Consider the following 230686-nt stretch of genomic DNA (forward strand, 5'->3'; position numbering starts at 1 on the left):
GGGTTGTTGAAGCTGCCTTTATTCCAAGTGTTAGCAACCCGATTTTTAAAGACTTCATCGGATATGGTGGACGGGTCCTTACAAAGGTACTTGGAAATCTCACGAAAAGACTTGCTTTCATCTAGAGATTGTTCAATATAGCGACGGTCCTCGATTGTAAGATGTTTATGATTCCCTGGTATAAGTTTTGACATAGTGTTATCCTCCTTATGCCGCCGGTTTGGACAACTGATAGAACTATACCGCTAGAAGGAATCATATGCAAGAGTAAACCCTACTTATCCAAGACTAAGTCCTACATAGGATGAACAGGGTAGGATTTAGAAAAATAATTTACGACTCTGGTTTTTTGTTTCTTTAGTCTTTACTTTTTGGAAAATTTGTGCTAGGATTATAAGGCGTTCTGTTGAGGATGATTTAAGACTGGCAGGACATATCCGATTATGCGTCTGTAGCTCAGTGGATAGAGCAATGCCCTCCGGAGGCATGTGCGGCGGTTCGACTCCGCCCAGACGTGTATTTTTTATGCTCTGAAACTTATCAGGGGGCGGGATGACTTTTGCCCCAACATTATAAAGATACAAATGTTAATATATACAAGAAGGAATGAGTGAGATGTCAGGTTATAAGAAAGCGTTTAAAAAGGCATTCCCTTATACGATTCCGGTGCTGACGGGATATTTATTTATCGGGATTGCTTTTGGGGTCATGTATGCGGAAAAAGGATATTCAGCCTGGTGGGCCGTACTAATGAGCCTGCTGGTGTATGCCGGGTCAGGGCAGTATCTGGCGGTTAACTTTTTTGTCCCCGGAATTTCCTTCATACAGGTGATTTTTATGACGCTGATGGTTAATATACGCCATATCTTTTATGGATTGTCGCTGCTGGAACGGTTCCACAGAATGGGTGCGAAACGCTGGTACATGATTTTCGGTCTGACGGATGAGACATACTCGCTTTTATGTACAACGAAGGTGCCCGAGGATGTGGAGGAGGACAAGTTCCTGCTCGCAATCTCACTTCTGGATCAGAGTTACTGGGTCATTGGCTCTGCAATAGGGGGGATCCTGAAGAGTGTCCTGCCGTTCAATGCAGAAGGGATTGAATTCGCGATGACAGCTTTGTTTGTTGTAATATTTGTGGAACAGTGGATGGAGGCAAGGAACCGGATTCCGGCAGTGATCGGGGTGATCAGTGCCCTGCTGTGCCTGCAGGTATTCGGAAGCGCAAGCTTTGTCTTCCCGACCATGATATTGAGTATCCTTGTGCTGTTTGTAATGAAGAAGCGGCTGGACAGGGATACGGATCACGGAAATGAAGGGGAGGTGGAGACATGCCGGTAAATGCAGTGACTTCTCTACTGATCATACTTGCAGTGGCGGCAACGACGTTTGCCACAAGGGCTGTTCCGTTTCTTGTTTTCCCGAAAGGGAAAGAGATACCAAAGGTTGTTGAGTACCTGGGAAAGGTCCTGACACCTGCTGTGATAGGTATGCTGGTCATATACTGCCTGAAAGACACGCAGATTATGGCAGCTCCTCATGGATTACCAGAACTGATTGCCGTATTGGCTGTCGTGGTTCTCCATGTATGGAAAAGGAATAACCTTTTAAGCATTGGGGCGGGAACTGTTTTGTATATGGTTCTTGTCCAAATAGTGTTTTAAAGAGATATTGGAATAAGGAAGAGCCTGCGGATGGGGTTTGATTTGACTCAAATCCACCTGCAGGCTCTTTTTTAACTGAGATTTAGTTTTTTGTTCATAATATACTGGACACCGAAATAGGCTGCTATCATAATGATGGCTGACATGACTCCTCCCAGTCTGAAAGAAGTTACCATATAATGTGTGGCTGGCATTCCACGACTGGCAAGATATGCTGTCGTGCCGGGCCCTATATTAAATGCAAACATCAGTGAAAATGAGAGGACCTGTATTATGGCTGACAGTATAAAATAAGTGACAATCGCACATAAGATGCGGTGGCCCGGGAACAACTGCCCGATTGCCACACAGAGGTAAAGCATGACAATGCTGCCAAGGGTGCCGAACAGGGAATAAATCAGCAGGCTGATACCAAACTGTGTGATCGGCATTCCGAGAGACTTCGTAACATCCGCGGCCACCTGTGCATATGCCTCCGTCACATTGTCGCCGCTTACCAGTATCAGTAAGGATGCGGCCGAGATCAGGACACTTGAAAATTCCCATATGATTCCGGATATAATCTTTGCCCACAACTGCTGGGTTGCCGTTGCCGGAAGGGTCCATGTCAGATATCCTTCATCTGTATACAGGTTTTTATAAAAACGGGCAACTAACAGGATGTTAATGCCAAATCCAATACCGGTGAACAAAAGGAGGAACAGGGAGAAAAATAAAATCAGTGGGGAAAGGTAAGCTTCTAATTTTAAATTAAAGTCCAGCTGATTCATGAAAAGAATGCGTCCGAGTATGCAGGCAGTCACCAATATGGCATGCAGTACAATGAAAATGCGCATTCCGTATTTCAGATCATATTTCACTAATTTCCCTAACATTTGAATACCTCCCTGAATAAAGCATCTACAGATTTGCCCCATTTGCTGCGGATCTCGTCAACCGTTGCATTCAGGGTAAGCTGTCCGTTCTGAAGGAAGATTACCCTGTCCAGCACGTTTTCAATATCAGTTATGAGATGTGTAGATAACAGGATTGTTGCATTCTCATTGTAATTCGTCAGAATCGTGTGCAGGATATAATCCCTGGCCGCCGGGTCGACACCCCCGATCGGCTCGTCCAGTATGTAGAGTTCTGCATCCCGGCTCATGACAAGGACAAGCTGGACTTTTTCCTTTGTTCCTTTTGAAAGTGTCCTCAGGCGGGCATGGGTGTCAATTTCCAGATCTTTCAGCATGGCATTTGCACGTTCGATGCTGAAATTGTCATAGAAGTCTACAAAATAGGATAAGATTTCGTCTACCCGCATGTGATCATTTAAATATCCACGTTCAGGCAGATAGGATACCAGTTTTTTTGTTTCGACCCCGGGAGCCAGACTGTTAATCATGACACGGCCGTCAGTGGGAATAAGAAGTCCGTTAATCAGCTTGATCAGCGTTGTCTTGCCGCTGCCGTTCGGGCCGAGCAGGCCTACGATCTGGCCTCTTTCCAGAGTCAGGTCCAGATTGGAAAGGGCATAGAAGTTGTTATATTTTTTAGTTAATCCCTGACATTCCAGAAGTGGTTTCATTTACTTATCCTCCTTTAATGCTTTCTGAATCAATTCTAAAGTCTCCCCGGATTCAAATCCAAGCAGTTCCATTTTCTCAAGAAACTGGTGGATGTGCTCCGATGCCAGTTCAAGCTTCATATTCTTCAGCATCTTCTTGTCCTCAGTGATAAACCGGCCGCTGGTCCGCTGTGAATATACCAGTCCGCTTCTCTCCAGCTCGGAGAGTGCTTTCTGCATGGTATTCGGGTTCACGGCGGCATCCAGTGCCAGATCACGTACGGAAGGAAGCTTGTCTCCCGGCTTGTATGTGCCGGCAATGATGTCCTGCTGGATCCGTTCCATGAGCTGCAGGTAGATGGGACGGTCATTATCTAAATCCCACGGCATCTAAGTCACCTCTTTTTCTATAATGTACAACAAAAATAAACGATACCTCATCATATCTTTTTTGCGGAGAGATATCGCACACCGTTGCTGCTTATAAATCTACGACTGTACTAACTATATAATACAATCATACAATGAGGGTGTGCAGATGTCAAGCCTCAGTCAGCAGACTTTTCATGATCTGCGATAATCTTGTTTAATAAGTCCGGATCAAATACACCTTTTCGCAGCATTTCGATCTCATACTTATAAGGGGCATAAGACTTCTTCTCCTTTGTCGGGGACGGAATATAGGGTGTTTCCAGAATCTTGGGCACGTTTTCAAAGTCTTTATGGTGTACAATGGTGTTGATTGCATCAAAGCCGATTTCGCCGAAACCAATGTTTGCATGACGGTCTTTCGCGGCCCCGGGAACATTTTTACTGTCATTAATATGAAAAACTGCGATCTGGTCCTTTCCGATGATCTGGTCGAATTCCTGAACGACGTCATCGAAATGGTGGACGATGTCATACCCGCTGTCACTTGTGTGGCAGGTATCAAAACATACCCGGAGTTTTTCGTTATATGTGACCCCGTCGTAGATGCGTGCCAGTTCTTCAAATGAGCGCCCAACCTCGGAACCCTTTCCGGCCATTGTCTCAAGCGCGATGAAACAGTCCGTATCCTTCGTCAGGACTTCATTCAGTCCTTTGATGATCTGTGCAGTGCCGGTATCTGTCCCCTCACCGACGTGTGCGCCGGGATGGAGGATCAGGATGTGGCTTCTGCAGGCAACGGTACGTTTAATCTCTTTATCGAGAAATTCAACGGCGAGCTCAAAAGTCTCGGGCTTTACGGCATTGCCGAGATTGATGATGTATGGGGCATGGACGATGATTTCATCGATGCCGTGTTCACCCATATATTCCCATGCCGGACCGATATTCAATTCACTGATATCTTTACGGCGCGTATTCTGGGGCGCCCCTGTATAAAACATAAATGTATCTGCTCCATAAGAAACAGCTTCTTTCGCGGAACCGAGCAGCATTTCTTTACCGCTCATCCCTACATGTGATCCTATTTTCATGAATATTACCTTCCTTCTTATAAAAAATCCCACTTTATGTGGATTTACGGTTACTGTGCACGCCCGTAGGGTGTGAACAGTATCACTATTTTATAACAGCGGCACGAGAAAAACAAGGAAACATTGAATAATACTCTTTAATCAGATATAATAAAAAACATGAAGGAGGGTTGCAAAATGCCATTGCCAAACCAGAATAAAGAATACACAGTGGAAGATATCTATACACTGCCTGACGGTGTACGTGCAGAATTGATTGATGGGCAGATTTATTATATGTCACCGCCCGGAAGGAGACACCAAAAATTAGTGGCTTTTTTTATAAGTACTATTTCAAATTATATACAGTCTCATGATGGAAACTGTGAAATCTATCCTGCCCCATTTGCCGTATTTCTAAATGAAGATGACAAGAACTATGTTGAGCCGGATATAAGTGTAATATGCAATCCGGACAAGCTCAATGATAAAGGCTGCGCAGGCGCACCGGACTGGGTGGTTGAGATTGTCTCGCCGGGCAGCAGGCGCATGGATTATTCTATAAAACTATTCAAATACCGCTTAGCAGGAGTCCGGGAATACTGGATTGCTGACCCTGAGAAGAACCGTATCATGGTTTGGAATTTTGAATTAGAAGACACGGGTGAATACACCTTTTTGGATTCCGTAAAAGTGGGGATCTATGAGGACTTTGAAGTTGACTTTTCCACAATTGATATAGAGTAAAATGCAGTATGATAAAAAAACTTGAATATATAGGGATTTGGATTTATAATTTTGTATTGTCAGTACTTCTTAATTATACATGAAAAATAGAACGGAGCGTGAAATAAAAGTGAATACATTACTGGAACTTATTACCATAGAAATGAAAAAAGCCTTTCAGGCAGCCGGATATGATGAGGCTTTTGCAAAGGTGACGTTGTCCAACAGACCAGATTTGTGTGAATATCAGTGTAATGGTGCAATGGCAGCTGCAAAGACTTATAAAAAGGCGCCGATCATGATTGCGAATGATGTGGTGGCCGGGTTGAAGGACTGTGCCTGTTTTGAAATGGCAGAGGCTGTCAATCCCGGATTTATCAATCTGAAGGCAGATCCTTCTTTTGTGGCGCAGTATCTGAACGCGATGGCGTCGGACTCTGACTTAGGTGTGGAGAAGGAAAAGAATCCAAAGACAATCATGGTTGATTACGGCGGGCCGAATGTGGCCAAACCCCTGCATGTCGGGCATCTCCGTTCAGCAATTATCGGAGAGAGCGTGAAGCGTATTGCCAGATTTAAAGGGAACGAAGTAATCGGAGATATCCATCTGGGCGACTGGGGATACCAGATGGGGTTAATTATTACAGAACTGAGAAAAAGAAAACCGGAGCTTCCTTACTTTGATGAGTCCTTTGAGGGTGAATATCCAGAGGAAGCGCCGTTTACGATCGGCGAACTGGAAGAGATATATCCGACGGCCAGTGCATATGCAAAGGAACATGATGATTACAGGGATGAAGCACTTAAGGCAACGTTCCTGCTCCAGAACGGGCACGCAGGATACCGTGCGATCTGGAATCATATCATGAATGTTTCGGTGACTGACCTGAAGAAGAATTATAAGAATCTGAATGTTGACTTCGACCTCTGGAAAGGCGAGGCGGATGCACAGAAATATATCCCTGATATGGTGGAAAGACTGAAAAGTGAAGGGTATGCCCACTATGATGACGGTGCACTTGTGGTAGATGTGCAGGAAGAAGATGATAAGAAGGAAGTTCCGCCGTGTATGATCTTAAAGTCAGACGGGGCCGCGCTGTATGATACAACGGACCTTGCAACACTGGTAGAGAGAGAAAAGCTGTACCGTCCGGACGAAGTGATCTATATTGTGGACAAGCGTCAGGAACTTCATTTTGTACAGGTTTTCCGCTGTGCAAAGAAGACGGGTATTGTGCGTGAGGAGACGGCACTTAAGTTCCTCGGTTTCGGTACGATGAACGGGAAAGACGGCAAGCCTTTCAAGACGAGGGAAGGCGGTGTGATGCGTCTGGAGAACCTGATCCGGGAAATCAATGATGAGATGTACAAGAAGATCATGGACAACCGGACTGTCACAGAGGAAGAAGCAAGGAACACGGCCAAGATCGTGGGACTGGCAGCCATCAAGTATGGTGACCTGTCCAACCAGGCAGCGAAAGATTATGTGTTTGATGTAGACCGTTTTACATCTTTCGAAGGAAATACAGGGCCTTATATTTTATACACGATCGTGCGTATCAAGTCCATTTTAAATAAATACCGGGAGAACGGCGGAGAGCTTACACAGCTTTCTGTTAAAAATGCGTCCAGTGACTGCGAAAAGGCACTTATGCTGGAGGCCGCAAAGTTCAACGATGTGATAGAGGCAGTATACGAAGAGACGGCACCTCACAGGCTCTGCGCATACATCTATGATCTGGCCAATGCATTTAATAAGTTTTACCATGAAACAAAGATTCTGACAGAGGAGAACGAGGAACGGAAAGCAGGATATATTGCACTCCTGAAACTTGTAAAAGAAATTCTGGAAACATGTATCGGCCTGCTCGGATTTGAGGCACCGGAAAGGATGTAGAGAAAGATTATGACAGAAAAGTTATTTTATCAGGACAGTCATATGACGGAGTTTACGGCCCGGGTCTTAAAGTGTCAGCCGAAAGGGGAAGAGTATGAGGTGGTCCTTGACAGGACTGCCTTTTTTCCCGAGGGCGGCGGGCAGTATGCGGATACGGGCACACTTTCAGGGGTCAGGGTCAGGGATGTCCATGAAAGGGACGGTATCCTTTATCACCTGACAGAAGCGCCTGTTGAGGAGAACACGGATGTAACAGGAGTAATTGACTGGGATATGCGTTTCATGAAAATGCAGCAGCATACTGGCGAGCATATAGTTTCGGGACTTGTCCATGAAAGATTTGGATATAATAATGTGGGATTCCATCTGGGCAGTGAGGACTGTACGATGGATTTTAACGGAGAGATTACAAAAGAAGAACTCCGGGAAATCGAGTGGGCAGCCAATGAAGCGGCAGTGAAAAATCTGGATGTCCTCGTCAGCTATCCTTCAAAAGAAGAACTGAAAGATCTGGAATACCGCAGTAAGATCGGGATAGAGGGACAGGTCAGGATTGTAACGATTCCGGGATATGATGTGTGTGCATGCTGTGCGCCGCATGTGAAGAGGACCGGGGAGATCGGTGTCATTAAGCTGGCAAATGTGCAGCGCTATAAAGGCGGCGTCAGGGTGACTATGCTCTGCGGATTCCGCGCCCTTCTGGATTACCGGCAGAAGGAGGAGCAGGTGAGAAGTATTTCTGCCAATCTGAGCGCGAAGGAGAATCAGGTGGCGCAGGCTGTGGAACATATGAAAGAGGAGAACGGCCGGATGAAGCAGAAGCTTTCGGACAGCCAGAAGCAGCTGCTTATGTACAGGGCAAAGGAAATCCCAAAGGACGAAGCATTTGTATGCTTTTTCGAACAGGGCCTTGAGGGTGAAGGGCCGAGAATCCTTATGAACCTGGTTCTGGCCGAAGGAAAAGAAGGCTGTGCTGTTTTTGTGGAAACAGGGGATGAGGAGTACCGTTATGTGATTGGCAGCAGGAATCTGGATGTCCGCCCGCTGGCAAAAGGCCTGAATGAGGCATTCTCAGGACGGGGCGGCGGAAAGCCGGAGATGGTGCAGGGGTCCTTAAAAGGGAAAGAAAGCGATGTGAGGGTGTGGATACAGAAGAAAGTGAGGGAAACAGACGAATGAATAAGAATCCGGGGGCAAAGCAGTTTTGGAGACTGACCGGCCCCATTCTTTTGTATTGGCTGATTGAATTTGCAGGAAGGATCATCGCAGAGCTTTTCGTGATGGCCCCGCATTTTGGTGAGATCATGAGAAATACGCTGGCAGCAGGCGCATCCACGCAGGATGAGTTTATGGAGCTGACCATGCAAAGTACCGAAAAGTTAATGGAGATTGTCGTAAGATATCAGGTTGAGATCCTGGCATTCGGGGCTCTGTGTACGATACCGCTGACATGGTTTTTGTTCCATGCGGACCGGAAAATGGAGCGCACACTTCAGATCCCGTTAAATAAAAAAGCCGGTATCTTAAAATATGCAGAGATCATCGGGATAGGCGTTGCAGTGTGCATCGGTCTGAACTGCTTAAGCTTCATGACCAATCTGGCGTTTTTCAGTACCGAGTATCAGAAAACGTCGGAGACTTTTTACTCGGCAGGTATTCCGGTCCAGATTATCTGTTTGGGAATTATCATGCCGATAGCGGAAGAGATGATGTTCCGCGGTGTGCTTTATAAGCGGTACAGGGAACAGGGCGGATTTTTGAAAGCCGCATTGTATTCGACACTCTTATTCAGTATTATACACGGGAATATAGTACAGTTTTTATATACTTTTGCACTGGGGATGCTGCTCTGCTATGTATACGAGAAATTTGGGTCCTTCAAGGCCCCTGTTGTTCTGCATATCTTAGTGAATATGGTCTCTCTGGTTCTGACGAATACAGGGGTGTTTACCTGGCTTACAGGCAGGGCCATGAGGATGGGAATCACAACAGTAGTCTGTGCATTTGTAGGTTCGGTGATGTTTGTATTGATTCAGCGCATCGATGAAAAGCCGGATGTGGCAGTGCCTAAGCAGGAGCCGGATGTTACGAATATGTTTTAGGGTATGTTTTGAGGCAGACACAGGACTTTTTACGAAGTCCTGTGTCTGTTTTTACAATCAGATTTTCCGGTCAAAAGGTTTGCAAAAAGTGCAGAAAAATTTGCTTGACTTTTGAAGGATCTGGGAGTAATCTATTAACACAGACAGAACAAAAGTCTGTATCAAGGATTTATCTTTTATTTCTTTTGGGATCTTGGAATCTTTAATTTTCCATGTTTAGTATTTTAATATTACAGTGTTTTTGGGCTTTTTAATAAGATTTGCATAGCATGCTAGTGAATTAAAGGCGGGTTATAGGGCTATTCAGATATTTTATGAGATATTAAGAATATGACCAGTGCAGTGAAAAGCAGTCAGAGAAAATATTTTATAGCATAAAATTTATATAAGTTTTTGTACTTGACATACTATATAATATATGATATTATACGGTGTATAAAATAAATCTAAAGTTCTTAATTTACTATTTTCAAAACAGTGTATTGATTGTCACTGTTTCGGCTTTGAGAGTTTCTCTCATATTTTACATTTTGTTTTAATTGATATCGTTTGTTTTCTTATATCTGTAAAGATATATCATTCGGTAATAATTCTTTTCGGATCGTCTCCGGAGATACTCGTACTTTATTTGGTAAGAAGCATTGGTTAAGCCCGTAAGTAAAGGGAAAACGATGCTTTGGCAGGCATATGTGCCGATGCATTTTTAGCAGACGGCGTTTTTTCTCTATACCTGCAGATAGATATTTTGGAAAGGCGGTGGTGCGTATTGATCTGTTAAAGTTTGTCCGTTCACAGGACCTGTAATTGAAAAATGTAAAGGTGAGTTTATAAACAGACAGCGAAGCGGATTTTGAATATCCGGTTCGGTTAAATGAACAGGAGGAATGTATATGAAAACATTTATGGAAGAATATGGAGTTATTGTAGTAGCGGCAATCGTAATTATGATTATTGTAGTGGCAGCAACACCGCTTGGCAACAGCATTAAGGCGGGCATTATTGAGGCAGTGGGGAAATTGACAACGGCACTCGGCACAACAGCATCCGTTGTCGGATGATAGACGGGGGAGCGCTGGATGAGGGTTTCAAAGGAAGCATGGAATTTAAAGGATGAGAGCTTCGGACCGCTTCTTGAATATGTGCGGGACGAAGAGATTACGGATATTAACTATAATGGGAAGGATGTATGGGTAGAGCATTTAAAACACGGTATTTATAAAGTGCCCGTGCATCTGACAGAAGAATTCGTCAGCCAGCTCAGCATCCGGGTTTCCAATGTAGTGAGTGAGCAGATAAACAAGTTTAACAATGTGCTGGAGGCGGAGACCGATATCTTACGGATATCCATTATACATCCAAGTGCCACCAATACAGGGTATGCGGTATCGATCCGCAAGACACCGGCGGTCATGCGGCTGACAAAAGAGAAGATGCTGAGGGAACAGTACTGTTCCGCAGAGGTTCTGGCGTTTCTGGTCCTTTGCATGAAGGCCAGAATGAATATGGTTTTCTGCGGACGCCCGGGTGCGGGAAAGACGGAACTGCTGAAGTTCCTGACACAGTATATACCGAAAGAAGAAAAGGTGATGACCATCGAGGATAACCTGGAGATACACTACCGGGAGATCAATCCCGGGGCAAATTGTGTGGAATTGAAGGTTGACAGTGAACTGTTCCCCTATACAAAGGCAATCAAGACGGCTTTGAGGCAGAACCCGCAGTGGGTTCTGCTCTCAGAAGCAAGGTCGGCTGAGGTAAAGTACCTGCTGGAATGTTTCTCTACGGGACTCCACGGACTGACCACACTGCACACAGATGATACGAGAAAGATACCGGACAGGATCCAGAATATGATGCAGGACAGTTATGCCGCATCCAGACTTGAGAATGATATTTACAGCTTTTTAAACGTCGGGATTCTGCTCAGAAAGAAGGTGACTGAAAATAAGGAAGTGGTAAGATACATTGATCAGATATGCCTGTTCGACCGCGTGGGAGAAGAAAATATTGCGCAGCTGATTGTGGAAGGCGGCAGGTTTGTTTCGAAAGAAATACCGGTTAATCTTAGAAAAAAGTTCAGGCTGGAGAATATAAATGACCCATTTGAACAAAAAAATGTCCGGAGTACATAAGAAAGAATCTGTTGGAGGCAGAGAGAATGAAAAAGAGTAGAAAAAAAGGGCGTGTTAAGTACTGGAATCCCGGATATGCAAGACAGGAGGTGCACCGGTTAGGATACCGTTTTTCTGTACGGAAGTATGCAGAGTATCTTCTGGGGCTTTTCGGATGTATTGCTGCATTTACCTGGATCTTCAGACTTAAGGTGCCGTGTGTACTGATCATCAGCGTCGCCTCAGTCTGCTTTATCCCCGGGATTTTTATTATGACATACCGGAATGCCTATGAGCAGAAGCGGTTTGAAGACGTTACAGCTTACATGGAGCAGATCCTGTATTCCTTTAAGCGGCGGGCTAAGATCCTGACTTCACTGGAGGATACACTTGCATTGTTCCAGAAAGGAGAAAGCAGGCTGTATGATGCCATATCTGACGCGATACGTTATATCCAGAACGCAGATGCGAAAGAGAATCTTTACCGGGAAGCTTTTTCATTTATAGAGAAGGAATATGGATGTTCAAGGCTTTATAAAATCCATGACTTCCTGATCAATGCAGAAGAAGTGGGAGGTGACTTCGATGCATCGGCCGATATTCTCCTGAATGACAGGAAGCTGTGGATTGACCGGGTATACGAACTGCAGAGGGAGAAGAAGAGTGTTAAAGTAAAGATCACAATCGGGATCGGGCTGTCTTTTTTCATATGCGGTATGACTGTCTTCATGCTTCCGAAGGGGTTTGCGGTTACAGATCAGGTTATTTCACAGGCAGTGACTACACTGACAATACTTCTGAACATGCTGATCTGGTATATTGCCCAGAGGAAATTGTCAAAGAGCCTTATTCTGGGTGAGGAAGGCATGGAATATGAAGAAGTGAAAAGACAGTACGATTATGTGATGCACAGAAATCTGGTCAGGGAAAGACAAAAAGGATATTTCCAGGCGGGACTGGTCCTGCCGTTCATAGTGTACCTGGGGCTGAAGGGAAAGATGCTGCCGGCCGGGCTTCTGACAGGTTTTGCGGTTCTCATAGCGACACAGCCGGGGCGAAGGTACAGGGTGTCTCTGAAACATGTGACAAGGGCAGTGGAAAAAGCATTTCCTGAGTGGCTGATGAGCATGTCCCTCCAGCTCCAGACGGACAATGTACATGTCTCACTGGCGAAATCCATCGCAAATGCCCCGGAACTTCTTAAGGAGGAATTAGGGACACTGCTCCAGAAGATTGAGAGGGAGCCGGATTCGGTACAGCCTTATCTGGGCTTTATGAAACCGGTCAGCCTTCCTGATATTACATCTGCAATGAAGGTTCTATACTCAATGGCGGAATTTGGCGCCGCAGATATCAGCAGGCAGATCGCCCCGCTGGTAGAGCGCAATGCGGCCATGACGGACAAGGCGGAAAGAATCAGGGCCGAGGATGAGATCGCAGGCATCAGTTTTTTAATTCTGCTCCCGATGATCACGGGAGTGGTAAAAATGCTGGCCGATCTGGCACTTGTCGTAGTTTATATTTTGTCCGCAGTGAATAGTGTGGCATGAAAGGAGGACATATGAAAGAGTTTCTGGAGGAATACGGGGGCATTATTGCAGTTTCGCTCATAGGGTATGCAGTTATGTCAGGCCTGTGGGAGATATTAAGGATGCTTTGTGAAACAAGTATATAGAAGGCAGAAAAACTGTTTTATGATATGTGATGGGAGTTTAAGATATGAAAGAGTTTATAGAAGAATATGGCGGGATTATGATGGCATGCTTTATGGGGCTTTTGTTTCTAGGGGTGATGTCCGGCCTGCTGGACCCGGACGGGGGCTTAAGCCGCCTTGCAGTCATCTTTGCAGAAGGGATCGGGACCCTGTGCAGCTGAGAAGTGCCGGGACGAAAGGGAGGTGCATAACTTGAAGGCGGTGATTGGTGAATATGGAAAAGTGATCATTCTTGCGCTGGTTTTATCGGGGATGGTGCTGTTTTTATTCGGGAAGGGAGAAGACGGATTCCTTGGAATGCTCGCAAGCACAGGCCCTGCAGAGACGATAGGGAACAAAGATACCTTTGCAGCTGCAAACGCGATCGCCTCAAGAGCACTCCCGGAATTGTCCGTCAGAGTGAAGAAGCTGAGAAGGGGAACGGAGTATAACCTGCTTGACCGTGACTTGTTTGAGATCACGGCCAAAAATGAAGACGGGGAAAATGTGGAACTTTCTATCGTGAGAATCATTGCACCCGGAGAGCAGGATATTACGGCAGTGACGGAGCCGGAGCATTTTACACCCGGACTACAGGGCGAATACAGAATGACATACAGGGCATCAGAAATCTACCTCGCCAGTGAGAAGGCAAAGGAAAAAGAGTACCGCTTTATTGCAGACTGAAAGGAGAGAAGATGAAAGGTGCGGTTGAAACAATGATCGGAATGATCATGATTGCTTTTATGGCAGTACTCAGCACAGCGTATATCACGGCATCTTTGAATACGCAGAGGGCACAGAATTATCACTCAGCTGTGATCGCGGAAGTGGAGGCTGGTGATTTTTCGGAAATTGTGATACGCGGCTGTAAGGAAAAAGCAGAAGAAAACGGTTATGCGGGTCTGGAGGTCGAACCGCTTGTGACTGCCGGCGGCGGGAAATATGCGAAAGTAACGCTTACATATGATTATACCATTCCTATGCTGGATTTATTTTTAAAACATGAGATAGTAGGCTATGCCAGATAATAACAGGGAGGAATCAGATTTATGAAGAATGCCGTCATAGGCTTTTTCTTGGTAATCATCCTGATATTTTCAGGAGTTGCCATTCAAACGGCAGAAGACAGGACAACACGGAAAAATGAACTTGACAACAGTCTGGGAGCGGCGATGGAGCAGTCGATGAAGATTCTGACAGTCAATACGGTGTACCATATTGAAAAAGAGGACGGAAGCGGTGAACTGGCAGCAGATTTCATTCAGGGCTTTCTGCTGAAAACAACAAGCAACTCAGACTATACAATAGAAATTCTGGATATTGATGTGGAAAAGGGACTTCTGGATGTCCGGGCAGAGGAAACCTACAAGCAGGTGATAGGACATGGAAAGATATCCTGCCGGAAGACCGTAATTCTGGAAGACCTTGTGGAAAAGGAAGATATCTTTTACCATGTGTCATTTCAGGCAGGATACGCGGAGCATAAAGGTGAAGAAGAGAAGGACTATGTGCTTAAGCAGATCAGTATCCACAGTGGTGACAATCTGACGGCGGAAGCCCTTCCCAACATTAACATGGACAAGGAGGGCCGGAGATTTCGCGGGTGGCGGATGGTGAAACCTGCGGACCATACAGGGATACTGTATAACAGGGAAAACATCAGTGACATATGTGTCACGGAAGAAATCGTACTGCAGGCTGTTTACCAGACGGAGGAAGTGATATGAATAAAAGGGTGAAAGTAATCATTATGTTAATTATTGTGCTCCTGATCTCTGGTCTCTGCTTTCCGATAATCAGTGAGGCACAGATGACTCCTGCAGAAGAGATTTTTCAGGATCCGGATTATGATTATCATGAGGCCGTGTATCAGCTATTCAGGGAAGAGGATGTTGTTTCTATATTAGCCAATGCAGATACCGGTAAAAGGGATACCTTTATGGAGAGGCTCTCAGAAGATGAACTGTACGGGCTGATGATGCTGTACAGGTATGCGCTGGTGTCGGAAACAGTTCAGGATTGTATACAGGCTGAAGGCGGGAACTCTGCAAAGGATGAGGACAGCATAAAAGAAAAGATTGAGAAAGAATTGGGATTTTACGGGGAGCTGATCAACAGGCTGGATGAAACTGCAAAACATCCGGATGCTGATATGGAAGAATGTGTGGAAAATGACCAGATTAAGTCCGGTGCGGATAATCAGAATGATGCAGGGACAGAAGCAGGAACTGAAAGCAGCCCCGCGGAGGAGTATGAAACTAATGCAGGTCCGGAAGCAGAAAACGTGGACGTGCAAAAATCCCGGGAACAATCAGCATTTGCCATATTTCGGGAAACTATAATGGCGAATGACAGTGATATCGAAGCATATGGAGGAGAAATTAATGATTTTGAAGGCTATGCGGCATACCTAAAAACAAAGACTGACTGTAACATTACTGAGCTGATCCGGCTGCTTGAATGTATGGAAGAAAGGGAAGAGGACAGCACCGGGCAGACTGAAGCGGAAGTGAAAGTTCTTTTGTACAGCATGTACGCAGAGGCGCGGAAACCAGATGAGAAAGAGGAATCAAAAGAGCAGGATAAAACACCGTTTATGAGAGCTGCACCATCGGGTATAATGGGGGCGGTACGGGCAGGAAGTCCTGCTAATGCAGTTGCCAGAATAGGGAGTACTTATTATACAACATTCAACAGTGCATTTAATGCCCTTCCGAATGGAGGAACTCTTTATGTCCTGCGTAATTGTGAGGCCACGCATATTGTGACAACCAAGTCATTTTCCATATATCCTGAGGGGCAGAATGTGAAGGTGACTTTCAATGAATCAAAACTGGAACCTGCTGGGATTATCTGTACTCCTCAGGGAACAGGGAACCCTACGTGGACAATTAGCGGGAAAGACGGGTACACGATCACGTTTGACGCGAACAAAATGGGGAGTTCGGGCGTTCTCAGCAGCCATAATGCAGTTATTTACCTAAAGAGCGGTGCCAGACTCACAAATTCGCGGGGAAATGGAGTATGGAATGAATTAGGCACGACAAATGTTTACGATGGCGCATGGATTTATAATAATGGTTCACACGGTATAGCTACACTCGGTACGGTCAATATCTATGGTGGGAAAATATACGGCAACAAGTATGACGGGATGCGTTCACAGAAAGCGATCAACGTATACGGCGGCGAAATCTATAATAATCAGGAATGTGGAGTGCATGTCGGTGAAGGAAGCTGTACGTTCACCATGACCGGGGGTGCAATTCATGATAACATAACCGGTGTCGGAAATATAAACGGTCAGGGGACTATTCAGATCAGCGGAGGCGAAATCTATCATAACAAGAAGAATGGCATCAGCACGCAGGGACGGCAGATGACAATTACAGGGACTGTACGTATCCATAACAATGCAGAAAGCGGCGTAGTAATAGGCGGAGGCACGGCATCAGTCACGGGAGGGAGTATCTTTGAGAACCCTGTTTCCGGCATTATAAATAGAAGCACTTTAAACATCAGCGGGGGTGAAGTTTATTCCAATACGGCGCAGAACGGCGCCGGAATTCAGAACTATGGCACCATGAACATGTCGGGAGGCAGTGTGACCGGAAACCGTGCAGCAGGTGCAGGAGGCGGAATCTGCCTTCAGGCAGGAAGTACATTGCAGCTCAGTGGCGGAACGATTCGTGGCAATACAGCCGGCAGTGGGGAAGGAGTCTATCACAATGGCGCAGCAATGAAAATGAGTGGTAATGGCGCTGTGGATACAGGGAACGATGTTTACCTGTGTGCAGGAAAGTACATATCTGTTACAGGGCGGCTGGGCGGACAGCACGCGGCAGTACTGACACCTGCTGATTACAGGAACGGCCGAAAGGCCGCGGAATATGCTTGCGACAATAAAAAAGGCAGTACTTGTTTCCGGCAGTTTAGTTTATCACCTAACGGCAGTTACTGTCTGCGCCCCGGAGACTATCAGGACTCCCGGTCCGGTGCATCTGACGGAGATATTGTATTGAGTACAAGATACCGAGCTCGTTATCAGAAGAATATTGATGCGGACATTAAGGATATGCCGGGAGAGACAGATAAGTACTGGTATGAAACCGGATCTCTTTCTTCTCTGACTCCATCCTCGGATCTGGTAAAATTCAGAGGCTGGTCGGAAAACAGCAGTGCTGACACGGCACAATACCAGCCCGGGGCTGAACTCAATTCTTCCGTGAATAAAGACATTACATTATATGCGGTCTGGAAGACGAAAATTAAGATAAATTATGCCAGTAATAAAAACGTGCAGGGGCAAGTAAAGCCAGATTATGTGACATGGAAGGACTGTACAGCGGGCCGCGGGTACACTGTCCGGAAGAATGCGGAATTTACGCAATATGAGAGAGAACAGTCCTCCTTTGCAGGGTGGGATATTACATCGGATGCACCGGCAAAAACAGTGCGTTTTCCTGAGAGACAGACATCTATCCTTTCATATGAAGATCTGCTGAGACTGGCAGCAGAGCAGCAGGGCAGCAATTATTCAAATGAAGAATTCCTTCAGGAGATCACCCTCTATGCAGTGTGGGATGAAGCACCTGTCATTTCGGCGGACGGTGTGACAGAGTTTTACGAAGGGACAGAAGTTACAAAAAAGATGCTTCTGGAAAATATGAAGGCTGCTGACCGGGAAGACGGCGATATCTCCGAAAGCATCAGGATCCTCCAGATAAAATATGCAGACGGCAAATTATCCGGCGGGGAAAAACAAAAAGGGCAGACAGACACGTGGGAGACGAACATGCCCGATGATTACACGCTGGATACATGGTTTATGCAGATGGACCCCGGGGATTCACCGGCTGTCCATAAAATTAAATATGCTGTCACAGACAGTTTCGGGAATGAAACAAAATATGAATGGACTGTAAAGGTAAAATATAATGAATTCCCAGAAATTGAAACAGAAGACTGGTATTTTACTCTGGAAGAGGCAAAAGCTGGTGCGATAACGGAGGAAACTCTTCTGAGGGATGCTATTTTCGCGGGAAGGGTAAAGGCGAAAGATAAAGAAGATGATGAACTGTATCCCGGAAAAATTCAGGAAAACTTACAGCTCTTGGATTTTCATGCGGAAGATTTTGTAACATTTGAAGAATCAGGATATGTGGTGGTCACCTACTGTGTAAAAGACAGTATGGGGCCCGGTGGTGAAGGGAAAGAAACCTTCCGCCAGTGTACGGTACATATTTTAAAAGACGGGGAAGTGGTAAAGCCGGAACCAGTAAAATATGTAAGGTTTATCAATCAGGAATATTATGAAAAAAACCTGGATTCAGGTAATGATAAAAATGGCGGTCTGTCCGCTGATTCCAAGTGGTACAAGGACCCTGTGTACAAAGAAAAAATAACCGGTACATGGGAGTGTAAAAACGGAACTGGAGAAATCTGGGAATTTAACAAAAATGATGTCAGAGAGGTGAAAAATTATGTGAAAAAGCACGGAATTGGAAATAGCAGGGAAGAAAAAGCTCTGAAACAGTTTGTTAACAGTTTCGGGTATGCCAGAAAGTAATATTAAAGTCTAAAATATTACGCAAATGTTAAAAAGATATTGCATTTTTTTCACTTATCCTTTATAATTCATTTTGTATGAACATAAGATGAAAATTACATAACCCCAAATTATGTTATTTTTCAATAAATCCTGTTGAAAAATGCTGAAGAATATTGTATAGTAAGGACATATATGTGGGGACATAGATAATAAATAAGTTAAGGATGGGTGAATTTATGAAATTAAAAAAAGTACTTAATATGTTAGTGGCAACAGCAATGACATGTTCTATGGTAGCTGTGCCTGTATTTGCTGCGCCAAATACATCAAGTCTGGAATCAAAGAAGAGTGCTGTACAGAGTGAAGTAAACAGCCTGCAGTCACAGTTGTCAGAACTGATGTCCAAGATGACAGATCTGCAGAATCAGTTGATTACAAAAGGTGAAGAGATCACCAAGGCTGAGAAGCAGTTGAAAGAAGCGGAAGAAAAAGAAGCACAGCAGTATGAAGACATGAAGCTTCGTATTAAATATATGTATGAAGAGGGTGACGGCACAGCCGTAGAGAGAATCTTAAGCTCAGGCAGTATCGCAGAGATGCTTAACCAGGCTGAATATACCCAGAAAGTACATAGTTATGACAGACAGATGTTGGACGAGTATGTTGAGACGGTCAATGAAGTAAAGGACTTAAAGAACACACTTGAAGAAGACATGAACAAGCTTGAGGACATGCAGACAGAATATGAAGCCCAGCAGACTGAATTAAGTACTACAATTGAGAATAAGAGTGCCGAGGTTGCCAATCTGGATGCACAGATTCAGGAAGCAGCAAGAAAAGCAGCAGAGGAGCAGGCTGCAAGAGAGAAAGCTGCTCAGGAAGCTGCGGCAAAGAATAATTCCAATAATAACAATAGCAACAATAATAGTAATAACGCGAACACTAACAATAACGGCAATGAGTCAGCTGTTGATAATAACAACACCGGAGGCGGAGAAAGCAATGGTGGAGGTACTTCTAATCAGACACCAGAGGCTCCAAGTACCCCGGAAAACTCAGGCGGTGGTTCAGGCAGTGCGGGTAATACAAGTGCTGCACAGACAATTGTAAATGCAGCATGGTCACAGATCGGAGTTCCTTATGTATGGGGCGGAACAACACCATATGTCGGACTTGACTGTTCAGGACTTACACAGTGGTGCCATGCACAGGCTGGAATCTCTATTGGACGTGTGGACTCTGCACAGCTGGCAGGTGGAATGCCGGTAAGCGATCCGCAGCCGGGAGATATCGCATGGACACCCGGACATGTGGCGATTTACATAGGCGGCGGCCAGATGATTGAAGCACAGCAGCCGGGAACAACAATTTGTGTCAGCTCAGTACGTGCTTCAGCATATGTAAGATACTGGTAAGAATAAAGCAATAAAAAGAATCCCAGACAATGTGGGATTCTTTTTTTACCGCTTTTTTATTGACAAAAGATAGAGATTCTGGCATATGGCATTATTTTTCAGGAACAATCTCCAGCCAGTATCCATCGGGATCTTCAATGAAGTAGATTCCCATTTCAGGATTTTCAAAACAGACACAGCCCATCTCTTTATGTTTCTTTAAAGCTGCGTCGAAGTCAGTTACACGGAATGCCAGATGAATCTCGTTGTCACCAAGTTCATACGGGCGGTCCATATCGCGCAGCCATGTCAGCTCCAAAAGATGCGGTGTCGTGCCGTCTCCTAGGTATACAAGGGTGAAGCTGCCGTCATCAGCTTCTTTCGTGCTTGAAACTTCCAGACCGAGAGCTTCTTTGTAGAAGTTTAATGACTTTTCCAGGTCGTACACATTTAAATTGTTGTGAGCAAATGTAAATTTCATATCTTACCTCCATAAGGTGTATTATTATTGAGCTGCAGTATATGTAATATGCCCGGAAACAGTATGCCCGGACATATTTCACACCTTTAGCATAACACAGACAATATACTACAGAAAAGCCTTGCATTCCAGTATTTTCTATGATATACTACAACCGTTGCAAAAAAACACGTATGCGGATATCTTTGACGGTGCCTAAGCCTGTTTCAGCGTGCTGATTAAACAGTCCGGTCTCAAAGAAGAGTAAAAGCATACGGAAGTTAAAAACCAAACGGAGGAAAGAAACATGAGCGTTATTTCAATGAAACAACTTTTAGAAGCAGGTGTTCATTTTGGACATCAGACAAGAAGATGGAACCCTAAGATGGCTCCTTACATCTACACAGAGAGAAATGGTATCTACATCATCGACTTACAGAAGTCTGTAGGAATGGTTGACGATGCATATCAGGCAGTTGCAGATATCGCTGCAAACGGTGGAACAATCCTGTTTGTAGGAACAAAGAAACAGGCACAGGATGCAATTAAGGCAGAAGCAGAACGCTGCGGTATGTTCTATGTTAATGAAAGATGGCTCGGCGGTATGCTGACTAACTTCAAGACAATCCAGAGCAGAGTACAGCGTTTAAAAGATATTGAAAGAATGTCCGAAGACGGAACATTCGACGTACTTCCTAAAAAAGAAGTAATCGAACTGAAAAAAGAATGGGCTAAGTTAGAGAAGAACCTTGGCGGAATCAAAGAAATGAAGAGAGTTCCAGATGCAATCTTCATCGTTGATCCTAAGAAAGAAAGAATCTGTGTTCAGGAAGCTCATACACTGGGAATCCCGCTGATCGGAATCTGTGATACAAACTGTGATCCGGAAGAACTGGATTACGTAATCCCGGGTAACGATGACGCTATCAGAGCTGTTAAATTAATCGTTTCCAAAATGGCTGATGCAGTAATTGAGGCTAATCAGGGAGCAGCAGGCGAAGAATATTATGAAGAAGCTGCAGATGAAGCAGTAGCTGAAGAGACTGTAGAAGCAGAGTAATTACGGACTTAAGATGCTTCAGCCTGTGGATACAGGTTGAAGCATTTTTGCAATAAGGGATTAGAAATATCATAAATAATCATAACGGAGGAATGAATCATGGCAATTACAGCAGGAATGGTAAAAGAATTAAGAGAAATGACAGGCGCAGGAATGATGGACTGCAAAAAGGCTCTGACAGAGACTAACGGAGATATGGATGCAGCAATCGAATTCCTGAGAAAGAACGGACAGGCTAAAGCTGAGAAGAAAGCAGGAAGAATTGCAGCAGAAGGTATCGTTAAGACAGTCGTTAAAGATGATAAAGTGGCAGCAATCGTAGAAGTAAACTCAGAGACAGACTTCGTTGCAAAGAACGCAGATTTCCAGAGCTTCGTAGAAGCAGTGGTAAATCAGGCAGCAGACTCAGATGCAGCGGATATGGATGCATTTATGGCTGAAGCATGGGCAGAGGATACATCTAAGACTGTAAAAGATGCACTGGTAGAAAAAGTTGCAGTTATCGGTGAAAACTTAAACATCAGAAGATTTGAAAAAGTTGTAACAGACGGATGTGTGGTTTCTTACATTCACGGCGGCGGACGCATTGGTGTCCTTGTTGAAGCAGAAACTGATGTAGTAAACGACGAAATCAGAACATGCTTAAAGAACGTAGCAATGCAGGTTGCAGCCATGTATCCGAAGTATGTATCCCGTGCAGAAGTATCTCAGGAATACATGGATCACGAAAAAGAGATTCTGTTAGCTCAGGCTAAGAAAGAGAATCCGGAGAAGCCGGAAAACATCATCGAGAAGATGATCATCGGACGTCTGAACAAAGAACTGAAAGAAGTTTGTCTGTTAGACCAGGCATATGTACAGGACAGCGACCTGACAGTTGCTAAGTATGTAGAGAAAGTAGCAAAAGAGAACAACGCTAACGTAACTGTTAAGAAGTTTGTTCGTTTCGAGACAGGAGAAGGTCTTGAGAAAAAACAGGAGGACTTTGCTGCTGAAGTGGCTGCCCAGATGGGTAACTAATTTTAGCCAACCCCTTAATGAGAAAATTGCCTTTTGTTTAAAGACAGAAAAGGAAGTTGTGAATATGAGGGCATATTGCGAAAGCAGTATGCCCTTGATTTTAAAAATATAGTAGATTCTTTAAAGCGTATCAAAAAAATGGCGTAGGTAATGGAAACATTTATCTGCGTTATTTTTTTACAAGTGATGAAATATAACAAAATGTGGCTTACTTAGACATGATATTCGGAGTGATTATGAAACTTCAAATGAGATTGTTAAAATTCTAAAATTGATAATCGAACCCACATATATGCTTTTTCACTGTGATAAAATTGCTACAAAGGCGATATCATCAGCGATAGAACGTATTTCAGCATTGAAAAGTTTTGTTTGAATACTTTCAAAAAAGAAACTAATAGGGCATGATGGGACAGAGTATGATTCATATTTCATATTAGAGCAATAAATTGTTATTTGTATGGAGGTGTTTAACATGAATTTGTTTAAGACATTGAGGAATGAATTGAGTTATAAAGATGATTTACAGCTTGATGGTGCTTTTGCAGTAGCGCATGTGAATTATGATAAATCACCGATATTTAATGATATTGATAGTAGGAATCTGGCAAAGAATTCAAGAAGAAAAAGTATATCATCTAAGGAGAAAATAGAAGATGTTGTTGACTGTATAGAGTCTTTTGATGGAACAGAAAAGGATTTCAAAAAGGATGATAGAATATCATTATGGAAAAATTATTGGATGGAATATATAAATGTATTTGATAAACTTGTAGATTTATTACCAAATTCAGTAGCTACAATTTATGTTGGGAGACAGGCAATAGAAATTGGCTTTAAATATTTACTACTAAAAAAAACTGGGAAAATAAATATAACACACGATTTAGGGGAGTTATCTGCTTTACTCTTCATAGAATATGATATTAATGAAAGTTACATGGATTGGGTGGATGTGTTTTGTGAAAAGTTTTGCAAGTATATTGAGGGTGGAAATGTTGAATATTTTAGATATCCGGAATATAAAAAAAATACGTATTTTGCAGGTAATCGCTTAGACATAGAATGGTTATCTTATAATTTTGCTTTGATTATATTGAAGTTAGTTCATTTTGCTGATTTAGACATTCAAGTTTAGCATAACATAAAAACAGCCCTATTCTCATTTTTTTGAAAAATAGGGCTAGATGGGTTATATTTACTTAGATAAAGTTGTATTAACCCTAAAATTTAACCTTTGGTGAATTTGTTAAAATCGGGAACAGTTTTAAGTCCATCATTTGTTTTACATTTTTTTAACTCTTTATACTGAGATGGTGTCATTCCATAAATCTTCTTGAAAAGCCGGTTAAAGTAAAACTGATCGTTAATGCCTACGGCTTCTGCTATCTCCCAAAGCATAAGATTGTTTTCTGAAATAAGGGCAGCGGCTTTCTCCATACGCAGTGAGTGAATATACTGTACAATGCTAGTACCTGTGTCGTCTTTAAAGATTTTACATAGATAGTTTTCACTGATTCCGATGGAAGCAGAAAGCTCAGTTAATGTAATCTTTTCATGATAGTGATTTTGGATATAGCAAATACATTCGACTACTTCTTTTTTATAAAAGCGAGTGTCATTTCTGATAAAGCTGTGTATTTGGGTAAAAAATTCATATAAAACAAGACTTAATTCGGTTAAATCAGTACAAGTTTCGATAGAAGTCTGGAGTTCGGTTAAATTTATATAGCTTGAGGCAGAAAGCGTAAGCTCCATATAACTGCACATTCTGTATATATAGCTTTTTAATATCTCAGGATGTATTCTTTCGGTTTTGCATTTTTCCATGAATAAATCAAAATCCTTGATAGAGTCTGCATGCTCACTCTTTGAGAGGGACGTCAGCAGTTCAGAGGCAAAGGAACGGTAATCCATAAAGTTAAAAAAGTGTTGCAGAGAAAGTTCATCAATGTATACAGGCGAGAAATTGTCATAAAAACAAGAGTGGGATGCTTCAGCGCATTTGAAACCAATATCCTTAAGCTTTTCAAGATGCAGGGCAGTTCTTGTTACAATAATGTAGAGGGAAAGTGATAAAAATTGTGAGAAACAGCTATATATATGCTGACCTAGTTCCCAGACGGTAAGTTCTGTTTCCGCGGCTGTCTTCTCAGGGTATAGGATAATGAAGCTATTGATATTCATTTGTATAAAACTGTCAGAAGGCAGATAATTGAAATTTTCCAAAAGAAGGTTCTTAATAATTGAAGGTGACAGAATTTCTCCTCTCTTGTTTGTGAATTTTTTTTGGAAGGGCTGTGTAATATAGCAAATATAATAGGCGGAGTTCTCCTGAATTTGGTAGTTCCTCAGCTTTTCATAAGTGAAATCTGTGTCCGTAAAATAGGTTTTCAAAAGAAGCTCGTTAAATGAGGGGTCATAAACGGAGCTTTCTCTTGTGTTTTGTATGGGAGATAATAAGTCAGCGCAATTTTTTAGCTGTTCTAACAGATCATCTTTATTCAAACTGATTTTTAACATATAGTCTATGGCACCTGATTTCAATGCCTGCCGAACATATTCATAATCTCCATAGTTGCTCAGTACGAGAATTTTACCCGGATAGCTTTGTTTTTTTAACGCTTTTATTAACTCCAGACCATCCATAACCGGCATTTTTAAATCTGTAATGATGATGTCCGGCTGAAATTTTTTGACGAGGGAAAGGGCCTCCTTTCCGTCAGACGCAGAGGCACAGATGGAGAAACCAAATTCTTCCCAGTTTAGGAGCGTTTTCAATGCTATCTTAACCATTGGTTCATCATCAACTATTAGTATCTGATACATAACTACCTCCAATATTTTTAAGTGTCTGTGGCTGGGTGGCAGGCAAAGTAATCGTACAGCAGGTTCCTGCCCCAGGTTTGCTTTTGATTTGAAAGTTCCCTTGTGCTTTATAAATTCTTGATATTCTTTCTTGCACATTTTGAATCCCTATTGAAATCCGCTGGCCTTTCTTATCCTCGCGAGGGCGGTCAGAATCAAAGCCTTTTCCGTTATCAGAAACGGTGATGAGCATATAGCCATTACTGCAAAAGGCAGATACAGTAATTAAAATCATTTTACCGTTATTATAAGTGCCATGATAGATTGAATTTTCTACTAAAGGCTGAAGGATAAAACGTGGAATCCTGAAATCATCGAGTTCAGGGGGAAGTTCATATTGCACTTCAAACTTATTTAGGTACCGGACTTTCTGGATTTGGATATAATAGTTTAGTATGCGTATTTCTTCTGACAAGCATACAAATTCCTCATTGTTAATTAAAGAACTCTTTAGGATTTCGGATAAGGAAGTTATCATTTCTTCTAAAACAGGTACTTGATTGAGTTCAGCAATCCACTTCAAGGTACTGAGTGTATTAAATAAAAAATGAGGGTTAATCTGATATTGCAGCATCTGAATTTCTAAGACTCTTTTCCGCTCTTCGTCTTTTTTAATTAAGGACAGCAGCTGCTGGTTTTTATCTAACATCTGATTGATGTTTATGGATAGAAAGGCCAGTTCATCGTCTGCATCAATCTCAATGCGCGAGGAAAAGTTTTCTGTACGGATATCTTTACATACATCTACTGCATTGTGTATGGGGCGCATTATAGTATGGTATAAAAGTGTACTTAGCAATATACAGATACCCAAAATCAATAAAATAAACAGGACAACGGTAGGAATAATTTTATATGCTTCTTCCCGGATATAGGAAAAGGGGATAGAAGAGATGATATAGGAATTAAGTGTCTTGTTTTTGGTATAGACCACGAGATAAGGGGCATCCTTGTTCTGATAAGTAAAAAAATTATCACGTATATCAGAGGGGTTATGGGTTAAGATTTCATCCAAAATTTCATTGTTATAATAAGGCTCGTTTCTTTTAATGGCCTCATGATTCGAGGTCAGGACAGTACCGTCTGTGTTTAATATAACAAGAGTAGAATCATTGCCTAAATCTGCAGCGGACAGGATGTCATTTGTAAAAATCTGTTCGCTGATAAATAGTAAAGTATATCCAAGCGGTGTGTTCATGTTTTGCGTACTATTAATTCTATGCCCCAGAATGATAATTTTCTGCCCCATAAATGTGTTGACATAGGACCAGCTGGCATCTGGTTTTTGCTGGTCAGTTTTATCCATAATATCCTGATAGGCAGAGAAGGAGATATCATCGTATCCCATGTCATAAATAAAAGTATTGTGATTATCCAATATTTTGATGGTTTTCATAAAGGGAGGGTATACAATTGTATCACTGATAAGACTGTTCATATGGCGGCTGATAATCTCCTGTTTTTTTTCGGACAGAACAGTATCGTTAGAAAGAAAGTCCTGTATCGTTGGATCAATACTCAGTTTTCCACCTAAATATTGATAATCTTCCAAGGTAGCATCAATAGTCTTACTGATTTGCAGCAGGGCTGTGAGGTTAGCCTGTCCCAATTTATCTGTTACGGCATCAGAATAGGCTGAGTAAAAATAGAGCGATATGATTAAAAGCGGTAATATGCTGATCAGAAAAAAGCTTCCGATTAAACGTGTGCTAATGTTCAAACGGCGAGTATACTTTATTATAAGAGAAATAAATTTTGTCATAATGATATCACCCTAACATTTTGTATTAGGTATCTGTTATATGTCCGGAGCAGATACGTTATGAAATAATGTGGTTTCATAAAATATTATACATGATTCATAAAAAAAAGGTAGAGACAAACTTAAGATTAGATATGAAGATTGTCCATAAAAAGTTAAGAAAAAGAAGAATGTACAAAAAAGAGTGAAAATCCTTCATGTAAACCGAAAGTGAAAAATGATAAATTAAATTTATAAAATAAGTAGAGGAGAGATACCTATGAGAAAGAAGATTTCAATTATTTTGGCGGCTGCATTATGTATTACCAGTTTAGCAGGATGTGGTAATGGAAAAGAGGAGAAAACAGCAGATTCGGATACGAAGCAAGTAAAGACAGAAGCTGGTACGGAGGAGGACAGTGTTTCAGGAGAGCTTAATATCGCTGTCTTTCAAGGCGGAATGGGGGATGCCTATTGGAACGAGATTGTGAAAATGTTTGAAGCAAAGTACCCTGAGATTAAGGTAAACATGAATATTAATCCTAAAATTGGGGAAATCATTAAACCTCAGATTGTAGCAGGAAACGTACCGGACTTTATTTCTTTGAATATGGGTGAAGCAAGCGGTGTTATGGATTCACTTGTCAAAGAGAAGGCATTGCTGGACTTGACAGATATTTTTGAGGAAACGCTGGAGGGTGATACACAGCCGCTGAAAGACCGCTTTTTGGATGGAATTATAGGCAGCAAAGCGACATCCCCCTATGATGACGGGAAAATTTATCTTGCGCCTTTTGACAGTGGTGCAATGGGATTAGTCTATAACAAAGCACTGTTTGAAGAGAAGGGATGGGAGCTGCCGGAGACTTGGGAGCAGTTTATGGCATTGGGCGAGACGGCCCAAAATGATACTTATATGGTGGGCGACAAGGAAGTTACAGGCAGGGCATTACTTGCTTATCCGGGAATCCATCCGCAGTATATGAGAAACATTCTTTTCCCGGCAGTTGCACAAAACGGCGGCAGTGAGGCTGTCAATGCATTTTCTAATTATGAGGAGGGTTATGCGGATAATGCAAAGACAATTGAATATCTACAGGTGATTCCTGAACTTGTTGAAAAGGGATATCTGTTGGAAGGTACTGTGGCATTAAATCACACACAATCTCAGACAGAAATGATGTTAGGAAAAGCTCTTTTCATTCCGTCTGGTGCATGGATGGTGAATGAAATGAAAGATGCCCCGCGTGAAGAAGGATTTGAATTTGGAATGATTGCAATGCCTTCTATGAAAGAAGGGGACAGCAAATATATTGCTTCAAGCTGTGAGCAGTTCTCCATTCCGGCAAAAGCAAAGAACCCAGAAGCTGCAAAGGCTTTTCTGCGATTTTTATATACAGATGATTCTGTTAAAGCATTGGCCGAGCATGCAAGTGCATTATATGCATTGAAGGACGCGAAAGAAATCTGCAAAGATATCTTAGATGATGAGGTCTATAATATGTATGAGGCATATGAGGATGCGGAAGCAGTGCTTGTTTATACAGCACCATTGCCACAGGGATGTAATGTGGATGTGAATCAGGAATTGTATCACAAATGCTTTACAAAAGTTATAGATGGCAGTATGACGGTTGAAGAATGGATGCAGAGTATTGAAAAGGCATTTGCAGAAATCAGAAGCTTAAAATAGGGGAGTAAGAAGAGGCCGTTTGTACGGCCTCTTTTAAGAAGGAAGGAGCAGTGTATGAACAAAAAAAGAATGAAAACTAAAATACCGGTATTTTTTATTGCGTTCAGTGTCGTACCCCCTGTTGCACTGATGGTTTTATTTATGATTATGCCAACAATTGAGGCATTCAGACTGTCATTTACAAATTCCACGGGTATGGGAGGTTCTTATGATTTTGTAGGCCTGAAGAATTATATATATATGTTTCAAGACTCTTTATTTATATTATCTCTAAAAAACACTATAAAGCTCATGGCGGTTATACCATTAATTACGGTCATTTTAGCGCTTATTTTTGCTTTTGTACTAACACAGACAAAGTTGAAGGAGAGGGGTATTTACCGGGTAATTTATTTTATGCCGAGTATCATTTCCTTAACGGTTATTGGTATTATTTTTTCTTTTATTTTTAACCCGACAATGGGATCTCTCAACAATATGCTTACAAAAGTTGGTTTAGGTCAACTAGCTTTAGCATGGCTGGGCGATTCAAGGACTGCACTGTGGTGTATTGGGGTAACGTTAGTATGGCAGTCAACAGGATACTATATGGTAATGCATATTGCTGCTATAGACGGGATATCGCCAGACATAATGGAAGCAGCAACGATTGACGGAGCAGGCCAATTTCAGAAATTAGTTAAGATTATACTGCCTCTCCTAAAAAATATTATTGGGATTACTTATGTATTATCTTTATCAGGGACACTGGCACTTAGCTTTATTCTCTCAAAGGTAATGACAGCGGGCGGACCATCTGGGACGTCAACGGTATTGCTCCAATACATGTATCAGCAGGCATTCACAAATTCTAATTTTGGCTATGCTATGGCAATTGCAATATTTACGCTGATTATTTCAATTAGTCTTTCGGTGATTTCCAGAGGACTGACAAACAGAGAATAGGAGAGTAGTTATGATGAAATGCGTAGTAAAGAAATGGATCAGCAGAGTTTGCCTTATATTTTTCGCTTTCTTATTTTTATACCCGATGATGTGGAATCTGTGGTCTTCGTTTAAAAGTAATACAGAATTTCTGACGGCTCCTTTTGATTTCCCGAAAGGGATTGAAATAGATAATTATGTCAGAGCATTTACAAAGGCCAATATGGGAGCTTATTTTTTGAATTCATTGTATGTGGTAATTGCAGCAACTGCTTTGACATTACTGTTTGTGATACCGATTTCCTATGTTCTGGCAAGGTATAAGTTCAAAGGCTCCAAAATAATACTGAACTTTTTTATGTGCTGCATTTTTATACAGGCCACCTATATTATGGTGCCACTGTTTTTACAATTAAATACGATGAACTTATTGGATAATCTGACTGCTATGAGTCTGGTTTATGCCGTTTTTCGTTTCCCGTTTTCTATTTTTCTTTTGGTCGGATTTATGAAGGGGATACCGATTGCTTATGAGGAGGCGGCGCAAATAGACGGATGCAGCAGAATCAGAATTTTAATCAGTATTATTATACCTATGGCAAAACCGGGGATTGTTACCGTGGGAATGCTTTCAGCAATGGCGTATTGGAATGAATATCCTTTGGCACTTGTCCTTATTCAGTCCGAAGAGAAGAAAACGCTTCCGGTTGGACTGGCAAATCTGTATGAAGTACAACAATATGCAACAGATTGGAGTGCCTTATTTGCGGCGTTGATTATTGTATTGGTACCAACTATTCTAATCTATCTTCTTGGACAGAAGCAGCTTATCGGAGGCGTTGGAATGGGTGGTATTAAAGAGTAGGGAGGGGACAGAATGAATGTATATGAAAGACTTGCACCGGCACGAAGGGAGTGTGTGCTTAGGAAAGAAGGCTGGTATATATGGGGTGCTTCTGTATGCAGATATCAGGATAAATATTATATCTTTGCTTCCGGTTGGGAAAAACAGTATAAATTTCAGGGGTGGGTAAAGCACTCAACTATTTTTAAAGGCGTTTCAGACAGACCGGAGGGGCCGTTTAAGATTTTGGGCGAGATGGAGGAATTGAAACAGCAGGAGTGGTCATCGGAGGTTTTACATAATCCTACGGTATGCAAGGTGGGAGATACATATTATTTGTTTTATGTAGGGACAAGATATCATGTGGATGGTCGGACTTGTGTATTGCCGGATGACTATGAAGTTTACCGTTATAATCAGAGGATCGGGGTTGCTGTTTCCGAAAACCCAATAGAAGGTTTTCGGCCTGTTAAAGAAAATCCAATCTTAGACATCAGTGAAAGTGGATGGGATAGTACCTATGTGACGAACCCTTCCGTTTGGGCAGAGGATGGAAAAATCTACATGGTCTATAAGGCATTGATACAAGACCGGCTTCCAGACATTGTGATGAAGCTGGGACTCGCAGAGGGGGAGAAGGTAGCTGGACCCTACAGGAGGATATTGGGCCATCCCTTGCTGCAGTATAATATTGAAGACCCCTTTATCTGGAAAGAAGAAGGGAACTATCACCTGCTTGCAAAAGACATGACTGGTGAACTGGCAGGAAAGCCAGACGAAGCTGTGGTGTTAGAGTCTTCTGATATGAAGAAATTTGCCTGGCGAGAGAAAAGAGCGGCTTACTCAACTGAAATTGAATGGGAGGATGGGGTGGAGTATTATCAAAATGTGGAACGCCCGCAAATTTATTTTGAAGAAGGGAAACCAGTGTGTCTTTACAATGCGGTAAGAACGAAGGATGATGGCAGTTTTAACGTAGCGAGGAGATTTCGATGAACAGACCCAATATTATCTTAATAATGACTGACCAGATGCGGGGAGACTGTATGTCTGTGGCAGGGCATAAAGATGTTAAAACCCCTAATTTAGATACTCTTGCATTAAAAGGAATTCGATATCCGAATGCTTATTCAGCGTGTCCTTCCTGTGTTCCGGCACGTGCGGCAATGTTTACGGGAATGAAGCAGGAACATCATGGACGTGTAGGGTACGAGGATCGGATTACATGGGACTATCCTCATACACTGGCAGGAGAATTGGCGAAAAACGGATATTATACACAGGCAGTCGGAAAGATGCATGTACATCCCCAAAGGAATTATATGGGATTTCACAATGTAATACTGCATGACGGTAATTTGACTGCCAATAGAGCGATGAGCCTTTCATTTTATGAACATCAGGAAAATTGTGATGATTATTTTTATGACTTGAAAAAGAAAAAAGGTATATCAGCAGATTTGTATGATGTAGGAATAGACAGCAATTCCTGGGTGGCCAGACCGTGGATGTATGAAGAGAATCTGCATCCAACGAATTGGGTGACAGAACAGGCAATTGATTTTCTGAGGAGAAAAGACCCGAATCGGCCTTTCTTCCTGTATTTGTCATATGTACGTCCCCATCCTCCATTTGATGCACCGCCATGTTTTTGGGATATGTATGAGAATATGGAATTGAAGTCCCCTGTAGTTGGGGACTGGGCAGATGAAGAGAATTTGAAAGAAAAGGGGCTTATCTTAGATTCTGATACGGGTCCTGTGGATAAAGAGATGGTAAAAAGAGCGCAGCAGGGATATTATGCATGCATTTCACATGTGGATAATCAAATCGGCCGGTTTATGCTGGCATTAGACCGATATGGGATTTCTGAAAATACTGTGATACTTTTCACATCGGACCATGGAGAGCTTCTTGGTGATCATTATACATTCCGCAAGGTGCGCCCTTATCAGGGAAGTGTTAACATTCCGTTATTCATCAGTCTGCCGGATAAGAATACATGGGGGAGCGTATCAGATGATCTGGCAGAACTTCAGGATATTCTGCCGACTATTGTGAAATTGGCAGGGGGAGATATTCCGAAATTGGCAGATGGAGAAGATCTGCTGGATATTAGCCGTGGAAAAAGAAAATATATTCATGGAGAACATAGTGGATTTGGGGGTGAATATGAGATAGGAAATCAGTATATTGTAACAAAAAAGGATAAATATATCTGGTTTATGGAAAGTGGGAGAGAACAATATTTTAATTTGGAAGAAGACAGGTTTGAAGTTCATGATGGGATTCAGGAACCTGAATATCAGGAACGAATCTCTGAGCTTAGGAAAATTTTGATTCAGGAGCTGCAAAACAGGGAGGAAGGATATGTGAAAGGGGATCGCCTTATTGCAGGAAGAAAACAGCAGAATCTACTACTGTATAATTAAAAATCTTAGAAATACCGACAATAAAATTCAGGCACCGCTGAAAATCGTTTAAAATTACGTATTTAAAAATGTTCATCATTTTTTGAACATTTTTCCTAAATTCCGCACTATGTAAAAAAAAATCTCGTTTATAATAATTATAGTTACTGTTAAATAATCCGGCACATTATAGAATCTCCCCTTGAAAGGTTAATTCTATGATGTACCGGTTTGTTTTCACACATATTTACAGCAGTAGCAGAAGATTGAATGGAGGTTTCAAGATGTCTAAAATGCAATCAATTATTCAGGTTAATTCAGAGCCTTTTATCATGCTGGCAGGAGAGGTTCACAATTCGAATTCGTCATCAGTGGAGGTGATGGAGCCCATCTGGCAGAAAGCGGAAAACTTAGGAATGAATACGCTGCTTTTGCCTGTGACGTGGGAAATGCTGGAGCACGCAGAAGGGGAATTTGACTTCACGCTTGTAGATGGTTTAATCCGGCAGGCCAGAGGATATGGGATGCATATTTGTTTCTTGTGGTTTGGTGCATGGAAAAATGCACAGTGCTATTATGCACCAGAATGGGTGAAAAGTAATCCGCAGCGTTTCTGGCGTGCTGAGGTACAAAAAGGAAAGAAAAAAACCAACCTTGCAAATTTCTATGGCATGCCCTATACAACGCTGTCCAGTCATTGTGAAGCAACCGTAGAAGCGGACAGCAGGGCGTTTGCCATGCTGATGCGGCATATCCGGGAAGTAGATGAGAAAGAGCATACAGTCATTATGATGCAGGTGGAAAATGAATCAGGACTGCAGGGGGCAGCAAGGGAGCATTCTGATTATGCAGAAGAACTTTTCCAAAAAGAGGTTCCATCTGAATTTGCAGAGTATATGAGACAAAATGTTACTGAAATGAATCCAGAGGTCAAAGCTGCAGTTGAGGCCGGAAAAGAAGCCGGGTCGTGGGAAGATGTGTTTGGACTGGCAGCGGAAGAGATATTTCAGGCATATTCGGTGGCAAAATATATAGACCGTGTTGCAGCGGCGGGAAAGCAGGAGTACAATCTGCCGATGATGGTGAATGCGTGGCTCGATAAAGGGCAGGAGGCAGGCATGTATCCAAGCGGCGGACCGGTAGCGAAGATGATGGAAGTGTGGAAATACTGCGCCCCTCATATCGATGTATTCGCCCCGGACATTTATGTACAAAACTTTTGTGAAGTTTGTGATGAGTATACAAAACTTGGAAATCCCCTTATTATCCCGGAAACAGCAGTCCATAGCCATGCCGGCCCCCGCCTTGTTTTTGTGATTGGCCATTATCATGCAGCCGGGTTTGCACCATTTGGGTTTGAGGATTTGGGCCAGACACTTACGTCAGCAGACAGCTATCTTTTCGGTGTGGATACTTCTGACCCTCTGCTAAGCACGCCTCAGAACGAGGAAGAATATGCCTGGTACAACAGGACACTGCATTCGATGATGCCGGTGCTTGTATCTCGTTATGGCACAGAGAACCTGCAGGCAGTAATCAGTGAACGCCCGGAACAGGACATGATGATGTTTGGACAGTATGGATTTAAGATTATGATGGATTCCCCTCTGTGCACGAGAAAAGACGGTGTATGTCTTGCGGTGAAAGTGGATGAGGATGAATTCTATCTTATTGCAAATGGGTGTATGGTAGCTCCTTTTTCTGCAAATCCAAAGAAACCCCATCTTGATATACTGGCATTGGAAGAAGGGGAGATCAGGGAAGGCAGATGGCATATGAGACGCAGGCTTAATGGTGACGAAGTGGCGGCAATGCGATATAACAGCCCGACACTATTGAGGGTAAAACTGTTTACATATGAATAGAAACATGCAGGAGGTATAGAGATGATTGAGAGCAAGAGTAAAGCTTCATTTGACACAGTAGATGGAAAAGTAGCTATTGTAACTGGCGCCAGCCGTGGAATTGGAAGAGCCATTGCGTTCATGTATGGGGCAAATGGTATCAAGGTGGTTTGTGCAGCACGCAGTAAGGAACAGGGACAGGCAGTTGCAGACGAAATTTGTGCAGAAGGCGGGGAGGCTATATTCATCCAGACCGACTGCAGCAGTGCAGTACAGATAAAAAAACTGATTGATGAGACTGTGGAACATTATGGAAGATTAGATGGAATTGTAAATAATGCAGGAATCGGGCAGGGTGGAACACCGTTGCATGAATATGGAATAGAAGAGTATGAGCAAATATTTGGCTTGAATAGTGAGGGAGTATTTGCCGGAATGAAATATGGTGCGGAAGCAATTCTGCGATCACACAGCGAGGGTGGATTTCTGATTAATGTAGCTTCTATTGCCGGTATTATGCCGCAGCGGGGACAGTCACTTTACACAGCTACAAAGTTCGGCGTAATAGGAATGACTAAGGCAGCAGCATTAGATTATGCACCGCATAATATTACCGTAAATGCAATTTGTCCCGGGTATACGAAAACAAGCATTTTTGGCGATGCACCGGAGCAGGCAATGGCATTTTTCAGCCAGGACTGTCCGGCAGGCCGAATGGGGGAGCCACAGGAGTGTGCATACCTTGCGTTATTCCTTGCCAGCGGGATGGCACGTTATATTACCGGGGCAGCAATTCCGGTGGATGGGGCCCTTTCAGCGGGAAGTAAAAATGTAATACAGTGGAAACACCCGGAAATATTAGAATAATTATGTGCCAATGGCAGGATCTGTCTGTACACTGGTGAATACGCATTGTGTATAAGAAAAAGATTTGGCTGACTAAGAAAAGGATGGAGACAATACATATGAAGTGTTATGAAATGTTCGAATTGACTTTTAGTGGGCCCGAACCGGAAGGATCTTGGGCAGAGACAGATATTACCGGTATATTTCGGTGCGGAGATGATGAAAAAACGGTAAAAGGGTTTTATGACGGCGACGGAATTTATAAAGTGCGTTTCCTGCCGCAGCGGATAGGAACTTATAGATGGAAAGTAGAGGGGGCTGTACAGGCAGAGGGTACAGAGGAATGTACGGCATCGGACATAAGCCACGGCATGATACGGGCAGTGGGGACGCATTTTGAGTATGAAGACGGAACGAAATACCTTCCTTTCGGGACTACTGTCTATGCACTGGCACACCAGACGGAAGACATGATTGAACAGACGCTGGAGTCACTGGCGGAGTCACCCTTTAACAAAGTACGGCACTGTATTTTCCCAAAACATTATGACTACAATCACAATGACCCTGAATTCTATCCATTTGAGAAAGACACTGAAGGGAAGTGGGATGTCCACCATCCCTGCCTTGCCTATTGGAGACGTTTTGAGAAAATTATTTTGAAAATGGGAGAGATGGGGATCGAAACAGACCTGATTCTTTTTCACCCATATGACCGTTGGGGCTTTGCTTTTCTAAATATGGAAGAGTGTATGGTATATCTTGACTATGTCATGCGAAGGCTTGCGGCCTACCCGTATATATGGTGGAGTATAGCAAATGAGTATGATATTATGTTCCACCGTACAATAGAAGATTGGTATCGAATTGAAGGCTTCATCACCGAAGGGGACCCCTACCGGCATTTGTTAAGCAGCCATAACTGTTTGAAGCTTTATAATTTTTCCAGACCGTCGGTGACGCACTGCTGTGTACAGACAATTGCGATGTACAAAGCTGATGAATGGCAGAAGCGGTTCCAAAAACCTGTAGTCTACGATGAGTGCTGTTACGAGGGGAATTTACAGCATGAATGGGGCAATATTTCCGGGTTTGAGATGGTGAACCGCTTCTGGTGTGCCTGTGTGAAAGGGGCATATGCGACCCACGGCGAGACATTTTTAGACGATCAGGATGTCTTATGGTGGGCGAAAGGCGGAAAGCTCAAAGGAAAAAGTCCAAAGAGGATTGCTTTCTTAAAAGATCTGATGTACAGTCTTCCTTCTTATATGACTCCTTGGGAAGAACCATTCTGGGAGGATTTTGAGAAGGTGAAGGAAGCGAAGATGGGGGACGTGGAGGAACATCCGTATTTCAAGCTGATGGATTCTATGGACGAAGAAAACAGAGAAATACTTCAAATAAAAGATGCAAAATATACAGGGTGCTGTGGAGAAGAAGTATTCCTTAAGTATTATGCGAGACAATGCGCAAGGGTATCCTCCATTCACTTGCCGAAGGATAAGAAGTACCGAATCGAAGTAATTGATGTCTGGAATATGACGAGGGAGACACTGTTAGAAGAGGCAGGCGGGACCGTTGAGTTCCAGATGCCCGGAAAAGAGGGGATTGCGGTCTTAGCGGTCCGTACAGATTAGATTCACTATTTAATGATGGGATTTTTAACTGATAAAGGAGAGATAAAAAATAAAATGAGAAAGATAATCGAATTGAAAGAAGCCTGGAATTTTGTGAAAACAGCCGGAACACCGGAAGAAGCTGTAAATGCGCAGGGAATGGAAGTCACCCTCCCGCATACATGGAACGCTGTGGACGGGCAGGACGGCGGTAATGATTATTACAGAGGGACCTGCTGGTACACAAGGAAAATTGAGAAACCTGTGTTGGAAGAAAACGATCATGTGTACCTTGAATTCCTTGGCGCCGCAATGACTGCCGATGTGTTCTGGAACGGTGAGAAATTAGCGCATCATGAAGGCGGATATTCTACATTCCGTGTAGACGTCACCGGACATTTACAGGAAGTAAATGACCTGGCAGTTGCGTTGGATAATGATGATAATGATCATGTATATCCGCAGAAAGCAGATTTTACATTTTATGGCGGGCTTTACCGAATGGTGAATCTGATTGTGGTTCCGAAGGCACACTTTGATCTGGACTATGCAGGCGGGAATGGAATCGCGGTTACTCCGGAAGTACATTGCGATGAGAACAGGGTACCGACCGGAAAAGCGACTGTCACAGTTGAAGCATGGGTAAAAGGAAGCGACGGCCCGGTTGCCATTACGATTACCGGGGAGGATTCTCGGCAGCAGACTGCAGAAGTGATTGATGGGAAGGCAACGGCAGTGTTTACATTGGAGAATGTCCATCTATGGGATGGTGTAAAGGATCCGTATTTATACACTGCAAAGGCAGAACTGGAAAGCGGAGATGCCGTGGAGACACGGTTTGGGTGCAGAAGCTTTTATGCGGACCCGCAAAAGGGATTTGTGCTTAATGGAAAGGTATATCCGCTCCGCGGTGTGAGCCGTCATCAGGACCGGGCAGGTGCCGGAAATGCACTGACTCTGGACATGCATAGGAAGGATATGGAAATAATCAAAGAAATTGGGGCGAATACCCTGCGCCTTGCGCATTATCAGCATGCACAGGAATTCTATGACCTCTGTGATGAATACGGGATGGTCGTATGGGCTGAGATTCCCTTTATCACACTTTTCTTAAAGAACGGGCGGGGGAATACCTTAAGCCAGATGAGGGAACTGGTGGTTCAGAATTACAATCATCCATCCATTGTATGCTGGGGACTTTCGAATGAGATTACGGCGGCGAGTCCGGTGAATGAGACGCTGCTTGAGAACCACAGGGCCCTGAATGATCTGTGCCACGAATTAGACAAGACACGTTTTACCACGATGGCCAACGTATTCATGCAGGAAACGGACAGTCCGCTTCTTGAGATTCCGGATGTGAACAGCTATAATCTTTATTTTGGCTGGTATCTGGGTGAATTGGAGCAGAACGATGAATTTTTCGATGAATATCATAAGAAGTATCCGGACCGCTGTATTGGATTTTCGGAATATGGTGCTGATGCGAACCCACAGTATCACAGTACTGCACCAACTCATGGCGATTATTCTGAGACATATCAGACAATTTACCATGAACACATTCTGAAGATGATTGAAGAACGCCCATATCTCTGGGCGACCCATGTGTGGAATATGTTCGATTTCGCGGCAGACGGACGGGATGAAGGCGGCAAACATGGCGTGAACCAGAAAGGTCTTGTGTCGATGGACCGGAAACTGAAAAAGGATGCTTTTTATCTGTACAAGGCTTACTGGAATAAAGAGGATGCTTTCGTCCATATCTGCGGACGACGCTATATAGACCGGACGGAAGAAAATACAGAGGTAAAAGTATATTCCAATCAGGACGAGGTATCTTTGTATGTGGACGGTATCCTGTTTGATACAAAGAAGGGCAGCCGGATCTTCTGCTTCACAGTTCCAATCTCTGCGGATCATGAGATTACAGCAAAATCAGGAAACTGTTCGGATACCATTCACATCCGTAAAGCAGAGCAGGCTAATCCGGATTATGTGATGGGGGAGATAAAAGATGTAATCAATTGGTTTGACGATGAGGAATACAAACCAGATTTCTATTCCATTAAGGATACTATGGCAGAACTACAGGCAAGTCCAAAAGCCGGGGTGATTTTAGGTCAGCTGATGCAGCAGGGAGCCGGGGCAAGAGGAGATGTGGCAGAGAGTGTAAAGGATAACCCAAATCTGGTCCGCATGATGGGCAGAATGACTCTGGAGAGTATGCTGGGACACATGAAAGACAGCATAACAGAGGAGCAGGTAAAAGGACTGAACCGTATGCTCCAGCAGATTAAAAGGGGAGAATAAAATTAGAAAGGAAGCTTCAATATGAATTATTATTGCAATCCCATTAATATGAATTACCGTTACCAGTTTAATGATGACCCGCGCAGAGAAGGGATACAGGTCGCAAGGGAGGCTGCGGATCCCTCTATGATATGCTTTCAGGGCAGTTATTATATCTTTGCATCCATGCAATTAAGCGTGTGGGTATCCAAGGACCTTGTCCACTGGGAGAGCCACAGGCTGCCGGAAGAACTGCCTTTGTATGATTATGCGCCGGATGCCAGGGTAGTGGGGGAGTATGTATATTTTTGTGCTTCCAGACGTGGAGAAGTGTGTGATTATTACCGGACAAAGGATATACTAAAGGGGCCCTATGAAAAAATAGAGGGTACATTTGATTTCTGGGACCCTAACCTGTTTTGTGACGATGATGGGAGACTATATTTTTACTGGGGCTGTTCCAATGTAACGCCTCTGTGGGGTGTGGAACTGGATCCGGTTACCATGCATCCGCTTGGTGAACGGAAGACATTAATTACCGGAGATGCATGGAGTAAAGGGTATGAGCGCGCAGGGGAAAACCACAGTAAGCCGCCGAAAAGTGACGAAGAGACAGAGGCTGCTTTTCAGCAGTTTTTAAAGGCACAGGGGACCTCGGCAGCCGACACCTCTGATGAATACATACCTTTAATCAAAGGGATGCTCAGTGATAAGCCGTATATTGAAGGGGCATGGATGGACAAGTATCAGGGAAAATATTACCTTCAGTATGCGTGTCCGGGAACCCAGTACAATATTTATGCGGATGGGGTGTATGTGGGTAACAGTCCGCTGGGTCCATTTGAACTGGCGGAAAATAATCCATACTCTTATAAACCGGGCGGATTCATCAGAGGGGCCGGACATGGATCAACAATGAAGGATATACAGGGGAACCTGTGGCATGCTTCTACCATGCAGATTAGCATCAATCACGATTTTGAACGTCGTGTCGGACTCTGGAGGGCCGGGTTTGACGAAGACGGGGCACTTTTCTGCAACCAGCGTTATGGAGACTGGCCGGCAGCGGTGGGAGAAGGGAAGGCAGACCCGTGGGAGGAACCGAAGTGGTACTTGCTGAGTTATAAGAAAAAGGCAGAGGCATCCTCATATGAAGAAGGCAGGGAACCCATGTATGCTGCGGATGAAAACGTACAGACATGGTGGCGCGCTGAAACAGCAGATCCCGGGGAGTGGCTGCAGCTGGACTTAGGAGAGGAATACGATGTTCATGCGGTTCAGATTAATTTTGCAGATGACAAAATTGATATACCGGTACCGGGAAAAATCCGGGGGACAACGCAGGCGCGCTATATTGATGAAGCCGATTATGTTACCCGCTGGAAATTGGAAGGGTCACTGGATGGAGAAACATATTTTGTTGTTGAAGATAAGTCCCAGGCCGGAACAGACCTGCCACATGATCTGGTTATCAGAGAAGACGGAATTTGTGTACGTTTCCTGAGACTTACAATATATGAAATTCCCTATGCACAAAAATCCTGCATTTCAGGTCTGCGTGTCTTTGGAACAGGAAATGGGGAGAAGCCGGCTGTACCGGAATTTCTGGCTGAGCGGATCAGTGATATGGATATGAAGGTGGCGATACAGGGTGAAAACGCGGTTGGCTATAATATTCTCTGGGGAAGCAGCCCGGAAAAACTATATCATAGCTTTATGGTTTTTGGTACAGAACAAATTGTGGGTGCACTGGTAGCGGGTAGAGAGTACTATGTCCGTGTAGACGCATTTAATGAAAATGGGATTACTGAAGGGAAGGCAGTACAATTAAGGGGCGGTAAACAATGAAGTGACTTTTGTGAAAACCTTAATTCAAATAGGAGATAAAATTTATACTAACAGTATAATGACAAATCGGTTTTCATGTGTTATATTGATGTAGAACAAGGAAAAGCGGACAGGGAAAGTCCGGAGAAAGGAAGCAAATATAATGACAGCAATGATAAATGTAAATCTGTTTAATAGTGAACGCTGCTATGGTCTTGATAAAGAACATAGTTTCCTTTTTGTGTGTTCCGATAAGTTAAGCAGATTGAAGCGTCAGGGCTGAAATCAGGTGTAATAGATATGTTTATTGACCGCTTATCTTATGGATAGGCGGTTTTTTAATTTCATAGGAAAGTACGTCCTATGAAATTAAAAGCCCTCCGGGGGATGCGCACTGCGGCGTATAAGGCAGATGTCGCGATGCGACCGCCGCAGGCGCGAGTTTCGCAAGCGAAACTCTATTTTATGTAGAGAAGGAGGAGGGCGCAGCGATGTTAGAGATAAAAGGTGCAAAGACAACTGCTGTTTGTTACGCAAATATTATTGAGGAAGAAGCAATCGAACAGATCCGCAGAATGTGTGATCAGGATTTTACGGAAGGCTGCCGTGTCAGGATTATGCCGGATGTCCATGCAGGAAAAGGCTGTACGATTGGAACGACTATGACTGTAAATGGGAAAGCAGTGCCCAATGTTGTAGGTGTAGATATTGGATGTGGAATGTATACGGTGAATCTTGGAAAACAGGAGATCAATCTGGGAAAATTTGATGAAGCATGTCATTTTATTCCATCTGGGAAAAATGCCTGGGAAGGAAGGCAGGAGAGGTTTGATTTGACGGAACTTCGATGTTACCGTTCTTTACAAAAAACAAAATGGATCGGGAGAAGCCTTGGGACATTAGGAGGCGGGAACCACTTTATTGAGATTGACCGGGCAGCAGATGGGACGAATTATCTTGTGATCCATACAGGAAGCCGGAACCTTGGGAAACAAGTGGCTGAGATTTATCAGCAGCTTGCCATCGAATTACATCAGGGGAAAGAGGAATATTTTAAAAAGAAAGATGCGCTGATTGCAGAATACAAAGCAGCAGGGCGAAGAAAAGAAATCCAGCAGGCATTGAAAGAGCTCCATTGGAAGAATAAACCATTGTTTATTCCAGAAGACCTCTGCTATGTGTATGGAAGTTACTTAGAGGATTATCTGCATGATGTAGATATTTGCCAGAAATTTGCCCTCAGAAATAGAGAATTATTGTCAGAGATATTACTTGATCGATGCGGATTGGAAGGAAAAGACGTATTCCATACGATTCATAACTATATTGATGTGGATGAAATGATTTTGCGAAAAGGAGCAATCGCGGCACATAAAGGGGAAAAGGTGCTGATTCCGATTAATATGCGGGATGGAAGTATTCTGGCAGCAGGAAAGGGAAATCCGGAATGGAACTTTTCGGCTCCTCATGGTGCAGGGCGTCTGATGTCTAGAACAAAGGCAAAAGCAACACTGAGTCTGGAAGCATATAAAGATGCTATGATAGGAATTTATACGACTTCCGTCAATGAAGCAACATTAGATGAGGCTCCATTTGCGTATAAGTCTTTAGAAGACATTATTGATGTGATTCGGGATTCTGTAGATATTATTGATATTATGAAACCAATTTATAATTTTAAGGCGTCAGACTGATTTTTTTCTGTGTCAGTCTGACGACCGGCACAGAAAGGAGAGAAGAGGCCATGTCAGGTTTTCCAATGATTGATATGGTGAGGACAGGGGAGAATATTTTAAAATTGAGACAGCAGAAAAAGCTGTCAGTAAAGGAGCTACAGCTTATTTTCGGTTTTGAGACACCACAGGCAATTTATAAGTGGCAGCATGGAACTGCATTGCCTACGGTGGATAATCTGGTGATTTTATCGATTATTTTTGAGGTGAAAATGGAGGATATTCTTGTTTTGTCTGAGAAAAAAGAGATGAAAATGTGTGAGAGATATCTGAGGTATGTTTTCTCCTAAATAAAAGAGGGAGAGACTCGAAGGTTCTCCCTCTGGGTACAGGCTTCGCAAGTTTTCGTAAAACGATTACTTAATGAATTTATTATCAATTGTATCTCTGTTGTAACGCCAGCCCAATTAACCGGTCTGCCTGACCTGCCATAAACAGAGGAATGTTCAGCATAACACCATCCAGTTTCAGGTTATCCAGAGAGAACCGGACACGGAGCTTTACTTGATCCGGGAACAGTTCCTTGAACTTCTTAAGACTTTTGCTAGTGATATTGGTTTCGGATTTGACCTCTACAGGGAAAATATCGTTTTCCCGCTGAATCAGGAAATCAACCTCATAAGGAGGATTTGTCTGTGTCCAATACCGGGGTACGACTTCAAATTGTGTGACCAGGGTCTGAAGCACATAGTTCTCGGTCAGTGCCCCCTTAAACTCTGTAAACAGGCGGCTGCCTTCACCGAAGGCAGTAGGAGCCAGATGTGCCAGACGCCGGAGCAGCCCCACATCCACAAGGTAAATCTTAAAAGCTGAAAGGTCGTCATAGGCAGCAACAGGAAGGCCGGGAGCAGAACTTCGGTAGATTTTATGCATCAGGCGGGCATCTACCAGCCGCTGCAGGGTTTCCTGCATGGCAGGGACATCCCGTGCCTTTGTCCACATTAAAACAGATTTCGGCATACCTCCGGTTACATAGTACATTTTGAGCTTTTTATAAAGAGTATTGAAGAATGCATCAGGGATTGGTTCAATGGTATCCAAGCTTTCTAAAAATGCCGCCAGATTATCATCACCATTAGCTAACAGGAACTCCTCAAAGGTCATAGGGGCAATCTGCATAAAGTTGACCTTTCCCACAAGGAAAGAGGTAGGATTTGCCAAAGCAATGCCCAACAAAGAACCCGCGCAGGCGATGTGATACTGCGGTGCGTTCTCACAGAAGTACTTCATGGTAATGCGCCCTTTTTGACCCGTCAGGATGGATATACCGTAACTCCATTGCAACAGGTTCAAAAGGGCAATAAAGCCAGCAATATAGAACACGGTACCATCACTTATTCAGGCAATAATCAAAGGTATCTCAAAAAAACCGAGATTAGAAAAAGCACCGGCAAATGTTCCGATACTGTCTTTTTTTGAAGACAAATCTGGATATCAAATGTCATATTTTTCAGTGGAGAGAAAATGGGATGGAAGAGAATGATATCGGGGTTGTGGCATTAGAAGGACGGGCAGAAGAACTCTTTGACGTAAGAAATCCGGTTTTAGTGGTCTTCGGTTTGAAGTGCTTTTTGAGGAAGAAATCGTATTGGTGCTGCCGCTGCAACACCTATTGGCAGGCAAGAAGATCATAACGGGATTGAAAGAAGAGAATGTATTGACGGGATACGGGAATATTTTTCCTCTGTGTAAGTATGATAAAGAAATAATATAATATTATAAATTTCTTGACTGATTTATAAAATAAATTTATAATTATATACATAATATTGCCGGAGGTATATGAAATGGCCGTTAGAGCGAAAGACATTGCAGAGGAGCTGGGGGTATCTACAGCGACAATCTCTCTTGTGTTAAATGGAAAACCTGGAATTAGTGAAAAAACAAGAAAGAAAGTATTACAGGGAATCAATGCTCTCGGCTACGGTTATTTGGTACAAGAACAACAGGCAGGCTCAGAAGAGAATAAAACCATAGGTTTTGTAATCTACAAAAATAGTGGTGATCTTCTGGGAATGAATTCCTTTTTTCCATTGATTTTGGATGGGATTGAGTTTACTGCCAGACAGTATGGCTATAATCTCTCGGTCATAAATATAGACCGGAAAGAGATTGATACGCAGATACAATATATTAAAGATGCCAATTGCAGAGGATATGTTATATTTGCGACAGAAATGCAGGAAGAAGAGGTTTCCTTTTTTGAGCGCCTGCAGATCCCATTTGTATTGTTTGACAACTATTTTATTGATAAGCAGATTAATTCAGTAAAAGCCAATAATGAACAGGGAACGTATCTTGCTGTGAAACATCTTTATGAGATGGGACATAGAAAAATTGGGTACTTAGGGAGCGGACTGGATATAAGGAGTTTTATAGAACGACGAAAGTATGCTTTTTCTGCAATGGAAAGTTTTGGCCTTTCGGGGATGGAGCGCTATAGCTTTGATATAGGGTATCCCCATGAGAGGGCGGAATCCGGGATGGCATCTGTTTTGGAGAAAATCCCGAGGGAAGAGCTGCCTACGGCGTTTATGTCAGATAATGACCTTGTTGCCATTGGGGCAATGCAGGCGGTTAAAAAGCATGGATATAAGATACCGGATGATATTTCTTTTATAGGTTATGATGACAGACCTGTCTGTACCTTGTCAGATCCTAAGTTAAGCACGATTTGTCTGCCTAAAGAGCGTTTTGGGGCAGAAGCCGTGGAGCAGCTGATTTATGTAATTCAAAAGGGCAGGGAATCCTGTATAAAAATAGAAATTAATGGGAATCTGATTGAAAGAGATTCAGTAAGAAATATGAATAAATAAAGTGTTTAAGTAAAGAACTGGCAAATCATGATCTGCCGGTTCTTTTTTTAATGCACAAGTTTATAAATTTGGTGGTTTGATTTTACGTATTACTCATTTTTAAATAAATGATCTATAATAATAGACAAAAAAATGGACTTAGAAATGTTGAAAAGTAATAAAAATATTAGTGTAAACAAATAAATATTGACAGAATGGTATAAAAAATGTAATGTATAATTTATAAATATTATTAAGAAATTTATAAATTATACTGATTAAGAATGTCTTAATCTGGTAAGTAAAATGAAAAGGAGAAAAAAATGGCAAATGCACCGGATTGGGTATGTAAATACCCTTTCAAAAAAGAGGAAAAAAGACCATGTGTTATGAAACAGAGTGAGCTGATGCAGTTTCTTTATACAGAAGAAGCACCAGAAACAAGTGATTTAAACTGGCTCATTGTGAGTACGGATTCAGTTACGGTAGGAGAATATCAGCTGGCGCCGGGATCACACTTTGCACCTGCCGATATTCATCCGGGAGATGAAATCTATTATGTACTTAAAGGACAGGTTACTATGTTCCAGCCGGAAAGCGGACAAGTTGTTGAGGTGAATCAGGGAGAAGGAATTTTGATGCCTAAAGGCTGCCCTCACATTGGATATAATTTTGGTGAAAAAGAGGCCTTTATGTTATATGTAATTGCACCAAAAGCGTGGGATGACTCAAATGGGATTCCACTAGAATATACAGGCGCTATGAAATTATATAAACATGAAGAAAGAGGGTAATTGATGTGAAAGATGTAAAAGATCAGATCGGATTCTATCCGGTAGAAGGAACAAAAGGCAGGGAGGCAAAACTGTTCTATAAACTGAACGATGAAAACGGATTAAAGATGATTAGTGGAAAAAGAACGCCTGCACTTCTCTCCATATGGTGCAGCAATGATCTGGTACAGTTTGGTACGATTAAAATTCTTTCAGGCGGAGCCGGACCCTGGCAGACGGAATACGACCGGCATAAAGGGGATGCAGTTTTTTATATAGCAGAGGGTACGCTCACCTTTTTCCTGAAAGAAAGGAAAGAGACATATGTTGTGCAGCAGGGTGATTTTATGTTCATTCCGGAAGGTGAAGACTATAAGATTATTAACTATTATGCCGGTACGGCAAAAGCAGTATTCGCAATAGCACCACAATTTTAATAGATTAGTAGATGGTATGGAAGGACTGGTTTGTATAACCGGTCCTTTTTGTTGGAAAGATTCTGGAACATAATTTACCATAGCCAATATGGTAAAAGTCGAAATGGAACATGAAAAAAACAAAAGTTATAATGCATATATACTAATAGGAAATTAGTAAAAAATAAAAAGGGGGTCGTATATGCGAAAGATTATCCATAATACTTTTGAGAGCGGAAACGGTATTTTCCGCATGATACCAAATTTTATTCCGATAAAGTTTGGTATGCCGGGGCGCAGGCTTAAGATTCACCCAAATGATTATTATGCTTTTGGGTTAAAAGCAGGAACAATTATGGAACGCTGGCTTTGCTCGGTTAATGGTACACGGGTGAAAAATCCTGATAATCCGAGTCAGGGAATAAGCTATGTTTTAGCTGAGGATGGAGAAAAATTTACTTTAAAAGAAGCGATTGTGGAGCTGGGGGAAGAATTAATTGGTGAGGAATTACAAAAAAAATATGGAACATTTCCGGTATTTTCTAAGTTTTTTGATTATGAAACCCCATTATATTTTCATTTCCATCCCAAAACGGAGATTGCAGCAAGGGTTGGATGTGAAGCAAAACCAGAGTGCTATTATTTTCCACCGCAGCTTAATAATTATAAAGGAAAAAGGGCTTCTACATATTTCGGATTTAATCTGGGAGTAACAAAGGAAGATGTGAGACGCTGTATTGAGAATTTTAGTGATTGTGATACAAAGATAACAAATTTATCGAGAGCGTATGATATCGAAGCCGGCGCAGGGTGGTATGTTCCGGCCGGAGTACTCCATGCTCCGGGCTCTCTTTTAACATACGAGCCACAGTGGGGGACAGATTTGAATTGTGTATTAGAAAATGTCGTAAGCGGTGAAATATTTGATGAAAAATATTTGTACGATATTTGTCCTCCGGAAGAAGAAAATAAAGTGGATTATATCATGAATGCAATAGACTGGGATAAAAATCATGATGAAAATTTCAAAGAGCATTATTTCAGGCCGCCAGTGGAATTACCGAAGACACAGGCCAGATTGACAGAAAAGTGGATTTGTTATGGCAATGATTATATAACGGCTAAAGAAGTAACAGTGATGCCTGACGCAAAAGTTGTATTAAAAGATGCAGCAGCTTACGGCTGTATCCTGATTCAGGGATTTGGCACATTTGGTTCATTTGATGCTGAGTCAGTGAACATGATGCGTGTAGGTGAACAGACAGCGGATGAGTATTTTGTGTGTAAAAAGCGTGCAGAAAAGGGTGTAGAAATTCATAATCGTTCCAAAACAGAGCCAATGGTAATACTGCAGCACTTTGGACCGGACAATATTGTTTATCCAGACAAAAAACGATGAATTGAAAGGGGGACAGGTATGTTAGATTTTGAATATTACAATCCTACAAGGATTATTTTTGGCAGAGAGAGTATAGCGAAAATCCATAGTCTGTTAGAAAATTATGGAGAGAATATCATGTTGTTATATGGAGGCGGAAGTATCAAAAAAAATGGAATCTTTGACAAGGTAATGGAGCAGCTCAGAGATAAAAATGTAATTGAAATGGGTGGGATCGAACCTAATCCAACGATTGAGACTATACGCAGATATATACAAAAATGCCGCGAAGAGAAAGTAGAGTTCATTCTTGGTGTCGGCGGTGGAAGTGTTATGGACAGTGCTAAGATGATCGGGGCAGGGGCTGTCTATGATGGGGATGTCTGGGACTTTTTCAAGAATCATGATCAGCTCCCTGAGGCAATGCTCCCGGTAGCAACAGTGGTTACACTGGCTGGAACCGGAAGTGAAGCGAATCAGAACTTTGTAGTTACAAATCCTGATACCTGTGAAAAGATTGGTAAAAACGGTGGTCCTGCATGTTTTCCGGAGTTTGCAGTTTGTGATCCTCAATTAACATTTACGGTGAATGCTTACCAGACAGCAAGCGGCGCGTTTGACACGATCGCACATGTTTTTGAACATTATTTTGCTGAGGCTGATCAGTATATGCCTGTTCAGGATGGAATGCAGGAGGCTGTTATCCGTGCTGTTATTACGGAACTGCCGCGGGCAATTAAGGAACCGGATAATTATGAGGCAAGGGCGAATCTGATGTGGGCTGCCCAGCAGGCATTGTTTGGAATTGCAGATATGGGAAAGGGTCATGGTGAACGTGTTGAGCATAAGATGGAACATATTTTAAGTGCCAGATATAATTGTGCCCACGGGGCAGGACTTGCAGTAGTGGTACCTCCGTTCAGAAAGCATATGTGCAGGCTTAATCCTGCAAAGTACAGGCAGTTTGCAGAAAATGTATTCCACATTGACTGTACTGGATTAAGTGATTACGAAGCCGGAATGAAAGGGATCACGGCTCTGGAAGACTTCATAAAGAGTGTAGGTCTTCCTGCAAGTCTGCGTGAAATCGGGGCCGAGAGTGAATCTGACGTCGATTTTCTTGCGGAAGAATTAGTAAGGCAGGGGCGTGTAACAAAAGGAACGGGAATCGGTCTGAAGGAACTAAAAGAGATGTATGCTTCGGTCTATTAAAGCAAGGAGGACAAAATGGAGTTAAAGATATATGAAGTAGTCAATCAGCAATACAATATTGGGGGTGATGGAACAGCAGAATTTGATATTCCGTATGCTGCGCACTCTGGAAAAAATAAACTGGATTTATACATTCCGACTATAAAAAGGGAAAGGTACCCGTTAGTGGTGTTTATTCATGGCGGTGCATTCTTTAAGAGCAGCAAAGAGCGTCATCTTTCAAATGTTTTAAACTGTCTTCTGTATGGATATGCAGTAGCCAGTATTAACTATCGTTTCAATGATGAAGCAGCATATCCGGAAATTCGTATGGATTGCATAGAAGCATTTAACTTTCTGGCGGCACGTCCGGAAATTGATGACAAAAAAATTGTTTTATGGGGGGAGAGTCATGGTGCGTACCTTGCTGATGATATTACGGTGAGCTGTTCCCATATGTTACAGTTTAAACCTGCAGGGATCGTCAGCTTTTATGCACCGATTGATTTGAAAGATTTTTACCTGTATAAGGAAGAACATCATGAACATGTAATGGTAGACGGGTATGAAAATGACAGTGTTACTTTCCGGGCGGAGGGAGACAGTCTGCTCAAGGAAATGGAGAAATATGCTGTTTTAAAAAATATCAGTGGACAGGAACCTCCGTTTTATCTTCTGCATGGAAAACAGGATGATACCATCCCATACAGATATACAAAAGAGTTCGACAGGGCTTTGGCTGAAAAAAAGGTAGAACATGTTACGGACATAGTAGAAGATGGAATTCATGGAATTGATTTCTACGCATCTCCTAAGTATAATGCCCCCGTATTAAGGTTTATAGAAAGCGTTATAGAGGGCGGCAGATGACAAGGCTTAATAAAGATTTTTTGTGGGGAGGGGCGCTGGCGGCACACCAGTTTGAAGGCGGTGTAATAAATACTTCGAAAGGGTATAGCGTTGCCGATGTAATGACCGCCGGAAGTGCCGGGAGACCCAGAAGAATTACGGATGGGGTGATTGAGGGGGAGTATTATCCAAACCATATGGGAATTGATTTTTACTCACATTACAAAGAAGATATTGCATTGCTTGCCGAATTGGGTTTCCGATGCTTTCGAACATCCATAGCATGGAGCAGAATTTTTCCAAAAGGTATTGAAAAGTATCCAAATGAAGAGGGGCTTCAGTTTTATGATGATGTATTTGATGAACTGCTAAAATATAATATCGAACCGGTAATCACGTTATCTCATTTTGAAATGCCATATTGCCTTGCAAAAGAATACGGTGGTTTTTTGAATCGAAAGACAATTGATTGTTTTATAAAATTTGCAAGGACATGCTTTGAACGTTATAAAGGTAAAGTGAAATACTGGATGACCTTTAACGAGATAAATAACCAGATGAATTACAGGAACGATATATTCGGATGGACTAATTCGGGGGTACATTTTGAGGAATATGAAAATCCGGAAAAGGCCATGTATCAATGCGCACATTATGAACTTGTGGCAAGTGCGCTGGCAGTGAAAACAGGCCATGAGATTAACCCTGAGTTTCAAATAGGCAATATGATTGCTATGGTGCCGGTTTACCCATATTCCTGCAGACCGGCGGATATGGTATTACAGGTTCAGGCAATGCATGATAAATGGTTTTTCTGTGATGTTCAGTGCCGTGGGCACTATCCCAATTATGCAAAGAAGATGTTTGAAAGAAAGGGCTATGAACTTGATATAACGCAGGAAGATCTTGAGATTCTTAAAGAAGGGTGTGTCGATTACATAGGATTATCCTATTATATGAGCAATACGGTAGATTCTACTGCATGCAGAGATATTTCTAAAGCAGTAGACTCAACGAATTCTCATTCTGTTAAAAACCCTTTTATCCATTTTTCAGACTGGGGATGGGGGATTGACCCGGAAGGACTGAGATATGCATTAAATATGATGTACGAGAGGTATGAAAAACCTTTATTTATAGTAGAGAATGGTTTTGGCGCTGCTGACTATATGAAGCCGGATGGTACGGTGGAAGACCAATACCGCATTGAGTATTTACGGGCACATATTAAAGAGATGAAAAAAGCTGTTCTTGAAGACGGGGTTGCATTATTGGGATATACAGTATGGGGCTGTATTGATTGTGTATCTTTCACAACAGGTGAAATGGAGAAGCGGTATGGATTAATATATGTGGATCGCGATAATGAAGGAAGAGGGACATATAAACGAAGCAAAAAGCAAAGCTTTGAATGGTTTAAAAAAGTGATTGCTTCGGACGGCGAAATTATTTAGGAGGATAAAAAATGAAGTATGTAACAGTAAAAGGCTCTGACCGGCAGTTTTCCCAGATTAGTTTAGGTACAATGAGAATAGTCCGTAAAGAGATAGATGAAAATGGTAACAAAGTTTATGTTGGCAAAAACGTGGAAGAAGTTGAAAACTTGATTAAGTGTGCACTTGATCTAGGAATTAATTTGATTGATACGGCAGATATTTATGGACATGGTTTGGCGGAGGAACTGATAGGAGAGGTCATTAAAAAGAATCCTGCAATCAGAGAGAAGATGATACTTCAGACTAAATGTGCCGTAGTATCTACGGATGAAGAAAAGAATTATAATGTATCGAAAGAATATATTCTGGCTAGTGTCAATGCTTCTTTAAAACGTCTGAATACAGATTATCTTGATGTCCTTTTACTTCACAAACCAGATCCACTTTATGATCCGGCGGAGATTGGTAAGGCATTTGAACAGCTTTATGGGGAGGGAAAAGTTCATAATTTTGGGGTTTCGAATTTTACATCTTTACAGGCAGCTGTAATTCAGAAGCACTGTAAGAGGCCAATTGCATTTAACCAACTGCAGTTTTCTATTGTACATTCATTGATGATAGATTCTGAAGTTAATGTTAATACAAGATCTGAATATGCAGTGAATTATGATATGGGACTTTTGGATTATTGCCGTTTAAATGATATCAGAATTGAGGCATACAGTGTTGTACAGGGAGATAAGGGGATATTTATTGATAATCCGGGTTATGAGAAACTGAATCAGGTAATGGATGATCTTTGTATAAAGTACCATACTAATAAAAATGCCCTTGCAGTTGCATGGCTTCTTAAACATCCGGCAGGGATTATTCCGACGATTGGCACAACGAATCCGGAACATTTAAAAGATTCTCTTGACGCACTTAATTTTACATTAACCAGGCAGGATTGGTTTGATTTATATCTTGCTTCTGGTAAACCGTTACCATAAAACAAAATAACTATTGTACTTACAGGATAATTAATCAGCAGCGATGTTTCTTACCGCATTTATAACGGTAAAAAACGAAATTGAAACAAAAGGAGGAAACGAATATAATATAAGTAACACAAAGGATATTACGATCGTACTTTTTAGTGGAAGAAGTTTATTAGTACTAATAACATAGGATTAAAGATGGGGAGGCTTACAAATGGCATCCAAAAAGGAACTTAGGGTTTTAAATAAAATGCTGAAAAAGCCTTGTATAACAAGCAGGGAAGTAGAGGGGATTTTGGGTGTCAGTAATAAAACGGCCCGAAAAATGATAGCACTGCTCAATGATGAGATTGTGCTGAATGGGGCTGAGATTACAGCAAAACCAGGAAAGGGATATTCTTTAATTGTGCATAAAAATGCTGCGTTTGAAAAATTTCTGGAGGTTAATCAGATCATAGATGCAGCAAACACAGAGAATAGGTCTGAATTTTTAATCCGATTATTTATTGATACAGAAGAGTACCTCAAGGTAGAAGAACTGGCTGATATGTTATATATATCGCAGAAAGGAGTCAGTAAATCTTTAAAAGAGGCGGAACATTATTTACATGAATTTGATCTTAACATAATAAGAAAACCGCACTATGGCATGCGGGTTGATGGAAAGGAGTATGATATCCGAAGGTGCCTTTCTTCAATGGCGGGTGAGAATGATTTTACTGCTATAGACAAGAATATTATAGAGGCGGTAGATAAAGTATTCAAAAAGAACGAGGTAAAAATGTCAGAAATGGCTTTAACTTCATTCTTAATCAGTCTTCAAATTACTGTGGACAGAGTGAAAAAGGGAAAATTAGTAGAAATGGATCCGGCCAGATTCGAAATCAGTATGCACTCGCAATTGAGGCACGATATTCAAACGGCAAAAGAGTGTGTGAAAGCTTTGGAAGAAGAATACCAGCTTCTATTTCCAGAGGATGAGATAAATTACATAGCGTTAAATATAATGGATAAAAAATACTACGAAAATAATGGAAGTCTGGTAATTAATGAGGAAATTAATTTATTAGTAACGGAGATTTTAGACAGTATCTATAAAACATATGGGCTGGATTTTCGTAAAGATCTGGATTTCTATATGATGCTGGTAAAACACCTTATCCCCTTAAGGCTGCGGTTATTATATGGAACCATGATTAAGAATCCGATTTTAGAGGAGGTAAAAGAAAAATATCCGTTTGCATGGAGCATTGCTTCGGGCTTGAACCATATTATTAAAAAACATTATGACAGGATGATGTCTGATGATGAACTCGGTTACATTGCGATTGCAGTGCAGCTGGCCATAGATAAACATAAAAAGCAAGTAGACAATAGAAAAAATATTCTTCTGGTTTGTGCAGCAGGGAATGTCTTCTCACGGTTTTTAAAATACCGTTTTCAGGAACTTTTTAAAGACTGTATTGAACAGGCATATACATGTGATTATTCTGACCTGCGGGACTATGATTTCAGTAAAATTGACTATGTGTTTTCAACTGTACCATTAGATATAAGTCTTCCCGTACCAATTTATAAGGTAGAGTATTTCCCGGATGAATCAGAAATGGGGGACATACGCACCGTACTTCAAAAGCCTGCAAGTATTATAGAAAAATATTTTTCAGAGAAGTTGTTTCTTACAGAAGTAGAGGCTGAAAACAAATCGGAAGTGATTAGGCAAATATGTAACCATATTGCAAAAGCAGTAGACGTACCAGAGGATTTTTATGATTTGGTAATGAAACGGGAGAGCCTGCTTCAAACTGCAATGGGGGGACAGGTGGCTGTACCTCACCCACATCATACAGTTACAGACCAAACATTAATCTGTGTTGCTATTTTAAAGAATCCTATTTATTGGAATAAAACAGATAAAGTTAAAGTTGTTTTCCTGATTTCGATTTCACAGAATGATATGGATGATATGGAGAACTTTTATAGTGATTTCTTTAAGCTGGCATTAACAAAGGAAAATATTGATAGTATCGTAAAAAGCCAAACGTATGAAAACCTGATGAGTATTGTAAGATCAATTTGAACCGGCAAGGTTCGGAGGAGAAGAGAATGAAAAAAATAGATAAGATATTCGAAAAGCTAGACCCCATATTGGGGAAGATCGGCAATGAAATCCATCTTCTGGCAATCAGAGATGCATTGATGTCCATGATCCCATTTCTGGCAATTGCCGGAATATCAACTTTCTTTGGTGCAATTTTGTTTACTGAGACAAGTATAATCGGAAAATTTATGGATCCGGAAACACTGACAAACATCGGAACATTTTTTACCCGCATCAGTACCGGCACCATTAGTCTGATGTCATTAATGCTGGTAATCATGATCCCGTATTTTATGGGAAAACAGAGGGGGTATTACAATCCATTGATTCTGTCAATTACAAGTCTGTCGCTGTTCTTTGTTTTCGTACCATTAGCAGGCGGATATGATTATTTTGGCACGCAGGGAGCATTACTTGCAATGATCATCGGGTTAACATCTTCAGAGTTGTTTATAAAGCTGTCAAAAAATAAGAAGTTAAGAATTAATGTAGGCGATAACGTTCCAGAAGCAGTTAAAAACTCATTCAATACAGTTATTATCATCATCATTCTAATTTGTTTATACTCATTGATTGCTACTGTATTATCAGTTGCAACAGGAATGGAAGCAATTGCATTGATTTGTGATATCTTACAGAAGCCTCTTGTCAGTGTTGGAGCAACACTTCCCGGTGCGATTATTTACACATTGGTACAGACAATCCTGTTCTCATTCGGGATTCATCCCGGTGCCGTCGTGGCTCCTATTGAGACCGCATTTGTTACGGCAATGGATCAGGGAAGGATAATCAATTATTCATTTGTAACAACATTTGGACAAATGGGAGGTACGGGCGCCTGCCTCGGATTATTAATTGTTTTGATGTTCCTTTCTAAGAGAAAAGAGTTAAAGGTAGTGGGCAGACTTTCTGCAATAGCGGATATATTTAATATTAATGAACCATTATCATTTGGTATTCCGATTGTATTTAACCCAACTTTAATTATTCCATTTATTGTTTGCCCGTTATTTAATATCATTCTGGCATATGCGGCAACAGCAGCAGGCTTTATGTCAGTGTTTACAAATGTGATAACATGGTCTACACCGGCATTCTTCAAAGGATATATTGCAAGTAACGGTGACATTCGGGCCGTAATTATGGAACTTATCTGTCTGGTATGTGATATTTTAATCTGGCTGCTCTTTGTGAGAATGTACGAAAGACAGCTTAATAAAGCAGACGTTGCATCAAATTCTGCTGACTAAAGGAGGAAAACGTTATGGTACGTATCATTGTTTGTTGTTCACAGGGGATGTCTTCAAGTGCTTTGATGCAAAAAATGAGAAGCTACATAACCAATGCAGGGGTTGATGCGGAGGTAAAGGCTGCTACAACCTCCCAGATTATGTCCGCAGAAATGGATTTTGATATTGTGATGCTGGGACCTCAGATTAGATTCGAAAAGAAAAAACTTCAGGCGGCTTTTCCGGATAAAGTTATTGAGGTTATTCCGATGCAGTCTTATGGCCGTCTGGACGGTGAAGGGGTTGTAAAATTTGGTTTACGTCTCCTGGAAGAAAAGAAAGGTTAATAGTATGGAAAAGCAGAATAGTTTAGAAACAGGACTAGAAACATTTGAAGATAATGTTATGGCATTGATCACAAATGGAGGAAGTGCAAAATCTGAATATGTGAAGGCAATTCAGTATTCCCGGGAAGGAAAGTTTGAAAAAGCCAATGAGATTTATGAAAATGCTACAAAGATGTATGATCAGGCACACAGTGTCCATTTTTCAATGATAGGTATGGAAAATATGGTACCCCGGAATCAAATGGAGAGTCTGCTTCTGATTCATGCAGAAGATCAGTTAAATAGCGCCGAAACATTTAAAATACTATATGAGGAATTTAAAGAGTTATATAAGATGATCAGAAACTAAATATATTATACATCAGGTTTTAGGAGGAAAAAAATTGAAAATTGGAATTGCAGGTTCTGGAATGATAGTTCGCTATGTTCTGGAAAACGTATGGAACGAGGTCGGGAACATAGAAGCGAAAGCCATTTGGTGTCGTGATGCAGAGCGTGATGTGGCAGAAAACATTGCAGGAGATTATAGCATTAAAGATATTTATGAAGACTATGATGAGTTCTTAAAAGATAACAGTTTTGATTTTGTATATATTGGGCTTGTCAATTCATTGCATTACGAGTATTCGCTGAAGGCAATCAAGGCGGGCAAAAGTGTTATTTGTGAAAAACCATTTACGTCAACGGCAAAGCAGGCGAAAGAACTTCTGGATGCAGCCAGAGAAAATCATGTATATGTGTTTGAATCAATTCTGCCCTGGTATTCGGATAACTATGATGAAATTAAGAACAGATTACCGGAGGTTGGGGACATTAAGCTGATCCAGTGTAATTTCTCACAGTATTCCCGCAGATATGCTGGTTATCTAAATGGAACAGTACTGCCGGTATTTAATCCACTTTTGGATGGTGGCGCTTTATATGATATTGGTGTGTATAGCATTCATTGGGTTATGGGACTTGCCGGTGTACCGGAAAAGACAGCTTACTTCCCGAATATAGGATATAACGGCATTGATACATCTGGAATATTGGTTATGGATTACGGCAGCTTTAAAGCTGTATGTACTTCGGCTAAAGACTCGGCGTCCCCGGGATGCTGCATGGTACAGGGAGATAAGGGCTGTATTGTGATGCATTCCCATCCGGGAGAATGTCACAAGATTGAACTTACATTAAACGGGGCAGACCCAGTATGTCTGGACAAAGCGCCTCTGGGTGAACCCTTTGTGAATGTATATGAGAGAATCCTGCCAATTGTAGAGAAAGATGAATATGATGTATGTTATGCAATGATGGATAAAGTCATTGAAGTCATGCAGGTGATGGAAGATGCCAGAAAAGGGGCCGGAATTAAATTTTCCTGTGATTAATTTAGTCATAATGTGAAAAATAAAATTAATAGAAAGAGGTAATTGAAATGAAAAAAGTACTTATTGTTGGCGGAACAGGAACTATATCGGAACCGGTTGCCAAAATGCTGGCAAAAGATAAAGAAGTAGAATTGTACCTTCTTACAAGAACAGGGGCATCGAATGGACTGCCCAATACCGTAAAATACATCAAAGCTGACATAAAAGCAAATCCGGATGATGTAAAGGAACAAATAAAGGACATGTCTTTTGATTCAGTAATAGACTTTATTATTATGAATTTAGAAGATGCCCGAAACAGCACAGATATTTTTAAAAATCATACAAGGCAGTTTATTTTAATCAGTACTGTAGATGCACTGGATCATCGTTTTAACTGTCTGGTAGACGAGTCTATGCCATATGGAAACCAGTACTATGATTACGGCCAGAACAAAGAAGCTGTAGAAAAATATTTTTTGGATGAGTGTAAAAGAGGTTTCCCTGTTACAATTGTAAGGCCTACTCAAACATATTCCAAAAACAGAATTCCTCTCAGCATTAAGGGAAAGTCATGCTGGAGTGTGGTTGAGCGTATGCTGCAGGGAAAAGAGGTCATTATTCACGGAGATGGACAGGGGCTGTGGGCGAGTACTCATGCAGAAGACTTTGCACCTTTGTTTTGTCCTTTGGTAGGCCGGAAAGAAGCAATTGGAGAGATATTTCAGGTGATGAATCCAGAGCCCATGACCTGGGACATGATTTATCAGAATCTGGCTGACTTACTTGGTGTCGAATATAAACCAGTATATATTAGCACATATCTTTTGGATGAATCTAAAGTATATGGCTGGAAAGGCTCTATTCATGGGGACAAGCATTTTTCATGTTTGTTTGACATTTCAAAAGCAAAGCAATTTTGTCCGGAATATTCTCCAAAGATAGACATTCGCACAGGTCTTAAAATGTTTCTGGATTATATGGATGAAAATCCACAGCTTAAAGTTACAGATCCGCAATTTGATGAATGGTGTGACAAAACAATTGCCCGTTATAAAGAATGCATGGGTGAATTCATAAAAGATATATAATGAGAGGAATATAATGGAAAGGGAGCAGATGGCGCTTTATCTGACTGCATATGGAAATGCGGAACAAAAAGATAAAGGTATTGTGAGATTAGTATTTAACAGAGTGAATGGAAGCATCCGGAAAGAAAGCACTTACCCCTTAAATGGAAAAGCAAATATGGTAATTGATTTACCAGATCAATTGATTGTTTCAGTAAAGGGACCGGAGAAAACAACATTGGATTTCTATGGAAAAAACGGCATAAAAATGCGGGAAGTCGCGACAGATTTATTTTATAGCTTTGCCTCTCCGGCAGAAGGAGGATTCCTGCTTGCCAGTTATGAAAGCGGAGCAGATAGTTTTTATGATTTAACAGCAGATCAAATCCGAAAAACAGTTGTACATAAAAGGGAGGGATATGAGAAGGCGGGAAAATCACACTTCATTCACCACATGGAAGATGGAAGATGCATATCTGTAGAAAATAGTTTACAGCAGATTTATGTATATAAAGATGAAGGTCTGGAAATAGAAGATGTAATTAATTTTCCCCAATATGCAGAGAAGAATATTCGTCTGCTGGCTTTTTCACAGCACCATCAGAAAGCATATCTTAACACAGAACTTACAAATGAAATTATTGTTTTAGACACAAAAGAGTTTGCAATAATAAAAGAAATCAAAATGACGGATGAAAAGGAAGTTTTCAGTGGCGGTCATGCGATTCGGGAAGATGAGAAACTTTTATGTACGGCATTGAGAGGAAAAAATGTAATTGTTGTTTCAGAGATATGTGACGATGGCATACCAGATATTAAGTATGAATTTTCTTGTGGTAAAACGCCAAGAGATTTAAAATTTATTGGAGACTATTTACTTGTAAGCTGTACAGACAGTAATTGTGTGGAAGTATATCAGGTAACCGGGGAAAAAGCGTATAAGATAGATGAAGCAGAAGTATTTCAGCCAATTACATTTGCGATCGATGGGGAAAGGAAATAAAAAAATGAATAAGGCAACAGATACATTTACTCTGAAAAATGGAGTAGAGATACCCTGCATTGGGTTTGGGACATGGCAGACTCCAGATAATGAGGCCGCGTACACAGCAATTGAAACAGCAATTGCAGCAGGCTACCGTCATATTGATACTGCGAAGATTTATAAGAACGAAGAAAGTGTCGGTAATGCTATAAAGAAATCCATAGTTCCCCGTGAAGAATTATTTATTACAGGAAAAGTGTGGAATACGGACCGCGGATATGAAACAACCCTCATGGCATGTAAAGAATCATTAAAGAAAATGCAGTTGGAGTATTTTGATTTGTATCTCATACACTGGCCAGCTTCTTTTAATAATTATGAGAATTGGGAACAGATTAATGTGGATACATGGAAAGCAATGACAGACCTGTATAAAGCCGGAATGGTAAAGTCAATAGGCGTATCTAATTTTATGCCGCATCATTTAAGGGCATTAATGGACATGGAAATTGTGCCGATGGTAAACCAGATTGAGTTCCATCCGGGACAAATGGAACAAGAGACTGTTCATTTCTGCAGAAAATACAACATCGTTGTGGAGGCATATAGTCCGCTTGGAACAGGCTGGATGCTTGATAATGCAGTTTTAAAGTCGATTGGTAAAAAATACAATAAAACGGCTGCACAAATTTGTCTGAGATGGGCTGTACAAAACAAGGTAATTCCTTTGCCCAAATCAATAACACCTGACAGAATTAAGGAAAATATTCAAATATTTGATTTCGAATTGAGTGCGGACGATATGGATGTAATCAACTCAATGGAATACTTTGCGGGATCAGGACATCATCCAGATTCCATGAAGGAATAGGGCGCTGGAAAAGTGTATAAAAAATTTATGATGTATGCGATGGGCTGGAATATAAATTAGAAGCCATAGTAAAAACAAGAATATCTTATGAAAGCTTAGATGCCCAAAGGCACAAGACTTCATAGGATATTCTTATTTTGTGGGAAGGGGCTTAAAAATCGGTATTAACCGACATCCTCCTTTTCAATAGTATTTTACATATCTTTTATAAATTTCAAAATCTTTATCATCTTATCCTGCTCCTCCACAGAAAACTGATGCACAATATTCAAAAGCTCGGCATCCCGGGCTTCGGAGCGTTTTTTCTCGTCTGTATCAGCATCCCCGGTGTATTCCCCGGCATTTAAGATAGAATCCAGAGTTACATTGCATAGTTTTGCGTAATATAAAAGAACGCGAAGATTTAATTTAGCGCGGTTATTTTCAATATTGCTGATAAATGATACCGTACAGCCAAGGTCATTGGCTATTTGTTCCTGCGTATAAGAATGCTCTATCCTGAGCCGTTTCAATTCCATTCCCACTTTACTCAAATCCTGCTGTTCCATTGCTTTCACTCCCATCTATATTACAGTTTATCTGCTCCGGATACGTTTGGCAGTATGAACCGTAATTGATCTATACTAATAAGTATATTTTAGTATACTTAACAGTTGAAAACAACCAGTTTATTTAGTATAATAAAATATACTTATCAGTATAGGGAGAAAAACTTGGGATGGAGATTCGGGAGATATTAGATTTATAAAGAAAAGATCAGGAGGTGAGCATTATGACTATTCAGGAAATGAAACAGTTGATGCAGGAGCGGGGATATACTTATGCCCAAATTGCAGATTTATCAGGTGTTCCGCTTGGAACGGTACAGAAGATTTTTAATGGGGAAACTAAAGGTTTAAGGTATGATATACTTACTGCACTTGAGGGGATATTTAAGGAACCGATGGCAGTGATGGAGAGCTGCGCGGCTTACGGGGAGGAAAAAAAGCCCGGTATGTATACCATAGAGGATTACCGCGCACTGCCGGAGGAGCAGAGAGTGGAGCTGATAGACGGATATTTTTATGATATGGCGGCACCTACGACCTTCCATCAGTTGATAGCAGGCGAGGTATACCGCCAGATTGCAAACTATATCATAGATCAGGGAGGTGCATGTACGCCGTTTATCTCTCCGATTGATGTCCAGCTTGATAATGATGAAAAGACCATGATTCAGCCGGATGTGATTATTGTGTGTAAGCCTGATCAGATTGAAAGGCGTAATATCATGGGAGCGCCGGATTTTGTTCTGGAGGTTATTTCACCGGGAACCAAGAGAAGGGACCATGTCGTCAAGTTATTTAAATATGAACAGGCAGGTGTCCGGGAATATTGGATTGTAGACCCCTATAAGAAGAGGGTACTGGTGTACTTTTTCCAGCGTGAAGCTTCCCCTGTGATTTATCCGATTGACGCGGACATTCCGGTAAATATCTATGAAGGAAAGCTGACGATTAAGTTTCAACAGATTGCCAAATGGGGAGAGCAGGAGGATTAACATGAAAATACAGATTTTTGGCACAAATAAATGTTTTGACACGAAGAAGGCCATGCGCTATTTCAAAGAACGGAATATAAAGTATCAGTTTATTGATATGAAAGAAAAAGGAATGAGTAAGGGCGAATACAATAGCGTAAAGCAGTCAGTAGGCGGACTGGATGCCATGTTGGATGAAAAATGCAAAGACAGGGACGCTCTGGCACTGATCAAATATATCGCAGACGAAGATAAAGATGACAAGGTTTTGGAAAACCAGAAGGTGCTGAAGACGCCAATCGTCCGGAATGGTAAGCAGGCAACGGTAGGGTACTGCCCTGAGATTTGGAAAGTATGGAACTGAACTGGATAACAAGAAAGAAGAAAATAGGCAAGACTGACTGTGTCAAAAGCTTGACAGATAGAGATATTGAGAATATAATTGAACAAAAGTTCAATTATGGAGGGCGAGATGGCGCAGGTATTAAAGGAAGATATAAATAAAAGAATACTAAAAGCTGCTCTGGAAGAATTCTATGAGAAGGGGTATAAATCAGCCGCTATGCGGAATATTGCACAGAAAGCTAAAATACCGGCGGGTCTCATTTATTCCTATTATAAAAATAAAGAGGCACTTTTTAATGCTGTTCTAAGTCCGGTCCGGTATGACTGGGAACGGGTATTGAATACAAAGGATGATACACATAATGAGGGTGAGATATATGGTCTGAGCCGGGCCGAGACAGATTGTTTGATTCAGTTGTTTGAACATAGGAAGGAATTTATCATCCTAATGGATAAAAGTGAGGGGACAAAATACGCACCGGAGAAAGAACGGTTTGTACTGGATATAGAAAGTCATTTAAACAGGCATCGCAGAGATGAAATTGCAGATGCAGTTTTTATCCATATTGTTGCAAGTAACTTTGCAGATGGCTTAATGCAAATTATGTATCATTATGAAGGAAAGGAATGGGCGATTATGATACTGCAAAAATTATCGAAAATGTATTTATCGGGAATTGGTCTGTAAGGCTGGTTCCTTTTTTTATTGAACAATATTGAATTAATGTTCAATATTGAGGCGGGAACACGATATGAAGCAATAGTGTGTGTTCACGTGGTTTAGATATTATCTGGCATAAGTGTTTTACCTTTTGCCGTTAATATAAATAAAATATCAGGAGGATATTATAATGAAAGAAGACTCAACAAGAATCAATTTATTACAAAAAGCGGATGTTTCAACTGCACTTATCAAATTGGGAATACCTACAATGATCGGCATGCTTATTTCTGCATTGTATAATGCCATTGATGCTTATTTTGTAGGCGGTCTGGGAATAAGCCAGATGGGCGCCGTGTCTGTAGTGTTTCCAATCGTCCAGATTGTTATTGGTTTGGGAATGATGTTTGGAGCGGGTGCATCTTCCTACATATCACGCCTGCTTGGAAAAGGGGATCAGGAACAGGCGGACCAAGTAGCATCTACAACACTTTTTTCAAGTATACTGGCAGGTGCCATAGTGATTGCAGGAATTCTTATCTTTCTGGATTCCGTACTTACTTCACTGGGAGCAACAGATACAATCTTACCCTATGCAGCGGCATATGCGCGGATTTATGTAACAGGTTCTATCATAAATGTATTCACAGTTACAATGAACAATCTGCTTACGGCACAGGGAGCAACAAAGTTTACAATGATAGCAATGCTTACGGGAAGCATTACGAATGTCATTCTGGACCCGGTTATGATTTACGGAATGAAATTAGGCATAGAGGGAGCGGCTATCGCTACTGTTATTTCCTTATGTATCAATATGCTGTTCTATATTGGATACATCGTAAAAAAACGAGGAGTTTTAAGAATTTCATTTAATAGGATTAAATTTTCTAAAACGATCTACGTGGAAATTCTGAAAATTGGCATACCTGTACTACTATTTCAACTTTTAGCCAGTGCTTCAATGGGGGCCATTAACATGTCGGCGAAACTGTATGGAGACTATGCAGTTGCGGCAATGGGAGCGGTTACCCGGATTATGACTGTAGTTACCTATGTAGTATTTGGATTTCTGAAAGGATTTCAGCCGTTTGCCGGATATAATTATGGGGCAGGGCAGTTTGGAAGATTAAAAAAATCCATTCACCTTTGTATGGTATGGTCTACCGGATTTTGTATCATCGCGGGAATTGTACTTATTATTTTTTCAACACCAATCGTTTCCCTTTTCGGAACAGATACGCAGATGATCCGGCTGGCAGGTAAGGCACTTAAAATGAACGCAGTTATGTTTATGACGTTTGGCTTTCAAATGGTATATGCATCATTGTACCTTGCAATTGGTAAAAGTCTGGTTGGAAGTTTGCTAAGTCTGGGCAGGCAGGGAATCTTTTTCTTTCCGTTAATTGTTTTCCTGCCCCGAATTCTGGGACTGGCAGGGGTGATCAGTGTTCAGCCGGCGGCAGACTTTTTTACTACAATAATCACTGTGTACTTTGCAATAAAAATAGATAAACAGCTAATGATAGGTTAGGTTTTTCCAGCTAGGCTGTTAACATTGCCGGATTTACTCATTCGCTTCTTTCTCCACAGGAGTACAATACAGGTACCAAATGAAAAAGGAGAGGTTACTATGAGTATATTGTTAGAAGCGAAAGAGGTAACAAAAATTTATGCCAGGGCACAGCGCCCCAGCTTAAACAAGGTATCTTTTTGTATAGGCAGGGGCGAATTTATCGGTATTATGGGTGCATCCGGTTCCGGAAAGACTACCCTGCTCAATGTGCTTTCGACGATTGATACGCCTACAAGCGGAGAGATCCGGATAGACGGTGTAGATTTGAAGAAGCTCAATACGACAAGTGCCGCCGATTTCCGCAGAGACCATCTGGGTTTCATTTTTCAGGAATATTTCCTGCTTGACAGTCTTACGATCCGTGAAAATATATCTGTTCCACTCACTCTTCAAAAGCTGCCGCCAGAAAAAATCGAACATATGGTGCGAAGTCTGGCAGAAAGATTTGGAATCGCGTCACAACTGGGCAAATATCCCAATGAGCTGTCCGGAGGACAGAGGCAGAGGGCGTCAGCGGCAAGAGTTGTTGTAAAACATCCGCGCATCTTGTTTGCGGATGAGCCGACAGGCGCTCTGGATTCAAGTTCGGCTGCAGATCTGCTGGCTGCTTTGAAAGAAGCTAATGAGGAGCTTCATACGACCATATTGATGGTTACCCATGACGCTTACGCGGCAAGCTTTGCAAACCGTATTTTGATTTTCAAAGATGGCAGTATTATCAGGGAACTGCATAAACATAACGGCAGCAGGCATGAATTTTATGAGAAGATAACTGCAGAAAACGCAAAACTGGATACGGAAAGATAAGGGGGCAGGACAATGAATACTTTATCTGTGGCAGTCAAAAATTTAAGGAAAAATGCTTCATTTTATGCCCTCTACCTGCTATCAGCGGCCCTTGTAGTTACTGTTTTCTTTGCTTTTGCATCGTTTTCCGTGAACGATGTAATGCTTGATAAAATATCTTCGGATGGCCGGGTAGAGTCGATGTGCAGTACCATCTCGCTTTTTTTAATGGCATTTGTGGTATTTTATATGTCCTATTCGAACCGTTTTTTTCTGAAACGCCGTACAAAGGAACTTGGTATTTATTTACTGCTGGGGTATCGGAAAACGACGATATTGTCCCTGCTTACTGCTGAGAATATAATAATCGGCTGCTTTGCTTTTGCTGTTGGACTCGGTTCAGGAGCAATCGCCCATAAAGGGATTGTATGGGGCATTACGCGTCTTCTGAAACTTTCAGCAGATACTTCACAGATACCACTTTTTAATATCCATGCCATCATAAAAACTGCAGGATTTTTCCTGCTGGTTATGTTTGCCCTGTGTCTCTCAAACGGAAGATTTCTTTTTAAAAGCTCTCTTATGGAGATGATACGTTTTGAAAAGAAGGCAGAGAAGGGCATGAAATTTCATTGTATTCCTGCTGTGCTCGGGCTTGTAATGACCTTATCGGGTTACATTCTGGCGCTGGATATTCTGAGAGGTTCACAATCCCTCTGGATTTCCGCCGGATTTTATTCTGTCGGCATGCTGACGGCAATGCTCATTGTGATCGGCACAATATTCTTTATCTCATCATTCCTTCCTTATGTGATGAAGAAAAGTAAGAATAATAAATGGTCGTTTTACACTGAAACGAAAATCATAACGACACCAAACTTTATCTACCGTATCCGTTCCAATGCAAGAACTCTGGTTATGCTTACACTGCTTTCTGCGGCAGCCCTATCTGTATCTAGCATTATGGCTTTGACAATCTATTATCCGATTGCCGCTGTGTCCCGTGTTGCCCCGTCGGAAATCGAGTTCAGGGTGGAAGATCAAACGCAGATAGATGCGGCCAGACAGATCGTCCATAATTATGCAGTTGATGATAATGAGGTTACTTTTTCTCAGACAGATATTTATAAAGTCACATCGTCTGCACCAGAGCTTCCCGTGGAGTATAGTATCGGTACTGCAATGGGGGATGCCAAAAACAAAGAAATACTGAGGGAAGCCGGTTTTGAATGCATCTCTTATTCAGACTTTATTTCACTTTTACAGGCGCAGGGCAGGACAGATATTCCTGACGGGATAAATAGCATGGAATGTATTTTAGTCAAATACCAGCCTGATGGAGACGGAAATTCCGAGGCGGGCAGTATCTACCCCCTGAATATAGATGGCGGTGAAGTACCGCTGACTGTAAGGGAGGTTACATTAAACAATCCGGTTTCTTTTGCAAACAGTATCGGAACCTTGATCGTCAGCGATGAGATTTACGGGCGCCTGAAGCTGACAGACTCACCGGCCACAAGGATCTTAAGCATCAATGGGAAAGCTGTTGAAGATAACGAAGCACTGTATGCCGATATCAGCGATATGCTTGGGAACAGCCCATATCTGCAGGGATACTCGCACAGGGTAAATAAATTGTTTTCGCTGAACAGTTCGACGTTCCTGCTGATTGGTTTTCTCGTCGTTTTGTTTTTCATAGCTGCCGGAAGTATTTTGTATTTTAACAATATATCTGCCGTTTCCGACACAAAATCTGATTATGAAATCTTGATGAAAATGGGATATTCCATCCGGAGCATTCAGAAAATCATCAGGAAACAAGTGATGACATTTTTTGGCATACCGTTCATACTCGGCCTTGTGGATTGTATTTTTGCAGTCATCGTGTATAAGGCCGGGCTGATGCAGAACCTGCTTGGAAATGCATTCATCCAGTATGTTCCGGCTGTTATCGCCATAGCTGTGACAGCACTCATTTATGTGATCTATTACCTCCTTACCGTACACACTTGCTGTACAATGGTATGCAAAAAGATGCTATAATAGTAGATATCTAAAAGGAGGGTGATAATGAAAAATACAATAGGGAGGCTGTTGTTCTGGTTGAATTACATTTTGGTTATCCTTTACATGGCCCACCAGGTCAGCAGGGGACAGACAATAATTGAAGGTAGTGTGGCGATTCTTATTTCGTCACTCATGCTCATAGATAGTACGTATATCAGCGCGTGCAACATCAGAGATAATAAAGTCATTACGCTTTTCTGCGGGCTTCTGGCTTTAGACAGCTGGTATATACTTCTGTCTTTTTCGGAAAGTGCGGCAGAAGGCTTCATTTTTATCGCACTAAGCCCGTTGATATGGTATGTGTCAATCCGTTTTGTGCTGATGTTTTTATTTCAGGGAAGCGGATATAAATTCCAGAAAGCGGTGCATGTGGTGCTCCTGGCAGCCTGTACCGGCTCACTTGCCGGCATCTGCATTTCGGACAGGGTATATGCATGTTTCTATGGAATACAGTTTTTATTAAGCTGCCTGTGCTTTTTATTTATCGTTATCTATCACTGGAAAAGAGCTGCCTTTGTATTGAAAAATGAATGGAAGAGCCTCTCATTTTCAGCAGCAGTGATTATGTTCCTTTTCCTGTTGTATTATTTTGCCACTCTGGATGTACATGGCCATATCTCTAATTTCGGGATATACCTGCCTGGGCTTCTGTTCTTAATGAGCATTCATGGAATTGTTCTGAAAGAGAACAGCGGCAGTCCACTTTCTACGATTTTCAGTAAAAAGCAGTTGACGCTAATGATAATCTTATTTCTTCTTATTCCGGGGCTGGCAGTTATGCTTACAGGCGGCAGTTATGGAGAATGGTGCATTGCCGTAAATATCCTGTTTTCTTTTACTTATATCTGTAATATCGTTTTAGGCTATAACTTAAGGAAGGGGGAAAGCAGGTTAATCAAGGAAAGCCAATATGGGGAAGCTCTGCGGCAGCTTAAGCAGGAAGAGCTGTTGAAAGCGGAATTCGCCAATTTTTTGCACGATGATGTACTGCAGGACCTTCTTTCTGTGAAAAATATGATGACAAAAGTGCATCGTCCGGATGTGCAGGATATGATAATTGAAACACTGGATGGCCTGAATAATCATATCCGCAGCCAGATGCAGGATTACCATCCCGTTATCCTGAAAAACCTGACTGCAAAGGAAAATTATCAAAATCTAATAGAGGCTGTTTCGCAGTCGTTCCCCGGGCGGAACATGCAGATCTCTTTTGACTGCCCTGAAAACCTATTCTTAGTTGAGCCATACAACGTTTTTATATACCGGATGCTCAAAGAACTTCTGACAAATGCCTTCAGGCATTCTGACGGGAGCCAGGTATGGGTAATGCTTACACTGGAAAACGGGACTATAGAGTTATCTGTCAGCGATGACGGGAATGCCGGGGCAAACGCGCTGATTACAGCAGATAAAGCAAAGCACAAGGGGATCGCTTCCGTGAAAGAGCAGGTAAATAACATGGACGGATTGATGACGATATCGGATAACACGCCACATGGCATCAGGGTACATATCTCAATACCAATGAAAGGAGATGTTTCTTATCAATATTTTATTAGTTGATGACCATACACTTTTTGCAGGAAGTCTTTCGATTGCCCTGGATGAATATGATGAAATCGACCATTTCTATTCAACGCAGGACATTCAGAGTCTGCAAAAGATGATCAGTGATAAAAGCATAGATATTGTTTTGATGGACATTAACCTCGGTAATTTAAGTGATGCCGATGGATTAGAAATAGCGGCAGGTTTGTTAAAAGAGAATTCTGCAGTAAAAATCGTGGTTCTCACGGGTTATGATCTTCCCGTTTACAGGCATGAGGCGAAAAAAGCGGGTTTAAGTGGTTTCCTGAATAAAAACATCAGTCCCGATGATTTGATTTCATCGCTGATTCATGTTTTTCGTGGTGGTACTTGTTTTCCCTCAGAGAATGGGGACATTATTATTGAGGATTTAACGAGTATGGAAAAGAAAATCTTACGGCTGATCAGCAGCGGAAAAACGCGGAAGTGTGTTGCCGGGGAATTATATATGAGTGAGAGGACTCTTTCAAATCACTTGCAGCATATCTTTGGAAAGTTAGAAGTTTCTTCTGTCGTGGAAGCTGTGACTAAAGCAATTCAGCTCGGGTATATATCACCGATATGGTGAAAAAAGATTAAGTTAAACAGAGAACAAAAATCATATCCTGATTTTCGTTCTCTGTTTTTTTGACGACAGGATATAACGAAAAATCGTATATGAGGAGGATAAGCATAGGAAAGTTTTTATTTGTTTTCCGGGATATAATGAGGGTTAAAAAGGGGGAATCCATCATGGGAAAATTATTCGGGCCGGTCGATATGACAAAAGGGACGCCCTGGAAGAAGATCGGGATATTTACGATTCCTATGCTGCTGGGAAATATTGCGCAGCAATTGTACAATACAGTGGATAGCGTCGTGGTAGGGAAATATATTGGGGATTCCGCACTGGCGGCCGTCGGTTCGGCGGGACCGGTCGTGAATCTTCTGATTGTATTATTTGTAGGAATCAGTGTAGGCGCAAGTATAGTGGTATCCCAGTATCTGGGAGCCAGAATACGCGACGGGCTTTCACATACAATCGGCAACTGTATTACGCTTACATTTATTGCATCTTTGTTAATCATGGTGGTAGCCACGCTTCTGGCCAGGCCGATGCTGCAACTTTTAAATACGCCTGACAGCATCATTGACTGGTGCACATCCTATCTGAGAATTTTATTTCTGGGATCGGCAGGGCTGGCCTTTTTTAATATACTCAGCGGGGTTCTGCGTGGATTAGGTGATTCTGTTTCCGCATTAATTTATCTGCTAATTTCAAGCATGATTAATATTATTTTAGACCTGTTTTTTGTTTCTGTGCTGAAACTGGGAGTTGACGGGGTAGCCTATGCAACCATTATTGCACAGGGGATTTCCGGACTATTATGCTTTCTCAAATTAAAACGGATGGATACACTGTTTGATATTAAACCTCAGAATCTGAAATTAAAGAAGGAATTTGCCATTGATATTATCAGGCTGGGATTTCCTTCAGGAGTGTCACAGGCTATTCTGGCGACTTCAATGCTGCTGGTACAGTCATTGACAAACAGTTTCGGTGAATTATTTATTGCAGCGAATGTGATGGTAATGCGTGTGGACGGCTTCGCGATGCTGCCGAACCAATCCTTCGGAAACGGACTGACGACATATGCGGGGCAGAATGTGGGCGCCGGGGATCAGGCAAGGGTTGAGCAGGGGGCCAGACAGGGGACGCTGATGACAATCATAACAACTTCTGTGATCACGGTTTCCATCCTGATTTTCGGGAGGAACCTTATGGGGATATTTACAAACACAGAGGAACTGATTGCTACGAGTATGAAAATGATGATGATACTTGCCCCGGGCTATGTTGCAATGGGAATCGTACAGGGATTAACCGGTGTTATGAGGGGGGCAGGAGACACGGTCACACCAATGTGGATAGCCATAACAATGACATTGTTTATCCGCGTGCCGCTGTCATATTTACTCATATTTTTGACGAAAAGTGCACAATACCCACAGGGAAGAAAGGAATATATCTTTATTTCACTGACGCTATCCTTAATTATGGGGGCAGTCATGAGTGTTTACTTCTACAGAAGAGGGAAGTGGAGAGGGAAGAGTGTAGTTGACAGTGAGGTCAGGAACACAGAAAAATAGAAGAGAAGGAATATGAAGAGATTGCCCGGAAAAGCCGCATATAGCGATTTTTTCCGAGCAGTCTCTTCCTTTATTCCTCTGGTTTTGCCGGTACTTTAAAATGTGGTTTGTCCGGATGTGCCAGACAATAAGGTGTGTTAAATCCAACCTCTTCAATGGGAATTAGTCTTCTGAATTCGCCGTTACGTTCGGCTTCATCCAAAATGCTTTCGAATAATGTTTTCCGAACGCCAATCAGAGGCTTGATATGTTCTTCAATACTAGGTTCCAGGCGAATAGCACCAGTCGGACAAATCATGAAACACCATGCGCATTCATGGTTGTCGTTGCAGCAGCAGCCCTCGCTTCCAAACTTTTGGGGTTCACATGATAAATCAATGTAATCCATCGTACAATTATCCATACAACGTGTACATTTGGGATAAATACATTTTTCCGGATCACGCACAATTTTTCCCTGAGGGTTCCCATATTCTAATAGCATATTTACAATTGCAACGGCCTGGTTTTTGTTAACGTCATTTTCCGGCATTGGTGGGATGAGATCTGTCTCACCATTGTGAATACGCTGACTCCTTTCCACCATTTCACGGCCAAATGCTTTGGCTTCTGCCAGATCCTGTGCATCAGGATGCCCGGCAGTGTAATAAGGCTCAGGCATGCCCGGCATTACGACGTTTCCATACCACCGCCTGTTTCCGATAACTGTAAAACCGGCTTTCTTTAGGTTTGGGAGCACAACCGGGAAATAAAACCCCGGCATTGTGCCATGTGTACAAAATGAAAAAATATGTTTGCCCTTTTGGTCAGGGGCATTATTATAAAATCTGCGGATATTCGGCGGGTCAGCTTTCCAGACAGGGCTTCCGAGACCAATTAAATCATAATTTTCCAGCATTTCATAAGAAACTTTTTTAATGCTTTTTACATCAACCCGTGATGCTGCTTCTCTGGCGCCGTCACCGATGCTGTGTGCAATTTTGCGTGTATTCCCGCTTTGAGAGAAATAAATAATTAATACTTTCATGAGTTTCACTCCTATACTTGAACTTTCTCAGGTACACAGGGGCTAACGGGTCTTTCTCCGGTATAAGAGGGACAGTAATATTCCCAAAACTGCTAACCCAATGGCGATGACAAATGCTAAGCTGTAATTTCCAGACGCGCTATACACCTGATTCATAATCGTAGGCCCTAAATAACCTGCCAATGCAAATCCGATAAACATAATCCCATAATTTACGCTGTTATTTTTCTGGCCGAACTGATCCGCGGTGAATCCGGGGAATACGCCCATGAAGGAACCGAAACAAAGTCCGATTATAGATACCCCGATATAGAATTTTACCACATCGCCAATCCCGGACGTACAGATCAAAAGCAGTCCCGGTATGGATGAAACGAGCATAATCGTGAGAACATTAATCCTTCCGATGATATCCGACAGATACCCGGCGGCAACTCTTCCCAGAGTGTTAAACAGTGCCAGGACGGAAACGGCAGTTGTGGCTGACATAACTGACATCCCGATCATCTGCTGGGCGATAGGGGAGGCCTGTGAGATGGTCATTAAGCCAAATACAGCCCCGCAGGTCAGCATTGTGATCATGATGTAAAACACCGGGTCCTGTAACATTTGACGCCAGTTTTTTTCTTCTTGTATTCTGGTATGTTCTTTTTTATCCTTTCCGCCGTTCTTCTTTTGAGCCATTTTTTCTTCATATCCAGCAGGTACAAAACCTTCCGGACACTTTTCAATAAAAAATGCCCCGATGCATATAACTAAAATAAATACAATACCTAACAACTTGAAAGTAGGGATGATTCCCATGCGGTGAATACATACATTTGCTATCGGAGGAATCACAACAGAACTGATCCCATATGAAGCCGTTGCAATTCCGCCGACCAGACCGCGCCGGTCAGGAAACAGTTTTACAGAATTATTGATGGTGCATCCGTATACAAGTCCCATCCCCAGACCACATCCTAATCCATAGCTTACCATAAGAGATGGGATGCTTTTTGCAAACCCGGACCCGATCATGCCGATTCCAAACAGCAGTCCTCCTAAAAAGACAACCCATTTTGGCCCGAATTTGTCATTAATCATACCGCCTGAAATGAGTGTGACCGGCCCTACCGAATTCGCAATCGTGAATACAATTGCGAGGTCGGAAGCTGTAATTGCCGATAAAGTAACGGAGCTTAAATAATCTGCCATTGGCGCGGCAAAGACACTCCATACATATAGGGAGCCGATACAAAGATTAATCATACAGCTGGCAACTAAGACAGCCCACCTTTTCTTTGTTAATTGTTTCGTTTTTTCATAATTCATCTTTTCTCTCCATCATGTTCCAGTTCCTGCATGGTTTTCCGCAGTTTTATAAAATCCTCATCCAGATGTTTGTACATATCCAGATAATAAGGATAGAGCCGGTCGTAAACCGTAGCCCATTCTTCATCAGGCTGAATGACTTCTTTCACCCGGATCAGCTTGTCAATGCTTGCAGTAAGGTCTGAAAAGACTCCGATAGAATGTCCCACAATCAAGGCATCGCCGAAAGGAACATCTCCGGACTTCTCATCCAGAATGTGCACAGGCATATGCAGCATAGAGGCTTTGATTCTGGACCATGTACGGCTTTTGGCTCCGCCCCCGGTAATGCGCAGGCAGTCTGCTTTTCCGCCGGCGGATTTGATCGTATCCATAACATGGCGCAGGGCAAAAGCGGTTCCCTCAAAAACACTGCGGAGCATTTCATCCTTTGTTGTGTCGAGAGACATGCCGATAAACATTCCTCGCGCATGGGAATTCCAGAGCGGCGCCCGCTCTCCGAGCAGATAGGGGAAGAAAAGAACACCACCGCTGCCGGGTGCGGCATTTAATGCAAGCTGGTTGATATGGTCATATACGTTCATCCCGTGTGCGGCTGCGTAGTCCTTTTCTGGCTGTCCGAAGGTATCTAGATACCATTTCAGCGCGGCTCCGCTTGTATTAATCGGTGCATCAAAGACGTAAGGCATTCCGTCTATGGAGCATGGCTTGGTTACGACAGGGATATCTGTCGCGCTGCGCCGGTCACTTCCTACAAACACAAGGGATGTCGTGCCAGAGGATTCCCCTGCTTCACCGAGTCTGCTCAAACCGGTTGCGTACATAGAAGCCATCGCATCACTGGCGCCGGCAGCCACCGGAATGCCGCTGACCAGCCCGGTTAACGCAGCTGCCTGTGGTGTAACAGTCCCGATAATTTCAGTTGTCAGGCTTGGTGCAGGGAGCAGTGCATCCAGATCACATCCGATTACTTTCTGGATTTCTTCGGACCACTTTAAATTCTGGAGATCCAGACATTGGCACCGCACGGCCTGATCGATATCCATCGTCATTTGGCCTGTGAGTTTATAATTAATATAGGAACTTGCCTGAAGCACCCGGTATGTCTTAGAAAAAAGTTCCGGTTCATTCTTTTTGAACCACAGGATCTTATTAGGAAGAAAAGCAACATCCGGCTGTGCACCAATGATAGAAACGAGCCTGTTAAAGCCAATGGAATCTATGATATAGCGCAGTTCTGCAGCAGAACGGCTGTCCATCCATATCATGGCATTCCTTAAGGGACTGCCTTCCTTATCTACGGGAAGCATAGTGACGGTCTGGGAGCTTACAGAGATGCCACGGATCTTCCTCACGACTTCCGGTCCGGCTTTCCGTGTGATTTCCTGCAGGATTTCTACGGTATTGCTCCACCAGAGTGCTGCATCCTGTTCCACCATGTCCGGTCCGGGGAACAGCAGTTTGTTTTCCCTTGACGCCGAGGCGATTACTGTCCCGTCATCTGCTAAAATAATACCCTTTACGTTGGTTGTTCCCAAGTCAATGCCGATCAGGCAGTTTTCTGGATTACTCATATAGGGTGTACCTCCTCTAAAAATATAGTGTGCATCATACTATAAATAATGTTAACAGGTGAGTATCAACTTCTCAAAACACAAATTGCCGTAACAAAACGGCAATATAAAAATTGCTTCTGCGGGGATGCAATTTTATACTGTAAGCAGAAAATGACAGGAGGAAGATAATATGGAAATGAAAGCGGCAGTGATGTACGGACCGAATGATATAAGGGTGGAATCTGTGGAAAAACCGGCGTGTCCCAGGGACGGGCTTATATTGAAAATCATGGCGGTTGGCCTGTGCGGCTCCGATATCCGGAATCTGACAAGTGACTCAAGGAAAGGAAACTACCCGTTTATTTATGGACATGAAATAGTAGGTGTCGTGGATGAGGTCGGCGAAGAAGAGACGAAGTATCAGACGGGAGACCGTTTATTTTTATTTCCGGGAACCTATTGTATGGAATGCGAGGAATGCATCAGCGGTCATAGTGAAAACTGTTCCAACAAAGAGGTAGCCTCTCTTGCGGGAACCGGTGGTTTTGCACAATACGTGGCAGTAAAAGGGGAAAAAATCCGGAGGGGCGGAATCTATGAGATTCCTGAGGATGTTTCATTCGAGGCGGCGAGTCTTGGAGAACCACTGACCTCTGTCTTTGCGTGTCTTGAAAACGTAAAGGTGGAATATCCGGATGTGCTGGTTATTATCGGCGCAGGTCCGATCGGATGTTTCATGGCACAGCTGGCAAAGATCAGGGGCGCCCAGAAAGTCATTATGATCGATTTGAACGATACACGTCTGGAAATGGCAAAACAGTTTGGAGTCGATGTTACCGTCAACAGTTCCGTGGAAGATCCCATTGAGGCTGTCAAACGGCTGACAAACGGAAAAGGTGCAGACAAAGTCATCTCAGCCACGCCTGCCAATGCAACACAGACACAGAGCATCCACATGGTAAAAAAAGGCGGGCTTGTCGTATTCTTCGGCGGAGTCCCGAAAGGCTCCATGACAGAACTGGACTGCAATCTGATCCATTACAACAATATCTGGATAAAAGGACATTTCGGGGCCTCCTACAGCCAGTCTAAGAGAGCATACCAGCTTGCGATTTCACCGACGTTCCCGACGGAGAAATTCATCACACATATACTGCCTCTGGATAAAATCAACGAAGGGATCCAGCTGACAAAATCAGGTGACGCAATCAAGGTGGTACTCCATCCCTGGGATATAAGTTAACGGGCTTTAGTTTTGTTGACGGATGGGGGGACGCAAAGCGAAAGGCGAGTCTGCCGGGCATCGGGGCATTCCCTGCTGTTTCTAGATCCTGACCGTTTACTTAGAGCCCGTAATGGAAAAATCGGAGAAAATAGAGGTACCAGCCGCATTTGGGCCAAAATCTTGATGATTTTGCCCCGCAGGCGTCTTCAGAATTTGATGCGGACATCAAATTCTGCCCTCTATTTTCTCCGATTTTTCCCTAACGGGCTCTAAGTGCACTTTATGGATTTAGAAACAGCAGGGAAGGCCCCGATGCCCGGCAGACTCGTCTTTCACTTTGCTGGTGCATCCAGCTGGCAGGAAAAGACCCGTTCCCCAGAGGGGATTCCGAACCAGATGCAGCGTATTTGTATGGGTTGCCCGTTCTAAATCATATCTGCAAGTGGCCTTTAGGTAATATACCTAACATCATTGACAGCTGAACGAAGATAGAGAGCATACATCCCACTGCCATCTGCAAAGTAAATTATAGTAAGGACACATCAGCTGCATACGGGTTTGAGTCCCTACAGGGAAATGAGTCTTTCCTGCCGCCCGGATGAACCAGCCTGCGGTGGAATGGGACGAAGCCCTGACGGAAGCATGGGGCCTGTTTGGAATACATAGAGTGAGCTTAGCAGCAGTTAGAGGATACACACAAAATCAGACGGAGAAAAGTGAATTACCAAATTCACTTTTCAGACCGCCTGAGATGCCTAATCATCAGATTAGGTATTGAATGCGGGCGGTGCCGCCTGATTTTGCGTGTATCCTCTTACTGCTGCTTAGCGAACGTACAGTATTCAAACAGGCCCCATGCTTCCGTCAGGGCTTCGTCCCATTCCACCACAGGTGTCCCCCATTCCGTCTTCAAAGCGAAGACTCGCTCCCTCACTCTTCGCAGTTTTTTGGGGTTGAGAAAAAGTTTAACAATTCCTCTTTGGTATGTACCCTGCGGAAATAGTCAGTATTGTCATGTTCAACATATATTTCCTGTAGCAGCTTCAGGAGTAATGGCTGGCTTGACGCGTCGAAGCAGGCCATGATTATAACCCGGATTTTGTTGGATTTCCACAGGATTCGGTGCTCTAAGGTTGCGACTGAAAGCTGTGTTTTTTCAGCCGGTTTAAGAGAATACAAAAATAATACCCCGGGTTGGAATCCGTATGTGTAAGTGGACTCTCTTCTTAAGATGTCCTCCAGAAACTCAGAGGTTACCAGTCCATCGCGGATAAAATCTTCACACAGGTATTCGATAACCGGAAATCTTTCGGTTACGCTTATGTTTTCATGCCAGTAGGCGTCAGGCAGGAGACTGGACAGGGACTGGGGCTGGTTCTTAAAGAGGAACTTCATGCAGTTGTCGGATACTACCTTCTGAATACGGAAATAATCCTCCGGCAGCATATCAGGGGAGATGCGTAAAACCTGTGTGCCCGGATGATCTGTTATCTTTTTCTGGACGGTTGTCAGAACGAGGTCTGTATTCTGAAAATTAAAGGCGCTTCGTGCATTCACGGGCAGCAGGGCAGTGATGTTGATGTAATTGCCGAAGGCACCCAGCGTTTTTCTCTTAATCGCCCAGATCGCCGGCAGATTCAAGTGACAGCAGATGACGGTCCGTATGCGGTTTTCCGGATGGCATGTCCAGTAACCTTCCAGAGCGCCGGAAATACAGAATGTCAGATAAATCAGCTCTTTTTCATTCAGGTAATAACCCAGATATTCCAACGCCACCGGCTGCATCAGATAAGCGATTTCAGAGTCAACCAGAAGATTCTTCCGGATCAGATTGATATTCCCCTGTGCATTGAATATATGACCGGGTGATTTCAGGTAACGAAGATATTGTAAAAGTGTAATGTAGAAATCTTCATCATCAGAAAAATCAATATGGAAGGTCGCGCGGACTTTTTTTAAATAGCAGTCTGCCATTTCAAGAAATAGCGGGTCAAAATAATCGGCCACCGTTTTAAAATTCAATTTTGATGCATCCAGTAAATGGCTGTCGCACAGATGCCGGTAAATGGCCTGTTTCTCCTGAGGAGGAAAGCTGCAGGAAAATACCTCTTCCATAGAATCGAATATATCCGTACACAGGCTGAATACGTTGTCATTGATATCCGTATAAGCAGGCTCCCCGGGCAGAATATGTCCGGACAGCATACGGTAATACATAATCGCAAGTGAAAGATTAAGTGATACCAGATTTGCATCTTCAATCTGGAAATGGCAGTTATATAAATGTCTGGCAGTAATCTGCATAATCAGATTCATGATATCTTCATCCAGAAAATGATAATTGTAATAGGCATTTCCCGTGGTGTTGTAATTCCAGTCATCGTGGAACAACTGGTTTAATATTGCACGGCGTTTTGACTCACAATGCTCGAATTCCCATGTGTTGTCAATGTGTTTTAATTTTATATGGGGATCGGAAAGAACATAGAGTCTCTTCAGTGTCGCGATATCATTGTCCAGTGTGGTTTTACTTACATACATTTCATCTTCCAAATCATATTGGTTCAATGGGACCTCTGACAGGCACAGCTGGAAAGTCAGATACCGGATACGGTCCTCTCTGGTTGACAACATGTCGTCTGTTTTAAACTGCTCCTGAAAGGACTTCATATCTGGGCATTCTAAAAAGTACCCCTTGCTACGTTCGGCAGATATTCTGGCGCCACAGGCAGTGAGGGCCTGATTGATTTCAACAATATCGTTGCGTATAGTGCGGGGGGAAACACCGAGCTGCTTGGCTAATGTCTGTCCGGTAATATGTGAGGTCTGATTCTGTATCAGGTTCAAAAGCTTGCGCTGCCTTAAAGACAATGTGATAGATTCCATATAAAACTCCTTTTCATGGACTTACAGTGTGTCTGCCCATAGGTTTGAACAGAGATTACAGATTTATAATAACAGAAAATATTTCCTCTTTAAAGAGGAAAAAGTGGATTTGAGACACAGCGGGAAAATAGTTACCATTGTACTTAGAAAAAATGATACCAGAAAAAGGAGACAGACTATGGCATTTGAATTTTTTGTAAAAAGCGATATCACATTTGGCAGAGACTCTGTAAAAGAACTCTCGAAAGTAGTAAAGGGCTGTAAAGCAAAGAAAGTGATGCTTGTTTATGATGCCGGGGTAAAATTTGCAGGTATTGCAGATACCGTGCTTGAAAACCTGAAAACAGCGGATGTGGATATTGTAATTTTTGATAAGGTGATTCCAAACCCTACGAATGAAATCGTGGAAGAAGCGGCTGAGATTGCGAAGCGTGAAAATGTAGACGCATTCGTGGCAGTCGGCGGGGGAAGCAGTATTGACCTTGCAAAGGCGATTGATGTTTTGATGACAAATCCCGGACCGATCGGCAGATACGGCGGAATCGGCATGGTGGAAAATGAACTACTTCCATTAATCGCAATTCCGACTACGGCAGGGACATCCAGTGAGATTACCAACGTAAGCGCCCTGATTGATACGGAAAAAGTGCTAAAGTATGTAGTCATCGACAATAAGCTTGTTCCATCCAAAGTCATCATTGACCCGGAGTTCACAAAGACGATGCCTGCATCGGTAACCGCCTCGACAGGAATGGATGCGATTACACATGCAGTTGAGAGTTATATTTCAAATATGGCGACCCCGTTAACGGAATTTCATTCCTTACAGGGACTGAAAATCATCTACAGTAATCTGCCGGCGGCCGTGAAAGACGGCTCGAACATGGAGGCAAGGGAACAGATGATGCTTGGATGCGTCATCACCGGGTTTGGTTTTTCCAATGCAAACCTGGGGCTGGTACACGGGATTGCCCATACGTTAAGTGCACATTTCCAACTTGCCCACGGGATGGCAAATGCAACGGTTCTGCCGTATGTTATGGCTTTTAACGCGGAAAGCTGTCCGGAGAAAATGGTTGAACTGGCTAAAGCGATTGATCTTCCTGTAACAGGGAATATTGATACCGATAAATATCTTCTCTCAGACGAGCTCTTAAAGCTTACGAAAGAATTAGGCATCAAAACATTGTCAGAGCAGGGGATCAGGGAAGAGGATTTCGAGATGCTGGCTGAAGATGTTCTTCACGAGCCGGTCCTTGGCTTTAATCCGAGACAAAACATTACAAAAGAAGATATCCTTGGCATCTTGAAGAAAGCATATTAAGGAAGACATACAATAGAAGGGAATGCAGACATTGAATAAATCACAGAAAATGAAAATCATCCTTGCTGTTGTGGCAATTTCGTTCATACAGGGGCTGCAGTATTGTGTTTCACCGGTATTGGGGCAGATACAGGAGCATTATTCCGATATCAATGTGTCGCTGGTACAGATGCTGATTACGGCGCCGGCACTGCTCTCTATGATTGTAGCGCTGGTTTCCGGGGGATTAGTGGTAAAAATCAGTAAGAAAAAGCTGCTTCTTTTTGCCGCTCTGGTCGCAGGCATTACCGGATTTCTGCCATATCTGGCGGACAGCTTCTGGCTGCTATTCGTATCGCGTACATTGTACGGAGTTGCACTGGGACTGGCCTGTACCTTGAACACAGCCGTTGTGGCAGAGTTTTTTGAAGGGAATGAGCGGGTTTCCGTCATGGGAATACAGGCGGCGAGCATCGGCATGGGGATGGTAATCATCACGACAGCGGGCGGGAAGCTGGGAAGCTTTGGATTTACCTACTCTTACATAACAAATATCATAGGATTTCTTTCCTTCATCGTACTTGCAGTTATGCTTCCCGATACGGGGACGGCTAAGGTAACAAAGACGGAGAGAATCCGGTTAAATAAACGGGTATTCCAGATTGCATTTCTCGGATTTTTAGAATTTATGTTTTTGATTACATTTACGACGAACATCGCAATGCACATAAGTGAGGCACTGGCAGGGGACAGTTCAGTATCCGGTATCCTGACGGGGATTTTCTCGGGGGCACAGATCGTCATGGGGCTGATTCTTGGCAGGGTTGTACGGGTGACGAAGCAGGCGACTCTTCCGGCAGCAATGATAAGCTTTCTGATCGGGGCAGTCCTTTTAATACTCTTTCCGTCCAATCTGCCGGTCCTCATAGCTGCGTCGGTGTTCTGCGGATTCTCGCAGGGGATGTTTATCCCGCAGGCGATGGTGGAGGTGGCGAATGCCGTTCAACCGGTTGCGACAGCTATGGCATCTGCGTGCTTCACCTGTGCAATGAGCTTTGGCCAATTAGTATCGCCAAGTATTTTAAATTCAATATCAAAACTAGTTTTTGGAAATATAAGTACTTCAAATGTGTTTAAAATTGCGGCAGCAGGCATGGCTGTTTCGGCTTTGATTGGATGCCTGATTACATGCCGCAGTGAAAATAAAAGAAGAGGAGAAAAAATATGAAAAAAACATTAGCATTATGCACATCCATTCCGGAAAAACAGATGGAAATCATCAAAGAGCAGTGTGAAATCACGATTTGCGGTGAATTAAAGCATGGCAAAGGAAACGTAACAGAAGATATGACAAAAGAGGAATGCATGGGGCATGAAATCGTAGTACTCGGTGATGAATACGCAGGTGCAGACACAATTACAGCCTGGGCGGAATCCGGGATGAAGTTTATGGGGGTTGCAAAAGGAACGCCTGCAACGGTTGACCATGATGCAATTCAGGCGGCAGGTCTGGAGTTATCTTACACACCGGGAAGAAACCGTGTGGCAGTCGCGGAGTTTAACATGGGACTCATGATAGCGGCGGCAAGGAACCTGACACTGAGCTGTACCGGTCTGTCGAAGGGTGAGCATACCGGTCCTGCGAAGGATAATATTTACGATGTGCCGGATGTAAAGAATGTTACGTTTGGCCCGCTGGATGAGAATCATCCGTTTACGGATTACGGGATTGGTTTTGAATTATACGGGAAAAAACTGGGAATCGCAGGATATGGCGCAATTGGGCGTGAAGTGGCAGTGAGGGCCCTTGCATTCGGCATGGAAGTTCTGGCCTATGACCCGTATATGCCGGCCGACAGGGTGGAAGCCGACGGGGCGAAGGCTGTGGAACTTGACACGATGCTTTCTGAAAGTGACATGGTCAGCATCCATCTGCCGGTTCTGCCTTCCACAAAGGCAATGGTAAACAAAGAATGGTTTTCCAAAATGAAGCCTTCTGCATATTTAATCAATACGGCAAGGGCAGCAGTCATTGACCAGAAGGATTTGGTTGAGGCACTTCAGAATAAAGAGATTGGCGGAGCCGCGATAGATGTGTACTGGGAAGAACCGGTACCGGCAAACCATCCACTGCTTTCTATGAGAAACGTTGTGTGTACACCGCATATGGCCGGACTTACAACGGATGTTGACAACTGGTCAGGAACCATGATGGGTGACGAGGTCATTGCGTACTTAAAGGGAGAACCGAGAAAGTATATCTGGAAAGTAAGAAAATAGAGGAGGCAGATATGGCAGGAAAGTGTGCTAGAGGAAAAGAAAAATATCCACATCTGTTTGAGCCGGTCAGAATCGGAAACATACGGATGAAAAACAGGATCATCGCGGCGCCGACAAGCCCGAGCATGATTACAACGGAAGGGCATTTCACACCGGAAATGACAGCATATCTGGAAGAAAAGGCGAAAGGCGGGGTAGGTGTGGTTACCTATGGAGAAGCGATTGTACATTCTGCAACGGGAAAATCACATAATAAGCAGCTTCAGCTGGATTCTTTCGGGGTAAAACAGGGGATGGCGCAGGTTGCAAGGGCGATTCACAATGGCGGGGCCTATGCTAATATCCAGCTTTCCCACGGTGGTATGTATGGTGGTCTTGCAAGCGTCGGAGGAGATCAGGACCGTCCGGCCGTTGCTTATGGACCAAGCCGGATGACAATGCCTGCGGGCGAAGTAGAGGAAATGCCGAGAGAGATGATTTTTGAAATCGTAGAATCCTATAAAACAAGTGCAAAGCTTTGCAAGGACTGTGGGTTTGATATGGTACAGGTCCATGCGGCGCATGGGTGGTTATTCTCTCAGTTTTTATCCCCGGCCTTTAACAAGAGGACGGATGAATTCGGTGGTTCTCTGGAGAACCGTGCGAGATTTCTTCTTATGGCCCTTGATGCAGTAAGAGAAGGCGTGGGACCTCATTTCCCGATTGAAATCCGTATTTCGGGAGATGATTTGAGTACGAATGGCCTTGGAATGGAAGACTGCATAAAAGTTGCCAAAATGGTAGAGGACAAGGTTGATTTGTATAATGTATCCTGCGGAAACCATGAAGACCCTGCACTGTTTTGCAGGACACACCCGTCGGCATTCTATCCCCGCGGCGTCAATGTATATCTCGCGGCAGAGATAAAGAAACAGGTGAATAAACCGGTTGCCTGTGTAGGTTCTTTAAATAATCCGGCCCAGATGGAGCAGATTATAGCAGACGGGCAGGCAGATATCGTGGAGATCGGGCGTGCACTTCTCGCAGATCCTTACCTTGCTAAAAAAGCACTGGAAGATAAAGCTGATGATATTACCCCATGTCTGCGCTGTTATGAATGTTTTGGTGAGACATCTAAGAGCGAGACTTTGAAATGTACTGTGAATCCGACAATGGGGCAGCAGCTGCCTGCTAAATATGGAAAGGCAGCACCAAAGAAACAGAAAAAGGTTCTGATAGCAGGAGGCGGGCCCGCAGGCATGCAGGCGGCTGTCACGCTGGCAGAGCGCGGCCACGAAGTGACACTTGTGGATAAGGCTGGAAAATTAGGCGGCAATCTGCATCCGGCAGGAGCACCTTATTTTAAAGAAGACATTCTGAAATTTGCCCATGTACTTGAGGCGCGCGTAGCAAAAGCCGGTGTGACGGTAGTATTGAATACGGAAGTGACACCTGAATATGTAAAAGCGTTTGCTCCGGATGCATTGTTTGTGGCGATTGGATCGAACGAACTGCGCCCGCCGATTAAAGGCATTGACCTTCCTCATGTGATCATGGCGGTTGACGCGGAATTACAACCGGAAAAACTGGGCAGAAGAGTGGCAATCATGGGCGGCGGACTGGTAGGCAGTGAGGCGGCAGTATCATTTAGCCATGAAGGGAAACAGTGCTCGATTATCGAAATGAAGCCTGCAGTGGCAGAGGAAGTCAATTCCTTTTACCGCGGGGGACTGATGACAGAGGTAGAAAAGTCTGCCGACATTTATGTGAATACCAAAGTAAAAGAAATCATTCCGGCAGGGGTTCTGTGTGAACGTGACGGGGAAGAATTTGTGGTAGAAGCAGACTCTGTCGTTTGTGCACTGGGATTCCGATCCCCGTATGACAAAGTAGATGCACTCTGCGAATGTGCAGATGAATATTACATTGTAGGAGACTGCAGTAATGTGGGACAGATTTATCAGGCAACGAACCAGGCATATTACGCAGCACTGCGGGTGTGATAAAAAGGAAGAAAAGAAAGGAAAAAAAGAGATGAAATATGAAAGAATTAGAAAAATTGTATTAGACGCTATTTTAGATGCAGTAAACCAGGGGCTGATCAAAGGAACATCAGGGAACATTGCGCTTCGTGATGACGATGAGGATGTTGTTGCAATTACCCCGAGCGGTATTGCTTACAGCACAATGAAAGCAGAAGACATTGCAATTGTAGACTTAAACGGCAAATGGCTGGACGGACCCTACAAGCCATCTTCAGAAGTGCCGATGCATACTGCTGTTCTGCGTGCAAGACCGGATGTGAAAGCAACCGTACATACTCATGCAATGTTCGCAACAATCATGGCAATGGGAGACGGTGAAATTAAGGCAACAACACCGCCGCAGTGTGAATTCGTGCCGGTTCGGGTAGTGCCTTTCACAATGCCGGGAAGCAACGATCTGGCAGAAAAAGTCGCAGAAGCTTTAGGGGAAGATGGCAGAGCCTGCTTAATCAAGAACCACGGAATGTTCTGCTGTGGAAAAGATATGAAGGCGGCGATGGCAGCTACAGTATATACAGAGGAAATGGCAATCACAGAGTATTATGCAAGACTTCTTGGTAATTATGAACCAATGCCGCAGGAGGCTGTCGACGCTATGCAGGCGCTGATCAAAGCCGACCAGGCCGTGTAAGAACCGGAGGGATTTTTATGGGAGTATTGGACCAGATTTATGAAAAAGCAAAAGTAAATCCTCAGAGAGTAGCTTTTCCGGAGGCGGCAAATGAAAAGATGATGCAGGCTGCCTATGAGACTGGAAAAGAAGGCTTTATCAGGCCAATCCTTGTAGGTGATGCGGCTGAATTAAACGCGCTGTGTAAAGAAAGAGGATATGAGACAGAAGTATTTACGATTGTTGATATTCAGGAAGAAACATACAGACAGAGATTAATTGCTGATTATGTTGCACTTCCGGGAACGCTTCTTAAGGAGAGGGCTGTTGGAAGGCGTATGGAGAATCCGCTGTATTTTGCGATGGTGATGCAGGCTGTGGGGGAAGCGGATGTGACATTTGCCGGAATTGATAATACAACCGGTGACGTGCTGATTGCAGGGCAGACGATCATCGGCTTACAGCCGGGAATCAGCACCGTATCAAGTATCGGACTCTGTGATATTCCCGGATTTGAAGGCAGCGAAGGGACTCTTCTTGCGGTGGGCGACAGTGCGGTGTGCACGAATCCGAGTGCCGGGCAGCTTGCGGATATAGCAGTTTCTGCCTGTGATACAGTAAAGAGCCTGCTGGACTGGGAGCCGAGATGCGCGATGATTAGTTACTCTACGCTTGGCAGCGGCCAGAGCGAGCTGGTTGATAAGGTTGTGGAAGCACTTCATATCGCACAGGAAAAACGCCCTGACTTAAAAATAGACGGGGAATTCCAGCTTGACGCCGCCATCAAACCAGAGGTTGCAGCGAAGAAGGTTTTAAGAGAAAGCGAAGTTGCAGGGAAAGCCAACGTATTGATCTGGCCGGACCTGAATGTAGGCAACACGGCCGTGAAATTAATTCAGACATTCGGCCATGCGGATGCGTACGGACCGATGCTGCAGGGATTTAACAAGGTGGTTTGCGACTGCTCAAGAGGGGCGCCGGTTTCAGAAATCAAAGGAAACATTGTGATCAGTGCAGTGCGTGCTGCGGGAAACAAATAACATATTTTGAGGTTAGTGAAACTGAAGGGACGGGGTTATGATGGCGGAGAGTGTGAAAATAATCATCGCAGATGCACGGCTTGCTGAAGGAAAGGAAGCATATTTACTTTCACAGGCTGCACCCTGTTATGTGAAGAAGCACAAAGCATCAAAGATTAAAAAGGATGCCCTTCAGGAGCTTGTCACAGGATATCTGCTGAAACACTACCTTGGCATCAGTAAAGATGAACAGCTTACTTACAACATGTATGATAAACCTTCCCTTGCATCGGCAGAGACATGTTTTAACATCTCACACAGTGGGGATTATGTTGTGCTTGCAATCGCGGATTACGAGGTCGGTGTTGATATTGAAAAAGTCATGCCATTCCATGAAGCAACTGTTAAGAAGGTATTCCATACAAAACAAAAAGAAGAATTATATAAAACAGAGGGTCTGGCAAGGAATGAGAGGTTTACTCAAATGTGGACCCAGTGTGAGGCCAGGCTCAAACTGAAAGGGGTCGGATTCGCTGAAGGGTGGGACAAGGCGAAAGAATCAGAAAAGTGCTGTAGTTTGTATACAACCAGAATTGACGATTATTTCATATCCTGTGCCACAGAAAATCCGGCTGACATTGAGATAGTAACTTTAAATAACGAAGATGAAAAATGGAGGAAAGAATTATGACAAGAGAAGAAGTAGTAGCAAAGATGATCGAGTATGCGGCAATGGCATTTCAGGCAGATGCGGCAAATATCAATGAAAACACAAACATTGCAGAGGAACTGGGCGTTGCATCTACACAGAGGGTAGCCATGAGTGCTTCTATTGAGAATGACTTTGATGTCATGATCCCGGTTGCAAGATTCGGAAATTATAAGACAATCGGAGAGTTGGCAGACTTTGTAATGGAAGAAATGTAAGAGGTGGTACTGTGGTACATAATGTGAAAATTGGAAAAAATATGAGGAGTGTGTCCATCGTTGGAGTCGGTGCAACGCCGTTTTTTAACGGGATTACCAATCCTCAGTACAAAGGGCTTACAAACGGTGAGTTATTTGGATATGCGGCTCTGGATGCAATGAAAGATGCGCATGTGGAGCCGAGGGATGTTCAGTATTTCTTCCACGGTTCTGCAAATCCGCACGTGTTAAACGGATGTATTACACCAAACCTTCAGGTTGCCGACTGGTTTGGCATGAGAGGGAAAGGCTCCATCTCACATTCGGAGGGGTGCTGTACAGGATACATAGCACTCGAGGAGGCTGTCTTTGCGGTGGCAAGCGGCGCCTATGAGGTCGTTCTTTCCGGCTGCAGTGAACAGGGCACCGGTATGCCGGACGGCAACACGCCGGACCATATGCGTACGGCGCTTACTTCAGAAGTATTGTTCCCGGATCTGGACTCTATTTTTGACCGGGCTTATGGAAGATACTTAGGCGGCGGGCCGGGGATGAACCATGATGACTGGATCAACTTCTATGCCAAAGAAAACGGACTGACGCAGGAACAGGTGGATGATGTGCTGAACCATCAGGCGTATCATTTCAGGCGGGCGGCAGAACTGTGTCCCCGGGCGATTCGCAGGACTCCTTATGAAAAGCTTGCAAAAGACGCCGGATATGATGATGTCTGGGAATACATGAGATCCCCGCACAATCCGAAGATGACGCAGTATTTAAGGACTTCCAGTGATTCCTGCGTGGCGGACGGTGCGGCCTGCTGTATCGTAGTGCCGACAGAAATTGCACATCAGTTCTGTGACAAACCGGTCGAGGTACTGGCGACGGGGGCTTCCGTATTGGATGCAATCGTGCCCCATCTGGAGAAAAAAGCGACAGCAGAGGCAGCGCGCCAGGTCTTTGAAGCGACAGGACTTACTGCGGATGATATGGATTTACTGTACGTCAATGATTTTATCGGTTCCTCGGCATTCCTTGCGGCAGAAGAGATCGGTTATCTACCGAAGGGTGAAGGCTGGAAATATGCTCTTGACGGACGGCTGGCATATGACGGTGACAAGCCAATGAATACAAATGGCGGACGTACCTCTTACGGACATGCATTTGGTGCATCTGGAATGGCGGATGTATTTGAAGCAGTGACACAGATGCGTGGAGAGGCCGGAGAACGTCAGATCAAAAAAAGACCGAAGCATACTTTCTTAAGAGGATTTGGCGGAGCACAAAACGTCCGGGCTACAATCTTAAGAGCTAACTTTTAGGGGGTGATGAGGATGGATCAGAATAGAATCAGCACGGAAGAATTTTGGAATCCGGAGCATGTAGTGGAAAAATTCTGGAACGGCTTACAGGAAGGAACCATTTATGCAAAAAAATGTAAGGAATGTGGAGCAATTGAATTCCCCCCGCATCATGCCTGCAATTCCTGCGGCTATCACGATACAGAGTGGACAACGCTGGCGGGAAAGGGCGTGCTGAAAACATTTGTATTTACAGGAGCATTAAACGCAAGGCTTGAACTGGAAGACAGAGGACTGAAATATGTCTGCGGAGAAGTCCAGTTCGATGAGGGACCGGAAATGAATGCCGTTATCCTTGGAATTAATAAGAAAAAAGCACGGGAAATTTCCGATAAACTTCCAGTGAGAGTCCGCCCTGTATTCTTTGATATGGGAAGATATACGACTCTTTTCTTCGAACTTGATGAGTAGAGGAGGAGAAGGACTTGGAAAAATTAAATGTGCTTCTGGTAACCGGCCTGCTGACTGCAGAGCATCAGGGACGGCTGATTACACAGCGATTGAGGGAGCTTCTGGAGGCGACCGGCCGTTTTCGGGTTGCGATTGTAGAAGAGTTCCGTAATATTACACCCGCTTTTTTAAAACCATACGACGTAATATTTATAGATTACGACGGGAAAACATGGCCTACAGACAAGGCACAGAGGTTTGGGGAACAGAGCGAAAAAGCGGTTTATGATTTTGTCTCAGAAGGAAAGGGAATCGTATTCTATCATTCATCCGTTTGGGTGGATGCGGACTGGCCGGACGAATGGAGAAAACTTCTGGGCGGCTATTGTGCAATGGAAAAAGGGTGCAGGCGCTGTCCGAAAGATGACCATTTCGTGGAAACAATGGATGAAAACCACCCTGTAACAAAAGGAATTGATAAGAAATGGATGAATGTTTTCGATGATTTATTTACACATCTGATCATTCATCCTGAAGCAAACGTTCATGTACTGGCAGCTATATTTGACGACGTTGAAAATTACAGGGTTTCAGGTTTTCCACCGCCGCACCACCCGGTAGATATTCCGGACGGAAGGCTTGAAAATATGGAAGGGGTCAACCAGTATACACCGGTAATCTGGACAAATGAATATGGCAGAGGCCGTGTCTTTGTGACATCCATCGGACACTGGGAGGCTCTTGACCGTTTTAACTTTATTACGATGCTTGTCCGCGGTGCAGAGTGGGCCGGGACAGGCGAAGTTACCCTTGAAAAACCAGACAGGTCCGGTAATAACCGTTTAAAATTATTTCCGTATTATTAAAAAAGTGCCGCATTGCTGCGGCGCTTTTTATCTAAAAGGAGAAGAATAAGTATGTTTAAAATATTTACAATCAATCCGGGATCTACATCCACTAAGATTGCACTTTTTGAAGATGAAACAAAAGTATTTTCTAAGAATGTTAACCATGCAGCAGAAAAGCTGGCACAGTATCCGGCAATCTCCGATCAGCTCGAATACCGGAAAGAAACGATCGACACGCTATTGAAAGAAAACAACATTTCACTTGACGGGGTCACCGCATTTGTCGGACGGGGCGGCGGACTGCTTGCAATGGACGGAGGTACCTATGAGGTGGATGACCTTGTTCTCGATCATGCAGTACGCGGTGCAAATGGAGTTCAGCATCCGGCGATGCTGGGACCGCAGATTGCACATGAATATGCAAGGCTATACCATGCAAAAGCCTATGTGGTGAATCCACCGGATGTCGATGAACTGCAGGACCTCGCAAGAATGACGGGGATTAAGGGCGTGTACCGGACCGTACATTTACATGCGTTGAATTTAAAAGAGACTGCAATCCGACATGCAGAAAGTATGAATAAAAAATATGAAGACTGTAATTTTATCGTCTGCCACATCGGCGGCGGAATCTCGATTTCTGCCCATCGAGGCGGGAAGATGGTAGACGGATATGACATTGTCGGGGGCGAAGGCCCGATGGCGCCAACAAGATGCGGCAGTATTGCGGTATCAGATATCCTGAAATATTGCAGAGACAAGGATCTGGGAGAAGTGAAACAGCTCTGCACAAGAAGCGGCGGATTCGTCAGCCACCTTGGCATTTCCGATGCGTTAGAGGTGAGCAGCCGTGCAAAAGGCGGCGATCCATATGCAGCGATGCTGTGGAATACCATGATTTACCAGATTGAGAAATGCATCGGTTCGATGGCGGCAGTGCTTCATGGAAGAATCGACGGGATTCTGCTTGGCGGCGGAATGGTCTATAACGAAGACCTTGTGTCACAGATTAAAGACACTTGTGAATGGATAGCACCGGTAACTGCATACCCGGGCGAGTTCGAAATGGAGGCTATGGCTGCAGGAACGGTCAGGGTCTTAAGTGGAAAAGAAGAACTGAAAAAATACAGTGGAGAATGTAAGTTTAAAGGGTTTGACTTTTAATCAAAACAGGAAGTCCACCGCATCTCTATTTTTGTTGTATAGATGCGGCGGACTTCCTGTTTATACAGTTTAGTCTCGTAACGTTACTTTTTACAGGCGTGTTTGTGAACAGTCACCTCGTAACAGTTTAGGAATTTGGACTGTTACATAGTTTTAAGAGTCCTCCTTCAGTGAAGCGATAAGTTCCTGAATAGTGTCCACAGATTCCTCCAGTTCATCAGCAATTTCTTCCGGACTTTTTCCTTTAGACAGCTTCTTTTTTAAGAGTTCAATTAACTTATCACTACGGCCTTCTTCACGACCTTCCTCCCTGCCGCGGCTTAGCCCTTCGGTATATGCTTCTTCACGCTGTACCTCGATGTCCATGTCATAATCATATTCGGCTATCAGCATATTGATCACCTCACTGCCTTTCTTTCTTAGATAGTCTGCGAGAATACCGGAATCTATGCACTGCTCGATGGTATGTTTGAAGGCATCGCTGTCCCCTTTTGCCTGATAATCCCGTAAAATATCAACGAACTGTCCGTATTCCTTCAGAACCCTGCATTTTTCCAGAACCTTATGCTGCTGGGCCGGATTGATATTGATCACTTTTACTTCCAGGTCAAGCATAGGGGGACCATCCTGAACCATATAAGCATCTGAAAGTTTTAGGACCTTTTCATTTACCCAGTCTTTCTCGCCGTTGTAGAACGTGTAAAACTCAGGCTTTGGAAGCTTTACCAGCTTTTTCTTATACCTGTCCCTGACTGGAACAATTTTCTCATACGCCCGCCCGATATACATCAGGCTCCGAAGCGGCATGTTCTCATTGATGGTAGACTGGTGTTCCCCGAACACCATGACCTTCCCGCCGACCCCAAAGGAGACATCATTCTTGAAGTTCAGATACAGGATATCGTCTACGCGTATCTTCTGTATCAAGGTTCCTTCGGGCAGCGGTTCATCATGAAGTGCATTATATAGCGAGATATCATTCTCTTCCGCCAGTGCGTCTTCGAAGAATAGGTCTACAAACATACTGTTCTTGTATTCTCTGTTTTCTTTTACTGTCATAAGCACCCTCCTTTGTGCTTTGTTCCATTCACAGGAGAGGCTCGTTTTTGGGTAACTGCCTGTAGATTTTGAACAGCCACAGTTTCCTTATACATAGAGTATAAGAAATACGGCAGGTATAATCAAGCCCTCTCTTTATATAAATGGAACGGATTTTAATGTGAATTGTCTGGTAATAATAGGGGAGATATTCCCTTTTGGATGGTACACTTCCTGACCATTTGAATAAACGGATCTTTTTGTTTCATGGTTAGAATTACTATAAGCAGAAGTGGAATAGAAAACAGATTGGACTCCCACTTCCACAGATGGTAAGTAATAATAAATAAGTCTTAGTGGGAGTCCGATTTTTACTTTATAAAACTTCAGACGTCTTCCCCCAATGAAGCCATAAGTTCCTGAATAGTATCCACAGATTCCTCCAGTTCATCAGCAATTTCTCCTGGACTTTTTCCTTTAGACAGCTTCTTTTTTAACTGTTCAATTAACTTATCCTCACGACCTTCTTCACGCCCTTCACTACGCCCTTCCTCCCTGCCGCGGCTCAGTCCCTCGGTATATGCTTCTTCACGCTGTACCTCGATGTCCATGTCATAATCATATTCGGCTATCAGCATATTGATCACCTCACTGCCTTTCTTTCTTAGATAGTCTGCGAGAATACCGGAATCTATGCACTGCTCGATGGTATGTTTGAAGGCATCGCTGTCCCCTTTTGCCTGATAATCACGTAAGATATCTACGAACTGTCCGTATTCCTTCAGAACCCTGCATTTTTCCAGAACCTTATGCTGCTGTGCCGGGTTGATATTGATCACTTTTACTTCCAGGTCAAGCATAGGGGAACCATCCTGAACCATATAGGCATCTGAGAGTTTTAGGACCTTTTCTGTTACCCAGTCTTTCTCGCCGTTGTAAAACGTGTAGAATTCAGGTTTTGGCAGCTCTACCAGCTTTTTCTTATATCTGTCCCTGACCGGGACAATCTTCTCATACGCCCGCCCGATATACATCAGGCTCCGAAGAGGCATATTCTCATTGATGGTAGACTGGTGTTCCCCGAACACCATGACCTTCCCGCCGACTCCGAAAGAGACATCATTTTTGAAGTTCAGATACAGGATATCGTCTACGCGTATCTTCTGTATCGAGGTTCCTTCGGGCAGCGGCTCATCATGCAGCGCATTATATAGAGAGATATCGTTCTCTTCTGCCAGTGCATCTTCGAAGAATAGGTCTACAAACATACTGTTCTTGTATTCTCTGTTTTCTTTTACTGTCATAAGCACCCTCCTTTGTGCTTTGTTCTGCTCACAGGAGAGGCTTAATGTTTCTGGTAACTGCCTATAGATATTAAGCAGATACAGTTTCCTTATACATAAAGTATAAGAAATACAGCAGGTATAATCAAGCCCCTTCTTTATATAAACGGAACGTATTTTAGTGTGAACTGTTTGGTAAAAACGGGGGAATATTCCCTTTTAGATGGTCTGTTTCCTGACCATTTGAATAAACGGATCCTTTTGTTTCATGGATAGAACTTCCATGAGCAGGTTTAGAATAGCATACTGTAGATTAGATTACAATACATTTTCTTTGCATTGGCATCAAAATTTTGTTCGTAACATGTGGATATCTGTTGGATAACTATGGGATAACGATAATAACAGCTCAGACATGCCTGAGCTGTAGTAATTAGTCAAAGAATATTGTTTTTCCTGTTGCAGCACTTTCATAAATGGCTTCGATAACTCTTGTTACGGTCGCTGCCTGTTCAGGAAGTATTGCCGGTTCACCGCCATTTTGAATCGCATCAATCCAATGGTTAATATCATATGCATTCATATCAACTGGTTCTTCTAGATTTTTAATTTCCGTAGTAAGTTTCCCGTCTACGATTTTCGTTGTACGGACAGAGCATTCAAAAGTAGGTCCGACCATGTCCACGCCGGCTTTTGTGCCTGCAATAGAGGCAATAACACCCGGCGCTTCCTGCATCATATTCGTAATCCAGGCTGTCTCCATATAAATCATCATACCATTTTTCATGGTAATCATTGCCATTGCAGTATCTTCTACATCAAAGTTTTCCGGATCCCAAGGGCCGAGATCATTTCCTTCTGGGAAATCTTTCATCTTATCAAATGTAACCCCGCGGACACTTTCGACCTCATAATTGTCAGTAAGCCACATTGGAAGATCAATCGAATGAGGGCCCCCGTCCATCAAAACACCGCCGCCGTTTAAGGCTTTATTTGTGTAAACACCATAAGCGGGAAGCCTTCTTGGGCGTAACTGCTGCGATTTTACATAATAGATATCTCCCAGTTCGCCATTTTGAACCATTTCTTTTATCTTTAGCGGTGCCGCGTTATATCTCCACTGTAAACCTGAAGTCAGTTTTTTCCCTGCTTCTTTTGCAGCGGTGATCATTTTTTGTGCATCAGCGTATGTACATGCAATTGGTTTTTCGCAATGTACATGCTTTCCGTTTTTCAAGGCTTCTAATGTCATAGGGCAGTGAAGTGGATTCGGTGTGCATATATGGACAACATCTAATTCTTTATTCTCACATAATTCCTTATAATCTGTGTAAATCTTTGCATGCAGTCCGAAATCCTTGTTGGCCTTCACACACTTTTCAGTATCAACATCGCATAAAGCTGTGACTTCGATATCCTCTCTTGTTAATAAATTCGAAATATGTTTTGTTGTTGCGATTACTCCAATACCAATAACGCCAATCTTTAATTTTCCCATAGTAGTATCCTCTCTTTCTTATCCTTACTTTAATGCATTTTCAATATAATTCTTACATGCTGTGACACTGCTTTCTTTATCCATCAGCGGCAGATATTCAATCCCAAAGAAGCCGTCATAGCTGCTGGATTCTACTGCCTTAAGAATATGCTCATAATTCAGTTCCCCATCCATGATTTCACTTCTACCCGGTACGGACGCTGCATGTATATGGCCGATTTGGCCAATATTGTCTTCGATCGTACGGACGATATTCCCCTCCATAAGCTGGTAGTGGAAAATGTCATATAAAAGCTTTACATGGCTGCTTCCGACTTCTTTCAGAACTTCGAATGCTTCTTTTGAATCCGTAAAATAAGAACCCTCTGAGATTGGCTCCAGAACAAGTGTGATTCCTGCCTCCTCGGCAAGCGGGGCGAGCAGCTTTAAACCTTCTACAATATTTTTGTGGCAGATATCACGGGCTAATTCCGGGTTAGGATCGGCTGTAATGATGATATTCGGACAGTTGAATTTCTTGGCTGCCTCAATGCTTTCCTCCATTCCCCGGACTGCAGTTTCAAATGTCTCAGGTCTGGTAAGTGTGCCCCTGTCTTTCGCACAGATTGCTGCTACGTTGAGACCTAATTCTTTTTTCTTAGCTAAAAGCTTTTCATAGTCTCTTGTTGCCCAGTCCCAGAACTCCACGGTTTGAAAGCCTGTCTTTTTTGCCAGTTCCATACCGGCAAGTAACTTTTCTGTATCTGAAAAAATGGGGCCGTGTTCACCAAATTCCAGATATAGAAGATCAATGCATAAACTGTAACCTTTCATTTCTAATATCCTCCTTATTTGCTTGACTTCATGCATTTATCATATTGCTGTTTAACTTTTTATGCGTACAGAATTTAGTTACATTTTTTCTTGCACGGTACAAGAGTTTCAAAAAACGGGAGTTGGTTTCAATTTTGAAACCAACTCCCGTTTTTATCTGAATGATGTGTTTAATCCATGATATATTTCATGCGGTAAATTTCGCTTAGCATGTAGAAATAGATATCGAAGGCCATAAGCCTTTCAACAATCTTCCCGTTTTCGTCTCCCAATAATTCCTGATCAATATACTCCCTGTATTTTGAATTACTTAACGTAAGTCCAAGTATGACAGCATTCTGTTTTTTGATACTCTCAAACACAGGTTTTAAATCCATAGTCTCCGCATGTTCAATTGTATTAATAAAAACAATACTGTTCTCTGTCAGCTGCCTGCTGTCTTCCAATAATTCCGGTATCAGACAGTAAAAGGCAGTTTCAACCCCGCTCATTGCCAGATTCTGCTGCAGGGAATAAATGGAACTGCTTTGGAAGGGCATATAAAAGCGTACTTTGTCAGCACTGTATAACCGCTCTGCAACTGCTTCTACAGCTCCTGCATCCAAATCTGCCTTCATTGATTCATAAGCACCAAACATCTGGGATAAGAGGGCATTCTTTACATTATGTGCTGTTGTACAGTCCTCTGCCGGGAGAATGCGGTTATAATAGGTATAATTTTTCACCGCCCGTTTCAGCTCGTGATGAAAATCTGTAAAAGATTCATATCCTAATTTTTGTATCATACGCCATATTGTGGTTCTTGATGAATTCGTTAACTCAGCCAAGTCGTAAACAGTACCCTCCGCCGCTTCATTCAAATGTTCCAGAATGCCCCTGCAGACATTCCGGTAAGTGCTGTCAGGAGCCAATTGATTATAAAATACTGTTAGATTCTGCAAGACATTCATTTTTCCTGCCTTCTTTCGTGTTCTTTTTCTTAATAATTATAACCTTTCGTACTGTTTTTAGCAACTGGAGGGTTACTGTGTCTGATGAAGAATAGAGCAAAAATCCCACTATGATTTTTGCTCTCTGTTCCTTTGCATTTATAAGATAAAGCATAATTAATCCCTTATATTTAGCACTTATTTTAAATATTAAAAAAAGTCTTTATTTTAGTGTTGACACAAGAGGGAACATGCAGTATTCTACAGATAGAAAGATTCATTCAAAGGAGGTAAAAAATGAAAGCTGTTGCAAGTTTTGGCATCGTAAATGCCGACACAAGCGGACCAGGCGCCTTTTTAAGAGCTGCGAAATGGTATTGGGATGAGATAACGGATATGTTTCCGGCCGCAGGTTTTTCATCTATCATGATTCCTATGGTTCCTAATACAGAGAACGTGTCAAGAAATGGTGCACCGATATGTACAGCATCAATCAGGACACGCTTTGGTTCGCCAAAGGGGTATCTGAGTTACTTAAATGACAAAGGTGTAGAAAATGTGGAAGCCATTACCATTTCTGCCCAGAGCCAGTTTAATAGTCTTTTTGAGACAGGGCTCCCCATTGAGAAGTTTTTTGACGAGTTTTACGACCATGCGGCGGACACGGTAGAAGCCCTGCAGGAATTGAAAGGGAGCACGCTTCTTGTTTCACCGACACCGGGGATTGGCTTTTTGAATCAGACATTTAACGGTGATGAGAATCAGATAGAGAAGTTCCTTGCTGATGCTGCCCAATGTATGAACCGGATCGGCGCAAACTGCCGGAAGAACCAAATTAATCTTGCCATTCGCAATGAGTATTGGACGTTGATGAGGGGCACCGGAATTGATGCGTTTATGAAAATAGTTGACAAGGAACTTGTATCCTATGCTCCGGACCCTGCACATCTGCACATTGCCGGTGCAGACCCTGATGCTTACTTTAAGAAGTATGCCGGGCAGGCAAAGGCAGTCTGCTTTACAGATACAAAATTCGTGGATGAGTCAGATGTATATAAGACGATTTCACCGGAATTCCCGCAGGACGGACGCCTGCAGAGGGTGTATTATGATCTGGGATTTGGGGACATGGATTTTGAGAAGCTTTACGCAATTCTCAAAGAAGCAGATTTTGACGGTCCGGTCATTCTGGATTCTAAATATTCCCTGGATATTCCAAAAGGAATACTCAGGATGAGAACATTCTGGAACAATCTTGAAAAAAATTACGCTGCGAAGGAGGTTCAGTAATGGAAAACAGAAACATCAACTATACATACATGACTAATCTCTGGGGCAATATCAATTACAAACAGATTAATAATTTCAATGAATGGTATATGGGAGATTTTGGTTCAGCCTATTATTATCAGGATTGGGATAAGATCCTTCGGTATTTTGCCGGGGCAGGCTTCAAAGGAATTGAAATCATGGTATTCTCGGTCCCAAGCATTGTGAATGCATTCGGGTCGATGAAGAACTTCAAAGAATTTGCTTTGGAGAGGGGAATCGAGAGAATTACAGGTATGTTTTCCCATCACGTAGGTTCTCAGGATAAGAGAAATCACCCGGACATCTTTGCATACGAACAGCAGGCGATTGATGCACTCGCAGAGTGCGGCGGTATTAATCTCATTGTACAGCCGGCAGGACAGTATTACGGAACAGGACCTCTTGATGAGGAAGGGTTAAAGAACGTTGCAGAGTGTATGAACACAGTGGGACGCATGTGTGCCGAGAAGGGGCTGGCTGTTTCCATTCACAATGAATTCTGGTGTGCAGTCAACAAATACGACCATGAGAAGTTTCTGGAAATGACAGATCCTAATTATGTTTACTACTGCCTCGATACAGCCCAGGTAGCGATTATGGGCAAGGACATCCTGCATTTTTATGATACATATCATGACAGGGTTCAGTATTTCCATATCAAAGATACAACCTATGTAAACGCTCCGGATGAGAAACGCTTTGGGGCGGGAGCGGAATTCGATGAGCAGGGAGCCAGATGGTTCTGGGAGCCGGGCGGTGGTGTGCTTGATTTCAAGGGATTGTGGGAACTTATGAAAAAGCATAATCACAAAGGCTGGATTGGAATCGAGTCAGATGGAACACCGGACCCGTTGGCAACCATCCTGCTGACAAAGAATTATATCGACACAGTCCTTGATCCGATATACAAATAAAATTAAATCAAACAAAAAAAGAAACACCTGTTCATTATTTTGAACAGAAATATAAAATAAATGATTTTCAGGAGGAAGAAAAAATGGATACACAGTTCGCAAAATTTTTACAGATTGGAATTATCGTTGAGAATGTGGAGGAAACAATCAAACACTATGAGGAATACGGCGTAGGTCCGTGGAGAGTCAGCCCGTTAGATTCCAATGAGTTCCCGGATTTCTCTATGAACGGAACAAAGGACAGACTTCAGACAATTATGGCATTCTGTGACTGCTGGGGATTCGAAATCGAATTGATCCAGCCAATCAGCGAAAGCCCATATAAAACATGGTTAGACGAGCATGGCCCGGGGATGCACCACATTGCACTGATTACAAGAGACAGTTTTGGCGAAGTGATTGAGCAGCACAAGAAACTTACAGGAAGAGATCCTTGGCTTTTATGTAAAGATCCTCAGATCGGAATGGAATTTGCGTATCTTGACCTCCACAAGGAATTGGGATTATACCTCGAAGTATACAATGAGGACAAGAAGGGCGGCCTCGACGCTAACTTCAAGCTGCCGGAAGAATAGAACGTGATAAGGGAGGAAATGAGAAAATGGAATATGTAAAGTTTGACGGAATAGAAAAAAAGGTAAGTAAGTTTTTTATGGGAACATTCGGAATGTTCCCGGATAATAAAGAAAAACATTTTCAGACATTAGATGCGGCATATGATCTTGGAATCACGGCAATTGATACTGCCAGGGCATATGATTCTGAGCCGACAGTCGGGGAATGGATCCAGTCCCGCGGAGTACGCGAGAATATTGTGCTTCTTTCAAAGGGAGCACATCCTACAGACTACCGTGAAAGAGTGACACCGTACGATATTGACTCTGACCTTGCGGAAACACTGGCAGAGCTTCAGACAGATTATCTTGATATTTATCTGCTTCACAGAGATAACACAAAGCTTCCGGTCGGACCGATCGTGGAGAAGCTCAACGAACATAAAGCAGCAGGCAGGATCAAAATTTTCGGGGGATCTAACTGGACCCATGAGCGTCTGGAAGAGGCAAATGAATATGCTTATGCACACAATCTCACGCCGATGTCAGTCTCCTCTCCAAACTTCAGCCTGGCTGAGCAGGTGAAGAACCCGTTCGCACCGGGATGTGTTACTATCGCAGGCAATAAAAATGCAGACGCACAGGAGTGGTATACAAAGAATCAGATGCCGGTACTGGCATATTCTTCACTGGCAAGAGGTTTATTCTCAGGAAGAATTACAAGAGAACTGCTTGCAAACGATCCGGAGAGCATTGATATGTTCTGCCGCATCGGATACTGCTATGAAGAGAACTTCGTAAGACTTGACCGCTGCAAGGAAATTGCGGAAGAAAAGGGATGCTCCATTCCACAGGTAGCGATGGCTTACGTACTCGACAGCCCGCTCAATGCGTTCCCGATCATCGGGGCTGCAAACAGAAGCGAGATTGAGTCTTCACTCGGTGCTCTGGATGTGAAGCTGACTCCTTCAGAGGTTCTTTACCTTGAGCTTAAGACAGATGATAGAAAATAAGCAGGGCCTGTGTTAAAATAGTATTTAGTAATACTTTAAAAAACTATAAAAGAAAGACGGTAGATGAAATATGAAAGTTGCTAATACTATGGAAATACGTTTACAGAATGCGTTTTATATCATCAATGAAATTGAATGTAACCCGGGGATCACGAATACGGAGATTGCTCAAAAAAGAGGATTAAGTGTACCAACGATATCAAATATCATGAACATCCTGAAGGGCAGTGATATCGTAATGACAACAGGGACAGGAGAATCTTCCGGAGGAAGAAGACCTGTTCAGCTGTCTTTGAACCCCGAATACCAGTATTCCATCGGAGTAAGCATCGCAAGGCATACGGTATACGTGTTATTGATTGATTTTGAAGGCCATATCCATGAAAAGGAAAAGCATTATATCCAGTTTGTAGAAAACGAGGAATACTGGCGCCAGATTGACAGTCTGATTAAAGGGATGCAGGAAAGGGCGCCGATCCCATGTGGAGTGGGACTTGCGTTACCCGGTTTTGTGGATTATGAACAAAAAGTTATTTCCGATACCTATACTCTGGGGGTGCCTGAGGTATCCCTCGAGAGTATATTCCGGATTCTTGGGGAGCATGTGGCAATAGGGGATTCCTGCAGACTGGCAGCGATGGCACAGGTGTTTGCAAATACGAACGTTGAGGACAATTTTTTTATCCTGCTAAGCAGGCGTGTAAGCGGGATTTTGATTCACGACAGAAGTATTTTTAATTTGAAAGTTTCAAGTCTGGATATCGGTTCCATGATTATAGAACCGGATAAGAAGAAGCTGACATATGAGTCGTCAGGCAGTCTTTTAGGGTTATGCTCCGCAAGTACGATCATTGAAATACTTAAGAAAAATTTTCCGATCAGCAGCTACGAGGAATTGTTTGAAGAAATTGATAAAGGCAGCCTTGTATATGAAAAGCTCTGGGATTCTTATCTGCACCATCTGGCGATAGCAATATATAATATCTATGCTATTTTTAAAGTGGATATTGTAATCGGCGGGGAAATGGCAAAGTATATTGAACCATACACAGAGAAGTTAAACGATTTTATCAGTGCCCTGTCACCCGAGAGCGGCCAGACAATCAGAATCCACTGCAGTATATACGGGGATTATGATGATGCATACGGCGCGGCATTGGAAACAAGGTCACTCTGCCTGCATAAAATGCTTCCGGAATTATTTAAGAACTCAGTAGCCGCGGTGCCTGCCCGGAAAAAAGATGGAAAAAGAAAGAGCGTAAAAAAATAGAATATAGAATGTTATTCATCAGAAGTGAAGGAAGGGTTACTGTGTATACCGCAGGGGGTAAACAGTAATCAGGAAGGAGCAGTAGATATGGTAGAGGGAAAACTTGGCAAGTATGCCCGCAGTGTTTCCATTATTGGGATTGGTGCAACCCCATTTTGTAATATAGATGAAGACCCGGACATGAAAGGGCTGACAGAAGGAGAGTTTTTCGGTCATGCTGCACTGATGGCGATGGAAGATGCCGGATTAGAGCCGAGAGATGTTGATTATTTTTATCACGGATCAGCAAATCCTAAGTTCTTTAATTTCGCAGCAACGCCAAATATGCAGGTTGCAGAGTGGTTCGGGATGCGGGGGAAAGGATCGGTTCATCATTCTGAAGCATGCTGTTCAGGTTATGTAGGGCTGGAAGAAGCCGTGAAAGATGTGGCGAGCGGTGCACATGATATTGTGTTAACCGGCTGTGTTGAAATGGCATGCGGCCTGCCTGTGATGGGTAAGCCTGCCCATATACGCAGAACGATAACGACAGAGGATGTAATCCCGGATCTGGAAGCCATTATGGACCGTGCATATACGCGTGCGTTAGGCGGCGGGCATATCGGCCAGGATGACTGGATGGATCTGTATCGGGACGAATATGGCCTGACAGAGACGCAGATTGACGACGTCCTCAATACGATGTCCTATCATGGAAGAAGGGCGGCTGCGCTGAATCCATTGGCAATGCTCCGCACTCCGTTCGAGGAAATCGCAAAACAGTATGGTTTTGATGATCCTATGGAATATCTGCGGTCACCTTTTAATCCTAAGACAACACAGTACCTCAGAGTTACAGGAAACGCACCAAGTGCGGACGGCGCTGCGTGTGTCATTGTATGCCCGACAGAGATGGCATCGAAGTTTAAGCAGAAACCGATAGAAGTCCTGGGCATTGGCGCGTCCTGTCTGGAATTAATGCAGCCGCATAATGAGATGGAGATTACCAAAGAGGCAGCACGTCAGGTATATGAGACAACTGGATTGACACCGGAAGATATAGACCTTCTTCTTGTGAACGATTTTGTACTTTGTTCACAGCTCTTAGCAGCCGAGGAAGTAGGTTACCTGCCAAAAGGAGAAGGCTGGAAATGGGTAATGGAAGGGCGTACTGCATTTGACGGGGACCGCCCGATTAATCCGCATGGAGGACGCACATCCTATGGACATGCTTATGGCGCATCCGGAATGGCAGATGTTTACGAGGCAGTTCTTCAGCTCCGCGGCCAGGCAGGCTCACATCAGGTCAAGAATCAGCCAAAGACGGCAATGCTCCGTGGTTTCGGCGGCGGACAGAACTGTCGTATTCCTATTCTTAGAACAGTGGATTAGGGGGGAAAGACGTTGAAAATAGAAAAAATTGTAGAAAAATTCTATCAGGGTTTAGCGGAACATAAGCTTTACGGACGTAAATGCAAAGAGTGCGGTGCAATCGAGTATCCGCCGAGATATGCATGTAATACATGTGGATATCATGAAACGGAATGGGTGGAACTATCCGGGAAGGGAAAATTCCACAGTATGATTTTACCGTCCACTCTAAATGCAGACCCCTGGAATGCCAGCCTTGGTACATATGGGTATGGACTTATCGAATTGGAAGAAGGGGTTATGTTTAATGCTACGGTTTTCGGCATAAGCAAGAAAAAAGCAAAGAAATTAAGACCGCTGCTGCCTTTGCCGGTACATCCGCTTTTTGTAGAGAAGGATGGAGTGACAGTCGTATTTTTTGAGCTGGACGAAGTAGAAGAGGGGTAGAGAACAAGGGGGACTTGTGAACGGGTGGGGACGCCTGCCGTGGAGGTTGACGGGGTGCGTGAGGGCGGCATATATCCTATGGAAAATGCTGACCGTTATGCTAAGCAGCAGTAAGAGGAAACACGCACAATCTGCCGGCACCATACGCATTCACCGCCTAATCTGATGATTAGGCGGCTCAGGCGTATTCAAAAGTTAATTTGGAAATTAACTTTTGTCCGGCAGATTGTGCGTGTTTCCTCTAACTGCTGCTAAAGCTTACTAAAAGCATTTGCCATAGGATATATGCCATCCTTACGCGCCCCGTCAACTTCCACGGCAGGCTGGTTCCTCCAGTCAGCAGGAAAGTCTTGTTCTCTGGAGGAACCCTTAAGCTCAAGCGCAGTGGATGTGTATTGGCTATGCGGATTGTATAGAAGGCTATTTAAATGATCCTTTAATAAAATGTATTGATATAAAAAAACGTATTATGTTGCAATTAATTAAATATTATAAAATGGAGGTAAAATGTTATGGCAAGACCGGTTACGTTGATGACGGCACAGTGGGCGGATATCCCTTTTGAAGAGATGTGTGTGTTAGCAAAGAAGATGGGATATGACGGATTAGAGATTGCATGTTGGGGAAGTCATATTGACATTAACCGTGCAGTGGAAGACCCGGACTATGTGGAATGGATTTTAAACACATTGAAGGAAAACGGACTTATCTGCAAGGCAATCGCTGTTCATACAATAGGACAGTGCGTCGGAGATTATGATGATCCGAGACTTGATAATTTTGCACCGGCCGAGCTGGCCGGAAAACCGGATGAGATTCGTGCATGGGCAGTTAAGACGATGCTTAATGCACCGAAAGTAGCTAAGATGATGGGCGTTCATATTATCACGGGATTTGTGGGATCACCAATCTGGAAATATCTTTACTCTTTCCCACAGACAACTGAAAAGATGATCGAGGACGGATATCAGGAAATCTATGATTTATGGAAACCTATCATGGATGAGTGTAAGAAGTATGATGTGAAGTTTGCGCTCGAGGTACATCCGGGAGAAATTGCATTTGATTATTATTCAACAAAGAGATTACTGGAGAAATTCGCTGACTGTCCGGAATTCGGAATCAATTTCGATCCGAGCCACTTGATCTGGCAGGGCGTTACACCACATGTATTCTTAAATGATTTTATTGACCGTGTATATCATGTACATATGAAGGATGCAGCCGTTACATTAGACGGCAAGAGCGGACTGCTTGGTTCCCACATCGACTTCGGCGATCTGCGCAGAGGATGGAATTTCCGTTCTTTAGGTCATGGAGATGTAAACTTCGAAGATATTATACGTGTGCTTAACGCATATAACTATCAGGGACCGCTTTCTGTAGAGTGGGAAGACTCAGGTATGGAAAGAGTTTATGGTGCTACAGAAGCAGCGGAGTTTGTCCGGAAAGTAGATTTTGCACCTTCAGATGTTGCTTTCGATGCAGCGATTGCTAATAAATAGCGGTGAAGGAGGTTAAGGATGAAGAAAACATTAAGCTATGGAATGGTAGGAGGCAGCCTCACAGCTTTTATAGGGGGCGTGCACAGAGTCGGTGTTGATTTTGACGGGAGAGCCTTTTTAAAGGCTGGATGCTTCAGCCAGAATGAGGCTAAGAATAAAGAATGTGCAGAGTTTTATCAGGTAGATGATGAACGTACTTATAAGAATTTTCATGAGATGGCTGAAAAAGAAGGCTCGCGGGAAGACGGAATCGACTTCGTGACGATAACGGCTCCGAATGATGTTCATTATGAAGCAGCAAAAGCATTCCTTGAGAATGGAATCCACGTACTCTGCGAAAAACCTCTTTGTTTTGAGATCGGACAGGCAGAAGAACTGAAAAAAATTGCGGAAGAGAAAAACCTTCTGTTCTGTGTGAACTATTCTTACTCAGGCAATGCAATGGTGAAGGAAGCGAGAGAATTGATTACAAGCGGATACATCGGTGACGTGATCAATGTAAACGCAGAATACCTTCAGGAATATCTGGTTGATGATATCGGTGCCGGAGACCAGGTGATGGTAAAGCTTTCTTCATGGAGAAAAGATCCTGCCGTGGCAGGTATTTCAAACTGTGTGGGTGATATTGGAACACATATCGAAAATACAGTAAGCTATATGACCGGATTAAAGTTAAAGAGAGTTGCGGCAAAACTGGATTACTGGGGACAGCCGCTGGACCTGAATGCAAACATTCTTGTTGAGTTTGAAAATGGTGCACATGGTGTATTCTGTTCATCACAGGTATGCGTAGGTCATATGAACGGCCTTGTAGTGAGAATTTTCGGGACAAAGGGTGCAATCGAATGGGTTCAGGAGAATCCGAATATTCTTTATGTGACCCTGAAAGGACAGCCGACACAGATTTACAACCGTGGTATGGGATATGTCACAGAGCGCACAGCCGAAGTCAGCAGAATTCCGTCCGGCCACCCGGAAGGATTGTACGTAGCATTTGCTAATATTTACAGAGTCTGGATTTCCAGTATCCTGAAGTTGAAAAACGGTGAGGAACTGAGCGGTTATGACTATGATTTCCCGTCTATAGATGATGGAATTGAAGGCGTTAAGTTTATTCAGGCTTGTGTGAAAAGCAGTAAAAATGACGCCGTATGGACAGAAGTATAATGTAACAGTAACAACAGTACAGGAAGGTCTGCGTATTTACTGCGCAGACCTTACAAATTTCTGAAAACAAAAAGGAGCAGCCATGAGTAAAACGATGTATCAAATTTTGATTGTTACAGGAATTGTAACCTCGGAGCATGACCCTAAAACCAACAGAATGCTGAAAAGGACTTTGGAGTCAACAGGCAGATTCCAGGTAAAGATTACAGAAGAATTCAGAGGCGCGACAGCAGAAACATTAAAAGGCTATGACGCTGTTCTGTTCAATTATGATGGGAAAGCTGACGTAAAGGCTCCGTATATCCCGTTGGGAGATACCGCAGTAGAAACTCTATGTAAGTTTGTAGCAGACGGAGGCGGAATCATTATCTATCATTCATCCGCGATAGCACAGGAAGAGGAATTCCCTGATGAATTTGTGAAGATGATAGGCGGCGCTTTTAAGTTTACCAATGGAGGACGTAAAAACCCTAAGCTGTCATTTAGAGTAGACACCGTAAAGGGCGATCCCATTTGTGAGGATGTACCCGATTACTGGTATACTGCACAGGATGACTTATTTGTAAATATCAAATGGCTTGAGGGGAATCAGGTGGATATCCTTGCTACTGTTTATGACGGTGAGGAGGACTACGACCTGAACCGGATGCAGAAACATCTGGCGAAAGACTATCAGAATATCGATTTTTCAAAGCTGGAGAATCTGAACAAGGATCACCCGGTGATCTGGAAAAATACATATGGAAAGGGACGTGTTTTCGTCCCGTTTATCGGCCACGGAATAGATACCATACGCAGACCGGAATTCGTCTCCATATTTGCACGCGGATGCGAGTGGGCGTGCTGCGGGGAGGTTACCATTCCATATCCGGATATACAGGAAGAAAAAAGATTTGCCGTGTGGCCGTACTATGATAATATTTCACTGGCAAAAATGGCAGAACTGACAGAAGGAATTTAGTGGAGGAGGGCGCCTGCCGGGGAAGGGGACGGAGGATGACGGGAGTATCTGACCTGTTTGAATGACTGCCCGCTATGCTAAACAGCAATAAGAGAGAATACGCAAAATCAGCCGGAACCGTACGCATTCACCGCCTAATCTGATGATTAGACGGCTCAGGCGTACTGAAAAGTTAATTCGGAATTAACTTTTCTCCGGCTGGTTTTGCGTATTTTCACTAACTGCTGCTAAGCCTGCTCTATGCATTTCAAACAGGTTAGATACTCCCGCTGCCCTCCGCCCCCCTTCCCCTGCAGGCTGGGCTCATCCGACTTGTAGTGAGAACCCTTGCACTGAGGAGAATCCTAAACGATGCTCAGGGTTTGAGGTGCAATTGTTTTGCGTTCAACAATATGTGTGGAGAATATGACGTTTCGGATACAAGGATTATCTACAGGACTTTTTAAATGCAGTTTATCCAGCAGGATCCGGACGGCCTCCTGACCGAGTTCCTCACGGGGGTAGGAGATGGTTGTTAGGGGGGGGTTCACATATTGTGAAAATTCTATATTATCACACCCAATGATCGATATATCCTCAGGAATAGAGTATCCGAGTTCCTGGATTGCTCTCATGGCGCCGATAGCCATTCTGTCATTCGCCGCAAACACTGCTGTAATATCAGCGGTGGAGGTTAATAACTTTTTCATTTCCATGTAGGCGTTCTCCATATCCCAATTAATATTGAGCAGCAGGGAAGGGTTCAATTGTCTGTTGTTGGCCAGCATGGCCATTGCATATCCGCGGAAGCGGTCTTCATATTCCAGAATACGTATTTTATCAGGTGTGTAACCGCTGATATCTCCGATGTAAACAATCTGGCTGTGTCCCAGATCAATCAGGCGCTGGATAATGGAGTATACAGTACTCTCAAAATTGAGGGATATCTTGTCATTCTGGAATCTGCCATATCCCCGGAACATCTCGACAGCAGGAATCTGTTTTTCATAAAAATACTCGTATATTTCTATGGGAACATCACCTATAAAAATAACACCGTCACAGGCGGAGGGTTCTCCCTTTTCACGCACTGCGGAATCAGAAAATTCCTCTGCTGAAAGCGCAAAGCTTAAGTTACATTTCTGCGCAATCAATTCCGACTCTATTCCCTTGATAATATCGGAAAAATAACTGTCGTCAAAGGAATGCTCGTCTTTGGTTACGATATAACCGATATTCTTTGTCCGTGAATTAGTCTGAGACTTGGTTTTCCGTTTTTTTACCTTATAGCCGAGTTCTCGTACACTTTCCCAGATCTTTTCTTCTGTTTCTTTTGAAACGTTCATTGTTTTATCATAGTTTATAACTCTCGAAACCGTGGTCAGGGAAACGCCTGCCTTCTCGGCTACATCACTTAGTTTAACCGCCATTTTATAACCATCCTTTTGCTTATACCCAAAGGTGATAAGCATTTTACTAAAATCTATAAAGCTATATTAACATACTATTTTCTGGTTTTCAATGGGTTCTTTCGGAAATCTAAATTTTAGTAAAAAGTGTAATAGTTTATAATACATGTAAAATATAATAAATTCAATAATGGTGAATATTTCCACTGGATCAGAAAGAATGATAATTTTAGTAAAATTAGTGTTGACAAATTTACTAAAATTATATATATTAAAATAAAAAAGGAGGTAAAGGAATGGAAGAAAAACAAAAGAAAACGAGTTATGAAGCGAATTGGGAATCTTTAAAGCAGCATGAGCCCTCGGAATGGTTTAAGGATTCAAAGTTTGGTATTTTTGTACACTGGGGTGTGTACTCTGTGCCGGCATGGGCGCCGACCAATGACTGCCAGATCGACCAGTATACGAAACTGCATGGGACTCACCCGTATGCAGAGATTTACCTGTATTGTATGAGGTTTAGGAACAGTCCTTTCTGGAAACACCACGTAGAGACGTATGGGAGCAATTTTCATTACGATGACTTTATACCGATGTTTCAGGCTGAAAATTACCATGCAGAGGAATGGGCAGACCTGTTTAGGGAGGCAGGGGCAAAATATTCAGTCATGGTTACAAAACACAGTGACGATTTTGCTATGTGGCCTACGGAATATTCGGACAGGAATGCATTCAAAATGGGACCACATAAGGATCTTGTCGGGGAATTTGCGGAGGCAATGAGAAGCCGTGATCTGAAGCTCGGGTTATATTTTACATGGTGTTTTAATGTCTATTACTCACATTATCCGAGTTTTCCGTATACGGATTATATCCATGCGCAGGCAAAGGAACTGATCGATACATATCATCCGGACCTGTTCTGGCCGGATGCAGAGTATGCGGTGCCCAGACAGAGGGTTCCGGCAGAGCTATGGAGAAGCGAGGAGATGATTTCCTACTTTTATAATCAGGCAAAGGACCCGGCACAGGTACTTGTAAATGACAGGTGGGGAAAGGTTGATAATGAGCGGCTTCTTGGAGACTATATGACGCCGGAATATGCAAGCATGGATGGGATTCCTGAATTTTACTGGGAAACGACGAGAGGGATCGGACGGTCATTTGGCTATAACCAGATGGAAGGCGAAGAAGATTATGCCAGTGTGAAAGAACTTGTGCACATTCTGGTAGATAATGTAAGTAAGAACGGCAACCTGCTATTAAATGTCGGACCGAAAGCAGACGGAACAATACCGGATATACAAAAGAACCGGCTGCTTGGAATCGGCAGATGGCTGAAGAAAAACGGAGAGGCTATCTATGGCACACGCCACTGGGTACATTTTGGAACAACAACAAAAGACGAGATCCCCATCAGGTATACCAAAAAGGGGGATACGGTTTATGCGATTGCTCTTGAGCGTCCGGCAGGAAACCTGAGTATACCGTATCTGTATGCGAAGGACAATACGGTAATCAGGGGTGTGGCAGCGAACCGGGAACTGGAATGGCGGCAGAAAGGGAATGAGCTTGAAATTATACTGCCGGAAAACCTGGAAGAGTCAGAGGCTTATGCATTCTCGATCAGCCCGGAGCCATACTGCCTTATAACGGAGGAGAATAAGCCCAAAATACTGAAGGTAACAGATCTTCAGGTAATGGGACTGGATAAGCACTGGTAAAGGAGGAGAATTTTATGAAAAAGTGTAGGATTTTGAGTGTTTTATTGTGCGCGGCTATGCTGGTAACAGGGCTCGCGGCATGTGGAAAATCAGACGGGGATAAGGCTCAGAAGGATGGAGGCGGTGATGGGAAAATCAAACTGACCTTTATGGGGTGGCAGCCTGAGCTGCAGATGATGAATGACAAGATGCTTCCTGTGGTGAAGGAAAAATATCCGGATATCGAGATACAGGTGGAGATACTGGAATGGTTTGATTACTGGGATAAACTGACGATAGACTCGGCAGCGGGGGATGCTGCGGATATCGTTGCGATGGATGTAGACCATATTGCGACTTTTGAGGATTATTATATGGGACTGGATGATCTGGCAAAGGATGTGCTGGGTGATGGCTGGGAGGACCAATATAATGACGGCATATTGGATGACCTGCGCGGTGTGTCCTCAGACGGGACACTGAAGATGATGCCGTCTGATGTGACAGGGCTCTGGTATATTTTCTACAACAAAACAATTTGCGATAAGCTGGGAGTCGAACCGCCAAATGGGGAATATGAGGATCTGGCAAGATTTGCGGCGGAAATCAAAGAGAAAGACTCATCTATACTGCCAGTAGCATTTGCAGCAAAAGAAGATGTGAATCTGGGTTATTTCTATCTCTGGCTTGCAACAAATAATCAGCAGGGGATTGTTCAGGATGCAGTAGAAGGAAAAGCGTCTTTTACAGATGATGCCTTCGTAAAAGCATTTGACCAGCTCCAGAGAATGTATGATGATGGGATTCTGGCAGAAGAGAATTTCGGACTGGATGCTTATCCGGGATGTGATGAAGCTCTGAAGAATGGAAACTGTGCGGCTTATCTGACAGGAGAATGGTACCTTGGCAACTATCTGATGGGAACTTCCCTAAAGGGGACACCTACGGAAAATGATGAGATGGGTGTTGTTACCATGCGCAATGTGCAGGGCGCCGAAACCTGTATGCAGAAATATACTTCATTCGGATATGCCATCAGCAACGAATGTGAACATAAAGAGGAAGCAATGAAGATTCTGGAAGAATGGACTCAGGGAGAAGCAGCAAATGAATGGATGAATTACATGGCCTGTGTCCCAGCAGCAAAATCTGTATCGATTGATGTCGGCAATATGAAATCCGAGGAGGCAAAGAAGACTTATCAGAAGGCACTGGATGACTTGAATCAAAATCCATCCGTTCTCCGTTCAACATTAAATATTGAACTGGATAATAAAATAGGTGAGGCTGTTGTTTCGGTTATGCGTTCAGGTCTGGACGTGGATGAGGCGTTGAAACAAATACAGGATACCGCAGATGCAGTGAGGTAACAGCGGTCTTAAAGGATGTCAGGAAGCAGTGTCCTTAGCTTCCTGATATCCGGGTAAAAACGGGAAGGTGGCATGGATGAGAAAAAATAAATGGAATTCATATTTATATATATTGCCTGCAGTTGCATTCGTTAGTGTTTTTCTGATTTATCCGATTCTCTTCAACCTGATATCCAGCTTTACAAAATGGAAGGGGCTGAATTTCAGTGCGGCAGAGTTTGTTGGACTCCAGAATTATGCAGCTTTATGGAAGGATACAGTTTTCAGGAATGATTTGAAAAACTGCATTTTCTTTATGGTGCTGACGCTGTTTTTCCAGATGAGTATCGGGCTGCTGCTCACGGTTCTGCTTAATATGAAACTGGCAGGGCACCGGTTTCTGGAGACAGTGTACTTTTTTCCGGTTGTGTTGTCATCTGTTGTGATCGGGTATACATTTTCGCATATCTTCGAGCCGAATTTCGGAGCCCTGAACACATTTTTACAATCGGCCGGGCTGTCAAATCTGAAGAGGATGTGGATTGGAGACCCAAAGTACGCTATCTATGCGATTCTGATAGCCAATATTTACCAATGGGCGGGTATGGGAATCATATACTACAGGGCAGGTCTGGCGGGGATTTCAAAGGATATCTATGATGCAGCTAAAATAGACGGGGCAGGATTCTGGCAGAGTTTTTTCAAGATTACAATCCCGCTGCTTAAAAATATCCATGTGATTATCCTGCTGATGGGGACTATTGGGTGTCTGAAATTCTTTGATCTGGCCTATATCATGACGAGCGGGGGACCGGCCAATTCCACAGAATTCCCGCTTTTGTATCTTTACAGGAAGTTTATGAGAGAGTCGAACAGCGGGCTGGCAAGTGCGGTTGCAATTATCATTATTATTCTGGCAACTCTTATGTCGGCGGGAATTTTGAAAATTACGGGGAACGGTAAGGAAGAGGGAGAATTATGAGTAATGCAAAGAAGAAAAATTTACTGATTGAAGTGATATTGTTTGCTGTCGCTGCGATCTGGATTATTCCAGTATTGTCAACGGTACAGATCTCTTTGAAAAATGGCGGGATTCAGAATTATCAGGATGTATTTGCCACAAAAATCAATGAAGTAATGATTCTGCCGAAAATGATATTGAATAGTGTGATTGTGACAGGCGGAACGATCCTGATTGTTATGGTATCTGCAACACTGGCTGCTTACGCATTTTCAAAGCAGGTTTTTCGCGGGAAACATTTTTTCTTCGTCCTTCTATTATCCTGCTATGCAATCCCGATGCTGTCCACACTAATTCCCAATTCACTGCTGATGAAAAGCCTTGGCCTGCGCGGATCCTATATTTCCATGATATTTCTGCTTGCAACGGCGAATATTCCATTGGCAATTTTAATCTTCAAGGGCAATTTTGACGGGATATCGAAGACATACATAGAAGCAGCCGCAATAGACGGGAGTACGGATCTGAAAACATTCCTCTTTATTATTCTGCCGATGTCAAAGCCTGCAGTCGTAAATGTCCTTGTAGTACTTTTTATACAGGTGTGGAATGATTTCCAGATACCACTGGTTTTCTCTACGAGTCCGGAAAAGTATACACTTACCCTTGCGCCGACATTCTTCGGATTGACACAGAACCGTCTGGACCTGCCCCATTTGTATGCTTCCATTGTAATTATTGCCATACCGGTTATTGCCTTTTATATGTTTATGCAGGATAAGATTGTGGAAGGAATGAGTCTGGGAGGGTTAAAAGAATGATAAATATAAAAAAAGAAATATTGCTCGTACCTGAACCAGAGGGTACAGATGATACGGGGAGAATCCAGGCAGCGGTGGATAGCTGCAGGGAAACGGGAGGCAGGGTAGTCTTTGCACCGGGAAAATATTATACAGGGACGATACATTTGTGCAGTAATTTGATGATAGAATTCACAGAAGGCAGTGAAATAATCGGAAGTGATGACCTGGCGAAGTATACGGTTCATGAATACAGCCACCAGTCAAAGCAGAATTACTGGCAGAGTCTCTTTTTTGCAAGAGATGCGGTACATGTGGTGCTAAAGGGAAAGGGCCGGATATCCGGTCAGGGGGATCGTTTTCCATATGGACTGGAGGCATACAGTGTGGATGATCAGGATATGGCACCAGTCAGGGAATATAAAGTAAGGCCCAGCCTGCTCTATTTGAAAGGCTGTACAGATGTGAAAGTAGAACAGTTAGAATTGAGAGATGCCGCCCAGTTTGCAGTGCTGACAGAAGAATGTACAAAAGTGGAGTTTCGGGACGTCAGTGTCATTAATAGAAAGAACCAGAACACAGACGGGTTTCATTTCTCCGTGATCAGAGATATTATGGTCGAGAACTGCAGGCTGGACTGTGGAGACGATGCGGTCGTCCTCAACAGAAGCGCCGCCGGAGTCAGGATCAGAAATTGTGATATTTCATCCAGATGGGCGGGAATACGGATCGGACCTTTTTCAGATGGAGAGTTTACCAGGATTGAAGTCTGTGGCTGCCACATTCATCATACTTACGGATGCGCTGTAAAGATACAGGTAGGGGAGGGCGGCTATGCTCATGATCTATATTTTCACGATCTGGTGATGGACGAAGTTACAGGACCAGTTCAAATCAGGCTGTGTCATTTTCCAGGGTGGGAGACGAAAAAAGAAACAAACATAAGTCCCGGCAGAATTGATCGTATTACCTTTGAAAGAATCAGGGCCAGAGTAATCGCCGAGGGAAAACCGAAGCCTCATGAAGTGCCCGTATTCGACGGCGAAAGATATTCCTGTGTTCAGGTTCAGGGACTGGATGAATATAAGATAGGCCGGCTGACATGCAGGGATTGGGACATTCAATATGAGGGCGGGTATGAAGATACGGCATACAGCCTGCATTTAACAGAAAATGCAGACTACAGATATCCGGAATATTTTATATTTGGGATTATGCCATGTTATGCCATGTATGCGGCCCATGTAGAAAAACTGGTGCTTTCCGGTCTGCATTTTTCTTGTGAAAAAAGGGATGTCAGGGTGCCGTTTGTTTTTCATGATATAGCTGGAATAGAAATGACAGGAATACAGACAGAACAATAAATACGACCAGTGAGGAGAGACTATGGAAAATGTGAAATTATTTGGAGCGGCAGGGGACGGGATACAGGACGATACACAGGCGATACAGCACGCGGCAGACCAGGCGGCAGCAGCGGATGGAGAAGTTTATTTCCCGGAGGGTATATACCTGACAGGGACACTATTCTTAAGGAGCGGCCTGCATATACGGCTGAGTGAACGTGCGGTACTGCTGGGCAGCCCGGAAATTAAAAGCTATAGTACGAAGACACATTATAATAGGTATGCAGGAGAGCATTTTCTGGACAGATGCCTCATTTATGCGGAGGATGCGGAAAATATTAGGATATCGGGCGGGATAATTGACGGCAATGGGGCTGCCTTTTATGAGGAAGGAAATCCTGATATAGTGCATCCGATGTTGTTTCGCTTTTTGAGATGTAAGAATATCAGGATGAATGATCTTAATATTCGTATGCCTGCCGGATGGAGTACGGCGTTTCTTGAATGTGAAAACATCCGGATATCCGGAATCAGTATCATAAGCAGACACTTTAATGGTGACGGGCTGGACTTCGACAGCTGCCGCGATGTCCGGGTGTCAGACTGTATGCTGGATACCAGCGATGATTCCCTGTGTATTCAGAATTCAGTGGCGGAAAGGGTAAGCCAAAATTTTGTGATCAATAATTGTATTATGAGAAGCAGGTGGGCAGCAGTCCGCATTGGTCTTTTAAACAGCGGAGACATAGAAAATGTGACAATATCAAACTGCATCTTCCACGATGTCTTATGCAGCGGACTTAAGATTCAGGCGGCTGAGGGCGGCAGAATCCACAATATTATGATAAGCAGTCTGCTGATGAAAAATGTCCCCAGACCTGTATTTGTAACATCGAATTATTGCAGGATGGGGGTACTGGATGATAGTCCCCACGATGGTGAACGTGGGATTGACGGAGTATATTTCAAAAATATAGTGATTGAGAGTGACCATACAATGAAATCAGACCCGGCAGCTGGATTTATCGTTCTGGGGACAGGAAAAAGGAAAATAAAAAACATCCGTTTTGATGATATTACGTATCACGCGCCCGGAGGCTGGAAAGACATACCAGACAGCATACCGGAACTCGAAGGCAAAAGACCTGAATACTTTTCAATCGGCCAGATTAGTGCATCTGCATTTTATGCAGCACACATAGAGGGGCTGCATCTGGAGAGATTTACATACAGCTTTACAGAAAAAGACGCAAGACCCCCTATCGTTTTTAACGATGTACAGGTAGTCTAGTACTAGGGGGGGGGACTTTCGAAAAATTACAGAATTTATCAAAAATGCCAACTTACGGGAGAAGAGAACGGGGACAGCAGGAAGCATATAACCTGTTTGTCTTCCGTTCTCTTCTACGTTCAGCAGGTAAAGCCGTTCAGAGAGAATCAAAACTATATCCAGTGTATGTGTATTAACTTTAATTGATCTGATATTCAGAGAGCTGTTTTTCCTCATCCGGTTGCCTGATTCGTTTTAGAAGGACATCATCGGAATCTTGTGAGTTTGCCTTTACAACATTATAAATTTCTTCAAGATCATCTGCAGATTCTTCTAAATCTTCTGCTATTTCTGCTAATGTTTTTCCTTTAAGATACTTTTTCTTTATCTGTGAAATTAATTTTAGAACGTCTCCCTCTTCAAGCCCCTCTCTGCGCCCTTGGTTTACAGCGGTCTGCAGGCGGCTTATTTCATCACTGATAGCCATCTCGCGGCGCAGGTATAAGTAGCGCTCGTTTTCATCCTGGTTTATTTTCTCCAATTCGTCTTTTGCTGCCTCCATATAGGAATTCCCTTTGGTCTCCATACATATCGCCTCCCAGCTTTTTGCCGCAATAACCTTTGCCCATTTGTAAAGCTCCGGTTCCTGTTCTTTTTCTGCTTCTGTTGCATCTTTTAATTTCTTTAATTCTATCACATGGAACTGGAATTTACTACTGTATACTTCATGAGGAAATTGTTGCCGGATACCGTTATTTGCCATATATAAGAGGCAAAACGGCGTTTGAGAGAAAGGGAAATCCTGAACTATAATTTAGTCAACAAATCGAATCGAATAGAAAGGAAGAAGCACATGAAAGAGACCATAGCTGATATCAAAATGCGTCGGAGTGTAAAGGAGTACAAGAAGGAGCAGATTACGGATGAAGAGCTGCTTACTGTTCTTGAGGCCGGGATGAATGCACCGTCCGGGGGGAATAAACAGTCACCCATTTTTATTGCAGTACAGAATCCGGAATGGATTCAGAAGCTTTGCAAATTAAATGCGGAGATTGCAGGGGCTCCGGAAGGGTTTGATGTATTTTACGGTGCGCCTACCATTATTCTTGTATTAGCCCAAAAGGGAGTTGGCAATCCGGTGGAGGACGCAAGCCTGTGCCTCGGAAATATGTTTAATGCAGCGTATGCCCTTGGCCTTGGTTCACGCTGGATCAACCGGATTTATGAAACCTTTGAGACTGATCTGGGAAAGGAACTGCTCAAAGAGGCCGGATATGAGGGCGAGTACATAGGTGTCGGGTCCTGTATCCTCGGATATCCGAAGAACGGGTTCCCGGAACCAATCGAAAGAAAGCCGGATTACTATAAAATTATTAAATAATGAACTTCATTCATGCACTGTTTTAGGAAGCGGGGATTGCTGATGAGAGAAATTATGCATCTGGAGTTTATTACTGACCGGGAAAGCAGGACGCATCTGCATCAGGATCTGGAAATCATCTATATTCTAAAAGGGGATGTTGAGATCCTGCTTGATAATAAAAGTTACAAACTTTCTGAAAATGACTTTATCCTGATCAACACGAACAAAAAGCACTGGATCAAAAGTGGGAAAAATTCGGTTCTGGGACTTCGTTTTCTCATTGATTACCAGATACTGACAGAGTACATGAAAACAAACCAGCTTTTATTCTGGTGCAACACAGTAACGGATAATGAAGAAAGCTATATGCTCCTTAGGAAGATCATGGATCAGATTCTGAGTCTGTATTTTGACGGGGCAGAAGCAGATGCGTTCCGTATCAGAAGCCTGATGAATGAGATGCTCTATCTGCTGACAAGTAACTTCCTGGTTAGGAATGAGATGAAGAAAGCGGCGTTACTGAACAATGAAGAAGATGCCCGGGTGATTGAAATCAGGAATTATATACTGACGAATTACCAGAAACAGTTAAGCCTGAATGATCTGGCAGAACAAATGCATCTGTCAAGTGCACATTTATCCCGGTATATAAAACAGAACTTTGGAATTAGTTTTCTTGAATATTTAAACAATGTACGTCTTTTCCACGCCGTAGATGACCTTGTGTATTCCAATAAAAAAATCATTAATATTGCGATTGACAACGGTTATCCAACACCTACAGCATTTAACAAAGCATTTCGCGACTGCTACCAGATGACACCGTCTGAGTATCGCAGCAAAGCGAATGAAACAAATGTAGATGATGGTCAGATGACCCGAATGACAAAAGAAAAACAAAGGGAATTGAAAAAGATCATCAGGCAGAAAAAGAATTACCTGAAGAAGGAAAGCCTACAGGACCACAGTCTTCTTGTTGTAGATGCAGACCAGATCAGACCGCTGAAAAGTGTATGTAATGAGATTTTAAACGTGGGTGATATTACGAACCTAATGCGTTCTGATGTACGAAGCCAGATACATTTTTTACAGAATAAACTGAATTTTAAATATATCCGGATGTGGAACATGCTCAGACAGCTTGTTTATAAAGATGACGAGGAGCATATACAGCTTAACTTTACCCAATTGGACCGCATTTTGGATTTTTGTTTAGAGATACATTTAATTCCCCATATCGAAATCGGGTATAAGCCGGTGATTCTGATGGAAAGGGTAGAGAAACAGATCTACTCGGAAGCGGATACAATTTTATTCCAGACGCTGGAAGAATATGAGGATGTCCTGAAAAGATGGTTTATGCATCTGATTAACCGGTACGGACTGGAAGAATTTGAAACATGGCGGTTTGAAATGCGCAGGGATATCACACATTACCCGCAAAAGAGTGATACGTTTTTCGAGTGTTTTCCCACGGCAAAGAAACTGCTCAGGGAACTTTCTCCAAAAATCAGGCTGGGCGGCCCGGGAATTATTCTGGGGTATGAGAATTACCAGTATGATGAGCTGTTTGCAAAGTGGAAGGAAATTCCGGAGGCAGAACCGGATTTTATCAGTGTCTACAGTTTCGGTTATGTAACAGTTGAAAAGGACGGGAAATATTATGTAAAAAAGTCCGTTGATTCCCAGTATACAAACCATCAGGTAGAACTGCTGAAAGAGGTCTTAGACCGGAATGGTTTCTCAGATCAGAAAATCTACGTGACAGAGTGGAATTATTCGATCTCAAACCGTAATGTGCTCAATGACAGTTGTGCGATGGGTGCTTACGTCATGCAGAACCTGATACAGGCAGAGAACATGGTCGAGTCTATGGGCTGGTGGCATGCGACAGATCTTTTGACAGAGTACCATGATACAGAAACGGCGCTGAACGGTGACAACGGAATGCTTACCTGTGACGGAATACAGAAACCAGTCTATTATGCCTTTGAATTTATGAATAAACTGCATACAGGCATGCTGGGAAAAAATGAGAATCTGCTGATTACTACAAATGAAAAGGGCCGTTATACGCTTGTGTGCCATAACAGTAAAAGACTGTGCTATCACGGCAGGACTGTAATGGAAAATAAAATCCGCATAGAGGATGTGGATGAGTTGTTTGAGAATACGGAACCCATACGGCTGAAGGTACAGATCCATAACGTAAAGCCGGGAATCTACCGGATGAAATCTAGTTTTATTAACAGAGAACATGGAAGTGTGCAGGATTTGTGGACGCAGATGGGGAAAAAGAAGAATCTGTCCAGAAGTGAGAGTGATTATCTGAACCGGATTACAGTGCCCCATATTAAGATCACAGAGATTGAATCAACAGAGAATATTTTGAATTTTGAAATCGACTTACAGCCATATGAAATCAGGCTTATAAAGTTAGATTATCAATATAAAAGCCATAAATAGGAAACAGATGTTGCGATAAAAATACATATCAAAAATGAACCTATTGTTTTTGATGCTGCAAGTAATAGTGACTGTGACTTTTGCATGAAAGTCAATAGAAAAACAGCGCAGGGAGGGAAGAAATAAAATCAGAATAAAAATATAATATAACTATCATGCAGCACAAATATAAGATCAAAAAAAGGAGGAACAGTATGAAAAAGAAAATGGTAAAAAGGATTCTGGCGTGTGCATTAGCAGCTACGATGGTGGTGGCAATGGCAGGATGCGGATCTTCAAAAGACACAAAGGAGACCAGTGCAAAGAGCGGTGAGGAGTCTAAAAAGCCGGCATCTGTAAGTGACATCGAAATCAACGAGGCAGGTGTAGACGCAACAGGGCATGAGGGAGAAGAGGCGCCGGAGGGCGTGCAGGAAGGGACAACCTATAACCACTGGACAAACTATGACATTCCGATTTATACACCGTGGATGGATAACCGTGCAGCGGTCCTTTCTTATCAGATTTATGACAACCTGCTTGTAAAGTGGAGAGGGGATGTGAATGACATCCGTTGTAATATTGCAGAAAGTTATGAAGTTTCAGACGATGGACTTGTATGGGACTTTAAACTGAGGGATGACGTTACGTTTTCTGACGGGTCAGGCTTAACGGCACAGGATTTTATTGCTACATGGGACGTTATGGAGACATATCAGCCACGCCCATTTGCCAGTGTGGAAAGCTATGAGGCAGTCAGTGACTATGAACTGAAGATTACCTTAAGTGCACCGAACCCGACCTTTATCTATGAACTGCCGACACAGAACATCTATGGCGTTGTTTCCCACAAAGCACTGGAGCAGTACGGACCGGAAGATAACAGGAGCGCAGTGGGATGTGGACCTTACTATGTTGAATCATATACAACCGGCGAGAAATTCGTTCTGAAGGCAAGGGAAGATTACTGGAATAAAGAACGTGCACCTCATATTGAAACATGCGAAATCGATATCATTGCGGACGAGAATACAGCTATGATGGGCCTGCTTAACGGCGAGCTTGACTGTATGAACACCGTGGATATTGAAGTTATGAATAACCTTCTGGATAACGGAATTACACTGGCCCTGATCGAAGACCGCGAAAATCCGTTCTGGCTGAACTGCCGTACCGTAGACTGCTTAAAGGACATAAAAGTACGTGAAGCACTCTGTCATATGATTGACTGGGATGCGCTTTCTGAACTGGTGTATGACGGATTATACCCACATCCGGACAGCTATTTTACAGGAGACGAGGCACCAAAATATTCAGAAAAATATGATTATGACCCGGAACTTGGACTTAAGATGCTGGATGAAGCAGGATATAAACCGGAAGATATTGACTTTACAATTCTGGCAGATCCGGACTTTACAGATTTAGAAGTTGCTCTGGTTTCACAGTTTAATGAGCATGGCCTTACAAACATTGATACAGTAACTTATGACGGTGCTACATGCTACGGTATGCTGAAATCAGGTACATATGACTGCTTCCCGGTACACAATGGGTACGATCCGACTTCACCGCTGACACCATTTACAATGGGACTTCTGGAAGGTGGAACACAGCCTTGTATGTTCTTAAAAGATGCGGATGAGGCAGCTTATAATGAGGCAGTTGCTATTTATGACAAGGTAGTATCTTCAACTACGACAGATGAATATTTTAAAAATGTGACAGAGCTTGAAAATCTGGTACAGGAGCAGTGTCTGGCACTTGGAGGACTTCAGGTAATCAGAGGTTATGCATTCTCTGATAAAATCCGCGGTGCATATGTATCACCAGTCAGTGCTGAAATCCAGTTTAGCGATCTGTGGGTTGCTGAAGACTAATATGCAACAGTTCAGGACTGTCTGAAATGTGATATATATACTGCACCGGACAGCTGAATGTAAGAGGAAACGTCGGCAGGAACCTGTGGGCTTGGGTCTGCAGGTTCCTGCCTTTCTTATTAGTAATGTTAAATCAGATGATTTAGGGGGACCATATATGGCGAAATATATTATAAAAAGAATTTTGATGGTACCTGTGCTGCTTCTGCTTATTGCGATGTTTGTTTTCTTTCTTCTCAATCTTTCAGAAGCGGATCCGGTCTTGATGATGATGCCGGCTGAATATTCACAGGAGGACTATGATGAGATGGCAGAGCGGTTTGGCCTGGATAAACCAAAACCGGTCCAGTTTGTAAACTGGGTGAAAAGTGCCGTTACGGGTGAATTCGGAACTTCCTACAAATCCAAAGCGGCTGTATCAGATGAAGTGCTTTACAGAATTCCTGTCAGCCTGAAACTAGCCGGTGTGACAACACTGCTGATGATCCTGATCGGAGTTCCTATGGGGGTCATGTGTGCGGTGAAGCAGTATTCGGTGTATGACAATATTGTAAATATTGCCGCAAAATTTATGGGGTCAATCCCCGGTTTCTGGCTCGGACTGATGCTCATCCTTGTGTTTTCAGTAAACCTGCACTGGCTGCCTTCGTTTGGAATGAAGAGCTGGAAGAGCTGGATTCTGCCGGTATTTACCTTTTTGCTCCCGTATCTTGCCAACTACCTGCGGCAGGTGCGCAGTGCGATGCTTGACTGTATCCGTCAGGACTATGTGCGGACATCCCGGAGCAAGGGACAGAAAGAAAGCGTTGTTATTTTCCGGGATGCACTGAAAAATGCATTGCTTCCGATCATTACCCTGACTGGTGGTACTTTTGCATCCATGATCGGTGGTGCGGTCATGATAGAGCAGGTATTTGCATTCCCGGGAATCGGATATAAGGTACTGGAGGGAATTAATAACAGGGATATGCCTGTCATACTTGCCTGTACGATTATCCTGGCATTATTCACGATCGGTGCACAATTGATTATTGATATCCTGTATGCGGTTGTGGATCCGAGAATCAGGAGCAGCTTTGCCGGGAAGAAGAAAGTGAAAAAAGAAATCAGCACGGCAGGAGGTACGAATTGATGGCTAATACGGGAAAAGATGGAAGAAAAAGGATGAAGAAACGCGGCCAGATGGCAGAGGCATGGGCTCGTATGAAGACGCAGCCGATCGCCGTGGTATCGCTCGCGGTTGTTGCAGTACTGGTTCTTGTTGCAATTTTTGCAGACCTGATTGTTCCTTACAGCAAGGCAATTACCCAGGTCGCATCGGACAAGCTCCTGCCACCGGGAACGGCCGGACACATACTGGGAACGGACGGCTTCGGGAGGGACATGTTTGCCAGAATCATTCATGGTACACGTACTGCATTGGAGATCGGATTGATTTCAGCAGGTGCATCTATTGTTATTTCGACCTTTCTGGCATGTTTATGTGCCACGGTCGGCGGATGGGTTGATAACCTCATCATGCGTTTTATTGACGTTGTAAGCTGTATTCCAAGTCTGGTCATGGCACTGGCTATCTGTGCCGCACTCGGAAACGGGATTCCCCAGCTTGTATTTGCCCTGTTTTTCACAGGACTGCCCATGCACACGAAAATGGTACGAAGTGTGGCTTTAGGTGTTGCAAAAATGGAATATGTGGAATCGGCGGTTGCACTCGGTGCAAAGCCCGGATATATTATGATGCGGCATATGATACCGAATCTGGCGAGCGTTATTATCATCAATGGTACGGCACAGGTATCCATGAATATCATGATGGGGGCAACCTTAGGATTTGTCGGCCTCGGTGTAAAAGCTCCGACTCCTGAATGGGGAACGATGCTGGCTGACGGCTTAAGCTACATGCTGCGCAACCAGTACATGGTTCTGGTACCGGGACTTGTTCTGGCACTTGCAGCCTTATTCATTAACTCACTGGGCGACAGCCTGCGTGATGCACTCGACCCGCAATTGAAAGGCAGAGCATAGGAGGAGCGTAAAATGGGAGAAAAATTACTAGAAATTAAAGATTATAGCGTCAGATTTACAACCGATAAGGTGATCTCCAGAGCGGTCAGCCACGTGAATCTTTCTGTGGATAAAGGGGAAGTCCTCGGACTTGTCGGGGAGACAGGCGCAGGGAAAACGACGACTGCACTTTCTGTTATGGGCCTGCTTCCGAAGTATGCGGTAGAGACAGAAGGAAAAATCATATTTGACGGCCAGGAACTGACAGGGATGAAGGAAAGGCAGTACCGGAATATACGGGGAAAACGGATTTCTATGATTTTTCAGGATCCGATGACCAGCTTAAATCCGGTATTCAGGGTAGGGGACCAGATCGCCGACGTGATCAAGATTCACAATCCCAAGATAAGCCAGACCGAGGTAAACAAACGGGTAGACGACATCATGAGGATGGTAGGGATTGCGAAGGAACGAAAAAGCGAATATCCGCACCAATTTTCAGGCGGTATGAAACAGAGGGTTATGATAGCTATTGCGATTGCGGGTAATCCGGACCTTCTGATAGCAGATGAACCAACGACGGCACTTGATGTGACAATTCAGGCCCAGGTAATCAAAATGATGCGTTCCCTGCAGAAGGAACTGGGGTCCTCCGTTATCCTGATTACGCACGATCTGGGAATCGTGGCAAACTTTTGTGATAAGGTTGCGATCATGTATGCAGGGGAAATTGTAGAGAGTGGTACACTGGAAGATATTTTTGACAAGAGCAGAGAACATCATCCATATACGGAAGGGCTGTTTGCATCACTTCCCAATATTACTGAACGCACCGAGCGTCTGACACCTATTAAGGGACTGACACCCCATCCGTCAGAACTGCCGGCCGGATGTAAGTTCCATCCGCGCTGTCCGAAATGCTCGGAAATATGCAGCCAGGGTGACACACCTCCGCAAAAACAGAAAGAGACCCATATGGTTCAATGCCACCAGATTCATGAGGAGGAGATGTAAATATGAGTGAAAAGAAAATATTGCTTGAATGCAAAAACTTAATGAAATATTTTGAGACTCCCCGTGGGATGCTGCATGCGGTTGATGATGTAACTTTCCGGCTCGAGGAAGGAAAGACGCTTGGTGTTGTAGGAGAGTCGGGGTGTGGAAAATCCACGCTCGGAAGAACAATACTGCGGCTGCTTCCATCGACCGGTGGGCAGATTATCTTTGACGGGAAGGATATTACAAAACTGCCAGATAAGGAAATGCTGAATCTGAGAAAGCAGATGCAGATTGTCTTTCAGGACCCGTTTTCCTCACTGGACCCGAAAATGACGGTTTCACAGATCATTGAAGAACCTTTGAAAATACATAAGCTTTACAACAGCAAGGAAAAAATGAGTGAGCGTGTCAGCGAACTGATGGAGATTGTCGGACTGGACGACAGGTATGTGAATACCTACCCGCATGAACTAGACGGCGGAAGACGGCAGAGAATCGGTATTGCCCGCGCCATTGCGTTAAACCCGAAATTTATCGTCTGCGATGAGCCGGTGTCCGCACTGGATGTATCGATCCAGGCCCAGATCCTGAACCTGATGATGGACCTGAAGGAAGAACTGGGACTGACTTACATATTTATCACTCACGATCTTTCTGTAGTCAAGCATATCAGCGATGAGATTCTCGTTCTCTATCTTGGGAAAATGGTCGAAAAAACCAGTTCAGACAGGCTGTTTGAGAACCCGCTCCATCCATACACAAAAGCACTGCTGTCCGCAATTCCGATTCCGGATATCGCTTTTAAAGGGAAGGAAGCACAGGTTATGAAGGGAGAAGTTACATCTCCGATTGAACCACCCGAGGGATGCCGGTTTGCTTCCAGATGTCCAAATGCCACGGAGCGATGCTTTAAAGTAAGCCCGGAATTCAAAGAAGTGGAAGAGGACCATTTTGTTGCATGTCATTTATATGAATAGGAGAGGCTTAAGATGAAGAAAGTATTGGGACTGAATTTTGGACGGGTAAACGGAAATTGTAAGAAATTTTTAACAGAGGCAGTGGAGGCGGCAAAGTGCGCAGGCGCCGAAACACAGATCATAGATACGATGAAGCTGGAGATTAAACCCTGCATTGGCTGCGGGGCATGTTCCAGAGTGCTTGAGAGCGGAAAAGGGCAGATTACATGCTGCCAGAAGGATGATTATGAGATGTTGTCGGATGCCGTACTTGCGGCGGATGCGATTATTGTGGCGGCGCCCGTGTATGTGCTGGCACCGACCGGGCAGATGAAAAACTTCATAGACCGCTTTGGTCCTGCCCATGATAAGGCATATATGCTTTTTGAGAATGAGCTCCGCAAGGATACAGGGGGCGAGGAACTAAATCCGGACTGCCTGAAACGCCATCTCGTGTCTTATATATCCGTCGGCGGCGCGACAACCCCGCACTGGGTTGCTTATGGAATTCCGGGTATGAACCTGTTCGGTATGAGCCTGAATATGAAGGTAGTCGACCAGCTGGATGCCTACGGGGCATATGTACCGGATAACCATCAGAAATTATTAGAGAAATCGAAACATATGGGTACAAGGATTGTGGAAGCACTGGATCTGAAAAACAGTGAAATCACCTGGGAATCCGATCCCGGCGTATGTCCGGTCTGCCACTGCAAAGAAGTGACACTGAACGGGACAGATCAGGTTTGCTGCCCGGTCTGCGGTATTTACGGCACTTTGAAAATGGATGGCACAAAGGTCTGCGTCGAGTTTTCAGAAGAGGAACAGAGCCGCAGCCGCCTGAAATTTACAGGTGTGCTGGAGCATCAGGTGGAGCAGGGCAGAAAAGACCGTTATCCGAGGTTTGACGAGTATGTAGAGAAGTTCAGGGCAATGCAGGAAGAATTGTAGGGGGGACATGAAAATGGAAGCTTGCTTTAGCACAGAAACTGTGGATTTGAATCATCAAATGCCCAATCGGAATCAGAGAGAAAGTAAGTATTACTGGGATGAATTATACCAGCTGATTGCTGCGGCGGGATTTACCTCTGTAGAAGTGCCATATGAGCCAAAATGGGATTTCGGCGGCCGTTCCGGAATCCCCCGGACACTGCGGTCTGTCACGGTGAAATACGGGACCATGCAGAAATATATGGAAGAAATCAGGAAGAACGGAATTGAGAAAATCAGCAGTGTACACCTTGATCCATCTCTCTTCTGTCAGGGAAACCTTAAGATGTATCTCGGCGCTTTCGGTCATTTTGGAGAAGAAGCAATAAAGTTTGCAAAAGGAGCGGGCGCAGAGACAATCGTATTGACTGCCTCACCCTCCATTTATTCCGTGAGGAAACTGATGGAAGGATCTTCACATGGGGAAGAAGAGTTCCTAAGCCAGACTGCCCGCGTCATTGACAGCCTTGCAGAAATGGCAGGGGAAGAAGGCTTAAAGCTGTGTCTGAAAAATGAATACTGGGGACTGCTTCGGGGAGAGGCAGTACTGCAATTCCTGAAACAGTGCAGAAAAGAGATTTATCTTGACATTGATACGGCACATCTTAAGATAGCCGGCACAGATCCTGCAAAGTTTATTGCTGCAAATAAGGAAAAAATCGGTATCGTACATTTGACCGACACCGGTTTTACAGACGATCAGGAGGCTTATCTGCAGCCCCTGCCGGAATATCCGGCAAAAACTGCTGCAAAGGTATTCTGCGATATCGGGAAAGGCAGCGTAGATTTACCCGCGGTATTAGCGGCGCTGGAAAATGCAGGGTATGACAAAACAGTCATATATAATTGTAAAGATTCCAATGATGTATACCGTTCTCTTTTGAGGACGCGCTGCTACATTCAAAACAAATTATCGGAATAAGCGGGAGGGAATGATGTCAAATATTAAATTATCACATATGAGCCACTGGAAAACCGTTCCATATAAACAGATTGATAACTTCAGAGATTATTATTATGAGGATAAATCCAATATTTGTTACTATCAGGACTGGGACAGGATTCTCCGCTACCACAAAGCAGCAGGATACGATGGGATTGAGATTGCACCGTGGGACCTGAATGAGATTCTGGGACTGTTCGGGACACCGGGAGAATTCACGGCATTTGCAAAAGACCACGGAATAGAAGTCAGCGGTATGTTCCACGGCTGTGACGATTCACAGATTCCGGAGAAATATGATGAAGTGCTTCAGGCAGGAAAAGATGCCATCGACACACTGCACGCCTTTGGGGGAAAACATCTGAATGTATGCCCGGCGAGAAATTATTATGGGGTGGGGCCTTTAGGCGATGAGGACCTGAAGAATTCTGCAAAGGTGATAAATGAAATCGGACGTTACGCAGTCGATCATGGGATTCAGATCGGACTCCACAATGAATTCTTCTGCGCGGTAAATAAAGAAAACCACAGGAAGTTTCTGGAGATGACAGATCCGCGGTATGTCTTTTACTGTCTGGATACCGCACAGATTGCACTGCTCGGGGATGACCTTTTAAACTTCTACGATACATATGCAGAACGTATCTGTACATTCCACCTGAAGGATACCGCATCACACGGTGAGCCGGATGAAACAAGGCATGGACAGGATGTAGAAATCTGTGATGATGGCTGGCGCTGGTTCTGGGAGCCGGGGGAGGGAGTGCTTCCCTTAAAAGAATTGTGGGAGCTTGTCAAAAAACATGGATTCAAGGGCTGGTGTACAGTTGAAGACGATGGCGCGCCGGATTATCTGGCAGCAATGTGTCTCTCTTCCTATTATGTAAAACAGGTGCTTGGAAAAATCTATGAATAAAAGGATGGTAATAATATGAGTGAGAAGAAAATTGGAATTGGCGTAATCGGGTGCGGAACAATCAGTGACGTGTATCTTACGAATATTACACAGCATTATCGGAATCTGGATTTGATTGCAGTTGCGGATATGTTTCCTGAGAAAGCTAAGATGACCCAGGCAAAGTATAATGTTCCGAAAGCATGTACAGTAGAGGAACTTCTGGCAGATGAGAAGATACAGATTGTATTAAACCTGACAATCCCTGCAGCACATTATGACGTGAATATGCAGATCCTGAATGCAGGAAAGCATCTGTACTGTGAGAAACCTTTAACCCTGAAATTTGAAGATGCAGTGAAGGTTGTGGAGACTGCAAAAGAAAAAGGGTTGAAGGCGGTGAGTGCACCGGATACATTTTTAGGGGCAGGGGCACAGACATGCCGGGTTTTGATGGAAGAAGGAAAGATTGGAGAACCGATTGGATTTACTGCCAATATGACATGTCCGGGACACGAACTGTGGCATCCGGCTCCGGGGTTCTACTATAAAAAAGGCGGCGGACCGATGTTCGACATGGGACCATACTATATCACTACATTAGTTGCGCTGCTGGGACCGATCAAGAAGATATCATGTTTTGCCATAAAGGGGCGGCCGGTCCGAAATGTTTTAGGAATGCAGCAGGAGTCGGAAGTACCGACACACTATACGGCAATAGTAGAATTCGTGTGCGGGGCAGTCGGAAATGTAAATATGAGTTTTGATGTGTGGAATTCGGAATTACCATGTATGGAAATCTATGGAAGCGAAGGAAGTATTTCCGTTCCGGACCCGAATATGTTTGGCGGGCAGGTGAAGTTCTGCGACGGAAAGAAACTGGAAGGAATCGTAGGAGCTGTCACAGAACCGCATCCGGCAAAAATTATAGCGATGATGACAAACCAGAAGTCCTGTATTACAGAGCAGGAGCCGCTTTTTGCATCAGACCCGGATCCGCGCGGAAACATGCGGGGGCTGGGTGTGTCTGATATGGCACAGGCTCTTCTGGATGGAAGGAAAAGCAGGCTGTCTTCTGAAATCTCCCTGCATGTTGTGGAGGCATTAAATGCATTTGAAACAGCGGCGGAAACGAATACGGTTTATGAGATGAAAACAACCTGTCAGAAACCGGAAATGATGGGACAGGATTGGGATTTGTGGGAAGTAAGATAGGACAACAATTGACTGGTGTGCAGTTCTATGTATACAGCAGCTATTTCAGGACAAAAAAAGATATGCTTTTTTTGTCCTGAAAAAATTCAGGGAAAAAATTAGCCTAAATCCGGTAACGGTATAGGTTAATTCAAGGAAAGTTTTCGACAGACTGTGTGATTATAATAAAGGCAAGGTAAGACATAACCCCCGCAGCAGGCCGCGTGCAGGCCGGATGAGTGCGGGAACAAATTAAGAATAGGAGAATGAGTTATGGAAAAATTAAAGATTGCTATTGTTGGATGTGGTGGAATTGCAAATCAGAAACATATGCCTTCCTTAAAGGCACAGGCAGATAAGGCGGAAATAGTTGCATTTTGTGATATTATCCCGGAGCGTGCCGAGAAAGCGGCAAAGGAATATGGTGCAGAAGGCGCAAAGGTTTACACCGATTACAATGAGATGCTTTCAGATACCGGAATTGAGATTGACGTGGTACATGTATGTACACCAAATGTAGCACACTGCCCGATTACTGTTGCGGCTTTCCAGGCAGGAAAACACGTTATGTGTGAGAAACCTATGGCACACAACACAGAAGACGCGAAGCAGATGATTGAGGCATGGAAAGCATCAGGAAAGAAATTTACGATTGGATATCAGAACCGTCTGCGTGATGATACACAGACGCTGCATGCCTCCTGTGAAGCAGGGGAGCTGGGAGAGGTTTATTTTGCAAAGGCACATGCACTGAGAAGAAGAGCCGTACCGACATGGGGCGTATTCCCGAACAAGGCGCTTCAGGGCGGCGGACCTCTGATTGATATCGGAACCCATGCACTGGATATCACCCTCTGGATGATGAACAACTATGAGCCAGAGTCTGTATCCGGACAGGTATTCTACAAACTTGGCCGTCAGGAAGACGGACCGGCAGGAAATGTATTCGGACCGTGGGACCCGGAAACATTTGAAGTAGAAGACTCTGCATTCGGCCTTGTAAAGATGAAAAACGGAGCTACGATCTATCTGGAGGCGTCATGGGCGCTGAACGTTTTAAAATCTATGGAGGCATCCACAACCCTTTGCGGGACAAAGGGCGGCGCAGAGATCCATCATGGCGGGAGCTATCCGCAGGATGAGCTGATTTATAACACAGTAGAGCACAACCAGCTGATGGAAAAAACGATTTCACCGGCAGGTGTTGTCGATTTCTTCGAGGGCGGGGCAGCAGCAGAAGCCGTACGCGAGCAGGAGCAGTGGCTCAATGCAATCATCAATGACACAGACCCTCTTGTTCTGCCAGAGCAGGCATACGTCGTAACACAGATTCTGGAAGGAATCTACAAATCAGCAGAGACAGGAAAAGAAGTATTTTTCGATTAGGGAGGATTTAAAATGGCCGGCAGACAGATTTATAATCCGCAGGGATTTCAGAATGTAACAGAAGACGGAGTGGCTGTGGGATACCAGTTCCAGTTTAAAGCGCAGTATTACCGCGGCATTACGCTTTCTATTGTAAGAGATATCAAGGTGAATGTAGATGGAGAGGATGCGAAAAGAGAGGATATCCGGTTTACGGTGAACGGCGAGACATTTACGCTTGAGGAAATGCGTACAGTAGTGGATTCTGATTACCGTTGGGAATTTGGTGACTATGCGCAGGTTACGGTATTGAAAGAGGGCGGACTTTCTAAAGGAAAGCACCACATCAGGGCGGTACAGGTGATCGACCCTTCATACATGCCGTTCCAGATAGAAGCGGTTTGTGAAGCAGATTTTGAGATTGAATAGGAGGAACGGGTAATGGGCTGTGATATAAAAAGAAGTGTGTCCCTTTATAGTTATCAGGATGAATACTATGATGGAAAATTAGATCTGGAAGGATGTTTAAGAGAAACTGCTAAAACGGGGGCGACAGGAGTAGAACTTCTCGCAGAGCAGATGATCCGCCGTTTTCCGCTGCCGATTGAGACGGAAGAATTCAGGGACCAGTGGTTTGGATGGTTGGAGAAATATAATCTGGAACCGTCCTGCTACGATGCGTTTCTGGAAAACCACATTTATGACAACCGCATGCTTTCTCTGGGAGAGCAGATTAATATGATGAAACGGGATATCCGTCTGGCTTCTCTGCTTGGTTTTCACAATCTGCGTACACTGGTTTCCACACCGATGGATGTGATTGAGGGAAGTCTTGCATATGCGGAGGAAAAGAACGTAAGGATTGGTCTGGAAGTACATGCGCCGTTTTCCCTGAATTCCGGATGGGCAGACGGGTATATGGAAATGATTCACCGGACAGGCACGAAATATTTCGGATTTATCCCTGACACAGGTATCTTCTGCAGGAATATCCCGGATGTGCTGCGTGATAAAGCAAGAAGGCAGGGAGCTTCCGAGGAATGCATTAAGATTGTAGACGAGGCATATGCGCAGAGAGTAGAAAAAGGGTTTGTGAAGATCAAATATGACCTGAACCTCGGAAAAGCGAATATGGAGTACCGCATGGCAAACGGGATGAAGGAAATGATGGATGCGGTAGAAAAGGCAGGCGGAGGTCCGGCCGACAAGGCATATGCGGGTGCTTCCTTTACTTATTCCTGGTCAAGTCCCCAGGACCTGGTCGACAACATTGACTACATCTATCATACACATGCAAAATTCTATAACGTGCATGAGGACTATCAGGAGACTGCAGTTGCAATTCCGGAGGTCGTGGAAGCATTTAAGAAAGCCGGATATAAAGGATATTTAAGTTCCGAGTATGAGGGCGGGGAACATCTGCGCGACATCGGAGTGGACAGCATCGAGCAGGTACGCCGCCATCAGGAAGCATTGAGAAGGGCGATTGAAGAGTAATATGTCTTTCCAAAGCGGGAAGGAAACAGGTTTATACATTTGCATATAGCGGAAGAGAGGGAAACAGATGGAAAAGATGAAATTGGGGATTGTCGGTTTTGGATTTATGGGGCACTGCGATGCGGATATGATGGCTACATTTGATGAAATAGATCTGGTGGCAGTTGCAGATACCAATCCGGAGCAGCTCAAAGATGCGCCGGAAGGAGTAGAGACCTATGCCAGCATTGACGAAATGCTGGAAAGTGCGGATATTAACGTAGTCATGATATCTACACCAAACCCAAGCCATCCCGAGATGGTAAAAAAAGCCGCCGCTGCGAAAAAGCATGTCATATGCGAGAAACCGGCAGCGATGAGTGTGGCCGAATTCGATGAGATGGTCGCAGCCTGTAAAGAAAATCATGTTCTTTTCACGGTCCACCAGCAGAGGCGGTGGGATAAAGATTACCGGATTATGAAGGAAGTCTATGACAAGGCGCTCGTAGGAGATATGTATATTATCAAATCACAGCTTTACGGTGTGAACGGGAACATGCATGACTGGCATGTGTATCCGGAAATGGGCGGCGGCATGCTCTATGACTGGGGCGTTCATTTAATTGACCAGATGCTGGATATGGTGAAATCCGAAATCGTATCGCTGTATGCAGATGTACAGAACGTAATCAATGAAAAGGTAGATGACTATTTTAAGATCATTATGAAATTTAAAAACGGGGTGACTGCGGAAATCGAGCTTGGTACCTATTATCTGACCCCGAAGCGTGCATGGTTCATCGGGGGAAACACAGGATCTGCGATGATAGACGGCTTTGGCGGTGAGGGGAAGATTGTGCGTACAGCCCATCTTCTGGAGAATGTACCGGGCAAGATTACCATGACGGCAGCCGGTCCGACCAGAAGCTTCGGCCCTCCGGCACCGGGGCTGCTGTCCGAAGAGGCACTGCCGGAGACGGATGTGGCACACAGAAATTATTTTGAACATTTTCTGAAGGCTTTTCATGGGGAAGAAGAAATCGTTGTAAAGCCGGAACAGGTAAGACGCGTGCTCCGCGTTATGGACAGTGTGAGAGAGTCTGCAAGAACCGGGAAGGCAATCGCATTTGAAGAATAGAAAATTAGGAAAGAAAAAGTGAGGTAGGAAATTATGGCAAATTATGAAACCCAGATCGTTGTAATCGCGGCAGGCCCGTCAGGATTATCGGCAGCAGTACAGGCAGCGGAAGACGGCGCGGATGTCATTGTAATGGAAAAAGCGGCTGCAGTCGGCGGAGCGGCAAATATGGGGATGGGACCTCTGGGAATCGGTACAAAGTACCAGAAACAGCAGATGGTAGACATCAGTGTGGAGAAAGCCTTTGGCATGTTCATGGAATATACACATTATAACGTAGATGCAAGGCTGGTAAAACGGTATTTTGAGCAGTCTGCAGAGACGATTGAATGGCTGGAGGACATGGGCGTTGAATTCGAAGGTGCATTCCGTTATTTCCCGAAGTCCGAGGCAACATGGCACATCGTTAAGACAGACCAGGGCATTGGCCCGCGTGCGGCTTCTTTTATGAATAAAGCGTTATATGCCAGAGCACAGGAACTTGGCGTGAAGATACTCCTTGAGACACCGGCAAAGAAAATTCTGATGGAAGACGGCCGTGTATCAGGCGTACTCGGAACTGATAAAGACGGAAACGAAGTAGAGATTACATGTAAGGCAGCGATTATCTGTACAGGCGGTGCAGGATGTAATAAACAGTTCATCAAAGAGGAGACCGGATATGAACACGGTGTTGACATGTTTAACTTCGCTATCCCGGGAATTATGGGAGAGGGGCTGAAGATGGCCTGGGAGGCAGGTGCAGACAAGCTTCCTGTCAGAATCGAGCAGGCAGCAAGCATCGAAGGCATTGACGACCTTCCGGGAAGTGTGGCAAATGTGATGGGACAGCCAAATCTTCTTGTAAACATTCAGGGAAAAAGAATCATGAATGAAGACCACATGCAGAATTCCACCTACCTCTCTAATGTAGTATCCCACCAGAAGGGGAAAGTTGCATTCAGTATTGTGGACTCCTCCATTGTAAGATATTACATAAAGAACGGTGTGGACAATGTATGTCTGGTTCGTCCGGACCCGGATGTATCCGATTTTGCAGACGGCGTAAAGATGGCGCAGGAGAATGGAAACGAAGGACTGTTTATCGCCGACAGCATAGAAGAATTAGCACAGATGACAGGAATTGACGAAGAAACACTGGTAGAGACCGTGGAAGAATACAATGATTTCTGTGACAGTGTGGATGAAGAATTCTTTAAAGAGAGGAGATACTTAAGGCCTATCACCAAGAAGCCTTTCTATGCGGCGAGAGTCCGTCCGGGCGGATATGGAACAGTCGGCGGTATCAGAATCAATGAAAACTGTGAGGCATGTGATAAAGAATTTGAGGCAATTCCGGGACTTTATGCAGCCGGTGCTGATGCCTGCAACATCTATGATGACAGCTATATGTTCCTGCTTCCCGGCAACTCGATGGGATTTGCAGTCAATACCGGAAGAATTGCCGGAATGAGTGCAGCAGAATTTGTAGAGGATGAAGATTAAGAAATTATTGGGGATAAGACCTTGGAAAATAAGAATAAAGAAGTAATCAGAAAGTTTTATGAAGAATTTTTTAACCTGCACCGGATAGAAACAGCAGATTTATATGTGAGGGAAGACTACATCCAGCATAATCCCGGCGTAGAGCAGGGGCGTGCTGGATTGAAGCGCGCATTTGCAGAAAAATTCAAAGAGCATCCGGAATTTCGTCTGAATATCCAGATGATGATCGCAGAAGGAGATATGGTGGCGGTCTATCTGAAAAATGTAGGGGAAGACGGGAGCACCAGATGCAGGGTAGTAGATATATACCGGCTGGAGAATGAAATGCTGGCGGAACACTGGGATGTCTTACAGCCCTGTTAGCAGAAAATCAGGCCAAAGTAGAGGAGGTTGTGTTATGGCAGTCATTACCATAGATGGGAAAACGCTGGACGTGCCGGAGAATAAAAATGTGCTTGAATGTGCATTGGAAGCAGGAATTTATATTCCACATTTGTGCCACCACAAGGATTTGAGCCCGCTTGGGTCATGCAGGATGTGTGTGGTTGAAGTAGAAGGAGAAGACCAGGTGACAACGGCCTGCACACTAAAAGCGAGAGACGGGCTGCGGATTCATACGAAAACGCCGGAAGTGGAGCGGCTTCGGATGCTGGCTCTGGAACTTTTACTGACGGGGCATCCCGAAGATTGTTCCACCTGCCCGAAGTATGGTAATTGTGAGCTCCAGATGCTGATCCAGTATATCGGACCGAAAACCGGGCGGCTTAAGATGCGTACGAAAGGTTTCCGTCCCAAAGAAGAGAATCCGCTGATCCTGCACGATATGAACCGCTGTGTACTGTGCGGCAGGTGCGTGCGGGCATGTAATGAACTGAGGGGAGTCAAGGTCCTGAATTACCAGAAAAAGGAAATGGAAACTTATGTGGGCACGCTCCACGATAAACTGCTGAAAGATGCAGACTGCCGCTTCTGCGGTGCATGTGTGGAAGTATGTCCGACAGGGACGATCCGGGACAAGGTGCTGAATCAGGAAGTAAAGAAAGAGGATGCGGTTGTGCCGTGCCGGTACGCCTGTCCTGCCCATACAGACATCCCCCGCTATATCCGCCATGTGAAAAACGGCGAATACGACGAGGCGGCAGCGGTCATCCGCGAGAAAGTGCCGTTCCCGAACGCGCTGGGGCATATCTGTACCCATACCTGTGAGCTGGAGTGTAAGAGAAAAGAAGTCAATGAAGCAATGTCCATCCGTGACATCAAGCGGTATGCGGCAGAGCATGACACGGGTTCCTTATGGAAGGGCAAAGGAAAACAACTGCCTGATACAGGAAAGAAAGTCTGTGTTGCAGGCGGAGGTCCTGCGGGCCTGACAGCGGCCTATTATCTGCGCAAACAGGGCCATGCCGTAACCATAAAAGAAGCACTACCCACTCCCGGCGGCATGATGGCCTATGGAATCCCGTCCTACCGTCTGCCAAGAGAAATCATTGCGGATGAAGTAAAGGTGATTGAGGATCAGGGCGTACAGATCGAAGTGAATGCAAAGGTAGAGAAACCGGAAGAATTATTGAAGGAATACGATGCCGTCCTCATGGCAATCGGCGGGCATAAAGGCGTACGCCTGCCTATGGAGGGCAGTGGGCTTAACGGAGTCATCATAAATACAGATTTCCTGCGTGCCGTAAGCCTCGGAAATGAAACCGGCCTCGGGAAAAAAGTGATTGTCCTTGGCGGAGGAAACGTAGCGTTTGACTGTGCAAGAACTGCAAAGCGGCTCGGCGCAGAGGAAATCCATCTGGCATGTCTGGAAGCCAGGGATGCGATGACGGCAGATGATGAAGAAATCGAACAGGCACAGGAGGAAGGCATTTTTGTACATCCGGCCCAGACCTTCGAGCGGATTACAGGAACAGACCATGTGACCGGGGTTGATTTCATGAATGTGAAGTCCTTTACCTTTGATGAGAACCGCCGTGCGATCATCGAAAAAGAAGAAGGCTCTGAACACCACATTGATGCGGACACCGTTATTTTCGCGGTCGGCCAGAGACCGGACATTACAGAGGAAGCCGGACTGGAACTCGGAAGGGGCAACAGCATCAAAGTGAATGATATGGAACAGGACAAAGCAACCTCGGTTCCGGGAATCTTCGCGGCGGGCGATGCAATCTACGGGACAAAATCCGTTATCATGGCGATCGAATCAGGAAGAGAAGCAGCAAGCCAGATCGACCGGTATCTGGGAGGAGACGGGGATATTTCTGAAATTCTTGCACCCGTAAAGAAACCGGAACCTTATATCGGCCAGTGCCCGGGATTCGGCTATGCACAGAGGAAACAGCCGGCAATCGATCCGCCTGAGGATCGCGGCAGCCATTTTGGCCCATTTGACCACGGAATCTGTGAGTCGGATATTTGTGCGGAAGCCGGACGCTGTCTGCAGTGCGACCTGCGTCTTCAGATTTCCAGGCCAAGCCTGTGGGGCGATTTTGCAGAGAGTAAGGAGGTCTAGGGATATGAGTGCTTTAGAAAATGCCGTAGGACTAAGTAAAGAACAGGTAATTGAGAAAATAAAAGCTTCAGGGCTGCAGGAATATGGCCTGTGCCGGGAAACACTTACCCGCCGTTTCGAAAATGCCCTTAAGGAGTGCAGGGAGGAAGAGAAAGAACCGGGAGTCGTGGCGGCACTGAATAATGCTGACACATCCGGTGTACTTCTGGAAATTCTGCGCTCAGAGCCGGAGAAGGTAATGGAGGGAATCTCCATTGCCGCATACGTTGCCGGGGCTGATAAAAAGGTTCTGCATATCCCGGAATATGAGGCTCAGCTTTTTGAGACAGTGAAGCCCGCGGCAGAAAAGTATGGGATCGAAGTCGTAACGGGCCTTGTGAATATACGTGAATCAAAGGGCTGTGTACTGCTTCATCTTGTGACGGCCGCACAGCTGGCAGAGGTGTTCCTCGATACATACGAAAAAGGAATTTATGTCTCTGTTAATGGAGGGAACCTTCAAAAAGCCGCATGCAGCACGAAAATATCGGACCTTGCAGATATGGGGGAAGCAAAAGCAATCCAGGCAGGATACCGGTATTATCTGCCCGAACAGGGAGAAATGACGGTGGAGGAAGCAAGAATCGATAACGGCGTCCTGAACATTCTGTCAGAAAAGGAATGCGTAGTATGTGAGACAGAGAAGCAGCTTGCCGCATCCAGAAAGCAAAGCTGCGGGAAATGTGTTTTCTGCAGGGAAGGACTGCTCCAGCTGCACCATATGCAGAAGGAAATCACGGAAGGCAGGGGAAAGATGGAATTTATTGACCTGACGAAGGAAATCGGTGAGGCAATGACAATCTCCACGCCCTGTACGATGGGACAGGAATCCTCGAAAACAGCCCTTTGGGCCGTGGAACTGTTTGAAGAGGAATACAAGTCACATATCAAGAAGAAAAACTGTCCGGCGGGTGTGTGCAGTTCTTTCGTCAATATCTATATCAATCCGTCAGCATGCGAAGGCTGCGGGGAATGCGCGGATATATGTCCAAAAGACTGTATCGAAGGAAAGCCGAAATACATCCATATGATTGACGATTTCGACTGCGATAAATGCGGAAAATGTATAGATGCCTGCGATGCAGGGGCAATTATCCGGACAACGGGCAAGGTACCGAAGCTGCCGAACAGATTAACAAAAGTAGGTAAGTTTAAAAAACATTAGGATATAAAATTATTTGGTTTTCGTTTTTAAGAATTCGCTTGAAAATAAGTGCAATATAAAATAAGATGATTGATAGAGATACTACGATTAATCAGATATATAATGAAAACTAAAATGTGATATACGAAAACGAGGAGTAAAGTATGGATAACAGGCGGAAATTGATGCAGCTTTATTTTCTGACAGAGCCGGAGGTATGTACCCACTATCATCAGGATCCGGAATTGTTCTATCTGCTGAGCGGACATTTTGAGGTGAAGATAGATGATGCAGTTTACCAGATGAAAAAAGGGGATATTCTCTTAATCAATGCCAATAAACGCCATACCCTGGCAGCAAAAGGGGAATTGCTGATGGCAAGATTTGAGATAGACTTCCATCTGCTGGCGGAACAGCTTGGATCCATGCAGCTCCTTTTCTGGTGTAATTCGGTTATTGACAAGAATGAAGCCTTTCAGGAACTGAGAATACTTCTGGACAAAATTATAGACCGTTATTTTGAACAGGAAAATAAGGATGCACTCCGCATGAATGCCCTTTATTATGAAACACTGTATGTGCTTGCAGGCAATTTCCTCGTGAAGTCAGACGACATCCGTCTGAATGTAGAGGATTCTCAGGACCGCGTCCGGATACGGCAGATTCAAAACTATATTCAGGCAAATTACCAGAGCCAGATCAGCCTGAACGATCTGGCAGACAGGCTGTTTCTTTCGAATGCATATCTTTCTAAATACATAAAGAAACACCTCGGCCTGACATTTATGGAATATCTGAACAATGTACGCCTGTTTCACGCCGTAGATGAACTTCTGTACTCCAAAAAGAATATTACTCATATAGCAATGGACAATGGATTTCCTACTTCTGCCGCATTTACCAAAGCGTTCCGTGACGTACACGGGGAGTCGCCCAGTGAATACCGGAAGCTAATGCAGGAGGAAAATTCCACACCGCGGGACAGGCGGGAACTTACAAAAGAGGAAGAACTCAAGATTGTTGAATACCTGAAATTAAAAAGGCAGGAAGACGAGGCGGAAATCAGTGATTCCCGGATATGCCATATGGATGCTGCCGTGATAACCGGAAAGACCAACGACTTTGGAAAAGCAGTCGTGCTTGGGGATGCATACACCATCCTGCAGTCAGATGTACAGGAACAGCTTAAAGAACTGAAGCAGACGACGGGAATCCAATATGTAAAAATATGGAATATTCTCTCAAAGGAACATTGTTTTCTCGAGAAAAAAGGCTACAATTTCAGAAAACTGGATCTGGTATTGGATTTTATGGTTGAGAACCACATGAAGCCATACCTCGAACTGGGACATAAGCCGACGTTGTTTATGTATACCCCGGAGCGGAGCGTTAAGGGACAGGAAGAGGAACGGAAAATCTATCAGTACAGTGTTTTTGAAGAAATCATGAAACAGCTCTGTACCCATTTGGTTAACCGGTACGGGATAGAAGAATTGGAGAGCTGGTATTTTGCATACTGGAATGATCCACAGCTCAATATGACAGAGGCTGAAGGGAAATATTATCCATATTTTGAGATGATTTACAGGACACTGAAAGAAATTTCCCCAGACATCCGAGTCGGGGGTGCCAGCCTGATACTCGGGTATGAGTTAGACGTATGCAGTAATATACTAAATTTATGGAAACAGCGGAACATCACCCCGGATTTCTTCTCTGTCTGTTCCTTCCAGTATATTGCAGTTACAGACCATGAGACAAGATATGGCAGAAAATCAATCGACAGCAAATATATGAAGAATCAGATTGATATCCTGCAGAATGCTATGGATGAGAGCGGAATTGGGAATATAGAGCTTCATGTTGATGAATGGAATTTTACCATTTCCAACCGCAACGTCCTGAACGACAGCTGCGAACAGGGGGCCTATATCCTGAAAAACTATATTGACATGGAAGGTACAGTAGATTTTATGGCGTACTGGCATGCGCTGGATCTGTATTCCGATTACTATGACACAAATACCATACTAAACGGAGATTCAGGCCTGATCTCCAGGGACGGCATCCGCAAGCCATCATTCTACGCCTTCTCTTTCATAAACCGGCTTCTGCCTTATGTCATCTATAAGGATGAAAACGCTATCGTAACAACAAATAAGCGTGGGCGCTATGTCATTGGCTGCCATAATTTCAAAAAACTTTCTTCCAGATATGTATTTACGGAAGAAGACGAGATCAAGGTCCGGGAGCTGGACAACTACATGGAAGACATGGACCCGCTCGAGAGGAAATTCTGCATCAGCAATGTGAAAAACGGCAGCTATATCGTAAAAATGCATTATGTCAACAAAGAGAACGGAAGTGTACAGGATCTTTGGAAACAGATGGACTATACAAAAGGACTCGCCAAAGAAGAACTGGAATATCTGAAAAACAGTGCCATACCGTCAATTATAATGAGAACCGTACTGGTAGAAGACGGGGTGCTGGAAATCGAGAACGTGCTCAAAGCACAGGAAATCAGAATGTTGGATATACAATACCAGTACAGCTTATAAAAAGGGCGCGGTTGTCGGGTGGGGAGGACGCTTCATAAGAGGATGGCCGGGAAGGGCACGGGGCTTTACATATGCCATTTCGATTTGCACTCCATAAGCCAACTGCTTCTAAATCAAACCATGCCGGAAATATGAGCACACAGAACACATCACAAGAAATCTGATGATTTCTCGCGCTGGGTTCTGTGAAAACTTGATTTGGTGATCAAGTTTTCTCTCATATTTCCGGCATGGTTTGATTAAGAAGCAGTAAGCTCATTTTAGCAAATCGAAACCGCATATGCAAAGCCCCGTGCCCTTCCCGGCCATCCTCTCATGAAGCTGGTTCATCCAGCTATAGCTCGCTTCGTTTTTAGGAGGGAGCTGAAACCATATGCAGTGTACAGGCAATGGGTATTTGATAATATACGTCATAGGAACTTTGATGAATGAATTATTTGAGAAGCACTTTCGAAGGAATGAGGTTTTTCCTTCTGACTGGATGAGCCAGCTGATGGCGGGGTGTACCTTCCTTTTTCCCGTTTTTTCACTTACAGCTTCTTAGCACGCGTTCAGGATGCAGAAGCAGCACACAGGCCCCCGCAGGAGCATCCCCCATCCCGTCATCAGCGCCCCACTCTGTTATCTGAAAAAAGCTCAGTCCTGCCCCCGTATTTGGAGAACAAAAAATGTTCTTCTTTTTTTGTTGTTCCTGATGGGGGCTGAAAATAAAGGCAAAAATTCTCCCCTTGATACAGGAGTGTCAGAAAAGCGGAATTATGCAAAAAAGTGTAGAGTAGAGATACAAAGAAAATTTACAAATGGAGGGAAAATATGAAGGTATTGGGTATTTCTTTTGGAAGAAAAAACCAGCGCAGCGATGTGATGGTAAAAGAGGCGTTATTTGCAGCGAAAGCGGCAGGTGCTGATGTGCAGTTTATCAATACGATCCGTATGGATATCGGACACTGCCGGGCATGTGATTACTGCAGCCGTAACCGTGACAAGGGGGAACGGGAGATTCACTGCTGTATGAAGGATGATTACCATATTCTGGAAGAGGCGTGTCTGGATGCAGATGGTATTATTATTGCAGCTCCGGTTTATGCAGTTGGAATCGTAGGACAGTTTAAGAATTTTGTGGACCGTTTTGGCCCGTCACATGACAGGGCGGCACTTTTGGAAGAGAATAAGAAGCGTATTGCAGAAGGTAAGTCTGAGGACGAGCTTCTGGATCTGAGGTACTTTAAGGACCGTTATGTGGGATACATTTCCGTAGGAGGGGCACAGACACACAACTGGGTTTCACTGGGACTGCCTATGCTGGATTTATTTTCATTCTCTTTCTGTATGAAATGTGTAGGACATGTGGACGCTTATGACCAGGGAAGAACGGGACACCCATTGTTTGACCCGGCGCTGATGGAGCAGTGTGCGAAACTGGGAGATGCAGTTGCCCGGTCTATCGGAAAGCCTTATGATGAATGTGAGGAATGGGTTGGCGATGAAGGGGTCTGCCCGGTATGCCATAATCCGCTTCTGAGTATGAACGGCACTACAAAAGTAGAGTGCCCGATCTGTGGAATCTGGGGTGAACTTTCTGTGGAAGGTGACAAAGTAAAGGTTGATTTCCCAGAAGAAGAGATTGCAAGGGCAAGGTATACAAACACTGGAATTTACGAGCACTACAATGAAATTCAGAATATGATAAAAGTTTGTGTTCCGAAACTGGTTGCTAACAAAGATGTGCTTCCGAAGATGATGGAAAAATACGAGAGATTCGAGGAAACAATCGCAAACATGTAAGGCAGCATTAGGAAAACTTAAACACTATGTTAGGAAGCGGAGATAAAGATGAAAGAAAATAATTTGAATGAATATGGTATGGCCCCGTTAACTGCAAAGCACTATTTTGTATATGGTCTGGGGAATTTTGCGTCCCAGTTATCATGGACAATGGTCAGTACTTATCTTTCCATTTTTTATACAGATGTATTCGGCCTGGGAACAGGGGCAGTTGCGTTGTTAATGCTGGTTGCCAAGATCTGGGATGGAATCAATGACCCGATGATGGGAACTCTGATGGAGCGTACACACACGAAATACGGACGATTCAGACCGTACATTTTCGTGGGGGCGATTTTCCTTGTAATATTCACAGTTCTGACGTTTACCGTACCGGGATTTGGCGGACCTGCGAAATTGGCTTATGCTTATATTACATATATCGGCCTGGGTATGTCCTATACAATGACAAATGTGCCGTACACGGCGCTGCCGGTTGTTATGACGCGTGACCCAAAGGAAATTAACAAATTGAATGCAGCACAGATGATGGGTATGACGATCGGCCAGATCGTATTGAACCTCTTTGTACTGAAACTGGTTCTCTGGTTTGGAAAGGGAGACCAGGCCGCAGGGTACCAGGCCACGGCTGTCTTACTGGCGGCTATCGCCCTGCCGATGTTCTGGGCAGTTGCAGTTCTGTCAAAAGAGCGGATTACGGTGAAGAAAGAGAGTCAGGGAAAAGTCAGGGAAGGTCTGAAACTGGTATTTAAAAACAAGAATCTGGTATGTGCGATGCTTTACAGTTTCTTCAATATGTTTGGTATATTGGGACGTATTTCTGTTGCCGTTTACTTCTATTTATATTGCGTACAGAATTTTACATTTGTAACCGTATTTATGATGATGCAGATGATCGTCGGAACCCTGATTATGCCATTTACACCGAAAATTATCGACCGGTTCGGCAAGCGAAATGTAGGGATTCTATCCATGATCATTCAGGGAGGCGCGCTGATTGTCCTGTTCGTAGGCCCGTATGAGAATATTGTGTTTGACTTTGTGATTCTGATCGTTTATGGACTGGGTTATGTGGCAGGACCATGCGGGGCAGGCATGATGGTTGATGCAATCGATGATTTTGATGACAAATATGGATATCGTAATGATGGAATGGCTTTCTCATTCCAGGGCTGTGCAATCAAGGTGGCTACAGCAATCGCGAACTCTCTGTTTTTGTTAGTCATGGGGGCGTTCGGATATGCAGGCGGTGTGGAGATGACCCCGCATATCCAGAAAGGAATTAATCTGGCAGCTAACCTGCTTCCGGGTATTGTCTTTTTCATTGGAATTATTCCACTGTTAATCTATAATCTGGACAAACCGGGATACATGGAAGGAGTCAGAAAACGCCTGACTGAAAGGGATAAAGCAAAACATACGATATCAGCAGAATAAAATAATGTGTGGGAAAAGGCAGAAGCGGCGGCTTCTGCCTTTTTATATAATAATCATAAAAATATATACATTACTGATATGAAATAAATAATAACATAGTAATCTTACATAAATCATGAAATCACTTATTTTAGTTGCAAAATAAGGTACTTTACTTTATAATTATTTGGATAAGGAACCAAGATTGGATCCTGCATTTGTCATGCCTGATATCAGGATACTTGTCGGAAATTTATTGGTATTTCACATGCCGGGTATATATTACTCAGTATAATGTGTAGAAAGGAATCATTTATGACAGTCAAAGAAGCCTATGAAAAACTGGGCGGGAATTATGTGGATTTGACATATCGGGTTGGGGAGGATATGCTTTTGCGGCTGATTAGCTTATTAGTCAGGGACGAGAGTTATACAGATATCTGCATGGCGCTGGAGGGAGAGGATTATGAATCTGCTTTTAATGCGGCTCATACTCTGAAAGGAATTGCACTGAACATGGGACTTACAATATTGGCGGAAAAGGCATCTGTACTTACAGAATCCTTACGCAGCAGGGGATATAACAGCAACATTCAGCCATCTTTTGCGGAATTAGAAGAGGTATATAAGGAAACATATACCGTTCTGTCTGAAGTGCTTGATTCTTAGATACCGGGAGGCATTGAACAATGACAAAGAATACAAAAATACTAGTTGCCGATGATTCGGAAATTAACCGGGCCATATTGGCAGATATACTAACTCCGGACTATGAGGTCCTGGAGGCCTGCGATGGCGAAGAAGCCCTGTATTATCTGAAGAGGTACCATTCTGAAATCGCTCTTGTCCTGCTGGATATTGTGATGCCAAAGCTGGATGGATTTGATGTACTGACAATTATGAACCGTGACGGTATGCTCAATAATATTCCGGTCATTATCGTATCTTCCGAAACATCAGCTGCTTATATTGACCATGCCTATAATCTGGGGGCGGCGGAGTATATCAGCCGTCCGTTCCATAAGATGACCGTACGCCACCGTATTGAGAATACGGTGAAACTTTATGCAAAACAGAAGTATCTGGAGAATATCGTTACAGATCAGATATTAGAGAAGGAAAAAAATAATGTGGTCATGGTTGATATCCTCAGCCACATAGTTGAATTCCGAAACGGCGAAAGCGGCCTCCATGTCCTGCATATCCGTACCATAACCGAACTGCTGCTGCGGCAGCTGCAAAGGACATGCAGCCAGTATCATTTAACACCGGCAAGGATTGCACTTATGACGAATGCCTCAGCCCTCCATGACATCGGGAAGATTTCAATTCCGGGAGAAATCCTGAACAAGCCGGGCAGATTAACGGCAGAAGAATTTGAAATCATAAAGACCCACAGCGTAATCGGGGCCGAGATGCTGGAAGACCTTACCTACTATCAGGATGAAGAACTGGTACAGGTGGCGAGAGACATCTGCCGCTGGCACCACGAGCGGTATGACGGCGGAGGGTATCCGGACAGTCTGAAAGGGGAACAGATTCCCATTGCGGCCCAGGTTGTTTCTCTGGCAGACGTATATGATGCCCTGACAAGTGAACGGGTGTATAAGCCGGCTTACTCCCACGAACAGACACTGGAAATGATTTTCAGTGGTGAATGCGGTGTATTTAATCCGGTCCTGCTGGATGCATTAAAAGCAGTGGAGGATCATCTGGAAAGCGAGGTAAAACTTCGCTCGGCAGGAAAAATAACAAGGGACCAGATACATGAGTTGACATATGAGGGACTCAATAACTACGGAGTTTCTGACAGGACACTGGATCTTTTGGAACAGGAGAGGACAAAATACCAGTTTTATGCCTCCCTGACCAGAGAGATACAGTTCGAGTATACTTATGGATCTGATACACTGATTATTTCTGAATGGGGCGCTGCTCAGGCAGGGATACCGGAAAGTGTGCCCCATCCGCGAAATTCTCCTGAATTATTTAAGATATTTGCCGAAGAGGATTTCTGGGACCTGCATTCCCGCCTGAAACAGGTGACGCCGGACAAACCGATCGTCAGTGAGGTTTACCGCCTGACAATCAAAGGGGAGCGACGCTGGTATAAGGCGGTGGTCCGTCCGATCTGGGGGCTGGACGAGAATGTTCCTCCCACAAAGATCATCGGCAAACTGGTTGACAATGATGAGGAACAGAATACACTGGACCAGCTGGCCCTGCAGGCTATGCATGATGATCTGACCGGACTGCTCGGCAAGAATTATGCCCGCAAGGAAATTGAACAGCATCTCGCCTGTTTGAAGAAGAAAAAAGCGGCCCTCATGATTGTAGATCTGGATATATTTAAAAGTGTAAACGACCAGTACGGGCACCTTTACGGAGATAAGATGCTGAAGACTGTTGGCTCACGGCTGAAGAAGAGTGTGCGTAATTCAGATGTTGTGGCACGCATCGGCGGGGATGAATTTTTAGTATATGTAGAATACAAAGAGCACATAGGCAGGCTGGCAGAACGTGTCTTCCATACCGTATCAGGGTCTTATGATGGAGTGGATGTGTCAGTCAGCATCGGAATTGCTTTAGCGAAAGAGAACGGTACGACATATGAAGAATTGTTCTTTCATGCAGACCAGGCTCTGTATGCAAGTAAACAGGCCGGAAGAAACCAGTACCGCTTCTATGAGGATTCCATGCGGACAATATTGCTGCCATATCATGCAGAATTAAGTGCTGAACAGGAAAGAAAGGGTGAAGTATTATGTGCAGCAGAACAAAAAGATGGATCGCAGGTGCGATAAGTGCAGCCATGCTGACCGGCATACTGGCAGGCTGTGCCTCGCAGGCCCCGAAAGAAAAAACAGTCATAAAAATTCTTTATTCCAACAACTTTGAACATGTAGAGGAGCTGGTGGAATCTACATATGAAGACATTGACCTGCAGGTAGAGATATCACCCTATCCCAGTGAAGAGATCCGGCGGTTGGAAAAGGGGGAAGGACCGGACCTCGTAATAGCGGCACATCCTGATAGTAATCAGGTGCAAAAGTATTTGTTGGATTTAAGTGATACTAAGACCAGTTTAGTTTATGACGGTACCATTATGAATGCCCTGAAGCTGGAAGGGAAGACCTATCTGATCCCGTTTCCCGGTGTATACAGCGGATATATTATCAATGAAACTCTCTTTGAAGAGGCAGGACTTACGCTTCCGTCGACGAATGATGAACTGGTAGCATCACTGGCCGAATTAAAAGAAAAGGGGCTGGGTTTAGGTGAGGACGGTATTAATTTCTCTATTTTCAGTGACTATAATTCATCGGTAGGCATGTTCTTTGTAGGCTGCATGGTACCCGATTTTCTTGGCGAAATGGAGGGAGTACAGTGGCTGTCCGATTTCAGGGACAAAAAGGCTGCTTTTGCCGGAGTCTGGGAGAAAAGCTTCGCTTTGACAGATGCACTGGTTGCAGGCGGGCTGATGGATTCCGCGGCCATAGCACGGCAGCGTAATTTGGTTCTCTGTCAGAGGCGGCTGGGAAATGGGACCCTTGCAGCAGCTTTTGGTGATTCTGCCATGTACTATGAATGTGTTGCAGAGAACAAAAAAGCAGTGGAGGAAGGCATATCACGAGAGTATTCCTACCGCATGCTTCCTCTTTTCAGTGATGAAGGTAATGAACCGTGGTTTTTGTTTGCGCCCTCAGCCCTTATGGGGATTAATAATGCCATCAGCGAAGAAAAACAGGATGCATGCAAACGTATTTTATCTATCCTCTCTACGACTGAGGGACAGGATGCCCTGAATCAGGATTTGGGAACGGGGATATCCTGCCTGTTAGATTATGAGCAGGCGGAGGGAGGAATTCCGGCCGGTGTAGAGGGATATGTGGAATCTGGATATATTTATAATGTCCTCTTTCCAAGTAAGACAGTGGAGTATCTTGGAGGATGCGTCAGAGATGTGCTTGCAGGGAAAAAGTCGGTAGAGGAAGCGCTTCATGCGGTCGATGAGTCCTATTATGAGGGTACGGCCGAATCAGGGTATGATTTTACTGTCATAGGAGAGATGGAGCATGAACTGTCGATGGAGAACTTCAATGTCAGACGGAGGGAAACAGAGATTGGCAATTTCGTAGCAGACTGTGTTCTCGAAGCTTCCAATGCCCAGATTGCAGTAGTTAACGGCGGCGGAATCCGGGCCAGCTTTTATGAGGGCGTGGTATATGGAGGGGACCTTTCAGCAGTATGTCCTTTTGATAATAAGATTATTGTTTTAGAAATGAACGGGCAGACTATGTGGGATATGCTGGAAAACGGGCTGGCAGTCTGCACCGATGAGTTTCCTGGAGGACGTTTCCTGCAGATTTCAGGGCTTCAGTATACGTTTGACAGCAGCAAACCGGCCGGGAGCAGGCTGGTAAGTGTGGAGATGCCGGATGGAACCAGTCTGGATCTGGATGGGGACTATCAGGTGGCGGTGACGGACTATATGGCAGGGGCAGCCGGCTACGCAGAAGATAACGGAGACGGGTATACGATGCTGAATTACTATGATGATGCTGTCCCGAAGGGCAGTGTAACTCTGGTAAAAGATACATGGCTGACTTACAGAGATGCTATGGCGCTTTATTTTGAACAGCACAGTGATTCGGCTGTTGATGCAGGGATTGAAGGGCGGATCTGTGATTTGGCACAGGATAAATAAACAAATTTGTCATGCAGAAAGGATGGAATATTATTGGGAACGCAACATAAAAAACAGAAAGAGTACAGACCGGTTGTATTTATATCTGTACTGATTCTGATTGTTTCTCTTTTATGTCTGTTTGCGTCTGCTGTATTTAAAAAAGAAACGGAACGTACCGTGACGAATATCAGTGAGGTTTACCTGAAGGAAATGACTGTGCAGATCAGCAGTCATTTCCAGACAAATCTGGAAAGTCAGTTTTCCCAGATCCGTACTATTGCGTCTTCGGTTACAGAAGCTGATCTGGAGAAAGAAGAACGTCTCAGGCACTTTTTAGAACAGGCTCGGACTGACAACGGCTTTACGCATATTGCACTGATTACAGATAAGGGGATTGCTTATTCCCAGGAGGGTACGGTTCCCGTGATATCGAAAATTTCGGCACTGGATAAATTAATAAGCGGCTCCGAGGCGCTTGTTTCCGTCAACGAAAACATCTGGGAAAGTAATACACTTCTGCTTGGGACGTCTATCACCCCCATACAGTTCGGGGAGGAAAAACTGGTTGCCGTGATTGCCGGGATTCATACCGCGGATATTGGGGCGAAGCTTGGGCTGGACAGCGAGAAAGAAACAAATTCATATACAGATATTATCACCCGGAATGGAGATTTTGTACTTAAAAGTACTTTCTCCCAAGCAGGTTCATATGGCACCAATTTATTCACAATCTATGAACAAAAGGCGGCTTTCGACGAAGGATATGACCTGGAGTCTTTCTATACTGCAGTCAATGCGGGGGAAAGCGGCATGACACTGCTGTGTGTCGGGGGGAGTCACGAGTACCTTTATTATATGCCGCTTCCGGGAACGGACTGGTATGTTGTGACAAGTATGGCATATCAGACGGTGAATGATCAGATATCATATTTAAGCCACCTTATGCTTTTGGTTGGTGTAGGAATTTTTTCTGTTATTCTGGCTACAATTATTATGTTCTTTTTACTGCTGAGGCGCAATGAAAAACGCAGTAGTGCACTTGTGCTGAAGGAAAAGGAACGGGCTGAGAAGGCAAACAGGGCAAAAAGCGACTTCCTGTCCCAGATGTCACATGAGATCAGAACACCGCTCAACGGTATTATCGGCATGACCGAAGTTGGAAAGAACCATATTGGGGAACCGGAGCGTATCCGTACCTGTTTTGAGAAGATCACTCTCTCTTCCAGGCACCTGCTTGCTCTGGTCAACGATATCCTTGACATGGCTAAAATCGAAAGTGGAAAGATTGAACTGCATCGAGAAAAATTTGATCTGGGACAGCTTTTGCGGGCATTGACAACGGTATTTTATGTGCAGGCGAAGAGTAAAAAAATCTCTTATAAGATATACATGAGGGGAGAACTGGAAGAATTCCTGATCGGCGACGAACTCCGCCTCAACCAGATTCTGACCAACCTGCTCTCAAATGCAATGAAATTTACGCCTGAAAATGGCTGTGTGAGCCTGACTGCCGAGGAACTGCGTCGTGAAGCGGGAGTTTTATGGCTCAGGTTTGAGGTCCGCGATACCGGCCGGGGGATTACTCCGGAGAATATAGAACGTATATTTGAGACATTTACACAAGAAAACAGTGGAATTTCCCGCCAGTATGGTGGGACCGGACTGGGCCTTCCTATTACGAAGAACTTTGTGGAGATGATGGGCGGCACCATAACAGTATCCAGTCAGGCCGGTTCAGGCAGTACTTTCCGGGTGGACCTGCCGTTCACCTGTGCACAGGAAATGCAGGAAAGCGATGGAGAAGCATGTGGAACTGGCCAGCAGTCTCTTCCGGCAAAGGAGGAGCCTGACATATTAAATAGTGTCAGGGTACTGGTTGTAGAAGATAATGAAATTAATCTGTACATTGCGGTAGAATTGCTTGAAAATGCAGGCGCTGTTGTCACAACGGCCCAGAATGGCCAGGAGGCTGTCGATATATTTTCAGGATCAGATGAGGGGGAGTATCAGTTGGTTTTAATGGATGTACAGATGCCCGTTATGGATGGATACAGTGCAACACGCGCAATCCGCGGACTTTCCCGCTCTGATGCAGCAAGCGTTATCATTATTGCAATGACGGCCAACTCATTTCAGGAAGACATCCGTAAATGTCTGGATGTTGGTATGAATGCACATATTGCAAAGCCTTTCGTTATGAAGGATGTCTGCCGCACATATGCGGATGCACTTGTTGATAAATCAAAAAAAGAATGATATCATTTGACACATATAATGTGGAAGAATAGGAAAGGTGAGTATCATTTTGAATTACGATAGCATGAAATATGAGCGGGTTTTCCAGATATTGAAAAATAAAATTGAGTGTGGCTTATTGCCGGCAGGTTCGAGCCTTCCGTCACGGCAGGTCCTGAGCAGGGAATTTCAAACTTCGGAGAAAACAATCCGGCATGCACTTGCAAAGCTGGAGGAAGAGGGCCTGATTCAGACACAGCAGAGAAAGAGGCCCGTTGTGAGCAGGGGACATGCCCATGAACATCAGGTAACAAAGCTTGCGATGAAGAAAATCGACACAACGATTACAAACGACCTCCTGCAGACCGGTGTGCTGCTGTGTTACCCGGTGATAAAAAACGGGATTGCGCTGTGTGAGCAGGAGGACCTGAAAATACCCCGCAGGATTCTGGAAAATTTAGATGTAGAAAACGGGGAAGAGTTCTGGGTACAGACGAAACGATTTTTAAGATTTTTTATAGCACGCAATGAAAATAATCTGAGTCTGAGCACGGTAGACAGTCTGGGGCTTGAAGACCTGAAACCGATGAAAGACACGGCTGAAATCAGGAGCCGGCTTTATGAACAGCTGGATGCTTTTTTGCAGATCATAGAGCGGGGGGATCCATCGGAAAGTGCTTATTTTGACGACCTGTCTGAACTGTACGGACTTACATATGCAAAACAGCCCGCATTTCGTGTTCCGGCCGATTCCGCTGTTATTTTCGGAAGGGAAGATCTGGAAAAACCTCTGGCGGGCGCCGAATTGAGGTATTCGGCAGTGTACATGGATCTGCTCAGCCTGATTGCAATGGGGCGTTACCTGCCGGGGGATAAACTGCCCTCCCATCTGGAATTGCAGAAAATTTATAATGTCAGTGTGGATACAACCTCAAAGGCAATACAGCTGATGCAGGAATGGGGAATTGTAAAAACGGTCCGCGGCAATGGAATCTACGTGGAGATGGATCTGGCTGAACTGAGGAAGATCCAGATTCCGGCAGATTTAATTGCTTACCATGTCCGGCGCTATCTGGACAGTCTGGAATTGCTTGTCTTAACCATTGAGGGGGCGGCAGCCTGCGCGGTTCCGAATATCAGGCAGGAAGAAATAACAAAAGTAAAAGAAAAAATGGACCAGTTGTGGAATGAAGAATACCTGTATGAGCGTACTCCTGCCATATTGCTGGATTTCATAACAGAGCATCTGAGAATCAATGCATTTCAGGCAATCTATAAACTGCTGCAGAGGAACTTCAGGATCGGACGCAGTATTCCGGCCCTGCTTGATACGAATAAAACGCCTGTTAACACGAGAATTCACGAGCAATGTGTGGAAGCACTGGATACACTTAGCGAAGGCAGGCAGGAAGTTTTTCCAGGGAAGGCATATCTGCTGTTTGAGGACATCCGCAGCTTAGTTATTCAGGAATGTAAAAGACTGGGATACTATGAGGCTGCGATGGAAGTTTATGATGGAAGCTCGTTATGGAAGTAGGGTGAAAGGGGATCCGGTATAAGAAATGAAACGAAAGAAAAATAATGGCAAAGGTGGCCAGTGGGAGGTATCGTTTTTCCCAATTATACGTTATAATGTAATATTTTGTGTATTGGTTATGGTTTTCATCATGGCGGGGGGAGCTATACTTTCTGCCGGCCGTATGAAGTCAGACGCAAAAGCCGCATTAAGCAGTGCTCAGGCACAAATATCACAGAGAGTTACCGGTGCAGTCGACCTGTTAGAAGCTCTTGCAAGTTTTCCGGATTTTAATGATTCTGAGACAGAGCCTATCGTTAAAGTGAAGAGACTGGATCAGATGAGCCCCTATTTTGGTTTTATGATGATGTGTTATGTAGATGAGGATATTCTGGTTTATTCTGATGGGGCTGAACCGGCCAGCCTTGCAAGCAGAGACTATATGCAGCGCCTGTTTTCCACGGGGCAGCGGCAGGTTACAGACAGTTTTGCGGCAGGTGCGGACGGCGAGACTCTGAACTATACGGTGGCAGTTCCCTTGATTGATAAGGATGGAAATATAACAGGCGCCCTCTTTTCTGCCATTTATTTTGATGAAATTGTGCAGATATTGGAAGAGTCGGCAGGAAAAGTGAATGCCAATGCGACTCTGTTAGGATCTCAGGGACAGGTTATGTCCGCTACCACGGACCTGTCTTACGGTGACCCGGTAATGGAGGCACTTCGGGACGATAAACTGCTGGGCACAACATCAGATAAACTGGAAGAGAAACTGCTTGCCGCACAGACCGGCGGGTACTGGAGCATCCATGACGGGGACCTCTGTTATACGGCTTATCAGCGTGTAGACAACACAAACTGGGACATCTTATGCTCAGTCAGCTTTGGCGATGTATTTTTTCAAATAATACCCTCCCTGCTGTTTGTAGTATGCCTGGCGGTATTTGCCTGTATCATTCTGCTGCTGTTCCTGAAGCGCTATATAGAGAAACAGATGCAGGTTGTAATAATGCTGGTGCAGTCGATGGAAGAACTGGAAAAAAGGGTTTATCAGAATGAACGGCCCGAAAATGTTGATTTTAATGAAATTCTCCGCCTGACCAGTGACGGCCTCTCAGACAGCCTGACCGGCGTGGTTACGCGTACCGTGTTTCTCAATAAAGCGGAAGCGCAATTGAAAAATGCAGATCCGAAGCTGGTAAAAGCCCTGTTTTTTGTGGATATGGATAACCTGAAATACATCAATGATACATGTGGGCATGACGGCGGTGATATCGCGCTGAAAAGTGTGGGATACATTCTCAGGGAGTACGAGAAGAAGTATGACGGTGTGGTAGGGCGCTATGGCGGGGATGAGTTTGTCATGCTTCTGACCAGTCTGGATGATGAAAAAGAATTGCGCGACGTACTCGACGGGCTGATTCTGCGTCTCCAGTCTAAAATTCCGTCCGGAGGTCAGAATATTCCGGTACAGTGCAGTATAGGTGTGTCGGTATACCAGCCGGGGATAGAGCTGGAACGTATGATTTTCGAAGCAGATGAGGCTCTCTACCATGTGAAGCAAAATGGTAAGGGATACTATCATATTCACCAGAATTGAGGATTAGGATGAAGAAGTATAGCAGAAGGCGGATTTTTTCTTTTGCCGGTGTGCTGTTGTTTATTTTTGCCGTGGTCACAGTACTAGGAATGTATCTGCGCAGCGAAATGATCAGTATACGGCAAAGGGAAGCCGAGAATATTTTATATCATTATAATGACAAGATTATATTGCAGCTGCAGGGAACCATGAATGAGGCGGACTCCCTGGCACAAATGGCCCTTGTGTCAGGTAGCAAAGAAACGGAATGGTTCAATCTTGCGTCGGAACCACTTTTAAAGCGGGAAGAGGTGTGCTTTGTCGGCCTTTTTGAGGGAGATACCCTTGTAAGTGCGCTGCCGGAAGAGGAGTGTGCTGAATTGGTCGGGCGGGACCTGAAGGATTTTTCCTACGCCTATACACTTGCTAAAGTAGTCGGAGAGCTGGTTGTTGAAGGGCCAAGTGCGCTGGAGATTGGTTCAGAACAGCAAAAAGTGTTTCTGTTCCTGCAGCCTTTTCTGGATAACGGGGCTTATAAGGGGGAGGCTGTCGTAGCTCTGAATTGGGATTATGTACAGGAAAAGCTGGCTCTGGACAGCTTATCCGCCCAGGGATATGATTATGAACTCTGGAGGGTAGAACCGCAGAAAGGTGCCAAGGAAGTCATTGCAAGTACAGGGGATCATGTCGATTTTTCAGAGGCAGAAAAGATTACCTTCTATCTGCCCAGCCAATGGAATCTCAGCATACAGCCTGCCACCGGCTGGATGAGCCCGGTGCAGAAGAGAGGCCTTGCGGCGGTATGTGCGGTGCTTACAGGTCTCCTGATGGTGCTGGCTTATCTGGTTTACCGGCATTTTGACAGGGAACGCATCCTGAAAAGACTCAAATTAATGGATGAAGCTACGGGACTTTATAATCAGAAAGGATTCACTAAGGAGCTGGACAGATGGCTTTCTGGCGGACGCATTCCTGTCATACTGTTTTATTTTTCCATAGAAGGTTACAGCCAGGCAGCCAGACTGATCGGAACGAAAGAAGAGTCTGCTTTTCTAAAAAGCATTCCCGGACGTCTGGATGAGTATATCCGCAGCCCGTATCTGGCAGGATATCTGGGTTCAGGAAATTTCATTCTTGCTGTCCGTGATGAAATGAGCGGGACAGAGCAGGAAGAATTTGCAAAAGGACTGTCTCTGGAACTCCTGCTGAAGGTCCGTATCGGGGCTGAGAAGAACTTCCTTCTGGCCCGTTATCAATATGCGTCCTGCCAGGCAGGAAAAGGACGGGCGGGGATAGAAATGGAAGCACTGTTTCATGCCTATTATGACGAGATAAGAAAGGAATCCCCTATACGGATGATGACTGAAAAATGCGAGCAGCTCATTGAGGGGAAAGACGATGTCATATTTGACGAGTACACAGACCTCGATATGATGGAACTGTCCAAGACCTTTAACCGTTACCACAAACAGGTGGAACAGCTGGCTTACTTTGATCCGGTGTTCAACGTCGGCAACCGGTCGAAATATTTCAGGGATACAGATATGCTGATTTCCTATGATCCTAAGAGATCGTTCAGTCTTTTCTGTATTGATATCTGTAATTTCAGCCAGTATAACGAACTATTCAGTGCGGATGTGGGTGATGACATTTTGCATGAAGTACTGAGGCGCATGTCAAGGACTTTTGGTTCATACCTGTATCGTATTAACGGTGATGTCTTTCTGGGAGTTTCACTTTCCAAGGAGAAAACGGACTCTTTTGCGGAACATCTCCATGAGACACTGACACGCCCTGTCATGGCGGGAAATTTGTCTATCCCCCTGCAGATCCGCCTTGTTGTCTGTCAGTATCCGTTATATGGGGGAACGCCCGGTGTTCTGCTTGAACGGATTCAGTCGGCCATGAGCTTTTCTAAAACGTCAGGCAGAAATATTGTGATCTATAATACGGAACTGGACGATATGGTGCGTACAGAGGCAGATATTTTACACCGGCTGCGTATAGCAATCCAGCAGCGGACATTGGAAGTGTGGTATCAGCCGCTGATGTATCTGGAAACAGGCAGTTATCAGGCAGCCGAGGCGCTTGTCCGCCTTCGGGACGGCAAGGGTGGCTATTTTTCTGCATTTCAGGTCATATCGCTTGCCGAACGCAATGGACTGGTGGAAGAACTTGGCGATTATGTGCTGGCCCACGCCTGCTCCTTTATGCGGGACTATGGTGAATCGCTGGGGCTTAACCGCATGAGTATCAACCTGTCTGTGCAGCAGCTTCTGGTTGGGAACAGCGCAGAGCACTTGCTGCAGCTGATCCAAGCATCCCATGTTGATCCACGGCGCATTACGCTGGAGATCACCGAGAGCGTTCTGATCCAGTCCATTGACCGTGCGGCTGATACATTGGAACGGCTGCGCCGGGAAGGGATTAATATCGCTCTGGATGATTTCGGGGTAGGCTACAGCAGCCTTAACTATTTATCAAATCTTCCTGTGAATATCGTCAAAATCGACCGTTCACTGACACAGCAGATACTGACAAATAAAAAGCAGTATGCACTGCTGAAATCGATTGTAGAGATGTCACGGGTGAATGACCTGATGGTAGTTGCCGAGGGCGTGGAAAATAAAGAGGAACAAAAGCTGATTTCTTCCGCAGGTGTGCATTATATACAGGGATATTATTATGCAAAGCCGATGCCGGAGGAGAAATTTATAAAACATTTGAAAGAAAGATAAAAGACTGCGGATAATAGGTACAGCCATAGCTAAAAAGCGGGCAGGCCCTTCATGAATGAGGGGACCTGCCCATTTTGTATGGAGTTACGGACTTGTTTTATGCCACTAAATATTTATCCAATATATCCTGAAGTGTGTAATTATACCGTATCACAATCGGAATATCCCTAAGAAGTGTATCTAATATTTTACTGCTCCCGCCGACTGTGAAGAGGGAGAGTGCAATATTCTGGTTCAGATTGCTAAACTCAATTTCCAGATGTTCTTTATGCTGCAGCAGGTGTTTATAATAGGCATTTGCGCAGGTCAGGCATATATCAGTAGAAAGCTGCCCGATGTTATTTGGACAGTCATAATGTACAAACGTACTGATAATCTTGCGGTCTATCCGTATTTCTTTCTTTAGATTGACTGCCTCCCTCCAGAAAAAGAATAAAACAAGCCGCAGGCGTTCTGCGACAGAGCGTTCCGCCAGAGAGGGGAGCTTGATCTGCACCGGAATCCTGCGGAGAAAGGTACTGAGCATCGCACTCTGGGGGCTTTCAGTCGTGGCACAGATCAGGAGGACATCTGCATGTCTTGTCCTTGTCGTCTCTCCGAGCCGCCGGAAAATCCCCTTGTCCATAAGCAGGAATAATTTTTCCTGTCCTTCCGGGTTCAGGCGGTGGATTTCGTCAAGGAAAAGAATGCTTTTATCAGCCAATTCGACAAGTCCCGGTTTATCGGAATCGGCTCCGGTAAATGCCCCTTTTGAATGACCAAACAACTGCGACATGACGAGCTGCGGGTTCTCCGCATAACTGGCACAATTATAAGTAATCAGGGTAGCGAACGGTGAGATACGTCCGCTTTTTTTTGCGAAATCGAACATGGAATTCGCAAAATGGCTCTTACCAACTCCGGTCGGCCCGGTAAGCAGTGTATCGAGTCCGTGGGGAGGATACAAAATAGCCGCTTTTGCCTGTTCAATATGGGCGCTTAAACTTCCTCTGCATCCGACTAAAGAATCGAAATCAGACAGCACGGATGCATCGAGACAGCTGTCCCCATTCTGCCCTTCAGATAATGGGGAGGGGGGATCCAGAAAATCGCAGAAAGCGTCCATTGAAGAGAATTCATATGTAGGAAGCTGCCTGCCTAACAGTTCTTCTAACACTGAAATACTAAAATAGATAACCGGACGGCCTTTGATACGCATGACAAGTCCGTCGGAAAAAAGGCGGCCAAGCTCCATACTTATATTATTCGGACTGATTCCAGTTTTCTCTGAAAGAGAACTAATATGCAGGGATTCTATATTCATCTCCGGGTTTTTGGGGGAAAACTGGGCAGTCGCTTCCAGCACTGCCTGATAAATCTTTTCTTTTCTGGTATATTGCTTCATTAGTATCAGCCACCTTTGATATTAATATCATTTTATAATACTGATTATAAATCCGTAAAAATGAGTTGTCAATTTAAAAGAAAAAAACGCCATATTTATAAGGAAAAATTAAGTTAAGAGAAAAGTTGGCACAAAGATTGCTATATAGATTAATAAGAATAAAAAGAAAGGAAATAAAAGTTATGAGTTATCCAATTAAGGTAAGAATGATTTCTAAAACAGAAGTAGAAAGCCTGGTATCTCCTAAAGACGTTCTGGAGGCGGTAGACTCTACCTTTCAGGCTCTGGGGAACGGGCGGATATTCCATCCGGTAAAAGAGCCGATCTGGATGGGGAAGGAAAATGCAAACATGCTGATTGCAATGCCTGCACATCTGAAAGAAAAAAACATCGTAGGGATGAAATGGGTGAATATGTACACCTACCAACAGGAGGGGATCCCCTCATCCTATGGGAACCTTCTGATTCTGAGCCATGAAGAGAATGGCCAGCCATATGCAATTATCGAGGCGACCGCGATTACTACGATGCGTACGGCGGGAGGGCACGGAGTCGTTGCCGCACAGTATCTTGCGAAGAAGTCTTCAGAGATACTGGCTGTAGTCGGATGCGGGGCAGAAGGAATAGCGGGAATTAAAAGCTTTCTGTATGCTTTCCCCGGGTTAAAAGAATTACGTGTATGTGACAGGAATCCGGCCGCTTTGGAGAATGTAAAAGAACAGTTTGGAAGCCAGATAAAAATCACAGCATGGGAGAATGCAGAAGACGCCGTCAGACCGGCAGATATTGTTCTGCTTGTGACAACGGCGAGAAAACCGGTTGTCATGTTTGGCTGGCTGAAGAAAGGCTGCTTTGTATCCGGCCTGTACTCCTTCAACGACCTTGATCCGGAATGTTCCAGAAGGGCGGATAAATGGTTCCTCGGCTCAAAGGATACGGATTACCACCAGATTATTAAAGCACCGTATCTTGCACCGTACAACCTGAGCATGGAAAACGTAACAGGAGACCTTGGGGAAGTGGCTGCAGGAAAATGTGCGGGGAGAGAAAACGATGACGAGATCATTGTGTATACACACATGGGGATGGGTGCCCTTGATATAGCAGTGGGTGATATCATTTACCGCCGGGCGGAAGAACAGAATATAGGGAAAGTAATTGATTTATCATAAGAGGAGGAAATGGAAAAATGGGAAGAAAGTATTTTGCAGCGAATGCAACAGATTACACACAAAAGCTGGCTGATTATGCGGTAGATTTGAAGTTCGGGGATATTCCCGCCGAGGTAATTGAAAGGGCCAAAATGCTGACCCTGCACACTTTGGGTGTTGCGCTGGCAGCAAAACCAATCGAACTGTCAGACGCAGCCGTAAAAGTGGCAGAGGCTGCCAATGGAGGAAAGGGAGGAGAGGCTTCTGTCTGGCTTGGCGGTGATAAATTATCAATGGCCAGTGCTGCATTTGCGAATGGAACATTATCCGACATGCTGGACTGGGAAGACTGCGCATGGGCCGGACATCCGAATGCCGGGGCAATCCCGGCGGCGATGGCGGTTGCCGAGGGGCTGAAAAAGGACGGAAAAGCTTACCTTGAGGCAGTGGTAGCTGCACTTGAGGTTTACCAAAGGGTTTCTATGGCAGTACAGCCGGCAGATGATTTCGACCACAATGAAGGATGGGCTATAGCCAACTGGCAGATATTCGCGGCATCCACGCCTGCGGCAAAGCTGATGGGATTAACAAAACAGGAGATGAACCAGACCTTTGGTGCAAGCGTCCTGTTTGCGAAAATGCCTTCGAACCTCCAGCAGGCAACGATGAGCAACGCTTACCACTATGAATACGGAATTACTGCACAGAACGGGATTCTTGCGGCAATGTGTGCCCAGAATGGTGTAGCAAACCTGATGGACTGCTTTGATATTCCCAATGCATACTGTGAGCAGCTTACAAAAGCAGTAGACAGGACATGGCTGGACCGCAATCTGGATGACAGGTTCTACATGATGGATATTCTCGTGAAGCACTGGCCTGCAAATATGTGGGTGCAGACTCCTGTCGAATTAGTGGATTTGCTTGTAAAAGAGAACCACATCCATGCAGATGATATTGCAGAAATCGTGGTAAACCCTCCGACACAATACCGCATGCATTTCTATGAGGAAGGATTTGAGAGCCTGATGGAGGCACAGTTCAGTATTCCTTACGTTATTGCAGCGATGCTTCTGGATCCTAAGCCGGGTCCGAACTGGTATACACCGGAGATGTTTAAAGATCCTAAGTTAATAGAATATGCCAAAAAAGTAAAGGCAGGACCGGATAAAGAAGATACTCTGCTGGAATGTTTCCATATCTTTCAGAGTGGCAGCCACCCGGAGAAATCAGTCACGATGACAATGAAAGATGGCACCGTATATGAGAAGACGCAGAGAACGCATAAAGGACATCCGCTGGATATGCTTACATTAGATGAGTTCTGTGATTTATTCCGCAGAGAAGCTTCCTTTACACTGACTCCAGAGCGGACGGAGGAAATCATTGACTTTGTTCTGAACCTTGAAAATGTAGATGATATGTCAAAGATTCATGAGCTGCTGGTATAGACGTCTAAAGAAAATTGATCTGACAATATAAGGAGGGAAGCTCATGAAAAGAATTACTGTAATGGGAGGCGGCGGAACCGGAATTATGATGGCAGCCGATTTGTCTCTCAAAGGACATGATGTCACTTTGTTTGAGGTTAAAGAACATGCGGCCGGAATTGAAGAGATAAAAGAACGGGGATACATAGAGGTTACCGGGAATGCGGCCAATGGAAAAGCGGTTATACATACGATTACGACGGATATTGCGGAAGCAATGAAGAACCCGGAATATATCCTGATCGGAGCTATGGCACAGCGGCAGGAAGAGTTTATGGATTTAGCGGTTCCTTATCTGAAAGACGGGACAGTTGTCTGCTTCTCGGCCGGAAACTGCGCCTCTGTCATACTGAAGAATAAGATAGGGGACAAGGATGTGTTAGTGGGGGAAATGCAGGGGAATATTTATCCGTGCCGCTTGCTTCCGGACGGAAAACTGATCAGTGCATTCCCATACAAGGAAAAAGGGATGGCTGCATTCCCGGCACGGGATAATGATAAGTTTATCGAAGCAATGAATCACGTTTACCCGTGCCATCCCGTGAAGAATGTATTTGAAGCGGCATTAAACTCCCCCAATACTTCTATCCATCTTGCGGGAAGCATACTGGGAATCACCAAGATGGAGACAATGGAGGACTTCCGCCTCTACAGAGACGGCCTGTGTCCTTCCGTTGCGTCACTTATCCGTGGCGTGGAAGAGGAAAAGGCACTGGTGATGGAAAAAATGGGCTATGAGATGGGCCGGGCTGTCGGGCAGATAGAAGCCCTCATGGAATATGACAGGCACCCGGAGCTGGAAATATTCAGGGGGCTGGAAGGCCCGACGAGTGTCCATCACCGGTATATTACAGAAGATGCATATGCAGGGAACAGCCTGCTTTTATCTCTGGCAAAAGAGTATGGCATTGAAACACCGCTGTGTGAGGGCCTGCTTGCCATTGCATCGTCACTCAATGAGACACCCTTCTACCAATTAGGGAGGACCGCTGCATATTTCGGTTTAAGTGGGATGGAGCCGGAGGAAATCAACAGATATCTTGAGACAGGAGAAAAATAACTATATGGAAAAGAGCGGGAAAAAGTATGTAGTAGGAGTGATCAATGTCAGGAATACGAAAAGTTCGGTGATGGAAGAAGAGTTTGCTGTCGGATTTCCGGATAATGTGGAAATCGTTATGGCTTATGCGCCGTTGGAGCTAGTCTCCTACGATGGTCTGATGGGGTTCTTAGACGCACTCCCGGGTGCATTGGATCAATTTATAGACAAGGACCCGGATATCATCATCGTACCCAGCCTCACAGGAAGTGCGATAAAGGGCTATGAAATTGTAAATATACTGGAACAGCGAAGCGGCCGTCCGGTCATTGTGCCTGCTCTGGAGACAAAGAAGTGTTTCAAAACACTTGGAATCAGACAGATCGCAATCGTTTCGGCATTTGGCGTGGAATTAGGGCTTCTGGAGCAATTATTCTTCCGTAACCATGATATTGAAGTTACAAACCTTATTAATATTTTTGACGAGCCTAGTGAAGACAGACTGAGAATTGACCAGGTTGACAGCGCCCTGATTCTCGAGAAGGCAAGAAAGGAAGATTTCAGGGGGGCACAGGCAGTCTTTTTCGACAGTCCCACCTACAAGCTGCGGCCTATTATAGAGGAATTGAAATCTTTGATAAAGCTGCCGTTATTTTCGGTGAACCAGATTATCATTTATTCCGCACTGAAAAGGCTGGGGCTTCCGGCAGACCACCTGCCGATTGCCGAATATTACAGGGAAGAAGAGGAAAGGAGGCAGAGCCGTGTATAAGAAAGAGAAAATAACGGAAGTAATTGAGAGGAACAGAGAGGAAATCACGGAGCTTTGTGAGTACATTTTTGAGAATCCGGAGTTGGGATTTCACGAATACAAAGCAAGTGCTGCATTGAAGGATTTTCTGGAGAAACATGGGTTTACAGTAGAGATGGGTGTGGCAGGGCTTGAGACTGCGTTTCGTGCAGAGAGAAAAGGAAAAGGGCAGGGACCGACAGTCGGATTTTTCTGTGAATACGATGCACTTCCCAACGGACATTCCTGCGGCCATAATATTATCGCATCCTCTGCGGTGATGGCAGGCGCAGGGCTTGCGGAAGCTATGGGGGAATATGACGGGAATGTCGTTGTGCTCGGTACACCTTCAGAGGAAGGAAGCGGGGGCGGAAAAGAGCTCCTCTACCAGGCGGGGGTCATGGATGATATCGACTGCGCCATGATGTTCCATCCGGGTAATAAGACTGTGATCAATGATATTCTGCTTGCAATCAGCGCTTATTCGTTTACCTTCCACGGCCGGGCAGCCCATGCAGGAGCCTGTCCGGAAAAAGGCATCAGTGCTGTCGAGGCCGTGATACAGATGTTCAACAATGTAAACGGGATGCGCGTAACCGTAAAACCAGACACAAGAATCCACGGGATTATAAAACAGGGCGGTGTAGTGACAAACGTGATTCCGGACCTCACGGAAGCGCAGTTTGGAATCCGGGCGAAGACGAAGGCGGAATTAGAGGAACTGGTAGAACGTGTAAAAAACTGTGCCAGAGGCGCTGCACTTTCTACAGGGTGTACGGTGGACATCCGGGAGATCGGTATTTCTTACATGAATTTGAAAAATAGTGAAGTACTTCTTCAGCTGGCTGAAAAAAATATGGCGGATATGGGGGAACAAATCGATGTAAGAAATGCATCAGAAGGCCTTGGGTCCAGTGATGTCGGGAATATTTCACACAGAATCCCGACCTTCCAGATCATGATTGGAGTTGGAAGCCCGGCAATCCCGCACTCAGAAGCATTTGCAGAAGCCTGTGGGGGAAAACGCGGTGCAGATATTGCAGTCAGGGCGGCAACGGCACTGGCAATGACAGGAATGGATTTATTTAACAAACCAGAACTTATTGAAAAAGCAAAAGAAGAACTATTAAAGGATAAAGAGGAGGAATAAAGTATGAAGACAATGGATTTAACTCAATTGAACAGCCCGCTTATGTGGCTGGGATGCGGACTGCCGGTGTTATTCTTATTGTTTCTGGCCGGAAGGACATGGAAGAAGTCCTATAAAACAGGACAGGAGATAGGGCTGGAGCAAAGCCAGCTAAAGGCTGCGATCAAAACAAGTGCAATTACGGCAATCGGACCGTCTATCGCCTGCCTCGCAGGAATGTTTGCCGTCATGGCAATCATGGGGGGGCCGGTGGCATTCATGAGGCTGTCCTTTGTAGGAAATTCCATGTTCGAGCTGATGGCGGCAGGGTTTGGTGCAGGAGCAACGGGAATTCAGGTCGGTGTCGATAAGATGACGGAGAATGGATTCATGGCCGCACTCCTTGTTATGATTTTAGGTTCTATTCCCTGGGTACTGTTTGGAACATTTGCTTCTGATAAGATGGACAAGATCCAGAATAAAATTGTAAAAAAAGTTGGAAGGTCCATATTACCTGTTATTTCAACAGGAGCCCTGCTTGGTGCGCTTGGCGCAAACAACGCAACCTACCTGACGGCAATAGATAAGACAACAATATCCTGTCTGTTAGGTGCAGCAATCATGGCAGCAGCGTGCATCATTGCGAAAACAAAAAACATCAAATGGCTTTCACAATGGAACCTGACAATCGCGATTTTCCCGGCAATGATTATCACGGCACTTTTGTAGAATAGAAAGGAAGGGTAAAAATATGTTAAAACCAGAAGAGGTAAGAGAGGATATTTATCAGAACAGTTACTTAAAAGGAATCCATAAAAGCGGTAAAATAGGCAACTATATCTGTGTTGTTTTCTGCTTTATCCCTGCGATTCTTGTTGCCCTTGTATATGGGATCGAAATCCCCTGGGCGGCAGTACTGACAGGATGGCTTTCCATCGCAAGTGCGATCGGGGTTGTATGGTTTGTAGAACCGATTTCCAATTTCCCGATTGTAGGTTCGGCGGGAACTTACATCAATGTTGTTGCAGGAAATACATCGAATATGCGTGTGCCCTGTGCGGTTATGGCACAGAAAGAAGCAGGGGTAGAGCAGGGGACGCCGGAAGGCTCCATCATTTCAACACTTGGCATTTGTACGTCTGTGTTTGTTAATGTGCCCGTACTGGCAGTCGGAGCAATCCTCAGCAGCGTTATTATGAGTTATCTCCCCCAGGGAGTGCTGGATGCATTTAACTATCTGCTGCCCGCACTCTTCGGAGCCGTATTCGTACAGTTCGCCATGACAAAGCCGAAGATCGTACCGGTTGCATTACTGCTCGGGATTTCATTCTGTTTCATGGTAAAGAAGGGCGTATTCAGCTTCCTCGGCCCAAACCCGAGCTATGTGACATCACTCGTCGGAACATTCGGAACAATTGCGTTTGCTCTCTGGATGTATAAAAAAGGAAAAATCTGATTCTGAGAAACAAAACAGGAGGGATTCTGTATGATCATTGCAGCAGATAAAATTGTGACCGGCGACGGTGCAACCGTTTTAGAAGATTCCGCTGTCCGTATAGATGAGGGCGGGAGAATAGGGAAGATTGGAACATGTTCAGCAGTAAAGACAGCATATCCGGGAGAAGAAGTCATATCATATCCGGGAAGTACGCTGCTTCCGGGGCTGATTGATTTACACGCACATCTGGGGCATTGGGGGTGCAGGCCGGCGCCCCAGATGCAGAACGATTACATGATGGCATATATTACCCAAAAGTATGCACAGGATGCATTTAAACGCGGTGTGACAACACTTCGGGACGTGGGTTCTCCGGAAGGGGTGTGCATGACGATGAAAGAGGCATCCCGGATGGGATTTTTCAAAATTCCGAGGATGGAATACTGCGGCAGCGCACTGTGCATTACGGGAGGGCACGGGAGCTCATTTGGACTGGGAGAAGGCGTGGAAGAGACTGACGGTATTGCTGCACTTCAAAGGGCAATCCGGACCCGGATCAAGCATGGCAGCAAATGGATCAAAATCATGACAAGCCACCGGTCAGACCTCTGCGAGTACAGTCAGGAAGAACTGGATGCGGCGGTCAGGGAATGCCACAGGCTGGGGGCTAAGATAACCGTGCACTCCGGGACACAGCCTTCCATTGGTATGTGTATCAGGGCCGGGTTTGATACGATTGAACATGCAACTTTTGTTACGAGGGAACAGATACAGGAGATGGCCGGTAAGAAAATTGCGTGGACCCCGACGATCCTCCCCTATACAGTCATTTATGAGAATCTGGAAAAGAAGTACGAAAATATAGAAGAAAAACCGAGAGAGTATTACTATTGCAAGGCGGCGGCCGATATGTATAAAGATCATTTTAAAGAGTATTATGACATGGGGGTGCTCGTAGGCGCCGGGACGGATAATATTACGGCAGCCGGGCGGACAGATTCATTTGTCGCAAAGGAACTTGCATATATGACAGAATATGGTCTTACGCCTCTTGAGGCAATCCAGACAGGAACTATGAATGGCGCAAAGGTCCTTGGCATGGAGGACCAGGTGGGACAACTGAAGGAAGGGCTGTACGCAGACCTGCTGATTGTAAACGGAGACGCGTCGAAAGATATCCTTGCACTTGAAAATGTCAATACAGTATATCTAAACGGCGAAGCAGTATATCATACATAAAATTCGACGGTAAAGGTACTCCCGCCCCCGTCCGTATCCTCCACCTTCAGCCTGGCCCCCTGAACCCTGGCAAGTTCCGAAGCGATAGAGAGACCCAGTCCAAAGTGCTCTTTCTTACTCCGGGACTTGTCGCCACGGTAGAAGCGGTCAAAAATGCGGCCTTTTTCTTCTTCCGGTACCCCGGCTCCGTAATCAACTACGGAGACAGAAACATGGCCCTGCAAGGTTTCTGCTTTTAGTAAAATCTTCGGATACCTGCTGTTTTCAAGCCCGTAAGCAGCCGCATTATCCAACAGGATGGTGAAGATCTGCAGGCAGAGTGCCGGATCCGCTTTTATCCGGGGCAGGACCATATCCGGGAGCTCGAGCAGCAGGCTGCTGTTCTTTGCATGGAAGACAGGTTCATACAGCTCCAGAAGATGCAGGAGTAATTCGTCAATTTCTACGTTTTCTTTCTGTATTGTCAGGTGGTTGGAATCCATATTTGCAAGAAGCAAAAGATTCTTAACCAGGGAACTGCCCCGGTCACACTCTTTTTGTATGACGGACAATAGCCGTGGCATTTCTAGGGGGGCATCCGCAATGGCTGCAGCATTTGCCTGAATGACGGCAAGCGGGGAGCGTAATTCATGGGAGGCCGCTGACACAAAGTCCTGCTGTTTCTGATAACTTTCCTCCAAGGGTGCTGAGGCACGGCGGACAAAACGCCTTCCGGCCAGATAGAGCAGGAAGACTCCAATGCAGTCTGCCAACAGAAACAAAAGCCCCATAATCAGGATGCGGAAATGTTCCCCGCTTTCATCGGATAAGAGGATTAGCTTTTTATAACTGGAATCTGTGCGGATAACCAGCACATTGCCAAGCCATGTATCATGGTGCTGTCCTTTTGTACGAAAGACAGAGCTTTGTAACGTGTTTGAGGAGACTGGCAGGGAATCCGCATAGATTCCTTCTTTTTCGGCCTGTCTGCCAGCCTGCTCCAGCAGAAAATCCCGGTTCTTGGTGGTTTCATATGTACCGGGGAAGAACAGGGGGGTCCCGTTTTCTTCGATATAAATAATCAGTTCATTTCGCGTTTCCATTTCTGCCAGATAGGAATCGGTAACCGTATTATCTGTCTGCAGTCTGGAAGTCAGCGTAAACAGATGATTCTGAAACAGCGACTGCCGTTTGTTTTCCAGCGATACCAGTGAAAAAAGAAACGTAAGAACAACAATCAGGGTCAGAATCAGGCCCGTACTTAACGTATATAAAAATATCAGGTTTTTCTTAAACTCACGAAACATGTGGTCCCTCCAGACGGTAGCCCAGGCCGTGCATGGTTGATATAACCGTCTCGCTGTGCAATGTCTTCAGATGTTTTCTCAGGAAATAAATATAAGTGTCTAAATTCCCGTCTTCTACGGCAGTATCCGCGCCCCAGATCCGCAGGAATATCTGTTCCCTTGTCAGTGTCTTTTCGGGATTGCGTAAAAAGTATTCCATCAGCAGGGCAGCCCGGCCGGAGAGCCGCAGTTCCAGCCCGTTGCACTTCAGAATCCGGGTATCCGGTGTAAAAGAAAGGTCGCTAAAAGCAAGGTCCTGATGCTCGGAAAGGATGGCCGGGCGTCGGGAAAGAGCGCGGATTCGCGCCATCAGTTCTTCAATCGCATAAGGTTTGACCAGATAATCATCGGCACCGCAGTCCAGCCCGTCGATCCGGTCGTTTACAGTATCTAACGCAGTAGTCAGGATTACCGGGACCGTGATATGGTTCTGGCGTATGGCGCGCAGGATGGACAGCCCGTCAATCTCAGGCAGCATCCTGTCCAGCAGGATCAGTTCGTACGAGCCGTTCAGGGCATGGTATAAAGCATCACTTCCCTTATGGCAGCAGTCAGAAGAATGGTTTCTGGCTTTTAGCTGAAGCTTAAGGGCATCGCAGAGTTCTCTGTCGTCTTCTATGATCAAAATGTGCATAATTAGTCCCCCTCGTCCTGTAATAAAAACATTATAGCAGATAAATCTCAAAAAAATCTTAAAAAAAAGAATCTGGCTTTCAAGATTTTTTGAGATAGTTTCTGTATGATAGATAATAAAGAATGTAAGGAGGGGTGTTATGAAAAATATGTGGAAATATACAATTGTATTTTTGTTGATTTTATCATTGGCAGCCGGGGGGCTTACAGGCTGTAAGGGCGATGGTAAAAAGAAATCCTCCGGAAAAGGGCGGTATGTTGAAAAGGACATAGAATTCCCAGTGAAGGAGGGACAGGAGCAGTTCATGAGTTTTTTACAGTCAAAGGATGGCAATCCGCTGTTGTTTGCAAGCAACTACCTGAGGGCGGAAATCGCCCGGTACGAATATGTGGATGGAAAATGGGAAGAGACTGACCTTGACTGGTTCAGCAGACTGCACGATGAAGGAATGCCGACGATTGGCAAGGTGCGGGATGTACAGGAGTCTGATGATGGCACACAGGTGGTAATCATGCAGGGCACTGCGGGGACCCCGGACATTATATGCCGCGGGAAAGTAGGAAGTGCGGGAGAGATTCTCGATATCCCTTATGTGACAGAGAAATCGGGAAACCAGTACATGGCGATTACCAATATGGTGATAGACAAAGAAGGAAACTACTGGATGAATGATCTGAATAATTTGAAAGCCGTGGTCATCTCACCGGATACACTGGAAACTATTATGGAGGTGGATTCTGCTTATTACGGCGATGTATTTTCCGGTTATGGCAGGCTTGCAAAAGGAAAGGACGGAAGCATAGCAGTCCAGGCAGAGGATGGCATCTGCAATATATATGATGCCAAAAGCCTTGAAACAAAAGGTAAATTAACATTCGAAAAGGGTGAATGGCCTGCATTATGCAGTGATGGCAGCAATTGGTATGCTGTCTCCGAAAAAGGAATCAGCCGCTGCCAGATTGGCAGTGACATGACGGAAATTATGATGGACGGCGGCATGGGAATGATGGGACAGCCCAAATACAGGGCCGGTTCCGTAATCATGGGTAGTGATGATGATTTCTATGTGCTTTACGGGCAGAATAAGGACTATGATTATAGCCTGAAGCATTATGTTTATGATCCGGATATCTCAGCAGTACCGGAAAAGACACTGACTGTGTTTGGCTTGTCGGACAATGATACGGTTCGTCAGGGGATTCAGGAATTCCAGAGGAAGAACCCGGATGTCAGGGTAGATTTCCATACATCAGGCAAAGAGGACAGCGAAGTAACTTCAGATGATATCCGGACACTGAATACGGAATTGCTCAGTGGAAACGGCGCGGATGTGCTGCTTATGGATGGCCTGCCCCTGGATGCCTATATAGAAAAAGGGACACTGGCGGACCTGACAGACTTCACGAAGGAATTGACAGCCGAAGATTCCTATCTGGATAACATTTTAGAAAATACGGCGCAGAAGGATGGCAGGATTTATGCCCTGCCAATAAAATTCAGGATTCCAATTATGTATGGAAGCCCGGAAGTCCGGGAGGCATTAGAGTCAATTGATTCTTTGGAACGTTATCTGGACAAAAAGCCCGATGCTACTGTTTTTAGCTTTCCTGACCATTGGTACATCAGAGATCTTCTCTTTCAGCTATATCACGAAGAGATTGTGAAAACAAACGGCAAAGTCGATCAGAAGAAGTTAAGGACGCTCCTTGAACTGGAAGAAAAGATCTGTGAAAATGCAGGGACAAAAGAATTCGAAGAACGAAACGGTATTACAGAGAAGTACAAGGATTCCGCGGGGGTATTCACCAGCTGGGCAGAATTTGGGATTATAAAGCATCCGGATACAGCAGAAACCGCAGAGATTTCCAGTGTGCCCGGCATGACCTTCCCTTATGGAATTATGCGTGAGCTAAGCCTGTCCCCGGTATCTATCCAGAATCTGTATCATCCGGTCGGTATCGTGGGAGTGAACCAGAACAGCACCCAGAAGGATTTGGCAGAGGAATTCCTAAAATTCCTGCTGTCCGAAGAGGTACAGTCGGTGCAGCAGAAAGAGGGACTTCCGGTTCTGGCAGATTCAATGGACGGCCTGAAGGAAGAACTTGATAGTACATATATGAATTCACTTAGCAGTGGATGGAGATTTGAAACAGAAGATGGAGAAATGGAGTTTATTGCATTTGGATATGCAGTGACGGAGGAAGAACTTCGGGGCCTGCTTGACATGAGCCGGACACTGACCAAACCTCTGATACAGGACCGTGCCGTATGGGGCATTTATCAGGAGAACGCGGAAAAATATCTGGAGGGCAGTATCGATGTGGATGAAGCAGTTGAGACCATTGCGCAGAAGGCGGATACCTATCTCGCAGAGTAAGAAGACAGAATACCGGACGGCATACCTGTTCCTGCTCCCAAGTCTTTTGGGAGTGGGAGGGTTCGTCTTCCTTCCCTTTCTGGATGTCTTCCGGCGCTCCTTTTTACAGGCATCCGGACACGTGTTTGTAGGGTTTGGGAATTACCGGACTGTGCTTCAAAACGAAGCTTTCCAAAGGGCGGCAGGCAATACAGCGAAGTTTATTCTGGTCTGTATCCCGCTGCTTCTTACATTGTCCCTTAGTATTGCGGTATTCGTCCAACAGAGCAAAACATACCAGAAACTTATGAAGACAGGGTTCCTGCTTCCGATGGCACTGCCGGTGGCATCTGTGGCAGTCTGCTTTAAAATGATATTCGACCGGCATGGCTGGCTGAACCTGTTCCTTAGGCAGTTTGGAGGGAAAGGGGCGGACTGGCTCTCTTCGGACAGTGCTTTCTGGGTGCTGATTGCCTGTTACGTGTGGAAGAATCTTGGATATGACATGGTGCTGTGGCTGGCAGGGTTAAGTGCAATACCGAAGGAGCAGTATGATGCGGCTAAGGTACAGGGGGCAGGGCGGTGGGCTCTTTTTCGCTATATCACCCTGCCCCAGCTGGCAGAGACGATATTCGTAACGGGACTTCTCTCCTTTATCAATGCGTTCCGTGTCTTTCGTGAAGCATACCTGCTCTCAGGGGATTATCCGGACAAAAGCATCTATATGCTGCAGCATTTGTTTAACAACTGGTTTACCAGTCTGGATATCCAGAAAATGACAGCCGCAGCGGTGATGCTGGTGCTGTTGATAGGAGGGATCTTAAGCGGTGAGGAATTTTGGAAGAACTGCCGGGAGAAAAAGGAAGAGCAAAGGAAATAGCGGGGGCGTAAGAAGGAAGAAGAGGCAGTTATTTGATGGTGTGACAGGTCTGTTCCTGTTTTTAGTACTGGTTATCATGGTATCGCCGCTGCTCCTGATCGTATCCTATTCGTTTATGGGAAGCGGAGAGCTCAAGGAAGTGTGCGGTGCAGTTCTGTCAGGGATGAAAGGGATGGCGGGATTCAGGTTCTTTCCTGCATATCCCACGCTTCGTGCATACGTGCAGATCCTTCTGGATTCACCGGAGTTTTTTACATCTTTCTGGAATTCCTGCATACAGACGGGGGGAATCCTGCTGGGGCAGTTTCTTGTGGCAGTCCCGGCCGCATGGGCATTTGCCAATTTCAGGTTCCCGGGAAAGAATGTGTTGTGGTTTCTTTATATGCTTCTGATGATCCTGCCGTTTCAGGTGACGATGGTTTCCGGATATCTGGTTTTAAACAAAATACATCTGATGGATACGTTTGCAGCAATCATCCTGCCGGGAATGTTTTCCACACTTCCGGTCTTCATTTTAAGGAAAACCTTTGCAGCAGTTCCGAGAGAGATCATTGAAACGGCGAAGGTGGACGGGGCGGACGAGTTCAGGATTTTCCTGTCCATAGGACTGCCATTGGGAAAGGCGGGGATCTTTGCAATCCTCATCTTAGGATTTCTGGAGAGCTGGAACGCGATTGAGCAGCCCATGACGTATTTAAAGACAGCGGCGTATTGGCCAATGTCACTGTATCTGCCGCAGATTATGGAGAAAAATGCTTCTCTTGCGTTTGTAGCTTCTATGATTATGCTGGTGCCGGCACTTCTTTTGTTTTTCTTTGGACAGGATTATCTGGAACAGGGGATTGCTGCATCAGGGCTAAAGGGGTAGACAGAATATGGATAAAAAGAAAAAACTTGCGGTTCGCATTCTGGCCGGATTTTTTATCACAATGGCGGTATGTACTATTATTGCAAGGGCGGCGGCATCTTTGATGGTTGCACAGGTGAACGTGGACAAAGTAAGAAGGGGACGGCTCACCTATTCCTATACGGGGAGCGGGAAGATTGTGCCTGAGAAAGAAGAGCAGATTTTCCTCTGGCCGGGCCAGCAGGTAGAAAAAGCTGCAAAGGAAGGGAGTACTGTGAAGAGGGGCGAATGCCTTGTACAGTTTCGCGGGGAATATCTCTTAAAGACTATTGAGCAGAAACAAAGTGAGGTCGAGCAGCTTAAGCTTAGGCGCGAACAGCAGCTTATTTCCACGAGGGAGACACAGAGGGTACCGGCTTCTGCAAGTGCAGCGCTTGCCCTTAAGTCTGCCGAAGACCGTCTCGCACAGGCATGGCAGAAGGAAGCAGACGCCCAGTATGCCTATGATTCGGAGGAATTCGAAGAATTGAAACAGCAGCTATATCAGGAAGTGCAAAGTGCTCAGGCGGAAGCAGCGTCTTTGGAACAGGCGGTGACAGATGCCCGGAATGCTTATGATTTAGCCTGCCAGCAGGATGCGGCACAGGAAGAAAACGATGCAAATGCCAGGGAGGTTGCTGAATTGGGGATAAAAGATCTGGACATCCAGATCAGACAGGCAGAGGAAGAACTGAAAAAGCTACAGGAATATCAGGCTGCCGACGGTAAAATCTATGCAGAAAAAACTTGTGTGATACTGAAATCAGGCGTGCAGGAAGGGAGTATTTCCACAGGGACAGAGATGCTGACGGTTGGAAACAGCGGATGGCGCCTTCAGGGGACTGCCGGTTCAGAGGAGAAAGAGGTACTGGCAGCAGGACTTCAGGTGGAAATTGAAACTTCTTCATCAGAGAAATATAAAGTAGAGATTGAGTCAGTTGCGCAGGGCAGAGACGGGGAGAACACGGGAATCCTTTCCGGCCAAACTGGCAATGCAGACGCCGGAGGCGATCCGGCCGCAGAGGTTACTTTTTGGTCTGCTTCCCTTCCGGACGGTATGGTAGCGGCATACAATGAAACTTTTATCTGGAAGACAGAGATAGAAACCGAGGAAGAGTTTGACCAGATCATTCCCCAGTCAGCGCTCCGGGAGGGTGCATCTGGCTACTACTGTCTGGTCCTTTCAGAAGAAACCGGCATGCTTGGGACTGTTCAGGCAGCAAAAAAGGTGAATGTAAACGTGATAAAAAAAGACGGTGAGAAGGCGGCAGTTGAAGGCGGTCTTAAAAGAGACAGCCAAATCATAGTATCTTCTGACAAATATGTAGAGGAGGGTGATCAGGTACGGATAAAGGAAAACGAAAACTAATATGTTATCTGATATTGGCAGCACTTCTACTGTTGGTGGATCTTTGGCTGTTCAGCCGCATGTCTGTACAGGAGGAGTTTTCTGAACACCTGAGTATGCGCTTCCGGGAGGGAACTATTTCGGAAGGGGCATTCGATGCCTTTATGGAAAGCCGCAGTAAAGAAGAGTTTTCTTTGGCGGCCGTGTGGAAATCAGACGGTGAGGCAGCGGCAGCAGCAAAGAACACAGGAAGAAGAGAGCAGTTAAAGTGCTATCGTATCAAAGGACAGCCGGAGGCAGTGTTTGGGGTGACGCTGTGCCTTGGCCGGTATTTCTTTCAGGATGAGGAGGATGCCTGCCTGCTGGACCAGAAAGCGGCACAGTGTTTATTTGGGACAGAAGATGCTGTGGGAAATATTGTGGAACTGGACGGGAAAAAATATCAGGTTGCAGGAATCCTGTCAGGCGGCAGGATGGTCTGCGCCATCCCGGCAGATAAAGGGGCTGCCTTTGACGGGATCGCGGTCTGCAGAGCATCGTCAAAGCAGTCTGTTAAGAACAGCATCAAAACATTGGAAATGTATTTTGGAAACGCGGATGAAGTGATTGACGGACAGTTCTACTTCTCATCCGCGTATATTCTGTTTGCCCTGAATCTGGCGGTGACATGGTTCATGATATGCTTTTTAATCGGTTTTTCTGCCAGCCGGCCAGTTAAAATATTGTTTCTGGTAACCGGAGGGGTATTTGCTGTCCTGATTCTGATCATGGGAATACGTTTTTCAGGATTAGGGAGAGAGTATCTCCCTACTTACTGGTCAGATTTTGAATTTTACGAAAACTTATGGAGGGAGAAGGCGGATGCGGTAAAGCAGCTTTCGAGGCATCAGGAATTCTGGCAGGAACAGCTGATATGGACACGGTGGCTGCAGGCAGTCATAGGGAATCTTGTTCTTATAGGCGTGCAGATACTGACTGTGTATGTTACAATAGACATAACACGAAGCATGCAGCTTCATACCAGAAAAGGAATGCACAGGAAGAGGAGGAATGAGGATGGATCCAAGGCTTGAACCTTTATTTACGCCGTGGCGTATCGGAAACTGTGAGATTAAGAACCGCATTGTTTTAACTTCTATGGGAGGGACGAATCTCTTAGGGTGGATGGAGAAGAACCATTTTGACAAAGACGGGGCCCGCTTTATCATGGAGGTGGCAAAGAATAACGCCGGACTGGTGCTGCCGGGGTGCCAGCCGGTCTACAACCCGATGTTCGGGCAGTGGCTTTATAAGAACAAAAAGATGTATGAGGATTTAAAAGCATGGCTCCCAGAATTCCATAAGACGGGGGCAAAGCTGTTTATCCAGCTGACGGCGGGCTTCGGACGCTCTTTTACGATCAGCGGACTGATGGAGACTCTTTACACAAATAAGTTTTTAAGAGTAGTCTCCAAACCGTTTATGGATCTGGATAAGATTACGGCGACAGCCAGCCCTTCACCGAACCGGTGGTCTGATAAGGTGCCGTCAAGAGAGCTGACTGTGGAGGAAATCCATGAATATGTAGAAGCTTTTGCGAAATGTGCAAGGCTGCTTCAGGATGCCGGCGTGGACGGCATCGAGATCCATGCTGTACATGAGGGCTATCTGTTGGACCAGTTTACCCTCAAATATGTGAACCACCGCACGGACGAGTATGGCGGCTCTTTCGAAAACCGTTACCGTTTTCCGGTGGAGATCGTGCAGGCCATTAAGAAAGAATGCGGGAAAGATTTCCCGGTATCTTTAAGATACAGTGTCCGTTCCATGACAAAGGGATTCCGGGAGGGGGCCCTGCCGGGCGAGGATTTCGTAGAAGCGGGAAGAGATATGGAAGAGTCCGAAAAGGCTGTGAAATATCTTCAGGATGCTGGCTATGATATGCTGAACTGTGATAATGGTACATATGATGCATGGTATTGGGCACATCCGCCGATCTATATGCCTGAGAACTGTAATCTGGAGGATGTGGAGCACATCAGGCAGTTCGTGGATATCCCCGTTGTATGTGCGGGCCGGATGGAACCATACACTGCGGCCGAATCCATTTCCGCAGGGAAAATCGACGGTGCAGGGTTTGCACGGCAGTTTCTGGCGGACCAGGAGTGGGTTACAAAGATGAAGGAAGGCAGGGAAGAGGACATCCGACCCTGTATTTTATGCCATAACGGGTGCTTTAACATGTGCCATTACAAGGGCGTTGCAAATGACCAGGAACTTTCCGACAGCCTGCATTTGTCAAGATGCGCGGTTAATGCAGAGACGATGCAGTGGGATAAACACTATATTCATAAGGCATCAAAGCCCCAGACAGTATCCATTATCGGCGGCGGTATCGGAGGCATGGAAGCGGCAAGGGTATTAAAACTCAGGGGGCATGACCCGGTTATTTATGAAAAAGACAGTGTCCTTGGGGGAACTTTTATTCCGGCAAGTGCGGAATCCTATAAAGAGAAGCTTAGAAGCCTGCTTGCATGGTACAGACGCCAGATGGAGGTACTGGGTGTAAAAGTGAATCTGAACCACAAAGTCACAGATACGGAAACGTTTAAGGACGGCCCTGTTATTATTGCCACGGGTTCTGTTCCGAGGCTTCTGAAAAATGTGCCCGGTTATGAGCGTATGATCGAGGCATGTGACTTCTTAAACGGAGCAGAAGCAGGTGACACGGTGGCTGTGATCGGCGGGGGGCTGACCGGAAGCGAGATCGCATATGAACTGGCATTGATGGGAAAGAATCCGGTCATTGTGGAGATGAAGGATGACCTGATCTCCCAGACAGGTGTCTGTCTTGCCAACAGTTCTTATCTGCGCGAATGGTTTGCACTCCACAAGGTCCCGGTTTATCTGGAGACGACATTGAAAGAGGTAAAGGAAGGTTCTGTAATCTGCCGGACCAAGGATGGAAAAGACATAGAGATCGCATGTGATTCGGTCATTAGCTCTGCGGGATATATACCAGATCCGTTGGATAAGAAAGGGGCATATCTGGTAGGTGACTGTAAGAATGTAGGCAATCTCAGGTCAGTGATCTGGGGCGCGTACGAGACGGCAATGAAAATATGATGGGAGGCCGGATACGATGATAAAGTATAAAATGAAACTGTCGAAGGAGCAGGAAGCAATCTTAAACGGCAGCAAAGGCGAGGTTATGGCAAAGGTTATGGAGACCATGATCCGTTACGGGGAATTGTTCGGGGCAGACAGGATGGTCCCGATTACCAGTGAATACAACCATCTGGTTACCTCCTTCGGACTGAAGGCGCTGGGTCCTGTATATGACCTGATGGAGAAACTGATTGATGCAGGGTGTGTGTCCTCACAGAAATTCACCGCAGACCCGAGGCCGTTAGACAGGAATGTACCAAGCTCTTTCATACAGAATATTGTTTTCAACCACTTTATGTACAGTAAACAGGATTTCTATGAGGACCAATTAGGGAAGCTGGGGCTGCTTGAAAGGGACGCCTTTACGTGTACCTGCTATATGGACGAGGTAGGAAATGCACCGAAGCCGGGAGACATTCTATCCTGGTCAGAGTCCTCGGCAGTCGTATATGCGAATTCCGTACTGGGAGCCAGATGCAACCGTAATTCGGGTATTATCGACCTGATGGGATCCGTGGTGGGGTATGTGCCCTATTTCGGACTGCTGACGGATGAAGGCCGCAGGGCGGACTGGATCATTGAAATTAAGACGACAGAGAAACCAGAAGCACAGCTGTTAGGCTCGGCAGTCGGTATGAAGGTCATGGAGGATGTCCCTTATATTGTCGGACTGGACAAATGGCTCGGGGAACTGGACGAAGATGCAAGGACATACCTGAAGGATTTTGGGGCGGCCACGGCTTCCAACGGCGCAGTGGGGCTGTACCATGTGGAGGGAATCACCCCGGAGGCAGTGCAGCAAAAGAAGGCACTGCTGAAAGAGAATCCGAATGTATATGTCATCGACGATGCGGAACTGAAAAGGGTCTATGACAGCTATCCGGTCATCTGGAAAAACAAAGAGGCAAAGCCAAAGCTGTGCTTCATGGGGTGTCCGCACATGAGTCTGAACCAGCTTGTTAACTGGACCGAAAAGGTGGAGCGGGGCTTAAAAGAAGCCGGCAATGAAAAAGTCGTGATCCCTACCGTATTTACGGCTGCCCCGGCGGTACTGAAAAAGTTTGAAGAGACGCCTTATGCGGCGCGGCTGAAAAAGACGGGGGTAATCTTATCTTACATCTGCCCCCTTATGTATATGAATAATCCTTTGAGTACGAGTATGCCTGTCATAACTTCCAGCAATAAGCTCCGTACCTATACGAGTGCGAGATACTATACGGATGAGGAAATTCTGGAACAGATCACCAGGTGAACAAGGAGGTAAGATATGATGAAGAGTTTTCAGGGAAGGGTTGTGACCCCGGGGAATATGACTGCACAGGCGCTTGTGAGCCATGAAGGACTCAATACACTGGCGTCTTTCCAAAAAGCACTGCAGTTTGGCGATAAGAAGGCAACCTGTGGGGACCAGAACAACACAGACTTATACGGGAAACAGATGGCGGGCAGGGCACTCTGCCTGCCGAGAACCATCGGTTCCACTACAGGAGGGCTTGTTCTTTACTGTGCCTGTTCCATGAAACGGCAGCCGGCGTGTATGCTGTTTTCCGAACCGATCGACTCACTGGCCGGGGCCGGGGCAATCCTGGCGGACGTGTGGCTGAATGATGTAACGATGCCGGTGGTGGATTCACTGGGAGAAGCATTTTTAGAGTATGTGAAGGATGACATGACTATTACGGTGAAAGAAGACGGCGTAGTGGAAGTGGGCTGATAAGAGACTTCGAACAAGATATGCCAGCAGATATACAAGATGTGCCAGAATGAAAACACCTTCATTTTTTTGTGATATTCTTTCCGTGAATTATAAGACAGGGAGGAAAAAGAGATGAAGGGAAAAAAACCAATCTCAAAAGTAACGGCAGCAGTCAGTTACATTGTATGTGCGGCTGTCATTATCGGGCTGGTTATCGGCAATTCATATGCATTGAAATATCAGAACCTGATATCTGTATATTTTAATCAGCCGACACAGAAGGTAGTATCGTCGGAGAGTGAGGAGACAGAACACTTTGTCAGTGATTTTGACAGCAAAGAAGAGCGTAAGGCTCATCTGGAGGAACTGGGAACACAGCTTGAGGCAGAAGGAATCGTGCTTCTTAGGAACCAGGATGGGGCGCTTCCGCTTGGGGACGGTGCGAAGATCAGCCTGTTCGGACAGGACAGCGTGGACCCGGTTTACGGGGGCGGAGGAGCCAGCACGATTGATACATCTGTGGCAGTTAACATTAAGGATGCCTTTACCGACAGGGGGCTGACACTGAATGACACCCTGTGGGATTTCTATGACACGGGTGCCGGAAAGGATTACAGGAAGACACAGCCTGATGTTTACGGAGTCGGGGCATTTACGGTCAATGAGGTCCCGGCAGATGTTTACACAGAGGAAGTGAAGGGAAGCTTTGCAGAGTTTGCCGATGCGGCGGTTGTCATGATCGGACGCACGGGAAGCGAGGTATCCGACCATTCCGCAAAAGCAATGGACACAGGATATCATTACCTCCAGCTGGACGGCAATGAGAGGGATATGCTTCAGATGGCGGCAGACAACTTTGAGAAGGTAATCGTAGTGCTCAATACATCGAATCCTATGGAATTAGGCGTACTGGAAGAATACGATGTCGATGCGGTTCTCTGGGCCGGTGCATTGGGCCAGACAGGTTCCTATGCTGTGGCAGATGTGCTGACAGGCGCGGTAAATCCGTCAGGCGCACTGGTAGACACTTATGCCTATGACACAACGAGCGCTCCGGGCATGGCTAATTTTGGGGATTACACGATTGCGAACAGCAGCGTGGACCGTGGAGACAAGTATCTCGTATATGGAGAGGGGATCTATGTAGGATATCTCTATTACGAGACAAGATACGAGGATGTGGTTCTGGGTAATGAAGATCCCAAGGCCTATGATTATACGGCATCCGTGCAGTATCCGTTTGGATATGGACTTTCATATACTGACTTTGAATGGTCAGATTTCGAGATGGAAGAACAGGAGGATACTTACGAGATTTCCGTAAAAGTGAAAAATACAGGTGATGTGGCAGGAAAGGATATTGTCCAGATTTATATGCAGTCCCCTTACACAGAATATGATAAAGAAAACGGGATAGAGAAGGCTGCGGCAGAACTGGCAGGGTTCGCAAAGACATCCTTACTGGAAGCGGGAGCAGGGGAAACGGTGACTGTCAGCGTTCCGAAAGAACTTATGAAAGCGTATGATGCAAAGGGTGCAGGAACGTATATTGTGGATGCGGGAAGCTACTATTTCGCGGCAGGTACGGATTCTCACAATGCATTAAATAACATTCTCGCTGCAAAGGGAAAGAGCACAGCAGACGGAATGGATAAAGACGGAAATGCTGATTTTGCAGCGGAGGTTACAGTAAAGGAGCTTGATACAGAGACATATGCCAGCTCAGCGGCAACGGGAAATGAGATTACGAATCAGTTTGAGAGCACTGATATCCGTTATTATGATCCGGATTATCAGTATCTTAGCCGCAGCGACTGGGACGGCACATGGCCGGAGACATATAAAGATGGTACATGGGAGGCACCGGACGGACTTTTGGCAGACCTGGAAATTTCCTATACAGAGGATGAGGATGCGACGGAACCTGTAACAGATACAGTTGATGAAGAACTAGGCAGGCTGAACACAGCGGCCTTAATGGATCTGGACCCGGAAGACAGTGCATGGGATACTCTGATCCGTCAGATGAGCGTCAGCGAACTGGACAGCCTCGTCAGGATCGGGGGCTACGCTACGCAGCAGATTGATTCGATACAGCTTCCGGCAACGACAGACAAGGACGGGACAGCGGGGATATCCAGCGCCTTAGTAGGCGGAGAGAGCGGGACGGCATATCCGCCGGAGATTGTGATCGCATCTACCTGGAATGTGGAGCTGGCCGGGGAGTTTGGCCGGTGCATCGGGGAAGACAGCATCAGCCTCGGGGTAACGGTATGGTATGCACCAGCCTGCAATATCCACAGATCCCCATTCAGCGGCCGTAATTTCGAATACTATTCTGAGGACGGCTTCCTGTCGGGAAAGATGGCGGCCAAGACAGTGGAAGGTGCGCAGTCAAAAGGCGTGATCGTTACTGTTAAACATTTTGCATTAAACGATCAGGAGTGCAACAGAACCGGCGGGGCCATGTTTGCGAATGAGCAGTCTGTCAGGGAACTGTACCTACGGCCGTTTGAGATTGCTGTCCGCGATGCAGATGCACTGGGGATGATGGCATCTATGAACCGTCTCGGTGCAAGATGGTCGGGCGGCCATTACGGGCTTATGACCTCTACACTGAGGGAGGAATGGGGATTCAAGGGATTCGTTGTAACGGATCAGGCATCATTTGACGTATTTGCTTATGAAGATTTAAGGGAAGGACTTGAGGCGGGGACTGACCTGTGGCTGAATACGGATGCCGGCCTGTGGAAGCTCTCCGATGCCGAGATGACACCAACGGTTATAGGCAATATGCAGAAAGCGTCCGGACATATCGCATATGCAGTGGCAAACAGCAATGCCATGAATGGCCTTTCGGCAGGAAGCAGGATTGTGTCCGTTATGCCGCTCTGGATGAAGCTGCTTGTGGCACTGGATGTTGCAGCAGGAATTATCGTACTGTGTGTAGTGGTCATCACGACAGGACGACTCTTAAAGAAAAAGCAGTCAAATGCAGAAATTCAGGATCTTTCTAAATAATAAGATATGGAATCTGCGGATAATAGATGATAAATAATTGAGGGCATGTCCGGTGCGCGGCATAACGCGGCCGGATATACCCTCGATTTGACGTACTGGAGGGAAGGGAATGAAACTGGCGGTTGTGGATGATGAAAAGAAAATGACAGAGCTGCTGTCAGACTATATCAGTCGGTTTGCAGAGGAAAAGCAGATGCCGGTCCAGGTGTCCGTATTCCATCATCCGAATGATTTTCTGACAAAGTATACGAAAGATTACGACCTGGTCCTGATGGACATCGAGATGCCGGGGCTAAATGGTATCGAAACTGCCCGGGAACTCAGGAAGATGGACGCAAGGGTCGTTTTAATGTTTATCACTAACATGGCGCAGTATGCAATCAATGGCTACGAGGTAGAAGCAGTAGATTTTATAGTCAAGCCTGTCTCCTATCCGGATTTTGCAATGAAGCTGGCAAAGGCCCTGCGCTATGTGAAACGTAATGAGGAGAAACGTCTTGTATTGAATACGCCGGATTCGGTCGTACATATTTCACTGGGGGATATTTACTATGTCGAGGTCATACGGCATTATCTCGTGTACCATACCGTGTCAGGGAACTATACCGTCCGGGGCGTACTAAAAGAAATGGACGAACTGCTCGCGGAATATCATTTTGTCAGAAGTAACCATTGTTATCTGGTAAATCTGAAGTATGTAGAGTCAATCACGGGGAATCTGGTGAAAGTAGCCGGTGATGAACTGCAGATCAGCAGAAACAAGAAGACGGAATTCATGATGGCATTTACCAGATATGTAGGAGGGATGGATTAATGAGTGCTTTGGATGTTTTTGAAGAACTGCGTTTTATCATAGAATTGCTTGTAGCAGAACAACTATTTACGTTTCATTTCGCAAAGAGGAAGAAGGACCACGGAAGGATTAATCTGGCAGGAAGCCTTCTCCTTATTCTGACTGCAGTCAGCTTTGTACCGATCCAGAAACTGGCGGTGTCCACAGACATCAAGATGTTAATCTATACCCTGCATGTATCATGGTACATATTCCTGCTGTTTCTGAGTCTGGTACTCGTAAGGCTGACTTATGAAATCACGATAAGTGATCTTATGTTCCTGGGAATATCAAGTTATTCGGCACAGCACATTGAATATGTTGTCGTGAATGAGATACTTGCAATGGGGGTCTGGCCCGGGCTGCCGGACCATCTTATACTCTATGCACTGGTATGCATTGTTACCTGCGCGGCATGGTACTGGCTCTTAGCAAAAATTTTTGCATCAAGGTTAAAAGATCTGGAAGGAATTATTTATGAAGACAAACCTTCTACCATTTTCTACTTTGCGCTGATGCTTATCATGCTTATTGTATCTGCATTCATGGGGCAAAACCTGTTTCGTGGGGAGGATTATCCTGCCGGGGTGAATTACCGGGGTGCTCTTACGGATGTATTTAACTGTATTCTGGTACTGGTTGTCCAGTACAGTGTCTACCGGATCAGCGCCCTGAACAAGGAGAAGGAAGTAGTCAGGCAGCTCCTCTATGAACGGCAGAAACAGTATGCGCTTTCAAAGGAGAATATTGATATCATTAACCAGAAATGCCATGATCTGAAGCACCAGCTGCAGGGACTGAAGGACACGAAAGAAGAGGAACGCAGAAAGTATATCGAAGAAGTAGAAGAGTCTATTATGTTTTACGATTCGGTAGTAAAGACGAGTAATGAAGTTGTGAATACAATCCTGTCCGAGAAGAGCCTGTACTGTGAAAAACATAAGATCCGGCTGACGTGCATTGTCGATGCAAAACCTCTGGATTTCATGAATACACTGGATATCTATGCCCTTCTTGGGAATGCTTTAGATAATGCAATCGAATGTGTCAGTAAATATGAGGATACAGATAAAAGAGTTGTCAGCCTCAACATATCTGCGAAGGGTGGCTTTTTGTGCATACAGACAAACAACTACATGGAGGGCGAACTAAAGTTTCAGGACGGGCTGCCGGTTTCTACGAAGGTGAGAAAGCGTGAGAACCACGGGTTCGGGATGAAGAGTATGAGACATCTTACCGATAAATACGGTGGTACGATGTGCGCGGACATTGAAAACGGGATCTTCATGCTCCAGATTGTAATTCCCATGCCGAAAGAGTTCCTGAGACTTCTGAACGAGGCGGGTGCGTGACAGGAGCTTTGCAGCGGAATAGAAGGAAAACTGAAAAAATATGACCGGTTCTTGTAAGTTGAGGTTAGGTTGAGGTTGGGCATGTATCTTTGGTAAGACAAGGAGAGTGAATAACATGCTGCAGATTAAGAGTATTAGCAAAAAATATAAAACGGGAGACCTGATACAGACGGCCCTGAATGAAGTCAGCCTGAATCTTAGAGATAATGAGTTCGTTGCAATCTTAGGCCCCAGTGGTTCGGGAAAGACAACACTTCTAAATATTATTGGGGGGCTTGACCGTTATGACAGCGGAGACCTGATTATCAACGGCATTTCTACGAAAAAATATCAGGACCGAGACTGGGATTCCTACAGAAACCATACCATCGGTTTTGTATTTCAGAGTTATAACCTGATTCCCCACCAGACGATACTGGCGAATGTGGAACTGGCACTGACCATTTCCGGAATCAGCAAGGCCGAACGTAAGAAACGGGCTCGCGAGGCGCTGGAAGAGGTAGGGCTCGGGGAGCAGCTGCACAAAAAGCCGACCCAGATGTCCGGCGGGCAGATGCAGAGGGTTGCCATTGCCAGGGCGCTCGTAAACAATCCGGATATCGTGCTGGCCGATGAGCCAACCGGGGCACTTGACAGTGAGACCAGCCTTCAGGTCATGGAGCTTTTAAAAGAGGTGGCAAAAGACCGCCTTGTAGTAATGGTTACACATAACCCGGAGCTGGCAGACCAGTATGCAAACCGGATTGTAAAATTAAAGGACGGCACGATCCGCTCGGACTCCAATCCGTATGAGCTGGATGAAGATAGCATGGAGGAGCCGGAACACCGGAACATGGGGAAATCCTCCATGTCATTTCTGACGGCACTTTCGCTGAGTTTTAACAACCTGCGGACAAAAAAGGCCCGGACACTGCTGACCGCTTTTGCGGGTTCCATTGGTATCATCGGAATTGCACTGATACTGTCGCTCTCCACGGGGGCAAACGACTACATCCAGTCCGTGGAGGAGGAGACCCTTTCCGAATATCCCCTCCAGATTCAAAGCACTGGTTTCGACATTTCAGCTTTGATGGTCGGAAATTCAGGGGGAGGCGGGAAAAAAGAAGATGGTGATATCCATGTGGTGCAGATGGTGACGGATATGTTTTCCACGATGAATTCCAATGACCTGGAATCTCTGAAGAATTATCTGGACAGCGGTGAAAGCGGGATAGAGCCATATACAAAAGCCATCGAATACTCTTATAATGGTGTCCCCCAGATTTACCGTGAGGATGGAGATAAGATCCGTCAGGTCAATCCGGATAAATCCTTCGATTCTCTTGGATTTGGCTCAGCCTCCGGTTCCAATAGTATGATGTCCTCTATGATGAGCACGGATATGTTCTATGAAATGCCGGAAAATGCCTCTCTGTATAAAGACCAGTACGATGTAAAGGCCGGGCACTGGCCGGAAAATTACAAGGAATGTGTTGTCGTTCTAAACAGCAGCGGTAGCATCAGTGACTTAATGCTCTACACATTGGGGCTGAGAGATGTCATGGAACTGGATGAAATGATTCAGCAGTTTATTGATGAGGAGACAATCAATACACCCGATAATATGGGCTCCTATACTTATGAAGATATTCTGGGGACTACCTACAAGCTGGTAAACAGTTCAGATTATTATGAATATGACAGTGAGCATAAAGTGTGGACGGATAAGACCGATAACAAGGATTATATGCGCACACTGGTGAAAAACGGGGAAGAGCTTAAAGTGGTTGGTATTGTGCAGCTTTCAGAGGGGGCAAACGGTTCCGCACTTAAGCCGGGGATCGGATACACGGTTTCCCTGACACAGCATACTGCAAAGCAGGCGAAGAACAGCAGGATCGTACAGCAGCAGATGGCAGAAACGGATGTAAATGTGTTTACCAACGAGCCGTTCGGTGATACGGACAGTAACAAGAACTCCCTGAATATGGATTCTCTTTTTTCAATAGATACGAATGCCATACAGAATGCCTTTAAGTTTAATGAAGACGCCCTGTCCGGCGGATTCTCTGATTCGATGGACCTGTCCGGGGCTTTCCAGATGGATGGAAATTCACTGGATTTGTCCGGAATGATGAATTTCGGGGATATGAAACTGGACCTTCCGGAAATGGAAGGCCTCAGCATGGAAAGTCTGCTGAACGGACTGAATCTGACTGTTTCCAGAGACAATCTGGAACAAATGGTGGGCGGGCTTTTGAAAGGTTACCAGAACTATACTGCAGGGAATCCACAGGCAGACTACACGAAACTGAACGATGCAGTTTATACTTATCTGGTATCCGAGGAAGCGAAGGCGGTCTTAACAGAAAATATAAAAGACATGATACAGGAAAACGGCGGGGGTGTTACCGTTTCTACAGAGCAGCTTCAGGCAATGTTTTCTGAAATCATGGCCGGTTATCAGGCATATGCAGCCAGGCAGGGGTATACGGACCCCGACCTGTTTGATGAGTACCTGATCGAGTATCTGCAGACAGCAGAAGCACAGGAAATCCTTACCCGGTGGGGAAATGAAATTTTCCAGAGCAATATCGATGTGACGGTCACATCTGAACAGCTGCAGAAGCTGGCTTTGGAGCTGGCGGCAGGCTATCAGCAGTATGCGGCTGCCAACAGCCTGCCGGACCCGTCCTTAATGGGACAATACTTTATGGAATATCTGAACACAGCAGAGGGCAGACAGCAGCTTTCGGACGGAATATACAGTATGGTTGATATGAACAGTTTGGAGACACAGATATCCACGGTTATTCAGGAATATATGACAAAAACAATGGGAAGCTTTACAGAGGCAATGTCACAGACACTTCAGACGCAGATGACATCCCTGATGGAGCAGATTGTAAACCAGATCAGTGGCAGCATCGAAGGCGCCATGCAGTCAGTCATGGGCCAGATCGGTAGCCAGCTTCAGAGTGCAATGGGCGATGCCATGCAGATTGACGAGGAAGCGTTTGCAAAGGCTTTTCAGATGAATATGGATCAGGATGAAATGTCAGAACTTCTGATGTCCTTCATGACCACGGAAGGAGCCACTTATAAAGGAAATTTGGAAAAACTGGGATACGTGGATTTCGACCAGCCGACCGGGATCAATATCTATCCGCTGGATTTTGCGAGCAAGGAACAAGTAGTCCAGATTCTGGATGATTATAACAGCCGCATGGAGGAAGAAGGAAAAGATGAGCAGGTTATTTCCTACACAGATATAGTAGGGACAATGATGTCTTCTGTAACGAACATTATCGACATCATCAGCTATGTGCTGATCGCTTTTGTAGCGATTTCTCTCGTAGTTTCGTCTATCATGATCGGAGTCATTACATATATCAGTGTATTGGAGCGGAAAAAGGAAATCGGAATCCTGCGTGCGATCGGGGCATCGAAGGGGAATGTATCCCAGATTTTTAATGCGGAAACCTTCATCATCGGCCTCTGTGCGGGAGGGATCGGAATCATTCTGACACTTCTGATCCTGATACCGGGGAATGCACTAATCCACCATCTGGCAGGGAATTCATCCATCAGCGCAGTTCTGCCCGTACAGTATGCAGTCATACTGATCCTGCTCAGCGTGCTGCTGACGATACTGGGAGGCCTGATCCCATCCAGCAAGGCTGCGAAGAATGACCCGGTGACGGCACTTCGGGTTGAGTAATTGAGTATTGACAAGAAGAGGTATGTAGGTTATGATAGTCATATCAAAATAATTTGATGTAAAGGACAGTGGAAATGACAGATTTTTCGAAAGATGTTAAAATTTTCAAAGCACTCTGTGATGAAAAGAGACTGGCTATTTTAGAACATTTAAAAGGCGGGGAAAAGTGTGCGTGTGTCCTAATTGAGTGTATGGACATGGGGCAGTCGGCTTTATCTTATCATATGAAAATACTTTGTGAATCCGGTATTGTAACAGGCAGACAGGAAGGGAAATGGACACACTACAGCCTGAATCAAAAGGGAAGTGAGTACGCTGCAAAGCGCCTTTTAGAATTGACAACGCCGGATATACAGGCATAGTTAGAACATTGTGTACCCTTGGGGGTGTATAAAAGTCATCGTGCGATGGCTTTTATATATCCTCAATACATCAAAAAAAATTGATGTGTTGATGCCAGGGTCAAAAGGTCATACAATGCATGCTCGCATGCAATTGGATGACTTTGGGACCCGTAAAACATGAGAAAGTAGCCCGATTAGGGCGGATTTCGAATGTTTTTAGGATTTTGGGAGCACGAAGTGCGGAGAAATCCGTAGCATCAGGGGTCAAAATACCTTTTGACCCCAACATTATATGATAAAAAGAATGGAGGGGTTTTTTTGACAATTTTAAGTGATATATGGTTATTTTTTCAGGACCAGATATTAGGTATGAAATGGCTGAACAGTTTAATAGGCGGCCTTCTGTCAGCTTCGGGGCTGGACATCGAAAGCCGCATAGGGGGGAGCATTCAGTTTTTTATTTATGATGTGATTAAGATCACTATTTTGTTATGTCTGTTAATTTTTTTCATCTCGTTTATACAAAGCTATTTCCCGCCTGAAAGAAGTAAGAAAATATTAGAACGGTTTCACGGGACAGGGGCAAATATTATATCGGCTTTACTGGGAACGGTTACTCCTTTTTGTTCATGTTCTTCGATCCCTTTATTTATCGGGTTTACAAATGCCGGACTTTCTTTAGGCGTTACCTTTTCATTCCTGATATCTTCCCCTATGGTAGACCTGGGAAGCCTTGTCCTGCTTATGAGTATCTTCGGCGCAAAAGTTGCCTTTGCCTATGTACTGATTGGGTTAGTGATTGCGGTTACCGGTGGGACAATTATTGAAAAAATGCACATGGAAAAGTATGTGGAAGAATTTATAAGGAGCGCAGGCAGTGTGGATATTAATACTCCTGCACTCACAAAAAGGGACAGAATACAGTTTGCGAAAGAACAGGTTACAGAAACATTTAAAAAAGTATTCCCCTATATTTTAGCAGGTGTCGGAATCGGGGCGGTCATTCATAACTGGATACCGGAAAGCTGGGTGGAAACAGTCTTAGGAAGCAATAACCCGTTTGGCGTCATATTAGCTGCATTAGTCGGTATCCCGATGTATGCGGACATTTTTGGCACCATACCGGTTGCTGAGGCGCTGCTTGCGAAGGGCGCGCAGTTAGGCACAATTCTGGCTTTTATGATGGCAGTTACGACTTTAAGCCTGCCGTCTATGATTATGTTAAAGAAAGCAGTAAAGCCTAAGCTGTTAGCATTGTTTATTGCTATCTGCACGGTCGGGATTATCATTGTCGGATATTTGTTTAATATATTTCATGCATATTTAATTTAATTAAAAAAGGGGATCACAGAATAGCTGTGATCTCCATTTTTAACTCTTAATAGGTGGTGTTGATATTATGTTTTCTTACTTTGACAAAAAGCTTGAAGTAAATAAGCTTGATTTATAAAAATAAAATCCGGTATTACTACTCCTGCTGTATTTCTTCCGGGAGCGTTACTGTAAAAATAGTGCCGGCCCCGGCCCTGCTGGAAACTTTGATCGTTCCGTTATGCAGGTCGACGATCCGTTTTGCCAGAGTCAGCCCTAAGCCATTGCCGCCCCCGGTACGTGCGGCGTCTGCCTGATAGAACTTTTCGTATACTCTTTTTATTGTATCTTCATCCATACCGACCCCGTTATCTGCAATGGAAACTATAATGTTTTTCTGCTTTTTTCTTAGAAGAATCTGTATCTGTCCCTGTTGAGATACGAATTTAATCGCATTACCCAGTATATTCTGCCATACCTGCATGAGCAGTTCTTTGTTGCCGCTGTAATCCACCGAATACAGGTCGATATCCAGATCCAGTTCTTTTTGCGTCCATTGTGTTTCAAAGAGTAAGATGACTTCCCGAAGCTGTTCGTCCAGAGAATAGCTTTCTTTTTTAACCTCAATTTCCTGATTCTCAAGCCGCGCCAGCAGGAGGATATTGCCTGTCAGTGAGGAAAGCTGCCTTGTATTGAAGAGGATTCGTTCCGTGTATTCCGCCCGTTTTTCCTCGGACAGGGATTTCTTCTGCAGGAGTGTCACATATCCCTCAATGGCAGCCAGTGGTGTTTTAAATTCATGGGAAACATTTTCTATAAAATCTTTCCGGAAGATTTCTGTATTTGCCAGTTCTTTTACCATAACATTAAAATTATGGGCCATAGAGCTTAATTCAGTGACAGGGGTGTCTTCATCTACCCGGACGTTAAAATTTCCCTTTACCACTTCCTTCGTTGCCTCATTAATGGAGAAAATTGCCCTTAAAGGCCGTTTCCCGGCAAACTGTGAAAAAATGGTTCCCAGAATTACGCTGACCACACCAGATATGAGAAGGATCAGACCGGTCATGGGATCCTGGATGATTCCCAGATTGAGTAAGGTAATAGCTAAGAATCCCATCAATGTCATAGTAATAGTGAGTATGATAAATACTAAAAAAGAAAACATGACGGTGGCTTTAAATGTATGTTTATTCATGTTACTTTTTCACCGCCTTATAACCGAGTCCACGGACCGTCACGATATCAAAATCGGGATTGCTCTTGAATTTTTCCCTAAGACGGCTGATATGGACATCTAAAGTATGAGTATCTGTTTCAGAGTCAGGACCCCAGATTTCCTCCATAATCTGTCTGCGTGTGAAAATCCGGTTGGGCGAAGCGGCCAGTTTAAAGAGCAGGAGAAATTCCTTCTGGGGCAGCTCAGTTACCGAGGAACCACACCGGACGGTCAATGTATCGCAGTCAAATACAGTCGAGCCGAGCTGGGTCTTACGCTGGCTGACAATCTGTGAACGGCGCAGAAGTGCCTCTACTCTCCAGACCATCTCATTTACATCAATCGGCTTGACCATATAGTCATCAGTGCCAGACCGGAACCCCTCCTGTTTATCTGCCGGATCTTCTTTCGCGGTTATAATGAGGATCGGCATCGTATACCTTGCTTCCCGCACCGCTCTTATCATTTCGAAACCGTCCATAACAGGCATCATGACATCGGATATGATTAAATCTACATAAGTATGATCGAGAATATCAAACGCATTCATTCCATCTGTTGCGGGGATTGCAGTATAACCGTTGTCGGTCAGAACTGTACAGAAAAGATCCCGCAATTCTTTGTTGTCTTCTACTACTAAAATATGAAACATCTTCTTTACCTCCGAATTTTATTCTATCACAGTTTGGACATTTCTTCCAAAAGAAGTTATATGAGGGCAGCATGGCACAGGGAATTCTGTTACTGTATTCTATACGTTCAACCTCAAATGTACCTCAACGGTGCTAAAGGAAAGTATAGATTACGAGTTGAAAATGACCGGAAGAAGGTATAAACTATAAGAATAGTTACACCTATAAAACAGAAAGTATACCCTTAGCTGAGGCGTGTGTTCCTGTCAACTGGGGGCAGGCAAAAAGGAAGGCGAAGTGAAATGAAGTACAGTTTTATCACAATTGAAAGGGAATATGGAAGCGGAGGAACAAAGGTAGGAAGAAGACTTTCGGAGGTAAGCAAGGTCCCCTGTTACGGCATTGAGATATTGGAAATGGTTTCTCAGAAATATAATATCTCCGTTGAGAGAATCGGGAGATATGAGGAGACAGCCACAAACAGCCTGATGTATTCTCTTTATATGATGAGCCAGGTACAGAACGGTAATGTAAATATGCTGTCCAATGAGGGACGTATTTTTCTGGAAGAGCAGAAGACCATTCAAAGGCTGGCAGATGCGGGAGAGGCAATTTTTCTTGGACATTGTGCATCAGAAGTGCTGAAGGACAGGGATGATGTGCTGAATGTCTTCATTCATGCGGAACTTCCGGATAAGAAAAAAAGGATAGCAGCAGAATATGGAATTCCGGAAGGGGATGTGGAAAGTACCATGAAGAAGTTCGATAAGAAACGTGCAAATTACTATTTTGCAAATACAGGGAAGAAGTGGGATGATCTGCGCCGCTATGATGTTGTGCTGGACAGCAGCCGGCTGGGAATAGAAGGATGCGTGGAATTTCTGGAGGGAGCCCTGAAATAGAAGACTGCAGACGGGGCAGAACCGATACGGTTCTGCCCCACAAGATTTTCTAGCGGCAATACTCATCATAGAGCGATTCGAAGATTCTGATATGTAGTTCTTCATCTTCGATGATTCTCTTAAGAGATTCCACAATATACTTATCCTCAATCCGGGCACACTGATTTTGATATTTTTGTACAGCGCCCTTTTCCATGTTCACTGCGTTTACAAGCAGGGGCTTTAATTCTACGGAGTAAGTATTATATCCCGGCGTCCAGTAGACCATCCGGCTGCCGCGGTGTGTCCAGAGTCTGGGCGCTTCACCCATAATCCTTGCAATCTCCCCGAAAATATGAAGATGATGCATCTCTACTATACTGATTCCCTTGAAGATATTGGAAATCCGGTCATTCTCATCAATCAGCATATTATTATAGAGATAGAGACTTATGGTAGTCATTTCCGAATGCTGCCCTCCCATATTATCCAGCATCATTCTTCCGTAAAGGCTGTTGCGCTCACAGACCCGCACGGGAGGATAAGGGCCGGGTGCAGAAAAACTTTCTTTCGGCTGTCTGGGGACGGCATCGTGGCCGCTGCAGCAGTTCTCTTTATTCTCATTTTGCATATTTAGAACACTCCTTGTTAATGGATGTATTTAGTATACAATCTATGATAACAGGAATTTGGATATGCAGAATATTCAGGAATCACTACGTCAGATCCCAAATTCTTTAAACAACTGCCTCTGGTATTCTCTGTCTTTCGAGGCCTTCTCAATATCCTCATATCTTTTATCTTCGAGGAGAAGAAGTGTAAGACGGTTGACCCTTTCTTCCCCCTCAAGCATGCCCTCGGCGTGGCCTTCAGCGATACCCTCAGCGAGGCCTTCAGCAATCCCCGCGCTTACTAATTTCTGTCCTATCCTGGTCATTTTTATTTCCTCCATGATTTCCTCGATATCCATTGATTCTAAAAACTTGTCTGCCATAGCATAGATCACCGCCTCGATTTTCCTGACTTCATCAGGATTGATTGTTGTTGCCTCCCTGGTAATTGCAAATGCAGCCCTGATCCTGTCCTTTTGCGGCATTGTTCCACCCATCAAGGGGCAGAGGGGAAGCATTACAAGGTCTTCACGCTTCAGGGGGGGCATCTTCTGCCACACATTTTTCCAGTCTGTCAATCAGCTCGTCGGCACTCTTTTCCCGCATAATAATGGGGATGACCCGGTATGTATTCACTCCTTCTGTAAATTCAGTTACAGGATGCCGAATCGATCCGGAAAACAATACATAAGTGGTCACGGAGACATGGTACTGGTAACTGGCGAGTGCTTCGTAGGAACGGAAACGCTTTATCGTCTGCGAAGAAATGCATCATTGTCTTTAAGACTGCATCTTCGTGCTGTACAGCGGCAGGCGGCTCCTCCTGCCAAACTGTTTTGGTTGTGTTGTCCATATAGTATCCTTTCTATGCAACTATACAGAGAAACTATCTGATTTTACTATAGCAAAAAATATGGGGGCAGACAATGGTATATTACTGCAAAATATAGGGGTGCTGTGTATTTCTGAAAAATTCCCTGATCATAGGGGTGACTCAAAGATCTATTAGATTATTTGAGATTGCTTATTAAGATGCTATGTGATAGTTACCATGTACAGAACCATCATCTGCGTATGCATAAGTGTAAAAGAGGGGAAGGGAAAAGTCAAGTGCTGTTTGCAAAACCAATACACATTTCACTTGTTATTATTAGAGTGTGTTTGATAATTCATTGTACACGTCTGACCGCCCCACTTCACGCCCTATTTGAGCCAAATTTTATCAACGTAGAACCACTACGCCTCAAAAATTTGGCTCAAATATCTCGCAAAGTGGGACAATCATCCGTATACATGAATTATCAAACACACTCTGGCACAGATGCCGCGCTCTCTGTAGTACGGCATCTGTATAGATAAAGTGTTGGTTTACAATTGGCTAATCCTCAAGTACTCCATCCATAAATTCAATGATTCCAGCCTCGACCTCGTCTTTGATGGCGGCATAATTATGGATTTCATGACGGTAGCCGGAATATACTTTGGTCGTAACACGGTGCCCGGTATCCCACAGCCAGTTTGATACCTCATAGATTCCTTTTCCATATTCGCCGACCGGGTCCTGATCACCGCCGATATTATAAACCGGGAGTGATTTCGGCACTTTTTCAGCCCATTCGGTACCTTTAATTGCCTCCATCATCTGTGTAAAATCATAAAGGGAGCGGTTGCTGGTTGGCTTTGTAAAGGCATCAAAAGGATCTTCTGCATGATCCCTCTGTACATAAGGATCTGCGCAGATCCACTCATTTCCGATCGTGACATCATCACAGCGTTCGCACATCCACCCCATCAGAGCCCCTGTAAATTCAGCATTGGAATCTTTTCCGAGTCCTTCATCTACAGCTTTCTTTAAAAGTACGGCGGCTTCGGAAGCCCCGCGGAAGGTTCCGGTAGTCCCGCAGATTGTGACCCCGGCCAGATCATCGCCGTATGCTGCGGCATAATCTCTTGCAATAAAGGACCCCATGCTGTGTCCAAAAAGAAAGTATGGAAGATCCGGGTATTTCTCGCATACCAGTTTTTTCAGGGTGTGTTCATCCTCCATCATGGTATGGAAGCCTGCATCACCCCAGTCACCCCAGATTCCGCTGTCCATCGCGGTTTTTCCGTGTCCAACATGGTCATCCGCAGCTACAATGTAACCGGCATCCATAAATTTTACGATCATGTGCAGATACCGTCTGGAATGTTCACCAAATCCGTGAATAATCTGGACAATGCCCTTTGGTTTTACAGCAGGGACATAGATCCAGCCCTGTACCTCGTCGCGCTTGTTGAAGGATAAAAAGTTTACCTCATGTAACATAACAACACCTCCGTTTTCTATAAAATAACTACTACATTCATTGTAGAATGCGGGGGCAGGAGTGTCAAACAAATTTAGGTAAAAATGGAGCAGTAACAAAAGCTGGTTTGCATCTGCGTATAAACAGTGATATAGTAGTGTTCTAAAGGAGATGAAAATATGTCCCGGAAAGATAAGAATATAAAAGAAAAGAAATATTCATTTTTCAGCCATAAGGAATGTGAATATTTTCCATGCCATAAGACGAATGACCCGGATAATTTTAACTGCCTGTTCTGCTACTGCCCCTTATATGCATTAGGGGACAGATGTGGAGGTAATTTCAGGTATACGGACAGGGGGGTTAAGGACTGTACGAACTGCACCCTTCCCCACAAGCGGGAGAATTACGATTATGTAACAGGTAAATACAGCGAGATCAAAGAACTTGTTATGAACCAGAGAACAAAAGAATAAATCTGGAAAAAAACAGGAATAAATTCCCAAGCCCGGCCATATAATTTAATAGAGCGTTAAATAACGTAAAAATTAGCGATAGGAGAGAAAGATATGGCGAGACAGAGGAAATCATTAGACAACCAGATCCATGCTTTGGAAGAGCAGATAAATAAACTGCAGGACAAGCTGGATGTTCTGATGCAGCAGAAAGAAGAGCTTGAGAATAAAAAGCGGGAAGAAGAGCTCGGTGAGCTTTATAATTTTATGAAGGCGAATGAGCTGTCCATTGAGGATCTGTACGGGCTCATTGGACAGAATGAAGGGCAGGAAGATTTGCAGACGGCCTGACCAGTCGGAATCGTATCTGTATAATACGAATTAAAAAGCCGGGAACAAAAATCAAAGGATGATTGTTCCCGGCTTTTTACCGCGAAGCAGCAATCTGCTGCTACCACGGCGTTCAGCCAACCGCACAGTCTGCCGGATGGTCATTTTCACATACCTGGCTGTGATATTTTTCAAATTCTGTTTCCCAGAATGCTTTATCTTCGGCCTTTGTATATGCTGTTCCCAACTGCCGGCCGTCGCGGCTGATAAAGATTGTTGTCGGTGTATCAGGAAACTGGTCCAGTATCTGTTTGTCTAATTCATCTGAATCGAGAAGATGAATATAATGTGCATCGGTATCGGCAATTACTGCAAGTGCATCTTCATCTTTTTCTTTCGTAACTCCGCGGACGATACCGACTACCTGAATCCCTTTGCCGGAATACTGTCCGGATAGTTCTGAAAAAATTTTCATTTCATCAGGACAGGTTTCACAGGCCGGATCCCATATATTGACGACGGTAAGCTCTGCTTTCTGTAGAAGGCTGTTTAAATCGGTTTCTGTTCCATCCAGTCTTTGAAGTTTGAAGTTTTCAAAGGCGTAGGAGTCCTCTGTCATTTCTGGGGCATCCTTTTTCGTATCATCAGCACCGGTGGACTTCTGACAAGCACTCAGCATCAGGGCAGCGCAGGTCAGAATCGTGAATAGGAAGATTCTTTTTTTCATGGTATGGTCACCTCTTTCTGTAAATGAAATAAATACAGTTCATACTGTAATTATAGCAGTTACAGATATATGCGTCAAGTAAAAAAATTTCTATTTACGGGAAACGTATAAACAGATATATATCTAAATACTTAACGAGGTATTTTACGAGTTTAGTATTTATGATATACTATTTACACTTGGTGAGGTATTTCCGAATCTAGTGTTCATGGTAACTATTTTCAGCAAGTTAAATATCCCGCGCCGCTTCATTGCCCACGGGAATAAAGGAGGCAGAATGAATATGGAAATGAAAAGTGCAGCATTAATCGGACTTGGCGCAATGGGCGTGTTCTTCGCCCCGCGTATGGAGGAACATTTGGGCAGGGAGAATTTCTGCGTCATTGCCCGGGAAAAAAGAAAAGAGCGTCTGGAGAATAAGGGCGTAACCGTGAATGGAGTCAATTACCGGTTCCCGGTCTGTACACCTGAGGAAGGAACGAAAAAAGATCTGGTCATCATGGCGGTAAAGGACATGGGACTGGACCAGGCCATTGAAGATATCCGTAATTTTGTCGGGGATGGTACCCAGATCCTGTGTGTGATGAATGGCGTGGAAAGCGAAGAGAGGGTCGCTGCTGTTTACGGCTGGGAGCATGTCCTCTATTCTTATATGCGGATGTCAATTGTGATGAGGAATGGGAAAGCAGATTTCGACCCATACTGGGGCAAAGTGTACTTCGGAGAAGCAAAGAATGAAGTTCTGACAGAGCGTGTAAAGGCTGTTTCTGATTTGATGGAAAGGTGTGATATCCCTTATAAGGTAGAGAAGGATATGATGTGGGGGCTCTGGTTTAAATACATGTGCAATGTCGGTGAGAACCTGACCTGTGCACTGCTCGGAATCCCATTCGGGATGTTCCGGGACAGTGAGCCGGCCAATGAAATCCGCTGGGCGGCCATGAAGGAAGTACAGGCAGTTGCAAAGGCAAAGGGAATTATCATAACAGATGAGCAGATGCGCAGGCAGTATGACACGATATGCAGGATTCCGTATGAGAATAAGCCTTCAACTCTGCAGGATCTCGAGGCTAAGAAAAAGACAGAAATCGAGATGTTTGCCGGCAGCATGGTAAAAATGGGGAAAGAAGAGGGAATCCCCACACCCATATGCTGGATGTTTTTGGAAGGAATTAAGGTTCTGGAGGAGAAGAACCGTTAAGCTGTTTTTACTATGAAAACCCACAGAATATTTTGATTTCCTATCTGGACGGGAAGATTGAGTGAGTCAAAGTCCCCCCTCATTCCCCGCCCGCCTGATTAACACATCCCGGTTTAGAATGTGGTATCCGCAGGCCGATTTTTCCAGTACTTTTTCGCAGCAGAGCTGGTTTAAGAGGCGCAGCATATGCCTGTAGCTCATGCCAAGGGAGTATGCGGTATCTGTCAGGGTATCACGGAAGATTCCATTGTGTGACGCGTGCAGGATATAGGAACAGAGTCTTTCTTCTCCGGTGCACAGAGAGGCGGAGATCAGACTGTGCGAACTCGTGATTAGTTTAAAAGCGAGCTCTTTCCCGATAATATTTAAAAATTCTACATGATTTCTCAATGCTGCAGCATTCCTCTGGTAAGGGACTGCTATGCATTCAAATTCGGTGATGGCGATAACGGTGGCAGTTGCAGTATTTGCATCTGCCATCAGTTCGACATCCCCAAGTATCCCTTTAGACACATAATAGCATAAGACGAGATGTTTCCCGTTTGGAGTAGTAGAGCATACTTTTGCCCTGCCTGACAGGACGAGGTATAGATATTTTATGGGCATATCCTCCTGAATCAGTATTTCACCCGGATCATAGCTGAGACAAACACATGCTTCCAGCGGCAGATCAGACAGAGCGAATTCTTTTAATTTTTCATAATGTTTTTCAGTTAAAGGCCTTCTTTGCATTCTCCGTACCTCGCTTTTATCAATCCGAATGTTTTTAAATTTCTTGTCAAAATTCTTTTTTCCCGGCATCATATGATTACTATGACATATGTCATATGTAAACGTCAATTCTAATTCTATAATGAATCTATAAAGTATCAGTACGGGAGGTAAGGTAATGTACAACTTTTTAGCTCTTCTTTCAGGTTTGGCAATATCAGTTATGGTTTCTATTAATGGGAGTTTGTCGCAGAGACTTGGTGTTTTCTGGGCGACGGTGATTGTCCATGCGGTTGGCACCGTATTTGCCCTTCTGGTGTGTAAAGGGAAGAAGGCAGGAATACCGGGGAAGATATTCCATCCGCTGTGGATCTATGCAGGCGGTGCGGTTGGTGTCATGACGGTTGTGTTTAACAATTTCGCCTACGGGCATATCAGCATGACGAGCATCATTGCACTCGGTTTACTGGGGCAGACCGCGGCATCTCTGGTGATCGACAGCTTCGGATTTTTTGGAATGGAAAAATGTCCTTTTCGGAAATCAGTCTTTGCAGGGCTTGCCTTTTCCATAATTGGAATCATCATCATGCTGGACCATTCCGTGACAACGGGGGTTTTGGCGGTCATCTTCTCTCTCTTTTCCGGCATTACCGTAGTGCTTTCGAGAACAATTAATGCCCGCCTTGCACAGCAGATCGGTGAGATGCAGAGTTCCTTTGTCAACCACCTCGCAGGTTTGATTGTATCTGCCTTTACGGCACTGCTTTTCGCGGGTATCACGCCGGCATACACACTGGATTTATCAGGCACAAGGCCGTGGATGTATATGGGAGGAATGCTGGGAGTTATGGCCGTATACCTCTGCAACATTATCGTCCCGGCACTGCCGGCATTCCGTCTGACCCTGCTGACGTTTGTAGCGCAGGTATTTACGGGGATCATTATCGACCTGTTTTTCATGAATACATATTCGAAGACGACCTTTACAGGAGGACTGATTGTTGCCTTCGCAATGGCGCTGAATCTGATGATGGAGAAACGGCAGAATTAGGTGTGCCATTTTAACATCCCATAGTTAAATACAATATTGTGATATTTTCGGGGACTTTCGTTTTTTAAAATCGAAAGTCCTTTTTGTGCGTTTTTACTAAAGCAAAAATGCGATAAAATAGGACACAAGTCCCTTTTTATTTGGCGTTATTACTAAAAAATGCCTGATAATACCGTTTACTTTTCACAAAATGGATATGGATTTTTCAAAACAGGACATAAGTCCTTTAATCAGACGGACAAGCCGATATAATTTGCTTATGAGGCGTAAGCAAATGAGACATAAGCGCTTATCTGAAAAAGATAAAGTACATCAGGGCATATTTGAAACGGCCGACAAATTTATGAAGAGGTGATACGTTATGAGCACAGCATTCGAGGTTGTGACATCGAAGGGACTTACTTATGAACAAAAGGTAGTTGCACTTGCCCATGCGGCAGAGAATAGTCTGGATGTTTTAGACATACCGGAAAAGACAAGGCACTACATGGAGACCGGGGCCATCTGTGATCTGGATGAGGGACATGCGCCGTACCGTCCGCGCTACATCATGCCGGATTATGAAAAAGCGGTCAGAGAGGGCTGCCAGTTTTTGAGGCTGGAACCGCCGAAAGATCTGGATGAACTGCTTTCCTTCCTAATGATCTTTTACCGGCATGTGCCATCAATTACGAGCTACCCGGTATTCTTGGGAAATATAGACAAGTTGATTGAACCGTTCCTGGACGGGGTATCAGACGAAGAGGCGGCGAAAAAGATAAAGCTGTTCCTGATCTATCTGGACCGGACGATTACAGACGGTTTCTGTCATGCGAATCTGGGACCGGAAGAGACGCGGGCCGGTAAAATCATCCTGACGCTGGAAAAAGACCTGCAGAACGCAGTGCCGAACCTGACCTTGAAATATGACCCGGATATCACACCGGACGCTTATGCAGAACTGGCATTATATACGTCCCTGTATTGTGCAAACCCCGCGATCTGCAATCACAGGATGCATAAAGATACTTATGGGGATTACGGGATTTCAAGCTGCTATAACATCCTTCCGATCGGGGGAGGCTCCTACACACTGACAAGGATCGTGCTGCCGAGGCTGGCGAAGGAGGCTGACAGCAGGGAACATTTCTTGAAAGAACTTCTGCCGGACTGCTTAAGGCATATGGGAGATTATATGAATGAGAGGATACGGTTCCTTGTAGAACGGTCCAATTTCTTTGAAAGTTCTTTTTTGTCCCGCGAGGGCTTTATAGACAGAGAAAAATTTCTGGCAATGTTCGGTGTTGTCGGGCTGGCAGAATGTACGAACATGCTGATGGATGATAAAAACAAGACATATGGACATGATGCGGATGCAGATGATCTGGCAGAGGAGATCATGAACGTGATCGCGCAATATGCCGAGAATTCCGAGGCACTATATTCCGAAATCTTCCACGGACATTTTGCCCTGCATGCGCAGGTCGGTATCGACTCAGACCACGGAATTACCTCCGGCGTCAGAATACCTGTCGGTGCAGAACCGGACAGCATGTTTGACCACCTCCGCCACAGCGCGAGGTTCCATAAGTTTTTCCCGACAGGCTGTGCAGACATCTTTTCCTTTGACCCAACCGGACGCAATAATCCCGCGGCGGTGCTGGATATCGTTAAAGGCGCGTTCAAACTGGGCGATAAATACATCAGCTTCTATGCATCCGACAGCGATCTGGTGCGGATCACAGGCTACCTTGTGAAACGCAGTGATATGGAACATTACTATAAGGGCGAGGCGGTCCTTCAGAATACAGTCTACTTAGGCGGAGATAATTACCGCAACGCGCATCTTGAAAACAGGAAGGTAAGGTCGTCGAATTGAGGGCGCCGGTCAACAAGATCATCCCACTGAGCGTGGTGGATGGGCCGGGAAACCGGACGTCCGTTTTCCTGCAGAAATGTAACATCGCATGTGCCTACTGCCATAACCCGGAGACACAGAGAATGTGCACCGGATGCGGCATCTGTGTGGAAAAGTGCCCGGTACAGGCGTTGAGTCTGGTTCAGGAGAAGGGGCGGGATTTAGAAGGGCTTCCCGTGATCTGGGATGAGAAAAAATGTGTGCAGTGTGATACATGCATCCGGGTCTGTCCGTATTTTTCCTCACCCAAAATACACCTTATGGAGGTGGAAGAAGTTTTCAGTGAGATCAAGAAGAATCTTCCCTTCATCAGGGGGATTACCGTGTCGGGCGGGGAATGTACACTCTATCCTGAGTTTCTGACAGAACTGTTTACACAGGTAAGGGCAGAAGGACTGACCTGTTACATCGACAGCAATGGCTGTGTGGATTTCAGCAGGTATCCGGACCTGATGGACGTATGCGATAAAGTTATGCTGGATGTAAAGGCATGGGATGAGAATGTATTTTACAGTCTGACAAGAAGCAGCAATGAAACTGTTAAGAAAAATCTCATTTATCTGGCTAAAAGGCACCAGCTCGAAGAAGTGCGTATTGTATGTCTGGAGCCGGAGGTAGATGTAGAAGCCGTGATCCGGGGGATTGCAGGGAGTGTGCGGGAACACCTGGATGATTTCACATTAAAGCTTATTGCATTCCGCAGCCACGGAGTCAGGACCGCGTTAAAAGATAAGGAAATGCCATCTGGTGAACAGATGGAAAAATGGAGAGGAATTGCCGTAAACTGCGGCTTTTCGAATATACGTATTGTCTGAGACAGTACAGGAAACAAAGAAACCACTATTTTTAAGGAGGAAACAAGATTATGAAATTCAAGAAGGCAATGGCAATCGGACTGGCAGCAGCGATGACACTTTCACTGGCAGCATGCGGAGGTTCAAAGGACAAAGAGGAGAAGACTTCTGACAGCAAGACATCGGATAAGAAGAGCGATTATTCCGTAGCAATGATTACGGATACGGGCGGAATCAATGACCAGTCCTTCAACCAGTCGGCCTGGGAGGGGCTTCAGGAGTTAAGCGAAGAGACAGGCGCCGATGTAAACTATATCGAATCAAAGCAGGCATCTGATTTCGTAACAAATCTGGAGCGTCTTGGAGACAGCGGGGCAACACTTCTCTGGGGAATCGGGTATGCGTGTGCGGATGCAGTACTGGAAGCGGCAGATTCAAACCCGGACCTCCAATATGCAGTTGTGGACAACTCCTATGAGGAAACCCCGGATAATGTGACAGGTGTTATGTTCCGCGCACAGGAGCCGTCCTTCATGGTAGGCTATGTGGCAGGAAAAACGACAGAGAGCAATAAGGTTGGGTTCGTAGGCGGTATCTCATCTGGCCTGATCGACCAGTTCCAGTATGGATACGAGGCCGGCGTACAGTATGCGGCAAAAGAGCTGGGCAAAGAGATTGAGGTTTCAGTTCAGTATGCAGAGAGCTTCAGCGATGCGGCAAAAGGAAAAGCGATTGCAAGCAAGATGTATTCCGACGGCTGTGATGTTGTATACCATGCAGCAGGCGGAAGCGGGACAGGCGTTATCGAAGCGGCAAAAGAAGCAGGCAAATGGGTCATCGGAGTGGACAGGGACCAGGCATATCTTGCACCGGATAATGTGTTGACATCTGCCCTGAAACTGGTTGGAAAAGCAGTAAAAGAAGTTTCTATGGAAGCAATGGACGGAGAAGAGATCGGCGGACAGACACTGACATTCGGACTGGAAGAAGAATGTGTCGGTATCTCAGAAGAGCATAAAAACATGCCGGAGGGCGTATATGAAGCCACTCTGGAAATCGGCGAGAAGATCAAGAGCGGGGAAATTGAAGTACCTTCTACAAAAGATGAATATGAGGCATTTATCACAAAGTAGGATAAGGCGAAAGGAGATAACGGTATGGCTGGGGCAAGCAGCGAATACGCGGTACAGATGCATGGGATCACGAAGAGCTTCGGTTCTTTCTATGCACTTCAGGATATGGAACTGAATGTAAAAAAGGGCAGCATCCATTCTCTGTTAGGTGAAAACGGAGCAGGGAAAAGTACATTGATGAATATCCTTTACGGTCTGTATCAGGCTGATGAGGGAGAGATTTTAATAGACGGAAAAAAGGTAGATATTAAAAACCCGAATGTAGCGATTGAACACGGGATCGGAATGGTCCACCAGCACTTCATGCTGGTAGACGATTTCACGGTGACGCAGAACATCATCCTGGGAAATGAAACAACGTCCCATGCGGGATTCGTGGATATGAAGAAAGCCAGGAAACAGATACTGGAGATTGTGGATAAGTATGGCCTGGAAGTCGAACCGGATGCAAAAGTCAGTGACATTTCCGTCGGGATGCAGCAAAGAGTTGAGATTCTGAAGGCATTGTACCGCGGCGCCCAGCTGCTTATCCTGGACGAACCGACGGCCGTCCTGACACCTCAGGAAATCGAGGACCTGATCTCGATCATGAATAATCTGGTAAAGGACGGCAAGGCAATCATTATTATTACTCATAAGCTGAAAGAAATTAAGGCATCCTCGGATACCTGTACAATCATCCGCAGGGGGAAATACATTGATACTATCCCGGTGAAGGATGTAACCGAAAATGAACTCGCAACCCTGATGGTTGGCCATGAGGTAAATCTGGTCGTGGACAAGACACCGGCGAAACCGGGCGAAGTCGTGTTCGAGATTCAGAATCTGGTTGTGAAAAATGACCGGAAGCTGGACGCAGTCAAGGGACTGGACCTGAAGGTAAGGCGCGGGGAAATCGTCGGAATCGCAGGCATAGACGGCAACGGGCAGAAGGAACTGATTGAGGCGGTCAACTGTCTGGCCCCGGTTGTTTCCGGAAGTATTCTGATTAACGGAAAACACATCGAAAACACCTCGCCGAGGCGGGTCATAGACAGCGGTGTCAGCACCATTCCGGAGGACCGTCAGAAGCGGGGGCTTGTACTGGACTTTACGGTCAATGAGAATGCAGTCCTGGAGCAGTATAGAACCGCACCGTTTTCGGAAAAGGGAATCCTGAACAAGAAAGAAATGGAAGCATTTACAAAGAAGCTGATTAAAGAGTACGATGTCCGCCCGGAGGACTGCGGACCGAAGAGGGCGGGAGGACTGTCCGGAGGGAATCAGCAGAAGGTAATTATCGGGCGTGAAATCGCGATGAACCCGGACCTGCTGATCGCAGTACAGCCTACGAGGGGACTGGATGTAGGGGCCATCGAGACAGTACATAAGACACTAATTCGGGAGAGGGATAAGGGGAAAGCCGTGCTTTTGATCTCCTTTGAACTCGACGAGGTCATGAATGTATCTGATACAATCGCAGTCATATATGACGGAAAGATTCAGGATACATTTGCACAGGGTACTGTGGATGAAAACACGATCGGTCTGTTGATGGCAGGAGGAAAGAATCATGGATAAAACAGCGAAAATACTGAAAAAACCATTTACGATGACGATCATAGCCATTCTGTGCGGCTTCCTTGTGGCGGGGATTATTCTGTCCATTGCCGGATATCCGCCGTTTCATTCCCTGAGTGTGCTGATACAGGGAGTTTTTTCCGGGCCGAAGCACATATCAAATGTCATCATCAAGAGTACGCCGCTGATCCTGACAGGGATTGGTGTCGCATTTGCTTTCAAGACCGGCCTGTTCAACATCGGGGCGGAAGGCCAGTTTATCATGGGATGCGTGGCATCTACAACAGTCGGGATCGTCTGTGATTTCCCGGCCGTGATCCAGATTCCGCTTGTACTGGCAGCGGGAGTAATTGCAGGTGCCGTATTCGGCGGGCTGGTAGGGTTCCTCAAGGCTAGATTTGGGATTCACGAGGTACTGACCAGTATTATGTTTAACTGGATTGCACTGTATTTTTCCAACTGGATCTGCAACCTGGAACGGTTCCACAAACCGGATACGATCGGTACATACCCGGTAAACGAGTCCAGTTATACCATGATTCTTGGTAAATGGAAGACGACAAAGGAAGGGAAGGAAGCCCTCTTAAGCAGTGATTTTCTGAAAGATACCATTCTGAAGACAGACGTGAATGCAGGCTTCATCGCAGCGATTATTCTGGCAGTGCTTGTCTCATTCCTTCTATATAAAACTACGAAGGGATTCGAATTAAGAGCGGTGGGTGCCAACCGGTATGCGGCAGAATTTACCGGTATCAACGTGAATAGAAATATCCTTCATTCTATGGTCATCTCTGGCGGAATCTGCGGACTGGCGGCTGCATTTTATATTACGGGCAACTCCCCCCACGGGATTGCCACACTGGCGGCCTTTGAAAACACAGGATTTAACGCCCTTGGCGTCTGTCTGATTGCAGGAAGTTCACCGGTTGGATGCATTTTCGCAGGACTGCTGTTTGGAGGCCTTTTGTACGGCGGACAGTCACTCCAGTATGAAGTTGGGGCACCATCCGAGATCATTAACATTGTCATCGGCGTTATCGTATTTTTTGTGGCACTGACACATATCATTCCGCCGCTGGTGGAGAGATTTTCTAAGGGAGGGAAAAAACATGCTAAGTAGTATCACCTTATTTATCGGCATTACACTGATGTATTCCACTCCGCTGGCGTTTGCGGCTTTGGGCGGCGTGATCTCCGAGCGTTCTGGTGTGACGAACCTTGGTATTGAGGGAATGATGACCATCGGCGCATTTACGGGTGCAACGGTTGGCTATTTTACAGGGAGCGCATGGGGCGGTTTCCTTGCGGCAGGGATTGCAGGCGGGATGATTGCACTTCTGCATGCATTTGCATCCATCACATGCCGGGCAGACCAGACCATTTCCGGTATTGCAATCAACCTGATCGGACCCGGCGTGGCGCTGTTCCTCTGCCGCCTGCTGTTCGACGGGGCGACGATGTCCGTGCCGGTTACAAACAAGATTCCGAAATTGTTCGGCAGTGCCGGTATCACAGGCGCACTGAAGAACCTGAACGTAGATGTGACCGTAGTGCTTGCACTTGTCTTCGCAGTTGTGCTGTGGGGATTCCTTTACAAGACAAAATGGGGCCTTCATATCCGTTCCGTTGGAGAGCATCCGGCGGCAGCAGATACAATGGGGATCAATGTTTATAAAATCCGTTACCTGTGCGTCATAGCCTCCGGGATACTTGCCGGTTTCGGCGGCGCATCCATGACGCTCGCGATTATCCCGCAGTTTACACCGACAGCCATCAGCGGTCAGGGATTCATCGCCCTTGCGGCCGTGATCTTTGGAAAATGGACACCCCACGGTGCTTACGGCGCCTGCATCCTGTTTGGTGCGGCACAGGCACTGACAGTGATACTGGGAGGCGGTTCTTTCCAGGTTCCTTCCGAAATACTTGCCATGCTTCCGTATATCATCACCATCATCATCCTGATCCTGTTTGTTGGTCGTTCCGCAGCACCAAAGGCAAGTGGACAGCCATACGAAAAGGGGGCAAGGTAACACTGCCGGGGCACTTTCTTTTTGGAACTTCAGATGGTAGAATAGGGTATAACAGTAAATGACAAAATAAGGAGAGACAGATGAATGAAGTTGTTGAGCTGATCGATGAACTGCATACGAAGGAGAGAGACTACCTGAATAATTATCTGGCGAATGCACCAAAATGGCTTTTGGAGGCATTTCAGATTGTCCGCATAAAAAAAGGAAATGCATTCATTCATGAGAATGCTTATGTGGATACGGTATATATCCTTGTAGAGGGCGTGGTCAAGGCGACAGACTACCGTGTGCAGGAAATCGCCTATGACTATGCGCGGTTCTATCCGGTGGAAGTCTTCGGTGCAATGGAATTCCTGATGGGTTATGAGGAGTACAAGACCACCCTGATCACAGAGACAGACTGCCGTTTCCTGCGGGTGTCCAAGGACCAGTTTGCCAAATGGATGCTGACGGATATCCATGCGGTGTTAGAGCAGGTCAAGGCGATGAGTGTGTATCTGCTCGAGCAGGTGAGGAAGGAACGCCTTTTCCTGTTCTTACAGGGGGCGGACCGGCTTTTTCTCTTGTTCATGCAGATTTACCAGAAGTCGGCGAGACATAAGGTGTGCAGGATCAGACTCACAAGAAAGGATCTCTCCAACAGTACAGGACTATGTATCAAGACCATCAACCGCTGCGTGAAGAAGATGGAGGAGGACGGGTATATCTCGAGGGAAGGAAGAACCATCGTGATCGACAGGGACCAGTACCAGAGAATCAAAGCGGTCGTTTCCGAAAAGATTGATGAAGTGGAAGTATAGGAAGGAGCATGTAAGGATGATTAATTATTCAGAAAAAGAAGGAAAACAATACCACATTCAGGTAGGAAAAGGGGATGTGGGGAAATATGTCATCATGCCGGGGGACCCGAAAAGATGTGAGCTGATTGCCAGATATCTTGACCATCCCGTTCTGATGGCGGACAGCCGTGAATATGTTACCTACACAGGGGAACTGGACGGCGTGAAGGTCAGTGTGACCTCGACCGGAATCGGGGGACCGTCTGCATCCATCGCGATGGAGGAACTGGTTATGTCCGGTGCGGATACCTTTATCCGGATCGGCACGAGCGGGGGCATGGATATTGATGTAAAGAGCGGAGATATAGTCATTGCAAACGGGGCTATCCGCATGGAAGGTACGAGTAAGGAATATGCGCCGATCGAATTTCCGGCGGTTCCGGATTTTGATGTAACAAACGCACTTGTCAGTGCGGCGAAGAAATTAGATCAGACATACCATGTAGGTGTGGTGCAGTGCAAAGACTCCTTCTATGGACAGCACTCACCGGAAACCAAACCGGTAGGATATGAGCTGATGAATAAATGGGATGCCTGGGTAAAGCTTGGCTGTAAGGCGTCCGAGATGGAGTCTGCCGCGTTATTTATCGTAGCAAGCTATCTAAAAGTACGTGCGGGTTCCGTATTCCTTGTCCTTGCCAATCAGGAGAGGGCGAAGCAGGGACTGGATAACCCGGTTGTGCACGATACGGATGCGGCAATCCGCGTGGCAGTGGAGGCTGTCAGAGAATTAATCAAACAAGATTTGGGAGGAAAATAGAATGGAAATGACACCAACCGCACATAATGGTGCTGTGAAAGGGCAGATTGCAAAAAAGGTACTGATGCCGGGAGACCCGCTTCGTGCGAAATATATCGCAGAGACATATCTTGAGACCCCGGTCTTATTTACCACGGTCCGCAATATGTTCGGCTATACAGGAACCTATAAAGGAGAAGAAGTATCCGTCATGGGCGGTGGTATGGGGATGCCTTCGATCGGCATTTACTCCTATGAGCTGTTTCATTTTTATGATGTGGACCAGATCATCCGCATTGGATCTGCCGGGGCGCTTCAGGACGATGTAAACCTGATGGATGTCGTGATCGGCATGGGGGCCTGCACAGATTCCAACTACGCTTACCAGTACGCTCTGCCGGGGACCTTTGCCCCCATCGCGGATTACGGGCTCGTCAGAAGGGCCGTGGAAGTGGCGGAAGAACAGGGAACACCGGTGGCAGTCGGCAATGTGCTGTCCTCTGACGTGTTCTACAATGCAGATGCTTCGGTTAATGATAAATGGCGCAGCATGGGTGTACTTGCGGTTGAGATGGAGGCGGCGGCCCTGTATATGAATGCCGCGGCGGCTGGGAAGAAAGCGCTCTGCATGCTGACGATCTCGGATCTGATTTATAAAGAAGGAAAATTAAGCGCCGAAGAAAGGCAGTTAGGTTTCCGCAAAATGATGGAGATTGCCCTTGCCATATAAACTTATGAGTAACTCGTTTGTTACTGTGAACACCGGAAGGGTGTTCACAGTATACTTTAATATTTCGGGCAAATAGTAATTTCCCGCAGTCAGGAGGATGAAAATGGATATAAAAGAGATTTTAAAATGTGTGGACCATACACTGCTCTCTCAGGGGGCAACGTGGGCAGAGATACAGAAAATATGCGATGATGCAGTGGAATACGGTACGGCATCCGTATGTATCCCGCCGTCTTATGTGGCACAGGCAAAGGAGTACGTGAAGGATAAGATGGCTGTCTGCACGGTGATCGGATTTCCGAACGGGTACCAGACCACAAAGACAAAGATATTCGAGACACAGGATGCACTGGACAACGGAGCCGATGAGATCGACATGGTTATTAACATTGGCTGGGTGAAGGATGGAAAATATGACCTTGTGGAGGAAGAGATACGTGAATTGAAAAAAGTGTGCGGCAGCAAGGTCCTGAAGGTGATCATTGAAACCTGCCTCCTGACGGATGAAGAGAAGGTCAGAATGTGTCAGGCCGTAACAGATGCGGGGGCGGATTATATCAAGACTTCCACCGGCTTCTCCACGGCAGGGGCCACGTTTGAGGATATCGCGCTGTTTGCGGTGAACGTAGGGGAGCATGTGAAGATCAAGGCAGCAGGCGGCATCAGCAGTCTGGATGATGCCGAGAAGTTCATCGGGCTCGGCGCTGACAGGCTGGGAACGAGCCGCATCATAAAACTGGCAAAGGAGAGTGGAGCGAATGCTGCCGGTTAAAGAATTGATTGAACAGGCAATAGACGCGATGGGATATGCGTACACACCGTATTCTGGTTTTAAGGTGGGCGCAGCGCTGCTGGCAAAAAACGGGAACGTATATCAGGGCTGTAACATAGAAAATGCGGCATATACACCGTGCAACTGTGCCGAGCGCACCGCTTTTTTCAAGGCGGTGAGCGAAGGGGTGAAAGAATTCGAGGCGATCTGCATCGTGGGAGGCAAAAACGGCGTTCTGACAGAACTGACCCCTCCCTGCGGCGTGTGCAGGCAGGTGATGATGGAATTCTGCAGGCCAGAGGAATTCCGGATTATTCTCGCCACGGACACAGCGCATTATGAGATCCATACGCTTCGGGAAATGCTCCCGATGGGGTTCGGGCCGGATGCTCTGGCGTAAAGAAATGGAAAGATTACAGAAAAGAGGTTAACTATGAGTAAATATCAGCGTATTTTTGTAATTGTTGTAGATTCCCTTGGGGCCGGTGCCGCTCAGGATGCCGCAGACTATGGCGATGCAGGGGCCGACACTCTGGGGCATATTTCGCAGAGTGTGGCTACCTTCCGCATCCCGAATCTTGAAAAACTGGGGATCGGGAATCTGCATCCTATGCGGCAGATCCCCCCGGCAGAACATCCGCTGGCATACTATACGAAAATGAACGAGATCAGCAAGGGGAAAGACACCATGACCGGACACTGGGAGATCATGGGCTTAAAGACAGAGAAACCCTTTATAACGTTCACGGAAACAGGTTTCCCGAAAGAATTGATAGAGGAACTTGAGAAAAGGACCGGACATAAAGTGATTGGTAATAAGAGCGCCAGCGGGACGGAGATTCTGGAGGAACTGGCCGAGGAAGAGATTGCAACCGGGCATATGATTGTCTATACGTCAGCGGATTCCGTGCTCCAGATCTGCGGAAACGAGGAGACCTTTGACCTGAAAGAACTGTACCGTTGCTGTGAGATCGCAAGAGAACTGACCATGCGGGACGAATGGAAGGTAGGGCGCGTGATTGCAAGGCCGTATGTCGGAAAGAAGAAAGGCGAGTTCAAAAGAACAAGCAACCGTCATGACTATGCAGTGAAGCCCTTCGGTGAGACTGCCCTGAATGCGCTGGAGGACCACGGGTTCGATGTTATTTCCATCGGGAAGATCAATGATATTTTCGCAGGGGAAGGCATCACCAGGGCGTTGAAGTCTAAAAGCTCTGTGCACGGGATGGACCAGACTATCGAGATCGCGGAAAAAGAAACGTTTAACGGACTGTGCTTTGTAAACCTGGTGGATTTTGACGCCCTCTGGGGACATCGCCGGGACCCGGAGGGATATGCCCGTGAGATAGAGAAATTCGATGAAAAGCTGGGAATCCTTCTGGACAAAATGAAGGAAGACGATATGCTCATCATTACTGCAGACCACGGCAATGACCCGACTTACACGGGAACCGACCATACACGGGAAAAAGTGCCATTTATTGCATACTCCAAATCAATGGAGGGGAGCGGGGAACTGCCGGAGACAGATACATTTGCTGCGATCGGGGCAACCGTTGCCGACAATTTCGGCGTGAAGATGCCTAAAGGAACCATAGGGACATCCATACTGGATCAGTTAAAGTAGAGGGTTTACATGAATACAATAGAAAACTTAAAGAAATACGACCTGCACTGCCATCTGGATGGCTCCCTCAGTGCAGTGACCATCCGGAAACTTGCATGTGAGACCGGAAGGGACCTGCCGGATGATGCCGCCCTCTCAAGCCTCCTTCAGGTGCAGCCGGACTGCCGTAGTCTGAAGGAATACCTGATGAAGTTCGACCTGCCGCTGTCATGCCTGATTACGAAAGAAAATTTCCGTACGGCAGTCAGGGAAGTACTCCATGATGCGTCTCTGGAGAACGTTGTTTATATGGAAATTCGTTTCGCCCCGCTCTTGTCCGTCCATGAACAGCTTTCTGCAAGGGAGATTATCGAGGGCGCCATCGAAGGAATGGAAGAGGGGAAGGCGGCTTACAATGTGGACTGCGGCCTGATTCTCTGCGGGATGCGGCATATGGCTGTGGAGAAAAATGTAGAGCTGGTAAAGACAGCAAGGGAATATATGGATGCCGGTGTCTGCGCAGTTGACTTAGCCGGTGATGAGACATCATTTCCGGTGACGGGGCAGGCGAAGATGTTTGAGACAGCGCAGCGTCTTGGAATCCCTTTTACGATACATGCAGGAGAGTGCGGCAGTGCGAAAAGCATCCGGGATGCACTGGAACTCGGCGCGTCACGTATCGGACACGGCATTGCGGCCGGGAAAGATAAGGAGCTGAGAGAATACTGTGCCGGAAAACGGATTTGTTTTGAAATGTGTCCGACCAGCAACCTGCAGACCCATGCGGTGGAATCTATGGAAGAATACCCGTTCCTTTCATTTCTGGAGGCCGGGATACCGGTGACAGTCAATACAGACAACCGGACGGTGAGCAATACAACGATTACAAAAGAGCTGAAACTCCTTGAAAAATATTATAAGCTGACTTATAGTGATATGGAACAGCTGATGAAATATGCAGAAGAGGCTGCTTTTCGAAAATAAGGGACGTAAGACTACATAAATTAGAAATACTAAACTACTTAATCAGGCATATCAGGGGAGAAGCAAAGATGGGGTATAAGTTTATTGCGGCGGACATGGACGGGACACTGCTGAACCAGTCCGGGAAAATCACACCGCGCACACTGGAGGCGGTCAAAAAAGCGGCGGAGAAGGGGATTCTTTTCTCGGTATCTACAGGCCGCCCGATACAGGGGGTCGAAATCTATCAGCCTATATTGAACCTGAAAGCTCCGTTTATCACTTATAACGGGGCTATGATTGTTCTTTCTGATACCCGTAAGATCCTGTTTCAGCAGGAACTTGAAAAAGAAGATGCCCGGAAGATCCTGAAGGCGGGCAGGGAATTCGAGACGACGATGTGCGTCTGGTCTGCGAACCGGCTGTATGGGAATGTGTTAAATGACAGGATTCATGATTATAAGAAGCTCTCAGGGGTGGAACCGGAGCTGATTGAGGATGAGGAGGCACTTTTAGAGCAGGGGATCACAAAGATCCTGTGGTACGATGATGCCGGGTCCTTACTTAAGTGGCAGGATGAACTGGCCGCATGTGATTTTCACAATGTCACGTACTGTACCTCCAAACCCGTGTTTCTGGAGTTTTTCAACAGCAAAGTGTCGAAAGCGGCGGCAATGGCAAAAATAGGAGAGATGTATCACATAAGAAGAGAAGAAATGATCGCAGTCGGAGACGGTTTCAACGACCTGTCCATGATAGAATACGCAGGCCTTGGCGTAGCGATGGGAAATGCACCCGAAGAAGTCAAAAAGAAAGCAGCATATATCACTGCATCCAACGAAAAGGACGGGATCGCAGAGATGATAGAAAAATTTATCCTGAACACTTAAAAAGCACTGATACACCGGACTTCTGCGGCAGGGGATGATTCCCCCGCCCGTGTTCCGTGTTTCAGTGCTTTTTTGATTTCATAAAACGTGATGGTTCAAAATACAAATATTCAAATGGATGATAATAATCGTACACCGGAATAAAATATGTTTGGAACTATTGGTTCTATAGAAAAATTCTTATGCAGCGCAAACGTTGGCCGCTTTCAGCTTTCTGCTGTCTTTCGGGTCAGTCTCTGTATCAAATGTTACCTTCTGACCTTCTTCAAGGCTTTTGTATCCATTAGACACAATTGCTGAAAAATGAACGAAAACGTCATTTCCTGAATTGTCGTCTGTGATGAAACCAAATCCCTTCTGTGCATTAAACCATTTTACTGTACCGTTATTCATAATCAGTACCTCCATTTTAATATTTGTATTAACCGAACAAAAAAAGAAGGACAATGAATTAATAAGATTCATTGCCCTTCCGGTTTTCGATTCAAATTAACAACTGTTGTTACTTTACCATACAAATAAATGAATGTCAAGAAAATTTTGAAAATTCTGAAAATTTATTTTCACAGACAACGGGCTAAAGTCTTTAATCTTTTATAATGCATCTTCAATCCAGCCGTGCAGCTGGTCTATCGGTACGTTCAATGCAACTGAAAATTCATAGTCGATTAATTTCCCGACTTTTTGCAGGTAGCGGTCATCGCTGACACAGAGGTGCTTTCCGGTTCCGACACGCCTGTTTTTCTCCTGAAGGATTCCCTTGAACATCTTGAGCCGTGTCAGGCAGCAGCCGTTCTTGATCACATCGAGATATTCCTTGTCTCGTTCCTTTGCATTCGGGTTATACTGTCCTTCGATCTCGGGTAGCTTTGCAAGGCAGTTGGCAGCGGTTTCACGGGAAATCACGGTGCGGAGTTTATCCTCATTCTCTAAAGTTACATAGACTACGTTTTTGGAATTTTCTAAAGATTCCAGTGTATAATATTTTCGGTCTGATTTGATAAAATCGGGAACACCGATATCTTTAATTGTATACAGGTCACCATTCTCATAAACTACGATTTCATTGATTTGATACATTTTTCACCCTTACTTTCTGAAACTGATTAACAAAAGGAAAAGCTACCCTGACAACTGCGGCAAAGTAGTCAGACGTAGCTTATTTAACTATTATAGCACAAAATTACGGAAAATTGAATAGGAAATTCAAGGAGCAGGTTCCATGTCGAAGAAAAAGAAAATTAGGGCTTCCTTTTTCTTCGCATTTGGAGTATTATGTAGTTAGTTAAAACTAACAAAATACAGAGAGGAAAGTGATAGATTATGTCAACTGCGATTATATGTATCGTCATCATTGTTATCTGCATATTCGGTATCAGAAGTTATACAAAGCGTCTGTCCAGCGGCTGCTGTGGCGGCGGAGAGACAGAGAAGAGCGTGAAACCGGCGGATAAGAATGCGGATCATTATCCCTACGTCAAAAAAATCAGGATTGAAGGAATGACATGTCCCAACTGTGCGAGGAGGATTGAGAATGCATTTAACAAGATTGACGGAATGTGGGCAAAGGTGGATTCTTCTTCGGGATATGGCACGATCTTGATGAAACAGGAAAAAGACGATGCGGAACTGAAGCGGATTGTACAGAGAGCCGGTTATACTGCGGCTCAGATTGAATAAAAAAGTACCGCGTCTATCCGTGGTACTTTTTTTCTGCAAGTCCCTTTTTTCCTTCAGCTGGCAGATTACCGTCAGAATCTGTACAGAATGCCTGATATAAACTGATTCTGTAATCTCTGCCATCTATTTCAATTCAGTTCATGCGTAATTGCACGCGTCAGAAAAGGTGCGATAGTAACCAACTTCTTTTTTTCATATTTTATCCCAAAATGCAGTTATTTTTTTCTTGACATCCTGTAACCATAAGCATATAATAGTTGTACTGTACAACTGTTGTATTATATAACTATTATATGCTAATCTCGAATACGATGGCACATGTAAGGAGTACATATGAATAACTATTATGTAAGCATCATCAGACGCAGCGAGCTGGCCTATATCCGCAGTGAACTGGAAGCATTCGGGCTGATTCCATTGGAAGGAAGACTGATCCGTCTGTTGAAAGACCGCCGCTGCAGGCAGGAGGAACTGGGAGAGGCCCTTGATATCGATAAGGGCAGGATTGCACGTACGATCTATATGCTGGAGGAAAAGGGGCTTGTCTGCCGGATTACGAATGATAAGAACCGGCGGCAGAAGCTTGTTTCACTGACGGAAAGAGGGAACGAGATATACGGCACTATCTGCAGGATCTACGAGGCATGGGACGACATCTGCTATGAAGGCTTTACAGATGAAGAAAGAGAACAGAATCATGAATTCATAAAACGTATTTCCCAGAATGTGCTGGAATACAAAAAAGAAAATGGGGGAAAGAAAAATGGTTAAAAATCTTACGAACGGCAGACCCTTGAAGCTGCTGTTTTTCTTTGCACTGCCGATGGTACTGGGAAACCTGTTCCAGCAGCTTTATAATATGGTCGACTCGATGGTGGTCGGGAAATTTGTCGGTGAGGATGCGCTGGCGGCGGTTGGTTCTTCCTTCCCTGTTGTATTTTTGGCCGTAGCGGTAGCAGCAGGGCTGTCAATGGGATGTACAGTTGTTATTTCCCAGCTTTTTGGTGCGGGACAGATCAAAGAGATGAAGACGACGATTTACACGGCGCTGATTGCTTTGGGTGTCATCGGACTTGTGATCATGGCAGCAGGAGAAATAATCTCACTGCCGCTTCTGAAACTTCTTGGGACCAATCAGGAAATTCTGGCAGACTCACTGACATATCTGAGAATTTATTTCGGCGGGGCAGTCTTCCTTTTTCTATATAATACACTGAACGGTATTTATAACGCACTCGGGGACAGCAACACACCCCTGAAGTTTTTGATGGTATCTGCACTGACAAACATCGGCCTGGACCTACTTTTTGTTATTAAATTCGGTATGGGGGTTGCAGGCGTTGCATGGGCGACTCTGATTGCACAGGGACTGTGTGCGGTCATTTCATTTACCGTGCTGATGAGGAGGCTCAGAAAGATGGAGAATGAACCCGCATATGCAGATCAGAAACCGGGGCTTTTTGAGTGGGCTGCGGCGAAGAGGATTGCGAAAATCGGTGTGCCTTCCATGATCCAGCAGTCCATCGTTTCCATCAGCATGATGCTGATGCAGGGGCTGGTGAATTCTTACGGCAAGGTATTCGTGGCAGGCTATACGGCGGCTACAAAGATAGATACACTGGCAATGATGCCGAATATGAACTTCTCCAATGCCATGTCCAGTTATACGGCCCAGAATATCGGGGCGGGAAAAGAGGACAGGGTGATACAGGGTTATAAGGCGAGCCTCTTGATGGTCCTGATCTTTTCTGTTATTATTACAGGTGTTATCTTCCTGTTCGGACCGAACCTTCTGGGGCTTTTCCTGAATGCCGGTTCAGCCGGAAGTGCAATGGCATATGGTATGAAATATATGAAAACGGTATCTGTATTCTATGTGCTGATGGGATTCATGTTTGTAGGAAACGGAATGTTAAGAGGAGCCGGTGATATGGGGGCATTCATGTTGAGTTCCATGTCCAATCTGGTTGCACGTGTCATCATCGCGTACCTGCTGGCACACTTCATCGGTTCCAGTGCAATCTGGTGGTCAATACCGATTGGATGGGGGATCGGTGCGATCTTCTCATTCCTGCGGATCAGGAGCGGGAAGTGGAAAACGAATAAACTTCTGAAAGAATAGGAAAACCGTCAGTATCATCCGGAGGGCATATGATCAGAATTTTGTTAATCGAAGATGATGAGACAATTTCATTTGGCATTACAGCAGCATTAAAACGAAAAGGATATATGTGTACAGCCTGTTCCACGGTTAAAGCGGGGAAACAGGCTGTTTCCGATGAGTTTCAGCTTATCCTGCTCGACCTCAATCTGCCGGATGGCAGCGGCTATGATTTCTGCAGATGGGTAAAGGAACGATTTAAGACTCCGATCATTTTCCTGACGGTCCGGGATGATGTCCGGGATATTACGAAAGGGCTGGATATGGGGGCCGACGACTATGTGACGAAACCGTTCCATATTGAAGTTCTGGAGTCGAGGATGAAAGCCGTACTCAGAAGGGTGCCGGAAGAAAAGCAGAACCTGCTGTCGTGCGGGGACATCTGTCTCGATAAGGATAAGATGCAGGTCAGCATAAACGGGGACGAGGTGGAACTGACGGCTCTGGAATACCGCCTTCTGTGCGTGCTGCTCGAGAATAAGGGCAGGACTCTGCCGAGAAATCTGATACTCGATAAACTGTGGGATGCGGAAGGCAATTTCGTTAATGATAATACACTAACAGTCACTGTAAAACGGCTGAGGAAGAAACTGTCCGGCACAGAGCTTATCGTTACGATACGCGGTATCGGTTACAGGATGGAGGATAAAGCATGAAACAGCGGGGAATGAAAGCATTTCTGATCTCCTTCATACTCTGGCTCATCCCCGTCTTCGCGGGAGGTTTCGTGACAGCTGCATTTTTAAGCGCACACGAATATAACATGACGGCAAATCTGGCAGAAGCAGTTCAAAGGGAGGGGTCCCTTCCGGAGGCACTGAAAGATGCCTATAGAAAAGGAGACGAAGCAGGCAGCAGCGCCCGGGCATACTTAAAGAGGTATGGATACAGAAGGCTGGGAAGGTTTACGGATAATCTTCCATTCACTCTTATGCTCAATCTGGTACTGTTTGAGACAGCGGGCTGCATCGTATTTTTTGCAGAAGGAAAACGTAAGAAGAAACAGGCAGAGAGAATTACAGAACTGACCAATTACTTAAAAGCGGCAGACCAGGGCAGGGCGGCCGTACTCATGCGGAAAGAGGATGCATTTTCCCATCTGGAAGATGAGATTTACAAGACCGTTGCCGAACTTTACGGTACAAAAGAAGAGGCAGTGAAAGACCATGAAATACTGGCAGCGAGGATTGCCGATATTGCACACCAGTTAAAAACGCCGCTTACGTCTATGTCGCTGATGACGGAATTACTGGAACCTTCCCAGAAGGAAGAACAGGAATATCTTGAACGGCTGAAGCATCAGGTCGAACGGCTGAAAGGTCTGGTAGACGGACTTCTGGCACTTGCGAAGCTGGATTCCCATACACTTAAGCTGCATATGGAGGCAGCAGACATGGAAGACCTGTTGGATGCCGCTAAAGAGCCGCTTCAGGATATGCTGGACAAAAGGCAGGTAAAACTGGATGTCCGGCCGCCGGAAAGCGGGCAGGAAATCTGGATAAATGCAGATATGCAGTGGACATCCGAGGCCATTTTAAATGTATTTAAAAATTGTGCGGAGCATACGCCACAAGGCGGAGTGATCCGCATAAACTATGAGCAGAATCCGTTATATACGGAGCTGCTGATTGAAGACGGAGGCACCGGCTTTTCCAAGAAAGACATGCCTCATTTATTTGAACGGTTTTACAGGGGGGAACGTGCCGGAAAAGACAGCGCCGGGATCGGGCTTGCGCTTACCAAACTGATTTTGGAAGAACAGAACGGGCAGATCCGTGCAGAGAACTCTGCTGACGGACATGCCCGGTTCTGTATAAGATTCTATAAAAAATAGGTGTCAGATGGTATCATCCTTGATTGCAGAGATGATATTCTGCCTTTGAATTCTTCTGCCGCCTGTATAATAGGCTCCGGTGACTGCGAGGAGGACTAATCCGGTGTATCCAAGCAGTGCCCCGAAAGGTGCATAAGGCAGGTATTCCAGTATACTGACCTCGTTTATATTCAGAAAGACTGCCAGAATGGCGATCTGGAATGGAAGGCTGTAGAGCAGGGGTTTCAGCCCGAGGGTCAGGCCTTCCAGAAACAGCATCCGCCAAAGCTGTGCGGGTGATAGTCCTGCCGACTTCAGCATGGCAAATTCACGGCTTCGCTGTCTTAAATTGCCAGAGATACTTGCCCAGATGTTGGAGAGGCCGATCAATGCAAGAAGCCCGGTCAGAAAAGCAACGATTTTGGCCATCACACCGTTTGTCTCCTTACTCATTTCTTCTTTTTCTGCCAGATCTGAGAGCATATAGTCACCACTCCCATAGTAATGTCCCACAATCTCCCGGATTCTGGAGGTCGTTTTCTCAATCAGCGGATAGGAAACGCCCCCTGAGGTATCTGTTATAAAATTCCCATATACGGAAGCTGCCCTGAGGCGTCTCTTTTCACTACAGGAGGCCGCCAGATCCATTACGTGTTCCATAGGCATGACTGCTGCCAGCGTAAATCTGGACAGGCCCAGTCCCTCGGAAGGCAGTTCTGTTACAATATCTCCTGCTGTCAGCTGGAATTCAAAATCCCCGGTGTCCTCATCATAGGCCCGTTCTGTAAATGGGATGGTCTGTCCAGTTTCCAGCTTCAGCATCTCGCGGTATACATTCTCCCTGCGTGTGCTGGCGTATGGATCAGCGGTCTGGTTATAGATAATTGCTTTGGAGGAATCTTCATAGTATGCTTCCGGATCGATCCCCAATTGCCGGCAGTATTCACGGAAACTATCGTCTTCCAGACCGATCAGTGTAGAAAAAATCCGGTATTTCCCGTCCCTCTCGATTGGTGAATACTTCTTCTCAGAGACAATCTTATCAAATCCCCCCAAATGGGTCTCAATATCATCGGAGGCCTGATCCGGTGTAATCCAGGTGGCACAGGGCATTTGGTCATATAATACATATTTCTGTACGCCGGGAACTTCCTTCAACTCATCAAGCGCCTTCTGCTCGGGCGCCCTGCCGTCACTGATAGACAGAAAAATATGCCCTTCTGCTTCATCCTGTGTCCGATACACTTCTCTTGCCGCATTCTGGGCAGTAAAAATATATAAAAACCCAGTCAGGAGCAGGAAGGAGAGACAGAGTGAAATCGTGGCAGTCCGGTAAGACTTTTTTCGTGCTGTCAGGGCATTCGAGGCCAGTTCACCGCTGATTCCAAAATGGCCGGAGATACGGCTCTGCCTGATTTTCTTCCCTTTCAGTGTCTCCACCTGTCTCAGTGCTTCTACAGGCATCATTTTGGCAACTTTTCTGGCAGGTATCCTGGCGGATAACCATGCCGTAATGATGGAAAGTACCGCAGCGGGCAGAACCGCGGGAATCCCAAATGTCAGTACAATGTCGGGAGCCGTCCTGCCGATGTCATTAGCGGCATTGATCAGGCGGAATAATTCTATATCCAGCAGCCAGCCGCATAGAAGGCCAAGCGGAAGCGGAATGATCAGGAGCATCATTGCCTCAGAGGATACGGCCGATTTGATCTGTTTCGGGGAAGCCCCTATCCCTGCGAGTGTACCGAGCTGCGTCATTTTTTCATTTGCAGACAGGGCGAATGCATTGTGAATGACCAGTACAAATACGGCAATCAGAAGCGCAGCCAGTACAAGGAACATAAGAGGTACGGCCAGGATGTTCAGACTGGTGATGCTTATAATCTGGTCAGGCGGAAGGACTGCATATTTCAGGAGCAGGTCTGTATTATATCTGAGGTTATAGTTTCCATATTCATCCTTCTGGTATCCGATTGATTCGGCAAGGGCGGGAAGCTCCCTGTATGTGCTGCGTATTGAGTCAAAGCGCAGGTAAACGGTAATATTGTCTTCCGGTTTAATCGTTTCTTCGTCCAGAAAGCCAAGTCCTGTATAGGCAGGAACAGAAGAGGAGGTAGCGACATCCATGATTCCAACCAGTTTATAAGTCTTTGTCCCTGTCTGGCGGAAGGTCTCACCGTCACGCCATATATCTGTTTCCATGCACACCCTGCCGTCATAGATCCTCTGGCCTACAGGAAGCGTGAGCGTGTCTCCCAGAGAGGCCTCGGGGTGGTCATCGAAGTATTGTTTTGAAAGGGCAAGTTCATCCTCGGCCTCCGGAATACGCCCTTCAATGACGGTGCTTTTTTCCGGCATGGAATTCCAGTATTCCTCATTCGCCCCGCGTGTAATCAGGTACATTCTTCTGCCTTCATCCTCCAGCTTTGCGGCTTCCCAGGCTCCTTTGAGCAGTACCGCGGATACGGATGCATAATTTTTAATGTATTCAAGGTCTTTTGCACTTGTATTGTCAAACAGCTCCCCATGCCAGTTTCCGTTTTCGTTGACCGACAGGGCGATGGAATCGGTCCACATCGTATACACGAAACCACTGAAGCAGGACATCATCGTGGTCATGAGGAAGAGAGCCGTCATAATGGCCAGACTCGTTCTTTTATTCCGCCTTAATGTATCCCATACATATTCTCGTATAATCTTCATCAGGACACCACCTCGTCATGCAGGATTTTTCCATCCTCCAGTGTAATGATGCGGTCTGCCTTGAGGGCGGTCTTTTCGTCATGGGTGATCAGCAGGATGGTCTGTCCGTACTGCCGGTTGGAAAGCTTCAGCAGGTCGATGGTTTCTTCTGAGTTCTTTCTGTCCAGATTGCCGGTAGGCTCATCAGCCAGCAGGATTGCCGGACGGTAGATCAGGCTTCTTGCGATTGCGACACGCTGCTGCTGTCCGCCGGAGAGTTCGCTTGGCAGGTGTGTCAGACGTTCCGTGAGACCCAGCGTGGAGACAAGATGGCGGAATCGTTCCTCATCCGGCGTCTGGTTATCCAGAAGGACCGGCAGCAGAATGTTTTTCCGGACATTGAGGGTGGGGATCAGATTATAAAACTGGTAAACAAGCCCCACCTTCCGCCGCCTGAAGACGGCAAGCTGCTCCTGACTGAGTGCAGAGATATCAGTATCTTCTATGAATATGTTTCCTTTGGTCGGACGGTCCACCCCTCCTAACATGTGTAACAGGGTTGATTTCCCGGAACCCGATGCCCCTACGATGGCGGTGAAGCTCCCCCTTTCGAGAGAAAGACTGACATCATCAAGGGCGGATACGGTATTCGAACCACTTCCATAAGTTTTTGTAAGATGGCTGCAGCGCAGTATTTCCATAGTTTCTAACTCCTTTCCAGATTCATAACACGTATCCGGCCAGAACAGGAACAGGTACGCCGAAAAGATTTACAAATCGCTTTTGGCGATGGTGTTGGCCGGTTCTGGTCAGTTACGATGATATCATATTAGCTTGGGAAAGTGACAGGAAAGTGACAAAAAAGATTTTGGAGCATGTAAAATCTGTTACGAATTTTACATGTAAAATCTGTTACGAATTTTAAATTGTGCATCACGCCCTCATATGTTATACTAATTATCGGTTAAAACTTGTGATATGAAGATTGGAAGGAAGGATATACGATGGAGAAAATCAGAATTGGAATTGTGGGATATGGCAACATCGGACGTGGTGTGGAGCTTGCAGTGGAGCGCAATGAGGATATGGAACTGAAGGCAGTCTTTACAAGACGTGCACCGGAGTCTGTAAAGATTCTTACAGAAGGCGTGCCGGTGGTACATATGGATGATATGTCCGGTATGAAGGATGAGATTGATGTTATGATTTTATGCGGGGGTTCTGCGACAGACCTTCCGGTGATCGGACCACAGATTGTTAAGAATTTCAACACAATCGACAGTTTTGATACTCATGCGAAGATTCCGGAGTATTTTGCAAACATGGACAAGGCTGCAAAAGAGGGTGGTAATATCGGAATTATCTCTGTAGGCTGGGACCCGGGAATGTTTTCCCTGAACAGAATCTACGCGGAGTCTATCCTTGTAGATGGAGATACCTATACATTCTGGGGCAAGGGCGTTAGCCAGGGACATTCAGATGCAATCCGCCGTGTAGCGGGTGTGAAGAATGCTATTCAATATACTGTGCCTGTTGAAGAAGCAGTGAAGAAGGTACGCAGCGGATGTGGACCGAAGCTGACAACAAGAGAAAAGCATTTGAGAGAATGCTATGTGGTAGCCGAGGAGGGTGCAGACCTCAAGGAGATCGAAGAGACAATCAAGAATATGCCGAACTATTTCTCAGATTACGACACAACGGTTAAATTTATCACGGAAGAAGAGCTGAAGGCGAACCACAGCAAGATGCCTCACGGCGGATTCGTGATCAGAAGCGGTGAGACCGGACGTGATGGAAATAAAAATGTGATCGAATACTCCCTGAAACTGGATTCTAATCCGGAATTTACATCCAGTGTCCTTGTATGCTATGCGAGGGCTGCTTACAGATTAGCTAAGAACGGGGAAGCGGGAGGAAGGACTGTATTCGATATTGCTCCGGGAATGCTTTCCATGAAATCTGCGGAGGAACTCAGGGCAGAACTGCTGTAAGGCCAGAGTGTGTTAAAAGATTAGGATTGAAAAATGCCGTCTGTGAGGATCAATATGTAAAGGTCCTCACAGGCGGCATTTTAAATCCTACTGAATCAGGTTCTTTTTCTTAAACATATCATAAACAGAGTGCACAGTCAAAAGCGAGAGTCATGTATATTTCTGCACCTTTTAGTCCATATTCTATCAGGTCATTAGGTTCCCAGTGTTCCCCGGACAGGCTGTCGGCCCCATACAGGAACTGGGCAAACGGAACCTGCCTGAATTGTGTGACGGCGAGGGCGGCGGAGCACTCCATTTCTACGGTCAGGCAGCCCTGCTTTCTTCGTTCTTCGATTCGTTTAGGAGTCTCCCTGTAAATGGCATCGGTGGTCCATGTTTTTCCGGTTACATATGGAACGTTCTTCCTGCAGAAGCATTCCTTTAGGACTTCAACGGAATGAGGGTCGGCATTGATGGTTTCACTGGAGGGCAGATAGTGGTAGCTTGTGCCCTCATCCCTGACAGCGGACACTGGGATCATGAGTTTCCCCTGCGTGGCGGTGTCATCGAGCATTCCGGCGCAGCCGAACATCACCAGTTTTTCGGCCCCTAATGCGATGATTTCCTCAAGACCTGCTATACAGGCAGGTGCACCGACCCGTGAGAGGAAGAAAGCGATCCGGTGTCCAGCATAGTTTATCTCATAGACGGGGAGAATGCCGTTCGCCGAGTATAAGTTTGTAATGACCTGTACGCCCTTCACGGAGGCAAATTTCTGAATGATATTTTCTGAAAATGTTGTGACACACCTCTTTGGAAAGCCGGGAATTGGTTTGGTAGAATCCTGTGGATTGATGTATGCCTGCCTTGTATCGTCGTAATGCTGGAATATAGTTGCCATAATTATACGTCCTCCTTGGGAATGACTAAGATTTTGCGGATTTCCCCCAGTATGCGTGAGGGGATTGTTTCGTCTATGGGCATGAGGCAGCTGTACATCCTGACGCCCTGATAGGAAAACAGAAGCAGGTCGATGACGGCCCGGACATCGGCCGGATAGAATTCTTTTCTGTCGATCCCGTATTGTATCAGACTTTGCCACATTTCAGAGGAAAGCAGGTATTGTTCATAGATGCTGTTTTCTTTTGTGCCATGTTCCTGCATACTAAAGTATTCAAAGATTGCCACACTCAAAGAAGCCGCACTGTCGGTCATCTCGATTTGATACCGGTTCAGGACTTCATCCAGAATCGTAACCGCAGATATGCCGCTGTTGAGTCTTTCTTGGAAATCCTGGTCCTGCCTGCTCATAAGGTCATGGATGATCTCTGAAAAAATCTGCCCGGTACCGGTATAGTGGCAGTAGAGTCCGCCTCGGCTCAAACCTGTGGCTTCACAGATATCCTTCATGGTGACTTCTTTGAATCCTTTTTCTGCGAAAAGCAGGTAAGCTTTTTCTTTGATTGTCTGTCTGGTTGCTTCACCTTTTTTATTCACTTGATTTCCTCCTGGATTATTTTTTGAAAAACCGACACTTGTGTCTGTAAATTTATTGTACGACATATGTGTCGGAAAATCAAGACGGGATGACTACCATTTCTGGTAATATGAATCTTCGGAGTTACTGTTCACCCCGTGCCGTGCACGCTGAGTGTGCACAATAATTCTGTGGGTGCAATTTACCGGGGAATCGGTTATAATAGTGAAGGTTATAAATTTTAAGAAAAGGATTGACAGCATGAAAAAACTATTTCAATTATTAGAAGAAACTCTGCGGCAGGGGCAGGATGCGGTGCTTGTGACGATTATTGCAAGTTCCGGCTCCACACCGCGCGGCACAGGTGCACGTATGCTGGTCACATCTGCAGGCAGGATCGGCGGCACGATCGGCGGAGGGGCTGTGGAGTATTACAGTGAGGAAGCGGCGCTGGAGGTTCTTGCCGAAAAGGATTCACGTACAGAGCACTACAGCCTGAAGAAAAATGAAGTTCAGGACCTTGGCATGATCTGCGGCGGTGATGTAGATGTGTATTTTCAGTTTCTTTCTGCCGCTGAACCGCAGAATACTGCGCTTATGCAGCATATAGAAGCACTGTACCAGACAGGGGAAGAATTCTGGATCATCAATGAACTTTCGGCGGGGGCACAGGGTTCCATGTCAGTTTATGCGCAGACAGGAGGACTGGTTGGACAGCCGGTGCCCGATGCTGTCATCGAAAGTCTCGGGGAGAAGGCGAAACAATTTGAGGCCGGGGGCAGGATTTTTTACTGTGAAAAAATGATGAAATCGGGAAGGGTTTATATATTCGGTGGGGGCCATGTCTCTCAGGCGCTTGTCCCGGTGCTGAAGTCTGTGGATTTTCGCTGCGTTGTTCTGGAGGACCGGAAAGAATTCAGCCGCCCGGAGTTATTTCCGGGAGCGGAGGAAGTGCTTTTGATTGAGAACAGCCATATCGCGGACTATGTGGATATCGGGGCATCGGATTATGTCTGTATTATGACGCGGGGGCACAAGGATGATCTGGAAGTACAGGCGCAGGTCCTCCATACGCAGGCGTATTATATCGGGGTGATTGGCAGCAGGCATAAGAAGGCAGGCGTGTTTGAAAAGTTGAGGGGCATGGGTTTCACGGATGCTGATCTCGACAGAATTACGACGCCCATCGGCCTTTCCATCGGCGCTGAAACTCCGGCCGAGATCGCGGTGAGCATCGCGGGGCAGCTGATAGAGAGGCGGGCTCAGAAAGATGAGCGCTAAAAAATCAGGTGATATGACAAGTGGGAGCCCGGTCAGGCTGATGATCGGGTTTATGGTCCCCATGTTTTTAGGAAATGTATTCCAGCAGTTTTACAATATTGCGGATTCTATCATTGCGGGACAGTTCCTCGGGGTGAATGCGCTTGCAGCGATCGGAAGTACCGGCTCTTTGATGTTTATGGTTACGGGATGGATCAGCGGGATTAGCAGCGGATTTGCGATTCTGGTGGCTCAGTGGTTCGGTGCCCGCAAATATGACCGGATGCGGCATTTTACGGCGATGTCTGTCTATCTGACGGCCGGGATTACGGTCCTTATGACCGTGGGTCTTCTGGCGGCGAATAAACCAATCCTGCGGCTGATGAATACGCCGGGGGAGCTGATGCCGGATGTGAGCGGTTACATGGCAGTGATTTATACAGGACTGATCGTGACGGCGGCCTATAATTCCCTTGCAGCCGTGATGAGGGCGCTGGGGGATTCCAAATCGCCCCTGTATTTTTTGATTATCTCTGCCATGATCAACATATTTCTGGATATTGTTTTCATTGCATGGTTCCATATGGGGGTTGTCGGATGCGGGTATGCAACCGTGATCGCACAGGGAATATCGGCATTGTTATGTTTTTTGTATATCAGGAAGAAGTTTCATATCCTGCATTTAAAACGGGAGGATTTCCGGATATCATGGGACAGCATTAAAAAGCTGCTGGCGCTTGGGATTCCGATGGGGCTCCAGTTTTCCATTACCGCCATCGGTACGATCATTGTCCAGGGCGCTGTTAATATTTACGGTGCAGTTTATATAGCCGGTTTTGCGGCGGGAGCAAAGATACAGAATCTGGTTGTCAGTGTTTATGTTGCGTTTGGAGCTACGGCGGCGACCTTTGTAGGGCAGAACTGGGGTGCAGGAAAGCTGGACAGGGTGAAGAAAGGTATTTTGTATACACAGATCATGATACTGGTCAGCAGTGCAGTTCTGATGGCAGTTATTTTCTTTTTCGGCAGATATCTGGTGCTGATGTTCGTATCGCCGTCTGAAACGGGAGTGATCGATGCGGCGGTTACATATTTTATGGCAGTGTTCTGGTGTTATCCGTTTCTGGGAAGCATTTTCGTGTACCGGAATGCGCTCCAGGGCATGGGATACGGACTTGTGCCCATGCTGGGAGGTGTATTCGAACTTGCGGCCCGTGCTGCGGTTGTGGCCGTGCTCGCGGGGAGGACGAGTTACTTTGGAGTCTGCCTCTCTGACCCGGCGGCATGGCTTGCAGCGCTGATCCCACTGGTGCCTTACTATTTTTACAAGATGAAGAAAGCATCCAAATTAGAAGATCAAAATCAGAAATCAGAAAAAGCGTCGAAATCATCCGTTTTTAGTTGAAATCGTTTGAACAGTTATATATAATAAAAATATTAGCAGGGCAGTAAGAAGAAAAACAGTAATGGGAAGAGCTGTTCTGCAGTCAGGAGGAAATTATGGCCGGACAGTATGAAGGTATGGCGATAGGTGTATTTGAGCTGGACAGCGAGTGTGCATGTTTTGTAGCATTAGATGCGGCAGCCAAGGCTGCGGATGTGAAGATCCAGGCAGTGGAGAGGAACCGTCTGGGAGCGGGCGCATGCGTAAAGCTGCGTGGGAATGTTTCTAATGTAAAAGCGGCAATGGAAGCAGCACTTAGAGTGGCAGAACCGATTTCAAAGATTGTTTCGCATACAGTGATCGCAGCACCACTGGCAGAGGCAGAACCAGCAATCACAATGACGATTAATAAGTAAGGAAGAGGTATTAGTTATGGCATATGGAGCATATGGACTGGTAGAAGTTCTGGGAGAAGCTAATGCTGTGCTGGTGACGGACCAGATGCTGAAAGCAGCAGATGTATCATACGAGACACAGGATACAAAGTGCGGGGGACATGCCCTGATCTTTATCAGCGGCAGCGTATCGGCAGTGAGCGCCGCAGTGGAGAGCGTAACAGTGGCTCCGCCGTGTAAAGTATTCAACTCAGCAGTCATCTCTAATCCGTCAGAAGAGATGGTGAACATCGTAGAGGGATTCAAAAACAGAAAGAAAAAATAATTGTACATACAGTATGAACAACAGAATCAATAAAAAGCAGCGGTTAGAGACTTTCAAGAGTCCGGCCGCTGCTTTTTTGTGACTATTCTGAAAACGGACCGCAAAAGGGTCTGACCCCTTTACAGTTCCTGCAGTGTTTTGAAGGTATACCCCATTTCTTCCCACTTGGTCAGCAGTTCATCTAATATTTCCCCGTTTGTTTTGGAGGTGCTGTGCAGCAGGACGATTGCGCCGGGGTGGATTCTGCCGAGGAGTTTTTCGAAGGCTTCTTCTTTGGTGGGCTGGTCGTTTTCGTACCAGTCGACATAGGCGAGGCTCCAGAAGAATGTTTTGTATCCCAGGTCTTTTGCCATCTGCAGGTTTGATTCGCTGTATTTGCCTTGCGGCGGACGATAGAATTTCGTCATTTCTTCTCCGGTGGCCTCTTTGTATGCGGCTTCTACATCTCCAAGCTCCTTCTGGAAGGCTTCTTTGGTCGAGATCTGCGACATATCGGGGTGATGGTATGTATGGTTTCCTACGGTGTGGCCTTCTGCCGTCATCCGTTTTACGAGGTCGGGGTTTGTTGAAATGAATGTGCCGACGACGAAAAATGTGGCGGAGACGTTGTGTTTTTTCAGTGCATCCAGGATTGCGGGCATATTTCCGTTTTCAAAGCCTGCATCGAAGGTAAGGTAGATGACTTTTTCATCTGCATTTCCAGTATAGTATGCATCGTATTTTTTCAATTCCTCAGAGGTTGCGTTGGCGACCGGCGGCTGTCCCTCCTGCTGGAAGCTCAGTCCCCAGTTTCCGTCCGCGGAGGTAGCAATCTCTGCAGAGGCGGCGCTGCCTTCAGGAATGGTATCGGCCGAGGTGATTGTTTCGGCGGCATCGGGAGAGAAGTGGTCCTGCACCTTACCGGCGGCAGTTCCGGCGAGGAAAGCGGCTGCAAACAGCAGCAGTGTTTTCGCGCCTTTCTTTAAAAGCGTTTTCTTTTCCAGATTTTTCAGATTGATTTTCATTTTATCACCAGAATCTTATTCTCTACAGTATATGTCGGAATCACAGAAATATTTTCGGTTGAGGCAAATATGTAAAGTAATGGGAGGAATCGGGA

Annotated in this window: 203 protein-coding genes, 1 tRNA gene and 1 pseudogene; 167 read left to right on the forward strand and 38 right to left on the reverse strand. The window is 45.0% G+C overall.

Going from position 1 to position 230686, the window contains the following annotated elements:
• Positions 1-194, reverse strand: a 194-nt coding sequence (locus A8806_RS11795) for a helix-turn-helix domain-containing protein (RefSeq protein WP_146203253.1), incomplete at its 3' end; no start/stop codon positions are given.
• Positions 195-445: 251 nt separating this feature from the next.
• Between A8806_RS11795 and A8806_RS11800 the strand changes: the two genes are divergently transcribed.
• From A8806_RS11800 to A8806_RS11810, 3 genes are all read left to right on the forward strand, one after another.
• A tRNA-Arg gene (locus A8806_RS11800) sits at positions 446-517 on the forward strand.
• A 98-nt stretch (positions 518-615) separates the two neighbouring features.
• On the forward strand, positions 616-1344 hold the full coding sequence (locus A8806_RS11805) for an AzlC family ABC transporter permease (protein WP_109731410.1): 729 nt from the start codon (positions 616-618) through the stop codon (positions 1342-1344).
• Entirely contained in the window at positions 1335-1667 is a 333-nt protein-coding gene (locus tag A8806_RS11810) for a branched-chain amino acid transporter permease (RefSeq protein WP_109731411.1), read from the forward strand. The genes A8806_RS11805 and A8806_RS11810 overlap by 10 nt, the downstream gene beginning before the upstream one ends.
• A gap of 71 nt (positions 1668-1738) precedes the next feature.
• Here A8806_RS11810 and A8806_RS11815 read toward each other — a convergent pair whose 3' ends face one another.
• From A8806_RS11815 to A8806_RS11830, 4 genes are all read right to left on the reverse strand, one after another.
• A complete protein-coding gene (locus tag A8806_RS11815; RefSeq protein ID WP_109731412.1) occupies positions 1739-2542 on the reverse strand; it encodes a hypothetical protein in 804 nt (267 codons plus the stop codon).
• Positions 2536-3234: an ABC transporter ATP-binding protein gene (locus tag A8806_RS11820; RefSeq protein ID WP_109731413.1), complete on the reverse strand. Its 699-nt coding sequence runs from the start codon at positions 3232-3234 to the stop codon at positions 2536-2538. Before A8806_RS11820 ends, A8806_RS11815 begins: the two co-directional genes overlap by 7 nt.
• The gene (locus tag A8806_RS11825; protein WP_109731414.1) at positions 3235-3603 is read right to left on the reverse strand and encodes a GntR family transcriptional regulator; all 369 of its coding nucleotides are present in this window, start codon (positions 3601-3603) and stop codon (positions 3235-3237) included.
• Between the two features lie 158 nt (positions 3604-3761).
• On the reverse strand, positions 3762-4676 hold the full coding sequence (locus tag A8806_RS11830; protein ID WP_109731415.1) for a deoxyribonuclease IV: 915 nt from the start codon (positions 4674-4676) through the stop codon (positions 3762-3764).
• Positions 4677-4853: 177 nt separating this feature from the next.
• Here A8806_RS11830 and A8806_RS11835 point away from each other — a divergent pair, with 177 nt between their 5' ends.
• From A8806_RS11835 to A8806_RS11885, 13 genes are all read left to right on the forward strand, one after another.
• On the forward strand, positions 4854-5402 hold the full coding sequence (locus tag A8806_RS11835) for a Uma2 family endonuclease (RefSeq protein WP_109731416.1): 549 nt from the start codon (positions 4854-4856) through the stop codon (positions 5400-5402).
• A 109-nt stretch (positions 5403-5511) separates the two neighbouring features.
• Positions 5512-7278 (forward strand): arginine--tRNA ligase, encoded by a 1767-nt coding sequence (argS, locus tag A8806_RS11840; protein WP_109731417.1) that lies wholly within the window; start codon positions 5512-5514, stop codon positions 7276-7278.
• A 9-nt stretch (positions 7279-7287) separates the two neighbouring features.
• Positions 7288-8457 (forward strand): alanyl-tRNA editing protein, encoded by a 1170-nt coding sequence (locus tag A8806_RS11845; protein ID WP_109731418.1) that lies wholly within the window; start codon positions 7288-7290, stop codon positions 8455-8457.
• Complete coding sequence (locus tag A8806_RS11850; RefSeq protein WP_109731419.1) at positions 8454-9380, forward strand: CPBP family intramembrane glutamic endopeptidase; 927 nt, start codon at positions 8454-8456, stop codon at positions 9378-9380. Before A8806_RS11845 ends, A8806_RS11850 begins: the two co-directional genes overlap by 4 nt.
• 890 nt (positions 9381-10270) lie before the next feature.
• Positions 10271-10438, forward strand: coding sequence for a hypothetical protein (locus tag A8806_RS26200; RefSeq protein WP_181368681.1), 168 nt, complete (start codon positions 10271-10273; stop codon positions 10436-10438).
• 18 nt (positions 10439-10456) lie between these two features.
• Positions 10457-11512 (forward strand): ATPase, T2SS/T4P/T4SS family, encoded by a 1056-nt coding sequence (locus tag A8806_RS11855; RefSeq protein WP_109731420.1) that lies wholly within the window; start codon positions 10457-10459, stop codon positions 11510-11512.
• Between the two features lie 26 nt (positions 11513-11538).
• On the forward strand, positions 11539-13041 hold the full coding sequence (locus tag A8806_RS11860; RefSeq protein ID WP_109731421.1) for a hypothetical protein: 1503 nt from the start codon (positions 11539-11541) through the stop codon (positions 13039-13041).
• A 169-nt stretch (positions 13042-13210) separates the two neighbouring features.
• Complete coding sequence (locus tag A8806_RS26205) at positions 13211-13366, forward strand: hypothetical protein (protein WP_181368682.1); 156 nt, start codon at positions 13211-13213, stop codon at positions 13364-13366.
• A 31-nt stretch (positions 13367-13397) separates the two neighbouring features.
• On the forward strand, positions 13398-13871 hold the full coding sequence (locus tag A8806_RS11865; protein WP_109731422.1) for a hypothetical protein: 474 nt from the start codon (positions 13398-13400) through the stop codon (positions 13869-13871).
• An 11-nt stretch (positions 13872-13882) separates the two neighbouring features.
• On the forward strand, positions 13883-14215 hold the full coding sequence (locus tag A8806_RS11870) for a hypothetical protein (protein ID WP_109731423.1): 333 nt from the start codon (positions 13883-13885) through the stop codon (positions 14213-14215).
• 21 nt (positions 14216-14236) lie between these two features.
• Positions 14237-14914, forward strand: a complete 678-nt coding sequence (locus A8806_RS11875) for a hypothetical protein (RefSeq protein ID WP_109731424.1) — start codon at positions 14237-14239, stop codon at positions 14912-14914.
• Complete coding sequence (locus A8806_RS11880) at positions 14911-18756, forward strand: right-handed parallel beta-helix repeat-containing protein (RefSeq protein WP_181368683.1); 3846 nt, start codon at positions 14911-14913, stop codon at positions 18754-18756. Before A8806_RS11875 ends, A8806_RS11880 begins: the two co-directional genes overlap by 4 nt.
• A 218-nt stretch (positions 18757-18974) precedes the next feature.
• On the forward strand, positions 18975-20153 hold the full coding sequence (locus A8806_RS11885) for a C40 family peptidase (protein WP_242996059.1): 1179 nt from the start codon (positions 18975-18977) through the stop codon (positions 20151-20153).
• Between the two features lie 91 nt (positions 20154-20244).
• Here the strand turns inward: A8806_RS11885 and A8806_RS11890 are convergent, their stop codons facing one another.
• Positions 20245-20613: a VOC family protein gene (locus tag A8806_RS11890; RefSeq protein ID WP_109731426.1), complete on the reverse strand. Its 369-nt coding sequence runs from the start codon at positions 20611-20613 to the stop codon at positions 20245-20247.
• A gap of 286 nt (positions 20614-20899) precedes the next feature.
• Here A8806_RS11890 and rpsB point away from each other — a divergent pair, with 286 nt between their 5' ends.
• The 3 genes from rpsB to A8806_RS11910 all read left to right on the forward strand — a co-directional run bounded on the left by rpsB (position 20900) and on the right by A8806_RS11910 (position 23810).
• Positions 20900-21652, forward strand: coding sequence for a 30S ribosomal protein S2 (rpsB, locus tag A8806_RS11895; protein ID WP_109731427.1), 753 nt, complete (start codon positions 20900-20902; stop codon positions 21650-21652).
• Between the two features lie 99 nt (positions 21653-21751).
• Positions 21752-22672, forward strand: coding sequence for a translation elongation factor Ts (gene tsf, locus A8806_RS11900; RefSeq protein ID WP_109731428.1), 921 nt, complete (start codon positions 21752-21754; stop codon positions 22670-22672).
• Between the two features lie 475 nt (positions 22673-23147).
• Positions 23148-23810, forward strand: coding sequence for a HEPN domain-containing protein (locus A8806_RS11910; RefSeq protein ID WP_109731429.1), 663 nt, complete (start codon positions 23148-23150; stop codon positions 23808-23810).
• Positions 23811-23902: 92 nt separating this feature from the next.
• Here the strand turns inward: A8806_RS11910 and A8806_RS11915 are convergent, their stop codons facing one another.
• Together A8806_RS11915 and A8806_RS11920 are read right to left on the reverse strand one after the other, a co-directional pair.
• Entirely contained in the window at positions 23903-25501 is a 1599-nt protein-coding gene (locus tag A8806_RS11915) for a response regulator transcription factor (RefSeq protein ID WP_181368684.1), read from the reverse strand.
• Positions 25479-27302: a cache domain-containing sensor histidine kinase gene (locus A8806_RS11920; protein ID WP_109731431.1), complete on the reverse strand. Its 1824-nt coding sequence runs from the start codon at positions 27300-27302 to the stop codon at positions 25479-25481. Before A8806_RS11920 ends, A8806_RS11915 begins: the two co-directional genes overlap by 23 nt.
• Positions 27303-27561: 259 nt before the next feature.
• Here A8806_RS11920 and A8806_RS11925 point away from each other — a divergent pair, with 259 nt between their 5' ends.
• From A8806_RS11925 to A8806_RS11980, 12 genes are all read left to right on the forward strand, one after another.
• A complete protein-coding gene (locus A8806_RS11925) occupies positions 27562-28974 on the forward strand; it encodes a carbohydrate ABC transporter substrate-binding protein (protein ID WP_109731432.1) in 1413 nt (470 codons plus the stop codon).
• A 54-nt stretch (positions 28975-29028) separates the two neighbouring features.
• The gene (locus tag A8806_RS11930) at positions 29029-29919 is read left to right on the forward strand and encodes a carbohydrate ABC transporter permease (protein ID WP_109731433.1); all 891 of its coding nucleotides are present in this window, start codon (positions 29029-29031) and stop codon (positions 29917-29919) included.
• A 10-nt stretch (positions 29920-29929) separates the two neighbouring features.
• Complete coding sequence (locus A8806_RS11935; RefSeq protein ID WP_242996061.1) at positions 29930-30763, forward strand: carbohydrate ABC transporter permease; 834 nt, start codon at positions 29930-29932, stop codon at positions 30761-30763.
• A gap of 12 nt (positions 30764-30775) precedes the next feature.
• Entirely contained in the window at positions 30776-31738 is a 963-nt protein-coding gene (locus A8806_RS11940) for a glycoside hydrolase family protein (RefSeq protein WP_109731434.1), read from the forward strand.
• Positions 31735-33174 carry an arylsulfatase gene (locus tag A8806_RS11945; RefSeq protein ID WP_109731435.1) on the forward strand — a complete coding sequence of 480 codons (1440 nt, stop codon included), beginning with the start codon at positions 31735-31737 and terminating at the stop codon, positions 33172-33174. Before A8806_RS11940 ends, A8806_RS11945 begins: the two co-directional genes overlap by 4 nt.
• Before the next feature lie 263 nt (positions 33175-33437).
• Positions 33438-35018 (forward strand): GH35 family beta-galactosidase, encoded by a 1581-nt coding sequence (locus A8806_RS11950; protein WP_242996063.1) that lies wholly within the window; start codon positions 33438-33440, stop codon positions 35016-35018.
• A 21-nt stretch (positions 35019-35039) separates the two neighbouring features.
• Positions 35040-35864 (forward strand): SDR family NAD(P)-dependent oxidoreductase, encoded by an 825-nt coding sequence (locus A8806_RS11955; RefSeq protein ID WP_109731436.1) that lies wholly within the window; start codon positions 35040-35042, stop codon positions 35862-35864.
• A gap of 98 nt (positions 35865-35962) precedes the next feature.
• On the forward strand, positions 35963-37480 hold the full coding sequence (locus A8806_RS11960; protein WP_181368685.1) for an apiosidase-like domain-containing protein: 1518 nt from the start codon (positions 35963-35965) through the stop codon (positions 37478-37480).
• A gap of 54 nt (positions 37481-37534) precedes the next feature.
• Positions 37535-39772: a glycoside hydrolase family 2 protein gene (locus A8806_RS11965; RefSeq protein WP_109731438.1), complete on the forward strand. Its 2238-nt coding sequence runs from the start codon at positions 37535-37537 to the stop codon at positions 39770-39772.
• A 21-nt stretch (positions 39773-39793) separates the two neighbouring features.
• Positions 39794-41599 (forward strand): family 43 glycosylhydrolase, encoded by a 1806-nt coding sequence (locus A8806_RS11970; protein ID WP_109731439.1) that lies wholly within the window; start codon positions 39794-39796, stop codon positions 41597-41599.
• Between the two features lie 470 nt (positions 41600-42069).
• A complete protein-coding gene (locus tag A8806_RS11975; RefSeq protein ID WP_109731440.1) occupies positions 42070-43272 on the forward strand; it encodes an RtcB family protein in 1203 nt (400 codons plus the stop codon).
• 50 nt (positions 43273-43322) lie between these two features.
• Complete coding sequence (locus tag A8806_RS11980; RefSeq protein ID WP_109731441.1) at positions 43323-43601, forward strand: helix-turn-helix domain-containing protein; 279 nt, start codon at positions 43323-43325, stop codon at positions 43599-43601.
• Positions 43602-43686: 85 nt separating this feature from the next.
• Here the strand turns inward: A8806_RS11980 and A8806_RS11985 are convergent.
• Positions 43687-44544: pseudogene (locus A8806_RS11985) on the reverse strand (ATP-binding protein); the annotation flags it as partial.
• Between the two features lie 236 nt (positions 44545-44780).
• Between A8806_RS11985 and A8806_RS25995 the strand changes: the two are divergent.
• The 17 genes from A8806_RS25995 to A8806_RS12065 all read left to right on the forward strand — a co-directional run bounded on the left by A8806_RS25995 (position 44781) and on the right by A8806_RS12065 (position 61084).
• Positions 44781-44945 carry a hypothetical protein gene (locus A8806_RS25995; protein WP_181368686.1) on the forward strand — a complete coding sequence of 55 codons (165 nt, stop codon included), beginning with the start codon at positions 44781-44783 and terminating at the stop codon, positions 44943-44945.
• A 153-nt stretch (positions 44946-45098) separates the two neighbouring features.
• Entirely contained in the window at positions 45099-46127 is a 1029-nt protein-coding gene (locus tag A8806_RS11990) for a LacI family DNA-binding transcriptional regulator (protein ID WP_109731442.1), read from the forward strand.
• Positions 46128-46429: 302 nt separating this feature from the next.
• On the forward strand, positions 46430-46900 hold the full coding sequence (locus A8806_RS11995) for a cupin domain-containing protein (RefSeq protein WP_109731443.1): 471 nt from the start codon (positions 46430-46432) through the stop codon (positions 46898-46900).
• A gap of 5 nt (positions 46901-46905) precedes the next feature.
• Positions 46906-47316: a cupin domain-containing protein gene (locus tag A8806_RS12000; RefSeq protein ID WP_109731444.1), complete on the forward strand. Its 411-nt coding sequence runs from the start codon at positions 46906-46908 to the stop codon at positions 47314-47316.
• Positions 47317-47497: 181 nt separating this feature from the next.
• Positions 47498-48694 carry a cupin domain-containing protein gene (locus A8806_RS12005; protein WP_109731445.1) on the forward strand — a complete coding sequence of 399 codons (1197 nt, stop codon included), beginning with the start codon at positions 47498-47500 and terminating at the stop codon, positions 48692-48694.
• Positions 48695-48712: 18 nt separating this feature from the next.
• Positions 48713-49885, forward strand: coding sequence for an iron-containing alcohol dehydrogenase (locus A8806_RS12010; RefSeq protein WP_109731446.1), 1173 nt, complete (start codon positions 48713-48715; stop codon positions 49883-49885).
• Between the two features lie 15 nt (positions 49886-49900).
• Positions 49901-50734, forward strand: coding sequence for an alpha/beta hydrolase (locus tag A8806_RS12015; RefSeq protein ID WP_109731447.1), 834 nt, complete (start codon positions 49901-49903; stop codon positions 50732-50734).
• Positions 50731-52167: a 6-phospho-beta-glucosidase gene (locus tag A8806_RS12020; RefSeq protein ID WP_109731448.1), complete on the forward strand. Its 1437-nt coding sequence runs from the start codon at positions 50731-50733 to the stop codon at positions 52165-52167. The genes A8806_RS12015 and A8806_RS12020 overlap by 4 nt, the downstream gene beginning before the upstream one ends.
• An 11-nt stretch (positions 52168-52178) precedes the next feature.
• Positions 52179-53141: an aldo/keto reductase gene (locus A8806_RS12025; protein WP_109731449.1), complete on the forward strand. Its 963-nt coding sequence runs from the start codon at positions 52179-52181 to the stop codon at positions 53139-53141.
• Between the two features lie 202 nt (positions 53142-53343).
• Positions 53344-55209 (forward strand): BglG family transcription antiterminator, encoded by a 1866-nt coding sequence (locus A8806_RS12030; protein ID WP_109731450.1) that lies wholly within the window; start codon positions 53344-53346, stop codon positions 55207-55209.
• A 26-nt stretch (positions 55210-55235) separates the two neighbouring features.
• Positions 55236-56480: a PTS sugar transporter subunit IIC gene (locus A8806_RS12035; RefSeq protein ID WP_109731451.1), complete on the forward strand. Its 1245-nt coding sequence runs from the start codon at positions 55236-55238 to the stop codon at positions 56478-56480.
• A gap of 14 nt (positions 56481-56494) precedes the next feature.
• Positions 56495-56806 carry a PTS sugar transporter subunit IIB gene (locus tag A8806_RS12040; RefSeq protein ID WP_109731452.1) on the forward strand — a complete coding sequence of 104 codons (312 nt, stop codon included), beginning with the start codon at positions 56495-56497 and terminating at the stop codon, positions 56804-56806.
• A gap of 4 nt (positions 56807-56810) precedes the next feature.
• The gene (locus tag A8806_RS12045) at positions 56811-57155 is read left to right on the forward strand and encodes a PTS sugar transporter subunit IIA (RefSeq protein ID WP_109731453.1); all 345 of its coding nucleotides are present in this window, start codon (positions 56811-56813) and stop codon (positions 57153-57155) included.
• A gap of 34 nt (positions 57156-57189) precedes the next feature.
• Entirely contained in the window at positions 57190-58179 is a 990-nt protein-coding gene (locus A8806_RS12050) for a Gfo/Idh/MocA family protein (RefSeq protein ID WP_109731454.1), read from the forward strand.
• Between the two features lie 47 nt (positions 58180-58226).
• A complete protein-coding gene (locus A8806_RS12055; protein WP_109731455.1) occupies positions 58227-59249 on the forward strand; it encodes an NAD-dependent epimerase/dehydratase family protein in 1023 nt (340 codons plus the stop codon).
• A 157-nt stretch (positions 59250-59406) separates the two neighbouring features.
• Positions 59407-60231, forward strand: coding sequence for a beta-propeller fold lactonase family protein (locus tag A8806_RS12060; protein ID WP_181368687.1), 825 nt, complete (start codon positions 59407-59409; stop codon positions 60229-60231).
• 4 nt (positions 60232-60235) lie between these two features.
• On the forward strand, positions 60236-61084 hold the full coding sequence (locus A8806_RS12065) for an aldo/keto reductase (protein WP_109731660.1): 849 nt from the start codon (positions 60236-60238) through the stop codon (positions 61082-61084).
• A gap of 194 nt (positions 61085-61278) precedes the next feature.
• Here A8806_RS12065 and A8806_RS12070 read toward each other — a convergent pair whose 3' ends face one another.
• Positions 61279-61632 carry a helix-turn-helix domain-containing protein gene (locus tag A8806_RS12070; RefSeq protein ID WP_181368688.1) on the reverse strand — a complete coding sequence of 118 codons (354 nt, stop codon included), beginning with the start codon at positions 61630-61632 and terminating at the stop codon, positions 61279-61281.
• A gap of 224 nt (positions 61633-61856) precedes the next feature.
• Here A8806_RS12070 and A8806_RS12075 point away from each other — a divergent pair, with 224 nt between their 5' ends.
• From A8806_RS12075 to A8806_RS12115, 9 genes are all read left to right on the forward strand, one after another.
• Positions 61857-62624 (forward strand): Uma2 family endonuclease, encoded by a 768-nt coding sequence (locus A8806_RS12075; protein ID WP_109731458.1) that lies wholly within the window; start codon positions 61857-61859, stop codon positions 62622-62624.
• 1 nt (position 62625) lies between these two features.
• A complete protein-coding gene (locus A8806_RS12080; protein WP_109731459.1) occupies positions 62626-62967 on the forward strand; it encodes an arsenate reductase family protein in 342 nt (113 codons plus the stop codon).
• A gap of 108 nt (positions 62968-63075) precedes the next feature.
• Positions 63076-63636: a helix-turn-helix domain-containing protein gene (locus tag A8806_RS12085; protein ID WP_109731460.1), complete on the forward strand. Its 561-nt coding sequence runs from the start codon at positions 63076-63078 to the stop codon at positions 63634-63636.
• A 163-nt stretch (positions 63637-63799) separates the two neighbouring features.
• Positions 63800-65143 (forward strand): MATE family efflux transporter, encoded by a 1344-nt coding sequence (locus A8806_RS12090; protein ID WP_109731461.1) that lies wholly within the window; start codon positions 63800-63802, stop codon positions 65141-65143.
• 99 nt (positions 65144-65242) lie between these two features.
• Entirely contained in the window at positions 65243-65992 is a 750-nt protein-coding gene (locus A8806_RS12095) for an ABC transporter ATP-binding protein (protein ID WP_109731462.1), read from the forward strand.
• 12 nt (positions 65993-66004) lie between these two features.
• Complete coding sequence (locus tag A8806_RS12100; RefSeq protein ID WP_109731463.1) at positions 66005-68014, forward strand: ABC transporter permease; 2010 nt, start codon at positions 66005-66007, stop codon at positions 68012-68014.
• A 27-nt stretch (positions 68015-68041) separates the two neighbouring features.
• A complete protein-coding gene (locus A8806_RS12105) occupies positions 68042-69601 on the forward strand; it encodes a sensor histidine kinase (protein ID WP_109731464.1) in 1560 nt (519 codons plus the stop codon).
• Positions 69573-70193 carry a response regulator transcription factor gene (locus tag A8806_RS12110; RefSeq protein ID WP_109731465.1) on the forward strand — a complete coding sequence of 207 codons (621 nt, stop codon included), beginning with the start codon at positions 69573-69575 and terminating at the stop codon, positions 70191-70193. The genes A8806_RS12105 and A8806_RS12110 overlap by 29 nt, the downstream gene beginning before the upstream one ends.
• Before the next feature lie 164 nt (positions 70194-70357).
• Positions 70358-71755, forward strand: a complete 1398-nt coding sequence (locus A8806_RS12115; RefSeq protein WP_242996064.1) for an MATE family efflux transporter — start codon at positions 70358-70360, stop codon at positions 71753-71755.
• A gap of 70 nt (positions 71756-71825) precedes the next feature.
• Here A8806_RS12115 and A8806_RS12120 read toward each other — a convergent pair whose 3' ends face one another.
• From A8806_RS12120 to A8806_RS12130, 3 genes are read right to left on the reverse strand one after another with little or no spacing between them, the layout of a single operon-like run.
• Entirely contained in the window at positions 71826-72782 is a 957-nt protein-coding gene (locus tag A8806_RS12120) for an EFR1 family ferrodoxin (protein ID WP_109731466.1), read from the reverse strand.
• A 42-nt stretch (positions 72783-72824) separates the two neighbouring features.
• Complete coding sequence (locus A8806_RS12125; protein ID WP_109731467.1) at positions 72825-74096, reverse strand: L-lactate MFS transporter; 1272 nt, start codon at positions 74094-74096, stop codon at positions 72825-72827.
• Positions 74093-75670 (reverse strand): xylulokinase, encoded by a 1578-nt coding sequence (locus tag A8806_RS12130; RefSeq protein WP_109731468.1) that lies wholly within the window; start codon positions 75668-75670, stop codon positions 74093-74095. The genes A8806_RS12125 and A8806_RS12130 overlap by 4 nt, the downstream gene beginning before the upstream one ends.
• A 172-nt stretch (positions 75671-75842) precedes the next feature.
• On the opposite strand from A8806_RS12130, the gene A8806_RS27005 reads away from it, so the two are divergent.
• Together A8806_RS27005 and A8806_RS26210 are read left to right on the forward strand one after the other, a co-directional pair.
• On the forward strand, positions 75843-76895 hold the full coding sequence (locus tag A8806_RS27005; protein WP_207657861.1) for a zinc-binding dehydrogenase: 1053 nt from the start codon (positions 75843-75845) through the stop codon (positions 76893-76895).
• Positions 76896-77159: 264 nt separating this feature from the next.
• Positions 77160-77306, forward strand: a complete 147-nt coding sequence (locus tag A8806_RS26210; protein WP_181368689.1) for a hypothetical protein — start codon at positions 77160-77162, stop codon at positions 77304-77306.
• Positions 77307-77807: 501 nt separating this feature from the next.
• Here the strand turns inward: A8806_RS26210 and A8806_RS12140 are convergent.
• Positions 77808-79763: a BglG family transcription antiterminator gene (locus A8806_RS12140; RefSeq protein WP_109731469.1), complete on the reverse strand. Its 1956-nt coding sequence runs from the start codon at positions 79761-79763 to the stop codon at positions 77808-77810.
• A 178-nt stretch (positions 79764-79941) separates the two neighbouring features.
• Here A8806_RS12140 and A8806_RS12145 point away from each other — a divergent pair, with 178 nt between their 5' ends.
• Genes A8806_RS12145 through buk form a run of 12 tightly spaced genes read left to right on the forward strand, consistent with a single transcriptional unit; the run spans position 79942 to position 91668 of the window.
• Positions 79942-81087 (forward strand): iron-containing alcohol dehydrogenase family protein, encoded by a 1146-nt coding sequence (locus A8806_RS12145; RefSeq protein ID WP_109731470.1) that lies wholly within the window; start codon positions 79942-79944, stop codon positions 81085-81087.
• A 22-nt stretch (positions 81088-81109) separates the two neighbouring features.
• Positions 81110-82294, forward strand: coding sequence for an MFS transporter (locus A8806_RS12150; protein WP_242996066.1), 1185 nt, complete (start codon positions 81110-81112; stop codon positions 82292-82294).
• Positions 82291-83346, forward strand: a complete 1056-nt coding sequence (locus tag A8806_RS12155; RefSeq protein WP_109731471.1) for an NAD(P)-dependent oxidoreductase — start codon at positions 82291-82293, stop codon at positions 83344-83346. The genes A8806_RS12150 and A8806_RS12155 overlap by 4 nt, the downstream gene beginning before the upstream one ends.
• An 11-nt stretch (positions 83347-83357) precedes the next feature.
• Complete coding sequence (locus tag A8806_RS12160; protein WP_109731472.1) at positions 83358-85328, forward strand: oxidoreductase; 1971 nt, start codon at positions 83358-83360, stop codon at positions 85326-85328.
• A gap of 31 nt (positions 85329-85359) precedes the next feature.
• On the forward strand, positions 85360-86001 hold the full coding sequence (locus A8806_RS12165; protein WP_109731664.1) for a class II aldolase/adducin family protein: 642 nt from the start codon (positions 85360-85362) through the stop codon (positions 85999-86001).
• Between the two features lie 17 nt (positions 86002-86018).
• A complete protein-coding gene (locus tag A8806_RS12170; protein ID WP_109731473.1) occupies positions 86019-87020 on the forward strand; it encodes a phosphate acyltransferase in 1002 nt (333 codons plus the stop codon).
• A 37-nt stretch (positions 87021-87057) separates the two neighbouring features.
• Positions 87058-87690, forward strand: a complete 633-nt coding sequence (locus A8806_RS12175) for a 4'-phosphopantetheinyl transferase family protein (RefSeq protein ID WP_109731474.1) — start codon at positions 87058-87060, stop codon at positions 87688-87690.
• Positions 87687-87926, forward strand: a complete 240-nt coding sequence (locus A8806_RS12180; RefSeq protein WP_181368690.1) for an acyl carrier protein — start codon at positions 87687-87689, stop codon at positions 87924-87926. Before A8806_RS12175 ends, A8806_RS12180 begins: the two co-directional genes overlap by 4 nt.
• 11 nt (positions 87927-87937) lie before the next feature.
• Complete coding sequence (locus A8806_RS12185; RefSeq protein ID WP_109731476.1) at positions 87938-89227, forward strand: thiolase family protein; 1290 nt, start codon at positions 87938-87940, stop codon at positions 89225-89227.
• Positions 89228-89239: 12 nt separating this feature from the next.
• Positions 89240-89677 (forward strand): Zn-ribbon domain-containing OB-fold protein, encoded by a 438-nt coding sequence (locus A8806_RS12190; protein WP_109731477.1) that lies wholly within the window; start codon positions 89240-89242, stop codon positions 89675-89677.
• A gap of 14 nt (positions 89678-89691) precedes the next feature.
• Positions 89692-90522 (forward strand): ThuA domain-containing protein, encoded by an 831-nt coding sequence (locus A8806_RS12195; RefSeq protein ID WP_109731478.1) that lies wholly within the window; start codon positions 89692-89694, stop codon positions 90520-90522.
• A 45-nt stretch (positions 90523-90567) separates the two neighbouring features.
• Positions 90568-91668: a butyrate kinase gene (gene buk, locus A8806_RS12200; RefSeq protein ID WP_109731665.1), complete on the forward strand. Its 1101-nt coding sequence runs from the start codon at positions 90568-90570 to the stop codon at positions 91666-91668.
• Positions 91669-91821: 153 nt separating this feature from the next.
• Here buk and A8806_RS12205 read toward each other — a convergent pair whose 3' ends face one another.
• The 5 genes from A8806_RS12205 to A8806_RS12225 form a co-directional block, all read right to left on the reverse strand.
• Entirely contained in the window at positions 91822-92727 is a 906-nt protein-coding gene (locus tag A8806_RS12205; RefSeq protein WP_109731479.1) for a hypothetical protein, read from the reverse strand.
• 365 nt (positions 92728-93092) lie between these two features.
• On the reverse strand, positions 93093-94010 hold the full coding sequence (locus tag A8806_RS12210) for a hypothetical protein (protein WP_109731480.1): 918 nt from the start codon (positions 94008-94010) through the stop codon (positions 93093-93095).
• 412 nt (positions 94011-94422) lie between these two features.
• A complete protein-coding gene (locus A8806_RS12215; protein WP_109731481.1) occupies positions 94423-95487 on the reverse strand; it encodes a Gfo/Idh/MocA family protein in 1065 nt (354 codons plus the stop codon).
• Positions 95488-95511: 24 nt separating this feature from the next.
• Positions 95512-96300 carry a TIM barrel protein gene (locus A8806_RS12220; RefSeq protein ID WP_181368691.1) on the reverse strand — a complete coding sequence of 263 codons (789 nt, stop codon included), beginning with the start codon at positions 96298-96300 and terminating at the stop codon, positions 95512-95514.
• A 170-nt stretch (positions 96301-96470) separates the two neighbouring features.
• Entirely contained in the window at positions 96471-97250 is a 780-nt protein-coding gene (locus tag A8806_RS12225) for a MurR/RpiR family transcriptional regulator (protein WP_109731483.1), read from the reverse strand.
• Positions 97251-97526: 276 nt separating this feature from the next.
• Between A8806_RS12225 and A8806_RS12235 the strand changes: the two genes are divergently transcribed.
• From A8806_RS12235 to A8806_RS12280, 10 genes are all read left to right on the forward strand, one after another.
• Positions 97527-98519, forward strand: coding sequence for a sugar phosphate isomerase/epimerase family protein (locus A8806_RS12235; protein ID WP_109731485.1), 993 nt, complete (start codon positions 97527-97529; stop codon positions 98517-98519).
• A complete protein-coding gene (locus A8806_RS12240) occupies positions 98519-99454 on the forward strand; it encodes a sugar phosphate isomerase/epimerase family protein (RefSeq protein ID WP_109731486.1) in 936 nt (311 codons plus the stop codon). Before A8806_RS12235 ends, A8806_RS12240 begins: the two co-directional genes overlap by 1 nt.
• Positions 99455-99537: 83 nt before the next feature.
• A complete protein-coding gene (locus A8806_RS12245; protein WP_109731487.1) occupies positions 99538-100029 on the forward strand; it encodes a VOC family protein in 492 nt (163 codons plus the stop codon).
• A 26-nt stretch (positions 100030-100055) separates the two neighbouring features.
• Positions 100056-101021: an aldo/keto reductase gene (locus A8806_RS12250; RefSeq protein WP_109731488.1), complete on the forward strand. Its 966-nt coding sequence runs from the start codon at positions 100056-100058 to the stop codon at positions 101019-101021.
• An 88-nt stretch (positions 101022-101109) separates the two neighbouring features.
• Positions 101110-102291 carry an ROK family transcriptional regulator gene (locus A8806_RS12255; RefSeq protein ID WP_181368692.1) on the forward strand — a complete coding sequence of 394 codons (1182 nt, stop codon included), beginning with the start codon at positions 101110-101112 and terminating at the stop codon, positions 102289-102291.
• Positions 102292-102378: 87 nt separating this feature from the next.
• Positions 102379-103662, forward strand: coding sequence for a thiolase family protein (locus tag A8806_RS12260; protein WP_109731490.1), 1284 nt, complete (start codon positions 102379-102381; stop codon positions 103660-103662).
• Positions 103663-103674: 12 nt separating this feature from the next.
• Positions 103675-104088, forward strand: coding sequence for a Zn-ribbon domain-containing OB-fold protein (locus A8806_RS12265; protein WP_109731491.1), 414 nt, complete (start codon positions 103675-103677; stop codon positions 104086-104088).
• Positions 104089-104600: 512 nt separating this feature from the next.
• A complete protein-coding gene (locus A8806_RS12270; RefSeq protein ID WP_109731492.1) occupies positions 104601-105593 on the forward strand; it encodes a sugar phosphate isomerase/epimerase family protein in 993 nt (330 codons plus the stop codon).
• An 18-nt stretch (positions 105594-105611) separates the two neighbouring features.
• Positions 105612-106760 (forward strand): Gfo/Idh/MocA family protein, encoded by a 1149-nt coding sequence (locus tag A8806_RS12275; RefSeq protein WP_109731493.1) that lies wholly within the window; start codon positions 105612-105614, stop codon positions 106758-106760.
• 82 nt (positions 106761-106842) lie between these two features.
• Positions 106843-107721 carry a ThuA domain-containing protein gene (locus A8806_RS12280; protein WP_109731494.1) on the forward strand — a complete coding sequence of 293 codons (879 nt, stop codon included), beginning with the start codon at positions 106843-106845 and terminating at the stop codon, positions 107719-107721.
• Positions 107722-108065: 344 nt separating this feature from the next.
• Here A8806_RS12280 and A8806_RS12285 read toward each other — a convergent pair whose 3' ends face one another.
• On the reverse strand, positions 108066-109130 hold the full coding sequence (locus A8806_RS12285; protein WP_181368693.1) for a LacI family DNA-binding transcriptional regulator: 1065 nt from the start codon (positions 109128-109130) through the stop codon (positions 108066-108068).
• Positions 109131-109405: 275 nt separating this feature from the next.
• Between A8806_RS12285 and A8806_RS12290 the strand changes: the two genes are divergently transcribed.
• From A8806_RS12290 to A8806_RS12315, 6 genes are all read left to right on the forward strand, one after another.
• Complete coding sequence (locus tag A8806_RS12290; protein WP_109731496.1) at positions 109406-110833, forward strand: alpha-L-fucosidase; 1428 nt, start codon at positions 109406-109408, stop codon at positions 110831-110833.
• Between the two features lie 14 nt (positions 110834-110847).
• Positions 110848-112182 carry an ABC transporter substrate-binding protein gene (locus A8806_RS12295; RefSeq protein WP_109731497.1) on the forward strand — a complete coding sequence of 445 codons (1335 nt, stop codon included), beginning with the start codon at positions 110848-110850 and terminating at the stop codon, positions 112180-112182.
• 76 nt (positions 112183-112258) lie between these two features.
• The gene (locus A8806_RS12300; RefSeq protein ID WP_109731498.1) at positions 112259-113143 is read left to right on the forward strand and encodes a carbohydrate ABC transporter permease; all 885 of its coding nucleotides are present in this window, start codon (positions 112259-112261) and stop codon (positions 113141-113143) included.
• Entirely contained in the window at positions 113140-113943 is an 804-nt protein-coding gene (locus A8806_RS12305; protein WP_109731499.1) for a carbohydrate ABC transporter permease, read from the forward strand. Before A8806_RS12300 ends, A8806_RS12305 begins: the two co-directional genes overlap by 4 nt.
• The gene (locus A8806_RS12310; protein WP_109731500.1) at positions 113940-115286 is read left to right on the forward strand and encodes a glycoside hydrolase family 28 protein; all 1347 of its coding nucleotides are present in this window, start codon (positions 113940-113942) and stop codon (positions 115284-115286) included. Before A8806_RS12305 ends, A8806_RS12310 begins: the two co-directional genes overlap by 4 nt.
• A 22-nt stretch (positions 115287-115308) precedes the next feature.
• The gene (locus A8806_RS12315; protein ID WP_109731501.1) at positions 115309-116559 is read left to right on the forward strand and encodes a glycoside hydrolase family 28 protein; all 1251 of its coding nucleotides are present in this window, start codon (positions 115309-115311) and stop codon (positions 116557-116559) included.
• A gap of 178 nt (positions 116560-116737) precedes the next feature.
• Here A8806_RS12315 and A8806_RS12320 read toward each other — a convergent pair whose 3' ends face one another.
• Complete coding sequence (locus A8806_RS12320) at positions 116738-117301, reverse strand: PD-(D/E)XK nuclease family transposase (RefSeq protein ID WP_109731502.1); 564 nt, start codon at positions 117299-117301, stop codon at positions 116738-116740.
• A gap of 90 nt (positions 117302-117391) precedes the next feature.
• Here A8806_RS12320 and A8806_RS12325 point away from each other — a divergent pair, with 90 nt between their 5' ends.
• From A8806_RS12325 to A8806_RS12470, 29 genes are all read left to right on the forward strand, one after another.
• Positions 117392-117919 carry a nitroreductase family protein gene (locus tag A8806_RS12325; protein WP_109731503.1) on the forward strand — a complete coding sequence of 176 codons (528 nt, stop codon included), beginning with the start codon at positions 117392-117394 and terminating at the stop codon, positions 117917-117919.
• A gap of 42 nt (positions 117920-117961) precedes the next feature.
• Positions 117962-120367, forward strand: a complete 2406-nt coding sequence (locus tag A8806_RS12330) for a GH39 family glycosyl hydrolase (RefSeq protein ID WP_181368695.1) — start codon at positions 117962-117964, stop codon at positions 120365-120367.
• A 194-nt stretch (positions 120368-120561) separates the two neighbouring features.
• A complete protein-coding gene (locus A8806_RS12335) occupies positions 120562-122226 on the forward strand; it encodes an ABC transporter substrate-binding protein (RefSeq protein WP_181368696.1) in 1665 nt (554 codons plus the stop codon).
• 157 nt (positions 122227-122383) lie between these two features.
• Positions 122384-123358 (forward strand): ABC transporter permease, encoded by a 975-nt coding sequence (locus A8806_RS12340; RefSeq protein WP_109731506.1) that lies wholly within the window; start codon positions 122384-122386, stop codon positions 123356-123358.
• Positions 123358-124251 (forward strand): ABC transporter permease, encoded by an 894-nt coding sequence (locus tag A8806_RS12345; protein WP_109731507.1) that lies wholly within the window; start codon positions 123358-123360, stop codon positions 124249-124251. Before A8806_RS12340 ends, A8806_RS12345 begins: the two co-directional genes overlap by 1 nt.
• Positions 124252-124263: 12 nt before the next feature.
• The gene (locus tag A8806_RS12350) at positions 124264-125244 is read left to right on the forward strand and encodes an ABC transporter ATP-binding protein (protein ID WP_109731508.1); all 981 of its coding nucleotides are present in this window, start codon (positions 124264-124266) and stop codon (positions 125242-125244) included.
• 2 nt (positions 125245-125246) lie between these two features.
• The gene (locus A8806_RS12355) at positions 125247-126206 is read left to right on the forward strand and encodes an ABC transporter ATP-binding protein (RefSeq protein ID WP_109731509.1); all 960 of its coding nucleotides are present in this window, start codon (positions 125247-125249) and stop codon (positions 126204-126206) included.
• Positions 126207-126218: 12 nt separating this feature from the next.
• Positions 126219-127136, forward strand: a complete 918-nt coding sequence (locus A8806_RS12360) for a flavodoxin family protein (protein WP_109731510.1) — start codon at positions 126219-126221, stop codon at positions 127134-127136.
• Between the two features lie 13 nt (positions 127137-127149).
• Positions 127150-128097 (forward strand): sugar phosphate isomerase/epimerase family protein, encoded by a 948-nt coding sequence (locus tag A8806_RS12365; RefSeq protein WP_181368697.1) that lies wholly within the window; start codon positions 127150-127152, stop codon positions 128095-128097.
• 13 nt (positions 128098-128110) lie between these two features.
• Positions 128111-129034 (forward strand): sugar phosphate isomerase/epimerase family protein, encoded by a 924-nt coding sequence (locus A8806_RS12370; RefSeq protein WP_109731512.1) that lies wholly within the window; start codon positions 128111-128113, stop codon positions 129032-129034.
• 15 nt (positions 129035-129049) lie between these two features.
• Entirely contained in the window at positions 129050-130228 is a 1179-nt protein-coding gene (locus A8806_RS12375) for a Gfo/Idh/MocA family protein (protein WP_109731513.1), read from the forward strand.
• Positions 130229-130480: 252 nt separating this feature from the next.
• A complete protein-coding gene (locus tag A8806_RS12380) occupies positions 130481-131593 on the forward strand; it encodes a Gfo/Idh/MocA family protein (protein ID WP_109731514.1) in 1113 nt (370 codons plus the stop codon).
• Between the two features lie 12 nt (positions 131594-131605).
• A complete protein-coding gene (locus A8806_RS12385; protein WP_109731515.1) occupies positions 131606-132001 on the forward strand; it encodes a C-glycoside deglycosidase beta subunit domain-containing protein in 396 nt (131 codons plus the stop codon).
• A gap of 12 nt (positions 132002-132013) precedes the next feature.
• Positions 132014-133069, forward strand: coding sequence for a sugar phosphate isomerase/epimerase family protein (locus A8806_RS12390; RefSeq protein WP_109731516.1), 1056 nt, complete (start codon positions 132014-132016; stop codon positions 133067-133069).
• Positions 133070-133136: 67 nt separating this feature from the next.
• Positions 133137-134186: a Gfo/Idh/MocA family protein gene (locus A8806_RS12395; RefSeq protein ID WP_109731517.1), complete on the forward strand. Its 1050-nt coding sequence runs from the start codon at positions 133137-133139 to the stop codon at positions 134184-134186.
• A 33-nt stretch (positions 134187-134219) separates the two neighbouring features.
• A complete protein-coding gene (locus A8806_RS12400) occupies positions 134220-135671 on the forward strand; it encodes an FAD-dependent oxidoreductase (RefSeq protein ID WP_109731518.1) in 1452 nt (483 codons plus the stop codon).
• 21 nt (positions 135672-135692) lie between these two features.
• The gene (locus A8806_RS12405; protein WP_109731519.1) at positions 135693-136034 is read left to right on the forward strand and encodes a nuclear transport factor 2 family protein; all 342 of its coding nucleotides are present in this window, start codon (positions 135693-135695) and stop codon (positions 136032-136034) included.
• Positions 136035-136068: 34 nt separating this feature from the next.
• Positions 136069-138183: an FAD-dependent oxidoreductase gene (locus A8806_RS12410; protein WP_109731520.1), complete on the forward strand. Its 2115-nt coding sequence runs from the start codon at positions 136069-136071 to the stop codon at positions 138181-138183.
• Between the two features lie 4 nt (positions 138184-138187).
• The gene (locus tag A8806_RS12415) at positions 138188-139387 is read left to right on the forward strand and encodes an NADH-ubiquinone oxidoreductase-F iron-sulfur binding region domain-containing protein (RefSeq protein ID WP_109731521.1); all 1200 of its coding nucleotides are present in this window, start codon (positions 138188-138190) and stop codon (positions 139385-139387) included.
• 143 nt (positions 139388-139530) lie between these two features.
• Positions 139531-141927: a GH39 family glycosyl hydrolase gene (locus A8806_RS12420; protein WP_109731522.1), complete on the forward strand. Its 2397-nt coding sequence runs from the start codon at positions 139531-139533 to the stop codon at positions 141925-141927.
• 813 nt (positions 141928-142740) lie between these two features.
• Positions 142741-143712, forward strand: coding sequence for a flavodoxin family protein (locus A8806_RS12430; RefSeq protein ID WP_109731524.1), 972 nt, complete (start codon positions 142741-142743; stop codon positions 143710-143712).
• 48 nt (positions 143713-143760) lie between these two features.
• The gene (locus A8806_RS12435; RefSeq protein ID WP_109731525.1) at positions 143761-145149 is read left to right on the forward strand and encodes an MFS transporter; all 1389 of its coding nucleotides are present in this window, start codon (positions 143761-143763) and stop codon (positions 145147-145149) included.
• Positions 145150-145443: 294 nt separating this feature from the next.
• Positions 145444-145797 (forward strand): Hpt domain-containing protein, encoded by a 354-nt coding sequence (locus A8806_RS12440; RefSeq protein WP_109731526.1) that lies wholly within the window; start codon positions 145444-145446, stop codon positions 145795-145797.
• 20 nt (positions 145798-145817) lie between these two features.
• Positions 145818-147932, forward strand: coding sequence for a diguanylate cyclase (locus A8806_RS12445; protein WP_109731527.1), 2115 nt, complete (start codon positions 145818-145820; stop codon positions 147930-147932).
• On the forward strand, positions 147893-149836 hold the full coding sequence (locus A8806_RS12450) for a 5'-nucleotidase C-terminal domain-containing protein (protein ID WP_109731528.1): 1944 nt from the start codon (positions 147893-147895) through the stop codon (positions 149834-149836). Before A8806_RS12445 ends, A8806_RS12450 begins: the two co-directional genes overlap by 40 nt.
• A gap of 33 nt (positions 149837-149869) precedes the next feature.
• Positions 149870-152074, forward strand: coding sequence for a hybrid sensor histidine kinase/response regulator (locus tag A8806_RS12455; protein WP_109731529.1), 2205 nt, complete (start codon positions 149870-149872; stop codon positions 152072-152074).
• 49 nt (positions 152075-152123) lie between these two features.
• Positions 152124-153590, forward strand: a complete 1467-nt coding sequence (locus tag A8806_RS12460; protein WP_330405333.1) for a GntR family transcriptional regulator — start codon at positions 152124-152126, stop codon at positions 153588-153590.
• A gap of 25 nt (positions 153591-153615) precedes the next feature.
• Positions 153616-155169, forward strand: a complete 1554-nt coding sequence (locus tag A8806_RS12465; protein ID WP_109731530.1) for a sensor domain-containing diguanylate cyclase — start codon at positions 153616-153618, stop codon at positions 155167-155169.
• An 8-nt stretch (positions 155170-155177) separates the two neighbouring features.
• Positions 155178-157886: a bifunctional diguanylate cyclase/phosphodiesterase gene (locus A8806_RS12470; protein ID WP_109731531.1), complete on the forward strand. Its 2709-nt coding sequence runs from the start codon at positions 155178-155180 to the stop codon at positions 157884-157886.
• Positions 157887-157983: 97 nt separating this feature from the next.
• Here A8806_RS12470 and A8806_RS12475 read toward each other — a convergent pair whose 3' ends face one another.
• Positions 157984-159270: a sigma 54-interacting transcriptional regulator gene (locus A8806_RS12475; RefSeq protein ID WP_109731532.1), complete on the reverse strand. Its 1287-nt coding sequence runs from the start codon at positions 159268-159270 to the stop codon at positions 157984-157986.
• 182 nt (positions 159271-159452) lie between these two features.
• Here A8806_RS12475 and A8806_RS12480 point away from each other — a divergent pair, with 182 nt between their 5' ends.
• Genes A8806_RS12480 through A8806_RS12515 form a run of 8 tightly spaced genes read left to right on the forward strand, consistent with a single transcriptional unit; the run spans position 159453 to position 167546 of the window.
• Positions 159453-160442 carry an ornithine cyclodeaminase family protein gene (locus A8806_RS12480; RefSeq protein ID WP_109731533.1) on the forward strand — a complete coding sequence of 330 codons (990 nt, stop codon included), beginning with the start codon at positions 159453-159455 and terminating at the stop codon, positions 160440-160442.
• Positions 160443-160459: 17 nt separating this feature from the next.
• A complete protein-coding gene (locus tag A8806_RS12485; RefSeq protein WP_109731534.1) occupies positions 160460-161872 on the forward strand; it encodes an MmgE/PrpD family protein in 1413 nt (470 codons plus the stop codon).
• Between the two features lie 43 nt (positions 161873-161915).
• Positions 161916-162971 (forward strand): NAD/NADP octopine/nopaline dehydrogenase family protein, encoded by a 1056-nt coding sequence (locus A8806_RS12490; RefSeq protein ID WP_109731535.1) that lies wholly within the window; start codon positions 161916-161918, stop codon positions 162969-162971.
• 4 nt (positions 162972-162975) lie between these two features.
• Positions 162976-163722, forward strand: a complete 747-nt coding sequence (locus A8806_RS12495; RefSeq protein WP_109731536.1) for a hypothetical protein — start codon at positions 162976-162978, stop codon at positions 163720-163722.
• Entirely contained in the window at positions 163715-164890 is a 1176-nt protein-coding gene (locus A8806_RS12500) for a M20 family metallopeptidase (protein WP_181368698.1), read from the forward strand. The genes A8806_RS12495 and A8806_RS12500 overlap by 8 nt, the downstream gene beginning before the upstream one ends.
• A gap of 3 nt (positions 164891-164893) precedes the next feature.
• Positions 164894-165598 (forward strand): DUF5058 family protein, encoded by a 705-nt coding sequence (locus A8806_RS12505; RefSeq protein ID WP_109731538.1) that lies wholly within the window; start codon positions 164894-164896, stop codon positions 165596-165598.
• A gap of 22 nt (positions 165599-165620) precedes the next feature.
• Positions 165621-166325 carry a hypothetical protein gene (locus A8806_RS12510; protein WP_109731539.1) on the forward strand — a complete coding sequence of 235 codons (705 nt, stop codon included), beginning with the start codon at positions 165621-165623 and terminating at the stop codon, positions 166323-166325.
• 30 nt (positions 166326-166355) lie between these two features.
• Entirely contained in the window at positions 166356-167546 is a 1191-nt protein-coding gene (locus tag A8806_RS12515) for an amidohydrolase family protein (protein WP_109731540.1), read from the forward strand.
• On the opposite strand, the gene A8806_RS12520 is transcribed toward A8806_RS12515, so the two are convergent.
• Positions 167537-168832, reverse strand: a complete 1296-nt coding sequence (locus tag A8806_RS12520) for a sensor histidine kinase (RefSeq protein ID WP_109731541.1) — start codon at positions 168830-168832, stop codon at positions 167537-167539. The genes A8806_RS12515 and A8806_RS12520 overlap by 10 nt on opposite strands.
• On the reverse strand, positions 168822-169505 hold the full coding sequence (locus A8806_RS12525; protein WP_109731542.1) for a response regulator transcription factor: 684 nt from the start codon (positions 169503-169505) through the stop codon (positions 168822-168824). Before A8806_RS12525 ends, A8806_RS12520 begins: the two co-directional genes overlap by 11 nt.
• A gap of 139 nt (positions 169506-169644) precedes the next feature.
• Here A8806_RS12525 and A8806_RS12530 point away from each other — a divergent pair, with 139 nt between their 5' ends.
• The 14 genes from A8806_RS12530 (at position 169645) to A8806_RS12595 (ending at position 190399) form a co-directional block, all read left to right on the forward strand.
• Positions 169645-171882 carry an extracellular solute-binding protein gene (locus A8806_RS12530; protein WP_109731543.1) on the forward strand — a complete coding sequence of 746 codons (2238 nt, stop codon included), beginning with the start codon at positions 169645-169647 and terminating at the stop codon, positions 171880-171882.
• A complete protein-coding gene (locus A8806_RS12535; protein WP_109731667.1) occupies positions 171830-172741 on the forward strand; it encodes a carbohydrate ABC transporter permease in 912 nt (303 codons plus the stop codon). The genes A8806_RS12530 and A8806_RS12535 overlap by 53 nt, the downstream gene beginning before the upstream one ends.
• 76 nt (positions 172742-172817) lie before the next feature.
• Positions 172818-173609, forward strand: coding sequence for a carbohydrate ABC transporter permease (locus A8806_RS12540; RefSeq protein ID WP_109731668.1), 792 nt, complete (start codon positions 172818-172820; stop codon positions 173607-173609).
• Between the two features lie 7 nt (positions 173610-173616).
• Positions 173617-174996, forward strand: coding sequence for an efflux RND transporter periplasmic adaptor subunit (locus tag A8806_RS12545; protein WP_109731544.1), 1380 nt, complete (start codon positions 173617-173619; stop codon positions 174994-174996).
• A 59-nt stretch (positions 174997-175055) separates the two neighbouring features.
• On the forward strand, positions 175056-176048 hold the full coding sequence (locus tag A8806_RS12550; protein ID WP_181368700.1) for an ABC transporter permease: 993 nt from the start codon (positions 175056-175058) through the stop codon (positions 176046-176048).
• Positions 176032-178080 (forward strand): oxidoreductase, encoded by a 2049-nt coding sequence (locus A8806_RS12555; RefSeq protein ID WP_109731546.1) that lies wholly within the window; start codon positions 176032-176034, stop codon positions 178078-178080. The genes A8806_RS12550 and A8806_RS12555 overlap by 17 nt, the downstream gene beginning before the upstream one ends.
• Positions 178081-178096: 16 nt before the next feature.
• Entirely contained in the window at positions 178097-179374 is a 1278-nt protein-coding gene (locus A8806_RS12560; RefSeq protein ID WP_242996068.1) for an aconitase X, read from the forward strand.
• A gap of 15 nt (positions 179375-179389) precedes the next feature.
• Entirely contained in the window at positions 179390-179836 is a 447-nt protein-coding gene (locus tag A8806_RS12565) for an aconitase X swivel domain-containing protein (RefSeq protein ID WP_242996070.1), read from the forward strand.
• A 114-nt stretch (positions 179837-179950) separates the two neighbouring features.
• On the forward strand, positions 179951-182839 hold the full coding sequence (locus tag A8806_RS12570; protein ID WP_109731547.1) for a glycoside hydrolase family 3 protein: 2889 nt from the start codon (positions 179951-179953) through the stop codon (positions 182837-182839).
• Positions 182840-182948: 109 nt separating this feature from the next.
• The gene (locus tag A8806_RS12575) at positions 182949-183653 is read left to right on the forward strand and encodes a LytR/AlgR family response regulator transcription factor (protein WP_109731548.1); all 705 of its coding nucleotides are present in this window, start codon (positions 182949-182951) and stop codon (positions 183651-183653) included.
• On the forward strand, positions 183653-185023 hold the full coding sequence (locus A8806_RS12580; RefSeq protein WP_109731549.1) for an ATP-binding protein: 1371 nt from the start codon (positions 183653-183655) through the stop codon (positions 185021-185023). The genes A8806_RS12575 and A8806_RS12580 overlap by 1 nt, the downstream gene beginning before the upstream one ends.
• A gap of 115 nt (positions 185024-185138) precedes the next feature.
• Positions 185139-188723 carry an ABC transporter ATP-binding protein/permease gene (locus tag A8806_RS12585; protein ID WP_109731550.1) on the forward strand — a complete coding sequence of 1195 codons (3585 nt, stop codon included), beginning with the start codon at positions 185139-185141 and terminating at the stop codon, positions 188721-188723.
• Positions 188724-188797: 74 nt separating this feature from the next.
• On the forward strand, positions 188798-189085 hold the full coding sequence (locus tag A8806_RS12590) for an ArsR/SmtB family transcription factor (protein ID WP_109731551.1): 288 nt from the start codon (positions 188798-188800) through the stop codon (positions 189083-189085).
• 351 nt (positions 189086-189436) lie between these two features.
• Positions 189437-190399 (forward strand): permease, encoded by a 963-nt coding sequence (locus A8806_RS12595; protein WP_416388173.1) that lies wholly within the window; start codon positions 189437-189439, stop codon positions 190397-190399.
• 136 nt (positions 190400-190535) lie between these two features.
• Here the strand turns inward: A8806_RS12595 and A8806_RS12600 are convergent, their stop codons facing one another.
• The gene (locus tag A8806_RS12600; protein ID WP_109731553.1) at positions 190536-191576 is read right to left on the reverse strand and encodes a HAMP domain-containing sensor histidine kinase; all 1041 of its coding nucleotides are present in this window, start codon (positions 191574-191576) and stop codon (positions 190536-190538) included.
• Between the two features lies 1 nt (position 191577).
• Positions 191578-192249: a response regulator transcription factor gene (locus tag A8806_RS12605; RefSeq protein ID WP_109731554.1), complete on the reverse strand. Its 672-nt coding sequence runs from the start codon at positions 192247-192249 to the stop codon at positions 191578-191580.
• Positions 192250-192531: 282 nt separating this feature from the next.
• Here A8806_RS12605 and A8806_RS12610 point away from each other — a divergent pair, with 282 nt between their 5' ends.
• Positions 192532-193131, forward strand: coding sequence for a cytidylate kinase-like family protein (locus A8806_RS12610; protein ID WP_109731555.1), 600 nt, complete (start codon positions 192532-192534; stop codon positions 193129-193131).
• A 49-nt stretch (positions 193132-193180) separates the two neighbouring features.
• On the opposite strand, the gene A8806_RS12615 is transcribed toward A8806_RS12610, so the two are convergent.
• From A8806_RS12615 to A8806_RS12625, 3 genes are all read right to left on the reverse strand, one after another.
• Positions 193181-193741: a ferritin-like domain-containing protein gene (locus tag A8806_RS12615; RefSeq protein WP_242996072.1), complete on the reverse strand. Its 561-nt coding sequence runs from the start codon at positions 193739-193741 to the stop codon at positions 193181-193183.
• A 90-nt stretch (positions 193742-193831) separates the two neighbouring features.
• Complete coding sequence (locus A8806_RS12620) at positions 193832-194299, reverse strand: hypothetical protein (RefSeq protein WP_146203285.1); 468 nt, start codon at positions 194297-194299, stop codon at positions 193832-193834.
• An 800-nt stretch (positions 194300-195099) separates the two neighbouring features.
• Positions 195100-196029 (reverse strand): alpha/beta fold hydrolase, encoded by a 930-nt coding sequence (locus tag A8806_RS12625; protein ID WP_109731557.1) that lies wholly within the window; start codon positions 196027-196029, stop codon positions 195100-195102.
• A 159-nt stretch (positions 196030-196188) separates the two neighbouring features.
• Here A8806_RS12625 and A8806_RS12630 point away from each other — a divergent pair, with 159 nt between their 5' ends.
• Both A8806_RS12630 and A8806_RS12635 read left to right on the forward strand, forming a co-directional pair.
• Positions 196189-196485 carry a cysteine-rich small domain-containing protein gene (locus tag A8806_RS12630; RefSeq protein WP_109731558.1) on the forward strand — a complete coding sequence of 99 codons (297 nt, stop codon included), beginning with the start codon at positions 196189-196191 and terminating at the stop codon, positions 196483-196485.
• Positions 196486-196578: 93 nt separating this feature from the next.
• The gene (locus tag A8806_RS12635; protein WP_109731559.1) at positions 196579-196815 is read left to right on the forward strand and encodes a hypothetical protein; all 237 of its coding nucleotides are present in this window, start codon (positions 196579-196581) and stop codon (positions 196813-196815) included.
• 112 nt (positions 196816-196927) lie between these two features.
• Here A8806_RS12635 and A8806_RS12640 read toward each other — a convergent pair whose 3' ends face one another.
• On the reverse strand, positions 196928-197521 hold the full coding sequence (locus A8806_RS12640; RefSeq protein ID WP_109731560.1) for a TlpA family protein disulfide reductase: 594 nt from the start codon (positions 197519-197521) through the stop codon (positions 196928-196930).
• A gap of 283 nt (positions 197522-197804) precedes the next feature.
• Between A8806_RS12640 and A8806_RS12645 the strand changes: the two genes are divergently transcribed.
• Entirely contained in the window at positions 197805-198722 is a 918-nt protein-coding gene (locus A8806_RS12645; RefSeq protein WP_109731672.1) for a ketopantoate reductase family protein, read from the forward strand.
• A 66-nt stretch (positions 198723-198788) separates the two neighbouring features.
• On the opposite strand, the gene A8806_RS12650 is transcribed toward A8806_RS12645, so the two are convergent.
• Positions 198789-199454 (reverse strand): Crp/Fnr family transcriptional regulator, encoded by a 666-nt coding sequence (locus A8806_RS12650; RefSeq protein ID WP_109731673.1) that lies wholly within the window; start codon positions 199452-199454, stop codon positions 198789-198791.
• Positions 199455-199611: 157 nt separating this feature from the next.
• Between A8806_RS12650 and A8806_RS12655 the strand changes: the two genes are divergently transcribed.
• From A8806_RS12655 to A8806_RS12725, 15 genes are all read left to right on the forward strand, one after another.
• Positions 199612-200484, forward strand: a complete 873-nt coding sequence (locus A8806_RS12655; protein ID WP_109731561.1) for a DMT family transporter — start codon at positions 199612-199614, stop codon at positions 200482-200484.
• Positions 200485-200845: 361 nt separating this feature from the next.
• Positions 200846-202342 carry a YjjI family glycine radical enzyme gene (locus tag A8806_RS12660; protein ID WP_109731562.1) on the forward strand — a complete coding sequence of 499 codons (1497 nt, stop codon included), beginning with the start codon at positions 200846-200848 and terminating at the stop codon, positions 202340-202342.
• The gene (locus tag A8806_RS12665; protein ID WP_109731563.1) at positions 202339-203196 is read left to right on the forward strand and encodes a YjjW family glycine radical enzyme activase; all 858 of its coding nucleotides are present in this window, start codon (positions 202339-202341) and stop codon (positions 203194-203196) included. Before A8806_RS12660 ends, A8806_RS12665 begins: the two co-directional genes overlap by 4 nt.
• A 50-nt stretch (positions 203197-203246) precedes the next feature.
• Positions 203247-204308 carry a BMP family lipoprotein gene (locus A8806_RS12670; RefSeq protein WP_109731564.1) on the forward strand — a complete coding sequence of 354 codons (1062 nt, stop codon included), beginning with the start codon at positions 203247-203249 and terminating at the stop codon, positions 204306-204308.
• A gap of 24 nt (positions 204309-204332) precedes the next feature.
• Positions 204333-205868, forward strand: coding sequence for an ABC transporter ATP-binding protein (locus A8806_RS12675; RefSeq protein ID WP_109731565.1), 1536 nt, complete (start codon positions 204333-204335; stop codon positions 205866-205868).
• A complete protein-coding gene (locus A8806_RS12680; RefSeq protein ID WP_109731566.1) occupies positions 205861-206988 on the forward strand; it encodes an ABC transporter permease in 1128 nt (375 codons plus the stop codon). The genes A8806_RS12675 and A8806_RS12680 overlap by 8 nt, the downstream gene beginning before the upstream one ends.
• Positions 206978-207898: an ABC transporter permease gene (locus A8806_RS12685; RefSeq protein ID WP_109731567.1), complete on the forward strand. Its 921-nt coding sequence runs from the start codon at positions 206978-206980 to the stop codon at positions 207896-207898. Before A8806_RS12680 ends, A8806_RS12685 begins: the two co-directional genes overlap by 11 nt.
• Positions 207899-207978: 80 nt before the next feature.
• On the forward strand, positions 207979-208698 hold the full coding sequence (locus A8806_RS12690) for a Crp/Fnr family transcriptional regulator (RefSeq protein WP_109731568.1): 720 nt from the start codon (positions 207979-207981) through the stop codon (positions 208696-208698).
• 16 nt (positions 208699-208714) lie between these two features.
• Positions 208715-209497: a uridine phosphorylase gene (gene udp, locus A8806_RS12695; RefSeq protein ID WP_109731569.1), complete on the forward strand. Its 783-nt coding sequence runs from the start codon at positions 208715-208717 to the stop codon at positions 209495-209497.
• 1 nt (position 209498) lies between these two features.
• Positions 209499-210206, forward strand: coding sequence for a purine-nucleoside phosphorylase (gene deoD, locus A8806_RS12700; RefSeq protein ID WP_109731570.1), 708 nt, complete (start codon positions 209499-209501; stop codon positions 210204-210206).
• A 103-nt stretch (positions 210207-210309) separates the two neighbouring features.
• On the forward strand, positions 210310-210978 hold the full coding sequence (gene deoC / locus A8806_RS12705; RefSeq protein WP_181368701.1) for a deoxyribose-phosphate aldolase: 669 nt from the start codon (positions 210310-210312) through the stop codon (positions 210976-210978).
• The gene (locus A8806_RS12710) at positions 210965-211378 is read left to right on the forward strand and encodes a cytidine deaminase (RefSeq protein WP_109731572.1); all 414 of its coding nucleotides are present in this window, start codon (positions 210965-210967) and stop codon (positions 211376-211378) included. The genes deoC and A8806_RS12710 overlap by 14 nt, the downstream gene beginning before the upstream one ends.
• A gap of 33 nt (positions 211379-211411) precedes the next feature.
• The gene (locus A8806_RS12715; RefSeq protein WP_109731573.1) at positions 211412-212605 is read left to right on the forward strand and encodes a phosphopentomutase; all 1194 of its coding nucleotides are present in this window, start codon (positions 211412-211414) and stop codon (positions 212603-212605) included.
• Between the two features lie 9 nt (positions 212606-212614).
• The gene (gene add, locus A8806_RS12720) at positions 212615-213568 is read left to right on the forward strand and encodes an adenosine deaminase (RefSeq protein WP_109731574.1); all 954 of its coding nucleotides are present in this window, start codon (positions 212615-212617) and stop codon (positions 213566-213568) included.
• Between the two features lie 68 nt (positions 213569-213636).
• Positions 213637-214437 carry a Cof-type HAD-IIB family hydrolase gene (locus A8806_RS12725; RefSeq protein WP_109731575.1) on the forward strand — a complete coding sequence of 267 codons (801 nt, stop codon included), beginning with the start codon at positions 213637-213639 and terminating at the stop codon, positions 214435-214437.
• 180 nt (positions 214438-214617) lie between these two features.
• Here the strand turns inward: A8806_RS12725 and A8806_RS12730 are convergent, their stop codons facing one another.
• Positions 214618-214830: a cold-shock protein gene (locus tag A8806_RS12730; RefSeq protein WP_109731576.1), complete on the reverse strand. Its 213-nt coding sequence runs from the start codon at positions 214828-214830 to the stop codon at positions 214618-214620.
• A gap of 201 nt (positions 214831-215031) precedes the next feature.
• The gene (locus tag A8806_RS12735) at positions 215032-215517 is read right to left on the reverse strand and encodes a CarD family transcriptional regulator (protein ID WP_109731577.1); all 486 of its coding nucleotides are present in this window, start codon (positions 215515-215517) and stop codon (positions 215032-215034) included.
• Positions 215518-215760: 243 nt separating this feature from the next.
• On the opposite strand from A8806_RS12735, the gene A8806_RS12740 reads away from it, so the two are divergent.
• From A8806_RS12740 to A8806_RS12760, 5 genes are all read left to right on the forward strand, one after another.
• Complete coding sequence (locus A8806_RS12740; RefSeq protein ID WP_109731578.1) at positions 215761-216117, forward strand: heavy-metal-associated domain-containing protein; 357 nt, start codon at positions 215761-215763, stop codon at positions 216115-216117.
• A gap of 333 nt (positions 216118-216450) precedes the next feature.
• Positions 216451-216888, forward strand: a complete 438-nt coding sequence (locus A8806_RS12745) for a MarR family winged helix-turn-helix transcriptional regulator (protein WP_109731579.1) — start codon at positions 216451-216453, stop codon at positions 216886-216888.
• Positions 216881-218239: an MATE family efflux transporter gene (locus A8806_RS12750; protein ID WP_109731580.1), complete on the forward strand. Its 1359-nt coding sequence runs from the start codon at positions 216881-216883 to the stop codon at positions 218237-218239. The genes A8806_RS12745 and A8806_RS12750 overlap by 8 nt, the downstream gene beginning before the upstream one ends.
• A gap of 29 nt (positions 218240-218268) precedes the next feature.
• Complete coding sequence (locus A8806_RS12755) at positions 218269-218934, forward strand: response regulator transcription factor (RefSeq protein WP_109731581.1); 666 nt, start codon at positions 218269-218271, stop codon at positions 218932-218934.
• Positions 218931-220112 (forward strand): sensor histidine kinase, encoded by a 1182-nt coding sequence (locus A8806_RS12760; protein WP_109731582.1) that lies wholly within the window; start codon positions 218931-218933, stop codon positions 220110-220112. Before A8806_RS12755 ends, A8806_RS12760 begins: the two co-directional genes overlap by 4 nt.
• A 3-nt stretch (positions 220113-220115) precedes the next feature.
• Here A8806_RS12760 and A8806_RS12765 read toward each other — a convergent pair whose 3' ends face one another.
• Both A8806_RS12765 and A8806_RS12770 read right to left on the reverse strand, forming a co-directional pair.
• Complete coding sequence (locus A8806_RS12765) at positions 220116-222794, reverse strand: ABC transporter permease (protein ID WP_109731583.1); 2679 nt, start codon at positions 222792-222794, stop codon at positions 220116-220118.
• Positions 222794-223474 (reverse strand): ABC transporter ATP-binding protein, encoded by a 681-nt coding sequence (locus A8806_RS12770; protein ID WP_109731584.1) that lies wholly within the window; start codon positions 223472-223474, stop codon positions 222794-222796. Before A8806_RS12770 ends, A8806_RS12765 begins: the two co-directional genes overlap by 1 nt.
• Positions 223475-223777: 303 nt before the next feature.
• On the opposite strand from A8806_RS12770, the gene A8806_RS12775 reads away from it, so the two are divergent.
• Entirely contained in the window at positions 223778-224764 is a 987-nt protein-coding gene (locus A8806_RS12775) for a diaminopimelate dehydrogenase (protein WP_109731585.1), read from the forward strand.
• Positions 224765-224882: 118 nt separating this feature from the next.
• On the opposite strand, the gene A8806_RS12780 is transcribed toward A8806_RS12775, so the two are convergent.
• Both A8806_RS12780 and A8806_RS12785 read right to left on the reverse strand, forming a co-directional pair.
• A complete protein-coding gene (locus A8806_RS12780; RefSeq protein WP_109731586.1) occupies positions 224883-225647 on the reverse strand; it encodes a nucleoside phosphorylase in 765 nt (254 codons plus the stop codon).
• A gap of 2 nt (positions 225648-225649) precedes the next feature.
• The gene (locus A8806_RS12785) at positions 225650-226243 is read right to left on the reverse strand and encodes a TetR/AcrR family transcriptional regulator (RefSeq protein ID WP_109731587.1); all 594 of its coding nucleotides are present in this window, start codon (positions 226241-226243) and stop codon (positions 225650-225652) included.
• A gap of 241 nt (positions 226244-226484) precedes the next feature.
• Here A8806_RS12785 and A8806_RS12790 point away from each other — a divergent pair, with 241 nt between their 5' ends.
• From A8806_RS12790 to A8806_RS12805, 4 genes are all read left to right on the forward strand, one after another.
• On the forward strand, positions 226485-227504 hold the full coding sequence (locus A8806_RS12790) for an XdhC family protein (protein WP_109731588.1): 1020 nt from the start codon (positions 226485-226487) through the stop codon (positions 227502-227504).
• Positions 227494-228888: an MATE family efflux transporter gene (locus tag A8806_RS12795; RefSeq protein ID WP_109731589.1), complete on the forward strand. Its 1395-nt coding sequence runs from the start codon at positions 227494-227496 to the stop codon at positions 228886-228888. Before A8806_RS12790 ends, A8806_RS12795 begins: the two co-directional genes overlap by 11 nt.
• Positions 228889-228983: 95 nt before the next feature.
• Positions 228984-229283 carry a BMC domain-containing protein gene (locus A8806_RS12800; protein ID WP_109731590.1) on the forward strand — a complete coding sequence of 100 codons (300 nt, stop codon included), beginning with the start codon at positions 228984-228986 and terminating at the stop codon, positions 229281-229283.
• 16 nt (positions 229284-229299) lie between these two features.
• Positions 229300-229587, forward strand: a complete 288-nt coding sequence (locus A8806_RS12805) for a BMC domain-containing protein (protein ID WP_109731591.1) — start codon at positions 229300-229302, stop codon at positions 229585-229587.
• Positions 229588-229706: 119 nt separating this feature from the next.
• On the opposite strand, the gene pdaA is transcribed toward A8806_RS12805, so the two are convergent.
• A complete protein-coding gene (gene pdaA, locus A8806_RS12810; protein ID WP_330405337.1) occupies positions 229707-230591 on the reverse strand; it encodes a delta-lactam-biosynthetic de-N-acetylase in 885 nt (294 codons plus the stop codon).
• Positions 230592-230686 lie beyond the last annotated feature (95 nt).

Origin of the sequence: Faecalicatena orotica (assembly GCF_003149245.1) — a bacterium.
GTDB classification, from domain to species: Bacteria; Bacillota; Clostridia; order Lachnospirales; family Lachnospiraceae; genus Faecalicatena_A; species Faecalicatena_A orotica.

Excerpts from the sequence above, each read along its gene's own strand:
- A8806_RS11805 (WP_109731410.1), top strand. The coding sequence starts at position 616 with ATGTCAGGTTATAAGAAAGCGTTTAAAAAGGCATTCCCTTATACGATT.
- A8806_RS11810 (WP_109731411.1), top strand. The coding sequence starts at position 1,335 with ATGCCGGTAAATGCAGTGACTTCTCTACTGATCATACTTGCAGTGGCG.
- A8806_RS11815 (WP_109731412.1), bottom strand. The coding sequence starts at position 2,542 with ATGTTAGGGAAATTAGTGAAATATGATCTGAAATACGGAATGCGCATT.
- A8806_RS11820 (WP_109731413.1), bottom strand. The coding sequence starts at position 3,234 with ATGAAACCACTTCTGGAATGTCAGGGATTAACTAAAAAATATAACAAC.
- A8806_RS11825 (WP_109731414.1), bottom strand. The coding sequence starts at position 3,603 with ATGCCGTGGGATTTAGATAATGACCGTCCCATCTACCTGCAGCTCATG.
- A8806_RS11830 (WP_109731415.1), bottom strand. The coding sequence starts at position 4,676 with ATGAAAATAGGATCACATGTAGGGATGAGCGGTAAAGAAATGCTGCTC.
- A8806_RS11835 (WP_109731416.1), top strand. The coding sequence starts at position 4,854 with ATGCCATTGCCAAACCAGAATAAAGAATACACAGTGGAAGATATCTAT.
- A8806_RS11845 (WP_109731418.1), top strand. The coding sequence starts at position 7,288 with ATGACAGAAAAGTTATTTTATCAGGACAGTCATATGACGGAGTTTACG.
- A8806_RS11850 (WP_109731419.1), top strand. The coding sequence starts at position 8,454 with ATGAATAAGAATCCGGGGGCAAAGCAGTTTTGGAGACTGACCGGCCCC.
- A8806_RS26200 (WP_181368681.1), top strand. The coding sequence starts at position 10,271 with ATGAAAACATTTATGGAAGAATATGGAGTTATTGTAGTAGCGGCAATC.
- A8806_RS11855 (WP_109731420.1), top strand. The coding sequence starts at position 10,457 with ATGAGGGTTTCAAAGGAAGCATGGAATTTAAAGGATGAGAGCTTCGGA.
- A8806_RS11860 (WP_109731421.1), top strand. The coding sequence starts at position 11,539 with ATGAAAAAGAGTAGAAAAAAAGGGCGTGTTAAGTACTGGAATCCCGGA.
- A8806_RS26205 (WP_181368682.1), top strand. The coding sequence starts at position 13,211 with ATGAAAGAGTTTATAGAAGAATATGGCGGGATTATGATGGCATGCTTT.
- A8806_RS11870 (WP_109731423.1), top strand. The coding sequence starts at position 13,883 with ATGAAAGGTGCGGTTGAAACAATGATCGGAATGATCATGATTGCTTTT.
- A8806_RS11875 (WP_109731424.1), top strand. The coding sequence starts at position 14,237 with ATGAAGAATGCCGTCATAGGCTTTTTCTTGGTAATCATCCTGATATTT.
- A8806_RS11880 (WP_181368683.1), top strand. The coding sequence starts at position 14,911 with ATGAATAAAAGGGTGAAAGTAATCATTATGTTAATTATTGTGCTCCTG.
- A8806_RS11885 (WP_242996059.1), top strand. The coding sequence starts at position 18,975 with ATGAAATTAAAAAAAGTACTTAATATGTTAGTGGCAACAGCAATGACA.
- A8806_RS11890 (WP_109731426.1), bottom strand. The coding sequence starts at position 20,613 with ATGAAATTTACATTTGCTCACAACAATTTAAATGTGTACGACCTGGAA.
- rpsB (WP_109731427.1), top strand. The coding sequence starts at position 20,900 with ATGAGCGTTATTTCAATGAAACAACTTTTAGAAGCAGGTGTTCATTTT.
- tsf (WP_109731428.1), top strand. The coding sequence starts at position 21,752 with ATGGCAATTACAGCAGGAATGGTAAAAGAATTAAGAGAAATGACAGGC.
- A8806_RS11910 (WP_109731429.1), top strand. The coding sequence starts at position 23,148 with ATGAATTTGTTTAAGACATTGAGGAATGAATTGAGTTATAAAGATGAT.
- A8806_RS11915 (WP_181368684.1), bottom strand. The coding sequence starts at position 25,501 with ATGTATCAGATACTAATAGTTGATGATGAACCAATGGTTAAGATAGCA.
- A8806_RS11920 (WP_109731431.1), bottom strand. The coding sequence starts at position 27,302 with ATGACAAAATTTATTTCTCTTATAATAAAGTATACTCGCCGTTTGAAC.
- A8806_RS11925 (WP_109731432.1), top strand. The coding sequence starts at position 27,562 with ATGAGAAAGAAGATTTCAATTATTTTGGCGGCTGCATTATGTATTACC.
- A8806_RS11930 (WP_109731433.1), top strand. The coding sequence starts at position 29,029 with ATGAACAAAAAAAGAATGAAAACTAAAATACCGGTATTTTTTATTGCG.
- A8806_RS11935 (WP_242996061.1), top strand. The coding sequence starts at position 29,930 with ATGATGAAATGCGTAGTAAAGAAATGGATCAGCAGAGTTTGCCTTATA.
- A8806_RS11940 (WP_109731434.1), top strand. The coding sequence starts at position 30,776 with ATGAATGTATATGAAAGACTTGCACCGGCACGAAGGGAGTGTGTGCTT.
- A8806_RS11945 (WP_109731435.1), top strand. The coding sequence starts at position 31,735 with ATGAACAGACCCAATATTATCTTAATAATGACTGACCAGATGCGGGGA.
- A8806_RS11950 (WP_242996063.1), top strand. The coding sequence starts at position 33,438 with ATGTCTAAAATGCAATCAATTATTCAGGTTAATTCAGAGCCTTTTATC.
- A8806_RS11955 (WP_109731436.1), top strand. The coding sequence starts at position 35,040 with ATGATTGAGAGCAAGAGTAAAGCTTCATTTGACACAGTAGATGGAAAA.
- A8806_RS11960 (WP_181368685.1), top strand. The coding sequence starts at position 35,963 with ATGAAGTGTTATGAAATGTTCGAATTGACTTTTAGTGGGCCCGAACCG.
- A8806_RS11965 (WP_109731438.1), top strand. The coding sequence starts at position 37,535 with ATGAGAAAGATAATCGAATTGAAAGAAGCCTGGAATTTTGTGAAAACA.
- A8806_RS11970 (WP_109731439.1), top strand. The coding sequence starts at position 39,794 with ATGAATTATTATTGCAATCCCATTAATATGAATTACCGTTACCAGTTT.
- A8806_RS11975 (WP_109731440.1), top strand. The coding sequence starts at position 42,070 with ATGTTAGAGATAAAAGGTGCAAAGACAACTGCTGTTTGTTACGCAAAT.
- A8806_RS11980 (WP_109731441.1), top strand. The coding sequence starts at position 43,323 with ATGTCAGGTTTTCCAATGATTGATATGGTGAGGACAGGGGAGAATATT.
- A8806_RS25995 (WP_181368686.1), top strand. The coding sequence starts at position 44,781 with ATGGAAGAGAATGATATCGGGGTTGTGGCATTAGAAGGACGGGCAGAA.
- A8806_RS11990 (WP_109731442.1), top strand. The coding sequence starts at position 45,099 with ATGGCCGTTAGAGCGAAAGACATTGCAGAGGAGCTGGGGGTATCTACA.
- A8806_RS11995 (WP_109731443.1), top strand. The coding sequence starts at position 46,430 with ATGGCAAATGCACCGGATTGGGTATGTAAATACCCTTTCAAAAAAGAG.
- A8806_RS12005 (WP_109731445.1), top strand. The coding sequence starts at position 47,498 with ATGCGAAAGATTATCCATAATACTTTTGAGAGCGGAAACGGTATTTTC.
- A8806_RS12010 (WP_109731446.1), top strand. The coding sequence starts at position 48,713 with ATGTTAGATTTTGAATATTACAATCCTACAAGGATTATTTTTGGCAGA.
- A8806_RS12015 (WP_109731447.1), top strand. The coding sequence starts at position 49,901 with ATGGAGTTAAAGATATATGAAGTAGTCAATCAGCAATACAATATTGGG.
- A8806_RS12020 (WP_109731448.1), top strand. The coding sequence starts at position 50,731 with ATGACAAGGCTTAATAAAGATTTTTTGTGGGGAGGGGCGCTGGCGGCA.
- A8806_RS12025 (WP_109731449.1), top strand. The coding sequence starts at position 52,179 with ATGAAGTATGTAACAGTAAAAGGCTCTGACCGGCAGTTTTCCCAGATT.
- A8806_RS12030 (WP_109731450.1), top strand. The coding sequence starts at position 53,344 with ATGGCATCCAAAAAGGAACTTAGGGTTTTAAATAAAATGCTGAAAAAG.
- A8806_RS12035 (WP_109731451.1), top strand. The coding sequence starts at position 55,236 with ATGAAAAAAATAGATAAGATATTCGAAAAGCTAGACCCCATATTGGGG.
- A8806_RS12040 (WP_109731452.1), top strand. The coding sequence starts at position 56,495 with ATGGTACGTATCATTGTTTGTTGTTCACAGGGGATGTCTTCAAGTGCT.
- A8806_RS12045 (WP_109731453.1), top strand. The coding sequence starts at position 56,811 with ATGGAAAAGCAGAATAGTTTAGAAACAGGACTAGAAACATTTGAAGAT.
- A8806_RS12055 (WP_109731455.1), top strand. The coding sequence starts at position 58,227 with ATGAAAAAAGTACTTATTGTTGGCGGAACAGGAACTATATCGGAACCG.
- A8806_RS12060 (WP_181368687.1), top strand. The coding sequence starts at position 59,407 with ATGGTAATTGATTTACCAGATCAATTGATTGTTTCAGTAAAGGGACCG.
- A8806_RS12065 (WP_109731660.1), top strand. The coding sequence starts at position 60,236 with ATGAATAAGGCAACAGATACATTTACTCTGAAAAATGGAGTAGAGATA.
- A8806_RS12070 (WP_181368688.1), bottom strand. The coding sequence starts at position 61,632 with ATGGAACAGCAGGATTTGAGTAAAGTGGGAATGGAATTGAAACGGCTC.
- A8806_RS12075 (WP_109731458.1), top strand. The coding sequence starts at position 61,857 with ATGACTATTCAGGAAATGAAACAGTTGATGCAGGAGCGGGGATATACT.
- A8806_RS12080 (WP_109731459.1), top strand. The coding sequence starts at position 62,626 with ATGAAAATACAGATTTTTGGCACAAATAAATGTTTTGACACGAAGAAG.
- A8806_RS12085 (WP_109731460.1), top strand. The coding sequence starts at position 63,076 with ATGGCGCAGGTATTAAAGGAAGATATAAATAAAAGAATACTAAAAGCT.
- A8806_RS12090 (WP_109731461.1), top strand. The coding sequence starts at position 63,800 with ATGAAAGAAGACTCAACAAGAATCAATTTATTACAAAAAGCGGATGTT.
- A8806_RS12095 (WP_109731462.1), top strand. The coding sequence starts at position 65,243 with ATGAGTATATTGTTAGAAGCGAAAGAGGTAACAAAAATTTATGCCAGG.
- A8806_RS12100 (WP_109731463.1), top strand. The coding sequence starts at position 66,005 with ATGAATACTTTATCTGTGGCAGTCAAAAATTTAAGGAAAAATGCTTCA.
- A8806_RS12105 (WP_109731464.1), top strand. The coding sequence starts at position 68,042 with ATGAAAAATACAATAGGGAGGCTGTTGTTCTGGTTGAATTACATTTTG.
- A8806_RS12110 (WP_109731465.1), top strand. The coding sequence starts at position 69,573 with ATGTTTCTTATCAATATTTTATTAGTTGATGACCATACACTTTTTGCA.
- A8806_RS12115 (WP_242996064.1), top strand. The coding sequence starts at position 70,358 with ATGGGAAAATTATTCGGGCCGGTCGATATGACAAAAGGGACGCCCTGG.
- A8806_RS12120 (WP_109731466.1), bottom strand. The coding sequence starts at position 72,782 with ATGAAAGTATTAATTATTTATTTCTCTCAAAGCGGGAATACACGCAAA.
- A8806_RS12125 (WP_109731467.1), bottom strand. The coding sequence starts at position 74,096 with ATGAATTATGAAAAAACGAAACAATTAACAAAGAAAAGGTGGGCTGTC.
- A8806_RS12130 (WP_109731468.1), bottom strand. The coding sequence starts at position 75,670 with ATGAGTAATCCAGAAAACTGCCTGATCGGCATTGACTTGGGAACAACC.
- A8806_RS27005 (WP_207657861.1), top strand. The coding sequence starts at position 75,843 with ATGGAAATGAAAGCGGCAGTGATGTACGGACCGAATGATATAAGGGTG.
- A8806_RS26210 (WP_181368689.1), top strand. The coding sequence starts at position 77,160 with ATGGATTTAGAAACAGCAGGGAAGGCCCCGATGCCCGGCAGACTCGTC.
- A8806_RS12140 (WP_109731469.1), bottom strand. The coding sequence starts at position 79,763 with ATGGAATCTATCACATTGTCTTTAAGGCAGCGCAAGCTTTTGAACCTG.
- A8806_RS12145 (WP_109731470.1), top strand. The coding sequence starts at position 79,942 with ATGGCATTTGAATTTTTTGTAAAAAGCGATATCACATTTGGCAGAGAC.
- A8806_RS12150 (WP_242996066.1), top strand. The coding sequence starts at position 81,110 with ATGCAGACATTGAATAAATCACAGAAAATGAAAATCATCCTTGCTGTT.
- A8806_RS12155 (WP_109731471.1), top strand. The coding sequence starts at position 82,291 with ATGAAAAAAACATTAGCATTATGCACATCCATTCCGGAAAAACAGATG.
- A8806_RS12160 (WP_109731472.1), top strand. The coding sequence starts at position 83,358 with ATGGCAGGAAAGTGTGCTAGAGGAAAAGAAAAATATCCACATCTGTTT.
- A8806_RS12165 (WP_109731664.1), top strand. The coding sequence starts at position 85,360 with ATGAAATATGAAAGAATTAGAAAAATTGTATTAGACGCTATTTTAGAT.
- A8806_RS12170 (WP_109731473.1), top strand. The coding sequence starts at position 86,019 with ATGGGAGTATTGGACCAGATTTATGAAAAAGCAAAAGTAAATCCTCAG.
- A8806_RS12175 (WP_109731474.1), top strand. The coding sequence starts at position 87,058 with ATGATGGCGGAGAGTGTGAAAATAATCATCGCAGATGCACGGCTTGCT.
- A8806_RS12180 (WP_181368690.1), top strand. The coding sequence starts at position 87,687 with ATGACAAGAGAAGAAGTAGTAGCAAAGATGATCGAGTATGCGGCAATG.
- A8806_RS12190 (WP_109731477.1), top strand. The coding sequence starts at position 89,240 with ATGGATCAGAATAGAATCAGCACGGAAGAATTTTGGAATCCGGAGCAT.
- A8806_RS12205 (WP_109731479.1), bottom strand. The coding sequence starts at position 92,727 with ATGACAGTAAAAGAAAACAGAGAATACAAGAACAGTATGTTTGTAGAC.
- A8806_RS12210 (WP_109731480.1), bottom strand. The coding sequence starts at position 94,010 with ATGACAGTAAAAGAAAACAGAGAATACAAGAACAGTATGTTTGTAGAC.
- A8806_RS12215 (WP_109731481.1), bottom strand. The coding sequence starts at position 95,487 with ATGGGAAAATTAAAGATTGGCGTTATTGGTATTGGAGTAATCGCAACA.
- A8806_RS12220 (WP_181368691.1), bottom strand. The coding sequence starts at position 96,300 with ATGAAAGGTTACAGTTTATGCATTGATCTTCTATATCTGGAATTTGGT.
- A8806_RS12225 (WP_109731483.1), bottom strand. The coding sequence starts at position 97,250 with ATGAATGTCTTGCAGAATCTAACAGTATTTTATAATCAATTGGCTCCT.
- A8806_RS12235 (WP_109731485.1), top strand. The coding sequence starts at position 97,527 with ATGAAAGCTGTTGCAAGTTTTGGCATCGTAAATGCCGACACAAGCGGA.
- A8806_RS12240 (WP_109731486.1), top strand. The coding sequence starts at position 98,519 with ATGGAAAACAGAAACATCAACTATACATACATGACTAATCTCTGGGGC.
- A8806_RS12245 (WP_109731487.1), top strand. The coding sequence starts at position 99,538 with ATGGATACACAGTTCGCAAAATTTTTACAGATTGGAATTATCGTTGAG.
- A8806_RS12250 (WP_109731488.1), top strand. The coding sequence starts at position 100,056 with ATGGAATATGTAAAGTTTGACGGAATAGAAAAAAAGGTAAGTAAGTTT.
- A8806_RS12255 (WP_181368692.1), top strand. The coding sequence starts at position 101,110 with ATGGAAATACGTTTACAGAATGCGTTTTATATCATCAATGAAATTGAA.
- A8806_RS12260 (WP_109731490.1), top strand. The coding sequence starts at position 102,379 with ATGGTAGAGGGAAAACTTGGCAAGTATGCCCGCAGTGTTTCCATTATT.
- A8806_RS12270 (WP_109731492.1), top strand. The coding sequence starts at position 104,601 with ATGGCAAGACCGGTTACGTTGATGACGGCACAGTGGGCGGATATCCCT.
- A8806_RS12275 (WP_109731493.1), top strand. The coding sequence starts at position 105,612 with ATGAAGAAAACATTAAGCTATGGAATGGTAGGAGGCAGCCTCACAGCT.
- A8806_RS12280 (WP_109731494.1), top strand. The coding sequence starts at position 106,843 with ATGAGTAAAACGATGTATCAAATTTTGATTGTTACAGGAATTGTAACC.
- A8806_RS12285 (WP_181368693.1), bottom strand. The coding sequence starts at position 109,130 with ATGGCGGTTAAACTAAGTGATGTAGCCGAGAAGGCAGGCGTTTCCCTG.
- A8806_RS12290 (WP_109731496.1), top strand. The coding sequence starts at position 109,406 with ATGGAAGAAAAACAAAAGAAAACGAGTTATGAAGCGAATTGGGAATCT.
- A8806_RS12295 (WP_109731497.1), top strand. The coding sequence starts at position 110,848 with ATGAAAAAGTGTAGGATTTTGAGTGTTTTATTGTGCGCGGCTATGCTG.
- A8806_RS12300 (WP_109731498.1), top strand. The coding sequence starts at position 112,259 with ATGAGAAAAAATAAATGGAATTCATATTTATATATATTGCCTGCAGTT.
- A8806_RS12305 (WP_109731499.1), top strand. The coding sequence starts at position 113,140 with ATGAGTAATGCAAAGAAGAAAAATTTACTGATTGAAGTGATATTGTTT.
- A8806_RS12310 (WP_109731500.1), top strand. The coding sequence starts at position 113,940 with ATGATAAATATAAAAAAAGAAATATTGCTCGTACCTGAACCAGAGGGT.
- A8806_RS12315 (WP_109731501.1), top strand. The coding sequence starts at position 115,309 with ATGGAAAATGTGAAATTATTTGGAGCGGCAGGGGACGGGATACAGGAC.
- A8806_RS12320 (WP_109731502.1), bottom strand. The coding sequence starts at position 117,301 with ATGGCAAATAACGGTATCCGGCAACAATTTCCTCATGAAGTATACAGT.
- A8806_RS12325 (WP_109731503.1), top strand. The coding sequence starts at position 117,392 with ATGAAAGAGACCATAGCTGATATCAAAATGCGTCGGAGTGTAAAGGAG.
- A8806_RS12330 (WP_181368695.1), top strand. The coding sequence starts at position 117,962 with ATGAGAGAAATTATGCATCTGGAGTTTATTACTGACCGGGAAAGCAGG.
- A8806_RS12335 (WP_181368696.1), top strand. The coding sequence starts at position 120,562 with ATGAAAAAGAAAATGGTAAAAAGGATTCTGGCGTGTGCATTAGCAGCT.
- A8806_RS12340 (WP_109731506.1), top strand. The coding sequence starts at position 122,384 with ATGGCGAAATATATTATAAAAAGAATTTTGATGGTACCTGTGCTGCTT.
- A8806_RS12345 (WP_109731507.1), top strand. The coding sequence starts at position 123,358 with ATGGCTAATACGGGAAAAGATGGAAGAAAAAGGATGAAGAAACGCGGC.
- A8806_RS12350 (WP_109731508.1), top strand. The coding sequence starts at position 124,264 with ATGGGAGAAAAATTACTAGAAATTAAAGATTATAGCGTCAGATTTACA.
- A8806_RS12355 (WP_109731509.1), top strand. The coding sequence starts at position 125,247 with ATGAGTGAAAAGAAAATATTGCTTGAATGCAAAAACTTAATGAAATAT.
- A8806_RS12360 (WP_109731510.1), top strand. The coding sequence starts at position 126,219 with ATGAAGAAAGTATTGGGACTGAATTTTGGACGGGTAAACGGAAATTGT.
- A8806_RS12365 (WP_181368697.1), top strand. The coding sequence starts at position 127,150 with ATGGAAGCTTGCTTTAGCACAGAAACTGTGGATTTGAATCATCAAATG.
- A8806_RS12370 (WP_109731512.1), top strand. The coding sequence starts at position 128,111 with ATGTCAAATATTAAATTATCACATATGAGCCACTGGAAAACCGTTCCA.
- A8806_RS12375 (WP_109731513.1), top strand. The coding sequence starts at position 129,050 with ATGAGTGAGAAGAAAATTGGAATTGGCGTAATCGGGTGCGGAACAATC.
- A8806_RS12380 (WP_109731514.1), top strand. The coding sequence starts at position 130,481 with ATGGAAAAATTAAAGATTGCTATTGTTGGATGTGGTGGAATTGCAAAT.
- A8806_RS12385 (WP_109731515.1), top strand. The coding sequence starts at position 131,606 with ATGGCCGGCAGACAGATTTATAATCCGCAGGGATTTCAGAATGTAACA.
- A8806_RS12390 (WP_109731516.1), top strand. The coding sequence starts at position 132,014 with ATGGGCTGTGATATAAAAAGAAGTGTGTCCCTTTATAGTTATCAGGAT.
- A8806_RS12395 (WP_109731517.1), top strand. The coding sequence starts at position 133,137 with ATGGAAAAGATGAAATTGGGGATTGTCGGTTTTGGATTTATGGGGCAC.
- A8806_RS12400 (WP_109731518.1), top strand. The coding sequence starts at position 134,220 with ATGGCAAATTATGAAACCCAGATCGTTGTAATCGCGGCAGGCCCGTCA.
- A8806_RS12410 (WP_109731520.1), top strand. The coding sequence starts at position 136,069 with ATGGCAGTCATTACCATAGATGGGAAAACGCTGGACGTGCCGGAGAAT.
- A8806_RS12415 (WP_109731521.1), top strand. The coding sequence starts at position 138,188 with ATGAGTGCTTTAGAAAATGCCGTAGGACTAAGTAAAGAACAGGTAATT.
- A8806_RS12420 (WP_109731522.1), top strand. The coding sequence starts at position 139,531 with ATGGATAACAGGCGGAAATTGATGCAGCTTTATTTTCTGACAGAGCCG.
- A8806_RS12430 (WP_109731524.1), top strand. The coding sequence starts at position 142,741 with ATGAAGGTATTGGGTATTTCTTTTGGAAGAAAAAACCAGCGCAGCGAT.
- A8806_RS12435 (WP_109731525.1), top strand. The coding sequence starts at position 143,761 with ATGAAAGAAAATAATTTGAATGAATATGGTATGGCCCCGTTAACTGCA.
- A8806_RS12440 (WP_109731526.1), top strand. The coding sequence starts at position 145,444 with ATGACAGTCAAAGAAGCCTATGAAAAACTGGGCGGGAATTATGTGGAT.
- A8806_RS12445 (WP_109731527.1), top strand. The coding sequence starts at position 145,818 with ATGACAAAGAATACAAAAATACTAGTTGCCGATGATTCGGAAATTAAC.
- A8806_RS12450 (WP_109731528.1), top strand. The coding sequence starts at position 147,893 with ATGTGCAGCAGAACAAAAAGATGGATCGCAGGTGCGATAAGTGCAGCC.
- A8806_RS12465 (WP_109731530.1), top strand. The coding sequence starts at position 153,616 with ATGAAACGAAAGAAAAATAATGGCAAAGGTGGCCAGTGGGAGGTATCG.
- A8806_RS12470 (WP_109731531.1), top strand. The coding sequence starts at position 155,178 with ATGAAGAAGTATAGCAGAAGGCGGATTTTTTCTTTTGCCGGTGTGCTG.
- A8806_RS12475 (WP_109731532.1), bottom strand. The coding sequence starts at position 159,270 with ATGAAGCAATATACCAGAAAAGAAAAGATTTATCAGGCAGTGCTGGAA.
- A8806_RS12480 (WP_109731533.1), top strand. The coding sequence starts at position 159,453 with ATGAGTTATCCAATTAAGGTAAGAATGATTTCTAAAACAGAAGTAGAA.
- A8806_RS12485 (WP_109731534.1), top strand. The coding sequence starts at position 160,460 with ATGGGAAGAAAGTATTTTGCAGCGAATGCAACAGATTACACACAAAAG.
- A8806_RS12490 (WP_109731535.1), top strand. The coding sequence starts at position 161,916 with ATGAAAAGAATTACTGTAATGGGAGGCGGCGGAACCGGAATTATGATG.
- A8806_RS12495 (WP_109731536.1), top strand. The coding sequence starts at position 162,976 with ATGGAAAAGAGCGGGAAAAAGTATGTAGTAGGAGTGATCAATGTCAGG.
- A8806_RS12505 (WP_109731538.1), top strand. The coding sequence starts at position 164,894 with ATGAAGACAATGGATTTAACTCAATTGAACAGCCCGCTTATGTGGCTG.
- A8806_RS12510 (WP_109731539.1), top strand. The coding sequence starts at position 165,621 with ATGTTAAAACCAGAAGAGGTAAGAGAGGATATTTATCAGAACAGTTAC.
- A8806_RS12515 (WP_109731540.1), top strand. The coding sequence starts at position 166,356 with ATGATCATTGCAGCAGATAAAATTGTGACCGGCGACGGTGCAACCGTT.
- A8806_RS12520 (WP_109731541.1), bottom strand. The coding sequence starts at position 168,832 with ATGTTTCGTGAGTTTAAGAAAAACCTGATATTTTTATATACGTTAAGT.
- A8806_RS12525 (WP_109731542.1), bottom strand. The coding sequence starts at position 169,505 with ATGCACATTTTGATCATAGAAGACGACAGAGAACTCTGCGATGCCCTT.
- A8806_RS12530 (WP_109731543.1), top strand. The coding sequence starts at position 169,645 with ATGAAAAATATGTGGAAATATACAATTGTATTTTTGTTGATTTTATCA.
- A8806_RS12535 (WP_109731667.1), top strand. The coding sequence starts at position 171,830 with ATGAAGCAGTTGAGACCATTGCGCAGAAGGCGGATACCTATCTCGCAG.
- A8806_RS12540 (WP_109731668.1), top strand. The coding sequence starts at position 172,818 with ATGGTATCGCCGCTGCTCCTGATCGTATCCTATTCGTTTATGGGAAGC.
- A8806_RS12545 (WP_109731544.1), top strand. The coding sequence starts at position 173,617 with ATGGATAAAAAGAAAAAACTTGCGGTTCGCATTCTGGCCGGATTTTTT.
- A8806_RS12550 (WP_181368700.1), top strand. The coding sequence starts at position 175,056 with ATGTCTGTACAGGAGGAGTTTTCTGAACACCTGAGTATGCGCTTCCGG.
- A8806_RS12555 (WP_109731546.1), top strand. The coding sequence starts at position 176,032 with ATGGATCCAAGGCTTGAACCTTTATTTACGCCGTGGCGTATCGGAAAC.
- A8806_RS12560 (WP_242996068.1), top strand. The coding sequence starts at position 178,097 with ATGATAAAGTATAAAATGAAACTGTCGAAGGAGCAGGAAGCAATCTTA.
- A8806_RS12565 (WP_242996070.1), top strand. The coding sequence starts at position 179,390 with ATGATGAAGAGTTTTCAGGGAAGGGTTGTGACCCCGGGGAATATGACT.
- A8806_RS12570 (WP_109731547.1), top strand. The coding sequence starts at position 179,951 with ATGAAGGGAAAAAAACCAATCTCAAAAGTAACGGCAGCAGTCAGTTAC.
- A8806_RS12575 (WP_109731548.1), top strand. The coding sequence starts at position 182,949 with ATGAAACTGGCGGTTGTGGATGATGAAAAGAAAATGACAGAGCTGCTG.
- A8806_RS12580 (WP_109731549.1), top strand. The coding sequence starts at position 183,653 with ATGAGTGCTTTGGATGTTTTTGAAGAACTGCGTTTTATCATAGAATTG.
- A8806_RS12585 (WP_109731550.1), top strand. The coding sequence starts at position 185,139 with ATGCTGCAGATTAAGAGTATTAGCAAAAAATATAAAACGGGAGACCTG.
- A8806_RS12590 (WP_109731551.1), top strand. The coding sequence starts at position 188,798 with ATGACAGATTTTTCGAAAGATGTTAAAATTTTCAAAGCACTCTGTGAT.
- A8806_RS12595 (WP_416388173.1), top strand. The coding sequence starts at position 189,437 with ATGAAATGGCTGAACAGTTTAATAGGCGGCCTTCTGTCAGCTTCGGGG.
- A8806_RS12600 (WP_109731553.1), bottom strand. The coding sequence starts at position 191,576 with ATGAATAAACATACATTTAAAGCCACCGTCATGTTTTCTTTTTTAGTA.
- A8806_RS12605 (WP_109731554.1), bottom strand. The coding sequence starts at position 192,249 with ATGTTTCATATTTTAGTAGTAGAAGACAACAAAGAATTGCGGGATCTT.
- A8806_RS12610 (WP_109731555.1), top strand. The coding sequence starts at position 192,532 with ATGAAGTACAGTTTTATCACAATTGAAAGGGAATATGGAAGCGGAGGA.
- A8806_RS12615 (WP_242996072.1), bottom strand. The coding sequence starts at position 193,741 with ATGCAAAATGAGAATAAAGAGAACTGCTGCAGCGGCCACGATGCCGTC.
- A8806_RS12625 (WP_109731557.1), bottom strand. The coding sequence starts at position 196,029 with ATGTTACATGAGGTAAACTTTTTATCCTTCAACAAGCGCGACGAGGTA.
- A8806_RS12630 (WP_109731558.1), top strand. The coding sequence starts at position 196,189 with ATGTCCCGGAAAGATAAGAATATAAAAGAAAAGAAATATTCATTTTTC.
- A8806_RS12635 (WP_109731559.1), top strand. The coding sequence starts at position 196,579 with ATGGCGAGACAGAGGAAATCATTAGACAACCAGATCCATGCTTTGGAA.
- A8806_RS12640 (WP_109731560.1), bottom strand. The coding sequence starts at position 197,521 with ATGAAAAAAAGAATCTTCCTATTCACGATTCTGACCTGCGCTGCCCTG.
- A8806_RS12645 (WP_109731672.1), top strand. The coding sequence starts at position 197,805 with ATGGAAATGAAAAGTGCAGCATTAATCGGACTTGGCGCAATGGGCGTG.
- A8806_RS12650 (WP_109731673.1), bottom strand. The coding sequence starts at position 199,454 with ATGCAAAGAAGGCCTTTAACTGAAAAACATTATGAAAAATTAAAAGAA.
- A8806_RS12655 (WP_109731561.1), top strand. The coding sequence starts at position 199,612 with ATGTACAACTTTTTAGCTCTTCTTTCAGGTTTGGCAATATCAGTTATG.
- A8806_RS12660 (WP_109731562.1), top strand. The coding sequence starts at position 200,846 with ATGAGCACAGCATTCGAGGTTGTGACATCGAAGGGACTTACTTATGAA.
- A8806_RS12670 (WP_109731564.1), top strand. The coding sequence starts at position 203,247 with ATGAAATTCAAGAAGGCAATGGCAATCGGACTGGCAGCAGCGATGACA.
- A8806_RS12675 (WP_109731565.1), top strand. The coding sequence starts at position 204,333 with ATGGCTGGGGCAAGCAGCGAATACGCGGTACAGATGCATGGGATCACG.
- A8806_RS12680 (WP_109731566.1), top strand. The coding sequence starts at position 205,861 with ATGGATAAAACAGCGAAAATACTGAAAAAACCATTTACGATGACGATC.
- A8806_RS12685 (WP_109731567.1), top strand. The coding sequence starts at position 206,978 with ATGCTAAGTAGTATCACCTTATTTATCGGCATTACACTGATGTATTCC.
- A8806_RS12690 (WP_109731568.1), top strand. The coding sequence starts at position 207,979 with ATGAATGAAGTTGTTGAGCTGATCGATGAACTGCATACGAAGGAGAGA.
- udp (WP_109731569.1), top strand. The coding sequence starts at position 208,715 with ATGATTAATTATTCAGAAAAAGAAGGAAAACAATACCACATTCAGGTA.
- deoD (WP_109731570.1), top strand. The coding sequence starts at position 209,499 with ATGGAAATGACACCAACCGCACATAATGGTGCTGTGAAAGGGCAGATT.
- deoC (WP_181368701.1), top strand. The coding sequence starts at position 210,310 with ATGGATATAAAAGAGATTTTAAAATGTGTGGACCATACACTGCTCTCT.
- A8806_RS12710 (WP_109731572.1), top strand. The coding sequence starts at position 210,965 with ATGCTGCCGGTTAAAGAATTGATTGAACAGGCAATAGACGCGATGGGA.
- A8806_RS12715 (WP_109731573.1), top strand. The coding sequence starts at position 211,412 with ATGAGTAAATATCAGCGTATTTTTGTAATTGTTGTAGATTCCCTTGGG.
- add (WP_109731574.1), top strand. The coding sequence starts at position 212,615 with ATGAATACAATAGAAAACTTAAAGAAATACGACCTGCACTGCCATCTG.
- A8806_RS12725 (WP_109731575.1), top strand. The coding sequence starts at position 213,637 with ATGGGGTATAAGTTTATTGCGGCGGACATGGACGGGACACTGCTGAAC.
- A8806_RS12730 (WP_109731576.1), bottom strand. The coding sequence starts at position 214,830 with ATGAATAACGGTACAGTAAAATGGTTTAATGCACAGAAGGGATTTGGT.
- A8806_RS12735 (WP_109731577.1), bottom strand. The coding sequence starts at position 215,517 with ATGTATCAAATCAATGAAATCGTAGTTTATGAGAATGGTGACCTGTAT.
- A8806_RS12740 (WP_109731578.1), top strand. The coding sequence starts at position 215,761 with ATGTCAACTGCGATTATATGTATCGTCATCATTGTTATCTGCATATTC.
- A8806_RS12745 (WP_109731579.1), top strand. The coding sequence starts at position 216,451 with ATGAATAACTATTATGTAAGCATCATCAGACGCAGCGAGCTGGCCTAT.
- A8806_RS12750 (WP_109731580.1), top strand. The coding sequence starts at position 216,881 with ATGGTTAAAAATCTTACGAACGGCAGACCCTTGAAGCTGCTGTTTTTC.
- A8806_RS12755 (WP_109731581.1), top strand. The coding sequence starts at position 218,269 with ATGATCAGAATTTTGTTAATCGAAGATGATGAGACAATTTCATTTGGC.
- A8806_RS12760 (WP_109731582.1), top strand. The coding sequence starts at position 218,931 with ATGAAACAGCGGGGAATGAAAGCATTTCTGATCTCCTTCATACTCTGG.
- A8806_RS12765 (WP_109731583.1), bottom strand. The coding sequence starts at position 222,794 with ATGAAGATTATACGAGAATATGTATGGGATACATTAAGGCGGAATAAA.
- A8806_RS12770 (WP_109731584.1), bottom strand. The coding sequence starts at position 223,474 with ATGGAAATACTGCGCTGCAGCCATCTTACAAAAACTTATGGAAGTGGT.
- A8806_RS12775 (WP_109731585.1), top strand. The coding sequence starts at position 223,778 with ATGGAGAAAATCAGAATTGGAATTGTGGGATATGGCAACATCGGACGT.
- A8806_RS12780 (WP_109731586.1), bottom strand. The coding sequence starts at position 225,647 with ATGGCAACTATATTCCAGCATTACGACGATACAAGGCAGGCATACATC.
- A8806_RS12790 (WP_109731588.1), top strand. The coding sequence starts at position 226,485 with ATGAAAAAACTATTTCAATTATTAGAAGAAACTCTGCGGCAGGGGCAG.
- A8806_RS12795 (WP_109731589.1), top strand. The coding sequence starts at position 227,494 with ATGAGCGCTAAAAAATCAGGTGATATGACAAGTGGGAGCCCGGTCAGG.
- A8806_RS12800 (WP_109731590.1), top strand. The coding sequence starts at position 228,984 with ATGGCCGGACAGTATGAAGGTATGGCGATAGGTGTATTTGAGCTGGAC.
- A8806_RS12805 (WP_109731591.1), top strand. The coding sequence starts at position 229,300 with ATGGCATATGGAGCATATGGACTGGTAGAAGTTCTGGGAGAAGCTAAT.
- pdaA (WP_330405337.1), bottom strand. The coding sequence starts at position 230,591 with ATGAAAATCAATCTGAAAAATCTGGAAAAGAAAACGCTTTTAAAGAAA.